Origin of the sequence: Maribacter taeanensis (assembly GCF_047345145.1) — a bacterium.
In the GTDB taxonomy this organism is placed as follows: Bacteria; Bacteroidota; Bacteroidia; order Flavobacteriales; family Flavobacteriaceae; genus Maribacter_C.
On record NZ_JBLFER010000005.1, the window covers coordinates 1 to 230,686 of the forward strand.

Annotated in this window: 188 protein-coding genes and 1 tRNA gene (1 of these 189 cut by a window edge); 91 read left to right on the forward strand and 98 right to left on the reverse strand. The window is 37.2% G+C overall.

Going from position 1 to position 230,686, the window contains the following annotated elements; all coding sequences use genetic code 11:
- Nucleotides 1-669: 669 nt before the first annotated feature.
- Both ACKWCD_RS15035 and ACKWCD_RS15040 read left to right on the forward strand, forming a co-directional pair.
- On the forward strand, nucleotides 670-972 hold the full coding sequence (locus tag ACKWCD_RS15035; protein ID WP_413984778.1) for a hypothetical protein: 303 nt from the start codon (nucleotides 670-672) through the stop codon (nucleotides 970-972).
- A 399-nt stretch (nucleotides 973-1,371) separates the two neighbouring features.
- Entirely contained in the window at nucleotides 1,372-2,739 is a 1,368-nt protein-coding gene (locus ACKWCD_RS15040; protein WP_413984779.1) for a sigma-54-dependent transcriptional regulator, read from the forward strand.
- Here ACKWCD_RS15040 and ACKWCD_RS15045 read toward each other — a convergent pair.
- A complete protein-coding gene (locus tag ACKWCD_RS15045; RefSeq protein WP_413984780.1) occupies nucleotides 2,714-5,197 on the reverse strand; it encodes a hybrid sensor histidine kinase/response regulator in 2,484 nt (827 codons plus the stop codon). The two genes, ACKWCD_RS15040 and ACKWCD_RS15045, sit on opposite strands and share 26 nt — an antisense overlap.
- A gap of 452 nt (nucleotides 5,198-5,649) precedes the next feature.
- Between ACKWCD_RS15045 and ACKWCD_RS15050 the strand changes: the two genes are divergently transcribed.
- On the forward strand, nucleotides 5,650-7,890 hold the full coding sequence (locus ACKWCD_RS15050) for a TonB-dependent receptor (RefSeq protein ID WP_413984781.1): 2,241 nt from the start codon (nucleotides 5,650-5,652) through the stop codon (nucleotides 7,888-7,890).
- Here the strand turns inward: ACKWCD_RS15050 and ACKWCD_RS15055 are convergent.
- The gene (locus tag ACKWCD_RS15055) at nucleotides 7,887-8,327 is read right to left on the reverse strand and encodes a Rieske (2Fe-2S) protein (RefSeq protein ID WP_413984782.1); all 441 of its coding nucleotides are present in this window, start codon (nucleotides 8,325-8,327) and stop codon (nucleotides 7,887-7,889) included. The genes ACKWCD_RS15050 and ACKWCD_RS15055 overlap by 4 nt on opposite strands.
- Before the next feature lie 174 nt (nucleotides 8,328-8,501).
- On the opposite strand from ACKWCD_RS15055, the gene greA reads away from it, so the two are divergent.
- Nucleotides 8,502-8,978 carry a transcription elongation factor GreA gene (gene greA, locus ACKWCD_RS15060; RefSeq protein ID WP_413984783.1) on the forward strand — a complete coding sequence of 159 codons (477 nt, stop codon included), beginning with the start codon at nucleotides 8,502-8,504 and terminating at the stop codon, nucleotides 8,976-8,978.
- 74 nt (nucleotides 8,979-9,052) lie between these two features.
- Entirely contained in the window at nucleotides 9,053-9,442 is a 390-nt protein-coding gene (locus ACKWCD_RS15065) for an HIT family protein (RefSeq protein WP_413984784.1), read from the forward strand.
- Here ACKWCD_RS15065 and ACKWCD_RS15070 read toward each other — a convergent pair.
- Both ACKWCD_RS15070 and ACKWCD_RS15075 read right to left on the reverse strand, forming a co-directional pair.
- Complete coding sequence (locus ACKWCD_RS15070; RefSeq protein ID WP_413984785.1) at nucleotides 9,432-9,788, reverse strand: hypothetical protein; 357 nt, start codon at nucleotides 9,786-9,788, stop codon at nucleotides 9,432-9,434. The genes ACKWCD_RS15065 and ACKWCD_RS15070 overlap by 11 nt on opposite strands.
- Nucleotides 9,789-9,791: 3 nt before the next feature.
- Nucleotides 9,792-10,940 (reverse strand): sensor histidine kinase, encoded by a 1,149-nt coding sequence (locus ACKWCD_RS15075; RefSeq protein WP_413984786.1) that lies wholly within the window; start codon nucleotides 10,938-10,940, stop codon nucleotides 9,792-9,794.
- A gap of 116 nt (nucleotides 10,941-11,056) precedes the next feature.
- Between ACKWCD_RS15075 and ACKWCD_RS15080 the strand changes: the two genes are divergently transcribed.
- The 5 genes from ACKWCD_RS15080 to aat all read left to right on the forward strand — a co-directional run bounded on the left by ACKWCD_RS15080 (nucleotide 11,057) and on the right by aat (nucleotide 14,855).
- Nucleotides 11,057-11,929: a flavin reductase family protein gene (locus ACKWCD_RS15080; RefSeq protein ID WP_413984787.1), complete on the forward strand. Its 873-nt coding sequence runs from the start codon at nucleotides 11,057-11,059 to the stop codon at nucleotides 11,927-11,929.
- Nucleotides 11,930-12,005: 76 nt separating this feature from the next.
- Entirely contained in the window at nucleotides 12,006-12,812 is an 807-nt protein-coding gene (locus tag ACKWCD_RS15085) for a hypothetical protein (RefSeq protein ID WP_413984788.1), read from the forward strand.
- A 65-nt stretch (nucleotides 12,813-12,877) separates the two neighbouring features.
- Entirely contained in the window at nucleotides 12,878-13,498 is a 621-nt protein-coding gene (locus ACKWCD_RS15090) for a hypothetical protein (protein WP_413984789.1), read from the forward strand.
- A 200-nt stretch (nucleotides 13,499-13,698) separates the two neighbouring features.
- Nucleotides 13,699-14,076, forward strand: coding sequence for a DUF3127 domain-containing protein (locus tag ACKWCD_RS15095; protein WP_413984790.1), 378 nt, complete (start codon nucleotides 13,699-13,701; stop codon nucleotides 14,074-14,076).
- A 146-nt stretch (nucleotides 14,077-14,222) separates the two neighbouring features.
- Entirely contained in the window at nucleotides 14,223-14,855 is a 633-nt protein-coding gene (gene aat, locus ACKWCD_RS15100) for a leucyl/phenylalanyl-tRNA--protein transferase (RefSeq protein WP_413985051.1), read from the forward strand.
- 24 nt (nucleotides 14,856-14,879) lie between these two features.
- Here aat and ACKWCD_RS15105 read toward each other — a convergent pair whose 3' ends face one another.
- Nucleotides 14,880-15,470, reverse strand: coding sequence for a hypothetical protein (locus tag ACKWCD_RS15105; RefSeq protein WP_413984791.1), 591 nt, complete (start codon nucleotides 15,468-15,470; stop codon nucleotides 14,880-14,882).
- Between the two features lie 33 nt (nucleotides 15,471-15,503).
- A complete protein-coding gene (locus tag ACKWCD_RS15110) occupies nucleotides 15,504-16,067 on the reverse strand; it encodes a DNA-3-methyladenine glycosylase I (RefSeq protein WP_413984792.1) in 564 nt (187 codons plus the stop codon).
- Nucleotides 16,068-16,383: 316 nt separating this feature from the next.
- Between ACKWCD_RS15110 and ACKWCD_RS15115 the strand changes: the two genes are divergently transcribed.
- From ACKWCD_RS15115 to ACKWCD_RS15135, 5 genes are all read left to right on the forward strand, one after another.
- Entirely contained in the window at nucleotides 16,384-17,055 is a 672-nt protein-coding gene (locus ACKWCD_RS15115) for a TetR/AcrR family transcriptional regulator (RefSeq protein ID WP_413984793.1), read from the forward strand.
- A gap of 9 nt (nucleotides 17,056-17,064) precedes the next feature.
- Nucleotides 17,065-18,729 (forward strand): peptidase domain-containing ABC transporter, encoded by a 1,665-nt coding sequence (locus ACKWCD_RS15120; protein ID WP_413984794.1) that lies wholly within the window; start codon nucleotides 17,065-17,067, stop codon nucleotides 18,727-18,729.
- 7 nt (nucleotides 18,730-18,736) lie between these two features.
- On the forward strand, nucleotides 18,737-20,089 hold the full coding sequence (locus tag ACKWCD_RS15125) for an HlyD family secretion protein (RefSeq protein ID WP_413984795.1): 1,353 nt from the start codon (nucleotides 18,737-18,739) through the stop codon (nucleotides 20,087-20,089).
- A gap of 1 nt (nucleotide 20,090) precedes the next feature.
- A complete protein-coding gene (locus tag ACKWCD_RS15130) occupies nucleotides 20,091-21,494 on the forward strand; it encodes a TolC family protein (protein WP_413984796.1) in 1,404 nt (467 codons plus the stop codon).
- Nucleotides 21,495-21,588: 94 nt separating this feature from the next.
- Nucleotides 21,589-22,209 carry a thioredoxin family protein gene (locus tag ACKWCD_RS15135; protein WP_413984797.1) on the forward strand — a complete coding sequence of 207 codons (621 nt, stop codon included), beginning with the start codon at nucleotides 21,589-21,591 and terminating at the stop codon, nucleotides 22,207-22,209.
- Between the two features lie 89 nt (nucleotides 22,210-22,298).
- Here ACKWCD_RS15135 and ACKWCD_RS15140 read toward each other — a convergent pair whose 3' ends face one another.
- The 5 genes from ACKWCD_RS15140 to ACKWCD_RS15160 form a co-directional block, all read right to left on the reverse strand.
- Nucleotides 22,299-23,033, reverse strand: a complete 735-nt coding sequence (locus ACKWCD_RS15140) for an energy transducer TonB family protein (protein ID WP_413984798.1) — start codon at nucleotides 23,031-23,033, stop codon at nucleotides 22,299-22,301.
- 62 nt (nucleotides 23,034-23,095) lie between these two features.
- The gene (gene truB, locus ACKWCD_RS15145) at nucleotides 23,096-23,818 is read right to left on the reverse strand and encodes a tRNA pseudouridine(55) synthase TruB (RefSeq protein ID WP_413984799.1); all 723 of its coding nucleotides are present in this window, start codon (nucleotides 23,816-23,818) and stop codon (nucleotides 23,096-23,098) included.
- 28 nt (nucleotides 23,819-23,846) lie between these two features.
- Nucleotides 23,847-24,641: an undecaprenyl-diphosphate phosphatase gene (locus tag ACKWCD_RS15150; protein WP_413984800.1), complete on the reverse strand. Its 795-nt coding sequence runs from the start codon at nucleotides 24,639-24,641 to the stop codon at nucleotides 23,847-23,849.
- Nucleotides 24,642-24,908 carry a DUF3098 domain-containing protein gene (locus ACKWCD_RS15155; protein WP_413984801.1) on the reverse strand — a complete coding sequence of 89 codons (267 nt, stop codon included), beginning with the start codon at nucleotides 24,906-24,908 and terminating at the stop codon, nucleotides 24,642-24,644.
- A 107-nt stretch (nucleotides 24,909-25,015) separates the two neighbouring features.
- A complete protein-coding gene (locus ACKWCD_RS15160) occupies nucleotides 25,016-25,894 on the reverse strand; it encodes a cell division protein FtsX (RefSeq protein WP_413984802.1) in 879 nt (292 codons plus the stop codon).
- A 113-nt stretch (nucleotides 25,895-26,007) separates the two neighbouring features.
- Here ACKWCD_RS15160 and ACKWCD_RS15165 point away from each other — a divergent pair, with 113 nt between their 5' ends.
- From ACKWCD_RS15165 to ACKWCD_RS15185, 5 genes are all read left to right on the forward strand, one after another.
- Nucleotides 26,008-26,865, forward strand: coding sequence for a UbiA family prenyltransferase (locus tag ACKWCD_RS15165; RefSeq protein WP_413984803.1), 858 nt, complete (start codon nucleotides 26,008-26,010; stop codon nucleotides 26,863-26,865).
- Between the two features lie 80 nt (nucleotides 26,866-26,945).
- Nucleotides 26,946-30,350, forward strand: a complete 3,405-nt coding sequence (locus ACKWCD_RS15170) for a leucine--tRNA ligase (RefSeq protein WP_413984804.1) — start codon at nucleotides 26,946-26,948, stop codon at nucleotides 30,348-30,350.
- 1 nt (nucleotide 30,351) lies between these two features.
- Nucleotides 30,352-30,606, forward strand: a complete 255-nt coding sequence (locus ACKWCD_RS15175) for a SemiSWEET transporter (RefSeq protein ID WP_413984805.1) — start codon at nucleotides 30,352-30,354, stop codon at nucleotides 30,604-30,606.
- Between the two features lie 273 nt (nucleotides 30,607-30,879).
- The gene (ald, locus tag ACKWCD_RS15180) at nucleotides 30,880-31,980 is read left to right on the forward strand and encodes an alanine dehydrogenase (RefSeq protein WP_413984806.1); all 1,101 of its coding nucleotides are present in this window, start codon (nucleotides 30,880-30,882) and stop codon (nucleotides 31,978-31,980) included.
- Between the two features lie 151 nt (nucleotides 31,981-32,131).
- Nucleotides 32,132-32,830: a zinc metallopeptidase gene (locus tag ACKWCD_RS15185; protein ID WP_413984807.1), complete on the forward strand. Its 699-nt coding sequence runs from the start codon at nucleotides 32,132-32,134 to the stop codon at nucleotides 32,828-32,830.
- Between the two features lie 54 nt (nucleotides 32,831-32,884).
- Here the strand turns inward: ACKWCD_RS15185 and ACKWCD_RS15190 are convergent, their stop codons facing one another.
- Nucleotides 32,885-33,355, reverse strand: coding sequence for an Lrp/AsnC ligand binding domain-containing protein (locus tag ACKWCD_RS15190; protein ID WP_413984808.1), 471 nt, complete (start codon nucleotides 33,353-33,355; stop codon nucleotides 32,885-32,887).
- Between the two features lie 247 nt (nucleotides 33,356-33,602).
- Nucleotides 33,603-34,976, reverse strand: a complete 1,374-nt coding sequence (locus tag ACKWCD_RS15195) for a saccharopine dehydrogenase family protein (protein ID WP_413984809.1) — start codon at nucleotides 34,974-34,976, stop codon at nucleotides 33,603-33,605.
- An 83-nt stretch (nucleotides 34,977-35,059) separates the two neighbouring features.
- Here ACKWCD_RS15195 and ACKWCD_RS15200 point away from each other — a divergent pair, with 83 nt between their 5' ends.
- Together ACKWCD_RS15200 and pckA are read left to right on the forward strand one after the other, a co-directional pair.
- Nucleotides 35,060-35,446 (forward strand): DUF423 domain-containing protein, encoded by a 387-nt coding sequence (locus ACKWCD_RS15200; RefSeq protein WP_413984810.1) that lies wholly within the window; start codon nucleotides 35,060-35,062, stop codon nucleotides 35,444-35,446.
- A gap of 68 nt (nucleotides 35,447-35,514) precedes the next feature.
- Nucleotides 35,515-37,131 (forward strand): phosphoenolpyruvate carboxykinase (ATP), encoded by a 1,617-nt coding sequence (gene pckA, locus ACKWCD_RS15205; RefSeq protein WP_413984811.1) that lies wholly within the window; start codon nucleotides 35,515-35,517, stop codon nucleotides 37,129-37,131.
- 112 nt (nucleotides 37,132-37,243) lie between these two features.
- On the opposite strand, the gene ACKWCD_RS15210 is transcribed toward pckA, so the two are convergent.
- The 3 genes from ACKWCD_RS15210 to ACKWCD_RS15220 form a co-directional block, all read right to left on the reverse strand.
- Nucleotides 37,244-37,990, reverse strand: a complete 747-nt coding sequence (locus ACKWCD_RS15210; protein WP_413984812.1) for a uroporphyrinogen-III synthase — start codon at nucleotides 37,988-37,990, stop codon at nucleotides 37,244-37,246.
- A 111-nt stretch (nucleotides 37,991-38,101) separates the two neighbouring features.
- Nucleotides 38,102-38,764, reverse strand: coding sequence for a DUF4271 domain-containing protein (locus ACKWCD_RS15215; protein ID WP_413984813.1), 663 nt, complete (start codon nucleotides 38,762-38,764; stop codon nucleotides 38,102-38,104).
- Nucleotides 38,764-40,431 (reverse strand): ArnT family glycosyltransferase, encoded by a 1,668-nt coding sequence (locus ACKWCD_RS15220; protein WP_413984814.1) that lies wholly within the window; start codon nucleotides 40,429-40,431, stop codon nucleotides 38,764-38,766. Before ACKWCD_RS15220 ends, ACKWCD_RS15215 begins: the two co-directional genes overlap by 1 nt.
- 131 nt (nucleotides 40,432-40,562) lie before the next feature.
- Between ACKWCD_RS15220 and ACKWCD_RS15225 the strand changes: the two genes are divergently transcribed.
- The 3 genes from ACKWCD_RS15225 to ACKWCD_RS15235 are packed head-to-tail and all read left to right on the forward strand — an operon-like array spanning nucleotide 40,563 to nucleotide 43,059.
- Nucleotides 40,563-41,291: a polyprenol monophosphomannose synthase gene (locus tag ACKWCD_RS15225; RefSeq protein WP_413984815.1), complete on the forward strand. Its 729-nt coding sequence runs from the start codon at nucleotides 40,563-40,565 to the stop codon at nucleotides 41,289-41,291.
- A gap of 2 nt (nucleotides 41,292-41,293) precedes the next feature.
- Nucleotides 41,294-42,628, forward strand: a complete 1,335-nt coding sequence (locus ACKWCD_RS15230; protein ID WP_413984816.1) for a dihydroorotase — start codon at nucleotides 41,294-41,296, stop codon at nucleotides 42,626-42,628.
- A 2-nt stretch (nucleotides 42,629-42,630) separates the two neighbouring features.
- Nucleotides 42,631-43,059 carry a DUF4296 domain-containing protein gene (locus ACKWCD_RS15235; protein ID WP_413984817.1) on the forward strand — a complete coding sequence of 143 codons (429 nt, stop codon included), beginning with the start codon at nucleotides 42,631-42,633 and terminating at the stop codon, nucleotides 43,057-43,059.
- On the opposite strand, the gene ACKWCD_RS15240 is transcribed toward ACKWCD_RS15235, so the two are convergent.
- Nucleotides 43,025-44,032 carry an NAD-dependent epimerase/dehydratase family protein gene (locus ACKWCD_RS15240; protein ID WP_413984818.1) on the reverse strand — a complete coding sequence of 336 codons (1,008 nt, stop codon included), beginning with the start codon at nucleotides 44,030-44,032 and terminating at the stop codon, nucleotides 43,025-43,027. The two genes, ACKWCD_RS15235 and ACKWCD_RS15240, sit on opposite strands and share 35 nt — an antisense overlap.
- Before the next feature lie 104 nt (nucleotides 44,033-44,136).
- Here ACKWCD_RS15240 and tyrS point away from each other — a divergent pair, with 104 nt between their 5' ends.
- Both tyrS and ACKWCD_RS15250 read left to right on the forward strand, forming a co-directional pair.
- Entirely contained in the window at nucleotides 44,137-45,435 is a 1,299-nt protein-coding gene (gene tyrS / locus ACKWCD_RS15245) for a tyrosine--tRNA ligase (protein ID WP_413984819.1), read from the forward strand.
- A 6-nt stretch (nucleotides 45,436-45,441) separates the two neighbouring features.
- Nucleotides 45,442-45,783 (forward strand): hypothetical protein, encoded by a 342-nt coding sequence (locus ACKWCD_RS15250; protein ID WP_413984820.1) that lies wholly within the window; start codon nucleotides 45,442-45,444, stop codon nucleotides 45,781-45,783.
- A gap of 18 nt (nucleotides 45,784-45,801) precedes the next feature.
- Here the strand turns inward: ACKWCD_RS15250 and ACKWCD_RS15255 are convergent, their stop codons facing one another.
- From ACKWCD_RS15255 to ACKWCD_RS15265, 3 genes are all read right to left on the reverse strand, one after another.
- Entirely contained in the window at nucleotides 45,802-46,779 is a 978-nt protein-coding gene (locus tag ACKWCD_RS15255; protein WP_413985052.1) for an acyl transferase, read from the reverse strand.
- A gap of 100 nt (nucleotides 46,780-46,879) precedes the next feature.
- Complete coding sequence (locus ACKWCD_RS15260) at nucleotides 46,880-47,206, reverse strand: T9SS type A sorting domain-containing protein (RefSeq protein ID WP_413984821.1); 327 nt, start codon at nucleotides 47,204-47,206, stop codon at nucleotides 46,880-46,882.
- Nucleotides 47,207-47,377: 171 nt separating this feature from the next.
- Nucleotides 47,378-47,686 carry a T9SS type A sorting domain-containing protein gene (locus tag ACKWCD_RS15265; RefSeq protein ID WP_413984822.1) on the reverse strand — a complete coding sequence of 103 codons (309 nt, stop codon included), beginning with the start codon at nucleotides 47,684-47,686 and terminating at the stop codon, nucleotides 47,378-47,380.
- A gap of 238 nt (nucleotides 47,687-47,924) precedes the next feature.
- On the opposite strand from ACKWCD_RS15265, the gene ACKWCD_RS15270 reads away from it, so the two are divergent.
- The 5 genes from ACKWCD_RS15270 to ACKWCD_RS15290 all read left to right on the forward strand — a co-directional run bounded on the left by ACKWCD_RS15270 (nucleotide 47,925) and on the right by ACKWCD_RS15290 (nucleotide 51,520).
- On the forward strand, nucleotides 47,925-48,611 hold the full coding sequence (locus tag ACKWCD_RS15270; RefSeq protein WP_413984823.1) for a response regulator transcription factor: 687 nt from the start codon (nucleotides 47,925-47,927) through the stop codon (nucleotides 48,609-48,611).
- A gap of 119 nt (nucleotides 48,612-48,730) precedes the next feature.
- Nucleotides 48,731-49,795, forward strand: coding sequence for a sensor histidine kinase (locus ACKWCD_RS15275; protein WP_413984824.1), 1,065 nt, complete (start codon nucleotides 48,731-48,733; stop codon nucleotides 49,793-49,795).
- 58 nt (nucleotides 49,796-49,853) lie between these two features.
- Nucleotides 49,854-50,525 (forward strand): tRNA (guanosine(46)-N7)-methyltransferase TrmB, encoded by a 672-nt coding sequence (gene trmB, locus ACKWCD_RS15280; RefSeq protein ID WP_413984825.1) that lies wholly within the window; start codon nucleotides 49,854-49,856, stop codon nucleotides 50,523-50,525.
- A gap of 17 nt (nucleotides 50,526-50,542) precedes the next feature.
- A complete protein-coding gene (locus ACKWCD_RS15285) occupies nucleotides 50,543-51,172 on the forward strand; it encodes a LysE family transporter (RefSeq protein WP_413984826.1) in 630 nt (209 codons plus the stop codon).
- A 3-nt stretch (nucleotides 51,173-51,175) separates the two neighbouring features.
- A complete protein-coding gene (locus ACKWCD_RS15290; RefSeq protein ID WP_413984827.1) occupies nucleotides 51,176-51,520 on the forward strand; it encodes an MGMT family protein in 345 nt (114 codons plus the stop codon).
- A gap of 7 nt (nucleotides 51,521-51,527) precedes the next feature.
- Here the strand turns inward: ACKWCD_RS15290 and ACKWCD_RS15295 are convergent, their stop codons facing one another.
- A complete protein-coding gene (locus ACKWCD_RS15295) occupies nucleotides 51,528-52,874 on the reverse strand; it encodes a sensor histidine kinase (RefSeq protein WP_413984828.1) in 1,347 nt (448 codons plus the stop codon).
- Nucleotides 52,875-54,239 (reverse strand): sigma-54-dependent transcriptional regulator, encoded by a 1,365-nt coding sequence (locus ACKWCD_RS15300; RefSeq protein WP_413984829.1) that lies wholly within the window; start codon nucleotides 54,237-54,239, stop codon nucleotides 52,875-52,877.
- 364 nt (nucleotides 54,240-54,603) lie between these two features.
- Between ACKWCD_RS15300 and ACKWCD_RS15305 the strand changes: the two genes are divergently transcribed.
- The 14 genes from ACKWCD_RS15305 to ACKWCD_RS15370 all read left to right on the forward strand — a co-directional run bounded on the left by ACKWCD_RS15305 (nucleotide 54,604) and on the right by ACKWCD_RS15370 (nucleotide 76,499).
- Nucleotides 54,604-55,872 carry a TolC family protein gene (locus ACKWCD_RS15305; protein WP_413984830.1) on the forward strand — a complete coding sequence of 423 codons (1,269 nt, stop codon included), beginning with the start codon at nucleotides 54,604-54,606 and terminating at the stop codon, nucleotides 55,870-55,872.
- Between the two features lie 53 nt (nucleotides 55,873-55,925).
- Nucleotides 55,926-57,176, forward strand: coding sequence for an efflux RND transporter periplasmic adaptor subunit (locus tag ACKWCD_RS15310; RefSeq protein WP_413984831.1), 1,251 nt, complete (start codon nucleotides 55,926-55,928; stop codon nucleotides 57,174-57,176).
- A gap of 73 nt (nucleotides 57,177-57,249) precedes the next feature.
- Complete coding sequence (locus ACKWCD_RS15315) at nucleotides 57,250-57,945, forward strand: ABC transporter ATP-binding protein (protein ID WP_413984832.1); 696 nt, start codon at nucleotides 57,250-57,252, stop codon at nucleotides 57,943-57,945.
- A gap of 65 nt (nucleotides 57,946-58,010) precedes the next feature.
- Entirely contained in the window at nucleotides 58,011-60,392 is a 2,382-nt protein-coding gene (locus tag ACKWCD_RS15320) for an ABC transporter permease (protein WP_413984833.1), read from the forward strand.
- 22 nt (nucleotides 60,393-60,414) lie between these two features.
- Nucleotides 60,415-62,814, forward strand: coding sequence for an ABC transporter permease (locus tag ACKWCD_RS15325; protein ID WP_413984834.1), 2,400 nt, complete (start codon nucleotides 60,415-60,417; stop codon nucleotides 62,812-62,814).
- 67 nt (nucleotides 62,815-62,881) lie between these two features.
- Complete coding sequence (locus tag ACKWCD_RS15330; protein WP_413984835.1) at nucleotides 62,882-65,314, forward strand: ABC transporter permease; 2,433 nt, start codon at nucleotides 62,882-62,884, stop codon at nucleotides 65,312-65,314.
- A 204-nt stretch (nucleotides 65,315-65,518) separates the two neighbouring features.
- On the forward strand, nucleotides 65,519-67,906 hold the full coding sequence (locus ACKWCD_RS15335) for an ABC transporter permease (RefSeq protein ID WP_413984836.1): 2,388 nt from the start codon (nucleotides 65,519-65,521) through the stop codon (nucleotides 67,904-67,906).
- A 24-nt stretch (nucleotides 67,907-67,930) separates the two neighbouring features.
- Complete coding sequence (locus tag ACKWCD_RS15340) at nucleotides 67,931-70,345, forward strand: ABC transporter permease (RefSeq protein ID WP_413984837.1); 2,415 nt, start codon at nucleotides 67,931-67,933, stop codon at nucleotides 70,343-70,345.
- 28 nt (nucleotides 70,346-70,373) lie between these two features.
- A complete protein-coding gene (locus tag ACKWCD_RS15345) occupies nucleotides 70,374-72,734 on the forward strand; it encodes an ABC transporter permease (protein WP_413984838.1) in 2,361 nt (786 codons plus the stop codon).
- A 10-nt stretch (nucleotides 72,735-72,744) separates the two neighbouring features.
- Nucleotides 72,745-73,407: an ABC transporter ATP-binding protein gene (locus ACKWCD_RS15350; protein ID WP_413984839.1), complete on the forward strand. Its 663-nt coding sequence runs from the start codon at nucleotides 72,745-72,747 to the stop codon at nucleotides 73,405-73,407.
- Nucleotides 73,408-73,640: 233 nt separating this feature from the next.
- A complete protein-coding gene (locus ACKWCD_RS15355) occupies nucleotides 73,641-74,780 on the forward strand; it encodes an Mrp/NBP35 family ATP-binding protein (protein ID WP_413984840.1) in 1,140 nt (379 codons plus the stop codon).
- 14 nt (nucleotides 74,781-74,794) lie between these two features.
- Nucleotides 74,795-75,034: a NifU family protein gene (locus ACKWCD_RS15360; protein ID WP_413985053.1), complete on the forward strand. Its 240-nt coding sequence runs from the start codon at nucleotides 74,795-74,797 to the stop codon at nucleotides 75,032-75,034.
- 74 nt (nucleotides 75,035-75,108) lie between these two features.
- The gene (locus tag ACKWCD_RS15365) at nucleotides 75,109-76,167 is read left to right on the forward strand and encodes an NAD(P)/FAD-dependent oxidoreductase (RefSeq protein WP_413984841.1); all 1,059 of its coding nucleotides are present in this window, start codon (nucleotides 75,109-75,111) and stop codon (nucleotides 76,165-76,167) included.
- Nucleotides 76,167-76,499 carry a 2Fe-2S iron-sulfur cluster-binding protein gene (locus tag ACKWCD_RS15370; RefSeq protein ID WP_413984842.1) on the forward strand — a complete coding sequence of 111 codons (333 nt, stop codon included), beginning with the start codon at nucleotides 76,167-76,169 and terminating at the stop codon, nucleotides 76,497-76,499. Before ACKWCD_RS15365 ends, ACKWCD_RS15370 begins: the two co-directional genes overlap by 1 nt.
- A gap of 160 nt (nucleotides 76,500-76,659) precedes the next feature.
- Here the strand turns inward: ACKWCD_RS15370 and ACKWCD_RS15375 are convergent, their stop codons facing one another.
- On the reverse strand, nucleotides 76,660-78,396 hold the full coding sequence (locus ACKWCD_RS15375) for an ABC transporter ATP-binding protein (protein WP_413984843.1): 1,737 nt from the start codon (nucleotides 78,394-78,396) through the stop codon (nucleotides 76,660-76,662).
- Between the two features lie 145 nt (nucleotides 78,397-78,541).
- Here ACKWCD_RS15375 and ACKWCD_RS15380 point away from each other — a divergent pair, with 145 nt between their 5' ends.
- The 3 genes from ACKWCD_RS15380 (at nucleotide 78,542) to ACKWCD_RS15390 (ending at nucleotide 85,364) form a co-directional block, all read left to right on the forward strand.
- Nucleotides 78,542-80,731: an acylase gene (locus ACKWCD_RS15380; protein ID WP_413984844.1), complete on the forward strand. Its 2,190-nt coding sequence runs from the start codon at nucleotides 78,542-78,544 to the stop codon at nucleotides 80,729-80,731.
- A 71-nt stretch (nucleotides 80,732-80,802) separates the two neighbouring features.
- Nucleotides 80,803-81,690, forward strand: a complete 888-nt coding sequence (locus ACKWCD_RS15385) for an ABC transporter ATP-binding protein (protein WP_413984845.1) — start codon at nucleotides 80,803-80,805, stop codon at nucleotides 81,688-81,690.
- A gap of 35 nt (nucleotides 81,691-81,725) precedes the next feature.
- Complete coding sequence (locus ACKWCD_RS15390; RefSeq protein ID WP_413984846.1) at nucleotides 81,726-85,364, forward strand: ABC transporter permease/M1 family aminopeptidase; 3,639 nt, start codon at nucleotides 81,726-81,728, stop codon at nucleotides 85,362-85,364.
- Between the two features lie 91 nt (nucleotides 85,365-85,455).
- Here ACKWCD_RS15390 and ACKWCD_RS15395 read toward each other — a convergent pair whose 3' ends face one another.
- The 6 genes from ACKWCD_RS15395 to aqpZ form a co-directional block, all read right to left on the reverse strand.
- Nucleotides 85,456-86,106: a hypothetical protein gene (locus ACKWCD_RS15395; protein ID WP_413984847.1), complete on the reverse strand. Its 651-nt coding sequence runs from the start codon at nucleotides 86,104-86,106 to the stop codon at nucleotides 85,456-85,458.
- An 88-nt stretch (nucleotides 86,107-86,194) separates the two neighbouring features.
- Nucleotides 86,195-87,259 carry a dipeptidase gene (locus ACKWCD_RS15400; RefSeq protein WP_413984848.1) on the reverse strand — a complete coding sequence of 355 codons (1,065 nt, stop codon included), beginning with the start codon at nucleotides 87,257-87,259 and terminating at the stop codon, nucleotides 86,195-86,197.
- Nucleotides 87,260-87,261: 2 nt separating this feature from the next.
- Nucleotides 87,262-88,374 (reverse strand): D-TA family PLP-dependent enzyme, encoded by a 1,113-nt coding sequence (locus ACKWCD_RS15405; protein WP_413984849.1) that lies wholly within the window; start codon nucleotides 88,372-88,374, stop codon nucleotides 87,262-87,264.
- Nucleotides 88,375-88,380: 6 nt separating this feature from the next.
- Nucleotides 88,381-88,845 (reverse strand): RidA family protein, encoded by a 465-nt coding sequence (locus ACKWCD_RS15410; RefSeq protein WP_413984850.1) that lies wholly within the window; start codon nucleotides 88,843-88,845, stop codon nucleotides 88,381-88,383.
- Between the two features lie 10 nt (nucleotides 88,846-88,855).
- Entirely contained in the window at nucleotides 88,856-90,172 is a 1,317-nt protein-coding gene (locus tag ACKWCD_RS15415; RefSeq protein WP_413984851.1) for a gluconate:H+ symporter, read from the reverse strand.
- 96 nt (nucleotides 90,173-90,268) lie between these two features.
- Nucleotides 90,269-90,964, reverse strand: a complete 696-nt coding sequence (gene aqpZ, locus ACKWCD_RS15420; protein ID WP_413984852.1) for an aquaporin Z — start codon at nucleotides 90,962-90,964, stop codon at nucleotides 90,269-90,271.
- 154 nt (nucleotides 90,965-91,118) lie between these two features.
- On the opposite strand from aqpZ, the gene ACKWCD_RS15425 reads away from it, so the two are divergent.
- Nucleotides 91,119-92,381, forward strand: a complete 1,263-nt coding sequence (locus tag ACKWCD_RS15425) for an aminotransferase class V-fold PLP-dependent enzyme (RefSeq protein ID WP_413984853.1) — start codon at nucleotides 91,119-91,121, stop codon at nucleotides 92,379-92,381.
- Between the two features lie 210 nt (nucleotides 92,382-92,591).
- Here the strand turns inward: ACKWCD_RS15425 and ACKWCD_RS15430 are convergent, their stop codons facing one another.
- From ACKWCD_RS15430 to ACKWCD_RS15440, 3 genes are all read right to left on the reverse strand, one after another.
- On the reverse strand, nucleotides 92,592-93,065 hold the full coding sequence (locus ACKWCD_RS15430) for an SRPBCC family protein (RefSeq protein ID WP_413984854.1): 474 nt from the start codon (nucleotides 93,063-93,065) through the stop codon (nucleotides 92,592-92,594).
- A gap of 113 nt (nucleotides 93,066-93,178) precedes the next feature.
- A complete protein-coding gene (locus ACKWCD_RS15435) occupies nucleotides 93,179-93,826 on the reverse strand; it encodes a hypothetical protein (protein WP_413984855.1) in 648 nt (215 codons plus the stop codon).
- 38 nt (nucleotides 93,827-93,864) lie between these two features.
- Nucleotides 93,865-94,767, reverse strand: a complete 903-nt coding sequence (locus ACKWCD_RS15440; protein WP_413984856.1) for a metallophosphoesterase family protein — start codon at nucleotides 94,765-94,767, stop codon at nucleotides 93,865-93,867.
- A gap of 123 nt (nucleotides 94,768-94,890) precedes the next feature.
- On the opposite strand from ACKWCD_RS15440, the gene ACKWCD_RS15445 reads away from it, so the two are divergent.
- Nucleotides 94,891-97,266, forward strand: coding sequence for a GAF domain-containing protein (locus ACKWCD_RS15445; RefSeq protein ID WP_413985054.1), 2,376 nt, complete (start codon nucleotides 94,891-94,893; stop codon nucleotides 97,264-97,266).
- Between the two features lie 18 nt (nucleotides 97,267-97,284).
- Here the strand turns inward: ACKWCD_RS15445 and ACKWCD_RS15450 are convergent, their stop codons facing one another.
- Nucleotides 97,285-98,472, reverse strand: coding sequence for a Pycsar system effector family protein (locus tag ACKWCD_RS15450; RefSeq protein WP_413984857.1), 1,188 nt, complete (start codon nucleotides 98,470-98,472; stop codon nucleotides 97,285-97,287).
- 60 nt (nucleotides 98,473-98,532) lie between these two features.
- Between ACKWCD_RS15450 and ACKWCD_RS15455 the strand changes: the two genes are divergently transcribed.
- Nucleotides 98,533-102,246, forward strand: coding sequence for a metallophosphoesterase (locus ACKWCD_RS15455; RefSeq protein ID WP_413984858.1), 3,714 nt, complete (start codon nucleotides 98,533-98,535; stop codon nucleotides 102,244-102,246).
- A 46-nt stretch (nucleotides 102,247-102,292) separates the two neighbouring features.
- Here ACKWCD_RS15455 and ACKWCD_RS15460 read toward each other — a convergent pair whose 3' ends face one another.
- Genes ACKWCD_RS15460 through ACKWCD_RS15485 form a run of 6 tightly spaced genes read right to left on the reverse strand, consistent with a single transcriptional unit; the run spans nucleotide 102,293 to nucleotide 115,319 of the window.
- On the reverse strand, nucleotides 102,293-103,147 hold the full coding sequence (locus ACKWCD_RS15460) for a hypothetical protein (RefSeq protein WP_413984859.1): 855 nt from the start codon (nucleotides 103,145-103,147) through the stop codon (nucleotides 102,293-102,295).
- Between the two features lies 1 nt (nucleotide 103,148).
- Nucleotides 103,149-104,042 carry a GyrI-like domain-containing protein gene (locus tag ACKWCD_RS15465; RefSeq protein ID WP_413984860.1) on the reverse strand — a complete coding sequence of 298 codons (894 nt, stop codon included), beginning with the start codon at nucleotides 104,040-104,042 and terminating at the stop codon, nucleotides 103,149-103,151.
- Between the two features lie 2 nt (nucleotides 104,043-104,044).
- The gene (locus ACKWCD_RS15470) at nucleotides 104,045-105,403 is read right to left on the reverse strand and encodes a vanadium-dependent haloperoxidase (protein WP_413984861.1); all 1,359 of its coding nucleotides are present in this window, start codon (nucleotides 105,401-105,403) and stop codon (nucleotides 104,045-104,047) included.
- A 10-nt stretch (nucleotides 105,404-105,413) separates the two neighbouring features.
- Nucleotides 105,414-108,662, reverse strand: coding sequence for a VCBS repeat-containing protein (locus ACKWCD_RS15475; protein ID WP_413984862.1), 3,249 nt, complete (start codon nucleotides 108,660-108,662; stop codon nucleotides 105,414-105,416).
- Entirely contained in the window at nucleotides 108,655-112,008 is a 3,354-nt protein-coding gene (locus tag ACKWCD_RS15480; protein WP_413985055.1) for a VCBS repeat-containing protein, read from the reverse strand. Before ACKWCD_RS15480 ends, ACKWCD_RS15475 begins: the two co-directional genes overlap by 8 nt.
- A gap of 5 nt (nucleotides 112,009-112,013) precedes the next feature.
- Nucleotides 112,014-115,319, reverse strand: a complete 3,306-nt coding sequence (locus ACKWCD_RS15485) for a VCBS repeat-containing protein (RefSeq protein WP_413984863.1) — start codon at nucleotides 115,317-115,319, stop codon at nucleotides 112,014-112,016.
- Between the two features lie 203 nt (nucleotides 115,320-115,522).
- Here ACKWCD_RS15485 and ACKWCD_RS15490 point away from each other — a divergent pair, with 203 nt between their 5' ends.
- Complete coding sequence (locus ACKWCD_RS15490; RefSeq protein ID WP_413984864.1) at nucleotides 115,523-117,109, forward strand: solute:sodium symporter family transporter; 1,587 nt, start codon at nucleotides 115,523-115,525, stop codon at nucleotides 117,107-117,109.
- Nucleotides 117,110-117,203: 94 nt separating this feature from the next.
- Here the strand turns inward: ACKWCD_RS15490 and xylA are convergent, their stop codons facing one another.
- The 4 genes from xylA to ACKWCD_RS15510 all read right to left on the reverse strand — a co-directional run bounded on the left by xylA (nucleotide 117,204) and on the right by ACKWCD_RS15510 (nucleotide 124,874).
- The gene (gene xylA / locus ACKWCD_RS15495; RefSeq protein ID WP_413984865.1) at nucleotides 117,204-118,529 is read right to left on the reverse strand and encodes a xylose isomerase; all 1,326 of its coding nucleotides are present in this window, start codon (nucleotides 118,527-118,529) and stop codon (nucleotides 117,204-117,206) included.
- Between the two features lies 1 nt (nucleotide 118,530).
- The gene (locus tag ACKWCD_RS15500; RefSeq protein ID WP_413984866.1) at nucleotides 118,531-120,015 is read right to left on the reverse strand and encodes a xylulokinase; all 1,485 of its coding nucleotides are present in this window, start codon (nucleotides 120,013-120,015) and stop codon (nucleotides 118,531-118,533) included.
- 125 nt (nucleotides 120,016-120,140) lie between these two features.
- Nucleotides 120,141-121,769, reverse strand: coding sequence for a RagB/SusD family nutrient uptake outer membrane protein (locus ACKWCD_RS15505; RefSeq protein ID WP_413984867.1), 1,629 nt, complete (start codon nucleotides 121,767-121,769; stop codon nucleotides 120,141-120,143).
- A gap of 15 nt (nucleotides 121,770-121,784) precedes the next feature.
- Complete coding sequence (locus ACKWCD_RS15510) at nucleotides 121,785-124,874, reverse strand: SusC/RagA family TonB-linked outer membrane protein (protein WP_413984868.1); 3,090 nt, start codon at nucleotides 124,872-124,874, stop codon at nucleotides 121,785-121,787.
- Between the two features lie 364 nt (nucleotides 124,875-125,238).
- Between ACKWCD_RS15510 and ACKWCD_RS15515 the strand changes: the two genes are divergently transcribed.
- The 4 genes from ACKWCD_RS15515 to ACKWCD_RS15530 are packed head-to-tail and all read left to right on the forward strand — an operon-like array spanning nucleotide 125,239 to nucleotide 131,199.
- Nucleotides 125,239-126,264, forward strand: coding sequence for a LacI family DNA-binding transcriptional regulator (locus ACKWCD_RS15515; RefSeq protein WP_413985056.1), 1,026 nt, complete (start codon nucleotides 125,239-125,241; stop codon nucleotides 126,262-126,264).
- Between the two features lie 23 nt (nucleotides 126,265-126,287).
- Complete coding sequence (pgmB, locus tag ACKWCD_RS15520; protein WP_413984869.1) at nucleotides 126,288-126,944, forward strand: beta-phosphoglucomutase; 657 nt, start codon at nucleotides 126,288-126,290, stop codon at nucleotides 126,942-126,944.
- A gap of 57 nt (nucleotides 126,945-127,001) precedes the next feature.
- The gene (locus ACKWCD_RS15525; protein ID WP_413984870.1) at nucleotides 127,002-129,311 is read left to right on the forward strand and encodes a glycoside hydrolase family 65 protein; all 2,310 of its coding nucleotides are present in this window, start codon (nucleotides 127,002-127,004) and stop codon (nucleotides 129,309-129,311) included.
- 13 nt (nucleotides 129,312-129,324) lie between these two features.
- The gene (locus ACKWCD_RS15530) at nucleotides 129,325-131,199 is read left to right on the forward strand and encodes an alpha-amylase family glycosyl hydrolase (RefSeq protein WP_413984871.1); all 1,875 of its coding nucleotides are present in this window, start codon (nucleotides 129,325-129,327) and stop codon (nucleotides 131,197-131,199) included.
- Nucleotides 131,200-131,261: 62 nt separating this feature from the next.
- Here the strand turns inward: ACKWCD_RS15530 and ACKWCD_RS15535 are convergent, their stop codons facing one another.
- Entirely contained in the window at nucleotides 131,262-131,678 is a 417-nt protein-coding gene (locus ACKWCD_RS15535) for a hypothetical protein (protein ID WP_413984872.1), read from the reverse strand.
- Between the two features lie 249 nt (nucleotides 131,679-131,927).
- Here ACKWCD_RS15535 and ACKWCD_RS15540 point away from each other — a divergent pair, with 249 nt between their 5' ends.
- Genes ACKWCD_RS15540 through ACKWCD_RS15550 form a run of 3 tightly spaced genes read left to right on the forward strand, consistent with a single transcriptional unit; the run spans nucleotide 131,928 to nucleotide 134,443 of the window.
- Nucleotides 131,928-132,617, forward strand: coding sequence for a glycerophosphodiester phosphodiesterase (locus ACKWCD_RS15540; RefSeq protein ID WP_413984873.1), 690 nt, complete (start codon nucleotides 131,928-131,930; stop codon nucleotides 132,615-132,617).
- Entirely contained in the window at nucleotides 132,617-133,894 is a 1,278-nt protein-coding gene (locus tag ACKWCD_RS15545; protein ID WP_413984874.1) for a BaiN/RdsA family NAD(P)/FAD-dependent oxidoreductase, read from the forward strand. The genes ACKWCD_RS15540 and ACKWCD_RS15545 overlap by 1 nt, the downstream gene beginning before the upstream one ends.
- A 3-nt stretch (nucleotides 133,895-133,897) precedes the next feature.
- Entirely contained in the window at nucleotides 133,898-134,443 is a 546-nt protein-coding gene (locus ACKWCD_RS15550; RefSeq protein WP_413984875.1) for a DUF1697 domain-containing protein, read from the forward strand.
- A gap of 13 nt (nucleotides 134,444-134,456) precedes the next feature.
- On the opposite strand, the gene ACKWCD_RS15555 is transcribed toward ACKWCD_RS15550, so the two are convergent.
- Complete coding sequence (locus ACKWCD_RS15555; RefSeq protein ID WP_413984876.1) at nucleotides 134,457-134,930, reverse strand: TspO/MBR family protein; 474 nt, start codon at nucleotides 134,928-134,930, stop codon at nucleotides 134,457-134,459.
- A gap of 71 nt (nucleotides 134,931-135,001) precedes the next feature.
- Between ACKWCD_RS15555 and ACKWCD_RS15560 the strand changes: the two genes are divergently transcribed.
- From ACKWCD_RS15560 to ACKWCD_RS15575, 4 genes are read left to right on the forward strand one after another with little or no spacing between them, the layout of a single operon-like run.
- Nucleotides 135,002-136,084, forward strand: a complete 1,083-nt coding sequence (locus tag ACKWCD_RS15560) for a diphosphomevalonate decarboxylase (RefSeq protein WP_413984877.1) — start codon at nucleotides 135,002-135,004, stop codon at nucleotides 136,082-136,084.
- 59 nt (nucleotides 136,085-136,143) lie between these two features.
- Nucleotides 136,144-137,082 carry a mevalonate kinase family protein gene (locus ACKWCD_RS15565; protein ID WP_413984878.1) on the forward strand — a complete coding sequence of 313 codons (939 nt, stop codon included), beginning with the start codon at nucleotides 136,144-136,146 and terminating at the stop codon, nucleotides 137,080-137,082.
- Between the two features lie 10 nt (nucleotides 137,083-137,092).
- Nucleotides 137,093-137,998 carry a geranylgeranylglycerol-phosphate geranylgeranyltransferase gene (locus ACKWCD_RS15570; protein ID WP_413984879.1) on the forward strand — a complete coding sequence of 302 codons (906 nt, stop codon included), beginning with the start codon at nucleotides 137,093-137,095 and terminating at the stop codon, nucleotides 137,996-137,998.
- Nucleotides 137,999-138,949, forward strand: a complete 951-nt coding sequence (locus ACKWCD_RS15575; protein WP_413984880.1) for a carbon-nitrogen hydrolase family protein — start codon at nucleotides 137,999-138,001, stop codon at nucleotides 138,947-138,949.
- 95 nt (nucleotides 138,950-139,044) lie between these two features.
- Here the strand turns inward: ACKWCD_RS15575 and ACKWCD_RS15580 are convergent, their stop codons facing one another.
- The 5 genes from ACKWCD_RS15580 to ACKWCD_RS15600 form a co-directional block, all read right to left on the reverse strand.
- Nucleotides 139,045-139,479, reverse strand: coding sequence for a cupin domain-containing protein (locus ACKWCD_RS15580; RefSeq protein WP_413984881.1), 435 nt, complete (start codon nucleotides 139,477-139,479; stop codon nucleotides 139,045-139,047).
- A 9-nt stretch (nucleotides 139,480-139,488) separates the two neighbouring features.
- Nucleotides 139,489-140,034 (reverse strand): nuclear transport factor 2 family protein, encoded by a 546-nt coding sequence (locus ACKWCD_RS15585; RefSeq protein WP_413984882.1) that lies wholly within the window; start codon nucleotides 140,032-140,034, stop codon nucleotides 139,489-139,491.
- A 21-nt stretch (nucleotides 140,035-140,055) separates the two neighbouring features.
- Nucleotides 140,056-140,463, reverse strand: a complete 408-nt coding sequence (locus ACKWCD_RS15590) for an ester cyclase (RefSeq protein WP_413984883.1) — start codon at nucleotides 140,461-140,463, stop codon at nucleotides 140,056-140,058.
- Between the two features lie 97 nt (nucleotides 140,464-140,560).
- Entirely contained in the window at nucleotides 140,561-141,118 is a 558-nt protein-coding gene (locus ACKWCD_RS15595) for an O-methyltransferase (RefSeq protein WP_413984884.1), read from the reverse strand.
- A gap of 170 nt (nucleotides 141,119-141,288) precedes the next feature.
- Entirely contained in the window at nucleotides 141,289-142,170 is an 882-nt protein-coding gene (locus ACKWCD_RS15600) for an AraC family transcriptional regulator (RefSeq protein WP_413984885.1), read from the reverse strand.
- A 255-nt stretch (nucleotides 142,171-142,425) separates the two neighbouring features.
- Here ACKWCD_RS15600 and ACKWCD_RS15605 point away from each other — a divergent pair, with 255 nt between their 5' ends.
- The gene (locus tag ACKWCD_RS15605; protein WP_413984886.1) at nucleotides 142,426-143,268 is read left to right on the forward strand and encodes a pseudouridine synthase; all 843 of its coding nucleotides are present in this window, start codon (nucleotides 142,426-142,428) and stop codon (nucleotides 143,266-143,268) included.
- Between the two features lie 8 nt (nucleotides 143,269-143,276).
- Here the strand turns inward: ACKWCD_RS15605 and ACKWCD_RS15610 are convergent, their stop codons facing one another.
- The 14 genes from ACKWCD_RS15610 to ACKWCD_RS15675 all read right to left on the reverse strand — a co-directional run bounded on the left by ACKWCD_RS15610 (nucleotide 143,277) and on the right by ACKWCD_RS15675 (nucleotide 166,109).
- A complete protein-coding gene (locus ACKWCD_RS15610) occupies nucleotides 143,277-143,960 on the reverse strand; it encodes a hypothetical protein (protein WP_413984887.1) in 684 nt (227 codons plus the stop codon).
- Nucleotides 143,961-143,963: 3 nt separating this feature from the next.
- The gene (locus tag ACKWCD_RS15615; RefSeq protein ID WP_413984888.1) at nucleotides 143,964-145,778 is read right to left on the reverse strand and encodes a WG repeat-containing protein; all 1,815 of its coding nucleotides are present in this window, start codon (nucleotides 145,776-145,778) and stop codon (nucleotides 143,964-143,966) included.
- A gap of 124 nt (nucleotides 145,779-145,902) precedes the next feature.
- Nucleotides 145,903-146,835, reverse strand: a complete 933-nt coding sequence (locus tag ACKWCD_RS15620; protein ID WP_413984889.1) for a PorP/SprF family type IX secretion system membrane protein — start codon at nucleotides 146,833-146,835, stop codon at nucleotides 145,903-145,905.
- A 4-nt stretch (nucleotides 146,836-146,839) separates the two neighbouring features.
- Nucleotides 146,840-154,774: a BspA family leucine-rich repeat surface protein gene (locus ACKWCD_RS15625; RefSeq protein ID WP_413984890.1), complete on the reverse strand. Its 7,935-nt coding sequence runs from the start codon at nucleotides 154,772-154,774 to the stop codon at nucleotides 146,840-146,842.
- A 204-nt stretch (nucleotides 154,775-154,978) separates the two neighbouring features.
- Complete coding sequence (argH, locus tag ACKWCD_RS15630) at nucleotides 154,979-156,259, reverse strand: argininosuccinate lyase (protein WP_413984891.1); 1,281 nt, start codon at nucleotides 156,257-156,259, stop codon at nucleotides 154,979-154,981.
- 75 nt (nucleotides 156,260-156,334) lie between these two features.
- Complete coding sequence (locus ACKWCD_RS15635) at nucleotides 156,335-157,402, reverse strand: M20 family metallo-hydrolase (RefSeq protein ID WP_413984892.1); 1,068 nt, start codon at nucleotides 157,400-157,402, stop codon at nucleotides 156,335-156,337.
- 56 nt (nucleotides 157,403-157,458) lie between these two features.
- The gene (gene argB / locus ACKWCD_RS15640; protein ID WP_413984893.1) at nucleotides 157,459-158,232 is read right to left on the reverse strand and encodes an acetylglutamate kinase; all 774 of its coding nucleotides are present in this window, start codon (nucleotides 158,230-158,232) and stop codon (nucleotides 157,459-157,461) included.
- 159 nt (nucleotides 158,233-158,391) lie between these two features.
- Nucleotides 158,392-159,333: a Rossmann-fold NAD(P)-binding domain-containing protein gene (locus tag ACKWCD_RS15645; RefSeq protein ID WP_413984894.1), complete on the reverse strand. Its 942-nt coding sequence runs from the start codon at nucleotides 159,331-159,333 to the stop codon at nucleotides 158,392-158,394.
- 71 nt (nucleotides 159,334-159,404) lie between these two features.
- Nucleotides 159,405-160,541 carry an aspartate aminotransferase family protein gene (locus ACKWCD_RS15650; RefSeq protein WP_413984895.1) on the reverse strand — a complete coding sequence of 379 codons (1,137 nt, stop codon included), beginning with the start codon at nucleotides 160,539-160,541 and terminating at the stop codon, nucleotides 159,405-159,407.
- Between the two features lie 94 nt (nucleotides 160,542-160,635).
- Nucleotides 160,636-161,430, reverse strand: coding sequence for a pyrroline-5-carboxylate reductase (proC, locus tag ACKWCD_RS15655; protein WP_413984896.1), 795 nt, complete (start codon nucleotides 161,428-161,430; stop codon nucleotides 160,636-160,638).
- Between the two features lie 52 nt (nucleotides 161,431-161,482).
- Nucleotides 161,483-162,457, reverse strand: coding sequence for an N-acetyl-gamma-glutamyl-phosphate reductase (gene argC / locus ACKWCD_RS15660; protein WP_413985057.1), 975 nt, complete (start codon nucleotides 162,455-162,457; stop codon nucleotides 161,483-161,485).
- A gap of 127 nt (nucleotides 162,458-162,584) precedes the next feature.
- Nucleotides 162,585-163,769 (reverse strand): argininosuccinate synthase, encoded by a 1,185-nt coding sequence (gene argG, locus ACKWCD_RS15665; protein WP_413984897.1) that lies wholly within the window; start codon nucleotides 163,767-163,769, stop codon nucleotides 162,585-162,587.
- 151 nt (nucleotides 163,770-163,920) lie between these two features.
- The gene (locus ACKWCD_RS15670; protein ID WP_413984898.1) at nucleotides 163,921-164,529 is read right to left on the reverse strand and encodes a GNAT family N-acetyltransferase; all 609 of its coding nucleotides are present in this window, start codon (nucleotides 164,527-164,529) and stop codon (nucleotides 163,921-163,923) included.
- Nucleotides 164,530-164,765: 236 nt separating this feature from the next.
- Nucleotides 164,766-166,109 (reverse strand): mannosyltransferase, encoded by a 1,344-nt coding sequence (locus ACKWCD_RS15675; protein ID WP_413984899.1) that lies wholly within the window; start codon nucleotides 166,107-166,109, stop codon nucleotides 164,766-164,768.
- Nucleotides 166,110-166,240: 131 nt separating this feature from the next.
- Between ACKWCD_RS15675 and ACKWCD_RS15680 the strand changes: the two genes are divergently transcribed.
- Nucleotides 166,241-167,287, forward strand: a complete 1,047-nt coding sequence (locus tag ACKWCD_RS15680) for an SMP-30/gluconolactonase/LRE family protein (RefSeq protein WP_413984900.1) — start codon at nucleotides 166,241-166,243, stop codon at nucleotides 167,285-167,287.
- Nucleotides 167,288-167,293: 6 nt separating this feature from the next.
- Here the strand turns inward: ACKWCD_RS15680 and ACKWCD_RS15685 are convergent, their stop codons facing one another.
- From ACKWCD_RS15685 to ACKWCD_RS15705, 5 genes are all read right to left on the reverse strand, one after another.
- A complete protein-coding gene (locus ACKWCD_RS15685) occupies nucleotides 167,294-168,778 on the reverse strand; it encodes a cellulose synthase family protein (protein ID WP_413984901.1) in 1,485 nt (494 codons plus the stop codon).
- Between the two features lies 1 nt (nucleotide 168,779).
- On the reverse strand, nucleotides 168,780-169,469 hold the full coding sequence (locus ACKWCD_RS15690; protein WP_413984902.1) for a glycosyltransferase family 2 protein: 690 nt from the start codon (nucleotides 169,467-169,469) through the stop codon (nucleotides 168,780-168,782).
- Nucleotides 169,469-169,954, reverse strand: a complete 486-nt coding sequence (locus ACKWCD_RS15695; RefSeq protein WP_413984903.1) for a toxin-antitoxin system YwqK family antitoxin — start codon at nucleotides 169,952-169,954, stop codon at nucleotides 169,469-169,471. The genes ACKWCD_RS15690 and ACKWCD_RS15695 overlap by 1 nt, the downstream gene beginning before the upstream one ends.
- A 221-nt stretch (nucleotides 169,955-170,175) precedes the next feature.
- On the reverse strand, nucleotides 170,176-171,756 hold the full coding sequence (locus ACKWCD_RS15700) for a 4Fe-4S binding protein (RefSeq protein ID WP_413984904.1): 1,581 nt from the start codon (nucleotides 171,754-171,756) through the stop codon (nucleotides 170,176-170,178).
- Between the two features lie 94 nt (nucleotides 171,757-171,850).
- A complete protein-coding gene (locus ACKWCD_RS15705) occupies nucleotides 171,851-173,197 on the reverse strand; it encodes an NAD(P)/FAD-dependent oxidoreductase (RefSeq protein ID WP_413984905.1) in 1,347 nt (448 codons plus the stop codon).
- 237 nt (nucleotides 173,198-173,434) lie between these two features.
- On the opposite strand from ACKWCD_RS15705, the gene ACKWCD_RS15710 reads away from it, so the two are divergent.
- From ACKWCD_RS15710 to ACKWCD_RS15735, 6 genes are all read left to right on the forward strand, one after another.
- Complete coding sequence (locus tag ACKWCD_RS15710; protein WP_413984906.1) at nucleotides 173,435-174,154, forward strand: DUF547 domain-containing protein; 720 nt, start codon at nucleotides 173,435-173,437, stop codon at nucleotides 174,152-174,154.
- Nucleotides 174,155-174,287: 133 nt separating this feature from the next.
- On the forward strand, nucleotides 174,288-175,304 hold the full coding sequence (locus tag ACKWCD_RS15715) for a hypothetical protein (protein WP_413984907.1): 1,017 nt from the start codon (nucleotides 174,288-174,290) through the stop codon (nucleotides 175,302-175,304).
- A 174-nt stretch (nucleotides 175,305-175,478) separates the two neighbouring features.
- Nucleotides 175,479-176,480 carry a glycoside hydrolase family 113 gene (locus ACKWCD_RS15720; protein WP_413984908.1) on the forward strand — a complete coding sequence of 334 codons (1,002 nt, stop codon included), beginning with the start codon at nucleotides 175,479-175,481 and terminating at the stop codon, nucleotides 176,478-176,480.
- Nucleotide 176,481: 1 nt separating this feature from the next.
- Nucleotides 176,482-177,210 (forward strand): hypothetical protein, encoded by a 729-nt coding sequence (locus ACKWCD_RS15725; protein ID WP_413984909.1) that lies wholly within the window; start codon nucleotides 176,482-176,484, stop codon nucleotides 177,208-177,210.
- A gap of 95 nt (nucleotides 177,211-177,305) precedes the next feature.
- Nucleotides 177,306-178,565, forward strand: coding sequence for a POTRA domain-containing protein (locus ACKWCD_RS15730; RefSeq protein WP_413984910.1), 1,260 nt, complete (start codon nucleotides 177,306-177,308; stop codon nucleotides 178,563-178,565).
- Between the two features lie 135 nt (nucleotides 178,566-178,700).
- Nucleotides 178,701-179,765 carry an N-acetylmuramoyl-L-alanine amidase family protein gene (locus ACKWCD_RS15735; protein WP_413984911.1) on the forward strand — a complete coding sequence of 355 codons (1,065 nt, stop codon included), beginning with the start codon at nucleotides 178,701-178,703 and terminating at the stop codon, nucleotides 179,763-179,765.
- Here the strand turns inward: ACKWCD_RS15735 and ACKWCD_RS15740 are convergent, their stop codons facing one another.
- From ACKWCD_RS15740 to ACKWCD_RS15770, 7 genes are read right to left on the reverse strand one after another with little or no spacing between them, the layout of a single operon-like run.
- Nucleotides 179,766-180,116, reverse strand: coding sequence for a hypothetical protein (locus ACKWCD_RS15740; protein ID WP_413984912.1), 351 nt, complete (start codon nucleotides 180,114-180,116; stop codon nucleotides 179,766-179,768).
- Complete coding sequence (locus ACKWCD_RS15745; RefSeq protein ID WP_413984913.1) at nucleotides 180,116-180,820, reverse strand: TIGR04283 family arsenosugar biosynthesis glycosyltransferase; 705 nt, start codon at nucleotides 180,818-180,820, stop codon at nucleotides 180,116-180,118. The genes ACKWCD_RS15740 and ACKWCD_RS15745 overlap by 1 nt, the downstream gene beginning before the upstream one ends.
- Entirely contained in the window at nucleotides 180,807-181,733 is a 927-nt protein-coding gene (locus tag ACKWCD_RS15750) for a DUF547 domain-containing protein (protein WP_413984914.1), read from the reverse strand. The genes ACKWCD_RS15745 and ACKWCD_RS15750 overlap by 14 nt, the downstream gene beginning before the upstream one ends.
- A gap of 19 nt (nucleotides 181,734-181,752) precedes the next feature.
- Nucleotides 181,753-182,718, reverse strand: a complete 966-nt coding sequence (gene arsM, locus ACKWCD_RS15755) for an arsenosugar biosynthesis arsenite methyltransferase ArsM (protein WP_413984915.1) — start codon at nucleotides 182,716-182,718, stop codon at nucleotides 181,753-181,755.
- A 7-nt stretch (nucleotides 182,719-182,725) separates the two neighbouring features.
- On the reverse strand, nucleotides 182,726-183,547 hold the full coding sequence (locus ACKWCD_RS15760) for a purine-nucleoside phosphorylase (RefSeq protein WP_413984916.1): 822 nt from the start codon (nucleotides 183,545-183,547) through the stop codon (nucleotides 182,726-182,728).
- Nucleotides 183,544-184,215, reverse strand: coding sequence for a TIGR04282 family arsenosugar biosynthesis glycosyltransferase (locus tag ACKWCD_RS15765; protein WP_413984917.1), 672 nt, complete (start codon nucleotides 184,213-184,215; stop codon nucleotides 183,544-183,546). Before ACKWCD_RS15765 ends, ACKWCD_RS15760 begins: the two co-directional genes overlap by 4 nt.
- Nucleotides 184,216-184,258: 43 nt before the next feature.
- Nucleotides 184,259-184,759: a rhodanese-like domain-containing protein gene (locus ACKWCD_RS15770; RefSeq protein ID WP_413984918.1), complete on the reverse strand. Its 501-nt coding sequence runs from the start codon at nucleotides 184,757-184,759 to the stop codon at nucleotides 184,259-184,261.
- An 80-nt stretch (nucleotides 184,760-184,839) separates the two neighbouring features.
- Here ACKWCD_RS15770 and ACKWCD_RS15775 point away from each other — a divergent pair, with 80 nt between their 5' ends.
- Both ACKWCD_RS15775 and ACKWCD_RS15780 read left to right on the forward strand, forming a co-directional pair.
- Entirely contained in the window at nucleotides 184,840-186,399 is a 1,560-nt protein-coding gene (locus tag ACKWCD_RS15775; RefSeq protein WP_413984919.1) for a glycoside hydrolase family 32 protein, read from the forward strand.
- Between the two features lie 82 nt (nucleotides 186,400-186,481).
- Nucleotides 186,482-186,667, forward strand: a complete 186-nt coding sequence (locus ACKWCD_RS15780) for a hypothetical protein (RefSeq protein WP_413984920.1) — start codon at nucleotides 186,482-186,484, stop codon at nucleotides 186,665-186,667.
- Between the two features lie 80 nt (nucleotides 186,668-186,747).
- Here the strand turns inward: ACKWCD_RS15780 and ACKWCD_RS15785 are convergent.
- Nucleotides 186,748-186,820, reverse strand: a tRNA-Phe gene (locus tag ACKWCD_RS15785).
- A gap of 102 nt (nucleotides 186,821-186,922) precedes the next feature.
- On the opposite strand from ACKWCD_RS15785, the gene ACKWCD_RS15790 reads away from it, so the two are divergent.
- The 6 genes from ACKWCD_RS15790 to ACKWCD_RS15815 all read left to right on the forward strand — a co-directional run bounded on the left by ACKWCD_RS15790 (nucleotide 186,923) and on the right by ACKWCD_RS15815 (nucleotide 194,764).
- Nucleotides 186,923-187,651: a type III pantothenate kinase gene (locus tag ACKWCD_RS15790; RefSeq protein WP_413984921.1), complete on the forward strand. Its 729-nt coding sequence runs from the start codon at nucleotides 186,923-186,925 to the stop codon at nucleotides 187,649-187,651.
- Nucleotides 187,652-188,926, forward strand: a complete 1,275-nt coding sequence (locus tag ACKWCD_RS15795) for a hypothetical protein (RefSeq protein ID WP_413984922.1) — start codon at nucleotides 187,652-187,654, stop codon at nucleotides 188,924-188,926.
- 41 nt (nucleotides 188,927-188,967) lie between these two features.
- The gene (locus ACKWCD_RS15800) at nucleotides 188,968-190,338 is read left to right on the forward strand and encodes a tetratricopeptide repeat protein (protein WP_413984923.1); all 1,371 of its coding nucleotides are present in this window, start codon (nucleotides 188,968-188,970) and stop codon (nucleotides 190,336-190,338) included.
- A 1-nt stretch (nucleotide 190,339) separates the two neighbouring features.
- Nucleotides 190,340-190,975, forward strand: a complete 636-nt coding sequence (gene lptC / locus ACKWCD_RS15805) for an LPS export ABC transporter periplasmic protein LptC (RefSeq protein WP_413984924.1) — start codon at nucleotides 190,340-190,342, stop codon at nucleotides 190,973-190,975.
- A gap of 258 nt (nucleotides 190,976-191,233) precedes the next feature.
- Nucleotides 191,234-192,463, forward strand: coding sequence for a hemolysin family protein (locus ACKWCD_RS15810; protein ID WP_462037683.1), 1,230 nt, complete (start codon nucleotides 191,234-191,236; stop codon nucleotides 192,461-192,463).
- A 177-nt stretch (nucleotides 192,464-192,640) separates the two neighbouring features.
- The gene (locus ACKWCD_RS15815; RefSeq protein ID WP_413984926.1) at nucleotides 192,641-194,764 is read left to right on the forward strand and encodes a peptidylprolyl isomerase; all 2,124 of its coding nucleotides are present in this window, start codon (nucleotides 192,641-192,643) and stop codon (nucleotides 194,762-194,764) included.
- A gap of 49 nt (nucleotides 194,765-194,813) precedes the next feature.
- On the opposite strand, the gene ACKWCD_RS15820 is transcribed toward ACKWCD_RS15815, so the two are convergent.
- Nucleotides 194,814-195,722: a GYDIA family GHMP kinase gene (locus tag ACKWCD_RS15820; RefSeq protein WP_413984927.1), complete on the reverse strand. Its 909-nt coding sequence runs from the start codon at nucleotides 195,720-195,722 to the stop codon at nucleotides 194,814-194,816.
- The gene (locus ACKWCD_RS15825) at nucleotides 195,715-197,037 is read right to left on the reverse strand and encodes a hydroxymethylglutaryl-CoA reductase, degradative (protein ID WP_413984928.1); all 1,323 of its coding nucleotides are present in this window, start codon (nucleotides 197,035-197,037) and stop codon (nucleotides 195,715-195,717) included. The genes ACKWCD_RS15820 and ACKWCD_RS15825 overlap by 8 nt, the downstream gene beginning before the upstream one ends.
- Before the next feature lie 163 nt (nucleotides 197,038-197,200).
- Between ACKWCD_RS15825 and ACKWCD_RS15830 the strand changes: the two genes are divergently transcribed.
- Both ACKWCD_RS15830 and ACKWCD_RS15835 read left to right on the forward strand, forming a co-directional pair.
- Nucleotides 197,201-199,366 (forward strand): S9 family peptidase, encoded by a 2,166-nt coding sequence (locus tag ACKWCD_RS15830; RefSeq protein ID WP_413984929.1) that lies wholly within the window; start codon nucleotides 197,201-197,203, stop codon nucleotides 199,364-199,366.
- Nucleotides 199,367-199,380: 14 nt separating this feature from the next.
- A complete protein-coding gene (locus ACKWCD_RS15835; protein WP_413984930.1) occupies nucleotides 199,381-200,916 on the forward strand; it encodes a peptide MFS transporter in 1,536 nt (511 codons plus the stop codon).
- A gap of 7 nt (nucleotides 200,917-200,923) precedes the next feature.
- Here ACKWCD_RS15835 and ACKWCD_RS15840 read toward each other — a convergent pair whose 3' ends face one another.
- The 5 genes from ACKWCD_RS15840 to surE form a co-directional block, all read right to left on the reverse strand.
- Complete coding sequence (locus ACKWCD_RS15840; RefSeq protein WP_413984931.1) at nucleotides 200,924-202,936, reverse strand: ComEC/Rec2 family competence protein; 2,013 nt, start codon at nucleotides 202,934-202,936, stop codon at nucleotides 200,924-200,926.
- A gap of 40 nt (nucleotides 202,937-202,976) precedes the next feature.
- On the reverse strand, nucleotides 202,977-203,558 hold the full coding sequence (locus tag ACKWCD_RS15845) for a C40 family peptidase (protein ID WP_413984932.1): 582 nt from the start codon (nucleotides 203,556-203,558) through the stop codon (nucleotides 202,977-202,979).
- Nucleotides 203,559-203,677: 119 nt separating this feature from the next.
- Nucleotides 203,678-204,790 (reverse strand): lipid-A-disaccharide synthase, encoded by a 1,113-nt coding sequence (gene lpxB / locus ACKWCD_RS15850; protein ID WP_413984933.1) that lies wholly within the window; start codon nucleotides 204,788-204,790, stop codon nucleotides 203,678-203,680.
- A gap of 91 nt (nucleotides 204,791-204,881) precedes the next feature.
- Nucleotides 204,882-205,163, reverse strand: coding sequence for a hypothetical protein (locus ACKWCD_RS15855; protein WP_413984934.1), 282 nt, complete (start codon nucleotides 205,161-205,163; stop codon nucleotides 204,882-204,884).
- Complete coding sequence (surE, locus tag ACKWCD_RS15860; RefSeq protein ID WP_413984935.1) at nucleotides 205,156-205,935, reverse strand: 5'/3'-nucleotidase SurE; 780 nt, start codon at nucleotides 205,933-205,935, stop codon at nucleotides 205,156-205,158. Before surE ends, ACKWCD_RS15855 begins: the two co-directional genes overlap by 8 nt.
- 201 nt (nucleotides 205,936-206,136) lie before the next feature.
- Between surE and ACKWCD_RS15865 the strand changes: the two genes are divergently transcribed.
- Nucleotides 206,137-208,284, forward strand: a complete 2,148-nt coding sequence (locus ACKWCD_RS15865) for a carboxy terminal-processing peptidase (protein ID WP_413984936.1) — start codon at nucleotides 206,137-206,139, stop codon at nucleotides 208,282-208,284.
- A gap of 114 nt (nucleotides 208,285-208,398) precedes the next feature.
- On the forward strand, nucleotides 208,399-209,211 hold the full coding sequence (locus ACKWCD_RS15870; protein WP_413984937.1) for a DNA/RNA non-specific endonuclease: 813 nt from the start codon (nucleotides 208,399-208,401) through the stop codon (nucleotides 209,209-209,211).
- 25 nt (nucleotides 209,212-209,236) lie between these two features.
- On the opposite strand, the gene rodA is transcribed toward ACKWCD_RS15870, so the two are convergent.
- The 7 genes from rodA to ACKWCD_RS15905 form a co-directional block, all read right to left on the reverse strand.
- Nucleotides 209,237-210,520 (reverse strand): rod shape-determining protein RodA, encoded by a 1,284-nt coding sequence (gene rodA, locus ACKWCD_RS15875; RefSeq protein ID WP_413984938.1) that lies wholly within the window; start codon nucleotides 210,518-210,520, stop codon nucleotides 209,237-209,239.
- 6 nt (nucleotides 210,521-210,526) lie between these two features.
- Nucleotides 210,527-212,443, reverse strand: a complete 1,917-nt coding sequence (gene mrdA / locus ACKWCD_RS15880; RefSeq protein WP_413984939.1) for a penicillin-binding protein 2 — start codon at nucleotides 212,441-212,443, stop codon at nucleotides 210,527-210,529.
- 96 nt (nucleotides 212,444-212,539) lie between these two features.
- The gene (locus tag ACKWCD_RS15885; protein ID WP_138657480.1) at nucleotides 212,540-213,049 is read right to left on the reverse strand and encodes a rod shape-determining protein MreD; all 510 of its coding nucleotides are present in this window, start codon (nucleotides 213,047-213,049) and stop codon (nucleotides 212,540-212,542) included.
- Nucleotides 213,042-213,860 carry a rod shape-determining protein MreC gene (gene mreC / locus ACKWCD_RS15890; protein ID WP_413984940.1) on the reverse strand — a complete coding sequence of 273 codons (819 nt, stop codon included), beginning with the start codon at nucleotides 213,858-213,860 and terminating at the stop codon, nucleotides 213,042-213,044. The genes ACKWCD_RS15885 and mreC overlap by 8 nt, the downstream gene beginning before the upstream one ends.
- Before the next feature lie 87 nt (nucleotides 213,861-213,947).
- On the reverse strand, nucleotides 213,948-214,976 hold the full coding sequence (locus ACKWCD_RS15895) for a rod shape-determining protein (RefSeq protein ID WP_138657482.1): 1,029 nt from the start codon (nucleotides 214,974-214,976) through the stop codon (nucleotides 213,948-213,950).
- Nucleotides 214,977-215,041: 65 nt separating this feature from the next.
- Nucleotides 215,042-216,571: a bifunctional phosphoribosylaminoimidazolecarboxamide formyltransferase/IMP cyclohydrolase gene (gene purH, locus ACKWCD_RS15900; RefSeq protein WP_413984941.1), complete on the reverse strand. Its 1,530-nt coding sequence runs from the start codon at nucleotides 216,569-216,571 to the stop codon at nucleotides 215,042-215,044.
- A 103-nt stretch (nucleotides 216,572-216,674) separates the two neighbouring features.
- Nucleotides 216,675-217,130, reverse strand: a complete 456-nt coding sequence (locus ACKWCD_RS15905) for a GAF domain-containing protein (RefSeq protein WP_413984942.1) — start codon at nucleotides 217,128-217,130, stop codon at nucleotides 216,675-216,677.
- 127 nt (nucleotides 217,131-217,257) lie between these two features.
- Here ACKWCD_RS15905 and ACKWCD_RS15910 point away from each other — a divergent pair, with 127 nt between their 5' ends.
- The 6 genes from ACKWCD_RS15910 to ACKWCD_RS15935 all read left to right on the forward strand — a co-directional run bounded on the left by ACKWCD_RS15910 (nucleotide 217,258) and on the right by ACKWCD_RS15935 (nucleotide 223,336).
- Nucleotides 217,258-217,674: an HYC_CC_PP family protein gene (locus tag ACKWCD_RS15910; RefSeq protein WP_413984943.1), complete on the forward strand. Its 417-nt coding sequence runs from the start codon at nucleotides 217,258-217,260 to the stop codon at nucleotides 217,672-217,674.
- A 131-nt stretch (nucleotides 217,675-217,805) separates the two neighbouring features.
- Complete coding sequence (locus tag ACKWCD_RS15915; protein ID WP_413984944.1) at nucleotides 217,806-218,531, forward strand: heavy metal translocating P-type ATPase; 726 nt, start codon at nucleotides 217,806-217,808, stop codon at nucleotides 218,529-218,531.
- 7 nt (nucleotides 218,532-218,538) lie between these two features.
- Complete coding sequence (locus ACKWCD_RS15920) at nucleotides 218,539-220,809, forward strand: TonB-dependent receptor plug domain-containing protein (protein WP_413984945.1); 2,271 nt, start codon at nucleotides 218,539-218,541, stop codon at nucleotides 220,807-220,809.
- Nucleotides 220,810-220,859: 50 nt separating this feature from the next.
- The gene (locus ACKWCD_RS15925; RefSeq protein ID WP_413984946.1) at nucleotides 220,860-221,216 is read left to right on the forward strand and encodes a heavy-metal-associated domain-containing protein; all 357 of its coding nucleotides are present in this window, start codon (nucleotides 220,860-220,862) and stop codon (nucleotides 221,214-221,216) included.
- 66 nt (nucleotides 221,217-221,282) lie between these two features.
- Nucleotides 221,283-222,254, forward strand: a complete 972-nt coding sequence (locus tag ACKWCD_RS15930) for a hypothetical protein (protein ID WP_413984947.1) — start codon at nucleotides 221,283-221,285, stop codon at nucleotides 222,252-222,254.
- Between the two features lie 5 nt (nucleotides 222,255-222,259).
- Nucleotides 222,260-223,336, forward strand: coding sequence for a DUF3179 domain-containing protein (locus ACKWCD_RS15935; RefSeq protein WP_413984948.1), 1,077 nt, complete (start codon nucleotides 222,260-222,262; stop codon nucleotides 223,334-223,336).
- A gap of 112 nt (nucleotides 223,337-223,448) precedes the next feature.
- Here the strand turns inward: ACKWCD_RS15935 and groL are convergent, their stop codons facing one another.
- From groL to miaB, 7 genes are all read right to left on the reverse strand, one after another.
- Nucleotides 223,449-225,083, reverse strand: coding sequence for a chaperonin GroEL (groL, locus tag ACKWCD_RS15940; RefSeq protein ID WP_413984949.1), 1,635 nt, complete (start codon nucleotides 225,081-225,083; stop codon nucleotides 223,449-223,451).
- A 96-nt stretch (nucleotides 225,084-225,179) separates the two neighbouring features.
- Nucleotides 225,180-225,458 carry a co-chaperone GroES gene (locus ACKWCD_RS15945; protein WP_138657491.1) on the reverse strand — a complete coding sequence of 93 codons (279 nt, stop codon included), beginning with the start codon at nucleotides 225,456-225,458 and terminating at the stop codon, nucleotides 225,180-225,182.
- A 136-nt stretch (nucleotides 225,459-225,594) separates the two neighbouring features.
- On the reverse strand, nucleotides 225,595-225,963 hold the full coding sequence (secG, locus tag ACKWCD_RS15950) for a preprotein translocase subunit SecG (protein WP_413984950.1): 369 nt from the start codon (nucleotides 225,961-225,963) through the stop codon (nucleotides 225,595-225,597).
- Nucleotides 225,964-225,965: 2 nt separating this feature from the next.
- The gene (locus ACKWCD_RS15955; protein ID WP_413984951.1) at nucleotides 225,966-226,880 is read right to left on the reverse strand and encodes a hypothetical protein; all 915 of its coding nucleotides are present in this window, start codon (nucleotides 226,878-226,880) and stop codon (nucleotides 225,966-225,968) included.
- Between the two features lie 6 nt (nucleotides 226,881-226,886).
- On the reverse strand, nucleotides 226,887-227,408 hold the full coding sequence (locus ACKWCD_RS15960; protein ID WP_413984952.1) for an LptE family protein: 522 nt from the start codon (nucleotides 227,406-227,408) through the stop codon (nucleotides 226,887-226,889).
- Between the two features lie 121 nt (nucleotides 227,409-227,529).
- Entirely contained in the window at nucleotides 227,530-228,801 is a 1,272-nt protein-coding gene (locus ACKWCD_RS15965; protein ID WP_413984953.1) for a sigma 54-interacting transcriptional regulator, read from the reverse strand.
- Between the two features lie 35 nt (nucleotides 228,802-228,836).
- Complete coding sequence (gene miaB / locus ACKWCD_RS15970; RefSeq protein WP_413984954.1) at nucleotides 228,837-230,279, reverse strand: tRNA (N6-isopentenyl adenosine(37)-C2)-methylthiotransferase MiaB; 1,443 nt, start codon at nucleotides 230,277-230,279, stop codon at nucleotides 228,837-228,839.
- Between the two features lie 231 nt (nucleotides 230,280-230,510).
- Between miaB and ACKWCD_RS15975 the strand changes: the two genes are divergently transcribed.
- Nucleotides 230,511-230,686: the start of an LVIVD repeat-containing protein gene (locus tag ACKWCD_RS15975; RefSeq protein ID WP_413984955.1), read on the forward strand. The gene runs 1,126 nt beyond the window's last position; 176 of the gene's 1,302 nt are visible here — the first part of the coding sequence; its start codon is at nucleotides 230,511-230,513; its stop codon lies beyond the right edge, outside the window.

The following is a 230,686-nucleotide window of genomic DNA, read 5'->3' on the forward strand; positions in this document are numbered from 1 at the left end:
TTCCTGCGCACTAATTGAAGCCGTAAATACAAGTAAAGTGAGTAGTAAAAACGTTCTCATAAATTAGGAGGTTCGATTATCTATATAACTTAATCAAAAATCTTGCCTAAAATTACTTACAACTAGTGTATATCAGCAATTTAGCAAATTCCTACACATATACACCCAATATTAGGTGTATATACGTGTTAAATTGTCGACTTGCGCTTATTCACTCACCAAGTTGTATATGAACACTTATTATAAGAAAAAATCTACTTTGATTTCAGGCATAAAGTTTTCTTCAAATCGAAAGTTAAAACTAAAAAATACTTTCTTAGGCCAATGATATCAGTTCGTTCATACAAAATCAACACACTATTCTTGAAAAATTTTAGGCATATATAACTTGAATTCAAGTTAGATCGCTATTACGCATATGCGCCAAAAACCTATTCTAATAAAATACGCTTTTATAGGCTGAAGAATTTTTAGTTTGTTCGGTCTAAGAGATCTAGAAGTGCCTACTTTTTACACATTTCCATTTCTAAATACCCACTATTATACACTTCAACAGATAGGTGTATTTTTTACATAATTGATAATCAACTAGTTGTAGTTTGTCGAAAAACTGGTATCATATTTTCAATACACTCTTCGAATTTAATTACGAACATAAAATTGAAAATCATGAAAAAATTAATGTTAGTAGCGGTAATGGCTTTAGGAACAATGACAGCATTCGCTCAAGAAGAAGCGGCAGTAGAAGCTGTTGCAACTGAAGCAGCGGTTGCACAAGACGATTTTGCTGAAGTTCAGGTAGCTGAATTACCAGAAGCAGTAACTGCAGCGGTAGCTAAAAACTATCCTACAGCTACAATTAATAAAGCATATGTTAACGAAGCAGCGCAGTACAAGTTAGAGGTGTCTTTAGAAGATGGTACTTCTGGAACTTTGTATGCTGATTCAGAAGGTAACTGGATCGAACTATAAGATCTTTAAAAGTAAACTTGAGTTATTTGTTTTGTATCAAGTTGGTTTGGTCAGAAAGGGGTTGTACATGTACAACCCCTTTCTTTTTTTTGCGAGTTTAAAAAGACAACACTAAACTTCTTTATTGAACAAAGTCTACCGAAACGCTAAGTCTGACTAAACCCTGTTTTTGTTGATTTAAATAGCTCCCTACGGCTGCTAAGAAGCATAGGCCAGAAAGATGACATGCCCTTCAATCTTTAAGGCCAAAAAGGTCTCGCCATGTGGTGAGGCCTTTTTATTTTTAGCACCTATCTACCTTAAAAAGAGCTGTTTTCGTTAGCTTTTCAAGTTAAAATTGAACTTCAAACAGCTTTAGAGTACGATTTTTACGTACATATCTAAAACGAGAAAGTTTTTATGCCAAACATCTTGATAATTGAGGACGATGCTGCATTTGGCCAGATGCTTCAAAAGTTCTTGACAAAACATAACTATACGGTAACGGTAAGTTTTACTGCGCCAGATGCAAAATCAAAGCTGAAGGAAAATACATTTGATTTGGTGCTAACGGATTTGCGTCTTCCTGATTACGACGGAATACAATTGCTTACCGATATTAAACAAAAGAACCAAAACATGCCTGTTATTGTGATGACGGGTTATGCAGAGGTTGGTAGTGCCGTTACTGCAATGAAAAAAGGCGCTTTTGATTATATAGCAAAACCATTTACACCTGATGAGATTGTCAAATTAATTGCAAAGGCTCTTGAGAGCAAATCAGAAGATAAAGAAACGCTTGAACCTACAAAAAGCGTTGACGTTGAAGAATTTATGGCGGTAAAGCCAAAAATTCATAAAGCTCAAATTGTGCACGGTGTTAGTGAAGCTTCGAAAAAACTAGAGGAGCACATTAGGCTAGTGGCCCCTACAGATATGTCTGTTTTAGTTACCGGAGAAAGTGGCACGGGTAAAGAAGTAACCGCAAAAGCAATTCACGACAATAGTTCTCGAAAGCAATTCAATTTTGTGGCTGTTGACTGTGGGGCGATTCCTAAAGAATTGGCAACGAGTGAGTTTTTCGGACATGTCAAAGGAAGTTTTACCGGAGCTATTGAAGATAAAATAGGGAATTTTGAAGCCGCAAATGGCGGAACACTTTTTCTTGATGAAGTGGGAAATTTGTCCTATGAAAATCAAATACAATTGCTACGAGCCTTACAAGAAAGAAAAATTAAGCGCGTTGGAAGCACCAAAGAAATAGAAGTAGATTTACGCATAATTACAGCGACTAATGAAGATTTAAATGAAGCTGTAGAGAAAGGAACTTTTCGCGAAGACTTGTACCATAGGCTGAACGAATTCTCAATACATATTCCCTCTCTAGAAGATCGCTTTGAGGACTTAATCTTGTTTGCAGAACATTTCTTGGAGAAGGCGAATATAAATTTGAATAAAAACATTCACGGATTTTCTGATTCCGTTTGGGATGTATTTCGAGAATACCATTGGCCAGGTAATCTAAGAGAACTTCAGAACGTTATCAAGAGGGCCGTTTTACTAACAACTGGTAATGAGGTGGAGTTGCATGTGCTTCCGAAGGAGCTCATTGAATTCGAAGGAAAACCTCTAAAAGTCGCGGATTTTTCAAAATCTGAATTTGAGAAAGATCGCATTATCAAAGCGTTGAAAAAGACAAATTTCAATAAATCAAAAGCTGCAAAACTACTACAAGTGACTCGTAAAACGCTTTACAATAAAATCAATCACTATAATTTGGACTTGTAGACCATTTGCCTTCAATTTCTGCTGTAAGTGCTGAAGTCTTCTCTTTTATCAGATGCAAAGCATCTGCCAATTGCCCTTTATTCATGGTACTTGTTTTGGCCAATTCTAAGCGTTCTAGGGTAGGTACAATAGCCACTTTCAATTGTCGAAACATGGGCAACATGCGATGCGCGATTTGATTGACTTGGGTGTAGTCTATTTTAGAAATGCCATCTTCGAGAAGCTTTATATTTGTTTGAGTGTCCCGTAAAAAGGTTTGCATTACCTCATGAATCGCATCTTCATTTGTACCCAAAAAGGAATGAATAATACCCAAATCATAATGTTCGTAAACGATTTCTTTTGAAGTATCTGTAGCTAGGGGAGTTGTCGGTACAACCTCTTCCATTTCCTCGGCCTTAAAGCCAAGCATTTTTAGCATTCCGATAAGTTCTCGTTTTGAAAAAGGCTTTTGAAGTACTTGATTAAAACCGATAGAGGTATAGGCTTCTGATTCTAAATCTCTTCTCCCGGTCATGGCGATAATAGGCTGCTTTTTGTAGTGTTTGAATTCTCCAGACCGCAGTCTTTCCAAGACCTCAAATCCGGTTATCTGTGGCATTTGAATGTCGGTCAATACCAAATCATAACCGAGATGGGAATCCTTTTCAATTTGTAAAAAATTGGTGAAGGTATGGGCGGTCATACCCATGCTCTCCGTTAATTCTTGTAACATTCCCAACAGGGCCGTATCGTCATCAATAATCAGCAAACGTAATTTTGGAACCAGATAGGAAACTTCTGAATTCTCCTCTGCAGATTTGCTCGTAATTTGCAAGGGTAATTGAAGAGTAAAAGTGCTTCCTTGATTTAGCTTACTGTCTAAAGTCAAAGTGCCTTTTAGTAGTTCCGTTAGTTTTTTTGAAATGGTAAGACCTAGTCCGTAGCCTCCAAATTTCTTCTCTGTTGCGGAATCTGCCTGCGTGAATTCGTTAAAAATAAGATGTTGCTTTTCTTTTGCAATTCCAATGCCGGTATCAGTGACCTCTATTTTGGCAAGCAATGATTTTCCTCTTGAAGAAGTAGCTTTGGCTTTTATGGTTATCTGTCCATCTTCTGTAAATTTAAAGGCGTTTCCAATCAAATTAGTGAGAATTTGACGTATTCGAAACGGGTCACCTAAAACTGTTTTTTGAAGTTTCGGATCTATCTCTAAGAACAATTTTATTTTCTTGCTGTTGTAGGTTGCTTGTAGTGATTCTGCAGTTTCTTGAATGAGATTTGCTGCGATAAAAGGAACGTTCTCAATATTCAGTTTACCGCCTTCGAGCTTAGAAAAATCTAATAAATCATTCACCAGATTACCTACATAGTCTGATGCTGATTTTACGTTGCCCAAATAACGTTCTTGCTTGTGCGTGAGTTCTGTGCCTTCCATCAGTTCAGTATAGCCTGAAATGGTGCTCAAAGGAGAACGAAGGTCATGACTAACGGTTGAGATAAGCTGTTCTCTACTTTTTAATAAGGATTCGGAATACCTTTTTTCTTTCTCCAGCTTTTGTCGGTAGGTTTGAATACGCCAGAAATCTCGATTAATTAAAAAGGCAAATAGGCCTACTACTATTAGCCCTAATAAGGCTGCAAATCCCGCTAGGCGGATACTTCTTTTTAAGGCGGATTTCTTTTTAAGATTATCATTGAAAGAACTCACCAAGACTTCCTGCTCAAAGGCAGAGATTATAGTCCGCAATTGTTGCGAAAGTTCCAGGTCATTCTGGTTGATTTGCATTTCTTTCTGTGCAAGGAAACGCTGTGTCTTCGAATCTGTTTGTTTTGCCCTGGCCAATAGAAGTTTAGAAGCAGTTATGATAGAATCGACTTGTTTTGAATTGGTAATCTTATCATTATTAGCAGGCACATTAGCATTCAGATACGCTGCAACATCACGGATTACCTTTTGTGCTTTTGGCGATAATTCATTGATGTTTGGTGCAAGGCCCTCTGCAGTAATTTTTCCAAGAGAAGCCTCCATTTTAGAAAACTCCTTTAGCGCCTTGTCGATAGAACTATTGGCATCGTTCTTTACTTTGAGGTTTAGTAGCTCACTGCTGTTGGCAACTTTTTGCTCAAGCAGGGTATGAACACTGTCTAACAAGCCCTTTTGATTCGCGCTATTGGTGAGTTGTTTTAGGCTTTCAATTTCCATAAAAATGGAATCGATTTTTAGCGAATAGGCATTGAAATTCTCTTTTGTTTTGGACTGTAAAGCCAGTTTCGAAAGACTTTCTGCTTCATAGAGTTGGGTGAGAAAAGACCCTGTTTTTAGTAGCTTTGCGTCGTTTTCTTCAGCGGTTTCAGAAGATAAATACGTGTTTATTTCCGTATAAATAAAGTAACCAGAGGCCAAGGCAAGAATGGCCAATACCAGATAGCTAAATATAATCTTAAAAGTGAATTTGTTCTTTGACTTGTCGTTCATACGGTGCGTCTCAATACCTATCCTTAAAATAGATACGTATGTAACAGTGATTTTGTTTTTTGTGAAAAGTTAATTATTTGTTGTTTTTAGATGGATAATTTGAATTTCGGAACTACCTTTGTCCCATCTCAAAGGGGTGCGAACTTCTGAAAAAATCGTGTATGGATGTAAAGGTCCTGAAACGAGTTCAGGACAAGCTGAGATTATACCCAATGAACCTGGGCGGGTAATGCCGCTAAGGGACCGAGCGTTAATAAAATGTCTAGTAGACATTTTTAGCGAGGGGCCAGCCGGCACGATGGCTAGCCTAATTTGGAATCAAAAGTCCTTAACTGGACAAAATCAATTTTTAACTTAGAATAATAGCCCCTTTTATTCGTAAAACATTTTTACGAATGAAACCGCTCTATTCAATTTTTTCTTTAAAATCCGCTCAACAAAAGAGCGGTTCAATGCGAACATTAAAAAACAATAAAAAGCATCGCATTAAAACTATTGTCACAATTTTAGCTCTAATTGGGCTAACAATGGCCTCACAGGCCCAAGAGCAACAAACCGATACCTTAGAAGGTAAAAAAGTCGTTTTAGACGAAGTATTTGTATCGGCGATTCGAGTAACCAATCAAACTCCGGTTACCTTTTCCAACTTAACAAAAGAACAGATCAAACCTCGAAATTTGGGGCAAGATATTCCTATTCTGATGAACTTCTTGCCCTCAGTTGTTACTACATCTGATGCAGGAGCGGGAGTTGGCTATACAGGAATTCGAGTGCGTGGTAGTGACGCGACGCGAGTGAATGTAACGATTAACGGAATTCCCTATAATGATGCCGAATCGCAAGGTACCTTTTGGGTGAATATGCCTGATTTTGCTTCCTCTACGGAAAGTTTGCAATTGCAGCGCGGTGTAGGTACTTCAACAAATGGTGCGGGTGCTTTTGGTGCCAGTTTGAATTTGTTGACCGACGGCGTTTCAGAAGAAGCATACGGACAAATTTCTTCTTCTATTGGGAGTTTTAATACACTTCGTAATAACCTTAAATTCAGTACCGGACTTTTAGGAGACCATGTTGAAATCGCAGGTCGCTTATCAAGAATTACTTCGGATGGGTATGTCGATAGAGCATCCTCAGCACTAGATTCGTATTTTCTTCAAGGAAGTTATAAGGATGATAACACCTTGATAAAAGCACTGCTTTTTGGAGGACACGAAATTACATACCAATCTTGGTTTGGTATTGATGCAGCTACTTTAGAAGCAGATAGAACTTTTAATCCGGCAGGGAATAAATTTGACGAGAATGGAAATCCAGAAGGCTTCTATGAAAACCAAGTAGACAATTACAAGCAAGATCATGCACAATTGCTTTGGAACGAAACCCTAAATAGCAATTGGAGTGCCAACATTGCCTTTCACTATACAAGAGGCAGAGGCTTCTTTGAGGAATACGTTGATGATTGGTTTACGACCGCAGTTTTATTCGAAGAAGATTCACAGTTAAGTTTTATAGGCCGTGAAAGCTTTATGTTAAATGGTCAAGAAGTAACATCTACCGATTATACCCGTAGGCGTTGGCTAGATAATGATTTTTATGGAACCGTCTTTTCGGCAAATTATGTGAATGAAAAATTAGATTTCATCATAGGCGGGGGATGGAACAAATACGAGGGAGATCATTTTGGAGAGGTAATTTGGGCACGAATTACGAATGGAAACAGTAATAACGAACGTTACTACGATGATAATTCTGTAAAGACAGATTTTAATATCTACTCTAAAGCGAATTATCGTTTAGATGACAAATGGAGTCTGTTTGGTGATTTGCAATATCGAACTGTGGGTTATGAGGCAAATGGTGAGGAAACCGGATTAGTAAACGAGACATTCAATTTCTTCAACCCGAAGGCTGGTGTAACTTTTGACATGAATAAAAATAACAACTTCTATTTTTCTTTTGCTGTAGCGAATCGAGAACCCAACCGAAACGATTATGAGAATGGAAGCCCTGAACCAGAGCGGTTAAATGATTTTGAATTGGGTTGGCGTTATGTTTCACCTACTGTTCAAGTTAGTACAAATGCGTACTTCATGAATTATGAGAATCAATTGGTACTTACAGGAGAGTTAAATGATGTGGGTGCTCCACTTCGTGAAAATGTAGGCGATAGTTATAGACTAGGGTTGGAAATTGATGCAAATGTGAATTTAGGAGATAAGTTTCAATGGAGTCCGAATATGGCACTAAGCACCAACAAGAATAAAGATTTTGTTTTTGAACGTGACGGTGTGGTTCAGAATTTGGGAGATACCAATATTGCATTTTCCCCCAATATGGTTATCGGAAATCGCTTGGCATACGTACCTTCTGAAAATTTTCAAATTTCAGCACTTACCAAATTCGTCAGTAAGCAATATATGGGAAATATCGATTCTGAAGTATCAATCCTTGACGCCTATTCACAGACTGATTTGAATATACAGTACATCATCGAATGCAATTCAATTGTAAAAAGTATCACCCTTTCGGGATTGGTAAACAATGTTTTTAATCAGTTGAATGTGACCAATGGGTATTTCTTTACGTTTGATGATGATTTTTCGAATCCTGGAACGATTACTACGGTTGAAGGAGCAGGCTATTATCCGCAAGCGGGGACAAACTTTTTACTGGGAGTCACGGTGCGATTTTAATTAGAAATAACCACAACATTACCGCCACTAAACGAAGCACGGTACTCTAACATATTGTAATAGCGTGTGCCATCTTCCGGTGGCGAGAACTGTTGTCCGGTGTAGACACTGTATTCAAAATCCTCACAAGCACAGGTTACTACTTGGTTATTTAGGGTCATTGTAGAGCATTCGTTCGGTGCATGATTGGGGCAACTCGCCTCAAAAGCGCGAAACGTATTAAAACCGGTATTAACCACAAAAACGCCACGGGTTCCAGCCTGGCTATTGCCTACGTAAATAGAATTTCCATCGTTCGTTAATGGGCTGTATAAGGGTAAGTTAAGATTGAGTTCAAACTGGAAACTAATTTCTTGCAAAAATGGATTTCGATTGGTTCTTTCTTTGTCGCAAGAAAGCAAGCAAACAATTAGTATAAGGCCCCAAATTCGTTTCATATAGTAGTGTTATTTCGTAGGATGTCTGCTACAAAATTGAGTAAAAAAAATGTATATTTGCCCTAAATCCTCTCTAATAATCGTGCAGGCACGGTTCAATTTAGAGGATTTTCTTATTGAGCTCAGTCCCGAATCGAAAAACGGTAATGAGTTCACCTATTAAACGCAAAAGTTATGAGTAACGTATCTTATTATACAGCAGAAGGTTTAAAAAAGTTGAAAGACGAATTGAACCATCTTCGAGACGTTGAACGACCAAAGGCATCTCAAGCGATTGCTGAAGCAAGAGATAAAGGTGATTTATCTGAAAATGCCGAGTATGACGCTGCAAAAGAAGCTCAGGGTTTGTTAGAAATGCGTATCTCTAAAATGGAAGATACTTTAGCGAACGCAAGATTGATTGATGAATCTCAGTTAGACACTTCAAAAGTTTTGGTTTTGTCAACAGTAAAGTTGAAGAATCAGAACAATGGCATGGAAATGAAGTACACCTTGGTTGCTGAAAGTGAAGCAGATTTAAAATCAGGGAAGATTTCGGTAAATTCTCCTATTGGAAAAGGTTTATTGGGTAAAGAAGTCGGTGATGTGGCAGAAATCACAGTGCCTAATGGAACTATTAAGTTTGATATTTTAGAGATTACAAGGGAGTAAAAGTTTTAAAGCTTTATATTTAATCCTGTCATTATCATGATAGGATTTTTTGTTTTAACTATTAAAAAATAGCAATGCCAAGCATTTTTACGAAAATCATCAACGGGGAGATTCCCTGCTATAAGATTGCCGAAGACGAGAACTTCTTTGCTTTTCTAGATATCAATCCGAATGCGAAAGGGCACACACTTTGTATCCCAAAGAAAGAAGTGGATAAAATAACTGATTTAGATGAGGAGACCTATTTAGGTTTAATGCTATTTTCAAGAAAAGTGGCTAAAGCCATTGAAGCCGCCATCGATTGCGAACGCGTTGGAATCACTGTAATAGGTTTAGAAGTACCTCATGCACATGTTCATCTGATACCCTTGAGCCAAATGAAAGATGCTACTTTTCAAAGCAAAGTTAGTCTTGAAAAGAATGAATTTGAAGCGATAGCAGAACAGATTCGATTTAAATTGTAAGTATTCCCTCAGAGAATAGGTACGTCGCTGCACCCCCTAGGGCAATCAATACAAATAATAAAACATAGAAAAGTGTAGTGAACTTCAAAGAAGACTTTTCAGGCACAGCCATTTTTTGATAATAGTTGAAGATACGCTCAATATCATCTGTCCATTTTGCAGGATAAATATCTGAACCACATGTATTGCAGACAATCTGATTCGTAACTTGATTGGTAGTGCGGTGAAAAAGCTTTCCGTAGATATGTTTTTGATAAAAGGTAAGCTTTAGATTTTGATTAAAACATTCTGGGCAGTTATTACTCAGATCAAATTCTTTTATAACTACCAATTTTTTGGTTGCCATTACTTAGGTATTTACTTTTAAGGAAATCTGCATTATGGTACCTTCTTTGCTCGATGAGAGTACCTTTATTTTTCCTTGATGATATTCTTCTATTATTCTTTTAACGAGCGATAGTCCGAGACCCCAACCTCTTTTCTTTGAGGTTACTCCGGGGTTAAAGATAGCTTTATAATCGCTTTTGGCAATGCCATGACCTGTGTCTGAGACTAAAATAGTTACATAGCTACCATCTGGAACAATCTGAATTCCAATACTTCCCCGACCTTTCATGGCATCAATTCCGTTCTTTACTAAATTTTCAATAGTCCAATTATATAGTGATTGATTGAGCATGACCATTTGAGACTCCACTTTCGAATCAAAAGAAAAATGAATGAGTTTTGAACTCCTTAATTTAAGATAATCGTAAGCTTCTCTAGTTTCTTTTACAATATCATATGCATCAAGTTTTGGCAACGAACCAATTTTTGAAAACCGATCAGTAATTGTCTCTAATCGAGAAATATCTTTTTCAATCTCCCTAGTTATTTCAGGGTTGATATTTTCTGCTTTTAGAAGTTCATTCCAACCTAAAAGAGAGGAGAGGGGCGTACCGATCTGATGTGCAGTTTCTTTTGCCATACCCGCCCAAAGTTTGTTCTGTTCTGACGCCTTATTCGTTTTAAAGAAAAAGAAAATAACAGCTCCGAAGAGCAAAATAATAAGTAATAAGGCGATGGGATAGTACTTCAATTTATTTAGAACTTCCGAGTTTCCATAATAAAGTGTTGCTAAATGTTCCCCCTGCTGGTCAATATTTATTGCGGAATTTTCACCACTAAATTTTAAAATTTTCTCTTTGATATAGTTAGTATCAGAGGCCATCTCTGCTGGAATATTATTTGTTTTTATAGACCCGTCTTTATTGACCAAAATCATAGGAGTAGACCTATTGTTTTGTAAAACTTTAATGGTGAGATTCCCCGGGTCGTCATCAATAGACGCTTGTAGAAGTTCTGATTGAGCAGTTGCCCATATTTCCATTTTAAAACGCTCTTCCTCTTTGAATTTTTTGAAAAAGCTGTTCGTATTCCATAAAATAAGACTCACAATAGCAAATGCAGCTACGAGTAAAATACGGTTGGAAGTTTTGTTTTTAGGATTAAATTTCATCCACAGGGCGTTCTAGTTCAAAGATAGTGGAAAAAGGAGATAAATATTTGTTAGGTTGATTTTAGACCGTTTTCTATCCCTTCAATTTATGTACCTTTATACTACGTATGGTAGACATGATTTCTATATTTCCTGAAGAGTTGGCGACCCCCAAATTGCACGGTTATCTATTGGGCGCGATTGGGCCAAGACCTATAGCTTTTGCAAGTACAATTGATGCAGATGGAAATCCCAATTTATCGCCTTTCAGTTTCTTTAATGTATTTAGCGCAAATCCGCCGATTCTTATTTTTTCGCCTGCGCGAAGAGTTAGAAATAATACGACAAAGCATACATTAGAAAATGCTCTAGCCACAAAAGAAGTGGTTATCAATATTGTAAATTATGACATCGTGCAGCAAATGTCATTGTCGAGCACAGAATACGGAGAAGGTGTCAATGAGTTTAAAAAAGCGGGATTGACCATGTTGAAATCGGATAGCGTAAAACCGTTTCGGGTTGCGGAGTCACCGGTTCAATTTGAGTGTAAGGTTACAAAAGTCGAGGCACTCGGAGAAGATGGTGGAGCAGGGAACTTAATTTTTTCGGAGGTCGTAAAAATACACATACATAAAGCTGTTTTGGATGAAAATGGAAGTATTGATCAGCATAAAATTGACCAAGTTGCTCGCATGGGAGGAAATTGGTACAGCCGCGCCAATTTAGGTATGTTTGAGGTACCCAAACCCCTTTCTTCATTAGGAATTGGAATTGATCAAATACCTGAAAGGATTCGTTTGAGCAATATTTTAACCGGAAATGATTTGGGTATGTTGGGTAACGTAGATGAAATTCCTTCAAAAGAAGAGGTAGCTGATTTTGTTGCATCTCAAATTGAAATTCGAACTATTTTAAGTGGAGGAGAACGCGAACAGATTGAATTGAAAGCGCAAGAATACTTAGAAAATAATGATGTGCTTTCCGCTTGGAAAGTATTGTTGGCCCATTAGGTCAATTATAAAGTAGTAACATCCCCCGTATGGGCAAACATATTTGCTCACAAAGTAATTTTATAAAAAAGGACGGATGAAGCGTATACAGTTATTTGAGTTCGAAGATTATCCCTGGTTTCCTATATGGCTAAGAACATGTATGACCAATTTGATTATGGTACTGCATAGAATGATGGGCGTAAGTGAAGTATTGGCCTATTTGATGTATCGCGTTATTAAAGAAAAAAACATTTCTAAAATTGTTGATTTAGGCTCCGGCTCAAGTGGTGCAATGCCTGATACGATGGAGGCCCTACGAGAATTAGATAGTCTGAGACATCTCGAACTTTTGATGACTGACCTTTATCCAAACAAAGAAGTTGCAAGACGTTTTAATGAGAATACTGCTGATAACATCAATTATCTAGAAACTCCAGTAGATGCAACAGAGATGGGTACTGTGCCTGAGGGACTCAAAACTTTCGTTAATAGTTTTCATCATATGCCGCCTGAAAAGGCTCGTAAAATTTTGAAATCTGCTGAGGAGAATCAACAGCCTATATTGATTTATGAAATGGCGGAAAATAAAATACCGCTATTAATTTGGGTTATTTTACTGCCAATTTCATTAGTGATTTTAATGATTATGACCTGGTTCATGACTCCCTTTGTAAGGCCTTTGACTTGGCGACAAATTGTGTTTACCTATTTGATACCAATCATTCCCATTTGCTATGCTTGGGATGGGCAGGCTTCACTACCTAGAATGTATTCGGCAAAAGATATTGATGAACTTTTAGAAGGCTTAGGGAAAAACAATTTTTATTGGGAGCATGGTGCAGCGAAAAGGGCAAACGGGAAAAAATTAGGAACTTACATAGTAGGGTATCCTAAAGCCTGATTGTTTTAAGAACAATGAGATTACTTATTCTTTTTATTGTTATTAATTTAAATTGCCTTTCTTATTTGAGATCTCAGGATGATAGTATCAATTCATCTGAAAACAAAAATTCCTATTTTTTATTTAATCCACCCGCTTTTTTAGATCCTTATGCGCCAAGATGGCAAGCAGGTTATATACAGCATATAAATAGTCATTTGAAGCTTGGTTCCTATTTTGGCTATGGCGGCAAGAATATAAATTTTAATTTTTCTGAGAAACAAAGAACAGCTTATCGTCTTTGGGAAATTAGGCCTGAAGTTTTTCTGATATTAAATCCAAAAGTAAGAACGGTCAAATATCTTTCTATAGAATTCTTTTATATTGATCAGTTTAACACATTTAGTGATGAGGGCTACGAGTCATCAACGGGAACCGACTATACCTATGCTCAAGCAGATTTCAACCGTCAAAAATATGGTTTGCATCTGAAATACGGTTTATTCTTAAATACAGGAAAACATTTTGGTTTGAACTTTTCAGGAGGTTTTGGTTTCAGAGTTTTAAATCAGGAGTACAACAACATAATTAACCAGGTAAGAAAGGAAAGAGCTCTTTTTGCTGGAATAGGTGACCCTTACTACAAAGAAGTTTTTGATACTCGGTTTCATCCTGCACTTTCATTTAAGCTTTATTATCGGTTATAATATTTAATAACTTCTTTTTAATTTTCTAGGTGAATTATGTGAATAAAAGTACATTTAGCGCATATTAATCTGAGATTGTTTTAAAGTGTGTGATTAGAATTTTTATTGGCTGTTTTTGCCCCGTATGGCGCAAAAAAAGACGTAAAATAATGATTGACTTACTTCAAAATAACCTCTTAGTTCACATATAATTCATAATCATGGAAATTCAAGGAAAAGTAAAAATGGTCGGAGAGACCCAAACATTTGGAAACAACGGATTCAGAAAACGCGAAATTGTAGTAACTACAGAAGAGCAATATCCACAACATATTATGGTTGAGTTTGTACAAGACAAAACCGATCTTTTAAATAATTATGGTGTTGGGCAATCGGTTAAAATCAGCATCAACCTAAGAGGTCGTGAATGGACGAACCCTCAAGGAGAAGTAAAATATTTCAACTCTATTCAAGGTTGGCGTATTGAAAGCTTACAAGCGGAGCAACCAACAGAAGGAATGCCGCCAGTACCTCCAGCTGAGGCTTTTGCCCCTGCTGACAATTTAAACGAGGAAGAGCACGACGACCTTCCATTTTAAGAAAAAATTTATTTTCGTTTCAACACAGACGAAAATCGAATTAAAGACCTATTTAGATTTATCTGGATAGGTCTTTCTTATTCATAACACTTTAGATATCTTTAAGTAAATTCGTTCGCTTGAAAAAAGACAGTAATCATAATCCGATGTTTTTCCTTTCTGAACGCTTGGAATTCCCTTCTGTGGAGAAAGCCAATGCCGAAGGATTATTGGCTGTTGGAGGTGATTTGTCTCCAGAACGATTGGTATTGGCGTATCAATCTGGAATCTTTCCCTGGTTCAATGAAGATTCGTTGATTCTTTGGTGGAGTCCTGACCCGAGAATGATTCTATTTCCAGATAGAATCAAAATTTCAAAGAGTATGCGGCAGGTAATCAAGAGCAATAGATTTCGCCTGACCAAAAACACTTGTTTTGAAAGAGTTTTGGAGGAATGTTCAACTATAAAACGATTCGGCCAAGAAGGCACATGGATTACTTACGATATGAAAAAGGCCTATCTAAAATTACATGAAAGTGGCTATGCAAAATCATACGAAGTTTGGGAAGATGATTCTCTTGTTGGAGGTTTGTACGGTGTTGATATGGGTCATGTGTTTTGTGGTGAAAGTATGTTCAGTAAAACGAGTAATGCTTCAAAATTTGCTTTTATAAAATTAGCTCAAGAGTTTCAGGAAAAAGGTGGATTTATTGATTGTCAGCTCTATACGAAACATTTAGAAAGTTTAGGGGCAAGAGAGATTCCCCGGGCTGATTTTATGAAAATTCTACAAGGCTAAAATGAAAAGATTTATAATAGAAATCTAATACCGCACGTGATCATAGTTGGGAGGTAATGATTTTCTGATGGATATAAAATCACCATCTGCATCAAAGAGAACCTCATATTGGTCTGTACCCTTTTCTTGTTTTCCGGAAACAATCAATTCATAATTATTTGAGGGAATCATGAGATTTTGAAAAGCATTTTTAACAGAAGTTTCGACTTCTGATTGATCCATTGGAGGATATTGTTGATGTATTCTCCGGATTCTGTATCTCTTAAAATGGGTTTTTAGATAGGAGTCCATTTTCTCGAAAGCTTCATCAGGAATGTCTATTGATTTAATCAGTATTTCAATATTTTCGAATAGTCCTTTTTTGTCAAACTCAATACCATACCAAAGTCGCTCCTTTTTAAATTTGACTTTGTAGTTTACTTCAGAACTATCTATTTCTTTATAGTAGCGAATGTGTTTGGCGTCCATTAATTTTTCCTGAATGTACGCTACCGCATTTTCCGGAAATTGAACTTTTCGAATACGATGTTCACGTTCGTATGTAATCTGGGCAGAAGCAAAAAATCCGAAGAATAGAAAACACAGAATTAAAATCGCAGGGCACTCTCTTTTCATGGTTGTAGATTGTAATCTATTCAACGTAGAATGTCAAACTTCATTATATCGAAAGCAACTCACTTCATGATCATTTACCATTCCAGTGGCTTGCATATGAGCGTAGACTACCGTACTTCCTACGAATTTGAATCCTCTTTTCTTTAAGTCTTTGCTCAGCGCATCAGAAAGCTCTGTATTTGCTGGTGCGTCCTTGTAATTCTTGAATTTGTTCTTAATGGGTTTTCCGTCTACAAAACCCCAAATGTATTTACTAAAACTTCCAAATTCTTTTTGAACCTCCATAAAGGCTTGAGCATTTGTCACAGTAGCATTTACTTTGAGCTTATTACGTATGATACCTGCATCTTGTAAGAGGGCATCTTTTTTCTTCTGCTCGTATTTGGCGATTTTTTTATAGTCAAAATGATCAAAGGCCTTTCGGAAATTTTCTCGCTTTTTGAGAATGGTAATCCAACTTAGACCTGCTTGAAAGGTTTCTAAAATTAGAAACTCGAAAAGGGTATCATCATCTTTTACGGGTACGCCCCATTCTAGGTCATGATAGGCTTCGTAGAGTTCATCGCCTGCGCACCATCCGCATCTGTGTTTTTCCATAAATAAGTTTGTTGAAATAAAGATAGGAGAAAAATAGGAAGATGGGTAAAACTTTCTGAAGGCTCTAAAATTTGGGTGTTCAACCTGCAAAGCCAATTTTGTTCTTCGAACACCGGTCATGTCTCCCTTCAATTAGCTAGCGAAGAATAATCGAAGCATGACCGGTGTAGCAAAGAACAGTAACTAAACTAACACAAGTCAAATATAAAGGTCATTTCATATTTTAAAGGCATTACTTTCGTTAATTAGTTGTTAAACTATTATATTATGATAGTAATACTATTATATTTGCGTTATTATATTTCAAATCAAACAAATGGAACGTCTTTTACAATCTGTTAAAATCGGAATCAACGAAAAGATTTATGTTAAAGATCCGGAATCCTCCGACCTCGGAAAACGGATTATAGAACAGAGTATTCTCATGATTAATGACATGGGTTTTGAGCGGTTTACATTTAAGAAATTAGGTGGTCAAATCGGATCCAATGAGAGTTCAATTTATCGCTATTTCGAAAACAAACACAAACTTTTACTCTATTTGACCTCTTGGTATTGGGGTTGGTTGGAGTATCAATTGGTGTTTTCAACCAATAGTATTGCTGACCCTTCAGAGAAGTTGGAAAAAGCTATTTCAGTAGTTACTAGGACAACGGTTGAGGATTCCTCTTTTTCTCATATTAACGAGGTGCTATTGAACAAGATTGTTATCAATGAATATTCCAAATCGTATTTGACCAAAGAAGTAGACGCCGAAAATAAAGAGGGCTATTTTGTGATTTACAAAAGATTGGTTACTCGTATTAGTGAAATGATTAGTGCAGTAAATAATGAGTATAGTTACCCAAGTAGTCTAGCGAGTACTATTTTAGAAGGCTCACTACACCAACATTTTTTGAAGGATCATTTTAGTTCATTGACCGATTGTCATAACAATAGCGATCCCACGAAATATTTTCTCCACCTGGTTTTCACCTCACTAAAATAATTACAAGGCATGGCTAAAAATGTTTTAACCTCTTGGCAGAGGCTCATAGGTATGTTGAGACTAGACAAAAGAGATGTTTTACAGACCTTTTATTATGCTATTTTCGCAGGCTTTGTTAATCTCTCGTTGCCTTTGGGCATACAAGCAATCATCAATCTTATACAAGGAGCCCAAATAAGTACTTCTTGGGTAATCTTGGTTATTCTTGTTACAGGTGGTGTAGCATTTGCAGGCATTTTGCAGTTGATGCAAATACGAATTATTGAAAACATACAGCAAAAGATTTTCACTCGAGCCTCTTTCGAATTTACCTATCGCTTTCCGAAAATAAGGATGAGTGAATTACGTGATTATTATCCGCCAGAGTTAGCAAATCGGTTTTTTGATACCCTTAATGTGCAAAAGGGATTATCGAAAATCTTGTTGGATGTTCCAGCGTCGATACTCCAGATAATTTTTGGACTGTTACTGTTATCTTTCTATCATCCCTTTTTTATTATCTACGGAATACTATTACTACTTCTTATATATGTTGTTTTCAAGTTTACAGTACAAAAAGGTATGGATACTAGCCTAAACGAATCACAGCAAAAATATAAGGTTGCCCACTGGATCCAGGAAGTTGCTAGGTCTCTAGTTAGTTTTAAACTCTCCGGAAAGACCAGTTTAGCAGTTGACAAGAATGATTTGTTGGTGACCGATTATCTAGAGGCTCGTGAGAGTCATTTCCGTATTCTGGTGATCCAATTTGTTCAAATGATTGGGTTCAAAGTTCTGGTGACTGGTGGGTTGTTATTGATTGGTGGACTATTGGTTCTTAACCAAGAAATGAATATTGGTCAGTTTGTGGCGGCTGAAATCATTATTCTTTTGGTAATAAGTTCGGTTGAGAAACTAATTCGAGGCCTAGAAACTTTTTATGACCTCTTAACTTCCTTAGAAAAATTGGGACAGGTTGTGGATAAAGATTTGGAATATCAACAGGGAGAATTTCCCTTATCGGAAACTGAAGACTTTAATGTAGAGTTAGAAAGTGTTTCGTTTGGTGTCAATGAAAAAGAGAACATTTTGACCGATATTTCACTAAAAATCGAGCCTAGAAGCTCACAATTAATCGTTGGCTCAAATGGTTCAGGAAAATCTACACTTCTTCGATTGATTGCTGGTATTCTAGAACCTACAGATGGTGATGTTTACATAAATAACATCTCATTAAGAGGTATTCACCCCAATCATTACCGTTCATTTATCGGGCAATCATTGTTAGAGGAAAGTCCATTTGAAGGTACCATTCTTGAGAACATCACTTTTGGCGATACGTCTATCCCGCAAAAGGATTTACAATGGGCAATTGAATCAGTTGGTTTACAAGAATTTGTAAAAAAACAACCTAAGGGAATGAACACCATAATTTATCCAGAAGGAAAACAAATCCCCAATACCGTGGCTAAGAAAATAGTTTTGGCCAGAAGTGTCGTGCATAGACCAAAACTGCTGTTACTCAAAGACCCATTGAATCAGTTCGATGAAATTGATGCATTGCGCATTATGAATTTCTTGACTGATAAAAGCAATCCATGGTCATTGGTAGTAGTTAGTCAAGATCAAAAATGGATTGGTCGCTGCGAGAAAATAATTACTATGGATCATGGAAAAATCGTTTCCGTAAACTAAGAAGGTTATGCTGAATATCTCTAATAATCCATTAAATAAAACGGTGCACCTTACGGGTTTCAAATCCACCGATAAGGTGTTTCATCAAAGGCATTACAAGCACTTTAATCGTTTCTTGCTAGGGTCTGCGATCTTCGGATTTATCGTGCTCTTTTTACCATGGACACAGAATATTCGTGGCAATGGCTATTTGACCACCTTGAAGCCTGATCAAAGGCCACAAACAATACAATCGCCAATTCCTGGCCGAATTGAAAATTGGTATGTGCAGGAAGGTGATTACGTCAAGAAGGGCGATACCATTTTATTTATCTCCGAAGTTAAAAACGAATATTTTGATCCAGATTTAGTAGAACGTACTGGCGACCAGATTCGAGCAAAAAGTGCATCAGTTACTTCGTATGAAGGTAAAGTAAAAGCATTGCGAAGTCAGATGTCATCGTTATCGAATGAGCGCGGCATGAAATTGGAACAGGCCAAAAACAAATTAATGCAGTCAAAACTTAAGGTGCAAAGTGATAGTATTGATTTGGAAGCTGCGAAGACGAATATCAGTATTGCAGAAAGACAATATGATCGTATAGCTCAATTACAGGCAGAGGGTTTGAAAGCGGTGACTGATGTTGAAGAAAAGCGTTTGAAACTGCAAGAGACTCAGGCGAAATTAATATCTCAAGAGAATAAGCTCCTTGCTGCAAGAAATGAAGTTATTAACGCTCAAGTCGAAATCGGCCGTGTGCAAAATGAGTATAACAACAAAATCTCAAAAGCGGAGAGTGATATGTTCACCGCACAATCGAGTCAGTTTGATTCTGAAGCACAGGTGACCAAGCTCGAAAATGAGTTTACCAACTATGAGATGCGAAATGATATGTATTACATTCGCGCCCCTCAAAATGGCTTTATCAACAAGGCAATACAAGGTGGAATTGGCCAAACCTTTAAAGAAGGAGAAGCCCTCGTGGGCATTATGCCTTCGGATATTGATATGGCAGTAGAGACTTTTGTAGAGCCTCTAGATTTACCATTGATTCATTTAGGTGAAAAAGTGCGAATTCAGTTTGATGGATGGCCTGCAATTGTTTTTAGTGGATGGCCCAACGTTTCTTATGGTACCTATGGTGGAGAAGTTGTAGCCGTTGAAAGATTTATTAGCGAGAATGGTAAATATCGGGTGTTACTCGCTCCTGACCCCGATGATCATGAGTGGCCTGAAGCCATACGCGCCGGTTCAGGAGCATATACTATTGCCCTGCTAGATGATGTGCCAATTTGGTATGAACTATGGCGTCAATTGAATGGCTTCCCACCAAATTATTACCAGCCGGAAGATGCAACGATGAAAACTGCAAAAAAGTAAGATGCGAAACTGTTTCACAATCATATTGCTTTTGGTTACCCTTTCAATTCAAGGTCAGGTTCAAGATTCTGTGGTGCTCAGATTTAACGAGTACTTAGGTTATGTTAAGAAGTACCATCCCATTGCAAAACAGGCTGAATTGACTTTGGGCATAGGCCAGGCGAATTTGATGAAAGCCCGAGGTGGTTTTGATCCTAAGATTGAAGTCGATTACGATAGAAAGGAATTTAAGGGGACTGAGTACTATGACCGACTCAATGCAACTTTCAAAATCCCCACTTGGTATGGAATAGAACTTAAGGGGAATTTTGAGCAGAATGATGGTGACTTTTTGAACCCAGCAGAATCTGTTCCTACAGATGGTTTGCACAGTGCTGGAGTTTCGATGTCCGTAGGTCAAGGTTTATGGATTAACGAGCGAATGGCAACCTTGAAACAAGCTAAATATTTTAGAGAGCAGTCTAAAGCAGATCATGATTTGTTGGTGAACCAGATTCTTTATGAAGCGTCGTTAGCTTATTTTGATTGGCTACAAGCCTTTAATGAAGCGTCGATTTATCAAAATTTTTTGGAGAATGCGAAGATTCGATTTGAAGGAACAAAAAGTCGTGCCGCTGCCGGTGATATTGCTGCAATCGATACAGTAGAAGCAAAAATAGCATTTCAGAACCGAGCGCTAAGTTTGGAACAGGCGAAGGTAAAATTGATGAAGCGTTCTTTGGAGTTATCGAACTTTCTTTGGATGAGTGATGAAATTCCTGTAGAGGTAAAACCTAACGTAATTCCCGATACGAATATTGATGGGGATATCGATATTACCTTAGAAATTCTCGGGAAGCCTTTAGACAGTTTTACACTTGAGAACCATCCGAAGTTAAAATCCTTAGGCTATAAAATAGACGGACTCCGCGTTGAGAAGAATCTAAAAGCGAATAAACTTTTGCCTAAAATCGATTTAGAATATAATTTTTTGACAGAAACTCCAGAGCTTGTTAATTCCTTCGAAACACAAGAATACAAAGGGGGAATCAGTTTTCGGTTGCCTTTGTTCTTGCGAAAGGAGCGAGGTGATCTTAAATTGGCGAAGTATAAATTGCAAGATGCTAAATTCGATTTTGATAATGCTCAAGTAGCTTTGCAAAATAAAATTGTTGCGATTTATCGCGAACTAGAATCCTTCGAAAGACAAAACATTCTGATCGATGAAATCGTATTGAATTACAATACCCTGTTAGCAGCAGAAGAACGAAAATTCAGTTTTGGAGAAAGTTCTTTGTTCTTAATTAATGCCCGCGAGAGTAAATTAATTGATGCTGAATTAAAACAAATAGGGGTTCAAAACAAGTTTTATTACTCGAAGGCGAAATTATTCAACAGTTTGGCGGTGAATCCTGAAAACTTGTAAGGTTGCAGATTGGAATTCTACTAATATGACTTATCTCATGAATTGCATTGGCGAGGACATTTAATTTTGCAACTCACGAATAGAGGAAAAAAATATGCAAAACAAAACAGTAGAGAAAAGTACGCAGTTACTTATAGAACAAAGTATTCCTAAGGCAATGTCTTATAATGAATATATCGCCTTGGTTAAAAATTTGGCTGAAGAAGGAAAGTCAACAGGCCCTGAACAAACGGAGGCCCTGACGAACTACACCCAATTGAATGATAGACGTATGAAACGTTGGGATAAAACCTTGAAATTTAGCGATGAGGCAGTAGAGAAGATTTCAAAAGTAGATACTAAAATTACCTGGTTAGTACTGACGGAAAGCTGGTGTGGTGATGCTTCACCTGCCCTTCCTGTTATGCATAAAATAACAGAATTGAATCCGAATATCTCTTTGAAGATTATTTTGCGTGATGAGAACGTCGATTTGATGAATCGTTTTTTAACTAATGGCGGAATGTCAATTCCGAAGTTAATTGCCGTTGATGATGCTTCTGGAGAAGTTATTGGTGATTGGGGTCCACGTTCAGAAGCTGCCACAAAACTTGTCGAAGATTACAAAGCAGAACACGGAACACTTACAGCGGAGTTCAAACAAGACCTTCAAGTTTGGTATAATAAAGATAAAGGGCAAAATGTTTTAGCGGACCTTTTGGACCAGCTTGATTAACAAAGGGGTTTTTAAAATATAAATTCCAAATTCCAATAGATTTAGATTCTATTGGAATTTGGAATTTTTTTTTGGAATTTGCACCGCTCCTAGCGGGCCTTCCCTTGAAATAAATAGGTAATTGTACCTTTTTGAGTAGGTTTACCTGAATCGCCACTAAACTTTGCTTTCAAAGCGTAGGCAATAGCATTGTCAACAAGACAGCCATTTGAAGTGCCTGAACTTTTTTCATTGAAATCAGCTTCGGTTACATTGCCCAAGGCATCTACTTTGATATTAATAACTACTTTGCCGCCGTCAATGCAAGTGTAGATTGGGGGTGGAAGTTTATAGTTGTTTCGGTCTACAAGAGAATAGGAAACTGAAGTTTTACGTGCTGCCAAATTATTCGTGAACTCTTTTTTCTGCGCCTCTTTTTCCCCTAATTTTTTCTTTGCTTCCTCGCGTTTTTTCTTCAATTCCTTTACACGCTCTGCGTATTCGCCATCATCCATCAAATCATTTGGTTCACCATCTTCCAAAGCTGCCTGTTCGGCCATTAACTCTTCAAGCGTCTGTAAGGGTTCTGGTTCTCCGTAGCTAGGCTTTGCGGTTTCGTTATACGCCATATGACTTTTGACCGGGTCTGCTTCTGCCATTTTTTCAAGCATCTCCTTTTCCTTCAAAAGCTCTTCAATATCCTCCTCAGCTAACATCATTTCTACGATGTACTCATCGTCTTGACTACCTACTTCGCCTAAGGTTATGTTGAATAAAATCAACACCACAATCCCCATGGAGAAAAAGGTAATTAGAAATGATAATTGTTTGCGATTCAGATGCATAGTGCTAGAACTCTAATATCTAAAAAATATTTAAATTTTTCGTTGAACGGAAACATTGAAACTTACTTTTGTTGTGAATCTTCTTGTTTTCCGAGTAAATCGTCCGCATAAATGGCGGGATCAACGGCTTTATTTACGTTGAAATCCCCTATTTTGGTTCTTCTCAATTCAGATAAATGTCCACCTGAATTCAGCATTTTTCCAAAGTCATGAGCTAAAGACCGTATATAGGTTCCTTTACTGCATACCACACGAAATTCAACTTTAGGCATGTTAATAGCCGTAATTTCAAATTCTGAAATGGTGATTTTTCTTTTTTTAATTTCTACCTCTTTTCCTTCGCGGGCATATTCATACAGACGTTTCCCATCTTTTTTTAGGGCGGAAAAAATGGGAGGAATTTGTTCAATATCACCTATGAATTTGGCAGTGACCTTATTAATTTTTTCTTCTGATATGTGTTGCGTCGGATAATTTTGATCTATTTCTGTTTCCAAATCATAAGAAGGGGTGGTTGCACCCAAGGTAATTGTTCCCGTATACTCTTTGATTTGACCCTGAAGATCATTGATGGTTTTTGTAAATTTTCCGGTGCAAATTAATAGCAACCCTGTTGCTAATGGGTCGAGTGTGCCCGCATGACCAATTTTGATTTTCTTCAGTTCAAACCTCTTCCGAATGGCCCATTTGAGTTTGTTTACCGCTTGAAATGATGACCAACCTAAAGGCTTATCAATAAGCAGTAACTGTCCGTTTAGGAAATCTTCTTTGGTTCTAGTATCCATTTTGAAGAACTATTATGAGGTCTGTTAACTATCCCCAAAAACCGTACCCAATTGCAATCAAGCCTACAACCAAGCAGTAAATAGCAAAGTAAGAAAGTTTACTCTTTTTTACCAATTGAATCATCCATGTACAGGCAACTAATCCTGCAACGAAGGCAGCAATAAATCCTGCACCCATGGCAACATTGTTTTCTCCGGTAAAAGTGAGGTCACCACTCAAAAGATCTTTCCCTATTTTTCCAAAGATTAAGGGAACAACCATTAAGAAAGAAAAACGAGCGGCTTTTGTTTTATCTACACCTAAAAGCACTGAAGTTGATATGGTAGCACCACTTCTTGAAATACCTGGTAGCATGGCAATGGCTTGAGATATTCCGACTATAAAAGCATTTTTAAAACTTACTTTCTTATCGGTATCTTTTGCCTTATCTGCAAAGTATAGCAATACGGCTGTGATTAATAACATAAACCCTACGAAGCGAATGTTTCCTCCAAAAAAAGCTTCCAATTGTTCTTCAAAGAACAAGCCTACGAAAACTGCAGGTAACATAGAAACTATAATTTTCAATGAAAACTGCGTTTCCTCATTCCATTTGAAACTAAAGAGTCCACGGAGAATTTCCCAAACATCCTTTCGGAAAACTACAATGGTACTTAGTGCTGTTGCAAAATGCAGCACAACAGTAAACAAAAGACTTTCTTCAGGAACAGAATTATCTCCTAAAATCGCTTTGCCCAATTCTAAGTGTCCACTAGAAGATACAGGTAAAAATTCGGTTAGGCCTTGAATGATGCCAAGGATGATTGCGTCAAGAGTGTCCAATTACTTTTTCTTCTTATGAGGATTCAACAAAATAGCATAAACTTCGATACCAAGACCTATAAGTACTAAAGTTGGGGCCAAACGAATGCGTTGAAAGTTGTAGATATCTTCACTAAATACATTCGGGTCATCGCTGCCACCACCACTCATTAAAATAAAACCCAATGCGATAAAAGCAATACCGATGAACATGAACATGTAGTTCTTTTTTTGGAATATAAATTCCTGCTTTGGCTGTTCAGTGCTATTTTTTTGATTTTTACCCATAGCGCAAATTTAAGTAAAAGTTATTCGTTTTTGAGGATTAGTCGACGTCGGCACTTATTTATTAGTCTTTTGTTTCACATCTTGTATTGAAGTGGTTTAGTGTTTATTTAATAATACAATTCGTCGGTACGAAGATTCAAGAAACGTTGTGTGGCGAGATAAGTGCTTATGAGCGAAATTAATATTCCTAAAATAAAGACGCCTACGAAAAGTAGGACTAAAATAGTTGGATCATCGAATAAGCCCAATTCGGGAAAATTCTGATTGAAATAATACAAGAATCCACCTAAGGTTAGTAGAGCAAGTAATGAACCTAACATACCCAATTTTACATTTGTCCAAATAAAAGGTCTTCTGATAAAGGTTTTGGTAGCGCCAACCATTTGCATGGTTTTAATAATAAATCGTTTTGAATAAATAGATAATCGAATTGAACTGTTGATAAGCAAAACAGCGATGAAAGTAAAAATACCGCTAGCAACCAGAATCCATAAACTGATTCTTTTTACATTATCATTTAACAGACCAACTAGCGGTTGGTCATAGCTAACCTCATCTACGTATCCTTTCGCTGAAATCTCTTCAGCAATTTCTCCAATTTTTTCTGGGGATACAAAGTCCGCATTTAAATTCACGTCGATGGAATTCTTTAGTGGATTGTACCCTAAAAATTCAATGAAATTTTCACCAATTTCTTCGGTGTGTTTTTCTGCGGCTTCCTCTTTAGAGACATAGATAGCTGTTTTGGTATATTCAGCCATAGAAAGGCTTTTTTGTAATTGGTCGATTTCTACCTCCTTTGCATTCTCTTTTAAAAAGACAGATATGGTGATCTGTTCTTTAAAATGATCGGCCATTTTTTGAGTGTTCAAAACGAGTAACCCGAGAATTCCCAATAAAAAAAGAACAAGCGCTATACTCAAGACTACTGAAAAGTAGGATGATATCAGTTTACGTTTTTGATATTGCTCGAAAGATTTGCCCATAGTAGGTATTGATAGGTAAAGTTAGGAAAGTAAATTGAATCAAACCGGTATCTGGTTTCGCTTTCTAATATTTGAAAGATATCTTCGTTAGAATTACGACAAATCAAAATTAAATGAACCTCCTAGACCTCAAAATCTCAAGACCCGGATTATGGTTTCCAACCCTGTGGATTTATTTGGTTCCTTTCGGAAATCAAGAAAATTTCTGGCAATCTTGGCTCTTTTGGCTAGGGCTTTTTTTTGTCACCTTCCCTCTAAATTATCTGGTTTACGGATTGAATGATTACAACGACGAAAAAGCTGATGCGGTAAACGAACGAAAGGGAAATTTCTTATTTGGTGCCAAAGCCCCAAGGAGTCATTTAGATGGTTTACTGAAGAAAATCACTTGGGTTATACTTCCGTTTGTTGCACTCTTTACTTATCTCTCCGGATTTAAAATGTTTCTACTTCTGGTGTTTATGGTGCTTGTAAATATTATATATAATTTCAAGCCCTTCCGTATCAAAGAAAGACCACCATTCGAAATACTAATTCAAATTGGCTATGTGACCACTGCTTTTTTTGCAACAGAACTGAACAATTTAGAAATATTGCCATGGCAAACACTGACCTATCTTTCGCTCTTTGCTTTTCAGGCACATATTGCCGGTGAAATCATGGATATAGAACCTGATTTGAAATCTGGAAAACGAACTACAGCGAGCCTTCTTGGTCGAAAAAAATCTAAGCTATTGATGCTAACTCTTTTGCTGGTAGAATCCTTTTTAGTTTGGTTCTGGTTCAAAGATCTTGTTTTGGCTCTTTTCTTATTGGTGTTTTCGATTTGGTTGGTGCTAGACGTATTTATTTTTTTCAAAGACAAGCCTTATACACTACCACAAATGAAATTGTTTGGGTATGCGATTAATCTATCTGCAATGCTATCTATGGCATGGGTCCTGTATAGCGGGAAGCTGCTTTTGGGGTAGGCTAGCCATCGACTCTGTTATACTTTCGCCTTTCCTAGAATAAACCTATTTTTGCCCTTTACTTTTAAGAAGCAAGCATCATGCAATACAATTTCAACGAAATTGAAGCCAAATGGCAAAAATATTGGGCCAAAAATCAAACTTTCAAAGCAGAAAACAACTCCGAAATGGATAAGTTTTATGTGTTAGATATGTTCCCATATCCCTCAGGAGCCGGTTTACATGTTGGCCACCCATTAGGCTATATTGCTAGTGATATTTATGCCCGTTACAAAAGGCATAAAGGTTTTAATGTGATGCATCCGCAAGGTTATGATTCCTTCGGATTGCCTGCAGAACAATATGCCATCCAAACTGGACAACATCCCGCTATTACTACGGCAGAAAATATAAAAACCTATAGAAGACAATTAGATCAAATCGGATTTTCATTCGACTGGAGTCGTGAAGTTAGAACCTCAGACCCTAAATATTACAAATGGACACAGTGGATTTTCATTCAACTCTTCAATTCTTGGTACAATAAAGATTCCGATAAAGCAGAAGATATTGAGACACTAATTGCGGCTTTTTCTACGGATGGAAATGCTAATGTAGATGCCGTTTGCGATGAAGATATCAGCGAATTTTCAGCTACGGATTGGAATAGCTTTTCCAGCAAAGAACAACAGGAAATCCTTTTAAAATATAGATTGACCTATTTGGCCGATACAGAGGTAAATTGGTGTCCGGCATTAGGAACTGTTTTGGCTAATGACGAAATCGTAAACGGTGTTTCCGAACGCGGTGGTCACCCGGTAATTCGTAAAAAGATGACCCAATGGAGCATGCGCATCAGTGCCTATGCGCAGCGCTTATTGGATGGATTAAATACGATTGACTGGCCACAACCTTTGAAAGATTCTCAAACCAATTGGATTGGGAGGTCGCAAGGGGCTTCTGTAACCTTTAACATCCTCCCCCTAGCCCCCTCCGAGGGAGGGGGAACAGATTCTCGATTGACCGGGGATTCTTCGATAATTGGTACTCTTTTGGAGAGAGCAAAAGAGATGCGTCAAAACCCCACTGAAGCAGAGACTAAACTATGGGAAGTACTTCGGAAAAAGGATTTTATTTATAAATTCAGAAGACAGCATCCTATTTATAAATACATTGTCGATTTTGTTTGTTTAGAGAAGAATCTGATTATTGAAGTAGATGGAAAAATACATGAACATCAACTTAATGAAGATGCAGAAAGGCAACTAATTTTGGAGCAGAAAAAAGGCTTTAAAGTTATTCGATTTACTAATGAAGAAGTACTTAATAATATTCAAGCCGTAAAAGAAAAAATAAGAGAAGAACTGAACTCCCTCCCCTCAGGGGAGGGTTGGGGAGGGGACCTCTCAATCGAAGTCTTTACAACCCGCCCCGATACCATCTTCGGGGCAAGCTTCATGACCCTTGCCCCCGAGCATGAATTGGTTGAAAAAATTACAACTCCAGAACAAAAAGCTGAAGTTGACGCTTATATCGAAGCAACAGCAAAACGTTCCGAACGCGACCGTATGGCTGATGTAAAAACGATATCAGGTGCTTTTACAGGAGCCTACGCCGAACACCCATTTTCTAAAAAGCCGATTCCGATTTGGATTGGCGATTATGTTTTGGCTGGCTATGGTACCGGAGCGGTAATGTCAGTTCCTTGTGGGGACCAAAGGGATTATGATTTTGCGAAGCATTTTGATATTCCGATTCCGAATATTTTTGAGGGCGTTGATATTTCTGAAGAAGCATTTGCTGATAAAGAAAAAACCGTCATTGCTAATTCTGATTTCCTAAATGGATTACCGTATAAAAAAGCAGTAAAAACTGCTATTTATGAATTGGAAAAATTGGGACAAGGCAAAGGTAAAATCAACTACCGTTTGCGCGATGCCGTTTTTAGCAGACAGCGGTATTGGGGTGAACCTTTTCCAGTATATTACATAGATGGAATGCCGCAAATGATTGACCCGGAACATTTGCCAATAGTGCTGCCTGAAGTTGAAAAATATTTACCTACGGAAACAGGAGAGCCACCTTTGGGCAATGCAACTGTTTGGGCCTGGGATACAAATAAGAACGAAGTAGTAAGTAACGATAACATCTCCCCCTCATGGGGAGACCGAGAGGGGGACAACGGTGTCTACCCACTAGAACTAAACACCATGCCAGGTTGGGCAGGAAGCTCGCAATACTTCAACCGTTATATGGACCCGCATAATGATGATGAAATCTTCTCAAAAGAAGCGATTGACTATTGGCAAGATGTGGACTTGTACATCGGCGGTAGCGAACACGCCACAGGGCATTTGTTATATGCCCGTTTTTGGCAGAAGTTCATGTTTGATAGAGGTTATGTGCCTAAAGATGAGTTTGCGAAAAAGCTCATTAATCAAGGCATGATTACTGGTACTAGTGCTTTTGTTTATAGGGCTGGATATCAGGAAGTCTCAAAGGAGGAAGATTATTCAGTAACCGTTGAAAGTGAAATTAATCACGCAAAGAAAACTTTCCCAGTTCTTATATTTTCAAAGGGCTTGTTAAATGACAAAATAGAACTTCTGAAAACGTACCAAAAGGAATTTGATAAAATCAATACCAATTTGAATTTAACGACAAAAATTTCTTCCATTTATCCTAGTCCAATTCATGCTGATGTCTCTTTGGTCGATTCTTCAAATGAGTTGGATATAGAAGGATTTAAAAATTGGCAGCCAGACTATAAGGACGCCAAGTTTGTTTTGGAAGATGGCAAATATATAGTCGGTCGCGAAGTTGAAAAAATGTCCAAATCCAAATATAATGTCGTCAACCCTGATGATATTGTAAAAGAATATGGCGCAGATAGCCTTCGTTTGTATGAAATGTTCTTAGGTCCCTTAGAGCAATCCAAACCTTGGAATACGGCTGGCATTACCGGAGTCCATTCCTTTTTAAAGAAGCTTTGGAAACTATATTTCAACGAAAACGGTTCTAAGATAACAGATGCAGAAGCATCCGCAGAAAACCTAAAGACTTTACATAAAACCATCAAAAAAGTAGAAGAAGATATTGAAAACTTTAGCTTCAATACTTCGGTGTCTACCTTTATGATTTGTGTGAATGAATTGACTGCTCAAAAATGCACAAGCAAGGCCATACTTGAACCCTTGGCGATTTTGGTATCACCTTATGCTCCTCATATTGCTGAAGAGCTTTGGGAGAAATTAGGGCATGCTGAATCGATTTCTTCAGCAGCTTTCCCAACTTTTGAACCCAAGTATTTGGTGGAGAGCAGCAAGGAGTATCCGATATCCTTTAACGGGAAAATGAAGTTCACGATGGAGCTTTCCTTAGACTTATCTGAAGAAGACATCGAAACGGCAGTTATGGCGCACGAAAAAACACAGCAGCAATTAGCTGGGCGAACTCCTAAAAAAGTGATCGTAGTGCCTGGTAAGATTGTAAATATTGTAGGGTAATATGCCAAATATCGAAATCATAGGATTGATTGCAGCGACGCTGACCACGGCTTGTTTCATTCCTCAAGTCTACAAGGTTTGGAAAGAGAAGTCTACCAAAGATATTTCACTTGTAATGTATATTGTATTTATGATAGGCCTAGCACTTTGGTTATGGTACGGCATTGAAAAGGAAAGTATCAGCATGGTTTTAGCCAACTCAGGTACTTTGCTACTGGCCTTTGCTATTTTTATTGCAAAACTTAAGTACAAGTAAGTTTTTAGACCTGTGGTAAGAACATAAAAAAACCCTAACCGAAAGGTTAGGGTTTTTTTTCGCCAAACATTTTATTAATTACATCCTTTCCCCCCTGAAAAGGGAATTAATATGTGTTAAATATAATATTTTTAAATCAATACCCCTAAAATACAGGGGGTATTTTAAAATATTATAACTATTTTGTAGACACACCCCCTATTTTCATCGAATTTATTTTTATTAGAATTAGTTTTGTCACATTTTTGTAACGAATTCAAAAATCACATAACAATGAAAATAGGTGTCCCAAAGGAAATTAAGAATAACGAGAGTCGAGTAGGAATGACTCCTGCAGGTGTTTTCGAATTGGTAAAAAATAATCATACCGTATTTGTGCAAACTGGCGCTGGCGAAGGAAGTGGATTTCTAGACGGTGACTACAAAAGTGCGGGAGCCATAATTTTAGATACCATCGGTCTTGTTTATGCAATGAGTGAGATGATAGTAAAGGTTAAAGAACCTATTGCTGAAGAGTATGAACTGGTGCAAAAAGATCAGATTGTTTTCACCTACTTTCATTTTGCTTCTAGTGAACCTTTGACTAAAGCCATGATAAAGAGCGAATCGGTTTGCATTGCTTATGAAACGGTAGAAGATGAAGAAGGTGCTCTTCCCTTATTAACTCCAATGTCTGAAGTCGCTGGTAGAATGTCGATTCAGCAGGGCGCTCGATATTTAGAGAAACCAGTAAAGGGTCGTGGTGTCTTATTGGGGGGTGTTCCCGGGGTACAACCGGGGAAGGTTTTAGTTCTCGGGGCAGGAGTCGTTGGTATTCAGGCGGCAAAAATGGCCGCAGGACTAGGAGCTCATGTTACGATTATGGATGTCAACATGAAAAGACTTCGCTATGTCAATGATGTTATGCCATCACATGTGGTAACTGAATTTTCAAATGAATTCAATATTCGGAAACATATCAAAACTCATGATTTGATTATTGGGGGCGTTCTACTCAAAGGAGCCAAAGCACCTAATCTCATCACAAGAGATATGCTAAAAGATATGCGTCCGGGTACTGTGATTGTAGATGTTGCCGTGGATCAAGGTGGATGTGTCGAAACAACTAGGCCAACAACGCATGAAGATCCGGTTTATATCATAGATGATGTAGTGCATTACTCTGTAGCTAATATGCCGGGGGCTGTTCCGTATACATCAACGGTAGCTTTAACGAATGTAACCTTACCCTACGTCCTCAAACTAGCAAATTTAGGATGGGAAAAGGCAACGATTCAGGATGAATCTCTTCGAAAAGGATTGAATATCATAAGAGGTGAAGTTGTTTATAAAGAAATTATAGAAGCTTTTGGCTGGGAAGCTGAAGTAGTATAATAGACAATTTGTCAGATATAAGACCTCGTCAGACCCTGAAACTAGTTCAGGGAGTTTTGGCGGGGTTTTTGCGTTTCAATAGTTATGTCATTCCCGTGAAGACGGGAATCTTTTTCATATATTTAAAAAAGTAAAATTAAAAAAAGAAAAAATGTTAGGATTTGATATGGGTTACATCATAATCGCTGGGGCTTTTGGTCTTTTCAGCATGTTGGTAAGTAACCGATTAAAAAGTAAGTTTAAAAAGTACTCTAAAGTGCAATTACGGAATGGATTGAGCGGTGCTGAGATTGCTGAGAAAATGTTGGCTGATCATGGTATTCGCGATGTGAAAGTCATTTCTACGCCAGGTATGTTGACAGATCACTATAATCCCGCAAATAAAACGGTTAACCTAAGTGAAGGGGTTTATGCGCAAAGAAATGCTTCGGCGGCGGCTGTTGCAGCCCATGAGGTGGGACATGCCGTTCAACATGCTACCGCTTATGAATGGTTAGGCATGCGATCCAAATTAGTCCCAATATTGAATATTACTTCAAAATTCTCAATGTGGGTAATTTTCGGTGGATTAGCTCTTATGCAAACAACCGCCATTGGTGGAACCGTGGCTTGGGTGGGTGTTGGTTTATATGGTATCGGAACCTTATTCAGCTTTGTAACCCTTCCTGTGGAATATGACGCTAGTAATCGAGCCTTAGCTTGGTTGAAGAATAAGAACATGGTAAGCCAAGAAGAATATGCCGGTGCAGAAGATGCTTTGAAATGGGCAGCTAGAACGTATTTGGTTGCTGCAATTGGAGCACTTGCTACCTTGCTTTATTTTGCAATGCGAGTGGCGAGTAGAGATTAAGTAACTATAAAATGTATTAAACCTCGTAATCTTCTTTAGTTTTACGAGGTTTTTTTATATCGTAATTTGTCGATCAATTTGTTGTGCTAAAGAAATAAAAGTTTCCGTTCGCGATACACCTTCAATCTGCTGAATTTCCTTATTTAAAACATGCATCAAATGCTCATTATCTTTACAAAGCACTTTGATTAAGATAGACCAGTTGCCTGTTGTGTAATGACATTCTAAAACTTCAGGAATTTCTTCCAATAATTTTACTGCCTTTGGGTTACTCATAGCTTTATCTAGATATATTCCGATATAGGCCATTGTTGTATAACCCATAACTTTTGGATTGATGACAAACTTCGAGCCTGCTAGAAGTCCAGATGCTTCCAATTTTCGTAAACGTTGATGAATGGCGGCTCCAGAGATCCCTATATTTCTTGCAATTTCAAGTACGGGTTTCCGAGCATCGGCCATTAAAAATCTTAGGATCTTTTTGTCGATTCCGTCAATTTTTACACTTTTGGAATTAGATTTCATCTATACAGTTTCAGATTTATAGTAAAAGTAGCTTTTTTGTTTGGAACTAGATACTTGTTCCTTCCCTAGAAAGGGGAAGGTGGATTGTATGCGCCGAGTGACGGATAACAAGACGGAAGGGGTCAAAACGCAAATATCTTTATTTTCCCTTAAAATTTGAGTCATGAGACTAAAGTTTGGGTTCTACCCCTTCCGTCCGCTGACTAGCGGACACCTTCCTCTATATGGGTAAGGAGTTTCGACCAACTTACTTATCATAAACCGACTCAGGATTGTATCCAAGATAAGGAACATCATATTCCTTAAAGACAACTCCATAATTCTTCAACTCTTCGAGAATAGGCTCGTAAACTTCTTTTTTGATTGGGATTTGAACTCCTGGTGTGGTAATCTTTTTATTCAAAATAGCTAGTGTTGCTATTGCCACAGGAAGGCCAACAGTTTTGGCCATCGCAGTATGTGTTCTGCTTTCTCCTTTAACCACAGTATTGGCATCAATTTGGAATTGTTTACCACCTTGTTCATAGCCGAATTTATGATACATGACGATCATATCCTTATCGTCTTTGTTGAGCGACCAACTATCTTCAAGAATGAACTGAAGAATTTTAGCGGGAGTTCCATTTTTAAGCGGAATGATTTTGGAACCATCAAATAAGTTCAATTCCAAGAGCTTTTCCCACATAATATCGTCTTGCTCGATCTTGAGATAATGTCGAAGTTTTAATTCCACGGAATCAGTTGGAGAATAGGGTAAAAACGAATTTATAAATTCCCGATAGGTCATTCCTTCTGAATTTTCTATCGTATAGCTATCATCTGTTGCACCTAGTTGTACAAACATATTCCATGCCTTTGAAAAACCTACCCGTCGCATTGTTCCACGATATAAAGTGAGCACGTCATCGAGTCCGTAAGCTTCTTTATAATTTAATGAATCGCGATTGGCGTAACCCTCAAACCTTCCGTAACCTTCAATTTCAAAAAACTCGGTACGACGAAACAATTTGTGATAGGGAATGTATTTATAAGTACCTTCTTGAAGAAACTTGGCTGCGCCACCTTGTCCGGCTACAACGACGTTTCTGGGGTTCCAGGTAAACTTGTAATTCCATAGGTTGTTATCACTTTCGGGTGCTACCAATCCACCGGTAAATGATTCAAAAAGAATCATTTTACCACCTTTATCACGAATGCGGTCAATGACTTGCATTGCACTCATATGATCGATGCCAGGGTCAAGTCCGATCTCATTCATAAAGACTAAACCTTTACTTTTAGCCTGCTCATCTAAAGTCTTAATCGCTTCACTGACATAAGAAGCTGTTACCAAATGTTTTTCGAAAGCAATACAGTCTTCAGCAACTTTCATATGCATTCGGGCTGGAAGCATTGAGACTACAATATCACATACTTTAATTGCTTTCTGACGTTCATCATCTTGAAAAACATCGAGATGTAGAACCGTGCAGGCTTCATGGTCTTTGATTTCAGAAGGAATCGCATCAGGATTAATATCACCAATAGTTAAGTGCAGGTTTTCGGGCACCGCCTTCTCTAAGAAATAATCTATCAGATATGAAGTAGATTTTCCGGCTCCAACCACTAGTATTTTACGCATTCGCTTTCTGTTTGGTTACTTTTGTAAACGGAATACTAAGGTATCAAATTGTTACATTTATAAGAAAAATTGCATTTCAAGTTATGAACAAAACAATATTTTTAACAGGAGTGGTATTTGGAGTCTTAGCAGTTATGCTTGGAGCCTTTGGTGCCCATGGATTAGGGAAGTTGGTCGACATTGATGCTATACAAACATTTGAAACCGGAGTGAAATATCAAATGTATCATGCTCTTTTTCTTTTGGTTCTTGGAAGTACCACAAGAATGCCCGAGAAAAGTAAAAAATTGATCTACTATTTTGTTGCGATCGGAGTTCTGTTATTTTCCTTTTCAATTTACCTTCTGGCAACAAATAGTCTTACTTCCTTCGATTTTAAAACGATAGGATTCATTACTCCAATAGGAGGATTGCTACTAATCTTGGGATGGCTACTTCTTGGTTATCGAGCACACAGGCATTTTGGCTAATATATTCTCATTTTGCGCCTGTAAAATATATATTTTCAATAATTTTACCGCATAAAAACAAACATTGAATGAATAATTCGAAAAAAGTCCCAAGTTCCGTTTCACTTGAAGATTATGGAATCAAGCACAATAATGTACATTACCAGCTCTCTCCATCAAGGCTTCAGGAAATCACTTTAGAGAAAAATATGGGTAAAGAAGCTTCTTCTGGAGCTCTTGCCGTGAATACAGGAGAATTCACAGGAAGATCGCCCATGGATAGATTTATCGTAAAGGATAAAATCACCGAAAATCAGGTTTGGTGGGGTGACATCAATATTCCTTTTGAACCTTCAAAGTTTGATGCCTTATATGATAAGGTAATTGAATACATCAATGATAAAGAGCTTTTTGTGCGCGACTGCTACGCCTGTGCAGATGTGAATTATAGGATGAATATTCGTGTGATAAACGAATACCCTTGGTCGAATATGTTCGCTTATAACATGTTCATTCGTCCAACAAATGAAGAGTTGAAGAATTTCGATCCTGAGTGGACAGTTATCAATGCTCCAGGTTTTATGGCGGAGGCCGAAATTGATGGTACACGCCAACACAATTTCGCGATACTCAATTTTACCAGAAAGATAGCCTTAATAGGAGGGACGGGATATACAGGAGAAATAAAGAAAGGAATTTTTTCGGCCTTGAACTTTATTCTTCCAGTTCAGAAAAATACCTTGCCTATGCATTGCTCTGCTAATGTCGGTAAAAAAGGAGACACGGCTATCTTTTTTGGTCTATCAGGCACAGGAAAAACTACCTTATCGACTGATGCGAAAAGAAAATTAATTGGAGATGATGAACACGGTTGGAATAATGAAAATGCGGTGTTCAATTTCGAAGGAGGTTGTTATGCCAAAGTAATTAACCTTTCTGCCGAACAAGAGCCTGAAATTTATGGTGCGATTAAAAAAGGAGCAATCCTTGAAAATGTGATCATGAATGATGCTGGGGAGGTCGATTTTGAAAACACTTCGATAACTCAAAATACAAGGGTAAGTTATCCTATCTATCATATCGAAAATATCAAACAGCCATCGCTGGGTGAAAATCCTAAAAACATCTTTTTTCTCACTGCTGATGCATTTGGCGTCTTACCACCAATATCAAAATTGACTCCAAGTCAAGCAGCATATCATTTCATCTCAGGCTATACAGCAAAAGTAGCAGGAACTGAAGCAGGTGTAAAAGAACCTATTCCCTCATTTTCTGCCTGTTTTGGAGCCCCCTTTATGCCCTTGCATCCTACAAAATATGCTGAGATGTTAAGTAAAAAAATGCAGGAAGCTGGGGTGAATGTTTGGTTGGTAAATACAGGTTGGACTGGTGGACCTTATGGAGTTGGAACACGTATGAAGTTAAAATATACGCGAGCGATGATTAATGCAGTGCTTAATGGAGACTTAGGGTTGTATAATTATAAAGAGTATCATATTCATTCGGTATTCGGGGTAGCCCAACCAAGAAAATGCCCTGGGGTGCCTACTGAAGTATTATCACCGCGTGCTACATGGAATGATGATGATGCGTATTACAAAACCGCATTTAAATTATCGAATGCATTTCGCGAGAATTTTGAGCAGTTTGAAGAACATGCAAGTGAGGAAATACGACGTGGAGGTCCGCAGCGATATGCTTTTTAGTAAAAAAATCTAAGTTTCCTAAGACAAAAAAATCCCCGAAATATCTATTTCGGGGATTTTTTATTTATCATCTTGGCTCTTATGTCCAAAAAAAACGCTGCGGTCTTGAATCTTATTTCTTGTTCGCCGCGTTAATATATTTCTGTAATGCCATGGTCATTGAGGGCGTTTCAGGCGTTGGTGCTTTGATATCACATCTTAGTCCAGCGTTGGTGGCAGCTTTTACGGTAGAATTACCAAATACAGCTATTCTTGTATCGTTCTGTTCGAAATCAGGAAAGTTCTTTAATAGCGATTCAATTCCTGACGGACTAAAGAAAACTAAAACATCATAGTAAACCTCTTTTAAATCTGATAAATCACTGATTACTGTCTTGTAGAAAATGCCTCTTGTCCAATTAATTCCAAGTTTGTTTAGTGTCTCAGGAACGATAACTTTCAAAGAATCAGAAGAAGGTAAAAGGAATTTCTCATCTTTATATTTCTTGAACAATACTACTAAATCAGGAAAGTTCATTTTTCCAACATATATCTTACGCTTGCGGTATACCACATATTTTTGAAGATAGTATGCCACAGCCTCAGATTGGCAGAAGTACTTCATACTATCGGGTACTTTAAATCGCATTTCTTCAGCAATTCTGAAAAAGTGATCTACAGCATTACGACTTGTGAGAATAATGGCAGTGAAATTATTAAGGTCAATTTTTTGTTGACGTACATCTTTTGCATCAACCCCTTCAACGTGAATGAAAGGTCTGAAATCAACTTTAACTTTTTCCTTATCGATTAATTTCGAATAAGGAGAGTTTTCCATCTTCGGTTCTGGTTGAGATACCAAAATCGTCTTTACTTTCATCTACAACTATTTTTTTGGTTCCTTTGGTCAGACAAGGAAGTCTGCGAACGATTTTATAAACTTTTCGAATACGACTTGCGGAGAAATTGATTTAGGCTTATTTCCTCTGTATCAATATTTTAAATAACTACCGATAATAACCCAAGGCGCAATTTCGAGTGCGCAAAGGTACAAAATAAAATAGAAAAAATTACTAACGATAAACTTTTGATGATTCCTTAGTAAGACCACCCATCCTATTCCATTAATTAAAAGAATGAGGAAGAATGTTAAATAAACCACAGCTTTTGAGTCTTTGAAGATATAGCTCAAAACGATATTGGCTAAAAACATGACTAACCCGCTGTGATTTAAATAGGAAACCTTCTTAAAAACAAGTTCGCTTATTATTTTGTTAGAATTAAAAATAAAGCCGTTTCCAAGTTGTAGTAATACTTTTAAAATTAAAAAGAGGAGCAAAGAACCCAATAATATGGGGTACATATACTGATTTAATTCTGGATCTTCTAAAGTTCCGAAGAAGGCTCTCCATGATAGGTATAGAAATAATGAAAAGTTTACTACCTGAAATATGGTGAAGAAAATATGAAACCAGTTCATCAACTTCTCCTTTTTATTATACATAAAAATGTACTTATTGTTAAAAGGTAGAATGATAAAATTTAAAAATCGGTTATAGAATGTGTTTTTGGCAATGACGATTAACAAAAGGCTGCCAAAAATAAGAACAGTAATCCAATCGATATTTTCTATGTTTCGTAGAATTGGTTCCACTAGTTGAGTTTGATATTATCTCCGTTAAGACCATAGGGAAGATTTTTTTTAGAAACACCTATTCTAAAATACCCCGGATCCTCCATTTCGGTTTTAGGTAGTTTAAACGTAAAATTTACGGTATCATTTGATTTTAACATTAAAATATTTGAATCAGTAGGTACGGCATTAATTTTTTGAATATCACGCATCTCTTTATAATCATTCAAATAGGCTACTCCGAATTTGAGTTTGTTCAGAGGAATGTTTATATCGTATGGATTATATAGTTTCATTTCTATGGTTCGATCCAAATTATAGGGTAATTCATCTTCTTCTAAAATAACCCTAAGTCTGCGAAAAGATTCGAAATTCACAATGTATTCTCCATAAAAAAGTTTGCCGTTTAGACGGGGATATGCGAAACCTTCTTTTGGCGTATATGGGGTTACATAAAAAACCCTGCTATTTTGCATACTAGCTTCGGAGTTATCGATTGAATATTGATTTTTTCGATAGCTTATATTGTTCAAAGAAATCGCTTTTCTACCAGAATAAAATTCATACATGGGTGCATTACGATAAGAGTTTTCAAAGACAACTGGTATATCCCAGACATCGTACTCCAAACGACTAACCCATTCTTTGTTGCCATGTGTTTCAAAAACTATTGGAAAAAGAGGTTGGTAAATAAGTCCAACTCTTAGGTATAGGAGTATTACAATATTTGTAATACCCAAACCGTAAAACCATTTTCTTATTTTCATATTATCGACGAGATAATTGAAAATGATAATTACCATAGGAATTGAAATCACAATAATCCATTGGGTTTGCACTCGTTTCGAAAAGCTAGAAACAAAAAAGAAAAGAAGAACCCCGTAGGTGAGAAATTTCAAAGCTCTTTCAAATAGACCTTTTGACTTAGATTTATAAAGTATATAATATGCCAAAGGAAAGGTGAGTCCGAATATGGCCATTAAATTTAGGAAATAACCAAGGGTAAACTTATTAAAACTATAGGCTTGGTTTGGTCGTTCAAACAGATGATATTTTATAGAAACAAAATCATTTTCGTATAACCACAAAAAGTGGGGAGTATAGCAGGCGAATGAAACAATCACTGCTAGAATAGCATATTTGTTTTTGATCAATTTTAAATTTGAAAACACAACAAAAACTATTACCAGAACAGCATGGTATTTACTGTACATTAAAGCAGCCATAACAACACCTAATATTGTTGCAAGAATGGTTGATGGAGCGACTAAAAAGCGTTTATATATGAGTAAGAAAAGAGCAGTAAAAAATAGAAGGGGGGTATCAGGTAATATGAAAAATCCATATGCATTTAAGAGTGTCATAGAAAAAGCGACCACGAAAAAGTGTATTACATAATCCCTCTTTTTCGGGTGATCTATAATCGCCCATAAAATGATTAAAGTTGCTATCGAAAGTAAGCAGCTCATGAAACGAACACCCAATTCTCCACTAAAAAAAAGACTGCTTAGTGAAATTAGCCAAGCTACCATTGGCGGGTGATCGAAGTAGCCCCAGTCTAGGTTCTTTGCATAATACCAATAGTACGCTTCGTCAAAAATAAGTTCTGTAAAATGGGCCTGGAGTAAATTTATTATCAAAATTGCTCCTAAAAGAAAGAAAAAAAGCCTGGGCAGTTTTTTAAGCATACATTACAGTTGTTCAATTCAAAATTACAAATTCTTGAGATTAAACTTCGATTTAAAAAAATCATAAAACCACTGAAGTGACTTTTCAACACCTATGAAAACACTATTTTTGTCGAAATCAAACCATTTCAATGTCTGATAGCTTAGTTATTATTCCTACCTACAATGAAATTGAGAACATTGAGGCAATTATTAGGGCTGTCTTTGAACTAAAGACCAATTTTCATGTACTTATTGTTGATGACAATTCTCCTGATGGTACTTCATCAGCAGTGCATCAATTGCAAAAAGAATTTGGTGACAAGTTGCATTTGGAAGTACGTGAGGAAAAATCAGGATTAGGTACAGCCTATATTCATGGTTTCAAATGGGCAATTGAAAGAAAATACGATTACATTTTTGAGATGGATGCCGACTTTTCACATAATCCATCCGATTTATTGCGTTTGCATACGGCTTGTAAAAACAATGCGGATGTAGCTGTAGGTTCGCGATACAAAAAAGGGGTAAATGTCGTTGATTGGCCTTTATATAGGGTGCTATTATCATATGGAGCTTCATTCTATGTAAAAATAATTACAGGAATGAGGGTGCATGACCCTACCGCCGGATTCGTATGTTATAGAAGAGAAGTTCTTGAGAATATCGATCTTGATTCGATTCGTTTCGTAGGTTATGCTTTTCAAATTGAAATGAAGTTTAGAGCTTACGTGAAGGATTATAACATCGAGGAAATTTCTATTATTTTCAGAGATCGTGTTAAGGGAAAATCTAAAATGAGCTCTTCTATTGTAAGCGAAGCAATTTTCGGAGTTTTAAAAATGAAATGGAATAGTTTATTTCAAAAAAATAGATATTAGAAATGGCGAAGCAACTTATAAAAAATGCGACTATTGTAAACGAGAATTCAATCTTTGAAGCTGATGTGTTACTTCAAGGTGATCGCATTCAAAAAATAGGAAAAGACATTTCTGAAGGCGAAGCTAAAATTATTGATGCTTCTGGTAAGTATTTGCTGCCTGGAATAATTGATGATCAGGTACATTTTAGAGAACCTGGCCTTACTCATAAAGGAAATATAGCTTCGGAAAGTAGGGCTGCCATTGCTGGTGGAATTACCACTTTTATGGAGCAACCAAATACGAATCCGCAGACTACTACAATTGAAAAGCTTGAGGAAAAATTCGCTATGGCAAACGCTTCGTCTTATGCTAATTATTCCTTTTTATTTGGTGGAACTAACGACAATCTAGAGGAGTTAAAACGTTTGGATAAGATGGCCTGTTCGGGAGTAAAGCTCTTTTTAGGTTCTTCTACGGGAAATATGCTGGTTGATGATGAGGAAGTATTAGAAAAAATTTTCCGAAGTACCGAAATGGTTATTTCTGCACATTGTGAAGACGAAGGAACTATTCGACGCAACTTGGCGGAGTACAAAGAAAAATATGGAGATGATATTCCAGTAAAATACCATCCATTAATCCGAAGTGAAGAAGCTTGCTATCTCTCTTCTTCTAAAGCCATTAATTTAGCAAAAACAACGGGCGCGAGATTACATGTTTTTCATCTTTCTACAGGTAAGGAAATGGAATTGTTCCGAAATGATATTCCGTTAGAGCAAAAGAAAATAACTGCTGAAGTATGTATTCATCACCTATGGTTCTCTGAAGAAGATTATGATACTAAAGGCACCTTAATAAAGTGGAACCCAGCTGTTAAAACTGCCACCGACCGTAAAAAACTTTGGGAAGCTTTATTAGATGATCGTCTTGATGTAATAGCTACCGATCACGCTCCACATCTTTGGGAGGAAAAAGATGAGGTGTATACTAAAGCTCCTTCAGGAGGACCTTTAGTTCAACATGCATTGCCAGCTATGTTACAAAAGCATAAAGAAGGAATGATTTCTTTGGAAAAAATGGTAGAGAAAATGTGCCATAATCCTGCGAAACTATTTGATATAGAAAAACGAGGTTTCGTCAAAGAAGGGTATTTTGCAGATTTGGTTTTGGTAGATTTGAATAGTTCTTGGCAAGCAAATAGAGGAAATGATTTATACAAATGTGGATGGTCTCCATTTGATGGCTTTACCTTCACATCTAAAGTAACACATACTTTTGTGAACGGGCATTTGGCATATGAAAACGGAAACTTTTCCGCAGAACGAAATGCTAGGAGATTGACATTTGATCGATAGTTATGAAAAAAATAATTCTCTTTCTTTTAATAACGTGTTTTTTCTCCTGTGCTGAAAAGTTAATGGAGAAACCAGATAACTTGATTTCGAAAGAAAGAATGGTGGAAATTTTAAACGATTTGGCCATCATAAATGCTGCTAAATCTACCAATGCTAAACTACTTCAAGATTATGACCTTGAGCCTACGAAATATATTTTTGAGAAGTACGATATCGATAGTTTACAGTTTGTGGAAAGTGATCGATACTATGCCTCTATTCCAGAAGAGCATGAAGAAATATATATTGCGGTTGAAGCGAAATTAGAAGTAGAAAAAGAACGTCTTCAGACTGCCAAAAAGATAAAAGATAGTCTAACTGCAGCCAGGAAAAAAGAATTTCGAAGAAAAAAGAAGCTTAAAGATTCTCTTTTAAAAAACAACGACAAGTAAAATCAATCGTTGGGTTAATAGACTCAAATTGAAAGTCTAAGAATTGCTGTATTTTTTTGTTTTCGTAAAGATCTCTGTTTTTCATAGAGTGAATAGCGTTTTTGGTGATTTTTCTAGATTTTCCAGATAAAGTACTCCAAATCAAATCAACTATTCGCCCTATTTCCAGCTGCCAATATTTTAATTTTTGCTTCGGAGCAGGCTTATCCAGTTTTTTTGTTAATCGAATTAAAATTTCTTGAAAAGACAAGTTTTTAGCTACAGCAATGAATCTTTCATTTTCGATTTTCGAAGCCATCAACGACACCATCATTTTAATAACATCATGAACGGTTACAAAACCAGTTCCTCCGGGGGGATAAAACCGGTATCCTTTATTTGCGGTAGTAAAAAGAGCTCCGCTGCCTGAATTCCAAAACCCAGGTCCGATTATAACTCCAGGGTTCACCATAACAACAGGTAGGCCTTCTTGCGAGCCTCTCCATACTTCCATTTCTGCCTCGTACTTGCTTAAGGCATAAACATTTACATTTTGATCATTCCATTCATTTTCTTCTGTTGCAAGAGCGTTATTCAAGCTTTTTCCTATGGTGCCGATTGTACTTGCGTAACACAATTTTTTTACCTGGTTTTTAATGCATAAATTAACAATGTTAGCTGTGCCTTCAGCATTGACTTTCAGTAGTTTTTGATAATCCCGAGGGTCAAACGAAATAAGTGCAGCTGCATGATATACATACTCCACATTTTTAAAAGCAGATTCCAAAGCAGGCACATCATTGATATCTGCTTCGACCCATTCAATTTTATTAAATAATGAAGTAGCGTTTTCAGAATAATAGCCGAATACCTTTTCAACGCGACTTAGATCACTTTCTTTTCTATGTATGGCCCGAACAGGAAAACCTTTCTGCACCAAATCAAAAAGTAGATGTGCCCCCACTAAACCAGTTCCCCCAGTGACTAAAACCATAACTCAAAGTTAGCGAATACCCAGAGATAATTTCCTTTTGTAAGTTCGGTAAAAGCGGATTTTTTCCTTTTATATTTGCATCAGAATTATAAACTCAAACTGAAATGGCTTCCAACTTTGTTGAAGAATTGAAATGGCGAGGAATGTTGCATGATGCAATGCCTGGAACCGAAGAACACCTTTTAAGCAGCATGCAATCTGCGTATGTTGGAATTGATCCAACCGCTGATTCGCTTCATATTGGTCATTTGGTAGGAGTGATGATGCTTCGTCATTTTCAGTTAGCTGGTCATAAACCTTATGCTTTAATTGGGGGTGCAACAGGAATGATTGGTGATCCGTCAGGGAAATCCGCCGAGCGAAATCTTTTAGATGAGCCTACTTTACGTCACAATCAAGAAGCATTAAAAGAACAACTCTCTCGCTTTTTAGACTTTAGCGGTAAAACAGAAAACGCAGCTGTTTTAGTCAATAATTACGATTGGATGAAGGATTTCTCATTCTTGGATTTTATTCGAGATGTGGGAAAACATATAACCGTCAACTATATGATGGCTAAGGATTCTGTAAAAAAACGTTTGTCTGCGGAGGCAAAAGAAGGGATGTCTTTTACTGAATTCACCTATCAATTGGTACAAGGCTATGATTTCTTGCATCTTTATAAAGAACACAATTGCACCTTGCAAATGGGTGGTAGTGATCAATGGGGAAATATTACTACCGGTACCGAATTGATTCGCAGAATTGGTGGTGGAAAGGGCTATGCACTCACTTGTCCTTTGATTACAAAGGCAGATGGCACCAAATTCGGTAAAACAGAAAGTGGAAACATTTGGTTAGATGCTGAAAGAACATCTCCTTATAAGTTCTACCAATATTGGCTTAATACTTCGGATGTAGATGCGGAGAAGTACATCAAGATATTCACTTTTCTTAAGAAAGCGGAAATAGAAAATTTAGTTGCCGAACATGTTGAAACTCCTCATCAAAGAGCTTTGCAGAAAAGATTGGCTGAAGAAATTACCTTAGCAGTACATTCACAAGAAGATTTAGATAATGCTATTGCAGCAAGTGCTATTCTCTTTGGAAAATCTACATCTGACGATTTAAAAAAGTTGAATGAAAATACCTTTTTAGATGTTTTTGATGGTGTTCCGCAAGCAGAAATTTCAAAAGTTCAATTAGAAGGTGATGGATTAGACATGATTGGCGCCTTAGCTGCCCAAACAGGGTTTTTGGCATCTAATGGGGAGGCAAGAAGAGAGCTCAAACAAAACGCTATTTCTGTTAATAAGGAGAAGGTAAAGGGGGACTATAAGATCACTACTTCCGATTTAATCAATGACAGGTTTATACTCTTGCAAAAAGGTAAAAGAAATTATTATGTTCTGGTTGTGAACTAATGAGATATGCATTCGAAAAGCACTTCCAAGATTAAAATCCGAGCTTATGTTTTATCAGTGATAGCTTTGTTGTCAGCTATTTTGAGTTATATGAGTACGGTTTCAATGGGCTTTCCTGATGGACATTTAACGGAATTTGAAATTGCCGCAAAGCCATTGCTTATTGGGTACAGTATAATTGCTTTGCTTTTTGGAATTTTATTCATTGGATTCGCACGTTTCCCCAATCAAAAATTAAGTGCCTTATTTTTTTACTTTGGTTTAGGCCTTTTTGTATTAATTGTAATCGGAGCTGTGATTCTTTACTTTCATTTCAACTCGACTTTGAATCATGGTGGAGGTGGTTGATTTAAGAAAAACTCTTTCCTAAAGTGCCATCAAATTACAGCCTCGAATATCAGAATGATCAAAGCGACCTAAAATTTCAAAGCTATGGTCTCGGTAAAGCTTTCCTAAATCTTGAGTTGCTATAAATGAACAAGAGTTAACATTAGCGAGATCTATAACATTAATCCCCCCAGTTTTTTCATCTTTTTGAAAAGTAAGTGGGTCTTCTGTATCACGAATTAAAACCTTCATCCAAGGAGGAGTATTAAATATGCCATCTCCGACGGAGTAAGCCTGAGAGAGTAGCTCTGTCATTCCGTATTCAGAATGAATCTTTTCTACTCCGAATCCCTGCTTTAAGATATGATGCAACTCGTCGCGAATCATTTCTTTTTTTCTTCCTTTCATGCCTCCGGTCTCCATTACGATGGTGTTACTTAATCGCAAAGGATGTTTTTCAACAAAGTCTAATAAAGCAAATGAAACTCCGATCAACAAAACTTTGGTTCCGGAAGCGTCTAATTGCGTTAGTTTGTTTTTAAGGGAATCGAATTCATCTAAATAAAAACCGCTTGAAGGATGTTCGCTTTTTTTTATAAGATCATCCACCATATAAATTAAAGAAGATCCTTCACGTTCTAAATACGATGGTAGCAAGGCTAGAACACAATAGTCTTGAATATCTCCGTAGAAATGATAAAAAGCTTTCAAATAGCTTACTTCATAAATATTTAAATCAACAACATGATGTTGACTTGTTTTGCTTCCAGTAGTGCCACTGCTTGAGAAAGAAATTTGCGGGCTACTATCTCCAGAAATTATGGTTTTAGATTTGAAGAACTCTATCGGCAAGAAAGGGATATCTAATAGATTATTTACACTTTTTGTGTCCCTACCTAAATAAGAGCAGAACTGTTTATAGACCAAATTATTATGGTGTTGAAACCTAAACACTTCTAAAGCTTTTGCTTCAAAATCGTTTTCATTTTTTATGTCAAATAGTGCTGAGGTATTCATGTTATGTCCGACTGTAAAAGTAAACATACCTTAGCTCTAATAAAATAAAAAAAGCCCGTGCATAAATGCAAAGGCCTTTTATAGTTTGAGTTGAGAATATTTATTTAACGACCAATTTACGCGTCATAGTCTTATTATTTTCTACTACTTGCAATACATATACTCCTGCTACTAGCCTAGAAATGTTAAGTGATTTTGATGAAATTCTATCAGTGAGTACCATCTCGCCGAAAACGTCATACACTACAATATCTTTTACGCTATTGGTTGCTGTGGTAATATAAACTACATCATTCGTAGCTGGATTTGGATAAAGTCGGAAAGATGTATCTTCTTTTGGAGAAAAGGACTTATTTATGTCTGCTGAATCTTGCCCATAAGCAGAAAGGGCAAATAGCAGCAACAAACCAAAGTAGCATTTTTTCATAGGTTAATCATTTGGGACTCTAAAGATATGGAAAGCCTCCATTTGGTCGCAAAGAATGTTGTGAAACTCGTCAAATTGTAGGTAAATGAAATTGAAGAAACCGTTCGTCGATTTTTTGAACGAATCAACGAGCATTATTAAATTGAAAAGGAGTTGAAATATTCGGTTGTTCTACTTGATAATCAGCTTTCTTGTAGCTACTTTATCTTTTTCATAAACGCGAAGTACATATACACCCGCATCTAAAACAGAGAGGTTTAATTCAGAACCCAAAATAGTGGTTTCTAAAACTTGAGTGCCCAATACATCAAAAATCAATATTTTTTTTGCCTCTTTTTTTGTAGTACTGATATATACTTTACCATTTGTTACCGGGTTTGGGTAGAGTTTGAACCCGTCAATAGAACCATTAGCTTTGGCATTTTGGCCATAGCTAAAAGAAACAAATAGAAAAAAAACGATTAAGTAAAGGTGCTTCATACAGTATTGTCAACAAAATGTATACCACAAATATAATAATAATACGTTCTAAACGTCGATATGGGTTTCTTTAAAGTCAGAATTTTTCGACGAAACGTAATCTCAAGGTGTTATTTAAGAATTTTTGGGATTCATCTAAGCCTTATGTTACCAAATTGTTACCACATTAAATCAACGTTAAGAGCAAATATGGTAAAGGTTTTATATTTACATTTGAGGGTAATAATTTTAACATCCTATGAAAAAAAAGGACATTAGAATACTATTAGTCGACGACGAACCTGATATTTTAGAGATTTTAAACTATAATTTGTCTTCTGAGGGATATAGTGTTTATACGGCTAACAATGGCGTAGAAGGTGTGGCAAAAGCAAAGAAAAAACAACCGCATTTAATCATTTTGGATGTAATGATGCCAGAAATGGATGGTATCGAAGCATGCGAAATCATTAGAAACACAAAAGGCTTAGAAAATACGATTATTACATTTTTGACCGCGCGAGGAGAAGATTATTCTCAAGTTGCTGGGTTTGATGCTGGAGCTGACGACTATATCACAAAACCAATAAAACCTAAAGTGTTAGTAAGCAAAATAAAAGGTTTACTTAGAAGGTTGAAAGATGATGAATCAGGTGCAGAGGATATTGTAAAAGTGGGCAATATTGTCATAAATAGAGAAGAGTATAAAATTATTAATAATGGAGTAGAATTGGTACTCCCAAGAAAAGAGTTTGAACTCTTATCATTACTTACTTCTAAACCAAGTAAAGTGTTTAAAAGAGAGGTAATCTTAGATCGTGTATGGGGTAATGAAGTGGTTGTTGGGGGTCGTACAATAGATGTTCACATCAGAAAACTCCGTGAAAAAATTGGCGAAGAACACTTCAAAACCATTAAAGGAGTAGGATACAAATTTGTTCTATAGTATGAATCGGTTTTACTCTCCAATTTTTTAAGCAAGCCTATTGTAGCTTGACTAAAAATTAGATATTTGTAAATGCCCCTCAAATCGACGAGTGGTCAATTTCGTTCAAATGCTTTCACATGGCCATTCGGTTAAAAAGATCATATAAATTTGCCTTTCGTACGGCCATCTTTATAGTAATAATTCTTACGCTACTACTTGGGTTTTTCATGTGGTATAAAGAGGTAAGCGATTGGTTGTTTCTTGCCGTATTTGCTATAATCTCATTCGGAATATCTTTTTTTATCGTTCAATTTAGAATTGAAAACTTCATTTACCGTCGTATTAAAAGAATTTATGATGATGTTTCTTTGTTAGAATCAAGTTCTTTGACTTCTAGAACGATCACCACTGACATGGCAACTTTAACACAAGAAATTGAAAAATTCGCGCAAGATAAAAAGGTAGAAATTGACACCTTAAAAATTAGAGAGGAGTATAGAAAAGACTTTTTAGGTAATGTTTCACATGAATTAAAAACTCCATTATTTACAGTTCAAGGTTATATTGAAACTTTGCTGGATGGTGCTCTTGAAGATAAAAACGTAAGAAAAAAATATTTGGGAAGAGCAAATAAAGCTGTTGAAAGGCTTCTCTATATAGTGAAAGATCTTGACCTTATTACGAAACTTGAGGCAGGAGAATTGAACGTTGAATGGGAGGTGTTTGATATTATCGAACTGATCAAAACAACCTTTGAGCTATTAGAAATGAAAGCGGCAAAGAAAAAAATCACACTGATGTTTGATATGGAGTATGAAACTCCTATTTATGTCAATGCCGATTTAGAAAAAATACGTCAAGTAATTACAAATCTATTGGTTAATTCTATAAAATACGGTCATGAAAATGGCACTACTGAAGTAAGCGTCGAAAACCTTATTCAGAATAAAGTTATCATAAGAGTTACTGATAATGGAGAGGGAATTCCCGAACAACATATTCCTAGACTTTTTGAACGTTTTTACCGTGTAGACCAAAGTAGAAATCGAAAAGAGGGAGGCTCAGGATTAGGGCTTGCTATTGTTAAGCATATTATTGAAGCGCATGAGGAGCGAATTTATGTCGAAAGTGTTGAAGGTGTTGGTTCGGAATTCTCATTTACCCTTGAAAAAAAGAAGGAAGAAAAAGAAGAGATCAATTGATCTGATCTTCCTGAACAAAGATTTCCTTAGCTTTGCAAATCATTAAATTTTGGTTGCGGTGGGGAGTAAAAATAAGCTCAAACGATTTAAGGAGAACGAAACGTTCAAAAATGTTATTCAACCTAAAAGAAAGGCGATTGAAGATGGTTCTTTGGTGCTGAAAGGAAAATGGGCAGAGCACTTCAAAAATGACAATCCGATTGTCTTAGAGTTAGGCTGCGGAAAAGGGGAGTATACTGTCGGACTTGCAAAACGAAATCCGGATAAAAATTTTATTGGAATCGATATTAAAGGTGCCCGTTTTTGGCGAGGTGCTAAAACCGCGATAGAAGAAAACCTAGATAATGTGGCTTTTCTTCGTACTCAAATAGAGTTGGTGGATTGGATGTTCGCCGAAAATGAGGTTTCTGAAATATGGATAACTTTTCCTGATCCTCAAATCAAATACAAAAGAACCAAGCACCGTATGACCAATCAAGATTTTCTTGAGAAATATAAAAAAGTCTTAAAACCAAATGGTTTAATGCATCTTAAAACAGATAGTGAATTCATGCATGGGTATACCTTAGGCTTACTGCACGGATTAGGTTTAGAGGTCATCTATGCTAATCATGATGTCTATAAAAATGAAGGTAGCCCAGAAGAAGTGTTAAAAATTCAAACTTTCTACGAAAATCAGTACCTTCAAAAAGGGAAAGCAATTACCTATATTCAGTTTAGAATTCATTAGTCGAAAATCAACCAGAAATGCAACAACTACTGCTCTTATTTGCGGCAACATTTAGTGCTGCTTTTGTTGCCTCTTTACCACCTGGCTTGTTGAATATGAATGCCGCTAAAACAAGCGTTGAGAAAGGAAAAAAGAACGGTGTTACTTTTGGTCTTGGAGTTGGTTTTACCGTTATGATACAGGCTTATTTAGCCGTCCGAATTTCAAAATTACTTTCTCAAAATCCAGAAATCATAGCAATACTAATGCAAATAGCTTTGGTGATTTTTGGCGTACTGGCCATTTTCTTTTTTGTAAAAGGAAAAAAGCAGACGGCTACTGATGCTATTGAATTTACTGAGGGAAAAAAAAGAGGTAGTTTTTCTAAAGGAGCTTTTTTGGCAGCTCTTAATTTACTGACGATACCTTATTATGCAGGTATAAATACTTTTTTTCACGGTCAAGGCTTCATGAACTATACAGTAATTGATGAGGTTATTTTTATAATTTCCGCTGGTTTAGGAACCTTTTTGGGCATGTATGTTTATGTATTTTATTTTGATAAGATGGAACAAAGAACAAATCGATTTTCGAAAAATGCCAATTACATTCTAAGCGGATTGATGGTTTTGCTCTTTGTCATTACCTTGTTTCGCTTGTATTTTTAAATCATGAAACCAGAAAACAAAAATTTCTTTCAGAAAGTCTACGAAGTAGCTGAGCAAATTCCCTATGGAAGGGTGACTTCCTATGGCGCAATCGCTAAATACTTAGGAGCTGCAAGAAGTGCCCGAATGGTAGGCTGGGCAATGAACGGAGCTGGAAGTATGGAAAATGTTCCAGCACACCGTGTTGTAAATAAAGCAGGGCTCCTCACTGGAAAGCATCATTTTGATGGCACAAACCTCATGCAGCAGTTATTAGAAAGTGAGGGTATTGAAGTCATTGACAATCAAATTCAAAACTTAGAAGAGATATTTTGGGACCCTTTTAAAGAACTTAAACCCGATTTATAAATTTCAATCAGTTAAAAGTCAAGGTAAACTGGGTCGTCTTCGCTGAAGACACGCTTATACTTCCACCATGTAAGCGCATGATTTGTTTGGTTAGACTAAGTCCAATACCTGTTCCCGTGTTTTTTGTAGTGAAGAAGGGGACAAAAATTTCATCTAGTAGTTCAGGTGATATTCCAGGGCCATTATCTTGAACTTGAATGTATTTTTTATTCATTTTATTGATGCCCGCGATAATCCGAATGTTCCCTTTATCATGATGTTCAAGGGATTGCTGTGCATTTTTTCCCAAATTTAAAAGTACTTGAGTTATTAGTTTTTCGTCTAGATAAAGTTCCAGTTCTTTGGGTTCCACCAGGATTTCGATTTCAACTTTTTTTAGATCTTTTTGCTCATCTAGTAAAAGTTTTATTTTTTCCAAAAGTGCTAAAGCAGGTACCAATTCTTTGTCCGGTTCAGGTACGCTTAAAAAGGTTCGGTAAGACTGTACGAAACTCATAAGATCGGTCCCTTGATTTTTAATTACTTCCAGTCCTTTTGCTGTGTTCCTAATTTGGTCTTCAGAAAAATTACCTGACTCAGTTAATTTATTTCCGGACTTGAAATAGTTAAGTATGGAATCAGAGATAGAGGTAATAGGTGTAATAGTGTTCATGATTTCATGAGTAAGTACGCGAATCAGTTTTACCCAAGAATCAGTTTCCTTATCATCAAGTTCTTTGTGAATATCATGAACCACTACCAATAACAGCTTTTGTTCTTCTATCATGATAGGGGTACATTTTAAGCTTAATTCTCGTTTTCCTCTTTCATTTCCTAATTTGAAAATGGTATTTTCAAAGGGGTTTAAATCTTTAAAAAGATTATAAAGACTATGGTCAATCAGGTTGAGTTGTTTCACATGATTTAAAGGGCGATAGTTCAGAAGATCTTGAACCGTTGGGTTGGCATATAAAATATGTCCTTTCTCATTAATTGTAAAAATACCGATGTCCGCTTGCCTTAAAATTTCCTGATAGTACTGCTCTTGGGCTTGTTTCTTCACATAAATATCCTGAATCATGGCATTGAGCATGTTCAAACTATGATTCAGTTCTTCCAATGATTTGACACTTAATTTTTCAGGGAAACGAAGCGTGAAATCCTCATTTTTTATGGCATCAAAGAAATAGGCAATCTTTCGATTGGTCTGATTTACAAAGTATATCAAGGAGGAGGTTTGAGCAATTAGTACTATTGTGACGACACCCGTCGCAATATATTGTTTTTCAAAAAAGAAATAGGCCGCCGCAATCGCAGATAAGGTTATGAATATGATACGTAGTACCACCTGTAAATAAATGTTTCTACTTACCATCTACTTCCCTATTTTCTTAAGTTTATTATAAAGTGTTTGTCTTGATATTCCCAATTGTTCTGCCGCTGCACTGTAGTTTCCGTTATTTTTATTGAGCGCATTGGTTATCATTAAAAGTTCCATTTCCTCCAAAGTGCTTGGTCCGTTTTCGGTTGGCATAGCACTCTTCGCTTCCAAAAGAAAATCCTCTGGTCTCAGCACATTTCCTTCCGAAAGAATTACAGCACGTTCCATGGTATGAAGAAGCTCCCGCACGTTCCCTGGCCATTTGTAACCCATGAGTTTTTCTTGAGCAGCTTGATTCATCCGAAGCCCTTGTTTACCATATTTGCTAATGAACTTATTTAAGTAAAAATCAGCTAAAACAAGAACATCACTTTCACGATCCCGCAATGGAGGCACTTGTACCTGAATAGTATTTATTCGGTAGAGTAAATCTTCGCGAAAAAGTCCGTCAGCAACCATTTTATCTAAGTTCTCATTGGTAGCACAAATAAGTCGAATATCTACAGAGATGGGTTTGTTTGAGCCTACACGTACAATGGTTTTATTTTGAATTGCTGATAGTAATTTGGCCTGGGTCTGTAGTGATAAATTTCCAATTTCGTCGAGGAACAAGGTACCTCCATTTGCGGCTTCAAATTTTCCGGCACGGTCTTCCTTAGCATCTGTAAATGACCCTCTCATATGTCCGAAAAGTTCACTCTCAAATAATGATTCGGAAATTGAACCCATATCAACAGAAATAAAAACCTCATTACTCAAATTAGAGAGTTTATGCAATTCTCGTGCGATTAATTCCTTGCCCGTTCCGTTTTCCCCCGTTACCAAAACATTTACATCGGTTTTAGCAACCTTGCCTACTAAATTTAGAACTGAAGTTAGGGCTCTTGAGTTACCAATTATATAGTTCTTATTCTGATTGATAACTTGTTTTAGTTGCCCTTCTTTTTGTTTGAGTTTGTTAATTTCCTTTCGGGATTTACGCAACTCATAAGCGGATTTGACAGTAGCCAATAGCTTGTCATTGTTCCAAGGTTTCAAAACAAAATCAGTAGCTCCCTCTTTCAAAGCCTTTACAGCTAGGTCTACCGCTCCATAAGCAGTCATCATAATTACAGAGGTTTGGGGAGCTTTTTTTCTAATTTCTCGAAGCCAAAAAAGGCCTTCATTTCCTGTGTTAACCCCAGCGGAAAAATTCATGTCTAAAAGAACAATGTCGAAATCCTTCAAATTCGGGAAGGAAGATATCTGATTAGGGTTGGAGATTGTCTCAACCGTTTTATATTCGAATTGCAGTAGAATTTCAAGCGCACTGAGTACACTTTTGTTATCATCGATGACGAGAATTTTTGAGTCTAACATAATACATTGTTGTCGTTAGCTGTCGGTAACAAAAAATATTCCATTAATAAACACACAAAACCGTTTGTAGCCTTAACTACTGAATATAGAGGTCTTGAATGAATTTTTTAAAGCTACAATATGAAAGGGAGTAATTTTAACAAGTGTCCATTTTTTTGACAACATCTGTATAACTATTTTACACTCCGAATTTATTTGTTGAGATGATTTGTTTTTAAATAATTGAAAATCAAAGATTTAACTTCTTGGCATATAAATAGTAAAGACTTTGGCATACTTATATAGAATGAACCGAAAAATTAAAATAATATTTATTTTTTTAGCACTTGTTTGTTTTTCAGCAAAAGCTCAAGAGACTTGGACGTTGGATCAATGTATAAGTTATGCCTTGGAAAATAATCTTCAGCTAAAAGATTTCAATTACACTGAGCAGGCGGGTAGAGAAAATTACAGACAATCCATACGGAATCTGCTACCGAATGTAAATGGTGAATCATCATATACAGTTAACTTCGGAAGAAGTACAGATCCATTTACAAACGATGTTGTTACCACCGATTTTTTTCAAAATCCTTTTTCCCTACAATCTTCGATTGATTTATTCCAAGGTTTTCAAAAGATGAATTCCATAAAGGCATCTAAATTTTTGTACAAGGCAACACAACAAGAGACCCTGCAACAAAAATACTTGCTTGCCTTCCGTGTGATGCAGGCCTTTAATAACATTCAATTTTTCGAAGGTTTGGTTGCCATATCAAAAGAACAATTGGGCGTATCACAATCAAACTATGATTTGGTTGCAAAGCAAATTGAACTAGGACTTATGGCAGGCGCCGATTTGTATGAGGCCGAATCTTTGTTGTTGGCAGATAAGTTAAATGTTACTCAAAGCGAAAATCAGCTGGCAGGTGCCAAGCTACTGCTAATTCAAGAAATGAACCTTGAGGAGACTTCAGATATTGAAATTTTCTCTAGCATTACTGAGAAGTCCGAATCGGAAAATGAGCTTAATCTTAGTTCTGATTCGGTATATTCCAAAGCAAGGGAGTTTTTGCCTGTACTAAAGGCGCAAGAATTTCGAGCTAAAGCTGCAAAGAAACAAGTGGCCGTTGCTCGGGGTAGACTATATCCCTCTTTATTGGCATTTGCTGGTATAGGGACAGGTTATTTTGAGACGACTAGAGACACACTTGGTAATACATTGCCTTTTCGTGAACAGTTCAGAGATAATACCTCGCAGTTTATTGGCGTGCGGCTTAATGTTCCTATTAGCAACGGTTGGTCAGCAAGATCTAGAGTAAAGCAAGCAAAAATAGACCGGTTAAGAGCTGAGAACAATCTAGAGATACAAGAACAAGTCGTTTTTCAAGAGATACAACAATTGGTACAGGACCATAATTCCCTTTTGGTTGAGCTCGAACAAAGTGCTCAGAATGTAAAAGCGCAGAGCCTTGCCTTTACCATTGCACAAAAACGCTATGAAAAGGGACTTATTAACGCAATCGAGCTTTTTACTGCAAAAAACCTTTTCGCAAACGCACAAAATACAGACCTACAGGTTAGACTGCGATCAGAGGTAAATAAAAGCACCTTGGATTTTTATAAGGGCTTACCAATTTTTAACATTAACTAGAAAGAATAGATTTCCTCCTACAAGGAAATGAACATAAAACGAAACAGAATAAGATGGATATACAACTCGAAAAGAAAAAAGGTTTACGGCCCAAGCATTATGGATACATCGCATTGGGTGTATTGGTCCTTTTTGTGGGTTACAAGCTGCTTTTCTCAACTTCGGTCTCCACCTTCCGAACGGAAAAGGACAAGCTTTCTATAGCTGAGGTAACAGCGGGGAAGTTTGACGACTACATAACTATCAATGGGAATGTAGCTCCCATTACCACTATTTATATGGATGCTTATGAAGGAGGCCGAGTAACCGAAAAACTCATAGAAGAAGGTACTATGGTCAAGAAGGGAGATATTATTCTCAAGTTAGAGAATATCAATCTTTACGAGCAGATTTTAAATAGCGAAAGTAATTTGGCACTAAAGCAAAATGATCTTAGATCTACGAGACTAAACTTTGATTCGCGCCAAGTGGAAGGACGTAGATCTTTAGCTACCGCCAGTACAGACTTACAGCGTTTGAAACGGAATTTTGAACAAAATCAGGCGCTGTTTGATGAGGAACTCATTTCAAAGGAAGTATATCAGTTGTCAAAAGAAAACTATGAGCTATCGCAACAACAATATGATATTGTAAAAACACAAACAGAAACCGATGACGAACTCCGAAAGACTTCTTTAACCGGACTGGATGCCGATTTGGCAAGAATGCAAAAGACACTTGGCATGGTATATCAACGCTTAGATCATTTAAATGTTCGCGCGCCTGCTGATGGTCAGTTAGGGTTTCTAGATGCCGAAATCGGTCAGAATATAACGCAAGGGCAACGAATTGGTCAGTTGAATGTATTAACGGATTATAAGATTGAGGCCGATATAGATGAGCACTATATTGATCGGGTCAAGAGGGATTTAGTCGCAGTTTTAGAACGGAATGGGAATGAATTTCCTTTGAGAGTAAGAAAAGTATATCCAGAAGTACGAAACGGAAGGTTTCGAGTAGACCTTGTTTTTACAGAAGAAAAACCAGAAACGATACGCACAGGACAAAGCTATAATATAAAGTTACAGCTTGGGGAGTCTAGTGATGCACTCCTTTTACCCAAAGGAAGTTTCTTTCAAAGTACGGGTGGCCAATGGATTTTTGTCGTAGTACCCGGAAGTGATGAGGCATTGAAAAGACCCATTAGAATCGGAAAACAAAACTCAAAATATTACGAAGTTCTTGAAGGCTTGGATGCCGGGGAGCAGGTAATCACAAGTAACTATGATTCTTTTGGTGAAGCGGAACGAATTGTTCTAAAATAAAAAAGCAAAAACTGTCACATCGAGCGGAGTCGAGATGTCATTACATATATAAACACGTAAAATCGATCAAAAAATGATAACAATCCAAAATTTGAAAAAGAGCTTTAGAACTGAGGAAGTTGAAACCTTAGCCCTAAACAATGTAAATCTAAAAGTTGAGGAAGGGGAATTTACCGCAATCATGGGGCCTTCTGGTTGTGGTAAATCTACCCTTTTGAATATTATTGGAATGCTAGACAACCCAACGGAAGGAAGCTATAATTTTGCCGGTCATGAAGTAGGCGGACTCAAAGAAAGTCAACGTACCCAACTGCGAAAAGGGAATCTAGGTTTTGTGTTTCAGAGCTTTAATCTTATCGATGAACTAACCGTTTATGAAAATGTCGAACTGCCCCTTATTTATTTGAAAATGGGTAAGACAGAACGAAGAGAAAAGGTAATGGCAGTATTGGAGCGTATGAAAATTGCGCATCGCGAAAAACACTTTCCGCAACAATTATCAGGAGGTCAGCAGCAACGTGTTGCTATTTCAAGAGCAGTTGTGACCAATCCGAAATTGATATTGGCCGATGAGCCAACAGGTAATTTGGATTCTAAAAACGGAATCGAAGTAATGAATTTGTTGACCGAGCTTAATCAAGAAGGAACTACTATCGTAATGGTAACGCACTCCGATCGCGATTCACATTATGCCCATCGCGTAGTGAATCTATTTGATGGTCAAATTGTTACAGAGAGTCAGAATAGAGAAATCGGGGCCATGATGTAATAGGAGTTTATTCATCAATTTATACTGAACGGGCTTCAGTAGCATCAATCAAAAAACGAACAATCATGTTTAAGAACTATCTAAAAATTGCCTGGCGGAACCTTCTAAAAAGAAAGGTCTTCACTGCTATAAATATACTTGGCTTAGCTATAGGATTCGGTAGCAGCATATTGATTTACCTTTTCTTAAGTTTTCATCTTTCCTTCGATACTTTTCATGAAAATAAGGATAGAATCTTTCGCTTGAATACTGAAATTCATAGAGATGATATTGCTTACAGGTCAAGTGTGCCTCCGGGTTTTGCTAAGGTTTTTCGCGAAGAATATGATTATGCGGATAAGGTAGCGAAAATCGTTTGGAGAGATGGTTTGGTACTCGATTTAAAGGAGAATGGAACGGACAAGAAGTTTAAAAGAGATGTTGCTTTTGTAGAGCAAGATTTCTTTCATATTTTCAATTTTCCATTGGTGAATGGCGCTAAAGTTACTTCCCTTTCGGCCCCAAATACGGCTATTATTACTAAAAATGTGGCTTTAACCCTTTTTGGACAGACAAATGTGGTGGGGCAAAGCTTTGTTTTAGAGAATGATAAAACCATTGAAGTCACAGGGGTTCTAAAAAATCTTCCGAAAGCTACTTTTTTAGACACCGAGATTTTTATCTCCTTCCAGAATTTAGCAGATAATTTTGGATTTGCAGCAGGTGAGACTTGGGGAGGTGTGACAAGCAATCTCCAATGTTATGCCCTGCTGAAACCTAATCAGAATATAGCTACTATTGAAACCGCTCTTGAGCAACTTCCCAAAATACACAGGCCCAATAGCAAGAGCCCACATGTTTACAAATTACAACCCCTTGCTGACATCCATTTCAATCCTGATTTTACAGGTCTTGATCCAACATTTTTAGTCGTATTCGGTATAATTGGTCTTTTTTTGATAGTTATCGCGTGTATCAATTTTATCAATATCTCAACGGCCCAAACCTTTTATCGTTCCAAAGAAATTGGTATTCGGAAGGTTTTGGGTAGTTTTAAGAAGCATTTGTTTTGGCAGTTCTTGATCGAGACCTTTCTTATTAGCCTGTTCGCTTTGGGGTTAGGCGCATTGTTCGCAATATTATTTCTTCCTTCATTTAATGCTCTTTTTGAACTACAACTTTCAGCCGAAAGCCTTATCAATGTGAAGTTCTTTGGTTTTGTAGCACTGCTTTTGGGGGTGGTCGCTTTCCTATCAGGAAGCTATCCAGGGATATTAATGTCTCGTATCGTTCCTGTTTTGGCGATAAAGGGAAAACTTAGTCATAATAGTACAGGAGGAACAACAACACGAAAAGTACTCGTAATAACACAGTTCGTAATATCCATTGCGCTCATTGTGGCAACGATTGTGATATCAAGGCAAATAAATTATGCGCTTAACAGCGATTTAGGTTTTGATAAAGAGTCTATCGTAATGCTTGAAATTCCCGCTGATATAGAAACTACTCAATTTTATAGCCTGAAAGAACGCTTAAGTAAAATTTCAGGTGTAAAAAGCGTTTCGGGTTGCTTGAGTAGTCCTGGAGGAGAATCAAATGACTGGGGAACAAGTGTGCGATACCACAATAATCCCGAAGATGAAGAATTTGTTATTCAGGCCAAAATTGCCGATGAAGACTATCTTAAAACTTTTAGTATTCCACTTGTAACGGGAAGAAATTTTTTTAAAAGTGATTCAATTAGCGAAATGCTTGTAAATGAAAAGTTTGCCGAAAAATTAGGGCTTTCCTCTACTGAGGAACTATTAGGTAAAAAGATCGCGGTTAATGGTGATACGAGAGCCACAATAGTAGGTGTAATCAAGAATTTTCATGACAACAGTTTTACGGATGAAATAAGTCCCGTTTTTATAGCTGCAAATATCAATTGGTATGGAGAAATAGCAGTGAAAATAAATCACTTAAACACAAAAACCACTTTAGAACAGCTTGATAAAGAATGGTCACAAACGTTTTCGAAATATATTTTTGATTATCGATTTTTAGACGAAAGGGTTGCAGAAATGTATGAGACCGAGCAACGCTATTTATCACTTGCCAAGGCATTTTCTGGATTGGCAATTTTGATAGGCTGTTTAGGGCTTTATGGACTCATTCTTTTCTTCGTTGGACAACGAACCAAAGAAATTGGTATTCGAAAAGTATTGGGAAGTAACGTAGGTAATATTTTAACTCTCTTTTCCATTGATTTTCTAAAACTGATTTTGGTGGCTGGTTTGGTGGCGACCCCAATTACGTGGTTTGCGATGAATCGATGGTTACAAGGCTATACCTATCGTACGGAAATACACTGGTGGTACTTTATAATTGCTATTATAGCGGTTATGGCAATCACGCTTATAACCATTAGCTATCAAACTTTAAAAGTCGCTTTTACAAGTCCCGTAAAAAGTTTGCGAACGGAATAAATCAATCAAAAAATCATCAATCATGTTTAAAAACTATTTAAAAATCGCTTGGAGGAACCTAGTCAAAAACAAGGGTTATACCCTTATTAACGTTGGCGGACTAGCCCTAGGAATGGCGGTAACCTTAATCATTGGTCTTTGGATTCAAGATGAGCTTACGTATAACAGCTATTTCCAAAACAAAACCAAAATTGCACAGGTATTTCAATCGCAAACCTTCAATAATGACACCGGAACAGGACCTGCTATTCCAAGACCTTTGGAAAAAGCATTACGAGAAGGTTATGGGGATAATTTCAAGCACTTAGTCATGGTTACTTGGACGAGCGATCGCTACCTAAAATATAAAGAAACCAATCTTTCAAGAACAGGTAATTGTGCTCAAAGAGAAACACCTGAGCTATTAGATCTGCAGATTATCAAGGGTGAAAAAGATGGACTTCGTGAAATCAATTCAATTATGCTATCCGAATCCACAGCCAAAGCCCTATTTGGTGACGAAGAGCCGATTGGAAAGACAGTTCAGGTAAGTAACCAATATGATTTGATGGTCACTAGCGTATACAAAGATATTCCGGTAAACAATTCGTTTAATGATACCGATTACCTAATCCCTTGGGAACAATATTTGGCCACCACAGAATGGGTAAGAAATGCTGAGGATAGTTGGGGTAACAATTCTTTTCAAATGTTCGTTCAAATGGCGGATAATACGAATATGGAGAGAACAAGCGAGTCTATTCGTAATGTAAAGAAAGACTTGAACGAGGATACGGCGGAATTTAATCCGCAGATTTTCCTTTTCCCTATGGAAGAGTGGTATCTCCGCGGGAATTTTGAAAATGGGAAACAGACGGGTGGTCGCATCAAATACGTTTGGTTATTTGGGTTTATAGGTGCTTTCGTGCTTTTGTTGGCATGTATCAACTTTATGAACCTGAGCACCGCACGATCCGAAAAAAGGAGTAAAGAAGTTGGAATTCGTAAATCAATCGGTTCTCAAAGAGGTCAATTGATTTATCAATTTTTAAGTGAATCGTTCTTGGTTGTCCTATTTGCTTTCTTCATTGCCTTAGTGATTGTATTGCTATCCCTAAACGGGTTTAACGAGTTAGCCCGAAAAGAGATTGCCTTTCCATGGTCAAACCCAATTTTTTGGGGTATTTCTTTACTGTTTGTTCTTTTTACAGCTTTGTTAGCAGGCAGTTATCCAGCATTATACTTGTCCTCGTTCAAACCCGTAGATGTACTCAAAGGAACTTTTAAAGCAGGCCGATATGCTGGTCTGCCAAGAAAAATACTGGTAGTAGTCCAATTTACCGTATCAGTGGCGTTCATAATTGGTACGGTCATCGTAATGCAGCAAATTAATTATGCTAAGAATAGACCTGTAGGCTATGATAAGGAGGGGTTAATACAGATTCCTACATTTAGCCAAGATTTTAATGGAAAGTACGATTTGATGCGCACGGAGTTTTTAAGTTCCAATGCCGTTGTTGAGATGTCATCTTCCAGTAGTCCGACCACAAGAATTTGGTCTAACAGAGGAGGTTTTACATGGGAAGGAAAACCTGAAGGTTTTCAGGAAGATTTAGCTTGGACCGAAGTTTCTCCAGAATATGCAAAATCATTGAATTTAAAGATTGTTGAAGGAAGGGATTTTTCTAGAGAATTCGCTACGGATTCTTTGGGAGTGCTTATCAATGAGACCGCCAAGAAATATTTGGGAATGCCCAACCCCGTTGGTAAATTTTTGAAAGATGATGACGAGGAAGACCCGAATCCACCACTAAAAATTATCGGTGTGGTGCAAGACATGATTACACAATCTCCCTATGAACCTGTAAAACAAGGGGTTTATGTATATGACCGATTTAATAATTCCAGCTATTATAACCTCAGATTGAATCCGGAGAAAAGCTCCAGCGAGAATATAGCAGTTGTCGAACGGGTATTCAAAGAGCATTTTCCAGATATACCCTTTGAGTATGATTTTATAGATGACGAATATGGGGAAAAGTTCGCGTCAGAAGAGCGTATTGGCAGCTTATCAGGAATTTTCACAGCTTTAGCTATCTTAATCAGTTGCTTAGGATTGTTTGGTCTGACTTCTTTCGTAGCAGAACAGCGCACTAAGGAAATTGGAGTGCGCAAAGTATTGGGTGCCACCGTATTTAATGTTTGGAATATGCTCTCCAAAGACTTTTTGAAACTGGTAACGATATCATGTTTTATCGCAATACCCATATCCTATTACATCATGAACGGTTGGTTGCAAGACTATCCGTATCGTGTAATTCTCGAATGGTGGATTTTCGTCCTTGCAGTTGTTGGCGCAATGGGAGTTACGGTTTTGACGGTGAGTTTTCAAGCTATTAAAGCGGCGAAGGCGAATCCTGTGAAAAGTTTGAGAACGGAATAAGAAATAACTCCGAACAAGTTCCCTCCCCTTGGGGGAGGGCTAGGGAGGGGTTCAAAAATCATCAATCATGTTTAAAAATCACATAAAAATCGCTTGGAGAAGTCTTAAAAGACAACCCTTTTTTACGTTCTTAAATATTTTTGGGCTTGCCATCGGCATGGCCGGTGGGTTAATCATAGCACTCTATATTCATAGTGAATTGAGCTATGATAAGATGTTCGCCGATGCGGAGCGCATTCATAGAGTAAATGCGGACATAAAGTTTGGGGGAGACGAAAGTAAATCTGCGGAAACGGCCGCTCCAATGGCTGCGGTTTTAGAAAATGACTTTTCTCAGGTGGAGATGGCTACTAGAATTAGAAACCTAGGAAGTGTTCTCATTCGAAGAAGTAGTACTAATAACAACACCAAAGAGTTAAATTCAGCCTTTGCTGATGCCAACTTCTTTGAAATGTTCGGTTTAGACTTATTGGTGGGCGATACTGAAACAGCTTTAAAAGAACCAAACACCTTAATACTCACTAAAACTGCTGCTGAAAAGCATTTTGGGGTGAACAATGCGGTTGGGCAAGAAGTATTGCTTGATAATACAGATACATACACGGTTACGGGTGTTATAAATGATTTGCCTAAAAACTCCCTATTAAGAGACCATAGTGTTCTTATGGCCATGTCTGGTTATGAAGATGCCCAGCAAAGTGAATGGGGCAGTCATAATTACTTTACTTTTATCAAACTCATTCCAAGTGCCCGAATTGAAGATTTTCAGGCCCCACTTCAAGGAATTGTTGGAGATTATTTAATTCCATGGGTACAGAAGATATATCCCGGTATTACGGAAGAAAACTTTAGAGCTACAGGTAACTATGTGAATTATTACTCAATACCGCTTACGGATATTCACTTGTATTCAGAAGCACGTTTTGAGTTAAGCGCGAACGGATCAATACAAAACATTTATATTCTTTCTTTTATCGGGCTATTCTTAATACTCTTGGCCAGTGTCAATTTCATGAACTTGTCTACCGCCTATTCCTTGAAAAGGGCAAAAGAAGTAGGTATTCGAAAAACGCTTGGGTCTAACAAATCTGGATTGATAAGACAATTTCTTACTGAATCTGGGCTAATATCCTTTATTTCACTTATGGTTGCCGTTACAATAGCAATTGTAGCCATACCTTTCTTTAATGAACTAGCAGGAACAGAAATTAGCATGCCTTTTGCGAACCCGATTTTTTGGTTGGTTCTTCTCGCTTCCGCATTGATGTTAAGTCTATTTTCAGGGTGGTATCCAGCATTTTTCATGTCTCGGTTCATTCCAGTAAAGGTTCTTAAAGGTTTAGGAAAAGGAAGTGTGGGAGGTGGTAATATTCGCAATTCCCTAGTCATTTTTCAGTTCGCCATCTCGGTCTTTCTAATCGTAAGTACACTAGTTGTTTTTAAGCAACTTGATTTTATACAGAGTAAAGATTTAGGATTCTCCAAAGACCAGGTTTTGGTGGTCCAAGATTTTTATGGAGCTGGGGAAAAAGGTCAGACCCTTCAGCAAGAAGTGCAAAAATTGGCACAAGTTGAAAGCGCCACTATAAGTAGTTTTCTGCCTACCCCTTCTTCTAGGTCGGATTATACGTTTTTCAAAGAAGGCTTTACTGACCAAGAAGATGCCGTGAATATGCAGCGATGGCTTGTAGATTATAATTACTTGAAAACGTTGGACATAAAGCTGAAAGCAGGGCGTGAATTTAACGAGCAACGGATGACCGATTCTACAGCTATAATTATAAATGAAACAGCTGCTTTTCTTTTAGGAGTGAGTCCCATAGATGCATTGGGATTAAGACTCTCAAGTGAACTTGGGGATGAGAATGGAGAATTTTCAACGGTAATAGGTGTTATTGAAAATTTTCATTTCGAAACACTACGAAATGATATAGGTGCCTTAAGCCTAAAACTAGGGAGTTCGACTGGCAACATGGCCATACGCATAAATGCAGGGGGTTTCTCTGCCGCTGTAGCGGGAATTGAGGGAGTATGGAAAAAGAACATTCCAGAACAGCCCTTTGCCTATAGTTTTATGGAAGATTCTTTTAACAATACCTACCAAGCTGAACAAAGGCTTGGACATATTTTCATAGTATTTACAGTACTGTCGATATTCATTGCATGCCTCGGATTATTCGGATTAGCCGCTTTTAACGCAGAAAAGAGAACCAAGGAAATCGGTGTAAGAAAGGTGCTTGGTGCAAGTGTGGGTCAAATATCCTATCGTCTCACCATGGACTTTCTAAAGCTCGTTGGCATAGCAATACTTATTTCGTTACCTGTTGGGTGGTATGCCATGAATAAATGGCTGGAAGATTTTTCGTATCGAATAGAAATTAGTTGGTGGGTTCTGGCCTTGGCGGGTTTCTTGGCGATTGCAATTGCCATTATTACGGTAAGTTATCAAAGTATCAAAGCGGCTATTGTCAACCCGGTAAAAAGTTTAAGAACCGAATAAAACACTTGGGAGAAATCTGTACAAATAATGGACACTTTTTGTAAAAATATTTTACAGTTGCGATGCCTCTATTTTGATAAAAACCACATAAACAACTGATTTTTAGTAAATTAATTATATGGCATGGAATTAGACACTTCTCTAAGTGTCTTTTTAAGGTAATCTCTTAGATATGCAAAGACGTCAATCAAAAAACGATCAGTCATGCTAAAAAACCACCTAAAACTATCCTTTAGAAATCTTTGGAAAAACAGATTGCTTTCTTCACTCAATCTTATTGGGCTAAGTATAGGGGTAGCCAGCGTGCTAACGTTACTTTTTTCGGTTTACGCTTATTATACGGCAGATGCGAATATAGCTGATCAAGAGAATATCTACTATTTAAAAACGATAACAACTGGTGGAGACACGTATAGGTCTACCCCGTATCCCTTAATGGATAAAATAGTGGAGACTTCACCGCAGGTCATCGCTGGTACCCATTTGCATGGTTGGGGTAATACGATGTGGTTGGAGCGCGGAGAAAAGGAATTACAAGAGCGCACCGATTATGTAGATCCCGAATTTTTTGAAGTTTTTTCCTTGCCTTTGAAGTATGGAGATATGAATACTGCTTTAGAAAAGAAGTATTCCATTATTTTGACCGATAGGGTCAGCCAAAAAATCTTTGGGGAAAAGAATCCGGTTGGTGAAAAGCTAATCGGAGCCGACTCTTTAAATCTCACGGTTACTGGTGTTTTCGCTCCTATTAGTCCGTATTCTTCGTTTCGATTAGGGGTAGTTTTGCCCAATGAAATTTTGAAAGACAATCCGAATTTTTTATCACAAACAAATTGGTCCAATAGTTTTTCACCCAACTACCTAAGGGTACGGTCAGATACCGATATAGCACAATTGGAAGCTCAAGTCAATCAATTGATGAAGAATAACTATTCGGACCCAACAATTATTTCCGAGTTAAAGGCAATGCCTTTTACCGAATTTCGAACTGATATGATTCCAGTGGCTAAAATTATCATTAACGGTAATATCGCCGCATCGTTTTTCGTACTGCTTATTGTGCTTGTAAACTTGATTAATCTGAATACCTCCACAATGTTTCGTCGTACAAAAGACATTGCAGTACGCAAAATTTTAGGGGGTAGTAAAAAAGGTGTAATTACACAGTTTTGTTTAGAGAATGGCATTTTAGTATTAATATCTATCCTTATATCTGGAGTCCTATTTCTTGGTTTTTTATTACCTAAGGTGAACGATATTTTTGGGGCAGAATTTGGAGCGATTTCCTTTAGTTTTGAAAATGATTATCCGGTTGTTCTATCTGCTATTGGCTTAGGCATACTAGTCACTTTAGTCGTTGGAATATTTCCCACGCTAAGATTTGTTTCTCTTCCTATTTCTACAGGAATCAAAGGAAAAATACAGAGTATTAAAAGTAATTTCTTCCTACGGAATTCATTTATTATCGCGCAATTCGCTCTAGCGATTCTCTTTATTTGTATAGCGATCATCTTGAATAGCCAGGTCGGTTTTATGAAAAGTGCGGATGTAGGTTTTGAGCGAGAGAATGTCATCGTCGGAAGCATAGATTTAGATTATAAGAATCTTGAAACGGCGAGCTCCAATTTTGAAGCTTTGATAGATAAACTAGGCGCTAACCCCTATGTTAATAACATTTCGACTAGTGAGTCAATTCCGTCAGATTATTATTTTAACTACACTACATATCATGATACAGATAGTGGCAGAGATGTGCGAATCCGTCGGTCTCATACTGATGAAGGTTATTTGAAAACCCTTCAAATTCCGATTGTTTCAGGAAGGGATTTTGATAAAAACATAGATAGTTCAGAGGATAACTCTGTCATTATCAATAGAAGTGCTATGGAGGCCTTCGGGTGGACTTCTATTGAAGGAAAGCGCTTGAAGTGGAAAAATGATGATACAGAAGGTTATTCGATAGTTGGGGTTATGGAAGATTTTCACTATCAAGATTTGCAAAATGCTGTGGAACCTTTGGCACATTTTTACCGAGAAAAGGAAAACTTGGGTGCCCATCGGTATCTTTCGGTACGAGTTACAGAAGGCCAAGAAAAGACCATACAGAATTTGATTTCATCCGCTTTCAGCGAAATAGATTCTCGTAGAAATTATGAACAAGCGTATTTAAATGAAAAAGTAAATGGACAATATCGCCTAATAGAAGGTATGTTGAAAGTTATAAATGTAGTTGCGCTGCTCACCATCTTTATTTCTTGCTTAGGCATGTTCGGTCTTATTTCCTTTATGGCCAAAAGAAGAATAAAGGAGATTGGAATCCGTAAAGTTCTAGGGGCAGGAGTACTCAAAATAGTTGTCTTGTTATCGAAAGACTATATCATTTTAGTAGGTATAGGCGCGCTCATTGCATTCCCTATAGCATGGTTTGTTATGAATGCTTGGCTTGGAAGCTTTGCATATAGTATAACCATACAATGGTGGATGTTTGCTCTTGGGGGATTAATCGCCTTGCTAATCACCTCACTTACCTTGGGAATTCAAGCTGTGAAATCAGCTTCGGCGAACCCGGTGAAAAGTTTAAGAACCGAATAAATCATCAATTAAGATTCGAAAATCATGTTTAAAAACTATCTAAAAATTACTTGGCGCAGCCTTCTTAAGAACAAAACCTTTACCACTTTGAACCTTGTTGGGTTGTCTGTTGCTTTTGCTGTCGCCATTCTTTTATCAATGGCAGGATTTTTTGACCTTTCGTACGACAAGTTCCATACCAATGCCAAAGACATTTACAAGGTGTATTCCGCATGGCAAAATCCGAAAGGTCCTCAAGTAAGTGTAAGCCATTCTGCTCCTTTATTGCCCACCATCATGGACGAAGTGCCAGGTATAGAAAAGGCTACCCGTCATTTGCAGCAAGAGGCAGTACTCACTTATAAGGAGAAAGAAATTAACATGGACGCTATTTGGGTTGATGCGGATTTCTTCAACATATTCACCTTTCCAGCTATTAAAGGAAAAATAGATAATCCACTTGAAAAACAATCGGATATTGTCATTACAGAAGAAACTGCAAAATTGCTGTTTGGAGATGAGGAAGCCATTGGTAAAACAGTAGAAATTCTGATCGATGGAAAAGACCAACCTTTTACCATTGGAACTGTTGTGGAGGATAACCCGGCTCAGAGCACCTTAGAGTTTGAAATTGCCATCCGGTTTGAAAAAGAAGCAGATTATCTGGAAAATAAGGATGAATGGGGCGCAAGGTATCATGATATCTATTTGCAATTGGATGAAAATGTTGCTCCTAGTCAGTTTGATATGGCAACACGCTCATTAGTAAGCACCAATTTTAGACAACGAATAGATAATGCCAAACGTGACGGTGCCCAACCTGATGCAGATGGCCTTTTTTATAAGCTTGAACTTTTACCGTTATTGGATGAAAATTTTGCAACGTTACGAAATGGATATATTGAAGTCACCCGAAATAAAGTTTACATGGTACTCGGCGTTGCCTTTTTGATTCTTTTTATTGCCTGTGTGAACTTTATTAATATGAGTATTGCCAGAAGCGGACAACGCTTAAAGGAAATTGGCATGCGAAAGACATTGGGGGCAAGAAGAAAGCAGCTCTTTTTTCAGTTCTGGACGGAGAGCTTGCTTGTTTTTCTATTTTCCGTAGGCATTGGTTTGATAATCAGTATTTTACTTATTGATGAATTTAAAACCATTTTTAGAACAGACGTATCTTTTGAATTGATTTTATCTCCAGTTACTATCCTAATTTTTTTACTTACCATACTGATTATTACGTTAATAGTCGGGGGGTATCCTGCTTTGCTTTTGAGCAAGTTGGGGACTATTCAGTCTTTGAAGGGAAAATCAGATGTCTCTGGAAAGCATCGGGTTAGGGATGCTTTAATGATTTTGCAGTTTGGGATTGCTATTTTAATGATAACAGGAACACTAGTATTGCGAAGTCAATTGGATTTTATGCGTAACAAAGACCTTGGTTTTAATAAAGAGCAAGTACTCTCTTTTCCATTGGATGGTAAAAAGAACAGCTATGATGCCTTGGATTTATTGCGAAACGAATTAGCCGGCAACTCGGATATTTTAGAAATATCGGGGGCTGACAACAATTTAGGATACGGAAAAGATGGCAGTGTCTCGAGTAGTATGTTCGGTTTTGAGTATAAGAACAGAGTAATTAACACGAATTACCTAACGGTTGATTATGACTATGTTGAGACATTGGATTTGGAGCTAGTAGCGGGCCGTAACTTTGATAGAGCTTTTGCTAATGACAGGTCAGGAGCTGTTATCAACGAAGCCATGGCCAAAGAGTTTGGGGAAGAAGACCCTCTGACCGCATATATTAGCTTTAGTGATTCATTGCGCTTTCCTGTAATAGGTGTGGTAAAAGATTATCACTTTGAAAAATTGGACAAAACTATTGCTCCCATTACCATGATGATGAGCCGTGATTATGATTTGTATTATGGTTATGTAAAGGTAGCTCCGAAGAACTTATCAAAATCCTATGAAGCTATTGAAAAAGCTTGGGCTAAAATCTCACCAAATTCTGAATTCTTAGGTTCATTTTTAGACGAAAATATAGATCGTACTTTTAGAAAAGAGGAAAAAATGACCACAATGATTACAGTGGGGTCAATTATCGCAATTACCCTAAGTTGTATTGGTTTATTTGCGATATCCTTACTGATTGTGACCCAACGTACAAAGGAGATAGGAGTTCGAAAAGTTATCGGCGCTAGCGTCACCAATATCACATTTTTACTCACCAAAGACTTTCTAAAACTCGTGGGAATAGCATTTTTGATTGCTACGCCGATTGCTTGGTGGTTCATAAAAGAGTGGTTGCAGAATTACCCTTTTAAAATAGATTTGAGTATTTGGTTTTTTCTTGCCGCAGGTTTGTTGGCCACTTTTATAGCATTGGTAACGGTTGGAAGCAGGACAATTAAAGCTGCTACTCGAAATCCCGTAGAAAGCTTACGAACAGAATAAAGAATTCATCAATCAAAAAAAGAGAAGCATGTTTAAAAACTATCTAAAAATAGCTTGGAGAAATTTACTCAGGAACAAGAGTTTTTCTTTGTTGAATATTGTGGGCCTTTCAATTGGTCTGGCGGTAACAGCTCTGATATTAATATGGATTAATTTCGAAATGGGAGTTGATCAATTCCATGAAAAAAAAGATCGAATTTATGAAGTCTATAATCAAGCTCCGGTAGATGGTGAAATATGGACTTGGAATTCCACTCCAAAAATCATGGCACCTACAATAATAAACGACTATCCAGACGTGGAAAGTGTTTCTAGATACTTCTATGATACAGAATTCTTGTTTTCAAAAGATGATAAAAGAATAAAATCTATAGGTACTGTTGTTGATCCTGATTTCTTGAACATATTTAGTTTCCCTCTATTGGAAGGAAATATCGAAACAGTTTTAGAAGATGTCAATTCCGTCGTTATTACCGAATCATTCGCAAAAAAATTGTTTGGAAGCGAACCGGCGGTGGGTAAAATAGTAAAAGTAGATAATGTCGATAGTTTCAAGGTAACTGGGATATTGAAAGACCATCCTGATAATACGGGTTTCAATTTTGAATTTTTAATGCCTTGGGCCTATATTCATCAAAAAGGTTGGACTGATGAACATTGGGGAAATAATTCGATTGCCACATATGTATTATTAAAGGAGGGGGTCAACTATGATGCCTTTTCGGAAAAAATTAAAACACTACGCAAAAGGCATGACAAAGAATCTCCTGATATGGTAACCTTTTTATATCCTTGGTCAAGGTATTGGTTGTATTCAGAGTTTGAAAATGGTAAGGAAATCGGTGGTAGAATTGATATCATTCGAATGTTCGGTATTATTGCTGCCATTATTTTAATTATTGCCTGTATCAATTTCATGAATTTAAGTACTGCCCGTAGCGAAAAACGTGCGAAAGAGGTGGGAATTCGAAAAGTCGTAGGAGCGAGAAAAGGGGCGCTTATTGGTCAGTTTTTAGGAGAGTCTATATTAATTTCAATACTAGCAGCAGTGCTTGCGTTAGTAATTGTGCTAATTACTTTGCCGTCTTTCGGTGAATTGGTAGAGAGGCCATTGTCATTAGATATGACGAATTTATGGTTTTGGTTATCTGCATGTGGTGTCATACTTTTTACGGGAATATTGGCAGGAAGTTATCCAGCCTTATACCTTTCTGGGTTCAAACCTTCTGCAGTTTTAAAAGGGACCTTTAAAAAAATGAGTTCTCCAATTACACCGAGAAAAGTCTTGGTGGTACTTCAATTTTCTGCTGCGATTATTCTTATTACTGCTAGTATAATTGTAACACAGCAATTGAAAAAGGTTCAAGATAGACAATCGGGTTACGCCAAGAACAATTTAGTCTATTCTACGATAGAAGGAGATATTGAAAAGAACTACACCTTGATTAAAACCGAACTTTTATCTGATGGAATAGCTGAATCGGTCACTAAAACTAATTCTCCAATAACAGAAACTCAGAGTAATACTTGGGGATTTGAATGGAAAGGCAAAAGTGAAGATAATAAGACATTAGTTCATCGATTTATCGCGGATGACGCTGTTGTAAAAACTATGGGTATTGAACTTATTGAAGGGCGCGATTTTGACTTAACTAAATATCCAACAGATTCAACTGCTGCCATTATCAACGAATCATCAGTAAAGCTCATGAATTTTGATGAGCCTATTGGGCAAATCATAAAAGACAATGGAATAGAATGGCATATTGTAGGCGTAGTAAAAGATTTTGTTATGAATTCTCCTTTTCAGAAAGTAGAACCCATGGTAATAGAAGGGGCAAAAGCTTGGTTTAGCGTAGTTCATATTAAGTTTAATCAAGATGTCAGCACTACAGAAAGCTTGGCTAAAACCGAAGCTGTTTTTCGAAAATATAATCCTGAGTATCCTTTCAATTATCAGTTTGTAGATCAAGAATATGCCAAAAAATTTGATAGTGAAAAGCAAACAGGACAATTGGTAAGCCTCTTTACACTGCTCGCAATTTTCATTTCTTGCCTAGGCTTATTCGGTCTGGCAAGCTACATGGCAGAAAATCGAATCAAAGAAATCGGAATAAGAAAAGTATTGGGGGCTTCAGTGCAAAGCATAACAACTTTATTATCGAAAGATTTTCTAAAGTTGGTTTTGATATCTATAATTTTGGCGGTGCCCGTTTCATGGTATTTTATGAGCAAATGGTTAGAAGATTTTGCATACCGAATTACCATTTCTTGGTGGACTTTCGCCCTAGCGGGAATTTTGGCTTTGGTCATTGCACTTTTAACTGTAAGTTATCAAGCGATTAAAGCGGCTATTGTAAACCCAGTTAAAAGTTTACGAACAGAATAAATAAAAAACGATGCTACTACAACTAAACAATATTTTCAAATGGGTCAATTCTGGCGGCCAACGAATCTTTCTATTAAAAGACATCAATCTTGAGGTCGAAGAGGGTGAGTTTATCTCGGTTATGGGACCCTCAGGTTCCGGAAAATCTACCTTGTTAAATGTCATTGGTATGCTCGATAATTTTGACGAAGGGGAATACAACTTTTTGCATGAGTCCGTGCATACCTTAAAAGAAAAACATCGAGCGAATTTGTATAAAGAGTATATCGGATTTGTTTTTCAATCCTATCATTTATTGGATGATTTGACTGTGAAGGAGAATTTGGAAATGCCGTTACTGTACAAAAAGTTCAAAGGCTCAGAACGAAAAGCCATGGTAGCCGATATGTTAGACCGATTTAATATTGTGGGCAAGAAAGATCTTTTCCCTTCGCAGCTAAGTGGTGGTCAACAGCAATTGGTGGGTGTAGCTCGTGCCTTAATTGCTAACCCTAAACTTATACTGGCGGATGAACCAACGGGTAACCTGAATTCACAGCAAAGCGAAGAAATTATGGGACTTTTCAAAACCCTGAATGAAGAAGGTGTAACTATCATTCAAGTTACCCATTCTGAACAAAACGCAGCATATGGCTCTCGTATTATTAATCTGCTCGATGGAAGACAAATATAGTTTGTAAAATATTCATTTGGTTATTTGGGGATTTGTTAAAATTCTTATTATTTCCAATAATCCAATAATCCAATAATCCAATAATCCAATAATCCAATAATCCAATAATCCAATAATCCAATAATCCAATAATCCAATAATCTATCCCTATCGCATCATTCCACATTTCAATCCAAACCCTTTAGCCTTTCAGGGCTATACTGTATCTTTGTTGTTTAGAATGAATATACATAATGAAGATTGATAAAAAAGATGTCTTAAAGGCGTTAGAACACATTACAGTTCCTGGTGAAGGCCAAAATATGGTCGAGAGCGGAGCGGTAAAAAACATACAGATTTTTGGTGATGAGGTTGAGGTTGATATTACCATAAGCAATCCTAGTTTACAAGCTCGTAAAAAAACAGAGGTAGAAATCCTGAAAATTATTCACAAGGAGGTTTACGAAAAAGCAAAAATCAAAGTGAATATAAAGGTTGAAGCTGCCGCAGCAAAACCAAAAACCAATGAAATCAAGGGGAAACCCATTCCCGGAATTCAAAACATCATAGCCGTTGCTTCCGGAAAAGGGGGCGTTGGAAAATCTACCGTTACGGCAAATTTAGCAGTGACTTTAGCTAAAATGGGCTTTAAAGTTGGTTTGTTAGATGCAGATATTTATGGGCCATCTATGCCTATTATGTTTGATGTCGCTCAAGAAAAACCTTTGGCAGTAAACGTCAATGGGAAATCGAAAATGAAACCTGTCGAGAGTTATGGTGTAAAAATGCTTTCTATCGGATTCTTTACACAACCAAGTCAGGCAGTAATCTGGAGAGGTCCTATGGCCTCCAAAGCACTGAATCAAATGATTTTTGATGCCCATTGGGGAGAATTAGATTTCATGTTGCTAGACTTACCTCCAGGTACTGGAGATATTCATTTGAGTATTATGCAAGCGATGCCAGTTACGGGCGCGGTAATTGTTAGCACACCTCAAGAAGTGGCTTTGGCAGATGCCAAAAAAGGAGTGGCAATGTTTCAACAAGATTCCATCAATGTGCCTGTTTTGGGTATTGTTGAGAATATGGCGTATTTTACACCAGAGGAACTTCCTGAAAACAAGTATTTTATCTTTGGAAAAGAAGGCGCTAAGCATCTTGCTGAAGATTTAAAAGTTCCCTTTTTAGGAGAGATTCCGTTGGTGCAAAGCATTCGAGAAGCGGGTGATGTAGGTAGACCTGCAGCATTACAAACAGCAACTCCGATTGAAGCGGCTTTTGAAGAGTTAACCAAAAATGTGGTACAAGAAGTCGTTTCAAGAAATAAAAATATACCACCTACGGAGGCAATTAAAATAACAACAATGGCTGGTTGCTCCGCTGTTAAAAAATAGGAATTATGATGACAATGACATCCGAAGAACTTAAAATGAATGTAGAAAAGGCCTTAGAGGAAATTCGACCTTTTTTACAAAGTGATGGTGGTGATATCACATTGGTATCAATTGACAATGAAAATTCGGTAAAAGTCCGTTTAGAAGGTGCCTGTGTGGGTTGTTCTGTCAATCAAATGACCTTGAAAAGCGGCGTTGAAATGACCATTAAGAAATACGCTCCTCAAATTGAAGAAGTCATCAATCTCTCATAATTTTCCTGATAAATCTCATCTTTTTTTATGCTACAGGAAAGTAGTTTTGTAGCTATTACCAATTTGATTTTTAAATGATAAAAACAGATATATTGATTATTGGTGCAGGGCCCACGGGTCTTTTTGCTGTTTTTGAGGCAGGCTTACTCAAGTTGAAGTGTCATTTGATTGATGCCTTACCACAAGCAGGCGGACAATGTTCTGAAATTTATCCAAAGAAACCCATTTATGATATTCCAGGCTTCCCGGAAGTTCTGGCGGGAGAATTGGTTGATAATTTAATGGATCAGATAAAACCCTTTCAACCAGGCTTTACTTTGGGCGAACGGGCCGAAACTATTAAAAAATTAGAAGATGATTCTTTTGTGGTGACTACAAATAAAGGAACAAAACATAATGCGCCGATAGTAGCCATCGCAGGTGGATTGGGAAGCTTTGAACCTCGAAAGCCCTTGCTTGAAAACTTGTCTAAGTTTGAAGACAAAGGTATTGCTTACATCATTAAGGATCCTGAAGTTTACAGAAATAAGAAAGTTGTAATTGCCGGAGGAGGCGATTCTGCTTTAGACTGGAGCATTTTTCTAGCAGATGTTGCATCCGAGGTGACTTTGGTGCATAGAAGAAATGAATTTCGAGGCGCTTTAGATTCCGTAGAAAAAGTTCAGCATTTAAAGGATGCCGGAAAAATCAAACTAATTACTCCGGCTGAGATAGTTGGTTTAAATGGAGAAGACGAACTAGAATCTGTAGTGATTCGAAAAACAGGCGATGATAGTGATATTATTCTAGAGGTAGATAATTTCATTCCTCTCTTTGGTTTATCACCCAAGTTGGGACCCATTGGAGATTGGGGACTTGAAATCGAAAAGAATGCCATAAAAGTTGATAATACTTTAGATTATCAAACCAACATTCCTGGTATTTATGCTATAGGAGATGTAAATACTTATCCAGGGAAATTAAAATTGATTCTTTGTGGATTTCATGAAGCAACATTAATGTGTCAAAGCGCTTATCAAAGAATTTTTCCCGATAAGAAATATGTAATGAAGTATACGACCGTAGGAGGAGTTACAGGTTTCGACGGAAGTAAAAAAGAAGCGCCGAAGGCAGTCGTTAAAGCAATTGAATAGTGACAGATATTAGGATTAAAATCACTGACAGAGAAGGTGTTACCCACGAAGTAGACGCCCCCACTGATATGAATATGAATCTTATGGAAGTGGTTCGTTCTTACGAACTTGCTCCCGAGGGAACAATCGGAATTTGTGGTGGAATGGCTATGTGCGCTTCTTGTCAATGCTACGTGAAATCAGGGCATGAACTTCCTGAAAAATCAGATGATGAAGATGCGATGTTAGCTGAAGCTTTTAACGTAGAAGACAATTCTCGTTTGGGTTGTCAACTCCATATTACCGAAGACATGGATGGCTTAGAGGTTGAATTAGCACCAGAGGAGGTTTAATTATACCGTCTTTGCGAGGAATCGAGATGAAATCGAGATTGACGAAGCAATCTGTTTATTTCGTGTTCCAAAAGTTTAGATTACTTCGTCGCGAAAAAGCTCCTAGCAATGACAACCAACTTTTTTATTTCGTACTTCGTATTTCAAACCTCGCACTTTACTAAATCCGGGCCTGATACGTAAACAGATTATAGTACCTACCTTCTTTTGCAATCAGTTCATCATGAGTCCCTTGCTCCGCAATTCTTCCATTTTCAATGACCAAAATCTGATTGGCCTTACGAATCGTACTTAATCGGTGAGCTATCACAAATGTCGTTCTACCTTCAGTTAGTGTCGCTAAACTCTTTTGAATCAAAGCTTCACTCTCGGTATCTAAATTTGATGTAGCTTCATCTAAAATCAAAATTTTTGGATTTGCTAAAACAGCTCTAGCAATCGCAATCCGTTGTCGTTGTCCGCCTGATAATTTTACACCGCGTTCTCCTATCAATGTTTCTAGTCCATCTTCGAAACGGTCCGTGAACTCATTTACATAGGCTGCTTTTACTGCAGCGTCTAATTCTTCTTCAGTGGCATCAGGTCTAGGGAAAAGTATATTTTGGCGAATGGTTCCTTCAAACAAAAATTCATCTTGTAAAACCACTCCCAGGTTTTTTCTAAAGCTATTCAGGTTTACTTTGGAGACATCGTTTCCGTCAATAGAAATCATACCCGATTGGGGATTCAAAAAAGTAGCTGCTAATCCAGCAATGGTAGATTTTCCTGAACCTGAACTTCCCACTAAAGCAATAACATCTCCAGATTTGGCTTCAAAACTGATATGGTGCAATACCTCTTTATCCTCTTCATAGGCGAAGGAAACATCGTCAAAAACGATATCTCCTTTGATATTTTCTAAAACGATAGTTCGATTTTCTTCATCTGATTCGGGAGTCATATTCATGAGTTCTTCGGTACGGTCTAAACCAGCCAAGGCTTCGGTCAACTGACTTCCAATATTGCTCATTTGTACAATGGGTGCTATCATCAATCCCAGTAAAAAAGTAAAGGTTAAAAACTCTCCAATGGTCAAACTACCATTCATTATTTCATAGCCACCAAGGCCCATAACTCCCGTTGTTGCCACTCCTAATAAAAACGTTGAAGAGCTGGTCATAAAAGCTGTTGCAGTCAAACTCTTTTTTACATTTTCAAACAGCTTAGCAACTCCTATTTCAAAGACCTTATTTTCTTGAGCTTCGGCATTAAATCCTTTGATGACGCGAACACCACCCAATGTTTCCGTAAGTCTACCTGTGACCTCTGCGTTAATCTTACCTCTATTTCTGAAAATGGGGCGTATGAATTTGAAGGCTTTTAAAGCAACTACAGCAAAAATAGCTAGTGGGATCAGAGTAAAAAGGGTCATCTGCCAACTAATCTGTAGCAGTAGAATGAGAGAGACAATCGCTGTAATTGAACCTCCTACTAATTGTACGAGTCCAGTACCGATAAGATTTCTTACGCCTTCTACGTCACTCATGATGCGTGAAACCAAGGCTCCTGATTTGGCGTTATCAAAAAAACTAATGGGTAGAGAAAGCACTTTTTTCTGCACTTGTGCTCGCAATTCAGAAATTAAAAACTGTGCTTGAACACTTAATATTTTGGTAAGCAAAAAAGAAGTGATCGCTTGAACCGTAATAGCAAAAATAACAGCACCAACCAATAGCTTTAAAAAATCAACGTCTTTGTTTGGTATGATATCATCCATCAAATACTTGAGAGATAGTGGTGCTACAAAACTTGCTGCTTTACTAATCACTATTAAGAGCAACCCAATAAAAACCAGATTTCGTCTTGGCCAGATAATGGTTTTAAATGCGGTAAGGATACTGACTTTTTTTTCAGCCATTGAGGGTAAAAATTTAGTTGAAGATGCAAGTTAGTTCAAAAAAGTATTTAATCTAACATTGGTTTTAGAGGTATAGGTTTTTTAAGTAAAAAATTAGTATTTCAATATCAAGTCCACTAATTTAACGGGCACTAATTACATTCTTATGAGAAAGTTACTATTTGTTTTATTCCTAATATTATTTTCTTGCAAAACCGATTCAGAATCAACTAAGACACAAAGCGGACCTACTTTGGCAGAGAAGGCTGAGAATGTCACAATTATTCGGGATGATTTTGGAGTGCCCCATATCTACGGTAAAACAGATGCCGATGCTGTCTTTGGATTACTATACGCCCAATGCGAGGATGATTTTAATCGTGTAGAACGAAATTATATATGGGCTACAGGAAGGTTGGCTGAGGTTGATGGTGAAGATGCCATATACAGTGATTTAAGGGCTAAACTTTTCATGACCGAAGAGGAAGCGAAAACGAATTATGAGAAGAGTCCCGAATGGTTGAAAGAACTTTGTGACGCGTTTGCTGATGGAATTAATTACTATTTAGAAACGCATCCAGAAGTGACACCAAAACTACTGTATCATTTTGAACCTTGGATGCCCATGTATTTTAGTGAGGGTTCAATAGGAGGTGATATCGAACGGATTAGAACAAATAAAATCAAGGCTTTTTATGAAAGTGGAATGGAAATCCCAGAAATGGAATTTGAAGAAATTGAAAAAAAAGAATTGGAAGCTGAACCTCAAGGCTCAAACGGAATCGCTATTTCAGGAGAATTAACCGAATCAGGTAATGCAATGCTTTTAATCAATCCGCATACTTCGTTTTATTTTAGAGGGGAAGTCCACATGGTAAGTGAAGAAGGGTTAAATGCCTATGGTGCTGTTACTTGGGGGCAGTTTTTTGTTTATCAAGGATTCAATGAAAAAACGGGCTGGATGCATACTTCAGGCGATACAGATGTCATTGATGAATTTAAAGAAAAGATCGTCAATATTAATGGAAAACTGTTTTATGAATATGGTGAGGAGTTGAGACCAGTAACCACTTCAGAAATTACTTTGGCCTATAAAGATGGAAAGCAATTTAAGGAGAAGAAGTTCCCTATGTACCGAACGCATCATGGCCCGATTACGCATATGGTAGAGGACAGTTGGACTGCATCAGCGATGATGTGGGAACCCATAAAGGCGCTAGAACAATCATTTACAAGAACAAAAAAAGAAGGTTACAAGGGATTTAGAGAAATGATGGATATTCGAGCCAATTCATCCAATAATACGGTATATGCTGATGCAGAAGGAAATATCGCCTATTTCCACGGCAACTTTGTTCCCAAACGCGATGTGTCATATGATTATACGAAACCAGTGGATGGCAGTAGTCCAAAAACTGATTGGCAGGGACTTCACCCTCAAGAAGAAAATATTCAATTGTTAAACCCTAAAAATGGCTGGTTGCAGAATTGCAATTCAACGCCTTATACTGCTGCGTTGCAATTCAGTCCGAAGAAGAAGGACTATCCTAACTATATGTCTATCGATCGAGAGAATTTTAGAGGTGTGCATGCCATTGGTTTGTTAAGGGATAGGAAGGATTATACTTTAGACGGATTAATTGAATTAGCTCATGATCCTTATTTACCTGCTTTTGAAGCTCTAATACCTGGACTGATAAAGGCTTATTATCGTTACGATGATCGAGATCCAAAATTGCAGGAAGCTATGGAAATTATAGCTGCCTGGGATTTCCAAACTTCAAAAGAATCTGTAGCGATGACACTCGCGCATTTTTATGGTACACTATATTATAAAGAAGGGGAATATCCTGAAGGAATGACCCCTATGCAACGCGTAACCTATTGGGGAAGTAAATCTCCTATGGGTGAGCGTATCCAAATTTTTGAATCTGTATTGGACCAACTTACCGCAGATTTTGGCACATGGGAAATCCCTTGGGGAGAAGTAAATCGATACCAACGTTTGAATGGTGATATTCGTCAAGATTTTGATGATAGTAAACCAAGCATTCCTATTGGTTTCGCCTCTGGTAGATGGGGAGCCTTAGCGGCCTATGGAGCGAGATATACGTCTGAAGGCGCTAAGAAATTATATGGTACTCGAGGAAATAGTTTTGTTGCTGCAGTCGAGTTTGGTGAAAAAGTAAAGGCAAAATCGATTCTAGCTGGCGGTCAAAGTGGTGATTCAAACTCACCGCATTTTGATGATCAAATTCAAATGTATGCAGATGTAAAATGGAAAGATGTACCGTACTACAAAGAAGATGTTTTAAAGAGAGCTAAAGAAACCTATATACCTGGGCAGCGGAAATAAAAAATAGTACGTCTTGTTTGTAACAAGTCAAGATTTGCTCATACCAATAATCCAAACTAAACTGGCAAAGAATGGAACTAAAAATCGAGAACCTTAACAAAACCTATTCAAATGGCGTTCAAGCGCTCAAAAATATTAGTCTTACCATACCCCAAGGTATGTTCGGTCTTTTAGGGCCAAACGGTGCAGGAAAATCTTCTTTAATGCGAACCATGGCGACACTACAAAAGGCGGATAGTGGTTCAATTCAAATGGGTGATGTTGATATTCTTAAAGACACGGAGCAAGTGCGAGAAATGTTAGGGTATTTGCCGCAAGAATTCGGAGTATATCCAAAGGTAACATCATATAAAATGCTAGATCATATAGCTTCATTAAAGGGGGTATCTAGTAAGGGTGAACGTAAAGATTTGGTAGAAGCATTATTGAACAAGACCAACCTCTGGCATGTAAGAAACAAAAATTTAGGGACTTACTCTGGGGGAATGAAACAGCGTTTTGGAATCGCTCAGGCTTTGATAGGTTCTCCTAAATTGATCATTGTAGATGAGCCTACCGCAGGTTTAGACCCAGCCGAACGCGTTCGTTTTCATAACTTATTGAGTGAAATAGGAGAGAACACCATTATTATTCTTTCTACTCATATTGTAGACGATGTAGCCAACCTTTGTAAAAACATGGCCATTATTTGTTTAGGTGAGGTAGTGGCTCAGGGTAACCCAACAGAATTGACCCAAAGAGTTCAAGGCAAGATTTGGAAAAAAATGATTGATAAAAAAGACTTAGATGCCCACAGGGCTGAACATCAAGTAATATCCACTCACTTAAAGGCTGGTAGAACACTAATTCATGTGCATAGTGACGGTCAGCCAGATAGTAGTTTTGAAAGTAGTCCTGCTAATTTGGAGGACGTTTATTTTACTGAAATTTCATCACGTCTTGAAGGCGTAACAGTTTAAAAATTCATCAATCATAACTACTAAAATCAACCAACATGTTTAGCGAAATATTTTCCTTTGAATTAAAGTATAGAATCAAACGACCCGCAACCTGGGCTTACTTTGGAATTTTATTTGTTTTAGGTCTTTTTCTTTCCATCGGTGGCTTTATGGGTGTATCAGAAAAAGTATTTCAAAATTCACCTTATGCGCTAGCAGTTAATTTAAATGCGGTAAGTATTTTCGGAATTATGCTAGCCAGTGCCATTATGGGTGTACCTGTTTACAGAGACCTTGAACATGGCACGCAGAACTACTTTTTTAGCTACCCAATAAGTGAAAAAGGATATATTTTAGGAAGGTTCTTTGGTTCAATGGCTACTTTGTTTTTGGTAAGTCTAGGGTTTATTTTCGGATTGATTATTGGGTTTGCTATCGGTCCTTATGCTGGTTTTGAACCAGCGGAACGTTATACAAGTTTTGATTTTTGGCACTACCTACAGCCGGCCCTGTTTTATTATTGGTCAAATCTTTTTTTTACAGGTTGTATTTTCTTTGCCTTAGTGGCGCTAACCAAAAGAATTATGCTGGCTTATGCTGGAGGAGCTATTTTATTTATTGTCTATTTAGTGACACTTACCTTAACTCAAGACATTGATAATAAAGACCTAGTAAGTTTGATGGATCCTTTTGGCCTTGGAGGAATAAGTAATTTAACGGAATACTGGACACCTGAAGAACAAAATACTTTGACCGTGCCGCTAGCGGGTATGATTCTTTGGAATCGTTTACTCTGGGTAGGTGTAGGTATTTTAATTTTCTTACTAACACTTTTTCGATTTGATTTTCAACGCTTTTTGGATAAAAAGCTTGGCAAAAAAAAGAAAGCCCTAACGGATACGGACGAGTCGTCACAGTCTGTTTTGACTAAAATTCCTAAAGTATCTCAAGTATTTAGCGGTGCAAGTAACTTTAAATTGCTGGTCCGATTGGCTTGGATGGAGTTTAGAAATATTAGCAAAGACTTATTTTTCAAAGCCATACTGATTGCTGCAGTGTTATTCTTGTTTTTTGATGGTTGGTTTGGTGATCCAACATATGGCACACCAATGCTTCCAATGACTTACTATATGTTAGAGGTAAAGTCTTTTAATTATGTGGTTTTAATTTTCATTCTTATTGTATTCATGACAGGAGAAGTCTTGCATAGAGAACGAGGTGTTAAATACGATCAAATATATGGTGCGTTACCGTTACCAAATTGGGTGATTTATGGCTCAAAGTTTTTAGCTCTTGTTTTTGTATGCTTCGTATTGGTAAATATGATTATGGTAAGTGGCGTTCTAAATCAAATATTAAAAGGCTATTTTAATTTTGAATTTGATAAGTATTTCCTTGATCTATATATTATTGAATTTCCAAAGTATATCTCCTATGTAATGCTGGCTTTTTTCGTGCATTCGCTGGTGAGTAAAAAATTCCTAGGTCATGTTATAACGATAGCTATTTGGGCCGGACTTTTTCTTATAAATAGTTTGGCAGACGTCAACTTTAATATGTTTTTATATAGTTATTCTCCTGGATATACTATTTCTGATATGAATGGCTTCGGACATTTTCTAAAAGGACAAAATTGGTTCAGATTATATTGGTTAGGTTTTGGTTTGATTTTGACGGTAATCGGACTTTTATTTTGGAAGCGAGGAACAGATTCTGGATTAAAGTCACGTTTTCAAGAAGCTAAGGAGCGTTTTGGTGGTAAGGCTAAGCTGACCATGTTTCTGGGTTTAGCTGTTTGGATTGGTACAGGAGCATTTGTATACTATAATACAAATGTTTTAAATACCTATATAGAATCGGATGATAGAAGAGAACAATCCGCCAACTATGAAAAAACATTGAGTAAGTATAACTTTATAAATCAACCAAAATTTACCGATGTGAAAGTGAATGTTGATTTGGTACCTGAGGAGCGATATGCGAGTATGGCTGGAATGTTTACGATGGTAAACAAAGGTAAAACGAAAATTGACTCTTTGCATATCAATTGGGGAATAGAAGGTTTACTGAAGAGAGAACTTCTTAAATTTGAAGTAGATGGCATAGCGTTAGAGGAAGGAAAGGTTTACGATGATTTTGGATATAAACTCTACGCATTGCCAAAGCCTATGATGCCTGGCGATACTACCTTAATGGAGCTTTCAATAAAGAAAGGTTACAAAGGTTTTCCAAATGAAGGAAGCGGTTCAGATATCGTTTATAACGGAACTTTTTTAAATCAAGACTTTTTTCCATCTTTTGGATACAATCCGCAAGTTGAATTGACTAGCGATAAGTATAGAAAGGAATATGAATTGCCTGAAAAAGAGTATCAGGCTCCAGCTCAAGATGATGAATGGGGTTTAAGTAATCTGCTATTTAATGATGATGCGGACTATATAACTTTTGAGGGAACCGTAAGTACAGCACCAGATCAAATAGCTATAATGCCAGGCTATCTTCAAAAAGAATGGGAAGAGAATGGTAGAAAATATTACCACTACAAAATGGAAGGTGAAATGGACTATTTCTTCAATGTTTCTTCTGCCAAGTATGATATACATAAAGAAAATTGGAAGGGTAAGGATGGTGCCGAGGTAGCGATTGAAATTTTTCATCACCCAGCACATGACTACAATGTAGAACGTTTTGCTAAAGCGGTAAGGCATTCGTTGGATTACTTTTCAGAAAACTATAGTCCATACCAGTATAGACAAATGCGTATTATTGAATTCCCACGTTACCAATCATTTGCACAATCTTTTCCAAATACGGTACCCTATGCAGAGAGTTTTGGTTGGGTTGGAGATTTTAGTGACCCGTCTGATACCGATTATGCCTATATGGTTACTTCACACGAAGTGGCGCATCAATGGTGGGGACATCAAATCACGCCATCTGCTACCCGAGGCGCAAATCAAATTTCTGAATCTATGGCTGAGTATTCTTCTTTAATGGTTATGAAAAAGGAGTATGGCGTTGATGCAATGCAAGAATTTCTAAAACGAGAATTGGATAGTTACCTAAGAGGTAGGGCAAGTGAAAATAAGTTTGAAAAGACTTTGTTAGATAATGATACGCAAAGCTATGTTTGGTACAGAAAAGGGGGGCTTATTTTGTATGCTCTTCAAGATTATGTTGGGGAAAAGGAACTTAATAAAGGGTTTAAGACATTTATTGATAGCGCAGCTTTTAGACCCAAAGCACCCTTTGCAACTTCAAATGAATGGTATTCTCATATAAAATCTGTTACCCCAGATTCCTTAAAATATTATCTTGAAGATAGCTTCGAGAAAATCACACTGTATACTAATAAAGTTAACGAGGCGACGTATACAGCTTTGGATAATGGTAAATACAAGGTAAATATCGAAGTACAAAGTGCTAAAAATTACTATGATGGTAATGGCAAAGATATTGGAGCTCCAGAAAAATCGAACTTACTAGAAATTGCCATATTTCAAAATGATACGGTGGTCAATGGAATGACTAAAAAAGTACCGCTAGTACTAGAAAAAAAGTGGGTGAAGCCAGGCAAGACTACATTTTCATATACCATTGATAAAGAACCGGTTAAGGCTGGAATAGACCCTTACAACAAAATGATTGACCGTATACCAGATGACAATGTAATAGCTGTTGAGAAGGCAGAATAATCCTGAATTTAGGAATGTCGACGTGCCTTGTGAAAACTAGGTCTGCTAGTCTTCGACAAGTATTTTAGGGAATATAAGATTTGAAGAATTATTAGTCCTTTGTAATTACTAAGGATGCTTTAGAACCTCCTGATAACAACCACTTATTGGAGTAAATCAACTGCCCTTGGTCATCATAGACATCTACTTGGGCTGTGTTCGGAGATGAAGAACCTTCATTAAGGGCTTCAAATGTAATTCGATTAAAACCTTTATTTAAGTCAATGTTTACCCCCTTGAAAACTCCCGTTAGTAGCATATTAGCATCTACCACTGTTTCATTTAAATAAATTTTTACTCGATCACCATCTACAAACTCATGGTCTCTGGCTACGACCCCCACAAATTTCCCATTACTTTTAATTTCACCTAAATTTTGATCCGGAAAGTGATCTTTAGAACCTTCTTTCGCTGTCCGCGGTCCAACTTTTGGATCTATTTTTAAGCCGGCACCTGCTTGCACCAAATTGCGATCATCAAGCATTTTCACTGGCTTACGGCCAAGAGAATCTTTAAAGTTGATTTTGGGTTGTTCCTTAATAATATCAGGAATGCGAAGTGCCGTACCCTTATCAGTTTTCCCGTCCTTATCGAGCTTATTTGCTGCCTCTATTTTCAGAGGTTTCGCATCAGGGAGATCTCCAACCTGTGACCATCCCAGTAAGGGTATAAGAAAAAGTAAAAATGTAAGCAACGATTTCATAACAAAGTAAAGGTCGTTTAATACTTCCAAAAATAACAAATACCTTGCCAGAGGGGCTTAATTTGCTGTTAAATTCGATGTTTTGCTCTTAACTCCATGTGTTTTGCAAAAAACGAAGAAAATTTGCAGACATTATGTTTTCAATATCTGATGTAGAATACCCCCGTGCTGATAGTAGCTGAGGTATTTTTTGAAGATCTGCAATGGTATCAATATCCGATGGGCATTGTTCTTTTCCAAAACCTCCATCTAAATCGGTTCCAATACCAACGTGTAATGTGTTACCGGCTAGTTGGCAAATATGATCAATATTGTTGATCATCTGTTGAAGCGTCACGTTCATACCTTTTGGAGTTGATTCACCCCGAACCCAATTTGGTACCATCATCCAGGCATCTAGGGCTATCCCGATAACAGCATTTCGAAAAATAAGTTCTATAATTTGCTCATCTGAGAACTGGCGATTGTGATTTACCAGGGCTCTGCAGTTGTTGTGACTTGCCCAAACGGGACCGTTATAATTATCCATGGTCTCCCAGAAACTTTGGTCGCATAAATGTGTGGCATCTAAAATAATATTTAGACGTTCAATTTCTTTGAGGAGCGCCTTTCCTTTCGTGCCGATTCCACCAACGGAATTGGTGCCATGCGCATAGGTGCCAGGACCATAATGAGCTGGACCAATAGCCCGCAATCCTTGCTCATAACTTCTTTCCAAATAGTCAATGGATACTATTGAATCTGCTCCTTCCAAACTCAAAATATAGCCAATGGGTTTTTTTCCTTCGGATGTTTTCCAGTTTTCTAAATGAGCCTTCAGCTGTTTGCCATTTCTGATTTGTACCAATTCACCAGCCTCTTCCATCGTTCTGTACCATGCCAGCTGCGCTTGTGTATGTGCCCAAGCTTGTTGGGGTGAATTCCAACCGGGTAGCGAGTTATCCTTATGCACATAGCGTGCAATTTGAGTCGCCATACAAAGTCCGATATTCCCTTTTCGCATTGCCTCAAACGAAACTGTATTATTACCTCGATCAGGTTTGTCAGTCATTCCGATTTCACTTTCGCGGATTTCTTCTACCGACCAGGTAAGATCACGATTCCATTCCATGGCGTTCATAGAAAGGTCGAGATGGGCGTCGAATATGAACATAATTAAATCGTAATTTTTTGGTTTCTGGCGGCAACTTTCCAAGCTCCTGTAACGACCCCATCGGAAATAGTTAGTACTTCCTCATATTTGGCAACTGTCGGACAAATATGAACTGGAATGGCATAAAACCCATCTCCCACTTCAAATTCATCAGCGCGTTGAGTTCGTACTACTAAATGCTCTTCACTTTGACCAATCTGCTCGCTATCTTCCAAGCCTAAAATTTGAACTCTTGGGAAACCCATTTCTGGAGCAACGGATTTATGACCTAAATCAAAACAAATAATATTCTCCTCAGGTTTGCTAATGATGCGGATAAACAAAACAGCCGCGTGTAAAAAAGGCATATCGGGAAATAGTTCCGCGTAACGGGCATCCCAAAGTAACGTAGTTCCTGGACTAGCATCAACTCCTGTTCGTTTTCCATGTATAGGAAAAGATGGCGAACCACCAGCAATAATATCTGGAACGATAATACCTTCTTTTTTTATAGCATCCTTTAAATCCAAAACTTTTTGAAATGCGGTATTACATACCTCGGTTCGTTCTTCAAGATTGGAATTCCGAATATGACCGTCATATACATGAAGTCCACAAGCCGCAATATTCGGATTGTTTTCCATCGAACTATATAATGAAACAGCCTGCGCATCAGGAATACATCCTGTTCGATTCATCCCTGAGTTAATATCCAAATATAGCGGAGCAATTGTATTCTTCTTGGATGCTTTTTGGGCGATTTGATTAAGAATAGTTTCATTATCCACTAAAGTCGAAAAACTAGATTTCGGAAAGGCATCCATCAGGCTAAAAAAGCGACTGATGTTCGCTCCAACTGGCTGCATGGCTAATAGAATATCATGAGCTCCACATTGGCCTAACAATTCCGCTTCTGCGATAGTAGCACATTTGAATTTTTGAATACCATGGCGTTGTTGCATTTGCACAATCTCAGCCATTTTATGCGTCTTGATATGAGGTCGCAAGTTCGAAACGCTACCAGAAATGGAAACCATCGTACGAATGTTTTCCTCAATACGTTCAGGATAAACAAGTAAGGAAGGAGAATTTATCTCACTTGTATCTTTCAAGGTATACCAGGTATTTTCAGACATGGTTTCTTATTTATGAAGTTCAAACATGGCTTCAATCTCAACAGCTATCCCACCGGGAAGCATCATACCTACAGCACTGCGGACACCAACACCGTTATCGGCACCAAACACATCTGCCATCAATTCACTAAAGCCATTAATGACCAAAGGCTGATCACCAAAATCTGGATGACAATTTACCATACCCAAAGTTTTTACCAAACGTTTGATACGGTCTACATCTCCAAAATGAGTAGTAATAGTAGATAACATGGTCAAGGCAACATGACGTGCACCTATCTTACCTTCTTCCAAGCTTAAACTGTCCCCAACTCGTCCTTTATAAAGTGAGCCGTCAGGTAACATTGGTCCCTGACCTGAGACGTATAAGAAGTTGTCGACAACCAAAATGGGTTTATATAAACCGGCCGGTGGAGGAGCGGGTGGTAAAACCAATCCTAATTCCTTGATTCGTGCTGAAGGTGAGCTCATAATTATTTATTTAAATGAATATATCAAGTGCCAAAACCCCAAGTAATCCCATAACTCCCACTGTGGTTTCCATTACAGTCCATGACTTTAGGGTGTCTTTTATAGAAAGGTTGAAATACTCTTTATATAGCCAGAAACCGCTATCATTAACATGAGATAACATTAAACTACCCGACCCAATGGCTAATACCATTAATTCTGGACTTACATCTGAACCAGATACCAAAGGGAGCACTATACCTGCAGCTGTTAAGCCGGCAACTGTTGCTGAACCAACGCAAACTCTAATGATGGTTGCAATTAACCATGCTAGTATTAAAGGCGAAATTGAGGAACCTTGAAGTATATCGCCTATAAATTCACTTACCCCGCTATCTATCAATACTTGTTTTAAAGCACCAGCCCCCGCAATTATTAAAAGAACAATGGTAATTCCTGATACGGCACTCTTGATTGTTTCTGAGATTTCGATCATTTTTTTACCTCTAGCTAGCCCTAAAGTATAGATGGCTACAAGTACTGATATAAGCATTGCCATTACGGGGTTGCCCATGAACACTAGTATCTTTTTTAGCATCGAATCACCAGAAATTAAAAGCTCAGCTAAAGCAGCTACAGCCATTAAAATTACTGGAAACAAAGCAGTTAAAATACTTATCGCCGTACCTGGCATTTCCTCATCACTCAAAACCTTAGTATTTACAAAGCCTTCAATAGGGGTAGCTTTTATGCCTTTCATTGCTCTAGACAATAGTGGGCCAGCGACGATAATTGCAGGTATAGCTACTATGATTCCATAAAATAGTGTTTTACCAATATCAGCATTAAATGTAGCTGCAATAGCCGTTGGTGCTGGGTGCGGTGGTAAATATCCATGTGTAACAGATAATGATGCTAGCATAGGGAGCCCAATATAGATAAGCGGTAACCCTGTGGCGGCACCAATAGTAAAAACCAAAGGAATTAGAATTACAAAACCGACAGAATAGAACATTGGAATACCTACAATAAAACCTGTCAGTACTACCGCCCATTGAATGTTCTTTTTGCCAAATTTTTCAACGAGCTTGGTTGTAATTCGCTGTGCTGCACCACTATCAGCAACTAATTTACCTAACATGGCGCCTAAACCCAATATGAGTACTAGAAAACCTAGAATATTTCCTATTCCTAGCTGTATTGATTTTACAACCGCAACGGGATCCATACCTTCAGCGATACCCACAAAAAGTGAAACTAAAATAAAGGCAATAAAGGCGTTGAGTCTAAAACGTGCAATAAGAAGGAATAAAATGAGTATTCCTGTGATAACAATAACAATTGGCATTCGCTAGGTTTTTTGAAAAGTAAGGTCTAAATATACCAAATAAAAAATGCACTCCAACCGCGGGTTAGAATGCATTTTTTAAAACTCTAAATATGATTAATTGTTTGTTTCTGGTGATAGGTATTTGTAAGCTAAACCAGCCAAAATAGCACCTACAATTGGAGCCACCCAGAATAGCCATAGTTGACCCATAGCCCATCCACCTTCAGCAAAAAGTGCTTGACTTGTACTTCTAGCTGGATTCACCGAAGTATTTGTAACAGGAATACTAATCAGGTGAATTAGCGTTAAACAAAGTCCAATAGCTAAACCAGCTAAATATTTTGGAGCTTTTGAATGCGTGCTGCCCAGAATTACAAAAAGGAAAATAAAAGTCATAACTATTTCTGTGATAAGAGCCGCGGTCATGTTAAATCCGCCAGGTGAATGTTCTCCGAAACCATTGGCGGCGAAACCACCTACACCTTCAAAACCAGCTTGATTTGTAATGATTAAATATAAAATTCCTGCACCTGCAATTCCACCCATAACTTGAGCAATGATATATGGAATCAAGTCTTTGGCATCGAAACGACCGCCCATCCATAATCCAATGGAAACTGCGGGGTTCAGATGACAACCTGAAATGTGACCAATGGCATAAGCCATCGTAACAACGGTAAGACCAAAGGCTAGGGAAACACCAACAAAGCCTATTCCTAATTCGGGAAATCCTGCTGCGAGCACGGCACTTCCACACCCACCAAGCACGAGCCATAGGGTTCCGATAAATTCTGCGATTAGTTTTTTCATTTTTTCGAGGGTTTAGTTATTGATTAAAAAATTAGTGAGCTTTAAATTAGTTAAAATTAAGCTAACAGACGATTATAAATATCAGATTTTGAGGATGTTAGTTTTATGAATCTGTTTGAAATATGTTATCTTGTTTGTACTAAATTATCAAGATATGCAAAAAAGAGACTTTTTGAAACGAGTGGGGCAGGCTGCAATGGTGACTCCGTTTTTACCGATTACAGCTAACGCTCAAATCAAATCTGAACCAAAGCCATATCCAATTAATTACGACGATGAATTTTGGAAACGTATTCGGGAAGATTATGCCTTAAAACCGGACTATATCAACCTCGAAAATGGCTACTATAATTTTGCGCCCAAACCTACCTTGGACAAATTTATTGAGCATGTGAAAATGGTGAATTACGAAGCTTCACATTATATGCGGACCGTGCAATGGGATAATAAGAAAGGTGTTGCCGACCGCTTGGCAAAGTTGGTAAACTGCGATGCAGATGAAGTGATAATTACTCGTAATACGACAGAATCCCTTGATTTGATAACAGGTGGTTTCCCATGGAAGGAAGGTGATGAGGCTATTTTTGCCGAACAAGATTACGGAGCCATGCAAGAACATTTTAAATTGATGGCGAAACGCTACGGAATCGTAAATAAGAGAATCTCCGTGCCCAACCACCCGGAATCTGATGAAGAGATTGTTGCAGTGTATGAAAGTAAAATAACGTCCAAAACAAGATTGATAATGGTTTGCCATATGGTCAATATCACAGGCCATATTCTACCCATACGAAAGATATGCGATATGGCCCATAGCCATGGTGTTGAGGTGATGGTTGACGGTGCACATTGTGTGGGTCACATTAATGTAAACATCAAAGAACTAGATTGCGATTACTACGGAAGCAGTCTTCACAAATGGTTGAGCACACCTTTGGGAGCTGGACTTCTATTTGTAAAAAAGGATAAAATTTCGAAAATATGGCCTTTGTTGGCAGAACATGACCGCGAACCTGATGATATCGGCCGATTGAACCATACGGGAACCCACCCTGTCCACACTGATTTGGCTATCAATGATGCTATCGATTACCTTGAAATGATTGGTCTCGATAGAAAGGAAAAACGCATGCGCTACTTACAACGGTATTGGAGCGACCAATTACGCAATGTGGAAAATGTGGTCATCAATACACCTATCGAAGAACATCGCAGTTGTGGAATAGCCAATGTGGGGATTACGCATATGAAGCCCAATGATTTGGCTAAGAATTTGCTAGAAGAGTTTAAGATATTCACTGTAGGGATTAATCGAGAAAATGTGCTAGGATGCCGAATTACGCCCAATGTGTATACTACCACAGAAGAGCTTGATGCTTTTGTAAGTGCAATAAAGACTTTGGCGGGTAGGGGGTGATTTTTTAACGGCTGAGCTATGATTAATGCGGCGCAGAAATCCGACGGATTTCCAGCTACGCGCTAAGCAAAAGCTTTTGGTTTTGTTTTTTCTTTTTTTGTTCGAAAGCAAAATCCCAAAGATTTTGCGACCTCATAAATATACACAGACCTTAGCGTAAAACCCGAAGTCCGTATTAATTATAGGTTTTGTTAGCATATGTACTTTTTTCTACGCAACTATTTTTTTCCATTTGTCCGTTTCCGCAAAGTCCTTCACGATTCTATTACGTTCTGCTAATAAGTCCGTCATATATTTTAGCAAGAATAGCTTGTCAGCCAACTTACCTAAGATTCCAAATGGAGATTCATATTCAAAATAGTCCGTCATCAAAGTCCCGCCATTTAAGTCCTCAAAATGATGTTCGTGTCTGAAACCTTTGAAAGCTCCTTTTACCATTTCATCTACAAAAAGATTTGGGCGTTCAAATTTCGTAATCTTTGAAGTTAATTTTTGATAAATTCCGAAGTGTTTTGCTCTCCACGTAACCGATTCATCCATTCCAATTAGTCCGCTAGTTTTTCCAGCGATTGCAGTTTCGTTTGTATGTTCAGTAGAGATTTTATGTAAGTCAATACTCCGTGATAAGTCGAATACGATTTCCTTACTTGCTTTGATTTCTGTTCGTAATTCGATTCTTGGCATTTTGCTTTTTCAGTATGTATGCTAACTTGTTATATGACAACTAATTCAGCTGTTTATCGGTCAAAAAACCCTGCTAAAGAAACTTTTGGGGTTGCTTTAGCAGAATAACTCCACTAATCCAACTCCGTAATCTTCTTCTCATACAACTTTTTACTCTCTACGACAGCAACATTTAACTCTGACATAATACCATCAACACGCTCTTCAATGCTTTTCATTTGGTCATTGATATTGTCAAAGGAGTTTAAAGCTGCAGCAACTTCAAGGGCTTTTACTACCTCCACGGCATCTCCATGTAGTAGACGAAGTTTGTCTATGGCTTTTGAAGTATTAGCCAAAGTGCCATTGTATTTAGTTCGCGCTTTTTCGATAGCACCTAAAAGTGTTTTTTTGCTCTTCTCATCACTTAAGCTATTGGTTTGGGTTTCCATAGCCGTAAACAAATTAGAAGCATGTTTTTTTAAGTCCTCATATTCTTTGTTGAGGTTTTCAACGCGCTTGTTTACCTTCTCCCAATCACCGTACACCTTTGCGAATTCTTTGTCTTCATTCTTGGTGTCTTCTAAGGCGGTCTTCAAAGCATTTAGGGTTTCGAGCCCCTTGTTTACATTTTTGTTAGCGTTTTCTTTCTTTTTCTCGAACGAGGAAACCGTTGATTTGAACTTTCCTTTCAAACGAATTAAATCTTCGGGACTTTTATCTTTCCAACAAGAAACAAATAGAAGAGAAACTAGGGCAATGAGGGTTACTTTTTTTAGCATGGTTTTGTATTTAAGAATTGTATAAAAATAGGAATTATTTAGTCTTGCGCTTGTTGATAGTCCGCCAAACTCTGAGGTCCTTCGAGTACTACACGAACTATTTGTAAGGTTCCATCGTCTTTGGTAGCAATTTGCCATTTGATCAAAGCAATAGTGCCTTTTACGATTTCGATACCTGTAATACTTCTCGGGTGTACGCAACTACCATCATTGAACAAAGGAATCTCCCCCGGCTCAGGAAAACGAGGCCGATGTGTGTGACCCACAATAGTTATTAAAAGATTCTTTTCGAGAATCCATTTTTTGATGCGCCGCTCTACCTTTTTAAGTTCTATATAGTTTTTTGCTGGACTGGTTGGGTCAGCAATTCCCCATACTTGAAGGGGTTTCCATAGTACTCTAACTAAAAAGCGCCCCCAGCGCCAGAAAGTGTAATTCCACCAATCGGCTTGGTGTCCATGGGCAAGAAAAAGTTCTTGTTCGGTTTCCTTATGTTTTAAAACAATAGCTTCATGGTATTGGATACCTTCAAAAAGGTCTTTTTCACAGTCTTCTACAGGTTCAAAATATTGGAATAAATGTTTTTCCACATATTTTGGGTCCTTATAAACCATGTCATGATTGCCCCAAATCATGTGTAAGCGTTTTTCTAAATGGAATTGTTTGAGAAGTTTAAAGACATTTTTATGGGCTTGAAAAATAGATTCAAATCGAATGTTTTCCCAAAGTTCATCGCCATCACCCAATTCACAATATTCGAAACCATTTCTGAAATAATGGGTCAATGCATGAAAATAGATATTTCGATTGTTCGCAAAATCATCAGCAAAACTGTTGTCACCTCGATGACAATCACTAAATAGAATGAATTTAGAATTGTTGTCAAAAGGAATAACTTTTGCCTGATCATATGCTCTTGATAACCGAAACCTTGATGACATTGACGATTTTTTATAAATATCCGAAAAACACAGCATACCTTAACACTTTTGATAAGGTTTCCTTAACAAAATTTTACGGGTCGTTTTGTAATTTTATACTAGAAAAGTAGACCAATGGATACTATGTCTTTAAACAACTACGAAAACATGCCTATTCAGCGTGTCATAAGTTTCAATAAATTATTGGAATATTATGACGAGCTGTCCAAAAGTAAAGACCCATTTTTGGCCGCCAAAGCAAAGCGTGTGCTTGATGCCCAAGCTCCATATCCTGAACTTCGAGAAGGTTTTGAAGATGTCTCTTTGTTAAAAAAACACGAGGACGTTATCAAAATAATTTTTGAGGATACGTTTTCCGAAATTTTGGGGGACAATGAAATAAAGGCGGCTGCGCTACCTTACGACAATTTCATTTTTAATTCTTCAAAAAGATTTCAGAAAATATTAGCGGAGGCTGGACCTAATTTTGAGCCTAAAATACGAAATCAAGAAGACGAATTTAATTATATCATGGCGGCCGTAGTAGTGCTGAATTTTTACTATGGTTTCAAACTCGACTTTTCAAGACCCTATTTTTATGATATTCCTGATGCTGCTGGCGTTATGCATCATTATCGTATTTTGTATAATGCGGATTTCTTGGAATTGCATGCTACAGAGAAAGCAAAGGATTTAACTCAAGAAGATATTGATGAGCTCTTAGAGAATTATGACAATATTGAACTGTGGAAAGAGAAAATTCCTCCTGGTAGTTTTATAGCAAAAGGTTTTGTGATTTCTAATATGTTTGATGTAACTGCAGAACATTCTATCTCGGAAATTAAATCGGGGTTGATATCCAATGAAAAGGAGAATGGCGATGAGTCATTTATGGAGTTTATGCAAGAAACTTTCCGGTCGTTCTTTAGATTGAAAGATGTGAAGGTCGGTTTTGTGGCATATGATACGAAGCAAGACCAATTTCAGTGCGTTCATGGTGCAGGCATGGAAAGTGTTATTCTAGGTAATGATGAATATGTTTCATGTGAAGAGGCCCTATGTCCGGGGTCATATAAAGCTCTCATGCAGGATAGTGATTTCTTTGCGGTCACTGATGTAAATAAGTATTATGAGCTTTCTGGTGGTATTTCCCCCTATAAAAATTTAAAAGAAGCGGGCTACCAAAGCGCCATTTTTGCTCCGATAGCTGATAATGGAAATTTACTTGGGGTTCTCGAAATAAGCTCACCAAATAAAAATGAACTGAATAGTGTGGTTGCTACCAAGCTTGAGGATATTATGCCATTTATTGTCACGGCGGTACTCAGGTCAAAAACGGAAGAGGAAAATTTGATAGATGCTATTATTCAACACGAGTGTACTTCAGTTCATGATTCTGTTTATTGGAGGTTTCAAGAGGAGGCGAAGAACTTTATCAAAGATGGTTTACAAGGAGAGCAACCTTCCTTTAAGGAGATAGTGTTTGAGAAAGTAAATCCACTGTACGGACAGATTGATATCAAGGACTCGTCTATGGCAAGAAATAAGGCTATTCAGCGAGATTTAATGATTCAATTGTCTGATGTAAATCGAGTTTTGACAGAGGCTTGGCAAAAAACAAAATTGCCCATTTATGAAGAACTTATTTTTCGGGTAAATAATCATATTGAAGATGTAAAAGAAGTATTGCATACCAACAGCGAGCAGGCGATTTTCAACTTTATTATGGACGAGGTAAATCCTGTTTTTGAGCATTTGAAGAAAAATGATACGGAGCTTGAAAAATCGATTCTTAGCTATGAAGCTCAGATAGATGAACACACGCATTCTTATTATGACCATCGTAAAAATTACGATACTAGCGTAATGACCATAAATAAGAAACTAGCTTCTTTAATAGATAAAAAGCAAGACGAGGCTCAGCTTATGTTTCCACATTATTTTGAGCGTTACAAAACTGATGGTATAGAGCACAACATGTATATCGGAGATTCGATTGCAGGCAATCGCAGCTTTGACCCCTTGTATTTGAATAATCTTCGTTTGTGGCAACTGCAGGTAATGTGCGAAATGGAAAACAAACATTATAGCTTGAAACCTGAACTTCCAGTACCTTTGGATGTTGCATCTTTGATTTTGGTTTACAATACCTCTTTATCTATCCGCTTCAGGATGGATGAAAAGCGATTCGATGTAGACGGAACCTATAATGCCCGCTACGAGATTATCAAAAAACGTATCGATAAATCTTTTGTAAAAGGTACCGACGAACGTCTTACCCAAACCGGGAAGATGGTCATCGTGTATTCCCAAAAAAGTGATGAAATAGAATATCTCCGTTATATCAAATTCTTAAAATCAAAAGGATATTTCACAGGTAAGGTAGAAATTGTAGAATTAGAGGGACTACAAGGCGTGGCAGGACTGAAAGCAATCAGAGCTGATGTTTTGTATAGAAAAGACCAAGAACCTGAAAAGACGTATACCTACGATGACCTTATGGAAGAATTGAAAGCTTAATACGGCTATCTTTTGCCATCATCGTACCATGGCTTCATTAAAATGAAAAGCAAGTCCAAAAGCCAATACTGACACTATGATACCTATCATAAAGATGGTATAGGTCCATCTTAGTATATTATATTTTCTGTTCAGGACCAGTCCTAGAAAATAGAGATCTTTCGTCAGCGAACCGTAGATATATTCTTTATCCTTAACTAGTTCTTGAATTGCCCATTCGTATTCTGCAAGGCTCATTTTGTGAAAATTGCCAAAAAACAAAAGATTTACCTTTTTGTTTTCTACATCCTGTTTTGAGAATTTGCCACTAGTAATATTTGGTCTCGTGGCTATGACCGCCATAATCATTGATACCACACTAAAAATGATAAAAATTACGGTCGGATAAATAAGATATGCATTCGAAGGATTGTCTAATTTCGGTATCAAACTTGATAAGGCAACCGAGATGATAATTGCATTTACTGATAGTAATATATTAGCCTTGGTATCTGCAATATCACTTAAAGTAAGATGATTTTTTAGGGTAACTCTAAACAGAGTTTGTATGCCTCTATCTGGACTTTCACTTTTATATTTTGCTTTAAGGGCCTCTTTTTTAGCGATTTCCTTTTCAGCTTTCTTTTCTTTAATTAATTTTTTGAGGTTTTTATCTTTTCCTGCCTGCCAATTTTCTTTGGCATAGTCGGTGTAGAATTGATGTTCTTTTTTGAACATTTCCAAATTTGCATTACACCATTCTTTTGAACTATAATCAGCAATACCTAGTAAGGAGAGTTCTTCACGTAAATAATCAGAAGTTTCCCAATAACTTTTTTGTCCAAAATGCGACGAATCGGCATCTCGAATAATCTTTTCTTGAATGTTTTGTGGTTCGTGAAATCGTTTTGTAGCTCGAATGCAGGCAATTACTTTTTGAATTTTTTGAGTGTCATAAGTTTCTTTCTTCAAAAACTCTGTAGCTATACTGCAACTAGTTTCTTCATGATCTTGAGTTCCTTTGGTATAGCCAGTATCGTGCAGCCAAGCAGTAAGTAAAAGAATCTCATTTTCTTCTTCGGAAAGATTATGTGCTTCCAACAATTCTTTAGTACTTTTAACAACACGCTCTGTATGTTTGAGATTATGATATAAATGTTTCGGGTCTAGGTGGTTCGTTAATAAACCTGTTGCAAAAATTTTAGTTTTTTCAATTATACCCGACATATAGTGTGTGTTATAAACTCCCCCACCAAAATACAAAATTCTAGACTTTAGAACCGTTATATGAAGAAGTATTCGTTTGTCGTATTATGTTGTCTTTTACTTACGAGTTGTGCTACGCAGAAGACAAAGTATGCCCAAGAGTTTTCAAATAAAGAAATATCTGGTACAAAAGAGATTTCACATACGGTATATCTAATTGGTGACGCTGGATTATCCAAAGAAAACAAACCAAACAAAGCGTTAAAATTATTCAAAGGTAAATTGAATAAGGCTAAGGAGAATAGTACGGCCATTTTTCTAGGAGATAATATCTACCCTGCCGGATTACCAAACAAAAAGGACCACCCCGCAGAACACGATCAAGCGAAAAATCATTTGGATGCTCAATTGGAGACCCTTGAAAATTTTGATGGAAGACCACTCTTCATTCCTGGAAATCACGATTGGTATAGTGATGGCCTCAAAGGTCTAGATCGTCAAGAAAAGTACATTAAGAAAAAGTTGAAACAAAAGAATCCGTTTTTGCCTGAAAATGGTTGTCCGATTACCCAACTTAAAGTAAATGATAAGCTTACCGTAATTGTTATTGACACAGAATGGTATTTGGCGAATTGGGACAAGCACCCCACTATGAATGATAATTGTGAGATTAAAAGTCGGGCTAAGTTTTGGGAAGAAGTAGAGGGGCTCATTAAGAAGAATCGCGACAAGACGACCTTAATTGCAATGCATCATCCCATGTTCTCTTACGGTCCTCATGGAGGGCAATTTTCTATGAAACAACAATTGTTTCAGGGGAGTAGTAGATTCCCGTTACCAATTATTGGATCGTTTATTAATATTCTTCGAAAGACTTCTGGAGCTTCCCCAGAAGATATTCAGAATAAACGCTATACAGAATTCAAAAACCGAATGGTGACTTTGGCTCAGTATTCTGAAAAGGTAATTTTTGCTTCAGGTCATGAACATACATTACAATACATAAAAGAAAATAATACGCCACAGATCGTAAGTGGGGCGGGGGCGAAAAATGGAGTAACTCGGTTGATGAATGGAAGCCAATTTTCTACGGGAAAAATGGGCTATGCAGCATTGGAGGTTTATACAGATGGTTCTTCTGAAGTTCGTTATTTTGGAGTTGATGAATCTGATAAAGAAGAGTTTTTATTTGCTGCACAGGTGTTACAACCTGATCGAAAAGGGTATTCGGGTAACTATGCAGAATCATTTTCGAGTGAAGCCTCGGCCTCAATTTATACAAAGGAAGAAATTGACAAGACGGGATTTTTCAAAACTATTTGGGGTGATCGATATCGTAAATATTACGGGACTGAAGTAACTGCTCCAACTGTAAATCTAGATACTTTATTTGGGGGACTAAAACCAGTTCGAAAGGGTGGGGGACATCAATCGAAATCACTTCGATTACGTCATGAAAATGGTAAGGAATATGTAATGCGCGCGTTACGAAAGGTTTCGGAGTTGTACTTGCAGTCGATGGTTTTTCAGCAGCAGTACGTGATGGACGATTTGCAGGATACATTTTTGCAAGAGTTTCTTCAAGATTTTTATACAGGTTCACATCCCTATGCTCCATTTACAATAGGTGGACTATCAGATGCGATTGGAATTTATCATACCAATCCCGTATTATATTATGTGCCTAAACAAGCTGCCCTTGAGGATTTTAATGAAAATTTTGGAGATGAATTGTATATGATCGAAGAGCATGCTGGAGATGGTCATGGAGATTTAGCGAGCTATGGTTTTTCAGATAAACTCATCAGTACCGATGAGATGCTTGAAAACCTTAGAGATGATGAGAAGTACGAAGTTGATGATAAAATGTATGTGAGAGCAAGACTTTTCGATATGGTGCTTGGGGACTGGGACCGTCATGTAGACCAATGGCGATGGGCCGAATTCAAGGAAAAAGGATCGAAGAAAAAAACATATAGACCTGTACCTCGTGATCGAGATCAGGCTTATTCTATAATGGGTGATGGTTTGTTTATGGGGTTGGCGACAAGATTGATTCCATCTCTCCGCCTGATGGAGGGCTTTAAAGAGGAAATTAGAAGTGTGAAAGGTTTTAATGCCTCACCGAAAACTTACGTTCTTGATTTGGCTTTACTTAATGAAACTAATAGAGAGGCTTGGCTGGCTGAAGCAAGATATATAAAAGAGAATCTTACGGCTAAAATTATAGATAATGCGTTTTTATCCTTTCCTAAAGAAGTTCGTGATGAAACCGTGACCGAAATTAAAAGAATATTGTTGTCACGTATCGCTGATATTGAAAAAACCGCTGATGCCTATTTTCGTATACTTAATAAGTATGCAGTGGTTACGGGGACCGATAAAGATGATTGGTTTGAAATTGAATATTTGAATACCAACGAAGTCGAGGTAAGTGCCTATCGTATTATCAATGGAGAAAAAAAGAAGCAGTTTTTTAATAGAAAATTTTCCAAAGACTTCACTAAAGAAGTTTGGATTTATGGTCTTGACGATGAAGATAAGTTTGTTGTTAAGGGAAAAAATAGAAGTAAGATTAAGATACGTTTGATTGGTGGTCAAAACAATGACACATATGATGTGGGTGAAGGTGGAAACACTTTCGTCTATGACTATAAGTCGAAGAAAAATAAGCTAAAAGATCTATCAAAGGCTAAACTAAGACTGACTGATAACTATTCCGTAAATACCTACCAACCTTTAAAAATGAGAGCTTCTGCCAATCAGCTTTTGCCTGTTATTGGTTTTAATCCTGATGGGGGCTTAAAATTAGGAATCACCGAAACCTACACCTATAATGGTTTTCGACAGAATCCGTTTACACAGCAGCACCATATCAATGCCGCTTTTTACTTTGCCACAAATGGTTTTGAATTGGGGTATAGAGGAGAGTTTGCCAATGCATTTGGAAAGGCTAATTTTGAATTAGACACACATTTTACAAGTCCTAATTTTGCTATTAATTTCTTCGGATTTGGAAATGAAACCGAAAACTTAGATGATGAATTAGAGCTAGATTACAACAGAGTTAGATATAGTACTATTAAAGTTGCCCCGTCTCTAGTATGGCGAGGACAATTAGGAAGCAAAATACGAACGGGTATATCATATGAATCAATTGAAGTTGAAGAAACAGAGGATAGATTTATTAATACGTTTTACCAAGCGAATAATGAAGAAACCCAGAAGAGTTTTGTTGGGCTTGACGGAATGTATACGTATGAAAATGCAGATAATGCTGCTTTTCCGACTTTAGGTATGGCTACTTCGTTGCATATTGGATATAAAACGGAAGTCTCAGATGGAGATGGAAGTTTTGGCTATATCATTCCAAGTCTTTCCTTCGATTATAAACTGGTGCCAAGTGGAAACTTGGTACTGGCTACCAAATGGAAGGCGCATTTTACTTTGGGCGATGGTTATGAGTTCTATCAAGCGGCAAGTATTGGTGGCATTGATGGACTAAGAGGCTTCAGAAATCAGCGTTTTACTGGAAAGAAATCCTATTATCAAAATACTGATCTGCGATTAAGTTTGGGTGAGCGAAGAACTGGAATCTTACCCACAACAGTAGGCCTCTATGGAGGCTTTGACTATGGTAGAGTTTGGCAACCTAATGACAGTTCTGATCGTTGGCACACTTCTTATGGGGGAGGATTCTTCCTAAATGCTGCTGATATTATGTCCTTACGGGCAGCCCTTTTTAATAGCGCCGACGGCCTTCGTTTTTCTTTTGGTTTGGGGTTTGGGTTTTAAAAAGGATTTTATTGTCATTCCCGCGAAGGCGGTAATCTGTTCAATGTTATTTCAAGGTATACGAATACAAATTCCCACCAGTATCGTCTCTCTCTTCATCTGAAAGTAGAAGTGTCTTATCATTTATAAAACAAACAGATTCTAGCTGAGTTCTAATTCTAAGATCAATTTCGTCAATAATAATTTTGGAAGTGTCGCTGCCATTGAAATTTGATAATACCCAAAGTTTACCATATCCTAATAGAACAATTTTTTTTCCATTAGGTGAGATATCTGCTGAAGTAACTTTACAGGTATTCCAGTCTGTACATAATTTAATTTTCCCAAGAAACTCTGCAGCATACGCCCCCTTTTTATCTTGTATTTTATAAATAGAAGTTTCTCCTGTAAATGGATTAGCCCGATTTTTTGTAAAAATGTAAAGATGTTCATCGAAATGAAAGAAAGCTTCAGCGTCAAAAAATAGTCCTTCTCTTCGAGGCGGAAAATCTTTTTGCTCAGGATAACTAAAAGTAATTTTCTCTGCGCTAATTTTATCACCCTTTTCTAACTCTGGGTTTGGTAGCTTGTAGATGACAAGATCCTTACGATCGTTAGCATTGTTGCCAAAATCACCAATATATAGGTTTCCTTTTTTGTCTTTGGTTAAATCTTCCCAATCACCGTTTTTCCCATTTTTGAGATCGAATTGTTGGATGATATTTCCCTTGAAATCAGTTTTATAAATATTGTCGCTATTTCCGTTGTCTTCAATGAACCAAGCTGTTCCCTCAGTATAAGAGACGATTCCAGAATTTTCTTTTAGTTTCTTTGGAAGCTTTTCTATAAAAGTAAGTTGCCCATGATTTGTGCAGCTTTGTAACAAGAAAAGCAATAATAAAAAGAAGTGTAGTGGTTTCATATCATTCTTTCAGTGGCATAAAAACTTCAGCTTTCCATTTTAGTTCGTCACCACCCATATTAGGATTATTATAAAATATCTCTATGGGAGTTTCTTCGATGGCAAGATTGTTTTTGCTGGCATACTCTAACATTGTGTACCAAGCTCTGTCAGAAGTAATGTAATTTCCATTATAAATAGATTTGATTGCTTTTCGACCTTGAATTTTTTTAAAAAAGATGCCTTCTATTTTTGGAAGACTGTCGGGTTTGAGAATAGGGTAACAAAAGTTGAAGGTAATACTGTCTTGTTGTTTGTTCCAATTTACAATTTCTATAAATGGTGGTCCATCAAGTTGAAAACTGTTCTCGGTCATAGTACTATTTAAATAAGAGTAGGTTTTCATCATTTGCAACGCTTTCTCAGTTTGTTTGCTTTTGAAAGATACATAAGCGCAATACTTAGGTTGTATTTCTTCTAAACCTACTATGGTTACCTTAAAACGTTCGATATGTTCTTTTAGAACCGACCGGAGGTCTTTTACAGTTTCTTTGGTGCGTTTCTCAAAATTGGTCTCTGAAAAAGGTATAGCGAGCTTATTAGAAAAACTATTAGCGGTATCTGTAACAAATACTTTTACCTGTGAGATAGAATCGTTTAAAGTTTTTACATACCATTCATAAGTGTGTGTAGAGTCGTTGAATTTCAATTGGTGGGTAAAGTGTTGCCAATCTTTTTGTGTTATAAATTTTGAACTTTCAAAGCCATCTGCCCAAAGTTTAATGCTTTGGTTTATAATGCCAGGTGAGGCTTTTACTTTAAAGTTAACTTGATAGTCGTGTGGTTTTAAAAAGAGATACCAAAGAAGTGTTCCAAAAAGAAGTACTAGAATGCCTCCTATTAATTTCTTTCTCATACTTATTCGTTTACTACTACTTTTTTATCTGGGTTATTTTGTATCATTTTTAGGTTGTCTAAAACGAATTCACCAAGATTTCGGCCTTGTTCTACACCCACCTCAACTGCAGACCTATAATGAATACCACCATACATTCTACTAATTGCAGCTTCGTCGGCAGCTGTTTTGAAAGATGTAAAGCTTCTAACGGGAAGTCCATACGCTACTTCAGTATCATCATCAAAACTAAAATCTTCACCAAAAATCTCCGTAAGTACTGTAGAAGCAGCACCAGAAACTACGCTATGACCACTTGAATATTCTGGAAAAGGGGGTGTCTGTAAAACAGGCTTCCAGTTCTCATCAATATGTTCGTTAATTAAGGTTTCAGGGCGAATAAGATTACTTCTGTATTTTTCATCCCAACAGCTAATGAAAGCATCAGCCATGGCTATAGAGGCTTTGGTATAGGCATAAAGTGTTTTGTCAAAATCACTATTTGTTTTTCTACTTGCAATTTTAGTAATACCAATCCAATGCGCACCAGGACTAATCTTCTTAGTGGCGAACATCAAGTGTCCACGAGTTACAGATACGTAAGGATTACAGTCCCAAAATTGCGCAATCTTGATCTCTTCTGATGTATCACCTTTGGCAGTGATTTGATTACTTATGTTATAAACTTCTTCTAGTTCATTAAAAAAAGCAGAACCTTTTTCAAGGGAAAACGGAGGAGGAGGAACTGGCTTGAACTGTGAGGCAGAATCAATCACAAAAGGACGTATTTTATTCCAATGGGGTTCAATGCCAGCCATATAAGCCGGTGGTGTTGGTTGCCATCTTTCAGGATTATCTATATCTACGGTGAACTTTGGCATGGTTCGCGTTTGATTGTAATTATCGGCATTCATCCATTGCGCTACATGCTCTGCTACTTCAATGCCGTAGACTTTAGAGTTGTCATAGAGAAGTGGATCTTTCTCCTCCCAGACTTTATAAAGACTATCTTGAAGAATTTGGATTTTATCCTCAGAAAAAATTAATTTTTTGCTAAGTTCCAAGTGAGCTACCATAGCGGAAACCTTATAGTTGATAGTGACAGACTTTTTGGGTTTTGGGATAGCTTTTAAATCTGTTAATTGATCAGCTAATGAAAGATATTCTGGATTTTCTAGTGCGATGATTTCGTAGGCGGCAATATTGGGGTATGCGAAAATTCGACTTGCTACCGGTGGTGAAAAAATATCGTGAATCATGATTTCGGTAACTTTATCTACGGAGGCATGCAAATCTTCCGCAGTAACCAGAATAGGTTCTGCTTTTTTTGCACAACACACACACAATGCTAGAGTAAAAAGTAGTATGTTGATCTTCTTCATCGTTCTTCTTTTACTTTGTTAGTTTGTAAACTTCTGCATCTTTATTGTGTACAGTCACAAGAAGGTAGGCTTGCTTATTTAGTGTAACTATATTCAAATGTCTTACTGATTTCTGAGCAAGATTTAGTCCAATAGTATGCGTCAAAATTACATTATTTTCGCTTTTTATTAATGCTCCAGGGAAAGAATCAAATCTCCCATGAAAAGGCTTTACGCCAAAATAATTACCAGCGGTAAGCACTTCCTCTTTTCCATCTTGGTCAAAATCATAAGATAGTAATGCCATAATAGGAGACACTTGCAATTGGTTTTCAAAAGGCACAAAAGTGTACTTTCCATTTTCATTACGTAAGAAACCTGATCTCAATTCAGATACTTCTAAAACCTTGGCCTTGCGCAATGCTTCTTTTCCAAAAATTTCATTGACCGTTTTTCCGGCGAAATCACTGTATTTAGTGAATTTCTTTTTGAGATACACCAATTGTTCTGCAAGTTGATCAAGATTCTCTAAGGTATAGTAATTTCCATTTTTCTCAATGGTCGTAATGGTTTCGGTTTGTCCGTTGTCGTCAAAATCTCCGTAATACATTTTCATTGGAGAACTCTCAGTAGCAATAAATTTGCTATTGGTACCCCAATTACCCAATACGTAATCAGTATCTCCGTCACCGTCTATATCAAAAGGCAATATGCTTTGCCATAATCCATTTAAGGTCTTATTAGTAATTTCTTTTTTGACTAATTCTCCATCTTTGTTTTTGAAGAAAGTAGGCGTCATCCATTCACCGATTACAATTAGGTCTTTAATTCCGTCTTCGTCAAAGTCATGCCAAATGGCATCGGTAACCATGCCCATATTTTGAAGATCTTTATTTTCTTTGATGGAAAAATTACCTTTTTTATTTTCTAATAAATAGGAATTTGGAAGTTTTCCGAAATCGTTCGATATCGATTGATTGCCTACGAATAGATCAAGATCGCCATCACCATCATAATCGTTAGCACTTAAAACGGATGCATTTTCGAAACTTTCGGGCAAAGCTTTGGTTTCAAAAACAGAATCTTTCTGCACATGATAGTTATTTAACAAAGGCTTCATCGTGTTAAAAAAATCTGCTCCTCCAGATCCCATTATTAAATCATTCTTGCCATCGCTGTTAAAGTCTGAGATTACCCCGACAACATCTTCTTTGATTGAATCTTTCGAAATAGCAGGCCTTTTTGTTGCTATGAACGTGGTGTCTTTTTGAACATAAATTTGTGGGGCAACTGACCTTGAACCTCCGAAGAAAATATCTTGTTCACCATCATTATCTAAATCTCCAACGGCCGTTGCAGGTCCTCGATCTCCTAGTTGATAAGGAATTAGCTTTTGGCGATTAAAATCTACGTAGTTATCTTCTTTGTGTGTAAAATTGATGCCTAAATTATTTTCAACATGTTCAAAAATGGCAGCCGATTTTAATCGGAGTGATTCATAATTAAAAGGCTTAGCATTGTTTTTGGTAATCGTAAGTGTTTGGTTAACTGTAATGTCTTTTAGAACTTGAAAAGTATTATCAGGCCAAACGATTTTGAGAGAATCAATCTTTTCAGATACAGCGTAACCAAAATGAATTATTGGTTCCGAAGAGGCTTGAAAACCACGTACGGTATACAGTTCTTTAAACTGCAAATTGCCGTTATGATAAGAGAATACCTTCGTGCCAATGCCTAGTTGATTTCCCTCTTTGAAATTGAACTTCAATTTCAGATAACCCGCTTTTGAGTTGGTTTTGTTTATGTATAAAGACGCTGTTTGATTGCTGTTATTGACTACCAAATCAAGATCACCATCTAGATCTAGATCAGCCAAGGCGGTGGCTCCTGATTTTAGAGTGTCTTTCGCAATCCAACTAGAAGATTTATCCTCAAATTTCAAATCATTACCTCCTTTAAAAATGAAATTGTGAATAGCGCCAGAAGGCATTAAATCCAATGCTTTTTGATCAACAAGCTTGGTGTTATTAATCTTAGTTTGGATTTGCTCATTGCTCAAAAAATTGATAAAATCAAGATCGTTGGGCCGCTTTTCAATTCCGTTTGAGATAAAAATATCTTGCTTACCATCTTGGTCGTAGTCTGCGAAAAGTGTGCTCCAACTCCAATCTGTGGCCGCTACTCCACTCAATAGTGCAGTCTCTAAAAAGGTGCCATTTTGTTGATTAATGTTGAGCGTGTTGCGTGTAAATTGATAATGATACCCAAATCGATTTATGCGCATTTTTTGGGTTTGGATATTATCATCTCCCTCTGAGGCCATTAATATTTTTTGGTCTTGAGGAAGCATATCGAGCGACATTAAATCGGGCCAACCGTCTCGATTGATATCGGCTACGTCATTACCCATAGAAAATCGGGTAGTATGACCAAAATACTGTCGAAGGCTTTCGGTGAAGGAACCATTACCGTTATTTAAATAGTAGTAATCATCCTCGTGAAAATCATTACCTACATAAATATCGGGATAACCATCTTGATTGAAATCTGAAACAGCAACACCTAATCCATAGCCATTAACCCCGCCATAAATGCCGGCATCTTCACTTACATCTACAAATTTTCCTCCATCGTTTCGAAGTAGTTTATCACCGGTTTGGTAATTTCTATTTTTTCGGGTTTTTGCATTTCCGTATGATTCTTGAGTATGTACTGCATGGTTCAAAAGATATATATCTAAATCGCCATCTAAATCATAATCCAAAAAAGCAGCAGAAGAACTGAAAGAGTCAAAATCGAGTCCGTACTCAGCTGCTCTTTCCGTAAAAGAACTATCTCCGTTGTTGATGTAAAGCTCATTAAAGCCGTTAAAGCCATTTATGCCCACAACTGCACATACATAAATATCAAGTAATCCATCTCCGTTTACGTCGCCCATTACCGCTCCTGTATTCCAAGTGCTGTTTCCAGAAATTCCTGCTTTATCTGAAATATCTTCAAATTTCAAATTGCCTTTATTTAGATAGAGTTTGTTTTTTACTTGATTCCCTGAAAAGAAAATATCAGGAAGCTCATCCCCATTAATATCACCCACAGCTACTCCACCGCCATTATAAAAATATAAGTAATCAAGAATGTTGGAATCTTCTGTCGATTTTAACGTATTCGCAAAGGTGATTCCTGTTTCCTCAGCAGATGGATTGGAAAACAAAGTGCCTTCTTTGTCATTGCAGCCAACAAGTAGAACAAACGCAAAAAAATAAATAACTCTTTTAGTCATCGAATGCGAATACTTTAGGTTTATTATTGTTTATTGCAGTGATCAGAAATGATTTTCCTTTTGAATCTTTAAATTGTGCAATATGCTTTACTTCGTCGCGAATATAAAATCCGCTTCTGTTGTAATCTTGCCATTCAAAGCCCATTTTACCATCACCAAGTAGTACATTGCCAAAGTTGGCATCTAGGCGAGAGTATTGTGGTTTAAACTCGAAATTATTTCCAGCCATTACCAAATCTAGATTGCCGTCATTATTCACATCGGTACATGTGATTCCGCAAATGCATGAAAGTTGAACACGATTTGGTAATTTCTTAATGGTGAATTTTCCGCCGCCTTCATTTATCGCAATTAGAGTCTCTGAAGTACCAGATTCTCTAACAATAGATTTTTCAAAAATTTCCTGAGGAAACAATTCACTAACAGTCTTTTTAGCATAAACCGATGCCTTTATATTTTGTTTTTTTAAGGCTGTAATTTGCTGAGTCATTTCTTGTTTTTGATGCAAAGGATAATCTTTTCCCTCTTGCCTTTGGGTAACGATCTGTTCAAGAGTTCCGTTGTTATCGTAATCGTTGATCCATATTTTCATTGGATTTTCCGCGGTTGGTTTGTAATGCAGATTGCTTCCTTGATTACCGAGAACAAGATCATTATCTCCGTCATTATCTAAATCTGCTGCCGCAATTGCATTCCACCAACCTGATAAACTATCCAATGTGGTTGGTGTTTTGACAAGTCGACGTCCAGAATTTTTATAGATGTTGGTGGTGCCCCATTCTGAAACCGTAACCAAATCCTTTTTACTATCTCCATCCATATCTTTCCAGATAGAACTTGTAATCATTCCAGCATTTTTTAAATCGTACGCAAAACGCTCTGTAACATCTTCAAAAGTTCCATCACCATTGTTGGTTAAAAAAAGATGGTTTGGATCGAGACCGTAAGTGCCTACAATACTTCTAGAACCAATGAATACATCAACATCGCCATCATTATCAAAATCATGAGGTGCTATGGTCGAAATATTCTTGTAGGTTGATGGCAATTGTTCACTTGATTTTGTAAATCTACCTTTACCATTGTTCAAGTAGAGTCGGCTTTTATAATTCTTCTCTTCGCCTACTTGATTTCCACCAGAGCCTACAATAAGATCTAAATCGGAATCGCCGTCAGCATCGAAAAAAGCGGCTGCTGTATCTTCGTAGTCGGCATCTTCGTCAAATATATTTTGAGGAATTAATGTCAATTTGCCATTGCCTACATGTTTATAAATGTTTCCGGAAAGTCCTTTGGCGCCTCCTATAAATATATCTTCATTGCCATCCGCATCAATATCACCAACAGCCAACGAAGGTCCTTCTTGCGAAAGTGTTTTGTAGATGAGGCCCTCATAGTCGAAATCATTATAGTTGTTTTCTTTGTGGGCTACAAGGCTATTATTTTCAATTTCTTGCAGCAAGGTTTTTTTGTTCTCAACTTTCCAAGGATTATGAGTTTTATCTGAAACCTCATGCTTAAAACTCAAGGTCTGGTTTGCTTTTACAGCTACCAACTTCTGTGATCGGTTATCGGGCCAAATCACTCTAAGAGAGTCTATTGTTGTTTTGTCTCCTAAACCAATAGTCATGGTATAATCCATGGAAGATTGAAATCCTCTTGATGGAATTTGCTCTTGCATTACAGTTTCATCATCGTAGTACAACAAAACTGTAGAACCAACTGCAAATTTGTTTTTCTCGGCTCCTTCTAATTTGATCTTAAGATAGTTGTTGTCAGTCATTTCATTAGTTCGATTTTCGTAAATGAACGCCTGCATGTTGACATTGTTTACAACAAGTTCTAAGTCACCATCATTATCAAGATCTCCGTAAGCAGCTCCGTTGGACATGCTTGGTAGTTCAAACCCCCATTCTTTGTTTGCATTTGAAAAGGTGATATCACCATTATTTCGATACGCGTAGTTAGGCTGAGGGCGAACAGGCATTTTTGCGATGATAGAATCGATAGATTCTTTTCTTCCAGTAAGTGCCATCTTTTGAATAATTTCATTAGCAAAAAAATCAACAAAATCTAAATCGGTAAGATCATGATTAATGCCATTTGTGATATAAATATCGCGTAAACCATCATTATCCATATCAACCAATAGACCGGCCCAACTCCAATCTGTTGCATCAACACCACTGAAATATGCTATTTCGGAAAATGACCCGTTTCCATTGTTGAGTTGTAATGTATTTTGAATGTATTGCTGGTAGAAATCTTTACTTTGTTTCAGCTTAAAGACATTGTAACCTTCAAATTCCATTACGGCCTTCACACGTTCGTCGGCTTCAGGAAGCATATCGGTGATAAATATCTCTGAATTTCCATCATTGTTGATATCGGCAATATCAATTCCCATAGCGGAAAGCGAGAGATGTTGCGTATAGTTTTTAATTTCTTCTTTAAAGGTTCCGTCTTGGTTGTTGATGTATAGATAATCTCGTTCATAAAAATCATTGGAAACATAAAGATCAGGATATTGATCTTTATTGATATCAGTCACCATAACACCTAGACCGAAGCCGATAAGGCTTCCGTAAATTCCTGCATCTTCGCTGACGTCAACGAATTTACCATCATCATTGCGGAGTAGCATATCACCAACACCTTTGAAAATATCAGGAACTCCCTCCCAATCTTGAGCGCGAACATGACGTTGTTCTGCATAACCCAAACTACTGACAGGAATATTACTGTTGTTCAAAATATAGGCATCTAAATCACCATCTTTATCATAATCAAAAAATGTAGCGTGTGTCGAAAACCCTGTTTTCGCAAGGTTGTATTCATGCGCTTTCTCTGTAAAAGTCAGGTCACCGTTGTTGATATACAAATCATTATCATGATTGTTACCTTTTAAATTGCCTGCATTACTGACATAGATATCTAAAAGGCCATCGGCATTTATATCTACCATATTGACTCCTGTGGACCATGGTTTACTACCTTCAATACCTGCACTTGCTGAAATATCTTCGAATTTGAGGTTGCCCTTATTTAGGTAAAGTTTATTTGGCACCATATTACCCGTCATATAGATATCCGCTAAGCCATCATTATTAATGTCTCCAATGGCTACACCGCCACCATTATAGAAGTTGCGGTATTTGAAGATGTTGAAGTTTTTTTGATTTTCAATCTTGTTGATAAAATCAATACCAGTAGCTTCGGGAGGGAGCAGTTTAAACAATGTTACAGTTTCTTCGGAAATTTCTTGGTTTTCATTTTGAGTACAAGAATTGAAAAGAATAGCAGAGAAGAAAAGGAAACATATTTTTTTAAAAAAAGTACATATCATAGGTCTCATTCATCATTTTTTAAAAGAAAAATAGGTGTGTCGTTGTTAATAGTGACTATATAGTGTTTCTTGTTTTTTATAATTATTGATTTGATTCTTCTAGCGGGTCCTGACACGCCAATTTCTACTTCCGAATCCCATATAAAATCTCCGCTTTTAGCGTATTTCAAAAGTACACCGTGTGAGGCGTCCATCCTACCTAATTGAGTGCTAATTTCATAGTTATTGCCTACTAAAAGTATATCGCTAAAACCATCATTATCAAAGTCTTCCGATGCAATATCATGAACATTTGAATTTTGAGCAATAAGAGGGAGTTTTTTACCTAAAAATTCACCTTGCCCATTATTTTCAAAATACATACTTGCCAGCTCAAAGACTTGTTTTTTATTTGCTGCATCGATCTTTTCTTTGGAGAATAGATCTTCAAGAGTTGCGTTTGCGAAACTTTTATAAGACAGGAATTTCTTATTTAAACTAGGCAATTGCTTCACCAATGCTTCTTTGGATGCAAATGGAATTTCCCTGTCTTCTTTGAAGTAAGTCACTACTGGGTCGTTGGTGCCATTCATATCATAATCATAGTTGTAAATCGTTATTGGTTCGGTTAAGGAAGCCTGAAATTTGCTGTTGAGCCCCCAATTACCTGCAATAAAATCGATATCACCATCTTTATCAAAATCAGTTGTCAAGATGCAGTTCCACAAACCATGAGTGTTCTGCAAATTGTTGTTTTTTTGAAGTTTAAAGGAGCTACCATCGTTATAAAAAATAGATATCGGCATCCAATGTCCGACGAGTATTAAATCTTTGAACCCATTATTGTCTAAATCGATCCATGCTGCATCTTTCACGTTTCCAATTAATTGAAAATCTTTAGAAATGACTTTGGAGATGTCCTTAAAATTTCCTTTTCCATCGTTTTGAAAAAGATACTGTTTTGGACTTTCGCTAAATTGCCAAGGTACGTGATCCGATGTTATTAAAACATCGATATGCCCATCATTATTAAAATCTTCAGCTAACACCTTTGAGGCGTTGACCTCCAGATTATTAAATTGTAAGGTGTCTTTCGTGAAACTTCCATTGGCATTAATATAGAGCTTTGGGTGTAATGGTTTACCTGATTTAAATTCATTTCCTCCACTTACCACCAGTAAGTCTTTATCGTCGTCATTATCCATATCAAAAAAAACATGAGCGGTATCCTCACTTTTAGCGTCCTCTAGAAAAAGATCATTTTGGGCCTCTCCAAATTCGCCGAAATCTTTTTGTAAATAAAGTCGTGAAGCTTGACCTTTTGCACCGCCAATAAAAAAATCATCAAGGCCATCATTGTTTAAGTCGGATACTGAAATATCTGGCCCTTCATTAGTATTTGCCCATGGCACCAGAGGGTCTCTTAAAAACTCTATTGAAGTTCGATCATTGTGTTCAAATGAAATTACAGAATCAATTTTAGTAAAACTGTTCTTTTTCTTTGCCTTACTATCGTAAGTGTGCAAATTTGTAGCCTCGGCGACCTTCATAGTAAGTGTTTGGTCAACTGAAACCTGTGATAAAGTTTGGCAGAAGCCATTTGGCCAGATTACTTTTAAAGAATCTAAAGAACTCATTTCGCCCAGGCCCAAATGCACTATAGGAGGAGTGGCCGAGAGATATCCTCTGGTTGTAAAATTTTCTTGATATATTTTTTTATTAGAAGTATAGCCTATAATTTTTGCGCCATAACCAAAAGGATTCTGTTTGGTGCCTTCAAAATTGATATCTAAATAATGCTGTTTTGTAGCTGAGACATCTTGATTTTCTAATATAAACGCCTTCTCGTTTACGTTATTTATGACAAGATCAAGGTCGCCGTCATTATCTAAATCGGCATAGGCGCAGCCGTTGCTAAATGTAGGTTCTTCACTAAACCATTGTTTTGTAGTATCCTCGAATTGTAAGTTTCTAAGATTTTTGAAAAAATAATTAGGGACTTTCGTTTCAGGGATTTTTTTGATCAATTCCAAATCTTGTTCAGACATTCCCTTATCTATCTTTTTTTGAATGAGATCGTTCGAAATGAATTGAATAAAATCCATATTGTTGGTGGCGCCCTTAATTCCGTTGGAGACAAAAATATCTTTGTAACCATCATTATCGAAATCAGCAAGTAATCCGCCCCAAGACCATTCTGTAGCAGATATTCCAGACAAATGAGCTATCTCGCTAAATGAAGTATTCCCTAAATTCAGGTGAAGCGTATTTTGCATGTATTGAGGCGCATACCCGTTCTTCAAATAATTCTCATAAGTAGAGTAGGGAAACTCCAATCCTGAAGTTTTATAAGTTTCAGGGTTTCTTGGCAGCATATCCATTGACAGAATATCAGTAAGGCCATCATTATTAATATCGGCAATATCATTGCCCATGGAATAATGTGAAGTATGTCCTAGTTTTTTTGAATCGGAGGAAATAATCTCCTTAAAAGTTCCATTTTTTTGATTGATGTACAGATAATCATTTTCATAAAAATCATTCCCAACATAAATATCTGGATATCCGTCGGTATTGACATCACTGATGCCGAGACCCAGACCATAGCCTATTTTTCCTTGAAAAATGTTCGCCTCATACGAAACATCGACAAACATCTTATCATCATTCCTAAAAAGGATATCGCCCGATTTTGGGTCGTATCCATTTCGTAGTGAACCACTTCCATAGGAGTTATTGGGATGCACAGAGTGGTTCAATAAATACATATCTAAATCGCCGTCTAAGTCATAATCAAAAAATGCTGCTTGCGTTGAAAGTCCTGCAAAATCCAAACCATAACTGGCTGCATCTTCCTTAAAGGTTGGTACACCATCGCTATTTGAACCTTGATTGATGTAAAGTAGATTTTTCCCTTTTAATGCCCTATAGCCAGAGGCCTTACATACATAAATATCTAATAATCCATCTGAATTTATGTCGACATGTGTAACCCCAGTAGACCAAGTGTTGAGGTCTTGAATATTAGCTTCAGTAGTAACATCCTTGAATTTGAGTTTACCTTGGTTTAAATAAAGTTTATCAAAACCTTGATTGGAAGTGAAATATAGATCTGCTAAGCCATCATTGTTGAAATCTGCTATTGCGACTCCAGCGCCATTGTAATAGTACAAATAGGTCAGAATGTTTAGTTCTGTACTGGGAATAAGCTCGTTTTTGAATTCAACGCCAGTTACAGAAGAATCTAGCTTTCGAAATCGTTTTAGTTCGCTTTTGGTGCAGGAAAGAAAGAGAAAAAACACAGCTATAAAAATACCAAAACCGCTTTTCATAATTCACCGAAGAATAACACGCAATATACGTAATCTTTGATGAAGCGAGAAGTTGCGAAAGTTAATCTTTATAGACTAAATGCTACAATTTTCTAACTAGAATACATTTTTAGCATATGTAGTGTTAGTATATAGTTTTAGATGTGCTTTCTCTAAAGAAAATCCAATATATTTAGAGAAATAATCAAACCAAGTTTATTCTAATGTTAGGAATCATTTCGTTTTTAGGATTTACCATTTTAGTAGCGGTAATTGCATATCTATCAACAAGGAAAACCAATGAAAAATCCTCCGATGGATATTTCTTGGGAGGACGAAGCCTAACGGCAGGTGTTATTGCAGGTTCATTGTTGTTGACAAACCTTTCTACCGAGCAAATCGTGGGGCTAAATGGTGATGCCTATCGAGATGGTATTTTGGTAATGGCTTGGGAAACTTTGGCAGCCATTGCCATGGTAATTTGTGCAATTTATCTCTTGCCGAGATATTTAAAAGGTGGTATTAGTACAATTCCGACATATTTGGAAAGAAGGTTTGATACAACTACTAAGGCCTTGACCTCTGGTTTGTTTTTGAGTGGTTATGCTATCGTTCTTCTGCCTATTGTTTTGTATTCGGGTTCTTTAGCGATCAGTGGAATGTTTAATTTGCCAGGTAAATTGGGGATTTCTGAATGGGCTTCTATTTGGGTTTGTGTTTGGAGTATTGGAGTCATTGGTAGTATTTATGCCATTTTCGGAGGACTTAAAGCAGTTGCAGTATCGGATAGTATAAATGCTATTGGACTACTAATAGGAGGTCTTTTAATTCCTGTTTTTGGACTGTTGGCGATTAGTGATGACAATAGTATTCTAGGGGGAATCACAAAATTGACTACAGAGCATCCAGAAAAATTCAATGCTATTGGTTCTGATACTTCAAGTATCCCTTTTCATACCATTTTTACGGGAATGGTCTTGGTGCAGTTGTTTTATTGGGGAAGCAATCAACAGATAATTCAACGCGCTCTTGGCGCAAAGAATTTAGCTGAAGGCCAAAAGGGATTGATGCTAGCAGCTTTTTTTAAAATATTAGGTCCGATAATTGTGGTTTTGCCCGGTATCATTGCATTTCACATGTTTGACGGTCAATTGGAACGGCCAGATCAAGCCTACCCGAAATTGGTAGCTCAAGTATTGCCGGCAGGTTTTGTTGGCTTCTTTGCAGCGGTACTTTTTGGAGCTATTTTGAGTTCTTTTAATAGTGCTCTAAATAGCTGTGTTACGCTTTTTGGAATAGACATTTATAAAGAATACATTGACAAAGAGGCACCGGAAGAAAAGGTAGTTGCATATGGCAAACGATTTGGAATCGGATTGGCTCTTTTCGCAATGGTTTTGGCGCCATTTCTGTACTACGCTTCGGATGGTCTTTTTGGATATTTACAGCAAGTAAACGGAGCATATAGTGTTCCTATTTTGACGGCAATTGTTGTTGGCTTCTTGTCAAAGCGTGTTCCAGCTATTGCCGCAAAAGCAGGGATTATTTTTGCTTTCGTTCTATATGTAGCCTATATTATTTTATCAAGAGGATTTGGGATAGAATGGTTACCCCACATGCTGGATATGCAGGCGATTACTTGCGTGGGGACTGTTGTTTTAATGCTTGTTATTGGAATGATTAAGCCAAGGGAAACTGATTACATACAGCAGTATACAAATGACGTGGATATTACGAATTGGAAGTATGTAAAACCTGTTGGTGTTATAATTACTTTAGTGGTAGTAAGCACTTACATAATTTTTAGATAAGCGCTAATCTAAAGTATTAGAATTAAAAAAAACGACCCTCAAAAGGGCCGGTTTTTTTAAATGTTGCTTGAGCAAAGTAATCAATTACTCTTCTCTAAATATATTGATTCACAATATTTTCAAACAATTCTTGCTTTCCACTTTGTAGTTCAAGTTCACCGTTCTCTTTGGCAATTTCATATAAAGCTTTAAAGTCCAATTTTCCATCTTCGAAATCTTTTCCTTTTCCTGAATCAAACGAGCTGTATCTTTTTTCGCGAAGAGAATCATATGGAGAAGCAGAAATGATTTTGTCCGCAACCAATAAGGCTCTGGCAAAAGTATCTGCACCTCCAATATGTGCGTGGAAAACATCATCCATATCTGTGGAATTCCTTCTAATTTTGGCATCAAAGTTAATACCACCTCCTTGCAATCCTCCGGCTTTAAGGAATACCAGCATTGCCTCAGTAACTTCTGTAATATTATTTGGAAATTGATCGGTATCCCAACCATTCTGATAATCACCCCGGTTGGCATCTATACTTCCTAACATTCCGTGTGCAGCAGCTATTTCTAATTCGTGCTGCATAGTATGACTTGCCAAGGTAGCATGGTTAACTTCGATATTGAGCTTAAAATCATCTTGTAATCCATATTGATGTAAAAAACCAACGACGGTTGCACAATCGAAATCATATTGGTGCTTCATCGGCTCCATAGGTTTTGGTTCAATAAAGAAATTTCCCTTAAAACCATGGGCTCTTGCGTAGTCTCTTGCCATTCCTAAGAACCTTCCCATATGGTCTAGTTCTCGTTTCATATCAGTATTCAAAAGTGACATATAACCTTCACGACCTCCCCAGAAAACATAATTTTCACCACCCATTTCTATGGTAGCATCTAGAGCTAATTTTATTTGTCCGCCTGCTCGAGCAAGAACATTAAAATCAGGGTTTGTTGAAGCTCCGTTCATATAACGTGGATTGGAAAAGCAGTTTGCTGTACCCCATAATAATTTAACGCCTGATTCTGCTTTCTTTTCTTTGATGTAGTCGACAATAGTAGCTAGTCTTTTTTCTGATTCCGCGAAGGTTGGGGCTTCATGTATTAAATCAAAATCATGAAAACAGAAATAATCAAAACCCATTTTGGTAATGAATTCAAAAGCAGCATCAGCCTTTTCTTTGGCTGCTTCAACAGCATCAGTAGGTTTATCCCAAGGAAAGTTTTGTGTGCCAGGTCCGAATGGATCTGCTCCTTGTCCGCAGAATGTATGCCAGTAAGCAATAGCAAATTTAAAATGCTCACGCATGGTTTTGCCTGCTACAATTTGATCAGCATTATAATATTTAAAGGCTAAAGGATTATCTGAATCTTTGCCTTCGAATTTAATTTCACCGATTCCTTTAAAATATTCCTTATCTCCTATGATCGCCATATTAGTTGTTTTTTAAAAATTGTTTTAATTTATTTTTCCAATTTTGATACGCCTTATGGTAAGCTTCTTTTTTATCAGAAGGTTTAAAACCCATAACATGGTCATTATCCATCATTTGTTTGCCGAAAGTGTCGAAATCACCTTTATGTAATTGACAAGCCCGGGCAGCACCTATTGCTCCTGTTGTATTGTAAATTTCTATCTCTTGTCCGATTAGGGTTGCTATTGTATTTGAGAAAATATCAGAACGAAAAAGGTTGTCATTTCCTACTCGAATTACTTTTGGTGTAATTCCATCTGAGGTCATGATTTCCATTCCATATACAAAAGAAAACGCGATGCCTTCTAGTGCAGCCCTGCAAAGATGTGCTTTGGTATGGTTGTTTAAGTTAACATCTGATAGTTGAGTGCCTATTATTTTGTTGTCTAACATACGCTCAGAGCCATTGCCGAAAGGATGAATCATAACTCCATCGCAACCAATAGGTATTGAGACGGCCAGTTCATTCATTTCATCATAAGACGACACTTTTAAATTGTTTAATAGCCATCGGTATTGAATGCCAGCTCCATTAATACATAAAAGTTTGCCAATTCGAGGTTTTGCTTTGTTGTAATTGACATGTGCAAAATTATTAACACGTGAACTTTCCTTAACGGAAAGGTTATCCGTTATAGCGTATACAACACCAGAGGTCCCTCCAGTCGCGGCAACTTCACCAGGATTGAATACACTTAAAGACAAGGCATTGTTTGGTTGATCACCTGCACGATATAAAATAGGTGTGTTAATTGCCAAACCTGATTCTGAAGCTCCTTTTTGCGAAACTTTCCCTTGTATTGAAAAAGTATTCTTTATTTCAGGGACAAATTCTTTGTTGATTCCATAATGTTCTAGTAGCCAATCAGCGATTGAATTTTGTTTGAAATCCCAAAAAATCCCTTCTGATAAACCTGAAATTGTAGAACAGATTTCACCTCCTAATTTATAAGCGATATAATCACCAGGCAGCATGAATTTATAAATCTTATTATATACTTCAGGTTCATTTTCTTTTACCCATTTTAGTTTCGAAGCTGTGAAATTTCCCGGGGAGTTTAGTAGTTGCTCAGCACACTTCTCTTGACCTAAATCATTAAAGGCTTTTTGGCCAATCTCAACGGCACGACTATCACACCAGATGATAGAATCTCGTAAAGGGTTTCCGCGTTTATCTACCACCACTAAACCATGCATTTGATATGAAATTCCAATTCCCGTTATACTCTCCGCTTTGATGTTATTCTCCTTTAATAGTCTTTTCGTCGCATTACAAATATAAAGCCACCAGGTATCAGGGTCTTGTTCTGCCCAGCCATTTTGAACGGCTTTCATTTCCATTTCTATTTTAGGCTCACTAGTTAAAGCAACGGTTTTTCCACTTGAAATAGTGACAAGTGCCGCTTTAATTGAAGAACTTCCGATATCATATCCGATCGAATACATTTATTCCTTTTGAGATAGGTTGAAAAGACAAGTTATTGTTTTTGTTTTGATTGACAAATAGCCCAACAAAAAAAGCCCCGATGAAATTTCATCAGGGCTTTTTAGACACTTAAAAATGTATATCCTTAGTATCCTGGGTTTTGAACTAAGTTAGGATTAAGAATGATCTGCGTTGCTGGAATTGGAAACAAGTTACGATCTGTATTACCTACAGCGGCAGGGTCTTTAAATTCCCAATCACGTGTATATTGACCAAAACGAATTAAATCATTACGTCTCCAGAACTCACAATAAAGCTCTCTTCCTCTTTCAGCAAGTATATCGCTTTCTGTAACTGAACCTAATGGCGAAGCTTTGCGAATTACTCGTAATGCATTAACCATTGCCGTAGCATCTCCTCCACTTCGCAACATCGCCTCAGCTCTCATCAAATAGGCATCAGAATATCTGAAGAAAATTTCATGCTCCGTAAAACCGCCATAACGGGGGTTATATTTCATAACACGAATACCTCTGACTTCATTGTTATCTATTAAACTACTAGAACCTGTAACGGTGCTGGTAAATTCACGAGTGAAATCCAATGGAGCTCCACCTCTTTCTTGTAAAGCCGAACCGTCTAAACCATATTGTTGACCAATTAAAAATCCATTTCCAACATTTGAACCATCTTCAAAACCGCCATTATCAGTAGTGCCATCAACTCCTGAGAAAGGAACTCCATTAAGAGGAACTCCACCGCGACGTTCTTCCTGACCGTCTAAAAGAGCACCATCAAGAGTTTCTGATCTATTACTGTTAGGGTCACCTTCAAATAAATCGTAATACTCGGCTAGTGTACTAAAGCCGTTCCAGCCACCTCCACCAATACCGGTAGAGTTATAGTGTAAGCCGTTGAAAATTCTATTTCCAACACCTGTATTCACATACCAAATAGTTTCAGTATCACTGGTATTTCTGAAAATGTCAAAATATCCATCTTGCAGGGCGTAATTATCCGCATCGATTTCATCAACTAAAGAAATAACTCTGTTCATATCCGAAGCATCTGTAGCTCCTGAACCATTATATATATGTTTGTTTAAAAGAACTTTAGCAAGTAAATATCTGCCAGCGGCTTTCGTTGCTCTAATGTTATCATCTCCCGCAGAAGAAGTTGGTAAACCGGAGATAGCTGCTTCTAAATCAGCTACTATAAAGTCTACGGCAGCAGAACCAGAAAGCACTTCAGGGTCAGCTTGAGATGAAGCCTGTGTGTCTCTGTAAGGAATTTGACCAAAATTGTCTAATATCACAAACATCGAAAGCGCTCTTAAGAAATTGGCTTGTGCTTTTGCTTCAGCTGAGGAACTTGAACGATCATCAAGAACTTCACTGGCGGTTAACTGCAATTCATTCCATTGGTTCCATACGTTTGTGATAAACGAATGATCAGGTGTCCAAGAGTGCTGATGCAATTGTCTCCAAATGCCATTATCACCCCAGTCAGAACCTCTGGTTGGAATAAGTTGGGCATCGGTAGTAACTTCACTCAATGCGTACAAATTGGCTTGATCTCCTATATAACCTCTGAGAGAGTTGTACATAGAATTTACTTGATCATCAGCAAGCGTGGCATCAGTAATTCCTTCAAACCCAGTTGCCAGTATTGAATCTGTTTCTTCAATCTCCAAATCTGTACAGGAGAATACAAGCGTTGCTGCTGCTATGGAAAGCATCAGCACGTTTCTTTTTGTTTTTAAATAATTCATCATTGCAGTTTTTTTTAGTTAAAATTTCGCATTCAAGCCCAAAGTAAAGGTTCTAGGTCTTGGAAAAGAGGTATAATCTATACCTGCACTCGGAATACCAGTTCCTAAATCTCCTGTGCTGGAAGATACTTCTGGATCTAAACCACTATAGCCGGTAAGAACAAATAAATTTTGTCCATTAAGTGATAAGCGCATCGATTTGAATAAGCCTTCACCACTAACAGGTAGATTATATCCGACGGATAAATTTTGTAACCTTACAAAATCTCCTTTTTCTAAGTACAAAGTGGAAACTTCTTGCGAAGTAAGTTCAAGCGCATCAGGGGTAGCGTTTCTTGAAGTTTCAAATGTAGGTCTGTTCAAGAAGGCATTCGCTGTGTTGTTATAAATATAAAAACCGAATTGACCTGCAAAGAAAGCAGATGCATCGAAACGACCAGCGTTGAAATTTAAAGAAAGACCTGTAGTAATATCTGGTAGTGCATCTTTATCTACGAAACCTTTGTCATCAGCTGAAAAATTTGGAACTCCGCTGGCATCTTCAGAATACTCTGCCATATAGAAAGAAAATAAAGATCTACCTTCTCCTAAACGTTGAGCAAACGCTCCTGTAAGGCCAGGACCGTTGATAGCTCCAAAGTCGGCTGTAGTTCCATTAAGACCTTCAACAACGTTGTTGTTGTATGCAATATTGAAATCTACAGAGAAACCCACTTTATCAGTTTGAACTAAATCATATCCTAGAGCCAATTCGACACCTTGGTTTATGATAGTTCCGTTTTCTAAGTTGCTAAATTTAAAAGGGTCAAATGCCGGTGCAGCAGCGGCTTGACGAAATAAAAGATCATTTGTTTCTTTGCGATATACATCCACAGAACCTCTAAAACGGTCCGCGTTAAATCCAAAGTCAATACCTAAGTTATAATCTGTTGTCGACTCCCATTTTAAATCAGGGTTTTGAACCGCAACAGTTTCAATACCTGGTCGAACAACAATTCCATCATTCGAAATGCCCGCACCACCAAAACGTTGTCTTTTCAAATAGTTGGCATAACCCAAACCACCTTGGTTACCGGTTACACCTGCACTTAATCTTAATTTAAGGGTTGAAACATTATCTCCAACAAAATCTTCTTCACTTAGCTTCCAGGCAAATGCACCAGAAGGGAAAATACCATATTTATTATTTGTACCAAAACGTGAAGAACCATCAGCTCTTACCGTTGCTGTAAAAAGAAATTTATTATTTAGAGAATAATTAACACGACCAAAGAATGATTGAAGTTCGTCTGTGTTATTAAAGGTATCTAACCAAAATGAACGGAAATTACTGACCCCCCCGTTAGGTATAGTTCCAGTGTTATCAAAAGGTAAAAGTACATTGACAAAATTATTGCCACTACCATTTTCATCATACCCCAATTGTTGAAAATTTGTAAGTAAGTTTGAAAAACTTTCTGCATTTTCTTCAATAAGTTGGAACATTTGATTCAAATCGGTTCCTCCGCCTCCCCATCCTTGGGAGTTGTATCCTTGTCTTTGGAAATCTTGAAAAGAATAACCTACAAGAGCTTTTAAGTTTGAGTCCCCAAAATCTTTGTCGTAAGTTAAGGTTACATCTAATAATTTACTGGTAGCTTCTAGGGTGTTATATGAGGCCTGACCATTCCCCGTAATTCTACCATTATTTAAATAACCGCCTGATGCAACAGAACTTGCAAAAGCATCAGAATTATCATAACCCACACTTACTCGGGCCATAAGCGATTCTACGATGTCATATTCAGCAGCAGCATTTACTAACAGACGATCGGTAATAGTTTGAGCTTCAAAACTTGCTAAGATATTGGCAGGGTTTAAGCGGTTACCATCAATGGAGAACCCTGGTTCATTCGGCCATGTTGGAGGCGCTGAGTATGCAGCACCTATGAGGTTACCGCTGGCACCAGCACCGCCACTAATGGCAGGAGCTTGATCTTCAACACGTGAAATAGAAGCTTGAACGCTTAAGCGTAATTTGTCATTAAGAAAACGATGGGCGGCATTAATTCTACCAGTAACTCTTTCTTGACCAGATTTTTCTATAATACCAAGTTGTCGTCCGTAAGAAAAGGTAGCACGTACGTTACCTTTTCCGTAATTATTTGAATATGATAAGTTATTGTTAGTAGAGGCAGCAGTTCGTGTAATCACATCTTGCCAGTCAGTATCAGAACCAGTATTGTCGTCAAAAGTAGGAACGGGTTCGTTTCTTAAAGCTAAATTTTGAGCTCTATATTCCGCGGCGTTGAATAAATCGTACTCATTTGCGGGAGAAGAGATGCTTAAATCACTACTCCATTCAAATGTACCACCTTGGCTACCTTTACCACTTTTTGTAGTAATAATAACAACACCATTTGCACCTCTAGAACCATAAATAGCGGTAGCAGAACCATCTTTTAAGATAGACATGCTCTCAATATCATTCGGGTTGATAAAGTTTAATGGGTTTCTGGCAGAATCTCCACCATCAACAATACCACCAGCATTGGGCGTAGTGCCTTCATCAGATAGTGGAACACCATCAACAACAAATAATGGATTGTTATTAGAACGAATTGAGTTAGAACCACGAATTCTAATAGCAATACCAGCTCCTGGCTCACCACTTGATTGTGAAATCTGAACCCCAGCTGTTTTACCCTGAATCAACTGTTCTGGTGAGGAAATGATACCTCCGTTGAAATCTTCAGAAGTAACAGCCGTAACTGAGCCTGTAGCATCTTTTACGGTTGTCGTACCGTATCCAATAACTACCACTTCTTCTAATGCTTCTGCATCTTCTTGCATGGTTACATTAATGGATGATTGCCCATTGACAGCAATTTCTTGTGTTTTGAAGCCCACATAGCTGTATACTAAGGTGGCATCACTTTCTGCGTTAATGGTGTAGTTACCATCAAAGTCAGTTTGGGTTCCGGTAGTGGTTCCTTTAACTACGACACTTGCTCCAGGCAAGGGGCCGTTAGCATCGGAAACTGTTCCGGTTACTTCTTGCGCTTGTGTTAGTCCGAAGCATAAAAATGCTCCAACTACTAACAAGCTTCTGAGTAGCGTAATCTTCATAGATGTTAATTTAAGTTGAGTTAATTTAATTTAAACTGAAATTCAAGAGTTAAAAATATGTAAAAAAAGTGTTAAACTGAGTTTAAGTGTAAATCTACAAACTACGAAAACGGTTTCGTGTTGATAACTTTTCCAAAATAAGATAATATTGATTTAAGATGCGTAAAATTAGGCATTTCGCATTTTTTTTAATGCAAAAAAGCAAAATTTGTACAATTCAACAAATATAAACCTTTTTATTTTTGTTGATTTCAAATTGAAATTGACTCGTTTCTGACTGGAAAATGTTAAAAAACAACATTTTATTAATATAAGTTGCTTTAAACAATTACTTTGGATTTGTTAAACCTTTAAAATGATACCATTGCGCAGAAAAATAACATTAAAAGATATTGCAAGAGAACTGGAGGTGTCAATTTCTACGGTATCGAAAGCTTTAAAAAATAGCGAAGAAATTGGCAGAGATACCAAAGAAAAAGTTCAAGCATTTGCAAAACTTTATAACTATAAGCCTAACAACATAGCAGTAAGTCTTAAAAATAAGCATACTAAGAATATTGGGGTTATTATACCTGATATTGTGCATTATTTTTTTACTACGGTATTTCGCGGCATTGAGAAGTATGCGAATAGCAGAGGTTATAATGTAATCGCCTGCGTTTCCTATGGTTCTTTTGATAAGGAGGTTATAAACATGGAGATGTTGGCAAATGGCAGTATCGATGGCTTTATCATGGCCCTTTCAAGCGAGACGCAGCAGAAAAATGATTATAACCATTTAAGAGAGGTTACACAACAGGGCATTCCTTTAGTATTGTTTGATAGCACGACGGATGAAATAGATTGTGATAAAGTGGTCATCAATGATGAAGCAGCTGCCTATGAAGCGGTAAAAAAAATGTTGTCATCAGGAAAGAAACGAATCGCCCTTTTTTCCACTGGTGATTTTTACACGGTTAACAAGAAAAGGGAAAAGGGATATCGACGGGCTCTTGCTGAATATAATATTGAAGTAGATGAAGATTTAATTTTGAAAATGCCACCTGATGAAAATATCGATATTATTGACCCTTTCTTGGAAAGGAATAAGATAGATGCAGTATTGGCCGTAAATGAGATAACAGCAATTCATGCAATGGGAATTGCTAGAAAAAAGGGCTATAGAATACCTGAAGATATTGCTTTCATTGGTTTTACAGATGGATTACTGTCGAAATACTCTCAGCCTAGCTTGACGGCTATTGCCCAGCATGGTGACCAAATGGGTGAAATTGCTGCGCAAATGCTTATAGAAAAGGTAGAAAGTGAATATGTAGAAGAAGAGGAAGAAGTTTTTAGAACGGAAATTATTGAGGCTACTTTAATTGAAAGAGAATCTACCATCAATTAATCAAATCAAACCATTTTTACGAAATGACGAAAACCGGATTTATATTCGACCTAGACGGTGTTATTGTTGACACCGCCAAATACCATTACCTAGCCTGGCGAAATTTAGCAGAAGAATTAGGTTTTGAATTTACCGAAGAACAAAATGAACTTTTTAAGGGAGTCAGCAGAAAACGTTGTCTGGAAATTTTGTTAGAAATTGGAAATGTTAAAGCCACTCAAGAGCAATTTGATCTTTGGATGATAGAGAAGAATGAGGATTATTTAAAATATATCGAAAAAATGGATGCTTCTGAAATTCTTCCAGACGTCGCAAAAGTGCTCGACTATTTGAAGGAAAGAAATATTCCAATAGCATTAGGTTCTGCAAGTAAAAATGCGAAACCCATACTTGAAAAGGTAAAACTGTTGTCCTACTTCGATTGTATAGTAGATGGTAATAATGTTACCAAGGCTAAACCCGATCCTGAAGTTTTTCTTATTGCAGCTGAAAAGTTGGGTGTTGACCCAAACAATTGTGTGGTGTTTGAAGATGCTGTCGCTGGAGTGGAGGCCGCCAATGCCGCCAATATGGTTAGTATCGGAATTGGAGATAGTGCAATACTGTCAGAAGCGAAACACAATTTTATAGACTTCACAGAAATGAGTTTAGAATTTCTAAGCGGTTTGATAAAAAACTAAGATTTATAAGGAATAGATTTTCCTCTAGAGGAAAATGAACAAAAGAGATGATATTTAATGAATCAAGATTACATAAAAGCAGATAATTGGTCAATTATAGAAGAGGGCTTTGATGCGGAAAGAGTAAAATCTTCCGAAAGTTTATTTAGTATTGGTAACGGAGCCATGGGGCAACGCGCCAATTTTGAGGAGCACTACTCAGGTGAGACTTTTCAAGGAAGTTATATTGGTGGAGTTTACTATCCGGATAAAACAAGAGTGGGTTGGTGGAAAAATGGCTATCCCGAATATTTTGCTAAAGTTTTGAACGCTCCAAATTGGATTGGAATCAAAGTCAGCGTAAACGGAGAGTCCTTAGATTTAAACACTTGCAAGTCAGTTTCTGGCTTTAAGCGAGAACTGAATATGAAAGAGGGTTGGTACCAACGTTCTTTTAAGGCCGAAACTTACAATAATATTCAGTTAGCGGTCAAGGTCACCCGTTTTTTGAGTTTGAATTTGGATGAAGTTGGGGCCATAAAATATGAAATTACGCCGCTTGAGGATGCTGTTGAAATTCTCTTTGAACCGTATTTAGATTCCGGAATTACAAACGAAGACAGCAATTGGGATGATAAATTTTGGAATACTACGGATGTTGTATCTGAGGGAAATCAAGCGTTTATTCAAGCGCACACCATGAAGACGAATTTTGCGACTTGTACTTTTATGTTAGCACAACTCCACCTTAACAGGAAGCAAATTGAGCAAAAGCCCACTGAAACGAAAAAGGAACTTTTCGTTTCTCATGGGTATACTCAAAAGGTAAAAAAAGGCGAAACCGTCGCGCTTCATAAGTTTGGCGGTTATGTTGTTGATACCAATCATAAGAAAGAAGATTTAGCGGCCGCCGCAAAGAACGTTTTGCAAAAAGCAACTGATTTAGGTTTTGAAGCTTTATTAGAAAAGCAAAAAGAGGCATGGAGCGATATCTGGAAAATGAGCGACATTACAATTGAAGGTGATGTAAAAGCACAACAGGCTATCCGATTTAATATTTTTCAGCTTAACCAAACCTATTCAGGCAAGGATTCCAGACTAAATATCGGCCCAAAAGGCTTTACTGGTGAAAAATATGGGGGAAGCACTTATTGGGATACCGAAGCTTATTGTATTCCATTTTATATGGCGACAAAAGACCAAATCGTAGCTAGAAATTTATTAGAATATCGTTATAATCATTTAGAAAAAGCCATTGAAAACGCCGAGAAATTAGGGTTTTCAAACGGAGCAGCTTTGTATCCGATGGTGACCATGAATGGCGAAGAATGTCATAATGAATGGGAAATTACCTTTGAGGAAATCCATAGAAACGGGGCCATTGCTTTTGCGATTTATAACTACTACCGTTTTACGGGGGATTATTCATATATCCCAGAAATGGGATTAGAAGTACTTATCGGAATTGCTCGTTTTTGGCAGCAAAGAGCTACATTCTCAAAGCAAAAAGATAAGTACGTAATTCTTGGGGTTACAGGACCCAACGAGTATGAGAATAACGTAAATAACAATTGGTACACAAACTACTTGGCAAAATGGTGTATTAATTATGCCGTTGAGCAGTTGCAGAAAGTAAAAGATGGTTATCCTGAAGATTACAACCGAATCATTGGCGTTTCAAAGCTTACGGATTCGGAAAAATCAAAATGGAAAAAAGTAGCGGAAAATATGTACTTCCCATTTTCTGAGGAGGAGGATGTTTTTCTGCAACAAGATGGCTTTTTGGATAAAGAATTGATTACAGTTGAGGATTTACCAAAATCGCACCGCCCTATCAATCAAAAATGGAGTTGGGATAGAATTTTACGTTCTCCCTACATCAAACAAGCTGATGTTTTACAGGGGTTTTACCTGTTTGAAGATCATTTTACTACCGAAAAATTAGAAAAACATTTTGATTTCTACGAGCCTTTTACTGTTCACGAATCTTCGTTGTCCCCTTGCGTCCATAGCATTCAAGCAGCAAAGTTAAACCGCATGCAACAGGCCTATACTTTCTATCTGCGTACTTCGCGCTTAGATTTGGATGATTACAACAAAGAAGTAGAAGAAGGTCTTCATATTACTTCAATGGCCGGCACATGGATGAGTATCGTTGAAGGTTTTGGAGGAATGCGTGTGATTGATGATAAATTGTCGTTCACACCACGAATTCCGAAACAATGGAAAGCATATTCTTTCAAAATCAATTTTAGAAAACGTGTTTTAAAAGTAACGGTGTCTAACGAAGGGTCAAAATTTGAGTTAGAAGGGGGCAAAGAAGATATGTCGATTCGTGTAAACGGAGAGCGAGTAGTTTTGGAACCTGCCAAGTTGATATCCATTTAAATTTATTTTATCAATGAAAGGGGTCTGGAAACTAACATTTGTATGTATTTCAATTGTATTTTTGGGCTGCAAAACAGATAAAAACGCTACTGAGAAAATGACGCAAAGTCAAGCTGCTAAAAAGAAACAAGTCGTTTATCAAGTGTTTCCCAGACTTTTCGGAAATACAAATACCAACAAGAAACCTTGGGGCACCCTTGAGGAAAATGGAGTTGGAAAATTTTCCGATTTCTCAAAGGAAGCTTTGAAAGAAATCAAAGATTTGGGAGTTACCTATATCTGGTATACCGGAGTTCCGCATCACGGAGTGATTACCGATTACTCAGAATTCGGAATTTCAAACGATGACCCTGATATTTTCAAGGGTCGCGCTGGTTCACCTTACGCCGTTAAGGATTATTACAATGTGAATCCTGATTTGGCGGAAAACCCGGAGAAGCGACTAGAGGAATTTCAAAATTTGATTCAACGAACACATGCTGCCGGATTGAAATTGCTTATTGATATCGTACCGAATCATGTTGCCAGAAATTACGAAGGGAAGTCAACACCGAAGGGTTCTGAACCTTTTGGTGCTACCGATAATACTTTAGTGGAATACGAGCGCAATAATAATTTTTATTACGTACCTGATGCGGAATTCAAAGTCCCGAATTGGGAAAACGGATACCTTCCTTTAGGAGGAGATGCAAATGTTTTATCCGATGGAAAATACGAGGAAATTCCTGCGAAATGGACAGGAAATGGTTCTCGGTCACCGCAACCCAATATGAATGATTGGTATGAAACGGTGAAAATAAATTACGGTGTTCGACCAGATGGTTCATATGATTTCGATAGGCTTCCCGATGGATATGATTCAAAAAGTTACAATGAACACTATCAATTTTGGTCAGATAAAGATGTTCCAAGTTCTTGGAAAAAGTTCAAAAATATTGCCTTGTATTGGCTGGAAATGGGAGTTGACGGATTCCGTTATGATATGGCGGAAATGGTTCCTGTAGAATTCTGGAGTTATATGAATTCTCATATAAAAATGAAAAATGCCGATGCTTTTCTATTGGCTGAGGTATATCAGCCAGGTTTATATCGAGAATATCTCCACAAAGGAAAAATGGATTACCTCTATGACAAAGTAGAACTTTATGATAGCTTGAAGCATATTATGCAGGGGCATGGTTGGACGGACCATATTCCGAAAGTACAAGAAGGGTTGCAAGATATCGAACACAATATGTTGCACTTTTTAGAGAATCATGACGAGCAGCGAATTGCTAGTCCTGATTTCGCCGGTAGTGCTGAAAAAGGTAAACCCGCAATGGTAGTTTCAGCAACAATAAGTACATCACCAACGATGCTATATTTCGGACAAGAAGTTGGAGAAGCCGGTAAAGAGGACGCAGGATTTGGAAAACCAACCCGAACATCTATTTTTGACTACATCGGAGTACCAGCACATCAAAGATGGCTTAATGACCGAAAATTTGATGGAGGCCAGCTATTTGAGGAAGAAAAGAATCTGCGTGATTATTATAAGCGACTTTTGAACTTTACTGTGAATAGTGATGCCCTTATGGGCGAGTATGCAGATATTCATTATTACAATCGAGAGCATACTGATAACTACAACCATCGGGTACTTTCATTTGTTCGTTGGTCAGCTGACGAAAGACTAATTGTAGTTTCCAATTTTGATGCTGATAAGGAGTATTCTTTCGAATTAAAAATACCTAATGAGCTAATTCAAAAATGGAATCTTAAAGATGGAGAGTATTCTTTAGAAGATGTTTTATATGGAAATGAAAACCTTCTAAAAGTGAATGAAGGCATAGGTAAGATTCAAATTGAATTGAAAGGTTTGGAATCTTTCATTTTTCAACTGAACTAACTCTTATTTTGTAAAAAAAGGCTTCCAAACGGAAGCCTTTTTTAATGTTAGTATTCAATGTTTTATTTGATTTTATTGTAAATAAGTCCGGCCAAAAAGCCCATTACTGCATAAAATAAGATGTAAATCAATCCATTAACAAGAGCTCCTGTTAAGTCAAGAACATTTGTTGTAGCATGGTTGATGAGTTCATTTCCTAATCCTACTAAAACACCGATAAGAATGCCGTATTTTATACCATCTGAGGTTGTATAACGGCTCTCACCCCATTGTCTAAAAATACTTGAAAACGCAAAGGCTTGAATTAAACATCCTAGTGCTAAAATACCCCATTCTGGAACTTCTTTCGGCACTCCTGCTGCTGTTCCCATATGACTATTTAGAAAACTGTCGGCCAAAACACCCCATAAAAGATAGCCGCCCATAAAGCCCCAAATAGTGGTAGCAATTGTTGAAATTAAATTTGTTTTTGTAAACATAATATTGGTTTTAATTGGTTGTTTTCAAATAAATGTAAATAAAAATCAATACTCTTTTAAAATTTTAACAATTGTTATCTATCTGATTAGGTGTAATTTATATATGAATTAAAGCTATTTTTCGATTCCGAAGATATGCTCTTCTAAATTGTAGAACCAATCGTATATTTGAAGCTTATCTAAAAGAATACTGAAATGAAGTTGGCTACCGTAGTACTTTCAATTTTTTTATTTTTAAGCTGTGATGATATGAACAAACCATTAGTAATAGGCCATAGAGGTGCTATGGGTCACGAAACAGAAAATACCATAGCTTCAATTGAAAAAGCAATAGAGTTATCTGTAGACATGATTGAAATAGATGTTTTTCAAATTAAAAGTGGCGAAACAGTTGTTTTTCATGATGATGAGCTAGACCGTTTGACAGATACTGAAGGAAGTGTAGAAGACCAAAGCTATTCAGATTTACAGAAAGTCATCGTAAAAGGGGGGCATAAAATACCTACTCTACAAGATGTTCTTAATAGTATTGGGCACAAGGTTAAAATCAACATTGAGTTAAAAGGTGCTGGTACTGCTGAACATGTTAATCTTATTATTAGGCAGTATATTGAAGAAAAAGGGTGGAAGTTAGACGATTTTTTAATTTCTAGTTTTAGGTGGGATGAACTAAAAAAAATGCGCGCACTTGACCCTGATATTCCTATTGCTGTGTTGACCGAAAAAGACCCGATAGATGCAATTTCGATAGCAAGTGAGTTGAAAGCCGAAGCCATTAACCCTAATTTCAAAATGTTGAATGCTGAAAACAATCTGAAAATTCAAGAAGCAGGGTTTAAAATATATGTTTGGACGGTGAACGAACCTAACGATATTCTACAAATGAAGCGTTTTGGAGTTGAAGGTATTATCACTAATTATCCCGAACGTGTTCAGTAATGTTTGACGTACTAATTGTTGGTGGAGGTGCGGCTGGCTTTTACGCCGCAATTCATATTGCAGAGGCAAATCCAAATCTCAAAATTGCTATCCTCGAACGTGGCAAAGAGGTCCTTTCAAAAGTGAAAGTTTCTGGTGGTGGTAGATGCAATGTTACACATGCAGAGTTTGATCCCAACGAACTTGTTAAAAACTATCCTAGAGGAGAGAAAGAACTTTTAGGGCCGTTTCATACCTACTGCAGTGGTGATACAGTTTCTTTTTTTGAAGAGCGCGGTATTGATTTGAAGATAGAGGATGATGGTCGCATGTTTCCTTTTTCAAACTCCTCTCAGACCATTATTGATTGCTTTTTAAATGAAGTCGAACGTTTAGGAATTCAGGTTTTAAAACATAGCAGTGTTGTTGGTATTACCTCTATTCAAAATGAAGATGAAAGTTCATGGAAAGTTACTTCGATAAAGAAAACCTATCAATGTAGAAAGCTGTTGATTGCAACAGGAAGCAATCCAAAAATTTGGAAAATGCTTGAGAATTTAGGACATTCCATAGAAACTCCTGTTCCATCACTCTTTACTTTTAATATCAAAGATGATCGCATAAAAGGAATTCCTGGTTTGAGCACCTACGCTAGTGTAGAAGTTTTAGCAAAAAAGATGTACCAACCTAAAATTACTATACAGTTGAAAACCAAAGTGTCCGATAAGGTTTTGTTGCTTTCTGAGGGACCAGTTTTGATTACGCATTGGGGATTAAGCGGTCCGGCTATTTTAAAGCTATCTGCTTGGGGCGCCAGGATTTTGAACGAAATGAACTATAAATTTCAGTTGAGAATTAATTGGCTTCCTGATTATCATCCATATGCGGTCATTAGTCTGTTACAGGAAATCAAGGAAGTAGAGGGAAAGAAAACAGTACTACGTACGAAAGCTGTGGACATTCCAAGACGTTTGTGGACTAATCTGGTTCGTGCAACAGGCATCTCCGAGGATACAAAATGGGCAGATACGAATAAAGAACAATTACAATCATTAGCCAATCAATTGACGAAATGCGAATTTTCAGTTGACGGGAAAAGTACATTTAAAGAAGAATTCGTAACAGCAGGGGGAGTAAACCTCAAAGAAATTAATTTTAAAACTTTTGAAAGCAAATTGCAACCCAATTTGTTTTTTGCAGGTGAAGTAATCAACGTGGATGCCATAACTGGGGGATTCAATTTTCAAAATGCTTGGACAGGAGCTTTTATAGCTGCCAAAGGAATAACGAAATTATAAGTTATGAAAACCTATATAGCCTTATTGCGCGGGATTAACGTTAGTGGTCAAAAGAAAATAAAAATGGCCAATTTAAAGTTAATGCTCATGAAAATAGGTCTTACAGATGTTGTTACTTATATCCAAAGTGGAAATATGGTTTTTAAATCAGCTGGAAAAAAGTCACATATTTTAGAAGAAAAAATCAAAAAAGGTGTCGCAGATTCATTCGGTTTTGATGTTACGGTCGTGGTGAAAACGAAAATGGGACTAGAGGAGATTCTTCAAAAGAATCCTTTTACTAAACAAGAGGATTTAGAGGCAAAAAGAGTCTATTATGCCCTGTTAAAAGAGGTCCCAGAAAAGGATGCTATTGGTAATTTGAAACCAGAAGATTACCCTAGTGAATTGTTTCTAATAACAAAAGAATGTGTGTATTTGAATTGCTTAAATGGAGCTGGTAAAGCAAAGTTGACTAACAATGTTCTTGAAAGGAAACTGGGAGTTTCGGCAACAACCAGAAATCATAGAACGATGGCGAAGTTGTTGGAACTAGCAGAAGAAAACTAGTTTTAATTAGATGCTAATTTAATTCCCAGATTTTATAGTTTAAAGCTGTCGCGAAACAAACCCATAGGAAATAAGGTACTAAGAGATAAGCTGCCGTTTTACTGACTACATTGAACCAGCGAATGGTCAAGCCTAATAAAACAATGAGCATTATAATTACCATTAAGGCCCATATCGGTTGCCGTAGTCCGAAAAAGACAATACTCCATGCGGCATTTAAAAGTAGCTGAAACCCGAAATGATATAGTGCGGTTTTTACCCAAACATGATGCGTGCCTTTTGCCCAAACAATTCCAGCAGCGATACCCATCATAGCATAAAGAATAGTCCAAACAGGTGCAAAAAGCCAATTAGGGGGGTTAAAACTTGGTTTGTTCAAGGTTACAAACCATGTATTTACTGAACTTTGAGTGGCAAAACTTGAGAGAAAGCCCACGAGCAGGCATATCAATACTGAAATAGTAATATAGGTCAGTTTTCTTTTCAAAGGGGTCGGTTTTCCCTCGAAAATAGTGAATTTATAGGTGAACCGCTATCTTTGCATAAATTCCGTTTTCAATGACTGAAACAAACTTTATTCCTTCTGAATATTCCAATGAAATTTCTGATGGGAAAGTGACTTACAAATCACCAAGTAACATTGCATTGGTAAAGTATTGGGGAAAGAAAGAAAATCAGATTCCGGCGAACCCGTCCATAAGTTTTACTTTGAATGCTTGCGCTACAACAACATCAATTTCCTATAAAAAATTAGCTTCAAAGGCTTCTGATTACTCATTCGATTTATTGTTCGAAGGAAAACCCAAAGAAGATTTCAAACCAAAAATCGAAATCTTTTTGAATCGTATTGAAATGTACCTTCCATTTTTGAAGGATTTTCATTTTACCATTGAAACATCAAACTCCTTTCCGCATAGCAGTGGTATCGCTTCTTCCGCCAGTGGTATGTCTGCCTTAGCACTTTGCTTGATGGCTGTTGAAAAGGAACTGAATCCTGAAATGAGTCGAGATTTTTTCAATAAGAAAGCATCCTTTTTAGCTCGCTTGGGTTCGGGAAGTGCTTGTAGAAGTATCGAAGGTGATTTGATACAATGGGGAAATCACGCGGACACCGATGGAAGTTCAGATTTATACGGAATCAAATATCCGTATGAACTACATCCCATATTTAAAAATTACCACGATACTATTTTGTTAGTTGACAAAGGACAAAAGCAGGTCAGTAGTACCATTGGTCATGATTTAATGCACAATCATCCTTTTGCCAAAAACCGGTTCGACCAAGCGCATGAAAATCTGACGAAATTGAAGCGTGTTTTTTCAGAGGGAAATTTAAAATCCTTTATTGATATTGTTGAAAGTGAGGCACTAACACTTCATGCGATGATGATGACCAGTTTGCCTTATTTTGTTTTGATGAAACCGAATACCCTTGAAATTATCAATAAAATATGGGTGTTTCGCGAGTCTTCAAAAACAAATGTTTGTTTTACTTTAGATGCTGGAGCCAATGTACATGTATTATATCCTGAGAATGAGAAGGAAGAAGTATTTCAATTTATTAAGAATGAGTTGGTTGTATATTGCGAAAATGGACAGTACATTTGTGATCGAATTGGTTTTGGTGCCAAAAAGATGTAACTTTTAATCAGTAAAGCGTCTTATTAGCGTTACATAGTTATACCATATTGAAGAAGTCTATGAAAGGTCCCTTATTTTATTCCAAAATATTACTCTTCGGAGAGTACGGAATTATCAAAGATTCGAAAGGATTATCTATACCTTATAATTTTTTTAAAGGTGCTTTGAAGACCGATGAAAATCCATCGAAAGAAGCCTTAGAATCCAATGGTCACCTTAAGAATTTTGTGACTTACTTAGAAGAGGTTTCCAATGAAGAACCAGAATTGGTTGCGTTCAATTTTGAAGCTTTGAAAAAGGATGTTGAATCAGGAATGTATTTCGATAGCTCTATCCCACAAGGATATGGCGTTGGAAGTAGTGGTGCTCTTGTTGCAGCAGTTTACGACCAATATGCAAGTGATAAGATTACAGTTCTTGAAAATCTTACCCGTGAAAAACTTCTAAAGCTAAAACAGATTTTTGGTAAGATGGAATCTTTCTTCCACGGGAAGTCTTCTGGACTAGACCCATTGAATAGCTATTTAAGCTTACCGATTCTTATTAATTCACAAGACAATATTGAATCCACTAGCATACCTAGCCAAAATACTGAAGGTAAAGGTGCTGTATTTTTGCTAGACAGTGGTTCTACAGGGGAAACTGCTCCGATGGTGCAATTGTTTATGGAAAAGATGAAGCAAGAAGGTTTTCGAACAATGTTGAAGAATCAATTCATCAAACATACTGATGCTTGCGTTGAAGATTTTGTAAACGGAAATGTAAAGTCCCTTTTCGGAAACCTAAAGCAACTTTCACACGTGGTTTTGGATAACTTTAAACCAATGATTCCTGTTAAATTCCACGACTTATGGAAACAAGGTATTGACACCAATGACTATTACCTCAAACTTTGTGGTTCAGGCGGCGGTGGTTATATTTTGGGTTTTACCGAAGATATCGATAAAGCGCAATCGGCGCTCAAGGATTATAAATTAGAAGTGGTTTATAACTTCTAAAACTTTCGAAATGCTTACTAGAAAGAACAAGCTCTTACTGCTGAAGTTATTGAGCCTGTTTTCCGTTGTTAGGGGTTATAATATTTTGATGATTGCCTTAGCGCAATACTTAGCTTCAATTTATATTCTTTCTCCAGACTTACCACTTCGTAAAGTTGTTTTTGATGTCAATCTGTTTTTTATCGTAATTGCTTCGGCTCTGGTAATTGCTAGCGGATATATCATCAACAATTTTTATGATGCGGAGAAAGACCTTATCAATAAGCCCAAGAAAAGTATGTTGGATAGGTTAGTAAGCCAACGTTTTAAGCTGACAACCTATTTCATACTAAACTTTCTAGCCGTTTTTGCAGCGAGTTATGTCTCTTTTAGAGCCGTTCTCTTTTTCTCGGCCTATATCTTTGGAATTTGGTTCTATTCGCATAAACTTAAAAAAGTCCCCTTTATTGGAAACTTTGTTTCCGCCACACTTGCGATAGCCCCATTTTTTGCGGTTTTCGTTTATTACAAGAACTTTGAGACGGTAATTTTTGTGCATGCCATCTTTTTATTCCTTTTAATTTTAGTTCGGGAAATGATAAAAGATTTAGAGAATATGAAGGGTGATTTGGCGCAAAACTATAGAACTATTCCCATCCTATATGGCCCAAAGGTTTCGAAGTTTATGATTGCGGGTTTGATTCTACTGACCCTTATCCCTTCACTTTTATTGATTACAAAGTTTGATGTCGGCTTAATGAACTACTATTTCATGGCATGCATCGCACTCTTGATTTTGTTTCTTGTTTTGCTTTTACAGTCCAAGACCAAGAAGCATTACGTTTGGTTGCATAATATTTTAAAATTTATCATCATTGCTGGTGTCTTTAGTATTTTGTTGATTGATATTGACTTAGTTCTTAATCGAATTTTATAGATGGAAAATATATTAAAAGTAGCTCTTGCACAGATAGCTCCAGTTTGGCTCAACAAAGAAGAGACTCTTAAAAAAATTGAGGCAACCATCCATGAAGCTGTAAAAGAGAAAGCAGAGCTTGTAGTTTTCGGGGAAGCATTATTACCAGGATATCCTTTCTGGCTAGCATTAACTAATGGCGCTGAGTGGGATAAAAAAGTCAACAAAGAATTGCATGCCCATTATGTCCGAAATTCAATTCAAATTGAGACTGGAGAATTAGATTCTGTTTGCAAATTGGCAAAAGAGAATAGTATGGCTATTTATTTGGGAATAATGGAACGTGCTAAAAACAGAGGTGGCCATAGCATTTATGCCTCTTTAGTTTACATAAATCAAGAGGGAGAAATAAAGTCTGTTCACAGAAAATTACAACCGACTTATGATGAACGTTTGACTTGGGCACCAGGTGATGGTAACGGATTGCAAGTGCACTCGCTAAAGCAATTTACTGTTGGCGGACTCAACTGCTGGGAAAATTGGATGCCTTTACCGCGAACAGCACTTTATGGGCAGGGGGAAAACCTACACATTGCCGTTTGGCCAGGAAGTGAACATAACACGAAAGACATTACAAGATTCATAGCACGAGAATCACGTAGCTATGTAATTTCTGTTTCTTCCTTAATGCAGAAATCTGACTTCCCAAAAGATACACCTCACTTGGATGCCATTTTAGCAAAAGCACCCAAAACTTTAGCGGATGGTGGTTCATGCATCGCTGGTCCCGATGGCGAATGGATTATTGAGCCAGTACTTCATAAAGAAGGTTTAATATATCAAAACTTAGACTTTAATCGCGTGTACGAAGAACGTCAAAATTTTGACTCGGTAGGGCATTATTCAAGACCCGACGTTACTAAATTGACCGTAAATAGAGAGCGGCAATCTACGGTGGAGTTTGAGGATTGAACTTAAAACCGTGTTTTGGACTTCTGTTTATTAAAATGTTCGTTTAACAGAACGTAAATGTGGTGTATTAAAAGATTTTGCGCTTTTAGATGTTATTATTCTTCGTAAATATCAAATTCAGCGGAAACAGATTTCATTAATTCCGCATCTTCGAAGTCGCTTTCCGACATTTTTGATAGATGCTCTAAGTATAAGTCAAATTGCCCTTTTAGGAAAATGGAAAGCATTTTACCACCATCTTTGCAACTTGCAGCATGCCATACGTTTGGAGGTACGGTTACTGTGTCTCCGGGTTTCGCAATAACAGTTTGGTCATCAAAAATCAACTCCACTTCACCTTTCAGTATATAGAAGATTTCAGTCATTATTTTATGATGATGTCTTGCTAGGTAAAAACCTGGTTTTAAGGTATCCTCAACAAAACTTAATTCTCCATTCGTGTGTCGCGAAGAAAGCTTAATAAAGCAGTGATCTTGGGAGTAATTGTAATTTTCCCCTTCTCCATTTTTGATTACTTCAAATGTTTTCATGTCTATCAATTATTTTGCGTGATAGGTTTTAGAGACTTCAAGACTGTCCTCAAACCAGTTCCATAGTATGATCTTCCCATCTTTTACTTTAACTCTTAAAGCGTATGTAAATTCTTTGGTTTCTTTGTTTGAATGACTTAGCACACCAATCATTTGTCCGAAGTATGCTGCAGTGTCACCACTTGCAAAACCATCTGTTGGCACCCATTTTTTGGTAACAAAACCCGCTCCAAAGGCTGGAAAAAATTCTTCTAATATCGCTTTTTTACCTTTCCAAGGTCCCATCCACGGTAAGTTCTCATCTCCGGCATTTTGCCACACCATATCTTCGTGCATAAGGGTATTCATGGTTTCCATATCTCCTTTGCCCATGGCGGCCATATAGGCATTGGCAATAGCTAAGGTTTCTTGTGATTGTTGCGCCAATGTATCACTGGCACTCATTTCATTTACCTCGGTCGTTTCTTCATGTGCTGCTTGCGTATTGCTTTTTTTTGCCATATCGCAACCTACAAGTAGTGAGGCTATGGCAAAACATAATATAATTTTTTTCATTTTTCTTGTGATTAATAACTGTTATTGTTGTAATTGTTTCATTGCTGTTCCCCAGTCTTCAAGATGATAAACTTCTATGACTTTTCCATCAACTATGGTATGAACATCGATGGTCATGATGCTGAAAGATTTTGTGCCATCAGTTGGTAAGCCCATAAAGTCTCCATTCGGAGTTCCCGTTGCCAAACTTCTTGCAACATATTTGTTCCCTTCATTGATAACTTCCTGAGGTGTCCATTTCAAATCTGGAATCAATTTCCAAAAGAATCCTAACTGCCCTATTAATTGTGCTTTTGATTTGTTTTCAATTGAACCTTTAGAAACGAAATCATCTGCCAAAATGTTATTTAAAACAACCTCTGGTGATGTTTCGGTATTTACGGTTAACGCTTTTTCATAAAATGCGTTGAATGCTTCTCTATTTGTCATGTTTTATTCTTTAAAAGTTACTACTGCAAATTTAATTTGGTGCTTTGGTAAGCAAATGGTAAGAAAGATTCTAAACACTGTAAAAAAAGGAAAATATCTAAATCATATATTCTGTTAGCTCAACACCCCCTTTAGACTCGGTCAAGCGCTTGGTCTTAAATTTTTCAGGATGCGATTCAATATATTCTATGAATGGTCTTGAACCCGAAAAATTGATGTTGTCCGTATAAATAAGTGCTCCCTTTTTTAATTTAGGTTCCAGCATTTTTATAAGCGGACGGTATAAATCGTTCCAGCCGTCTAACAATATAAAATCTATATCGTCTGGGGCGTCTTGCAATGTTTCTATGGCATTGCCAATTCTTAAATCTATGTAGTCCTCAACATCAGCATCCTTGAAATTCTGAAGTGCTATTCTCGATTTCGAATCCAATAACTCTGTACTGATTACATGTCCACCGGTTTCTTTTGCGGCAGCACCTAAGTATATCGTCGAAATACCAAATGAAGCTCCAAATTCTATGATATTTCTCGCTTTCTCTCTAATCAACAGGTCATAGATATACTCACCCTGTTCTCGTGTGATGGCGATGTAAGCCTCCTTCATATCGTTTGGTCTCAATTCTCTAAAGATTCCTTTTAAGGCACCTTTCATAATTGTTAGCTTTTCTGAGGAGGATTCCTTGTGAAGCTTATGTAGGGTCTTTTTAGTTTTCGTATTGCTAATTGTATGCATTTTCCGCCTTTATTATTTCAAGCGAAATTAGGACAAAACCATACTATTGTTATGATAATAAAATGCAATAAAACTGTAAAAAAGGGAAATCACTTATGGGTTTCTCTAAACTGGTTTGGAGATAACTTTGTATTTTTTTTGAAGTACTTAAAAAAATTAGTTGGATCATCAAACCCTGAGTCATAGGCGATTTCTGTAACAGAAAGTTCGGTATTTACTAATAGATGTTTTATTTGGGTGGTAACAATATTATCAATTAAGGATTTCGCAGATTTTTTAATTGTGCTTTTTACAATATTGTTCAATGTTTTTGGAGTAATGGACATTTGCTCTGCATAGTGCAGTGCGGTTCTGCTTTCAGACCATTGTGCTTCGACTAAATTTTGAAATTTCAGAAACTGATTTAAGTATTTAGTGTTCGAGAAGACGTTTTTATCTTTTGTTTTTTCACGATATAATTTAGAGACTAAGACGTGTAACAAACTTCTTTTAATACTTGAGGTATAGGCATCCTTTTCTAGCCCTGTCTCTAAGTACAATTGACTTAGTATGATTTCTACTTCCGAAAAGAGCGATGCGTTCAATTCGATTTTTGGTGATTCCAATAGTTCGTTAAATAGCTGAAGTGATTTTAGCCCCTCTTTTCTTCCAAGATGTTTGAATATAAAATCTTCAGTAAAAATCAATAACGTTCCTTCAGCTTCATATTTGGTGAATTTATGAGTTACCCCTTTTCTTAAAGAAAACACCGTCCCTTTTCGATATGAATAACTTTTATAATCTATGGTATGCCTTCCTTGTCCTTTGGTAATTATGAATAGAACATAAAAAGAGAGTTTATGATTCTCAGTTTGTTTGTGGTCACTTGGAGTTTTTTTCAAAACATTTTCAAGCGTTACTATATCAAAAAAGGATTTCGAATTAGAGGAGCTTCGGAACGCTACTGTGGGTGTTTCTTCAATAGACTTCAATTTTTATAGCTTTGGTTCAAGTTAGGAATATATTGACATTAATCATATCTAACTTATGTGAATAATCACTTGGCATCTTGTAGGTCCCCAAAAACGTCCATTTTGAGGCACGATTGGAATTCATATGAAAGATATGGTCATCCAGTTCTATTTATAGTTTTTTTTGTGGTTTCTAAAATTCACCTTTTAGGGAACTAATCAACCATCTGACTCCGAACCGTATTGAATATTCATACCTTTGCAAAAAATAATAAAATGGGTAGGTCAGATTCCAATAAAGGAGATAAAAAGAAACCTGAAAAAAAAGCGGGTGCTTTCCGAAATAGAAAAATTGGGAAAGGAAAACCTTCATTCAAAAAAACGGAAAAGAAGCAAGCTTCAAACCCGAATGAGATTCGATTGAATCGGTATTTGGCAAACTCTGGAGTATGTTCTCGCCGTGAAGCTGATATTTATATCGCTGCAGGTAATGTGACCGTGAATGGAAAACCCATTTCTGAAATGGGTTATAAGGTAAAATTGACCGATGACGTTCGATTCGATGGACGTAGACTGAACCCCATAAAAAAAGAGTACGTTCTCTTGAACAAGCCTAAAGACTTTGTAACTAAAGGAAGAGACGAGAGAGGAAGACGCACAGCGGCTAGTCTGGTTGCCGGAGCTTCTAAATCTGAATTAACTGCGGTTGACAAGTTAGATAAAAGCACCACTGGCCTCATACTATTTACAAACGACGGAGAACTCTCTAAAAGATTAGCACGACCAAAAAACGGACTTCGGAAAATCTATCATGTTACCTTGACAAAGGAATTGCGCAGTGCGGATTTAAAACGTATCAAAGAAGGTTTGTCCGTTGAAGACCATATAGTTCGAGTTCAAGATATTAGCTTTATTGATAATACTCCTAAGAATCAAGTGGGTATTGAGATTTATAGCTCAAGAAACAACATCGTAAAACGTTTGTTCGAAGAACTTGATTACGAGGTAACAAAACTAGATAGAGTGGTTTACAGTGCACTTACCAAAAAAGACCTTCCCAGAGGTCACTGGCGCTATTTGACAGAGCAAGAGGTGATTAATTTGGGAATGGTTCAGTAGTCTTTCTGCTATACCAGTCCTGTTATTGCCGCAATAAAACCAATAACAAGAATTAGGAAAAACAAGCCTAAACTGATGGCATAAATGATTAGGACCTCGGATTTGGTTGAGGTTTTACTACTAAAATAATTATGCACAAAGGGAATTCCTAAAACAGTCCCGAACAGCAACAATAGGGTAAAAGGGATAGCTCCAATAAGGCTAGCGGGCTTATTCGTTCGCTTGACCATGGTTGCCCTTGCCGCATAGTGGCAAACTATTGGATAGGCAATTAGTATACCTCCAAAATTTATGAATTCGCGAGAGGCATAAATTAGATATACATATTCGCTCCAAGTACTATTTTTCAAAGGACTTTCAATAATTGAGGCTACTAGATTGAAAAGAATGAAAATCCATAGAAAAGCATAAGCAATATCAAACCATTTTCGAGCTAGACCAATTTCTGTTTCTTGAACTGAATATACTGCACTCCGTAACCAGACCAACCATAGAAGGATAAATACACTCAAAACAAGCGATAGAATACCTAAAAGAATATTTGCGAATTGACTTGTTTCGGGGTTGGAAATTGTGCGAAAAGCAATAGTGATAACGGTATGAGCCAAAAACAAAACCAAAGGTCCGAGCACCAAATAAATGGCCAGCTTTTTTGGAGAAAGATTGAAAATGTAATCCGTTAGTTTTTGCATTGCTTATTCTTGTGAAATCAACTTCCCAAAAGCATCATATTTTTTATCACCCAATTGATAGGTTTTTTGAACTCCTGTGCCATTAATGAAATATCCGTTGCTATCAGTTTTTACGATGACTTTTCCGGTTTTATCAATGAGTAAATAGCCATCGCCTTTGGAAACTAAGGCAATTCCATTTTCAAAAGAATTTGCCCTGTTATAGACTAGAGGTAATATAATTTCTCCCGTTTTGTCAACAAACCCATACTGACCTTCGTCATTCTTTATAATGGCTAGACCTTCTGAAAATGCCTCTGCATCAGCATATGTACAGGGCACAATTACTTTCCCAGAAACATCCATAAAACCATACTTTTCATTTGACCTAACCATTGTTAGACCTTCTGATTGTGTGACTATTTCATCAACACCGTCAACTTTTTTAATATTGCCTTCGGAGTCTAAGGTATACACTTCTTTGTCGTTACTGAGTGCGTGAGCATATTCATTATTTACATACCATACGTTTGAGAATTCAAGGTCAGAAAGTTTTTTGAGGTTGATATCATGGGCAATAAAGCCATGTTCTAAATTTTGCTGTATAAATACATGTCCGTTGCTAGTCTCATATACATTTACCGCTGCCATCTTGTCAAGACTTTTATTTGTGATATTCAAATAGTAATAGGTTTCATCTTCCATAAAAAAGCGGTTGCCAATACGTTCTAAGGGCTTTTCATCAATTCTAAAAATTTCTTTTGCATCTTCATCCATGAAGATGAGCTGCTCTTTGGTTTGGTTGAGCAGAATATTTTTGAAACTACCACTATTTATAGCTTTGAAAGGAACAGTTTGAAACCCCTCTTCAGTTTGAAAATAGAGCACAACGGTATCAATGTTTCCATTGAAATAGAACTTTCGGTGACTAACTCCGTCAGTATCTTTGGTTTTATCAATTTTTGAAGCCTTCTTAATTAAGTACTTTTTTAGTTGTTCAACATCCGCAAATTTGTCTTGCTTTAACCTGCTTTGAACTTCCTCTAAAACGGAAAGCATTTCTTTCATGACATCACTAGAAGAATCATCAGATGTAGGTGAGAAGGAACTGCTATTTTGACTCAAGGGTTTGCCGTCTTTGTTTAAGGCTCTAAGGTAAACTCCGTCTGCATACGCATCGCTAATAGTAATATACAGGTGGTTTTTTTCAATCTTTTTGACTTTTACAACACCTTGCTTGTAATTTAGTTTTTTGGTTTTCTTCGTTAATTGTAAGGAGTCATATGCCTTGGTATAGCGAATATTGTAATCAATTTCAACAGAATCAATGACCTTGATGTCGGCCCATTCTTCATCCCAAAAAAAACTGATTTTGTTATTTTTAATTCCTTTTATAGCAGAAGTACCATCTTTAAAGTGGATTTTCTTCGGAGTAAACCATTCTTCAATTCCTTCCGTAAGAAAGACTTTACTCCAGTAATCATCACCGATTTTCTGAAATTTTAGAAATGATTTATTTTCTTTAAAAGTTTGTGTAAAACCGATATCTTCAAATTGTTGGGTAGCTGATTTTACAATTGAAGTATCAATACGGAAAGGTTCTGTAAGGCGTTCTTCTTCTTTGGTTATTGTTTTTGGTTCCTCAGCTGGAGCTTCAAAAAAGCCCATAAATGTTTTTAACCCTTCAATACCTTCGTCGAGTTCTTTTTCAAGTTCATCTAAGCTTGAGTCTTCTATTCTTTCTAGAAAAGCTTGCATTTCAGGGTTTACTTCTTGAGCAGATATGGTACTTATTGCAGCTAGCGAAATTACAATAAGAGATAGAATACGTTTCTTCATTTTTTGGTTGGTTTATAAAAACTTTACAAAGGTATCTTTACTACAAACGCAGCTACCTACATATTATTTCTGTAAAATTAGGCCGATAGTTTCTAGTGTTTCTCACGGAATACCGTGAAATAGATTAATTGTTGGAATACCCTTTTCCAAAGCGATAGCTCAAAATAAAGCCTGGTGTATTCCCAATAGGAGAATCTTTTAACGCTAAGTTATAGTAGAATATAAATCGAAAGTTGTCAATTAGATATAATCCTGCAGTTAGATTTACGGAAGAACTGGTACGATATCCCGCTCCCAGCTCGAATTTGTTTCTATAACTTACGGAAACATTAGCATCAACTTGAAGCGGAGCGCCTTTTTCACTTTTGATAAGCACACTAGGTTTTAACATGAAATCTTCAAAACGGTTGTTGAAAAAACGATAACCAAAGTACCCATAAATCGGACTATTCAATTCCAAATTATCATCGTTTGCCAATCGGTCGCCTAAGACATTTGGCATGGAAACACCAGCATAAAAACGCGCATGATTGAACAAAAATCCGACGCCAACGGTGGGTATGGTTGCATTGATATTTTGTGCAAATCTGGGGTCATCGGTGATGCCTAGATCTAATAAATTGTCTTGGTACTGCTGCAGTCCGGCGGTTATTCCGAAAGACAATGTTCCGGGTTGATAGATTTGCCAATAGGGTCTGTTGTCTTTAAAATCGAAGAAGATTTTATAGGAATAGGCAGCGAAGGCACTTGTTGAAGTTGTAACACCGATTTCATCGCGAATGAATCCTGCACCGAGTCCGACTTTACCATCGTTAAGCGGCGTATGAAAACTCATGCTGAAGTTTTTCGGACTACCCTCGAACTCCTTAAGGATTCCGGTATAACTTATGGTAGCCTCTGTATCAGGCAATAATCCGGCATAAGCGGAATTAATAATAAACGGATTAAAATTATACTCCGGAAAAGCAGCGGTTTGCTGGCCAAAAATTGAATTGAATGATAAGAACGACAGCAAAACACCTAGTGCAAGCGTGCCAATTTTTTGGTTTGGTTTCATTGGTTTATCGCTTTATTACTACGTATCCTTTTGTTTTTTGGAGAATGGTCTCACCTTCAATTTGAATATCGAAGAAATAGGTTCCAGAAGGAAGTGTTCCTGCGCCCATTTTGGTCTTCATATTTGCTTCACCACGGAATACTTCCGAGCCATTGTCATAATTTTCGATTCTAAATACAGTATCTCCCCATCGATTATATATGGTTACAACATTTGCAGGGTAATACTCAATATTTTCTATATGCCAGTATTCATTGATTCCATCACCGTCAGGAGAGAAACCATATTTGGTATTATCCTCCGGAATCAATGTCGTAAAGGATTGCTCCTCACATTGAACTGCATCACCAGCAGTATTGTATGCTATTACAGTTACAAATATTTCGCGACCAAATGGATACTCTTCGTTATGGTTGTAGCTAGTTGAAGTGCCTAGTTCTAAATCGTTTACAATATCAGTACCTCCTGAAGTTGTACCAATAGATATGCGATAGCCGTCGGTTTTTTCGATTTCATCCCAGATAATGGTGCTTTCCAAATCCACTTCAGTTTCTCCGTTAAATGGACTCGAAATAGTACTACACTCAGGAATAACAACTTCAGTTTCAAAGCTTCCAGAAGTACATCCCGCAGCATCACCTGAGCTGTTATATGGCGTAATGGTTACGTAGATTAGAGTTTCGGAAGGTAGATCATCGGATAAAGTATAGCTGGTCAAAGAGGCTACATCTTCGTCGTTTACAATGTCAGTTCCATTCGGAGAAGTTCCAACGGAAATGCGATACCCATCCGCATCAAAGCTCGGGTTCCATGAAATATCTGTTGCTATAGGAATATCGTTTCGACTATTTAGTAAGTCAACAAGATTGGTACAAGGTGGAATAGGTCTGATAGTGAAACTTTCAGTCACGCATGGCCCTATAGCATCACCAACTTCATTAAAAGGGATAATCGTAACAGTAACAATTTCGCCTTGATCAAAGTCATTTTGAAATATATGACTGGTTCCAGTAACAATTAAATCGGTCTCGTCATTAGAGGTGGTGATTTCTGCTCTGATGGTTAACTTATACCCGTCTGCATCCACAATTTCATTCCATGTTAGCTCATTAACATCAGCAACAATATCTTCGTCTCTTGGTGACAAAAGATTTGTACATACTGGGACTGATTTGATGGTGAAACTTTCGGAAGTACAGTTCATTGCTTCTCCAACTTCATTGTAAGGGGTAATTGTAACTGTTACGGTTTCACCTTGTTCAAAATTGAAATCAGGATTATGGCTTGTACCTGAGGTAATATCAAAAGTCCCATTATTACCCGTGCTATTGCTCGCATCAACAGTTACTAGATAACCATTAGCATCAGCTATTGCCCTCCACTCTAAATTAGTATCGACTGCGACATCGACTTCTTGGTTTTCTGGATCTGTCAAATCAGTACATAAAGGAATTGGCTTAATAGTAAAACTTTCTGACATACAATTTGTATTCTGGCCAACTTCGTTATAAGTTATAATGGTAACATCAACTGTTTCACCTTGTTCAAAATTGAAATCAGGATTATGTGTTGTTCCTGAAGTGATATCAAAAGTTCCATTGTTGGCGGTACTGTTACTTGCATTAATAGTGACTAGATATCCATCGGCTTCGGCTATCGCTCTCCATTCGATATTGGTGTCTACGGCAATATCAATATCGTCGTTTTCTGGAGCTGTTAAATTAGTACAAGCAGGAAGTGGTTTTATAGTAAAGCTTTTAGTTTCGCAGTCTATCGCATCACCACTTTCGTTCAATGGAATTATAGTCACCGTAACAAGTTCGCCTGGCGTAAAATCATTTTGAAAATCATAAGTTTCACCTGTAACCAAAGTATTTGAAATATTATTTGCAGTACTGTTTTCAGCAGAGACACTTACTCTGTATTGCGAAGCATCGCTTACGGCGTTCCATGAAATTCTAGAAATATCTTTGGCGACATTAACTTCTTTGTCTTCAGGTGAAAACAGGTCAGTACAAGAAGGAACTGGTTTAATACTAATGGTTTCTGCAGTACATCCAATTGGAGCACCTTGATCATTGTATGGTACGATGGTAACATCAACCGTTTCACCTTGTTCGAAATCATTGGTAAAAGTGTATGTTGTGCCCGTTGGAATGTCACGATCAATTACATTGTTTATGGTACTATTACTTGCTGTAACGGTAAGCTCATATCTGTTCGCACCTGTACTAGCATTCCACTCAATGGTAGGTCTCAGTGCTACATCGGTTAGGGGACTAGACAAAGTTGTGCATGCTGGTACTGGTGGAGGAATAATCGTAAAGCTCTCAGAAACGCATGGTCCTGTTGCGGCACCAACGGTGTTATAAGGTATAATAGACACCGTAACTGTTTCCCCGCGCTCAAAATCATTGGCGAACGGGTGTGTAGTGCCTGAAGTAATATCAAAAGTTCCATTGTTGGCGGTGCTACTATTTGCGGTTATTGTCAATGTATAACCAGTTGCATTTGTGCTAGCATTCCATGTAATACTGCCGAGGTCGAAAGGTACGTCCGGATCATTGTTGCTTGGACTATTTAAGGTCGTACATAATGGTGGGCCATCGGTCGTGAAACGAACTTCGCTACATGGTCCTATGGCAATTCCGTTATCATTATAAGGTGTAACAGTAACGTAAATAGGTGTGCTTTGAGGTAAGTCAGTAGTTAAATCGTAGGTAGTTACATTATTCACATCGCTATTGAAAATATCTGTACCGCCACTAGTTGTTCCTACAGTTAAATTATAGCCCGTGGCCGACGTTATTGCGTTCCATGATAAATCGATTCCTGGTGATATACCCGTAGCCAAATTTGCCGGATTGGTAAGTTCTGTGCATGAAGGTGGACTTGTAGAATCTCCAGTTCGGAAGGTCTCCTCGATACAACCCGTTGCATCACCCACATCATTATAAGGTATGATAGTAACATAGTACAATCTATTTTCCTCTAAATCATCAAGAAAATCATAGGTAGTTGCTGAGCCAACATCAATGTTATTTGCAACTTCTATTCCGTCTGACGTAGTACCAACAACGACTAGATAACCTGTGGCGTTTGCAATTGCATTCCAACTTAAGTTAGTATCAATAGGTACGTCGGTCGGTGTACTTGGATTGGTTAAAGTTGTACAAACTGGAGGGACTGGAATTACTTCGGTGTGGAAACTTTCTGAAGTACAAGTGGCATCACCTTGATCATTATATGGCGTTATGGTGACAAAAATATCACTATCCTCAGGTAAATCTGTTGGTAAATCGTAAGTAACGACATTGCCAATATCTCCGGCATCAAGAATATCATTAGCCCCTGTTGAACTACCTAAAATTAATTTATAACCATCTGCATTCGAGATAGGGTCCCAACTTAAATCAGTTGTAACTGAAACATTTGGGGCATTATTTAAAGGTTCAGTAAGATTTGTACAAAATGGTATTGTAGCTGGGTCATTTGAAATAGTAAACCTTTCTTCTATACAAACTCCTGAATCTCCTTCATCATTAAATGGAGTAATAGTTACGTAGACCTCATCACCTGTATTAAAATCAGCTGCGAATTCATATGAAGTTTCATCGTTGATGGTTATGTTGTCTTCGATATCATTTCCACCTGGGGAAGTTCCAACGGTCAGATAGTAACCTCTTGCATATTGGGCATGCTCCCAAGTAATATTAGTATTTACCGGAACATCAGTATCATCATGACGTGGCGAGGTAAGTTGGGTGCATTCAGGAATAGGACAATCACGTACATCTAGACTAAAAGTCCATCCAAAATTGTCTATCATAGATTGCCTTTCCTCTAAAGCATCACAATAAGGAAGTCCTTCAGCACCAAGAGTAATTCCACTTGTCAAAGTTTGTTCTGACCATGCAATTAAGGTGTTGTCATAGTTTTCTCTAATCAATGCGGTGTTGTCAAGCATGTCTCGCATATCGGTAACACCACTTACATCCCAAGCTCCTAAATCTTGATTTAGGGCAGTGGCATTATAAAAAGCAGAACGCATACTAACATTTCCTAAGTTCCATAAATCCATAGTTTGATTGTAGGCAGAGGCGCCATAAAACATGTTGTTCATGTTACTTACACCTGAAACTCTCCAATTATTGACACTCTGATTGAATGCCGTGGCTCCACTGAACATTTCGAACATGGTATCTACTCCTCTTACGTTCCATGCATCAATATCGCTATTAAACGCAGTTGCACCTTTGAACATTTTCTCCATTGTAATTACCGAGGCCACATTCCATGAATTCATAGTTTGGTCATAGGCTACAGCATTTTCAAACATCGATTTCATTGTGGTCACGAAAGAAACATCCCAAGAGTCGATAGTTCTATTAAATGCAGAAGCACCCTTGAACATTTCTTCCATGTTCAGTACTTCTCCGGTATCCCAATTTTGAATAGGTTGATTAAAGACCGTTGCATCCTCGAACATGGAGTTCATATTCGTCACGGAGCCTACATCCCAATTTCCAATAGCATTATTGAATATGGCTGCACCTTCGAACATTGAACGCATTAGAGTCACCGATGAAACATCCCAAGAATTGAGGGGTTGGTCAAATATTAGGGCTTGCTTGAACATGGATGACATATTGGCGACGGCGCTAACGTTCCATGCATTCAAGGGTTGATTGAAAGCTTCGGCTGACTCGAACATCGATTGCATATTTACGACCGAATTGACGTTCCAATTCTCTAAAGGTTGATTAAATGCTTTGGCGCCATTGAACATCGATTGCATTGTAGTTACACGAGAAACATCCCAATTGGCTAAGGGCTGGTTGAACAAAAAAGAATTCTTGAACATGGCCGCCATATTGGTTACGTTGTCTACATCCCAACTATTGAGTGGGCGGTTAAAATTTTCAGCGCTTTCGAACATCGATTCCATGTTGGTGACCGAAGAAACATCCCAAACATTTATTGGCTGGTTAAAGGAGGTCGAACGGGAAAACATGGAACTCATATTGGTAACCTTGTTCACATCCCAGCTATCAAGTGGACTATTAAATGCGGCTGCCTGACTGAACATAAAACTCATATTTTCTACGCTGCTGACATCCCAAACATTGATATCCTGATTGAATGCAGTGGTGCCGCTGAACATGTACCACATATTTGTTACGTTACCTACATTCCAGTTATCTAGCGGTTGGTTAAAAAATTCTGTTCTTCTGAACATCAGTCCCATGTTGGTAACATTACTTACGTCCCAATTATTCAATGGTTGATTGAAGTCCATAAACCTTACGAACCCGTCGAACATTCTATACATGTTGGTCACATTGCTGACATCCCAACTGTTTAACGGCTGATTGAAAAGTTCGGCTCTTTCGAACATTTCAGACATATTGGTTACGTTACTTACATCCCAATTATCGATATTACCATTAAACAAGGAGGCTTCCGCAAAGGCTTGTGACATATCAGTTACCTGTGAAAGATTCGGAATATCGGTTGCGTTGTACACCATGTTTTCACATTCATAACAAGCCCTTCTCATTGACTGGTATTCGTGGGTACCCCATTGCTCAATGGAGAGTACTTTTTCGCCATCTCCGAATGTTCCGAAATAGGGCGCGGGAAAATCCCCGATTATGGCAATGGTATATTCACCCGGAATGTTGTAGGTGTGCGTAATATCGTTCGAAACATTGTTGTTGTATTCATTGTCGCCCCAGTCAATTGCATAGTTATAGGTGTAACTGGTATTTCTTTCCATTTCGAACTGACGGGCCCTAATATTACCAACAGGTTCACCTAGCCTCGTGTCGATTTTTATTTTATACGCCGCTGGGCTATTTACCCAAGAGGCTACAGTTGTAAAACTGAATTCCTCACAATCAACTGCCGGACCCTCATCGTTATAGGGTGTTACGGTAATATACACAGTATCACCAGGGTCGAATTCATTTGTAAATTGTAGAATTTGGACGTTACCAACATCGTAATTGTTCGCAGGATTACCATTGATGTTGACATAGTTTCTTACCCCACCCCTCTCTAATTCCAAGGTTACGTAGTATCCGTTAGCATTTGGGGCCGCAGCCCATCGAATGTTCGAATTAGCTGGCACATTCGTATCACTTGCCACTGGGTTCACCATTGTAGTACAAAATACATTGGAACAGTTTACGGCATCGCCAGTAATATTCCAACCGTGATTGTCAATAAGGTCTTGTCTAGCGGAAAGACCATCACAATATTGAAGTGTATTTGCACCTAAACTGATTCCTGCGGTTACCGTTTGTGCAGCCCAGCCAATCAGGGTATCGTCATAATTCTCTTGCGATAGTCCTGAGTTCGATAACATTGTACTCATATTGGTAACATTTGCTATGTTCCACGATGCTAAATTTTGGTCAAAAGCCAGTGCGTTCGAAAATGCTTGAGACATGTTTATAATGGCAGCGGTATTCCAATTATTCAAGGGTTGGTTGAACGCTGGCGTGGATGCAAACATTCTAGAAATACTGGTAACTCCGCCAAAAGTCCAATTGTTAAGCGGTTGATTGAAACGTTGAGCACTATTGAACATTTCTTGGATAGTGGTAACACTAGAAACATCCCAAGCACTGATATCCTGATTAAAATTCGATTCTTCGAACATTTCACTCATATCGGTAACCTTGCTAACATCCCAGTTGTTCAATGGTTGGTCAAACACCGTATAACTAGTAGCCCACCCAGAAAACATTTCACTCATGTCGGTAACATTGCTCACATCCCAATTGTTGATCGGTTGATTGAACATAGAGCTTGCGAACATTCCTTGCATATCCGTAACACTACTAACATCCCATTGATCAAGCGGTTGGTTGAATGGTTGTAAGGATCCCGAACCACCAAACATTTCACTCATATCGGTAACACTACTAACATCCCAATTGTTCAAAGGTTGATTAAAGCGATAGCTGTTACCGAACATGCTAGCCATATTCGTTACATTACTGACATTCCAACCATCTAATGGCTGGTTAAAACCACCACTGCTAAACATTTGTGACATATCGGTAACGTTGTCAACTACCCAATTATTGATAGGTTGGTTAAAGGTAGAACTTGCAAACATTCTTGACATGTTAGTTACATTGTTAACGGACCAGTTATTTAGGGGCTGATTAAATGCACCTGCGCTGTAGAACAGGCCTACCATATTGGTTACATTGGCTACGTTCCAATTATTGATATTTTGATTGAAGTTGTCTGCATTGTAGAACATGTTTTCCATTGTGGTTACAGCAGCCGTGTTCCAACTATCTAAAGGTTCATTGAAAAGTTGAGCATCGTGAAAGGCGAATGACATATCAGTCACAGCTGCGGTATTCCAATTATCAAGGGGTCTATTGAAGATTCTTGCTGTGTGAAATATTCCAGAGATATCAGTGACGGTGCTTACATCCCAATTATTAACTATTCCGTTGAACAAAACCCCTCCTTTGAACATATTTTTTAGACTGGTCACTTGTGAGAGATCCGGCGAATTTATGGCGTCGAAATTTAGATTTTCACAACCGTAGAAAGCATTTTCCATGCTTTGCCATTGTATGGTGCCCCAATCAAGTATTTCTATGATTTTGAGTTTATCACCTACATTGTTGAAATAGATAGCAGGAAAATCACCACTAATCATAAGCGTATAAGTGCCTTGTGTAGCGTAGGTGTGCGTAATGTCTCCGGTTACTCCAGTATCGGTTTGGCCATCGCCCCAGTTGACAGAATAGTTGTAATTGGTATAAGCGGGGTTGGTGGGTATTGTAATTTCATTATCCGCAGAGGATCCACTGCTGGTGTTTGTGGTATTCCATATGGAATTAAAGGACTGAGAAAAGATGCTCGTGCTGACTAATATCAGCAGTAGGGAGAATAGGTTTTTGGTCATGGCAATTTGGGTCTGTTTTGCAAACGATGACTGACAACTAATATTTTACGAGGATAAACGCAAATCATAAATATGTTGTCAAAGCACAAATTTCAGTGGAAATCGCCACGAAAAACTACCCCAAAGCAGTGAAAAGCATTCACTGGAAACCGCTATAAACCGTTAGAATGAGGTGCCAAAAAACCAAGATAAACTAGAAAAGCACTAGAAAATTAGATTTATTTTTTTGCGAATCTCATCCAAACATAAATTACCTAAACTTCCATTATGCGAATGTGAAATATCTCTTTTTGGAGTAAAAGTGCCGTCTTGAATTTCTTGCCCCATTTTTTTATAGGCATCACGGAAAGGTATTCCATTTTGAACGAGTTCATTCAAAGTATCTACACTGAAGAGATAATCGTATTTAGGGTCTTTTAAAATAGTTTCGTTAACACGGATTTCCTTCAAACTAAAGGTGAGAATCTCCAAACAAGCCCTCATATCTTGAATCGCCGGGACAATGATTTCCTTTACCAATTGCAAATCTCGATGGTAACCACTAGGAAGATTATTAATCATTAAAGTCAACTGATTAGGAACGGCTTGTAGCTTGTTGCATTTTCCCCGAACCAATTCAAAAACATCAGGATTCTTTTTATGCGGCATAATACTAGAACCTGTAGTCAATTCATCAGGGAAGGAAATAAAATCGAAATTCTGACTCATGTACAAGCAGATATCCATAGCCATTTTTGATAGCGTAGCGGCAATGTTTGCCATTCCGAAAGCTGTTACTTTTTCTACTTTTCCACGTCCCATTTGCGCTGCTACAACATTAAATTTCATCGTTTCAAAACCCATTTCTTTGGTCGTAAAACTCCTGTCTATGGGAAAAGAACTTCCATAACCTGCAGCACTTCCTAACGGATTTTGGTCCGCCACTTTGTAAGCGGCATCAATAAAATACAAATCATCAATTAAGCTTTCGGCATATGCCGAAAACCATAAACCGAAAGAGGAAGGCATAGCAACTTGCAAATGCGTATATCCCGGAAGTAGAACTTCTTTATGCTGTTCGGCCAAATCGATAAGCAAATCAAAAAGAGCTTTTGTTCGTGATTTGATTTCTGAAAGCTCATCCTTCAGGTACAAATGCATCGCTACCAAAACTTGGTCGTTTCGAGAACGCGCCGTGTGGATTTTCTTTCCAGTATCACCCAACTTCTCAGTCAATAGAAATTCGATTTTGGAATGCATATCTTCAAAAGAATCTTCAATTATAAACTCTCCTTTTTCAATAGATTCTCCGATTTTATCAAGTTCATTGACTAAATCTGTGGTTTCCGCTTCTGTCAACAAATCAATTTTGCCTAACATTTTGGCATGTGCTTTTGAAGCAATCACGTCATATTTTGCAAGGTGCAAATCCAATTCACGGTCATTGCCTACAGTGAAATGGTCTATTTTTTTATCGGTACTGAAGCCTTTATCCCAGAGTCTCATATTGTCAAATTAAAATTCAAAAATCAAGTTCAAATACAAAAGTTTTGAGTTTGTATTTGATACTTGTGTTTGTGTTTATTTTTTAAGAAATCCTTCTAATATTTTAATATACAAATCAATTCCTTCCTCAATTTCATGCACATAAATATATTCATCTGCGGAGTGAGAACGCGTACTATCTCCCGGACCTAATTTTAGCGATTGACAGGTCAATGCTGCTTGGTCAGAGAGGGTAGGCGAGCCGTAGGTTTGTCGCCCTAAAGCAATTCCGGATTGCACTAAAGCGTGATTTTTATCTATTTTGGAGGAATTCAATTTCAATCCGCGTTCCTTTAATTCACAAGGTGCTTCTGACTTCAATAAATCTGCAATTTCTTTATTTGAGTATGCGTCATTGACCCGAACATCAACAACCAATTCTACTTGCGCGGGAACCACATTGTGTTGGCTACCTGCATTGATTTGAGTAACGGTCATTTTGACATCACCTAACGCTTCGGATGTCTTTTTAAATTTGTAATTCTTGAACCATTTCAATACCTCAATAGTGTTATAAATGGAATTATTATCGTTCGGATGTGCTGCATGAGAAGGAGTTCCTTTAACTACAGCATCGAATACAATCAATCCTTTTTCGGCAATTGCTAAATCCATCAAAGTGGGTTCGCCAACTATCGCCACATCAATTTCGGGAAGCTGTGGAAGTAAACCGCGTAAACTATTCTCACCAGCACTTTCTTCCTCCATAGAAGCAACCATCAAAACATTGTGGTTGAGGTTTTCCTGCTCGTAAAAATGGGAGAATGTGGCTAGTAGGGAAACCAAACATCCACCAGCGTCATTACTGCCTAATCCGTATAACTTTCCATCTTCAACATGTGGATGAAAAGGGTCTTTTGTGTAGGCTTTATTTGGTTTTACAGTATCATGGTGGGAGTTTAATAGTAAAGTTGGTTTGCTATCATCCCAGAATTTGTTCTTTGCAAAAACGTTGTTATGAATCCGTTCAAAAGGAATATCAAATTCCTTGAACCAATTTTGAATAGCATCTGCGGTTTTGTCTTCTTCGGATGAAAAAGATTGTATTGAAATCAGTTGTTTCAATAAATCTAAGGCTTTTTCTGTCAATACTTCTTGTGTCATGTTCTGAATTGTATTCTTTTATGTCATCCTGAGCGCAGTCGAAGGGCTGCGTCATTTTATAAGGTAATAGTTGTAAAAAGTTCATTTTCTGAGTGCAGCATGGAAGGATGTCCGATACATACTTTACTCACGTTTTGGTTTAAGGCGTGGAAGCAATTTTCCAATTTGGGAAGCATGCCATCTGCGATAATTCCGTTATTTAGGAGCTGTTGATATTTTGATACGTCGATATGTTTTACAACGGAATCGTCATCTACTACATCCATCAAAACACCCTTTTTTTCAAAACAATAGTAGAGCGTAGTTTCGTAAATATCACTTAGTCCGATAGCCAGCTCGGAGGCAATGGTGTCAGCATTCGTATTTAATAGTTGTCCGTTACCATCGTGTGTCATCGCGCAAAAAACGGGAATTAAATCAGCATCCAATAGTTTCGAAATCATTAGACTGTTCACACCATCTACATCGCCCGCAAAACCATAATCGATTTCTTTTATAGGTCGTTTATGCGCCTGAATGGCATCACCGTCTGCTCCGCTTAATCCAATAGCATTGCAATTGTTGGCTTGTAATTGGGCTACAATATTTTTGCTGGTTAATCCGGCATACACCATGGTAATAACTTCAAGGGTTTCGGCATCTGTTATTCGTCGACCACCTACCATTTTGGATTCGATGCCGAGTTTGGTGGCGAGTTGTGTTGCTAATTTTCCGCCTCCATGGACTAATATTTTGTACCCGTCAAGGTTGGCGAAAAGTTTTAGAAACTTTGCCAGCTCATTGCTGTTTTCGATGACGTTTCCGCCAATTTTTATTATTGATAGTTTCATTTTTTAATTTCATTCCTGCGAAGGCAGGAATCTGTTTACTGTTTTTTGATTTTTTGCTTGTGGTATTTTGATTAAGGCTTGCGTTTTCAGACCCCTCCGCTTTTCCATAGTAAAGCGGAAAACCACCTCCCTTTTTCTAAAGGGAGGAGTCTTTACATTTTAGTTTATTTCATCTAATATCTTTTTAAGCACTACCTGCGCCGCAAATGTTCGATTATTGGCCTGTTCAATTACCAGTGATTGCTCTCCATCTAAAACGGCATCTTCAACTACGACGTTTCTTCGGACAGGAAGACAGTGCATAAACTTTGCATTTCCTAATTTTTTAGAGGTCATCATCCAATTGGAATCTTGATGTAAAACTTTTCCATAGTCCGAATAGCTACTCCAATTTTTAACATAAACAAAGTCCGCATTTTCCATTGCCTTTTCTTGGTCATATTCAATAGCAGCATCCTTGGTAATTTCATGATTTAATTCATAGCCTTCGGGATGCGTTATAACAAAATCCGCATCTTGCAACTGCATCATTTCCACAAAAGAATTGGCAACGGCGTGCGGTAAAGCTTTGGGATGTGGTGCCCAAGAAAGCACAACTTTTGGCGTTGCCTTGGTACTTCGTTCATCTAAGGTAATGGCATCTGCTAGTGCCTGCAGCGGATGCGCAATAGAACTTTCCATATTTACTACTGGAATAGATGCATATTTTTTGAATCCATTTAAAACAACTTCGGCTTCGTCTTTTTCTTTGTCTGTTAGCGAAGCAAAAGCACGAATAGCAACAATATCGCAGAATTGCGAAACCACTTTTGCGGCTTCTTTGATGTGTTCTGATTTACCTTGGTTCATCACCGCGCCATCTTCAAATTCAAGTTGCCAACCTTCACTGCCAAAATTCATTACCATAACATCCATACCCAAATTTATGGCTGCTTTTTGGGTGCTCAAACGTGTTCGTAAGCTATTATTGAAAAACAATAAACAAATCGTTTTTCCTTCTCCCAAAGATTTATGAGCTGTGGGATTCTCCTTTAGTTTTCTTGCTTCCGATACCCAATCTGGAAGGGAGTCAATGTCTTTTATGGATAAATAGTGTTTCATAATTTTCGCTATTCGCTATTCGCTATTCGCTATTCGCTATTCGCTATTCGCTATTCGCTATTCGCTATTCGCTATTCGCTAAGTGCTAATTCTAATTCTAATTTTTCAAAGAATATATCTAAATCTTCTTTTGTAATATTTAAGGCTGGTAAAATCCTTAGTACATATTTATCTTTTGCACCACCCGTAAATAAATGTTGGTCGTAAATCAGTTTTTTGCGGAGTTCTGCTACTTCGAAATCGAATTCAAGCCCCAACATTAATCCGCGTCCTTTGGTTCGTTTTACCTGGGGAATTGCCGCTGCTTTTTGATTAAAATATTCCCCTAGTTTTTTTGCGTTTTTAATAAGGTTTTCTTTTTCCAAGATTTCTAGAACAGCTATCGTCGCGACACAGGCAAGATGGTTTCCGCCAAAAGTGGTTCCTAGTAATCCGTAGGAAGCTTTGATGTCTTCATGAATCAATATGCCGCCTACAGGAAAGCCATTGCCCATACCTTTTGCTATGGAAATGATATCGGGTTGTATTCCATGATGTTGAAATCCGAAGAACTTACCACTTCTCCCAAATCCGGATTGTACTTCGTCGGCTATCAAGACTACCTTGTTTTCTTTACAGCGTTGGGCGATTTCTTGATAAAATGCTGTGGAGGGTTGATCCAATCCACCAACGCCTTGAATCGCTTCAATGATGACTCCACAAACATCTCCTTTTTCGATTTCTGTTTTGAAGACAGAAATATCATTTAAGGGAAGAATAGTAACCTTTTGCTGCTTGTTCAACGGAGCATTTATTTTCTCATTATCTGTTGCAGCAACCGCAGCGGAAGTCCTTCCATGAAAACCATTTTTAAAGGCAATAACTCTGGTTTTTCCAGTTTGGAAAGATGCCATTTTTAAAGCATTTTCGTTGGCTTCTGCTCCTGAATTACATAAGAACAGATTGTAATCTTCACAATCAGAAAGTTTACCCAGTTTAGTGGCCAGTTCACCTTGTAACGGATTCTGAACCGCGTTGCTATAGAAGCCAATTTTATCCAACTGGTCTTTCAATCGTTTCACGTAATGCGGGTGCGAATGTCCAACGGAAATCACCGCATGACCTCCATAAAAATCTAGATAATCTTGTCCCTTATCATCCGTGACTACAATTCCTTTGGCCGAAACTGGAGTTACATTGTAAAGTGGATATACATCGAATAGGTTCATATTTCAAAATTCAAATTCAAACACAAATTTCAAATTCAATACTTTTCTATGAGAAAACTCTTTTGTATTTGATTTTGACATTTGTATTTATGTTTTACTTCGTTTTAAACTCCGTTATCTTATCAAAAGAGGCCACAATTCCTCGAATCAATGACGAACTTAGTCCTTGATGCTCCATTTCGTTCAGGCCTTTAATTGTGCAGCCCATAGGAGTTGTAACTCTATCAATTTCTTCCTCAGGATGATTGCCTGATTCAATCAACAAACTTGCCGCTCCATTGCAGGTGTGCATGGCCAATTCTTGAGCCTCTTTGGCGTCGAAGCCTAATTGAATTGCTCCTTGTGTTGTGGCGCGGATTAAACGCATCCAAAAGGCAATGCCACTGGCGCATATGACTGTAGCTGCTTGCATCTGTTCTTCGGGAATTTCTAAGGAATGCCCCATTCTATTAAAAATAGCTTTAGCCAAATCAATTCGTTTCTTGCCCATTTCGTTGGCACAAACACAGGTCATAGATTTTCCAACGGAAATAGCGGTATTAGGCATACTCCGAACAATATAATTGTTAGAGCCGATAATGCTTTCCATCTTCGCAATACTAAAACCAGTTATAGTCGAAATCACAACATGTTTCTCGGTCAACAAATCTTTAATGTCTTCTAAGATTTGACCGAAATGTGCAGGTTGTACAGCAAAAATCAAGATGTCAGAGTTTTGAACCGCTTCCCGGTTATCAGAAGTGACCTTCACGTTTCCATAGCTTTCAAAGTCTTTGATGCTTTCTACATTCCTTTTGGTCATGTACATGCTTGTTGCACCGTTGCTATGCAATACACCTTTTGCGATGGACAATCCTAAGTTTCCTGTTCCTATGATGGCTATTTTCATTTTCTTTGGCTTTTCGCAAAACGCTATTCGCTTTACGCTTTTCTAAATTGATTTAATAAACTCCCGCTTTCAATTGCAATCCTTCGCTTTCTTCGAAACCAAACATTAAGTTCATGTTTTGGACTGCTTGGCCCGATGCTCCTTTTAAAAGGTTATCGATGGCTGAAGTGACTAGCAAAGCGTCCTCATGTTTATGCAAATGAATATGACATTGATTTGTATTGACTACTTGTTTTAAGTGGATGGGCTCTGATGCAATTTGAGTGAATTCAGCGTCGGCATAAAAACCCTTAAAAAGCTTGATAGCTTCTTCCGAATCTCCTTTGAATTTGGTGTAGGCCGTTGCCAGAATACCTCTGGTAAAATTCCCTCTGTTGGGAAGGAAGAACAACTCACCAACATCAGTTTGTAATGCATTCAAACTTTCATTGATTTCTCCTAAATGCTGATGTGTAAAAGGTTTGTACCAACTTACATTGTTGTTTCTCCAACTAAAATGAGTTGTCCCAGACGGACTCACACCCGCCCCTGTACTTCCAGTAACAGCATTTACATGCACATCTTTGCTAAGTAATCCCGCTTTGGCTAATGGGAGTAAACCTAACTGAATGGCAGTCGCAAAACAGCCTGGGTTGGCAATGTATTTTGCTTCCCTGATTTTTGATTTATTGAGTTCTGGCAATCCGTAGACAAAGTTTTTCCCATTTAAAGTAGCATCTTTTTGCAACCTGAAATCATTACTCAAATCAATAATTTTAGTTGTTTCCGAAAATTGATGTTCTCCTAAAAACTTAGTGGAATTCCCATGTCCCAAACAGAGAAAAACAACATCTACATCAGAGTTTACATCTCCTGAGAAGTGCAATTCTGTTGTGCCCAACAAATCCGCATGGGCTGAAGAAACTGCTTTTCCTGCTCTGGTTGTGCTGAATACAAAATCAATTTCTACTTGTGAATGATTCAAGAGAATTCGAATTAATTCGCCTCCTGTGTATCCTGAACCTCCTATTATTCCTGCTCGTATCATTGTCTTTTGTTTCATTCCGACGTAGGTCGGAATCTATTTAATTCTATCTTATATTTTCAATTAGGCATTCTGCAAAAACACCTCCCTCAATCCCTCCTTGTTAGGAGGGAAACTGTTGCTAATTCATTTATAAATTATCATTCACATGATTATATATCTTCCCTGGATTCGAAAGTATTTTAATGAAGCCTTTCGCGTCATCTGCTGTCCATCCTTTGTTCATTTCACCATAGCTTCCGAATGATGCGTTCATCAAATCGTGCTTTGAGGAGATTCCGTTTAATCGGAATTGGAAAGGATATAATCCCACGAAAACATCACCTGAAACGGTTTTTTGCGAATCGGTTAAAAATGCCTCTATGTTTCGCATTACGGGGTCTAAATAGTTGCCTTCGTGTAACAACATTCCGTAGAAATTACCTTGTTGCTCTTTCTGAAATTGTTGCCATTTTGACAGCGTATGTTTTTCTAACAAATGGTGTGCTTTGATAATGATGAGTGCAGCCGCAGCCTCAAAACCGACCCTGCCTTTGATGCCGATTATCGTATCGCCGACGTGAATATCTCTTCCGATGGCATATTTGGATGCCATGGTTTCAAGCTTTTCAATATTCGCAACCGGATTGTCTTTTTGACCATCAATGGCAACCAATTCCCCTTGCTCAAAAGTGAGTTTTACCTCTGATGGTTCTTTTTCTTGTAATTGGCTTGGATAAGCAGAATCAGGTAGTGATTTTTCAGAAGTCAATGTTTCATCACCGCCAACAGATGTTCCCCAAAGGCCTTTGTTGATGGAGTATTTTGCTTTTTCCCAAGGGTAATTGACTCCGTTTTCTTTGAGATAGGAAATCTCTTCTTCCCGCGCCAATTTGTTATCTCGAATCGGCGTTATGATTTCAATTTCAGGAGCGATGATTTGAAAAATCATATCAAATCGCACTTGGTCATTACCTGCACCTGTGCTTCCGTGGGCGATATATTTGGCGCCTACTTTCTTGGCATAGTTCACGATTTCAATCGCTTGCACAATTCGTTCTGCGCTGACGGAAAGCGGATACGTATTGTTCTTCAGAACATTTCCGAAGATGAGATATTTCACTACTTTTTCGTAGAAGGTCTGAACCGCGTCGATTGAAGTATAGGAAGTTGCTCCCAGTTGGAGCGCTTTTCCTTCAATGGACTTAATTTCTTCGGATGAAAATCCACCGGTATTTACACTTACGGCATGTACTTCATATCCTTTTTCTTTACTTAGGTATTTGGCGCAGTAACTGGTGTCTAATCCTCCGCTATATGCTAAAACTAACTTCATACTCTTTTATTTTCGTTCCCGCCCTTCGTCTTCGCTCAGGATAAACTCTGGTGGGAATCTTTTACTTTAATTCTACTTTTTCTAAGAACATAGAGAAGAGAGAATAGAAAAGAGAGTCTATATTCTCTTCTCTTTTTTCTCTATTCTATTCCTATTTTCTTTTTTTAAGGAACAAACTCTCCTTAATACTTTTCAATCTTTTAAATGCTTTACCATTCACTGTCTTTTTCTTTGATTTGGTAGCTGGGTCAAACAACATTCCTGTACAAAGGCACATTTTTTGGTCTGTTCTAGTGAGTACGTCAAAGTTTTTGCAAGTCTGACAGCCTTTCCAAAATTCTGGATCGTCTGTAAGTTCAGAGAAAGTCACAGGTTTGTAGCCTAACTCATAATTGATTTTCATTACGGGAAGTCCTGTGGTAATTCCAAATATCTTAGCCTCTGGAAATTTCTCCTGTGACAGTTTGAAAATGCTTGCTTTAATTTTTTTTGCGAGTCCCTGAGACCTGTAATCTGGGTGTACAATTAATCCTGAATTGGCGACGTACTTTTCATGCCCCCATACTTCGATATAACAGAAGCCTGAGAAGGTATCTCCATCTAAAGCAATAACAGCATTGCCATTCTCTAGCTTTTTTCGAATGTATTCAGGCGTACGCTTGGCAATACCGGTGCCTCGAACTTTTGCCGAGTCGGCTATGGTGTCGCAAATGATTTGCGCGTACTTAAAATGTGATGTGGTAGCAACAACAATGTTCATTGCTATGATGTTTTAAAGGATAAAAAAGAAAATGTGATTTGTTTGTGCGGAACTGGACTCACCTAGTTCCATGAAATGTGTAGTACCCTTACGGGCGACGACGACGGGGAGCGAACGGACGTACGGGAGCAGTGATGCTCGTAGAAGTTAATATGTTGTTTTGTGCGTTCATTACAGGATAAATGTACAAAAACTCTTGAACTGACCTAACTCATGTGTAATTTTTTACAAAAAATTCAAGTTTTGTTACGATATGCAACCAATTCATAAATTAAGAAGGTCAAAACTGCCAGATATTCAATGGCCAATAACCATAAGTTCTCTTTAAAGTCAGTTAGGGAATAGGCGAAATAGCTCAAAACAATGGCTGCGGACCAGATGATGGCAAAGCGATATTTTGAGAAGCCTGTTAAAACCAAAAGGAAAATAACATACCACGGATGTACTGTTGCCGACATGAAATAATAGAGTGTCAAGACCCAAAGCATGGAAGTTAGCAGAACAGATAATTTCTGATTTTTTCTCAGGAATGTAAAAAGTAGAACGATAACAATGGTTAGTATCGGAGTTATTTTTCCATACGTTTTAATCAACTCCCATGGTTTGGCATCGAACTGAATCCCGATTTTTTTGACCACATTCCATAGGCTAGCATTGAATTCGAAGTTCGAAAACCAGAGCCCGATAGTCTGCGAATAGTTATTGATAAATTCCGAAGAATAAAAAGGTGCAAAGAGCAGGAGGGAAGTCGCTCCAATAATCGTGTAAAATCCAATTGCTTTTTTGAATTTGAAATGTTTTAAGAATAGGGGAAGAAATAATAGCGGCACCAATTTTACCGAAATGGAACATGCATAAACCACTGCCGCCCATTGCCATTTACGAACCGAAAGTAAATAAAGTGCCCAAACAAAAAAGAAAAGCATGATGCCTTCAAAATGAAGGTTTCCTGTTAATTCAATGATGACCAAAGGGTTTAGGAAATACCATAAAATGAGATGAGGCGATTGGTTGATGTTCTTTAGGAGTTTTCGCCCAAAATATAAAACTCCGATATCTGCTAGAATAATAGCAATGCGCATGACTATGGTTGAACCTAGAATGGTTTTTCCGCCGAGTAAAGCGGCCAAAGCGAATAGCAATTGGTTTAAGGGGGGATAATTACTAAAATGCCTCGCACTTAAACTTCCCATGCCATTATGGAGTTCTTGGGCATTGGCAATAACCAAATCAGATTGTTCAATCAAGGTGTTTGGAACATGCAAATACGGATTTATAAAATGACGGACCAATTCCCCATCCCAAATAAAGCGATAGAAATCTTGTGATAGGTTGGGTTCGGCAATTATGAAGACTAGTCGAAATAGAATTCCTATGACAAGTAGAAATTTAAAATTCCATTTTTCAAATTGAACAAGTTTGAAACACAAAAAGAAAAGCGCCGCAAAAAGACCAAGTAGTTTTATAAAATCTGTTCGCTCTAAATGGTAGGCAAACGTGTAATAGAATCCCAAACTTAAAATTGCCAAAAGGATGGATACCCTATGGAGATTCCAATATTTAAGTATTTGGTTGGGCATTATTACTTGGCTGTTTCGGTGGAACTAAAATAGGTTTTTTAGTGGATATAAGCAGTAAGGTCATTTAATGGTCAATTCGTTGCAATAAAGTAGTGAAAAAGCTAAATTCAAAGCTACTTATTCAAACTTCTATGAAACGTTTAAAGAAAATAATCGGCTACAGCTTGCTTCTCATTCTTGTATATGTGGGATATGTTATGGTTTCAACAGGATATTTTAGAGCCATAGAAAACACCTTTGATGGAGAAGTTATAAAAGAAATACCTGTTGAAGGTGCTGAAGATATTATAGTGATTCCTGAATGGGGTTATGCATTAGTTTCAGCTTCCCCTCGAAAAAAAGATTTGGAAGTACAGCAAAAGACTGGCGGGCTGTACTTGGTGGATTTAAATTCCAAAGAGTATAAACTCAAAATGTTGACTACGGATTTAAACACGCCTTTTGCACCACATGGAATTTCAATCTACAAGACAGATAGCACATATAAGGTAATGACTATAAATCACACTTTAGAAGGGCATTCATTTGAAGTGTTCAAATTACGTGATAGTGTTTTGACCTTTGAAAGAACGATAACGAATCCTGCTTTGGTGAGTCCGAATGATGTGGTTATGTTGGATGAGAATCGCTTTTACTTTACAAACGACCATAAATATGAGGACGGAGTAGGAATGTTATTAGAGGATTACGGCGGTTTGGGCTTATCTAATGTGATGTATTTTGATGGTGAAACCTATACTGAAGTAGCCAAGGGAATCGGCTATGCCAATGGAATAAACTATGATGCTAAACGAAAATTACTCTTTGTTGCCGAGCCAAGAAATTTTAAAGTGAAGGTGTATGCCACCAATGAAGATGGCTCACTGAATTTTATTGAAGATATTGATTGTGGAACGGGAGTTGACAATATTGAATTTGATTCCTACGGAAATTTATGGATAGGTGCGCATCCAAATTTACTAGCCTTTTCATCTTATGCCGGCGGAGGGAACGAAATCGCACCTTCCGAAATCATCAAAATTGCATATCGTGGTAAAGGTGATTATACTATTGAAATGGTGTATTTGAATGATGGTACTGAAATGTCGGCATCTACTGTTGCTGCTCCTTATAAAGATATCATCCTAACGGGAAATGTTATGGATGACCATTTTTTGATTTTGAAGCCGAATGAGTAATTTGAATTAGGCCCTTGCGGTAAGCGACTTCGTAAACACATACCCAAAGCCAATAAAAAGCATAAAGTGAAACGGAAAGAGTCCGAAATCATTTAGGGGTATTGCGCTGTACATTCCGAAGAGAAAATAGCCCATTAAGGCAAATTCTAGAATCATATTTGGTGAAAGTTTCTTAGCCAAATATTTGTTGCCTTTCCATGTTTCCTTAAGGCTATTGATGTTGAATTTCGGAGTACGTACAAACTCACTGCGTTTTCCCATATGGCCTTCTAGAACGGCAATGGAGTTATGCAAAGAGAATCCGAGGGCAACCGAGAAAAAAGTAAAGAAAATTTTGATGTAATCCACAAAATTGTCAAAGCTGCTACCTTGAATACTTTTATAGGTAAACCAATAACAAACAAACAGTATAATAGTACTCAAGACAAAGAAACTAAGTGTTGTAAACACCCAATCCAAATGCGGATAAATGGCCTTGATATACATGGCAGGGATGCTTAATAAGGCTACCATAAATACACATAAGAACATTGAACTGTTCAACAGGTGCATTACGCCATGAAACTTTGTTTTGAAGTTGATGTTTTTAGCTGTGACAACACTCCAAACGGTTTTTCTAAAGTTTTCTGCACCACCTTTATTCCAACGAAATTGCTGTGAGCGCGCAGCACTAATGACAACAGGAAGCTCTGCAGGAGTTTCCACATCTTCCAAATACTTAAATTTCCAATCTTTCAATTGTGCGCGGTAGCTTAAATCAAGGTCTTCCGTAAGGGTATCACCTTCCCAGTTTCCAGCATCTAGAATACATTGTTTACGCCATATTCCAGCAGTACCATTAAAATTGATGAAATGTCCTTTTGAGTTTCTACCAACTTGCTCTAGCGTAAAATGCGCATCCAAGGCAAAAGCTTGAATTTTGGTAAGTGTGGAATAATCTCTATTGATATGTCCCCAACGTGTCTGTACAACTCCGATTTCAGGGTCTTTGAAGTAAATAACGGTCTTTTTCAACCAATCACTATCCGGAAGAAAATCTGCATCAAAAATCGCTACAAATTCTCCTTTTGCAATTTCTAAACCTTCTTTCAATGCACCAGCCTTGAAACCTTGACGATTTGTACGGCGTATGTGGGTAATATCAAGTCCGGTTGCTTTAAGAGCTTCTACATGTTTAGCAGTATCAATAACCGTATCATCGGTTGAATCATCTAAAACCTGAATCTCTAACTTGCTCGTTGGATATTCTATTTTGGCGATGTTTTCCAACAAACGGTCCATCACATACTCCTCATTATATACGGGAAGTTGAATGGTCACATACGGAATCTCTTTTGGGTCTAATAGATTAAATTTTGGAGCAATTTTATTTTGGCGTTTATTACTTAGGTAATTGACCAAAAGGTTCAACTGCGCAAGGCTATAGAAGAAAATCAACAACAGTGCAATACTGTAGATTGCTAAGATGATGTAAGCGATTATTAAGCCCATATTATTTTAAACTATATTTAAAAATCCAACCAAGGATTTTTATGCCTGCAAATATACTACCTTTTACGGTACCTGACACTTTTGAAATGCCAATTCTCTTTTTGTAACGCACTGGTACTTCGGTATATGCCAGTTTCTTTTTAAGCGCCTTTAGCTGCATTTCAACTGTCCAGCCATAGGTCTTGTCTTCCATCTCAAGTGTTAACAACTTGTCATATTTTATGGCTCTAAACGGCCCCAAGTCAGTAAATGTTGCCCGAAAAAACAGTTTCATTAAAAAGGTAGCGAGCCAATTTCCAAATATTTGTTGTGGGGTCATGCTACCTTCTTCTCTTAGTCTCTTCACTCTAGAACCTATTACAAAATCATAACCATCATTTAAAATGGGACTTACGATTTTGGTGAGTTCTTCTGGGTAATCAGAATAGTCTCCGTCGATAAATACGATGATATCAGGTGGATTGGATTGTTCGGCGATATAATCCATACCCTTTAAACAGGCATATCCATATCCTTTTCGATTTTCGGTTAGTACAGTAGCCCCTACCGCCTCAGCATTTTGTACCGTTTCATCGGTGGAGTTGTTATTGACAACAATAATCTCATCAACCGAGTCAGGAATTTCTTTTATCACTTCTGCAATGGAATCCGCCTCGTTGAAAGCAGGAATGATAACTTTAATTTTTGTCATTACTTTAAATCGGAAAGCTTGTTTTCGCGCCTAAAACTACTGAAACTGAACCATTCTTTAATTTTCTTCCCATTTTTATATTTTTCCGCTGAGGTCAATTTGGTATTGTTATACATCAGGCAATAGCCGTTTTTAATGCCGTTGCTCAGCTGGCATTTGTGATTAATTTTTTCGTTTTCGTCATAAAAAAGCCACCAATTTGCCCTTTTCCCATTAATATAATGTCCTTCCGATTGCTTCTTTCCTTTCGGACTGTAAAAGTACCAATATTTAATACGTTGATTGTTTTGGTAGTAGCCTTGTTCTGAAATTTTCCCATTGGGATGATAGAATCGCCAGTATCCTGTTTTGATTCCATTATAAATCCAACCCTCAGCCTTTGTTTTGCCTGTTTCATAGTATTCTTTGTGATACATGCTGTTTTCCTCGGATGGATTTCCGAAGGATAAAAAGAATGTCAGAAGTATGAATACCTTGGCAAACACGGGATTATTTTTTAGAATATGTCGGAAGTTTGTATTTAAACTAACACCTTATTAAGGGGTTCCATATTTTGTTCTGAGTTTAACGCAGTGACTTGGGCTTTCAAACCCTCCGTCTTCGCCACTGGTGAATCCACCTCCCCTCATCTGAGGGGAGGTGCTTTTTTGTTCCATCAAAATTTTAGTCTTTCGTCTTTTTTCTAAAAGCGCAGCGGTCTAATTTCTTATTTTTTATTCACCAACTCCATCAAATCAACATCATTCCCTAACAATACTTCTGTCGGATTGATGCGCCCTTCCTCTGGTCCGTTTTCTAATTTTAGAACACCGCGTGGGCAAACAGCAGAACAAACACCACAGCCTACACAACTTGAGCGGACAATATTTTCACCTTTTTGAGCATATGCGCGAACGTCGATACCTTGTTCACAATAGGTAGAGCAATTTCCACAAGAAATACATTGACCACCATTTGTTGTAATTCTAAAGCGAGATTTAAAGCGCTGAACGAATCCTAAATAAGCGGCTAACGGACAACCAAAACGGCACCACATTCGATTACCGAAAATAGGGTAGAAGCCAGTTCCGATGACACCTGCAAAGATTGAACCTATGTACACGCTGTATGTATTTTGAATACTGGAAGTTTTGATTCCGAGTACCGTACTTGTCTCTGCAAAGAAACTATAAAGTGTCATTCCTGTCATCACAATTGCGAAGACCAAAACACCATGAATCAACCATCTTTCGACTTTCCAAGAAAATAAAGATTTGCTAGAATGTTGTCTATAAGGGTCTCCTAACGTTTCCGCCAACCCACCACATCCACAAACCCAGGAACAGTACCATCTTTTTCCAAAGAAGTATACCATTATAGGAACGATGACCACGGTTAAAACAACTCCCCATACCAAAATGAAGAGTCCGATACCTCCACTATCTAGAAGAGACTTCAAATTCCATTGAAAAAAGAAATCATAATCTAGCGGGAAAGCATTTTTGAAATCATAATATGGCATTTGTAAGCGCACCATGATTTCCGGAATCAGAAATGCAAAGACGATTTGAAAGAACAACACCGACGTGGTTCGCACCATTTGATACATGTTATGGCGGTATTTAATGTACATACGAACCGCCATTACGACCATAATCACACAGTACATAAAACCATATACAAACCAATGCCCGGCAGGATTACCACTTAAACTCTCACTAATTGGGTCGACGAGATATGTCCAGTTTACTGCATATTCAGAACCGAAGTACAATACCATATAAAAAGAAATCAGGAAGAAGAACACTAGCCATGCAATCCAGCCTTGACCGGTAGAACTTTGATGGTAAACTCCATCATTTTTAATTCCTTTTTTACCCAAAGTAACTACTTGAGGTACGATGAACATGAGCGCTCCAATGATTCCTAAACCGAAGGTTAAAAACCACATGATCCCTTTGTTATTGGCGATATATCCTGTTCCAGACCTCTTGCCAATTATGGAAGCCATCTCACTAGACTTTGTATATATTTTCTTCTTGTATTCTTTATTCTTTACATGGGTTGCATTTGCATCGTCAAGCGCTTTGGAGATATTGGAGGATAAATCAATCATCCCTGAAAACTCTTTTCCAACAACATTTTGCTGTATGTCTTCTATAAAGAGTTCACTCTTTATTCGCTTCTCAGTCGCAATCTCATCAAAAGTACTCTGGTCTAATTGGAAGGACCCTATAAAGGGTAAGGCGGCGAAAATACCTAGCCCGACTAAAAAAATGGCGATGCCTATGTTTTGTATTGCTTTCATTAAAAATGTTTTATTGTCATTCCGGCTAAGGCCGGAATCTTTTTATCTGTATTTCATGAGTTGATTTCGACTGCTCTCGACTGGAAATCCTATTTTAAGCGTTGCTAAATATTCGTTTCCAACTTTTTTTCTTGGGGGAAATACTTGTTCCAAATTCTGAATTGAATTTTGAAACAATTTTGCCTTCGTATTGTGCATAGAATTCAGGGTCGAAATTGGCATCTTTTAAATATTCCATCACATGATTGACATCGCGTTTCTCGGTAAGCCAGCGGTCGAAAATTTCGTGTCTCATGCGAATACCAAAAGTATTGACGCCTAAAAATTGTTTTGTTTCTTTATCGAAAGCTACCGTAACACAAATTTTCTCTTTGTCGTCGCGCCAGTGAAAATGTTGCTCGTTTTCTTTCCTATTACGTTCACTAAAAACCCATCCGTAGGTCTGATATTCAAGGTCTAGGAATTTGGCTGAATTGAACCAATGTCCGGGTTTGTATTCAATCTTATTTCCGCAAATGGTTTGTGCAACAGTTTCACCCATCATTCTGCCAGTATACCAAACGGCTTCAATTGGCCTTCTTTGACCAATGCCTTCATGTTGCTCGGCGCAATCACCAATGGCATAAATATCTTTGATATTGGTTTCTAAATGACGGTTGACTTTAATGCCGCGACCTAATTCAATACCCGAATCTTTTAGAAAATTGATATTAGGCGAGACGCCTGCTGTAAGTCCGACTACAGAACATTCAATAGTTTCGCCTTTGTCCGTTGTGACGGCTTTTGCTCTTCCGTTTTCATCTGCCAGTATCTCAACAAGGTTGGTAGCTAACTTCAAATCAATATGATGCTCAAGAATATGTTCGTTAATCATTGCAGATTCACCCGCGGGTAAAACCCCGTTCCAAAAACTGGTCTCACGAACCAAAAATGTAACCGGAATTTTTCTACTACGGAGCATTTCGGCCATTTCAATTCCTATTAACCCTCCACCGACAATAACAGCGCGTTTACACGTTTTGTTGTCGGGTGTATTTGCTTCCAGCTGGTCTAAATCTTGTTTAGAATACAAGCCTTGCACTCCAGGTAAATCTTGACCTGGCCATCCAAATTTGTTAGGTTTTGATCCTGTGGCGAGAATTAGTTTATCATAAGCAAGAGAATCTCCATCGGCCAAAACCAACTTCTTGTTCTGGTGGTCTACGGTATTGACATATCCTTTAACTAGTTCAATTCTATTCTTTTTCCAGAACCAATTTTCATAGGGTTGCGTATGTTTGAATTTCATGTGCCCCATATACACATACATGAGTGCGGTGCGCGAAAAGAAATAATCGGTTTCAGCGGAAACTACGGTAATTCTTTTATCAGAGAGTTTTCTAATATGTCGGGCGGCTGTTACTCCAGCAATTCCGTTACCTATTATAACAATATGTTCCATATGTATATTTTGGGAATGAAAATTAGGTCGCTGTAAAATCTAAGAACTTAATCACATTGCTTAATTTAGAAAGAATTTAAATATTAACCTATTATGTAAGGTTTGTATGTGGTTCTCGAACTTGTAAGCCTCTGATTTTGAAAATCTTAAAAAAAACATAAAAGTAGATTATTTTTGTAGGGATGTTAAAATGCTTTCGACAGAGGTTTCAGTTTTGAATGACAATATCAATTTATTATGAAGAAAAATATAAGTTTAGTAATCGTTTTATTTCTTACAATTTCTTTTGCGTTCTCACAGAACACTTCAGAATTCTTTTCAAAGTCTGATGCCTTTTTTAAAGCAAATGTCAAAAATGGAAAAGTTGCGTACAAGGCAATCAAGGATAATCCCGCAGCTTTGAATGAGCTATTAGAAATGGCAAAAGTGATTTCAGTTTCGAAAGACAATGCAGCCGAGTACCAATCTTTTTGGATCAATGGCTACAATCTTTTAGTAATTGACGAAATTGTAAAGAACTACCCGATAAAATCACCTATAGATAAGCCCGGATTTTTCGATGGGAACAAAAACGAAATCGGTGGCACAAAAATCACCCTTAATGATATCGAGAATAAATTGCTTCGAAAAGTTTTCCCGAAAGAACCACGCTTTCATTTTGTGTTGGTATGCGGCGGACTAGGCTGTCCACCTATTATCGGTGAGGCATACACACCTTCAAAACTTGAGACACAGTTAGAAACTCAGACAAAGTTGGCGATTAATGACTCGAATTTCATCCGTGTTAAAAAGAATAAAGTACAGGTGTCTCAAATTTTTGAATGGTACCCTGGTGATTTCAAACAAGACGGAATGAAGCTTGTCGATTTTATCAATAAATACAAATCTGAAAAGCTTCCAGAGAAAGCAAAAGTATCCTACTACCTATATGACTGGACGTTGAACGAGGCGCAGTAATCACAAATACATTTTGAATGTTTCATCGTATCTCATGCTAATTAAAGAGGTAGGGGTGAAGATTCTATTTAAAAATAACAACAATAATTAAGATATTTCCGCAGAGGTGGAAGTTAAAATAAACAGCTTACCTATGAAAACAATAAAAAATTATATCGCAATAGCAGGAATTATTTTTGCATCATCTGTTGGTTTTGCACAAGATGAAATGAAAGACAAAGAAATGGATGAGCCGGCGCAAGAGCAAAGTAACATTCAACAATACACTCCGTCAAAGCTTATTGGAAAAGGCCAAGTAGATTTAAAATGGTTTAATAATTTATATACTCAAAACGAAAGTACTTTTTCGGAGGGCAAGGAACCAAGAGAATCTTTCTTTACCTCTACTTTAGAATTTTATACTGGCGTTGGTCAGAATAAAAGATGGAATATTGGGGGGATCTTAGAATTCAGATCAAACGTTATTGGAGGAAGAGATGCTTTAGATGTTTTTAAGTTTGATGGAGAAACAGGTAGCGCAAGATCTGGTTTAACTTCAATTGCTCCATCTGTCAAATTCGTACCATTTGCATCTTTAAGTAATTTTAGTATTCAAAGCTCATTTTTTATTCCGCTTGTAGATAATGAAACCGAGGACGGTGTTCGTGGCCCTAGATTAGATGGTAATGGCAATGTTATTACAGATGCAAATGGTAATCCGATAATTGAGCAACTGGTAAGACCTGTTTTTCTTGACCAAAACGGATTTATATGGCAAAACCGTTTCTTCTATGATTATACTTTTCCTGGGAATAAATGGCAGTTGTTTACAGAGTTAAATGCAGAATTTAGTTTTGGTGCTGCCTCTGAGGGAGATGACAATGGAAATACGGTGGAAGGAAGTTTTGCAAATAATAGTTTGAATTTAACGCCTGGATTGTTCTTGAGTTATTTCCCAAGTTCTAAGTTTACTGTACTAGCATTGGCACAACATTCTTCTAGAGTAGATTTAGGAAACAATTTTGGACAGAACTTTACTGCTGTTGGCGGGGGAGCGAAATATCAACTGACAAAAGCCTTAAATCTTGAATTGTTATACACCAATTTTGTTAGGGGCAATAATACAGGCTTAGGTCAAACCTTTAATCTTGGGCTAAGAGGTATATTCTAAGTCCCCTCTCTAACCCTCCCCAGAGGGAAGGGAACTGATTTTTATGCATGAAGGAATTCTTAGATTAGTAATAGTTCAACCTCCATTCGGAGGGGGCTAGGGGGAGGACTTTTATTCCTAGTTTTAAAAAAAATCCCCCGAAAACCCTTATTTTTGCAGGCTAAGTGCAAATAAATGAGGGTTTTAGGTTTTTTATTGCTTTCCTTGCTGCAGTTTTCATGTGCTAGTCAGGTCGTTCCAAAAATAAATGGAGTGAGTTTTGTTGCTTCCCGAGAAGAGGCAAAGCAAGAACATGTTGATGAGGTACTATCGATAAATGCAAATCATGCGGCGGTAATGCCCTTCGGATTTATTCGAGATATCAATTCCCCTGAAATCATTCATAATACCGACCGACAATGGTTTGGAGAAACTAAAATTGGGGCTAAACAATATATCGAACTCCTACAGAAAAACGGAGTCCAAGTAATGGTCAAACCCCAAATTTGGATTTGGCGTGGAGAGTTCACAGGAACACTTCAAATGAAATCTGAAGAAGAATGGAAAACTTTGGAAAAATCATACGATAATTTCATTTTAACCTACGCAGAACTAGCCGAAGAAACTAAAGCAGATATTTTATGTATTGGCACAGAATTGGAGCAATTCGTGAAAAATAGACCAACGTATTGGAAGAACCTGGTTCGAAAAATCAGGAAGGTGTACAGAGGAAAATTGACCTATGCCGCTAACTGGGACGAGTACACAAGAACAACCTTTTGGGAAGATCTTGATTATATAGGTATAGACGCATACTTTCCATTGTCAGAGGAAAAAACACCATCTATAGAACAGTTAAAAAAAGGGTGGAAGCCTTGGAAGACAAAGATTGCGAATCTTTCAAAAACTAAAAACAAGCCTGTTCTTTTTACCGAATTTGGGTACCGAAGTATGGACTATACAGCCAAAAAACCATGGGAAGTAGAGCGTCATGAAGAAGGTGTTAATTTGGAAGGTCAGGTCAACGCTAAAAAAGCCCTATTTGAAGAGTTCTGGAAGGAAGATTGGTTTGCTGGTGGATATGTTTGGAAGTGGTTTATCAATCACAAAGAATCTGGCGGTACTGAAAATAATCGCTTTACTCCTCAAAATAAACCCGCTCAAAAAGTTATTACTGAATATTATAAAACCAATTGATATGTTTCGATTTTGTCCCCCCATTATCGCACTTTTAATTCTGAGTTGTTCTACAGATGCCGAAAATATTTTAGCACCTACCTTAGATTCAACTCTGTCAAGTAAACAGATAATTTTAGATAATGTTATCGCCTGCGCTGCTAGTAATGCAGATGATGATTTGATAAGTGTATTTTTTTATCCAAGGCCGAATACTACTAATTTTAGATATTTCGAGACCCAAGATGAGAATGTTGATAAGAATGATTTTGAAAATTATGTTCCTGTAGAGTTTCCGATTCGAGATGTTTTTAATGGGTTTTTGAAGAAATTCGAAGTGTCTTCAACCAATGAAAAATGGGTTATTGTTGCTTTTGATGAAGATGGCAAAACCAATCTATCAAATCCAATACGATTAAAACAAAATAAGAGGCCTACCCAATATATTTCACAAAATGTCTCCATTGACGCCTCTACGAATATGCCGAATTTTATATGGGAAGACGGCAGGTATACTGATACCAAAATTTATTTTCACGTAGTGTCCGATATTACCAATAAGTTATTGTCAGGCACCTATACTTTTGAAAAAAACTTTCAGTACTACAATCTTGATAATGTGGTTTTGAATGTAACGCAAGGTATACCCCCAACCTTAATGTCGGGTGCTTCTTACAATTTTACTTTATTGGGTGTTAGTGAAGACAATTGGGTGAATCTATTTTCTGAAAAAACTTTCGCAGTTCAATAGGGTAAAAACCTCTAGCCTTGTTGTGTATGAAAAGCTGTGATTTTTTTGTTACGGCTATACTGTATCTTTGACTTCGCTAACATAAAATTTTCAAATTGAGGTTGTTTCTTTCCATTCTGGTCTTTTTGGCAATGACCCTTGGCTATGCTCAGGATGGTAAAGTCGCGGATGTAAAAATTCAAGGCGCAAAAAGAACAAAGACTTCCTTCATAAAGAAGATTATCAAGCTGCAATCAGGAATGGCATTAGATTCGACGATTATCCTTGAAGATATGGAACGCTTGAAACGATTGCCTGCTATTTCACATGCTTATTTTCAAGTTTTTTCTGCGGATGATGGGCGTCACAATGTGTTTTATAATATTGAGGAGAATTTTACTTTGATACCTTTTGCAAACTTATTTACTTCATCAAATGATGATTTTGCCTTCCGAATTGGACTACAAGAATTCAATCTTTTAGGAAGGAATATTACTGTTGGAGGATTTTACCAATATGATAATTTTAATTCCTACGGATTAAGCGTAAAAGCGCCCAATCTCTTTAGTAAAAACCTAGGCTTGGCTATAAATTATCATGATTTTACCACCCGAGAACCTGTATTCTTTGATAATACGACAGCCGATTATCGCTACAATAACAGAGGTTTTGAGGTTTTAGGGTTGTACGAATTAAATTTTAAAAATAGGTTTGAACTTGGGTTTAGTTTGTTCACAGAAGATTATTCGTATCTATCAGGCGCTACTAATGACCAAGTACCTCAAGCATTAAATGTTGATAAACACTTATTCAAACTCATTTACGAGTTTAATGATTTGAAATACTTTTATCAATACCTAGAAGGATTTCGAAGTCAATTAAATTTTCAATATGTTGGAAGTTCAGATACTAGCTTACCGGAGTTTTTAATAGGGTTTAATGACTTTGCTTATTTTCATCGAATAGGTCAAAAGGGTAATTGGGCGAGTCGTTTGCGACTAGGTTTGGCTAGCAATGTTGATACCCCATTTGCACCTTTTACTGTAGATAATAATCTGAATATTCGTGGTGTTGGTAATACTATTGATAGAGGTACTGGAGCCATCGTTTTCAATACGGAATATCGACACACTTTGGTTGATAAAAATTGGTTTGTTCTACAAGGCAATGTTTTTTTAGATGGAGGTTCTTGGCGTAACCCTGGCGGCGGTTTTGGTGATTTTGCTGAGAGTCAAAATATAAGAGTGTATCCCGGGGTGGGAGTGCGATTTATTCACAAAAAGATTTTTAATGCCATCTTTCGTATTGATTACGGATATGGTATTACTGAGGATGCTTCACGAGGGGTTGTGTTTGGTATTGGGCAGTATTTTTAGGTTATAAGATTGTTAAGTAAATCGTTAACTATTTTTCTAGAGCAGCTTCTCCATTTCAAAAAACGTATCTAATTTTACAGCGGTGTACATTTCTAGGCATCATTTTTGAATTACAATTAAAGATTAATGGTTTATATGGTTTTTCGATTTTTTAAAAATATCGTTTTCTTATCGCTTTTTATGCTAGTTGGTTTTACTGGAAACTCTCAAGATTCCCTAGTTACAGCCACTGCTGAAAAAGGAGATGGTATTCTTTCCTTATTGAGAAAACAAGGAATGAATCCGTATGAGGTGTATGACGATTTTATTGCCATGAATTTAGACAACCTTAGAGATAGTGTTCATTTATACGCTGGTCGTGATTATTTAATTCCTGCTATTAAGGTGAGTCCTGTTGCTGTTGTAGATTCTATTGAGAAGAAATCCAAAGAAATTAAGAAAATAGAAAGCACAGAGTTTTCGATTTTTGGAGAGAAACATTCAACTGTACTTTCGAAAAGTGAACGGTTAAAGGGAGCCGTTTATTATTTGGTTTCAGGTCATGGAGGTCCAGATCCTGGTGCAATGGCTAATTATGCTGGCAAGTCGCTCGCAGAAGATGAGTATGCGTATGATATTACCTTGAGATTGGCTAAGGAGTTATTGTCACATGGCGCTGAAGTGTATGTTATTATTCGTGATCCCAACGATGGTATTCGTGAAGAGCGTATTTTAGAAATTGATCATGATGAAGTCGCATATGGAGATAAAGTAATTCCTCTAAATCAGGTTGCAAGACTGCGTCAAAGAGTTGAAATTGTAAACAAACTTCATAGCAAGAATAAGGGAAAATTTCAGCGTTTAATCGTAACACATGTTGATAGTCGAAGTAAAGGTCAGAACATTGATGTGTTTTTTTATCACCATGAGAAGAGTAAAAATGGTAAAAAGTTGGCGGAGAGTATTCACAAAACTTTTGAAAAAAAATATAAAAAATACCAGCCCAACCGCACCTATACAGGAACTTTTCAAGATCGTACCTCATTATATTTAGTAAAGAAAACGCATCCTGCAATGACATTTATAGAAATCGGAAATATTCGCAACAAGAAAGATCAGAAACGAATTCTTGTTCCTGATAATCGTCAAGCTTTGGCGAAATGGATTTCTGAAGGAGTTATTCTAGATTTTGAAGGCGGAGAGATTGGGCGTATTCGATAGTCAACGCTTGTTTTTGGTCTTCGGAATATTGCCTACTAATACACTATTCTTCTTTATCAGTTCCGATAGCTTGTCAGCCTCTTCTTCGAAATACTCGAATTCTTCAGGAAGTACTAACCAACTTTTGATGCCATAACTTTTGATTGCATTCAACCCGCGAATTTTATGTTTTAATTTTTGATGATGTTCTATTTTTGATGCAATCCAAATTCCATTGTCTTCCAACAGCTTATCTTTTTTGCGAAGGGCAAAAATGATTTTTTCACCAATATAATAGGAGTCTACCCCGAACATTTTTTTATGCCTTAAGGGCAAAGGAAATAATAGTTCCAGAAAGAATTCATAGGGCATTATGAGACAATTTTTCGTTTATAATAGTCGTACAATTGTTCTGGCCCCGCACCTAGATAGTTTTTCAAATGAATCATTCCAAAGTGGTATTGTAAAGCAACTTCACCCCGTTCCTCATACCTTCTTGCAGATGTTTTTACATGACGCGGCAAGACGGTAAAATTTGTCATGGTATAAATTCTATTGATGAATTCGTTGTCTTCAAAAACAATATAGTCTTCATTGAAACCTTTGGCCTCGGAAAATAGCTTTTTAGTAATAAAAAGTGATTGGTCGCCTCCACGGCAAAGTTTGATGTTGATTCGGGTAAACCAAGCAAAAAAAGCAAGGAATCTACTTTTACTGTCAAACTTCATTTGAAAACAACCCACGTCGTTTTGCAACAAAACGGCATCGATTATACTCTGGTCAAAATTCTTTGGAGGAAGTGTGTCTACGTGTAAGAAGTAAAGTATTTCTCCCGTGGCGTTTTGAGCACCAAAATTCATTTGTTTTGCCCGTCCTTTCTTGGAATGGAGAACACTTACCTGCTCATTGAAGGCAATATTCGCCGTATTGTCCGAACTGCCCCCGTCGACCACAATAATTTCCTTAATATTCTCAGAAGAACTATTCGACTTCAGATACCTCAATATCTTGGCAATAGAAGTCGCTTCGTTTAATACGGGAATTATTATACTTATTCGGGGATTATTGGGCTTCATTCAAGTTCCAGTCGTATTTAAGATAGTCGATATCTGTATCTACATCGATATTAACTTCTGTATATGGTTTTATATAGTCTGTTAACGAACCATTTTCTGTAAAGTCCTTTTTGTACCACTTAAAAATATTTGACAGTAGCATTTTCTCTGTAGAAATGATATTTCTACTGCTGTCATTGACAAAGTCGACAGTTGCTTTTTGCAATTGGGCTTCCATTTGAGTAGCGGTAAAGGCTTTATTCAATAATTTCGGACATGAAAAGGAAGCACAGTTAATGGCAAAATGAATACGAGGTTCGTTCATTTTGCGAAGAATCTTATGTTCAATATCTCCCAAGGATAATACACCTTCTCCAGTTTTAACCCAATCTTTTCCCCAGGGGTTTTTAATGTCTTTGATGCTTTTAGTGGGATAATTATCTAAAATCAATTTCACCGTTGCCGCATTATAAAGATTGATATAATACGCTAATTTTTCATTTTTCGACCAGTCCTTTTTAGGGCTGTTTTTTGCTAAATGGTCAAGGTATTCTTCTAAAGCGGAAATGTCGTTTAAGAAGCTCTTGTAATCAACATCACCTTTGTCATTTACGTAAGTTGTAAGAAGCTTGTTCCATTGTTCATGATTTGGTAATGAAATCATGTTTTCTATTACTTTCGTCTTTTCTTTGAGGAGCTCATTTGATTCTATAGGTTCTTCTTTTTCAATTACAACCTCTTCTGTAGGTTGTTCTCTTTGAATTATTTCTTCTGAAGATATAACACTAGCCTCCTCCGTAATTGTATCCGAAGTCATGGCTTGAATAGTTTCGGTTTTCTCTTCGGACGAAGCTGTTTCGTTTTGAACGGCTTCGGCAGTGTTTCCACAAGACAACCAAAATGAACCTAAAAGAACAAATAGTAATTTAACCATTGTGTGTTTTGTCAGAATATTAGCAGCATCCACCACCATTATAGTGCCATGTGCTTTCGCTTATATGAATTTGATCATTTGCTTTTGCCAAGGCCGCGGCTGTTTTATCACAAACTGCCAAAGGTTGATTTTGCATCAAAACATGACCGGCTTTATCATCAAAGTATTCTTCATCACCATAATATATTGCCGTTTTTCCTGTGAACATACAAGGTCCATCTTCTGGCATCGGGTCTTTAATAGCTGCAATTTCTATGGATTCTATAAAAATCAATTCGTCCGTAGGGTAATGGTTTGGAGATAAAACGCGATACGATTTTCTAGCGCGAATTTCTATAGTTCCAAAGCCGGCATCCGTCAATACTTTCACATAATCTTTGATAGGAATGCTTCCACTCAAGCACAATGCTCTTAAACGATCATCATTTCGCAATTCATCATTCATAGGTTGTTCGCAAGTAGGGTCGCTCATAACCAATCTTCCGTGAGGTTTCAAAACGCGATACATTTCAGCAACGGCTTTTTTTAAATCGTCTATTTTGAAAATATTGAACAGACAATTTTGTGCGGCTACATCAATACTCTCATCTTCCACAGGAAGATTCAAGGCATCACCTTTAACCAGGTTTACATATTCACTTTTGAACCAGTCATTTTCTTCCTCAGCGATTTTGAAATTCTTTGCTGAAGCTTCCAACATTTCATCAACAACGTCAACACCGGTAACTCCACCTTTTTGTCTTGAAAAATATGAGAATTGTAATAATTCCATTCCTCCACCAACACCAACATATAGGACTTTCGGGTTATTGATTAAATCTTGAGCAGAAACCGTACTTCCACAGCCATAATTCATTTCTTGCATTATCGTCGGAATCGAAAGTCCGGGGAACTGCCAAATCGGATTCGTTGTACAGCAAAGACCAACATCGGGGGTTAAAGCTGCCTCTTTATATAAATCGTTCGTTGCTTCTAAATAACTCATATATTTTCTAAATTTCTTTAATTAACTCTCTAAATAACTTCACCATTTTCGGTTCCGTTTTTTCTGCTATTTCTATAATCTCCTGAATATTAACGGCTTGTAAATTATCAGGGTCACATTCATCCGTTAAAACAGACACTGCTATAATGGGTAGTCGTAAATGATTGGCAACAATTACTTCTGGTACAGTACTCATTCCAACCGCATCTGCTCCGATAGTTTTTATCATGCGATATTCAGCCCTAGTTTCTAGCTGCGGACCAACCACTGATGCATAAACTCCTTCTCTAAGTGAGATACCTTCTTTCTCAGCAATGTTCATTAGTTTTTTTCGCATTTCGAGATCATAAGGAGCTGCCATGTCCACGAAACGATCACCAAATTCGGCAACGTTTTTAAATGCAAGGGGAGAGCCCCCTTGTAAATTGATATGATCTTCGATTAACATCATATCTCCTTTTTTGAAATCGAGATTAATAGCGCCGGCTGCATTCGAGATAAAGAGTTTTTGAATACCCAACTCGTGCATTACCCGTATTGGATAGGTAACATCCATGAGATCATACCCTTCATAGAGATGAAAGCGACCTTGCATTACGACTACTTTTTTACCTTCAAAGGTTCCATATATGAGCTTTCCCGTATGAAACTCAACTGTTGCCAAAGGAAAAAACGGAATATGGTTATAATGCGCCACTAACGGGTTTTCTATTTCGTCAGCTAGTTTGCCTAAACCAGTACCCAGAACAATACCAATTTCAGGAGCTTCAAAACCTTTGCCTTTTAAGTATTCGGTAGATTCTTGTAGTTGTTTTTTCGTAAGTATCATATGTCTTTTAAATAAGTTTGAAATACCTCAATATCTTTTATATCCTCATAAAGGTCGATATCATTTTTGGGTGCTAATAGTTTTAAATTTTCTTTTTTTAAGTCATTCAAAGTGTCTTGCAAAACAGTTTCTGTTCCCCAAGTTTTGTTTTGAAAGACTTCTGGCTTGAAAGTGTTCATTCCTAACAAAAAATAACCTCCATCTTCTGCCGGTCCAAGAACAAAATCTTTTGTTTTTAACATACTAAATGCATTCTCTAGATCGGACTTACTTAAGTCATACATATCACTTCCGATAACAATAATACGTTCAAAACCGGAAGCAAATCCTTCTTGAAAAGCATTGGCCATTCGAACACCCAAATCATTGCCATTTTGAAGCCTTTTATCGAAAAGAGAATTATCCCAAATGTCATTATCCCAAATTTCTTCAGAATACCAAACTTGTTTAGCGGCGTTTACATCTTGCGTTAATTTTGCAGTATGATTCAATAAAAATTTATAAATCTCCAAAGCACTTTCATTTCCCACTGTCGCTGCCAAGCGTGTTTTACATTTTCCAAGCTCGGGGTTTCTTGTAAAGATCAATAATAGGTTCTTTGATGCCACATTGTTATAGTTAACCGTAGCGATTTCTTTCTTTTTTTCTTGGGGAAGGATAATACTCATTGTGAATTTTGAAAATTGTGGGGAATACGAATTTTAAGCAAGCTCAGTCAAGCTTATACACTTTAATCCCTTTTTTGAGGAGCTTGCCCCATTGTTTATCAAAAGCATGAACACTATCTGTTTCAATAGAGTCATTATTATAGACTGTTTTTCCTTTGTTCTTCCATTCGAAAATACCTCCATAAAGATTTTTTACATTGGTATACCCTGCTTTCTGAAGCTTTTCACCAATGTCTTCAGAGCGAACTCCTATGGAGCAGTATACAATTATCGGAGTGTTTTTGTCGCTAATTTGCGAGGTCACTATTTCTTCCTTGTAATTTTCATAGCCCACCCAAACAGCATTTTTTAGATGGCTAACTTCAAATTCCTCTTTTTTACGTGTATCTAAAAGAACTGTGTTCTCTAAAGAGTTCAGCTCCTCTACCTGCACATAAGGAACAGTTTCAGAATTGAGTTGCCTTAAAGTGCGGTCCAAATTCTTTTGGGCGAAAATCGAAGTGGCTAAGACCAGAAATAGAACAAATGAAAAAAGAAATCGCATACTATTTTTAATAATTAGACAAAGATACTATTTTAGGAAAGGCTTTAAAATGAGCCTCACATCATTTAAATATTCAAAAAATGAATTTACCAACCAGATTACTCGTTTTCATTCTTTGTTTTACGACATTGATTTCTTGTAAAAACAAAGATCAAAAACCCGAAGTAGCAGCAACCGTTAAGACGGATTATTATACCGAACCTTACCGACCACAGTTTCATTTTACTCCGGAAGAAAAATGGATGAATGACCCGAATGGTATGGTCTATCACCAAGGTATTTATCATTTGTTCTATCAATATTATCCTGAGGACATTGTCTGGGGACCCATGCATTGGGGTCATGCAACCAGTAAAGATTTAGTGCATTGGGAGCATAAGCCCATTGCCCTGTTTCCTGATAGACATGGGCTGATTTTTTCTGGAAGTGCAGTAGTAGATTTTGCAAATACTTCGGGTTTTGGTACAGAAGATAACCCTCCTCTCGTTGCGATTTTTACCTATCACCTTATGGAAGGTGAAAAGGCAGGTAGAAAAGATTTTCAAACACAAGGAATTGCCTATAGCCTAGATAATGGCGATACTTGGACGAAATATGAAGGAAACCCAGTCATAGGAAATGATGGAATTAAAGATTTTCGTGACCCAAAAGTTTTTTGGGATGAAGTAAACCATACTTGGATAATGAGTTTGGTTGCGGGAGACCATCTACAACTTTGGAATTCTGACAATTTGAAAGAATGGACGAAACTGAGCGAATTCGGCAAGGACCAGGGCGCTCACGGAGGTGTTTGGGAATGTCCAGATCTTTTCCCTTTAAAAGTTGAAGGCAGCGAAGAAGAAAAATGGGTTTTGTTAATTAGTATGAATCCCGGGGCGCCAAATGGAGGTAGTGGCACCCAATATTTTGTGGGTGAGTTTGATGGCGAAAAATTTACTACCGACCAAACCGAAGTCAAATGGATAGATTGGGGAACTGACAATTATGCTGGGGTGACCTATGATAATGCACCAAAAAAGGAACGAATTTTCATAGGATGGATGAGTAATTGGAGCTACGCAAGAGATACACCAACCGAAAAATGGAGAAGCGCAATGACAGTACCCAGAACTTTATCATTACGCAAAATTAATGGAGATTATAGTCTGTTTAATTACCCAATTAAAAATCTTGAATTGATAATCGATGAGACAGATAAAAAGGAAATAACTGTTGCTGGAGATTCGAAAGAAATCCTACCCTCTGAGAATTTGAATCAATCTGAAATGAAATTTCAAACGACTACAAAAGACTTTCAATTGAAATTGAGCAATAGTTTAGGTGAAGAAGTGCTTTTAACCATGTTTGGTGAAGAGAAACAATTTTTTCTTGATCGAACAAATTCTGGAAAAGTTGATTTTCAAGATGATTTTGCTAGTGTTCAAATCATGCCTGTGTCTGATTTACCTGAAGGAGAATACGAGGTTCGGGTGTTAATAGACCATTCTTCAATTGAAGTCTTTATCAATAAGGGGCAATATGTAATGACCGCACAATTATTTCCCAGTGAGAATTATTCAGATTTAACTATTGAGAATTTAGGAGATGCTGCTTTTGCTTTAGAGGGTTTTCAGGTGAATGCTGTGAAGAGAATTTGGTAGCCCCTTAATGGACGAGACTCTTGAGGTGAAAGAAATTTTACTTCTTTAATGCTTTTTTTCTTAAATCAAGTAGCAGAACATTATGAAATTAAAAACTTTAGTCATCTTATTTGGTGCTTTATTATTTGCCAACTTTTTAGGAGATAAAACCTTTGCTATTAATCTCTATGAGAATTATTACGTAATAAATTGGATGCAATTAATATTGGCTATTGTTACCTTTAGTAATGGCGGTACTTATTTTGATGAGATTAAAAAATGGAGTTAAAAAAGTATAGCTAGACTTTGCAAATCGAGTAGAAAGTAAAAGGAGTAAACAAAAAACCCTGCAAATGCAGGGTTTTATTGTGGTGCCTCCAGGAATCGAACCAGGGACACATGGATTTTCAGTCCATTGCTCTACCAACTGAGCTAAGGCACCATACCCCAAAAGGGGCTGCAAATATAATTTCAAATTTAGGATATACAAACAAAAAGATGAAAAAAGGTTTAGGTTTCTTGAACTATTTGCAATCTTTGCGGTATGAACCTAATTATAGATGCAGGTAACACCTCAGTGAAGCTCGCTGTATTTGATAAAATGAACTTGCTTTTTGATGATAGTATAGAAAGCGAAAAGTTTATCGGAAAGGTAAAAGAGATATTCAATTCTTACCCCAATATTAGTTGGGCAATTGTTTCTGCCGTTAGTAATTTGAATCAAAAAGCTATCGCAGCGCTTTCTGTCTTTTGCCAAGTCCATGTATTAGATCATAGCTCTAAAGTTCCTTTTAAGAATTCATATGCCACTCCCAATACTTTAGGTGTTGATCGCATTGCTTTGGCCACAGCAGCATTTTATTTTAATCCGAAAGGAAACACCCTTGTAATTGATGCAGGAACATGTGTTACCTATGATATGATAAATGACTACGGAGAGTATTTAGGAGGGAGTATTTCACCCGGAATGCATATGCGGTATGAGGCCCTTCATAATCAAACGGCCAAGCTTCCACTTCTCGAATTAGATGACCCTTTGGACTTGATTGGAAATTCCACGAATTCTAGCATTCATAGTGGAGTCGTAAATGGAATTCTAGAAGAAATTGATGGTGTTATTGATAGGTATCAATCTCGTTTTGAAGATTTAACAGTTATTTTAACAGGCGGTGACGCCCAATTTTTGTCAAAACGATTAAAAAATACCATATTTGCGGATTCCAAATTTCTCCTCAAGGGATTAAACAATTTGTTGGAATACAACAAGCGATAAATGATCAAAAAAATTGGATTTGCAATAGTGTGCTTCGCCGCTATAGGATTAAATGCTCAAGACGGTTCTGTTTCCCCATATTCCTTTTTTGGTATCGGTGATTTTAGAACAACTGCAACAGTTGAAAATCAAATGATGGGCGGTATTGGTATGTATGCAGATAGCATTCATGTTAATCTACAAAACCCCGCTGCTTATGGAAAACTTCGTCTTACCGTTTATTCAGGTGGACTTTCTCATCAAAGATTGACACTTAATAGCACTTCTGCGGAAGAGCAGAATCAGGTTACAAATCTTGATTATTTGGCACTCGGTTTTAATGTAGGGAAAGGCTTCGGATTAGGTTTTGGTATTAAACCCTTCACCTCTGTAGGCTATAATATTGTTTCAGAATCTGTTAACGTAAATCAAGCTGCTGTTACGAATCAATATACTGGTTTTGGCGGCTTAAATAAGGTGTATTTATCCTTAGGTTATGAGTTTACTAAAGCTTTAAGCATCGGGGTTACTGCTAATTTTAATTTTGGTACGCTTGAAAACGGAAGAACGCAAACCGTTGAAAATGTGCAATTCGGGGCATTTGATAATCGAACATCTCGTATCAACGGATTAGATTTCAATTATGCCGTGAATTATACTCCCAAAATAAAGGATAAATATACTTTGTATACTTCAGTTCGTGTGAATACCCAGGCGAATCTTACGTCTCGGAATACAAAAGAAATAGGATCATTTTCTACATCTAGTAATCAGGCTATTGAACAGGTTGATGTAAATCTACAGGCTCAGGGACTAAAAGATACCGAGTTAAAGATACCTACAAGAACTACTTTGGGTTTAGGCTTTGGAGAAAGTAAAAAATGGTTTTTAGGTGCGGAATATAGTTTTCAAGGTCTGAGTTCATTTACCAATGATTTTGTGGAAGTGGATAATTTGAGATATCAAGATGCCAGCACAATTGCCCTTGGCGGCTATTTTATTCCAAATTACACCTCATTTAATAACTATTTCAAAAGAGTTACTTATCGTGCAGGAGTGCGCATGAACAATACGGGTATGGTGATTAACAATACAGAGATTCAAAACTTTGGCATAACTTTTGGAGTTGGTCTACCACTATCCACAGCAGCAGGTGGTTTTTCAAATGTTAACCTCGGTTTTGAGTTTGGAAAAAGAGGAACTACTGAAATGATGTTGATAGAAGAAAATTATTTCAAAATAAATATAGGACTCTCATTAAACGATAGATGGTTCCAGAAAAGAAAGATTAACTAACTAAAATTTAGTACATTAACCACTTCAAAAACAGAAAGATTATGAAAACGAAACTCTACTTTACAGCAATTATGCTTCTAGGGTCAATGGCGATTAGCAATGCCCAAGCTCAAAATACAGAGTGTATGACCAACCTCTCTATTTATGTTGAGCACGCAAAAGTTAAAAACTATGACGCGGCTTATACACCATGGAAAATGGTTTATGAAACGTGTCCTGGAGTAAATCTTGCAAATTTTACAGTTGGTGAAAGAATTTTGAAAGATAAAATCAAAAAGGCCTCAGGAGCTGACAAAGATGGTTTTATTGCTGACCTAGAGCAGCTATACAAAAATAGAATGGTTCATTTTCCAAAGAAAACGAAAATGGCTGACATGATGATTAAAGAAGTATTGTTAAAGTATGATAACAAAATGCTGTCTGACGATCAGATTTACACTATGCTCGGGAAAGCTTACACGGAAGATAGATCTAATTTCAAAAACCCTAAAGCGTTGTACCTGTACTTTTCTAGTTTGGTAGACTTACACAAAGCTGGTAGTAAAGATTTACAGGAAGTTTTTGACGTGTATGATGATGTTACCGTGAAAATAGAAGAGGAAAACGGCAAACTTACAGATCGTATTAGCAAATTACTTCCAAAGGAGGAAGCAGGTACTTTGACTGCTAAAGAGAAAAAGAGACTGAGTGCTGATACGAAGAACTCGAAGTCTTTTGGGCAAATTGCAGGTAGCATTGATGCGAAGTTAGGTCCGTTAGCAGATTGTACCAATTTGATTCCGTTGTATCAAAAAACTTTTGATGCAAATAAGGATAATGTAGTTTGGGTAAAAAGAGCTGTTGGTCTAATGTTCAACAAAGAGTGTACTGATGACCCAATGTTTAAAAAGCTATTTGAAGCGCAGTTGGCTTTAGATCCTTCTGCTGATGCTTATGTATATGGTGGTACTTTAAAAAGTAAGGCTGGTGATAAAAAAGGCGCTGTCGCAGATTTTGATAAAGCATTAGGTTTAGAGACAGACGCTAAGAAAAGATCTAAAATAGCCTATAAGGTGGCAACAATTTACAGAAGAGGAAGCAAAGGTACTGCTAGAAAGTATGCTCAGAAGGCTATTGATGCAGATCCTTCAAATGGTAAAGCATATTTGTTAATTGCTAATTTGTACGCAACTAGTGCTAACCAATGTGGTACAACTACATTTGAAAAACGTGCCATTTACTGGAAGGCAGCTGATATGGCTCGTAAAGCTGGTAGAGTTGATCCTTCTTTAAGTTCTAGAGCGAATAAATCAGCAGCTAGCTATTCTGCTAAAGCTCCTACCAAAGAAATGATCTTTACTGAAGGTATGGCTGGTAAAACAGTAAGCTTCAGTTGTTGGGTGGGTGGTAGCGTAAAGGTACCTAGTCTATAAAATGATTAAACCCATATTTGATACTATTAAAAGCATTGCCGTGATTTTCATGGCAATGCTTTTTTTTGGCTCATGTTCTGATAATTATAAGAGGGTAGGAGATGAAGCTAAGAAAAATGTTTTTCCTGTGGGTATTGCTGAGAACTTTGTACTTACCTATACTGAGACGAAAGATATTATAGTGGGTGATACTACAGAATCTTCAAGAGTGATTACCGTTTTGACCAGTCCCAAACAAGAAGATTTTACAAATTTAGAATTTCCGTATCGTACTTTTCCTGACGGATTGTTATTGGATTTTTTTGACGATGAAGATCAAAAGAGTATCGTTAAAGCTGATTACGGAATTATTTATTCTGCCACGAATTTGATAGATTTACGTGGTAATGTAGTTTTAGAAAGTCACGATGGGAAAAAATTGGAAACTCCCCAGCTTTATCTAGATCAAGATAATGAATGGATTTTTACACATGAGAAATTTACGTATACCAATCCTGAAGATGGAACCATAATGGACGGCGAAGGTATGGATTTTAGCAAAGACCGTAATTTTCTTTATGCACATAAAACCAACGGTTTGATGTTGATTCCTGAAGAAAAAGAACAACCACTAGAAAAAGAAACACTAGATGATTAAGATTTTAAGGTATACTGAATATTTGTACTTATTTGTAGCTATTTTTTCGGTCTATAAGATTACACAAGTTTGGAATGTTGATCGTAACTATGCTTATTTGTTCATTTTCTTTGCAGTAGCTTCCATAGGAATGTTTTTATTTCGTAGGAAATATCGAAAAAGATTCGAGCAAAGAAATCGTGAAAACCAAGAGTAATTTTGGACACCTCTATTGTTGTAATAATCCTATCCCTATTATTTTCTGCCTTCTTTTCTGGAATGGAGATTGCCTTCATTTCTGCCAATAAAATCCACATTGAAATAGAAAAGAAGCAAGAAGGTTTTTTGGCAAAAGTACTTACCTTAATTACTGAAAAACCTTCAAAGTTCATCGCTACCATGCTCATTGGCAATAATATAGCACTAGTAGTGTATGGCCTTTTTATGGGAGAGCTTTTGATGCAGTGGTTTCTTAGCATATCTCCCGCATCGTCTAGCTTTATTAAACTATTGTTGACGGATTTTAGCTTGCTGACGCAAACCATCATATCTACTTTAATTATTTTAATTACTGCTGAATTCCTACCTAAAGTGCTGTTTCAAATTTATTCAAACACCTTGTTGAAAGTATTGGCACTACCTGCCTATTTCTTTTATATTATATTCGGATTCTTATCCTGGTTTGTAATCAAGATATCCGATTTTATTTTGAAAGTCTTCTTCAAAACAGATGGAGATGATGTGCAGTTAGCATTCAGTAAAATAGAGCTAGGTGATTATATTACTGAACAGATGGAAACTGTTGAAGAAGAAGATGATGTAGATTCAGAGATTCAGATATTTCAAAATGCACTTGAATTTTCTGCTGTGAAAGCTCGGGAAGTTATGGTGCCTCGAACTGAAATAGCGGCTGTAGAATTGCATGAAACACCTAAAAATCTAACTAAATTATTCACCGAAACGGGGTATTCTAAAATACTAATCTTTAAAGATACTGTAGATAATATCATTGGGTACGTGCACTCTTTTGAGCTTTTTAAAAAGCCAAAGACTATAAAAAGTATTTTAAGACCCGTTGAGCTAGTGCCTGAAACGATGCTTATTCATGATATTCTGAATGTGCTAACTAAAAAGCACAAGAGTATTGCCGTTGTACTTGACGAATATGGAGGTACTTCTGGTATCATGACGGTTGAAGATATTGTCGAAGAGCTCTTTGGTGAAATTGAAGATGAGCATGATTCAACTGACCTTATTGAAGAAGTTATTTCAGAAACAACATTTAAACTCTCGGCTCGGCTTGATGTAGATTATTTAAATGAAAATTACAAACTAGAACTGCCTGAAGGTGATGAATATGAAACACTCGGTGGTTTGATTGTAAATGAAACAGGTGAAATTCCTGAACAAGATGTAGAGATTGATATTGAAAACTTCCGTTTTACCATTCTAGAAGTTTCTAATACTAAAATAGATTTGGTGAGACTTGAAGTTCTAGAAAAGGAATAATTTCAATTGCTTTTACCTTCTATTTATAAGCTTCTCCGCCTTAATAAGTATTTTTCTATATTTTCCTTCAGATAAATAGCAATATCAGTGGATTACCTCATATAGATAGCTGCAATAAATTTGAACAGATGAAAAGAAAATGGTAATTTCGCAAACTGATTTTAAATACTCCATATAATGGCAATTTTAGAGAATATAAGAAAGAGAACGACCATTTTGATATTGATCATTGGTTTGGCCTTATTCGCATTTGTAGTATCAGGTATTTTTGTAAACGGTGATATCGGCAGCGGTACGAGCAAAGTTGGTTCTGCTGTTGCAGAAATCAATGGTGATGAAATTTCTGTTGATGCGTTTAGACAAAAAATTGAAGCTGCTTCAAGAAGATCTTCAAATAGCTCTTCAATGCAATTGGTGAATCAAGTATATGATCAAGAAGTTCGTAATTCAATCTTAGGGCAACAGTTTGAAGATTTAGGTATTGATATTGAACAAGATCAAATCATGAACTATATCAAAACAATTCCTGGCTATGCTCAGAGCCCTCAGTTTCAAGATGAAAGCGGCATATTCGATGAAAATAAATTTCGTGATTTTATTGCCGATATGAAGGTGAATAACCCAGCGCAGTATGATCTATGGTTGCAAGATGAAAAGAATATTATTCAAAGTGCGAAAGAGCAGGCCTATTTCAATTTGATAAAAGCGGGTGTAGGAGCTACTTTAAAAGAAGGAGAACTAGATTATAAACTGGCGAATAACAAGGTTGATTTGAATTATGTAAGAGTACCATACTCTTCTATTCCAGATAGTACGATCGCAGTAACCAAAAGTGAAATAGCCGCCTATATCAATGCTCATAAGGAAGATTACAAACAAGAAGAATCGAGAGACCTTCAGTTTGTATACTTTGAAGAAACTCCATCTGAAGCGGACGAGACAGGAGTAAAAGATGGACTAGCTAAATTAATGGGCAATACTATTGAGTTTAATGAAACTACCAAGCAGAATGACACCATATTAGGTTTTAGTAGCACTACGGATGTTAACGCCTTTTTAGATCGTAACTCTGATATTAAATTTGATACTATTTTTAAAGCGAAAAAAGCTTTGCCTGGTTTGTATGCAGATACTTTGATGACTTTGAAAGTTGGAGAAACTTATGGGCCTTATCGTGATGGGGGTTTTTTCAAAATTTCCAAGATGATGGCGCGAAAAGCAAATGGTTCAGTAAAAGCGAGTCATATTTTAGTGACTTATGAAGGTGCAGAGAGAGCTAATCCTGAGATAAAGAGAACTAAAGAAGAAGCTGAAGAGAAAGCAAAACGATTATTGAGAGATGCTAGAAAACCTGGTGCTGCTTTTGTTGAATTAGCACGTGATAATTCAGATGGTCCTTCTGCTCCCAATGGAGGTGACTTAGGGTATTTTCAAGAAGGTACTATGGTGCCTAAATTCAATGACTTTGCATTTGGGAATAGAGTTGGGTCTATTGGTTTGGTAGAAACTGATTTTGGTTTTCATGTAATACGAGTTGATGATAAAGAAGATCTTGTTCAAATAGCCACTCTAGGGCGAGAAATTGTAGCATCAGAAGAGACTATCAATAACTTATTTACCAATGCTACTAAATTTGAAATGGCCACAACTTCAGGAGATAAAGTTTTCACTGATTTGGCGAAAGAAAGCGAATATTTGGTAAGACCTGTCAATAAAATTAAAGCTTTAGACGAAAATCTACCAGGACTTACAAACCAACGTAATATCGTACAATGGGCCTTTAATGAAGATACTGAAATTGGCGATATCAAACGTTTCAATATAAACAATGGCTATGCAGTTGTGCAATTGACAGCATCTTACAAAGAGGGTGTAATGTCAGTAGAAGATGCTTCTGCTAGTATTCTTCCGAAAATAAGAAAAGAACGAAAAGCGGCACAAATCATTGGTCAACACCAAGGAAAATCTATTGCTGACTTGGCAAAAGATGCAGGTGTTGCTACTTCAAATGCAAGTGCGTTAACAGTAAAGTCTCCAACTATTCCTGGTGCAGGAAGAGAAGCCGCTGTTGTGGGTGCTGCCTTTGCTATGAATGAAGGTGATACTTCAGGATTGATTGAAGGAGAAACAGGTGTATTTATGTTTACAGTAACTAAGAAAGAGGAGGCAGCAGCACTAGATAATTATAGTACATATGCTAATACCTTAAAATCTTCAAGTGCAGGAAAAGTGAATACTGCAGTTTTTAATGCTTTGAAAGAGGCTGCTGAAATTGAAGATAATAGATCTGCTTTTTACTAGTAGTACTTCTAAATAAAAATATCAAAGCCTTCCATTTGGAAGGCTTTTTTTATAAGATCATATCTTTAAAAGGAATTACAGTATGATATCCTTTGCCCTGAAAGTACTCAGGAGTTTTTTCTTCGCCTGAGGCTAATATAAAATCACCACCCCATGCTCCGAGACTTTTTATACTCCCTGAATAATCAGCGAACCTTTCAGACTTTACTGTTGGAAGTTTGAGGCTTTTAGCAATTAGGTTTTCGTGTTTGGAAAGTAAATTCTCAAATTCTGATAGACTAGAGGTCATTAATAATTGCCTACTTATTTCGGAAATTTCTTGTATTAAATGAGGCTTATCAAAACTTTGATTTCGATATTGGGCTATACCTTCACGACTATTTTGTTTTTTATTCAGATGAATAAAGTATAAACGGTCTTTAAAAGTTGGATTAAAAACTACTTCTTCAACTAATGGTTTTGAATTAACTAATTGGTACAAAATGGGTGAATTATGTTGAGCGCAAGCAATGTCATAACCACTTCCCGAAAATGCATTCCATAAGAGTTGATACGCATCGACGTTGGCCCATTGGGCAATATTATTTATTAAGGTAGAGGAAGAGCCTAAGCCCCAACTGCGTTCAAAATCTAAAAAAGATTCAATAGAATACCCTTGAGAACCATACAAAAATTCATGATTTAGTTTTGTTGCTTGTCTGAGTATTTTTTGAAGTGTTCTTGCAGTATCTAAGTCAGATGATGATCTAATTTCAAGACTGTAAGCATCTAGTTCGGTTTCAAACCAAATTGAACCGTCAACTGCTATGCTTTTCCAAATGATATATGAACTTTCGTATTCGCTTACTCGTAATGATTGCCCATAAGTTGTAGGTAATGCAAGACCGATAGCTCCATCTAGAATAACATATTCTCCAGATATTAGAAGTTTTCCGTTGCTGTAGAACTCCTTAATCATTCTCTTTTCTAAGATTTTCGAATGCCTCTACCACCGAACTATGCGTAGCTGTGTTTTTTTTAAAATATTTGGTCAACGTACTTTTCTCTTGATCGGTTGCTCCTAACTGATTTAAGATATTTAATAAGTGCATTTTCATATGCCCTTCTTGAATTCCTGTAGTTACCAGAGAACGTACAGCTGCAAAATTTTGTGCCAATCCGGCCACGGCGACAATTTGCATCAATTCTTTGGCAGAAGGCTTTTGTAGAATTTCTAAGGCCAGTTTTACTAACGGATGTAGACTTGTTAATCCACCAACCGTTCCTAGGGCCAATGGTATTTCTATCCAAAACTTAAAAACTCCATCTTCCATACTGGCATCCGTTAGGCTAGTGTATTTTCCATCTTTGGAGGCATAAGCATGAACTCCAGCTTCAACAGCTCTAAAGTCATTCCCAGTAGCCAAAATAACAGCATCAATACCATTCATAATACCTTTGTTATGGGTAACAGCTCGGTGTGGTTCTGCTTTGGCAATAGCAATGGCCTGTATCATCTTCTTTGCAAATTCTGTGGCATTGTTTTCATCGTCTGTCAATTCATCAACAGGGCAACTTACTTCTGCTCGAACCAAGCAATTAGGAACATAATTGCTGAGAATGCTCATTACCACTTCAATGTTCTTTTCTGTTTCATTAAAGTCAGAAAACGATTGGGCTTCCTGCTCCAAAGTTTTTGCAAATTGTTCTAAACATGAATTGATGAAGTTGGCACCCATTGCATCCAAAGTCTCGAATGTACAATGCAATTGGTAATAGTTGGCGAGTTCTGAGGTTTTGTCGCGGAGTTCAATTTTTGAAATACCACCGCCTCGTTTTTCCATGTTCTTGGTTATATCCGAAGACTCAGAACGCAGTTTGGGTTCTATATAATTAAAGAAGGTTTTTAATTTAGTCGTATCCCCTAAAAACATAAAATGGACTTGCCCAATCTTTTCTGTTCCTAGAATTGTAGTCTTGAATCCGCCACGATCAAGCCAAAATTTGGCAGCTTTGCTTGCAGCGGCAACCACAGAGCTTTCTTCAATTGCCATTGGTATCGCATATAGCTTATTATTGATCAGAAAGTTTGGGGCTATTCCTAAAGGAAGGTAATAGTTGGTAATTGTATTTTCTATGAATTCGTCGTGCAATTTTTGCAAATCACTGTCCGAATTCCAGTATCGTTTTAAAAGGTATTTAGCTGATTCAGAATCATGGGTGTAATTAGATACAATCCATTCGATTTTTTCTTCTTTAGTGAGTTTTGAAAACCCTTGAACAGGTTTCGTCATACAATTGGTTATTTGTTAGGTAAAGATACATATAAACAGGGGGGAGTTCAAAAACAAGTAGTACACCCATACGATCTAAAACTTGCTGATTTTTTCAATGAAATAACTGATTTTAGTATAATTATTAGTAAACTTGACAGATTTAACGCATTCTTATCTATTTATGAGAAAATATAACATTTTGGTCTTTCTTTTGGTGGGATTTCTAACCATTACCAACGCCCAAACAAAAAAAATTACCGTTGAAGAAATTTATCAAGGCGCATTCGTTGTTGAAAGAATGCAGGCCCTTCGTTCTTTGAATAATGGAAGACAGTATACGATATTAAATAAGGATAGAACTGATGGGAGTACGCGCATTGATAAATACGACTACAAGACTTTAGAAAGAGTACAAACCATTGTTTCTTCTTCAGATTTGATGGGTGTTGAGAACTTTTCGGCTTACGAGTTTACCAAAGATGAATCTAAATTACTTTTGGCAACTGAGGTAGAATCTATTTTTAGAAGATCTACACTAGGTGTTTTTTATGTCTATGATTTAGCTTCTAAAAGTTTGACCAAAATTTCAGATACAAAAATTCAAGAACCATCCATTTCTCCAGATGGAAAGCAAGTAGCTTATGTAGCTGAAAACAATATTTTTCTTTTCGATATTGCGACCAAAACTACCAAACAGATTACTTCTGACGGCAAAAAGAATAGTATTATAAATGGAGTTACAGACTGGGTTTATGAAGAGGAATTTGCTTTTGTAAAAGCTTATGAATGGAATGCTGATGGAAGTAAAATTGCATTCCTTCGTTTTGATGAATCAAATGTTCCCGAGTTTTCTATGGATGTATACGGTAGCGAACTATATCAGAAGCCTTACGTTTTTAAATATCCTAAGGCTGGGGAAGAAAATGCAAAAGTTTCTTTACATATGTTAGATGTGAAGTCTGGTGATATTTCAAAAGTAGAACTAGGGGAGGCTTATTACATACCGAGAATCAAGTGGATGAACAATCCAAATAAACTAAGCGTACAAACTATAAATCGACATCAAAATCATTTAAAATTACACGCGGTCAATGCCACTAATAATTCTGTAGATGTTTTACTAGAAGAAACCGATAAGGCATATGTCGATGTTACCGATGACCTTACCTTTCTAGCCGACGATAGTTTTATTTGGACTAGTGAGGAAGATGGATGGAATCATATCTATTTATACAGTGAGGAAGGCCCGTTAATGAATCAAATCACAAAAGGTGATTGGGAAGTCACGAGTTACTATGGTTACGATCAGAATGAAGATCGTATTTATTATCAATCTACAGAGAATGGATCTATCAACCGAGGAATTTATAGTATTTCAAGTTCTGGGAAAGATAAAAAAGAACTTGCTATAGAAGCTGGAACCAATTCCGCGGATTTCAGTTCAGATTTCACCTATTTTATAAATACATATTCTAATACTAGTACTCCCAATAGGTATACCTTGCACAAGTCACTAAGTGGAAAAAAAGTAAAAGATATTCTTAATAATAATGGTCTAACTTCAAAGCTGCAGGAGTATGAAATGAGTACAAAGGAGTTTTCAACCATTGCTATTAATGGAAACGACTTGAATATGTACATGATCAAACCTAAGAATTTTGATTCATCAAAAAAGTATCCATTATTTATGTATCAATATAGTGGCCCAGGGTCTCAAAACGTATCGAATAGGTGGAACGGAGCCAATGACTATTGGCATCAAATGTTAGTATCAGAAGGTTACATTATAGCCTGTGTAGATGGAAGAGGTACAGGTTTAAAAGGGCGAGATTTCAAAAAAGTCACTCAAAAAGAATTGGGGAAATTTGAAGTTGAAGACCAAATTGCTGCGGCTAAAAAATTAAGTGAACTGCCCTATATTGATGAAGAAAGAACAGGTATTTGGGGTTGGAGCTATGGCGGCTTTATGTCTACCAATTGTTTACTAAAAGGTAATGACGTTTTTGAAACTGCTATCGCTGTTGCACCAGTTACTTCATGGCGTTTTTATGATACTATTTATACGGAACGTTATATGCAGACACCGCAGGAGAATGCCAGTGGATACGATGAAAATTCACCTTTTAACTACCCTGAACTTTTAAAAGGTAAGTATTTATTGATTCATGGTTCGGGTGATGATAACGTACATGTGCAAAATAGTATGCGCATGATTGAGGCTTTAATTCAAGCGAACAAGCAATTTGATTGGGCTATCTACCCCGATAGAAACCATGGTATTTATGGCGGAAATACCCGAATACAATTGTACAATAAAATGACCAACTTTATAAAATCAAATTTATAATATAACTCACCAACATGACAGCAGATAATTCAGATTTCAATGACCAAAAGCAGATCTTAGGACATCCTCAAGGTTTGTTTTATTTATTCTTTGCAGAGTTATGGGAACGGTTTAGTTTCTATGGTATGCGAGCCTTGTTGACCCTTTACATGGTTAACGTAATTTTTGAAAAATTAGCGGAAAGGGATTATGCAACTGCGGCCGTATACGCTTCTTATGGTTCTCTTGTTTATGCATCAACAGTTATTGGGGGGAAGATTTCCGATCAAATTTTGGGAATGCGAAATTCCATTTTCCTCGGGGGTATACTTATGGCAATAGGGCATTTTGTTTTAGCGATTGAAAATGATATGGCATTTTTTCTTGCACTTTCCTTAATTATTGTTGGAAACGGATTCTTCAAACCTAACATTTCGACTTTTGTGGGAACTTTATATGAAAAAGGGGACCCAAAGAAAGATTCAGGATTTACAATTTTCTATATGGGAATTAATATTGGTGGCTGGGTTGCTCCACTTCTGTGCGGATGGTTAGCAGCAAAATATGGTTGGCACTATGGATTTGGATTAGCCGGAATAGGAATGTTAACGGGCCTAATTGTTTTCTGGAGAGGAATTCAAAAGAATGTTTTTGGAAATAGAGGACTTCCTCCAACGGATGAAGTTATGGATAAAAAAATTCTGGGAATCAAACAGGGCATTCTTGTTCCGGTCTTAGCTGTTTTGGCTGCACCTTTAATTGCTTTTTTACTGTCATCATATAAATCGATTGCCACAGATGGTTTTTTTGCAGACCAAAATATTGTAAATATAATTTTCAAAGGAATCGGTATTGCAGTGCTTGCTTATTTGGCCTATGAGATGTTCAAGGCAACTCTAGATGAACGTAAAAAACTATTTGTTGCGGTTTTAATTACTTTTTTCATGACAATATTTTGGGGCTTTCATGAGCTTTCCGGGAGTGTAATTACCTTGTTTGCTGCAAGAAATGTTGATTTAGATGGTATTATGAGTGCTGCTCAGACCAATTCTTTAAATTCAATGTGGATAATTATTTTAGCCATACCTATTTCAATGATGTGGACTTGGTTAAGCAAGAAAAAGTCAAATCCACGTACGCCTTATAAATTTGGTTTAGGTTTACTATTTGCAGGTATTAGTTTTTATGTTCTAGCAATCAGTGGAGCAAGTGCCAGCGAAAATGGTTTAGTTCCTTTTGCTTATCTATTACTTATGTATTTCTTACTTTCTGTTGGAGAACTTTTTATGTCACCAGTTGGCTTATCAAAAATAACCGATCTTTCACCAAAACGCATAGTTGCTTTTATGATGGGGGTTTGGTTTTTGTCATCCGCTTTTGCATTTCAAATAGTAGGTTTTATTGGAAAGCAATTGGCTATTGAAAGCACAGACAAAAATGTGGGTGGTTTAGAAACCTTAACTGTCTATACAGATGGCTTTATGTTAATTGCCAAATATTCTTTGGTGGCCGGTCTTGTAGTGCTTGTGGCATCGCCCTTAATTAAAAGACTTATGGGTAACGTACATTAATTAAAATTCACTCAAAATAATATGCTCCTTTTTCACCCGTATAGTGAAAAGGGAGTTTTTTTTTGGCACAAGTTTTTTCCCAATGTTCTATATAGCTTTTATAATTGCTGCCATCAGCAATAATTTGTTTCGGTTGTACAGAATCGATTAATCGTTCTAAGTTGATTTTTGGAGATTGTGTAAGCAGAATATAATCTTGATTTCCTGAAGGATAAATCCCCAAACTATCAATTATAAGAATTTTATTATGCTTCCACATATAACTATTTTGAATACTTGAGAAATGAATATAACGTATGCGCTTCGCAACCCTGTAATTTTTGACTATACCTGAGGCACTGGTGCTATCTGAAGTGTTAATGTGAAGTTGATACCCCAATTGATGTAATAAAATAGAACTCTTGGTGCGATGGGCTAGAAGCAAGGCTTGAGTACTTTTGGTTTGATACGACTTATAAAATGTCCAAAGTTGAAAACTCATGATACATCCTAGAAATAGGGCTGCACGTTTAAAATTTATCCGTGAAGATAATATCAGTATACCGATAATAATTCCATAAGAAAGTAGTAATTGAATAGCATCAAATGAGATGTTTTTGAAAATGAACGCTTCTTGTTGTGCTACCCATTCTATCACTGAATTCATTATCCCAATAAGACGATTATAGAGTTCCACAAATTCACTAGGTAGCCAATCAAAAAGGCCTAGAATTATAGTTAAAATTCCAAGACCTAAAATTAATCCGAGAGCTGGGACGATTAGCAGATTTGATACAAAGAATAACCCTGGAAATTGATGAAAGTAAAATAGACTGATAGGTAAAACTCCCAATTGAGCGGCAACACTGACTGAAAGTAATTGCCATATTTTACGAATGATTTTGTTCTTAGGAAACCAGAGGCGTTGTAGCATGGGGTATATCCAAGCAATTGCAATAACTGCTGCGTAGCTCATTTGAAATCCAACTTGAAAAAGCAACATTGGATTTATGATCAATAAAATAGTAAACATCGAAAGTGCAAGAATATTAAACGTATTGCTAGGACGATTTAAATAGAGAGCGTAAGCAACAAAGGAGAACATCGTTACGGCGCGGACAATTGAAGCTGAGAAACCTGCCAATAAGGCAAAGACCCATAGTAATAGAACACTAATAAGAAGTTTGATTGTTTTTCCTTTAGGAAGAAGCTCTAAAGGTTTCAATAAAAATTGCAAAAGCAACAACAGAATGCCAACATGCAAACCTGAAACCGCAAGAATATGAACGGCCCCAGCGTTTTTATAATTGTTATAGGTTTCTTCTGATATATCATTCCGCTGCCCTAATAAAAGTGCTTGGATAATACTTAATTCTTCTTCTTCGAAATCGGCTTCACGTAGTTTCGAAATAATTGTACTGCGTGCTGAAGCTGCTAGACCGTATTTTGTTTTAGAAGAATTTTCAAAGACCAAATGATTTGTTGTGTTCGACTGTAGTTGATGGTAAATACCTAAATCTTTCAGATATGATTTATAATTAAACTGATATTGATTCAGAGGGGGTTTTATTTCGTTGGGCTTCCCAAAGACTAAAAGTGCATCGTCGACTTCAAGTTTTCGTGTGCTAGAATCACGATATTGATTTAGAATGAGTTTTCCAGAAACAATTTGATCATCCTTAGAAATAATAGTTGCGATATAGCGATCAGAAAAGGAATTTGCTTTTAAAACCTCGCGAATTTTCAATTTCCAGAGGCTTTCGCTATCAATGTGCTGATGAGCATAATGGTTTTTTTGATTTTTCGGATTCCATAAGGAAACAGATAAAGTACCAACACACAAAGTGGTTAAAAGTGCAGTAACACCAAAGGAAATGGAGTTTCTATGGGTTCCCTTAAATAGAAGAGACCCTAAAATAGTTATGAAGCCGATACTTATATAAAGTGGTAAAGGAACGTTTAATTCAAAATAGTGCCCAATTAAAATACCCGCTACAAGACATAGGGTCAGTTTGATAGGAACAAATTTCAAAAGAGACATTTAATGTAATTTCTTACATTAAATGTAATCAAAAATAAAATTATAATACTCGAGTTGCTTTAACGAAGGCATTGTTCCAAAAACCTTCTCTAAGGGAAGATACTATTACTCCTCTTGAAGAAGAAGCATGAATGAATTTGATTTCGTCACCTTCAACAGCAACTACCATTCCTACATGATTTATTCTTCGCGCTCGCTTTTTCGTCTTGAAGAACAGCAAATCACCTTTTTCTACTTTTCCGATGCGAACGCGTTTACCTTTCTCAGCCATATGATAAGAAACTCTAGGCAGTTGCACATCGTGTTCTCCAAAAGAAACATAGAGCAGACCCGAGCAGTCCATTCCTTTTTTGGTGGTGCCGCCATATTTATAGCGTGTCCCTGAAAAGGTTAGTGCTGTATTTATGATGTGATCTGCAGGGGATAAAGATGTAGCCTTTTCTTTAGACTTTCTAGGCTCTCGAGTACGAGAATCTTCTTTTGAAGGTGCAACACTCACCGTTCGTTCTCTGGGAGTTTTACTGTATGTAGTTTTCTTTTTAAAAGCACCACAACTTGATATGACTAGTATCAAAAAAAGACATCCAAATTTGTGTAGTCGCAACGCATTCCTATTGCTCATGCCTTCAAAATTAAATAAATATTTTAGAAATGTGTGTTCTTGTATCGCTTTAAAAAAGCTTTGCTTCTAAATAGGTGAACGAGGCTTTAAGGAATTCTATTGCTCTAAATAGATTTTTCTTATGGGGTATTCTTAGTTATCAATTCAGCAACTCTATCACTTGCACCTTGACCTCCAAGAATTTGCTCCAATTCTTGATACGATGAAAGCTGTTGGTCACGGAAGTCACCATCTAATATTTTATGTAATTCAAATTTCAAATTTTCAGTAGTCAGATCGTTCTGAATTAGCTCCTTTACAACCTCTTTTTTCATAATCAGATTGACTAAAGAAATATAATCGAGCGTGACGATGCGTTTTGCAATTTGATAAGAGATCCAATTTGCTTTGTAGCAAACAACTTGCGGGACTTTAAAAATTGCAGCTTCCAAGGTAGCTGTGCCACTAGTTACCAATGCTGCCTGGGCGATACTTAATATATCATAGGTTTTGTTCGCCACAAAACTAACATTTGGAATCTTTAAAAATGGGTTATAAAAGTCGTTCTCTAAACTAGGTGCGCCAGCAATTACAAATTCATAATCGGAGAAATCTTTGATTACTGATAACATTAAGGAAAGCATTTTTTGTACCTCTTGTTTTCGACTCCCAGGAAGCAATGCGATTATTGGTTTTTCAGGATTCAAATCGTTTGCTATACGAAAATCTTGTTCATTGATTTCAGGTCTGTTAGCAATAGCATCTAGCAAGGGATGACCGACGAAATGAACAGGAAATTTATGTTTCGCATAAAACTCCTTTTCAAAAGGAAGAATTACGTGCATAGCGTCTACATCACGTTTTATTTTTTCAACACGACTTTCACGAGAAGCCCATATTTGCGGAGAAATATAATAGTTAGTTCTAAAATTATGCGCTTTGGCCCATTTAGCGATACGGAGATTAAATCCCGAATAATCAATAAAAATTATCGCATGAGGACTGAAATTATAAATATCCTTTTTACAAAACCTAATATTCTTAGAAATAGTAAAAATATTTAGAAGTACCTCAAGAAATCCCATGAAGGCCATCTCTCGGTAGTGCTTGACCAAAGTACCGCCAGCTGCCTGCATTAAATCACCACCCCAACAGCGAATCTCTGCTTTTGGGTCTTTGGCTTTCAGTGCTTTTATGAGATTTGAACCGTGTAAATCTCCAGAAGCTTCTCCTGCTATGATATAGTACTTCATTATTAAGTCCGTATTCAAGTGTCAGTCTAAGCACAGTCGAAAACCTCCGCAGTTATTAGCCCTTCGACTGCCCTCAGGGCGACATCTAGATTTAAAATATTTTATAGTATAGAATTACTAAGGCTGTCAAAATAGTTGCAATCAGAACACCTTTGGCCCTATTGTCTCTTCGAATTCGAAGAAATAAGAAAAAGGCAACAAGATTTAAAATAGCCCCAAGCGCCAATAGGCTTCCGATGTGGCCTTGCTGTATGGCTGCTTGAAAAGTTTCCGTAATACTTAAATCTGAAAATAAGAGAATGTATAAAAGTGTACCGATGGTGTTCGCAATAATACCCACCACGAATCCGATTAATAGTTCTTTTTTATGCATTTAAATTCCAATTATTTATGTTCTGAATAGCGTGATGTGCAGTTAAGTCGAATTGTGTAGGTACTACCGAAATATAACCATTTGCCAAAGCCCATTCGTCAGTATCTTCACCCTTGTCTAAAAGTTCAAACTCTCCTGTTAACCAATAGTAATCCTTTCCCATTGGATTGGTTCGTTTGTCGAATTTCTCTTTCCAGTTGGCTCTAGCTTGTCGGCAAATTTTGATTCCCTTAAAATCTTTTGCTTCTAATTTAGGAATGTTGACGTTTAGAACTACGCCTGGAGGAATTCCATTCGCAAGCGCTTCTCGAACAAGTTTTTTAATCGATTCACCAGCCGGTTCAAAATCGGCATTCCAAGAATAGTCACATAAAGAGAAACCTATAGCAGGTACACCCTCAATACCAGCTTCAATGGCTGCACTCATAGTGCCCGAATAGATTACATTGATTGAAGAATTTGAACCATGATTGATCCCGCTTACACAGATATCAGGCTTTCTTTCAAGCAGCTCCTGAAGTGCCATTTTTACACAATCTGCGGGAGTCCCACTGCAGCTATATTCTTCATTTGCTCCATTTTCCAGATCAATTTTCATTTTTTTGGAGTACAAGGCTATGTCTAAAGTAATAGCATGCCCTTTGCCTGATTGCGGACTATCTGGCGCAACGACAACTACATCGCCTATTTCTTTCATATAACGGACTAGGGCTCTTAAACCCGGAGCAGTAATTCCGTCATCATTGGTTACAAGAATTAAAGGTTTCGACAAAACGTATAATTTAAGTTGTAAAAGTACGTTTAAAAATAGATATGTTTTATGCTGTTGAAAACAAAAAATACAGCTTAACTCCATACTGGCACGGTTTTTTCAGTATCTTAGAGATTCGAATGAGGTTTGCAATAAATGCAGGTTTCCTACTTTGAGGAATTACATTTCACATCGATTAAATTATACGATAAATAATATTTTATGAAGAAGAATTTCGCTTATGGCTTATTTGCATTGCTAATCGCGGTTGCTTCGTGCAGCTTTACAAATAAGACTTTTGAAAATGATGACAAAGACAAGTTGTTAATTGATTTGATTACTTACGTTCTTTCAAAAGGGCATTACGAACCTAAAGATATCAATGATGATTTTTCGGTAAACGTCTTTGAGGATTTTATTGACGTTATTGATCCTACCAAACGTTATTTTTTAGACTCTGATATTAGAGAATTTGAACAACAAAAGTTTCAAATTGATGATCAGATAAAAAATACAGACATTACATTCTTCAATGCTGTTCATGATCGTTTGGTGCAGCGTATGTCTGAAGCCGAAGAGATTTATAAAGAAGTTTTATCGGAACCCTTTGATTATTCTAAAGATGAAACTATAGATATATCTTACGATGAAATGGCTTTTGCAACTTCAAGAGATGAATTAAAAGAGCGATGGAGAAAGCAATTGAAGTACGCAACTTTGAATACATATGATTCTAAAATTTCTCATACTCATGAGGATGCGGAAACAGCAAAAGAGCATGGTCATGCTGAAAATGAGAAACCAATGACGGCAGAAGAAGCTGAAATATCTTCACGAGAATCTACTAGAAAGACCTTAGCAGAGTTTTTTGATTTTGTAGATGACCTTCAACGAAAAGATTGGTTTATTCAGTATATCAATACAATTGTTGATGAGTTTGATCCTCATACCTATTATTTTGCTCCAGACGACAAAGACAAGTTTGATGCAAATATGTCGGGTAAGTTTGAAGGTATTGGAGCACGTTTGCAAAAAAAACCTGAAGGCGCGAAAATTACTGATATCATATCTGGTGGACCAGTATGGAGAGACTCGCGCTTAGAGGTGGGAGACTTAATTCTTAAAGTAGGTCAAGATGGTGAAGAGCCAGTAGATATTGTTGGAATGCGCTTAGACGATGCCATTAAAATGATTAAAGGACCTGAAGGAACGGTAGTTGATTTAACAGTTCGAAGAATTGATGGTTCGCAAGAGGTAATTTCTTTGACTAGAGATGTTGTTGAATTGGAAGAGTCCTTTGCAAAATCAGCAAACATTAAAAAAGAAAATCAAAAATTCGGGCTGATACATTTACCGAAGTTTTATGTTGATTTTGACGACTACAGCGAACGTAATGCAGCTACTGATGTTGCCAAGGAGGTAGAACGTTTAAAACAAGAAGGTATGGAAGGCCTTATTTTAGACCTTCGTGATAATGGTGGAGGTTCTTTGAAGACCGTAGTAGAAATGGGTGGATTGTTCATTAAAGACGGGCCTATTGTTCAGGTGCAGTCATCAGGAAAAGAAAAAGATGTTTATGATGATAAAGATGAACGCGTGCAATGGGATGGGCCTTTAGTAATATTGGTAAATGAATTGTCAGCCTCTGCTTCTGAGATTTTGGCAGCAGCTATGCAAGACTACAAAAGAGCAGTTGTTATTGGAAGTAAACAAACATTCGGTAAAGGAACTGTTCAAAATGTTTTTGATTTAAACAATATTGTTAGAAGTAGTGAAAATGGAGATCTAGGTGCTTTGAAATTAACGACTCAAAAATTCTATAGAATTAATGGTGGCTCTACGCAATTAGAAGGAGTAAAGAGTGATGTAGTTGTTCCAGACAAGTACAGCTATATTGATATTGGGGAGAGAGATCAATCCAATCCATTGAAATGGGATAAAATTACTCCTGCAGAATACGAGCCATGGAGTGGTTATATTGATTACGAGGAAACTATTGCAAATAGTACAAAGAGAATGGCTGCAAATCCCCAGATAGCATTGATTGATGAAAATGCGAAATGGATCAAGTCTCAACAGGATGAAAGGGTGATATCGTTGAACTATACTACCTATAAATCTGAAAGCGAAAAAGACAAAGAGAAGGCTGATTACTTCAAAAAAATGAATGATTATGATTCTAAACTTACTTTTGAATCTCTAAAGTATGAGCAAGAGTTGTTTACTAAAGATTCTGTTCTGCGTGAAAAGAGAAATCGTTGGCATAAGAATTTAGCAAAAGATGTTTATGTTGAGGAAGCGGTAAACGTATTGCAAGATCTTAAAATTAATAACATTAAAAATACGAAACTGGCTAGCGTAAAAGGATAGTTGATTTTGGAACTAATAATATGAAACCCGCCTCGAGCGGGTTTTTTTAGTTATTATTATGATTTCAGTTTTCAACCTGAACCTTTTCATTAGAATTTCAAGTAAATTTAAGCCATGATAAAAAGTGTAAAAAACAGAACAATATATACGGTTCTTCTACTGCTATGTGTGGTAGGGTTTTGGTTTTTTGAGAACTTCTATACTCCAGATACCTATTCCTCACCTGAAGGTCAAAAAGGTTTAATTGAAATGCCGATTCATGTGATGCCAAGTTCCACTACTGGGGCTATAGTACAACATGATTATTTTATGTTGTCCTATAACGAACCTTATGAACAGGCAGAATGGATCGGGTATGTTTTGGAAAAGAAACACTTAACAAATGATGATCGCAAAAGGCCTTATTTTATTGAAGACCCAAAGGTGAAAACTAAATCGGCAGATTGGCGAAATTACAAAAGATCGGGTTATGATAGAGGTCATCTTTGCCCAGCAGGAGATAGACGTTTTTCTGAATATGCTTACAACGAAACCTTCTATACAAGTAATATTAGTCCACAAGATCGAGATTTTAATGCTGGCGTCTGGAATCGACTAGAAATGAAAATAAGACAGTGGGTTAAAAAGGACGGAACACATTTCGTTTTTACTGGCGGAATTTTAGAACAAGATTTGGAAGAAATAGGAGAAGAAGACGTAGATGTTCCACGTTATTTTTATAAAATAGTTGCTAAAGGAAACCCGAAAAGTATGAAAGCAATTGCCTTTTTAATGGCAAACAAACCCAGCTCAAAACCAATTGAGCAATTTACGGTTACGATCGACGAAATAGAGAAACGGACGGGGATAGATTTTTTCAAGGAGCTACCAGAAGAAGCAGAACTTAGATTAGAGAGTACAGTTGTTACCAAAGATTGGAAATTTTGATAAAACTCGAAACACTAACCTCTCCTTAAATTCCTTCCTTAAGACGGTTAGAATCTAACTTCAAGAATATAAATAACAGGATGGTAAAAAATAGGAGTCCTGAACCGCCATAACTAAAGAAGGGTAGAGGAATACCGATGGTGGGAAGTATTCCGATTACCATACCAATATTTATAAAATAGTGTATAAAAAGGATTGAGATCACCCCATAACCGTACATGCGACTAAACGGATTCTTTTGTCGTTCAGCTAGATAAACAAGTCGTAAAAGCATTAAAGTGAATAATAGAACTACTGTGGTGGTGCCTACAAACCCCCATTCTTCGCCCACGGTACTAAAAATGTAATCGGTTTCCTGTTCGGGTACAAAATCCCCTTTGGTTCGGGTGCCTTCCAAAAAACCCTTTCCAAAGAAACCTCCTGACTCAATAGCTTTTTCAGATTGGTAGGTATTGTACCCAATAGTTTTTCTAATTTTTTCCAACTTTACGGGATCTTTTTCTAATCGAAGCCACAAACTGAACCGGTCTCGGTGGCGTTGCTCAAATACATTATTGAAAACAAAATTTACAGAAAGAGAAAACAATACTGCAATTACAGCAATGGAAACCATTGGAAAAATGGGTACTTTAAATGTTTTCCTTTTTAGTAATAAAAAGAGAATGACAAATAAGGCTAGAAAGATAGTAACCCAGATAGTGCCAAACATTAGCGTGGTTATAAAAACCAAAACAGCTAGGACAGCGAAGCCCATATAGTAAAGCGGTAAACCCTCTCTGAAGATAACGAATACCATTGCAAAAAATACCAAGGCACTACCAGGATCTGGCTGCGGAACAATCAATATTACAGGAATCAATAGCACTAAAAACGAATACAATTGGTCTTTTCGCCGTCTGATGTCGGTTTGTATATCACTAAGGTATTTGGCTAGAGCTAGTGCTGTCGCAACTTTTGCCAACTCCGAAGGCTGTAAGTTGAAAAAACCGAGATCGTACCATGAGGTAGCGCCGGCAATGGTCTTTCCGAAAGGATAAAGACCTAGAAGCAAAACCATTGCTATTATGTATAGAACGCTTGAAAACCGTTCATAGAAACTAGCCTCAAGAGCCAGAACCAGAATAATTGTACCAAAGGTTACTCCAATAAAAAAAAGCTGTTTCCCGTGGAGAGTGCTAAAGTCAAAAATCGAAAGATTGTCATCGGTAAATGTACTGGAATAGATATTTACCCACCCTATCGTTAGAAGTGCTAGATAGATAAAAACGGTAAGCCAATCAATACGCTTAAGGACACTTTTGCCAGCCATGCGAGTTTATTTAGAAGGGGTTTCTTCCGTTTTTGGTTTTATGGCATGTAAACTTCTCCAATTATATTCATTGATTTTGAAAGGTTCACCACTATAAGGCTTAGCATATTCAGATTCTAAGGTTGTTGATAACATCACCCTTTCAAGATCTTTTCGGGTGATTTCTCTTTTGATATATTTTTCAATTAACAAGGATGCGATATGGCCGGCATATCGACCTCCGTAATATCCATTTTCAATGAATACTGCAATAGCAATCTTTGGATTATCGACCGGAGCAAATGCGACAAAAACAGAATGGTCTGTTAGTTGCGTCTTCACACTGTCGATAATGGTGAAATTTTCAACAGTTCCCGTTTTTCCGGCAATTTCGATATCAGGTATTTGTACGTATTCTGCGGTACCTTTTTTGTAGACATCCGCCATTCCTCTTATAACAGGGTCAAAGTGTTTTTTGTCAATAGTAGTATACTTTGGTTTGGTAAAGTCGGGAATACTAATATCTTTTCTGGCAACTTTTTTAATTACATGAGGTGTAAAGTAGTGACCGCGATTAGCTATAGCCGCAGTCATGTTGGCCAATTGAATTGGCGTCACGGAAACTTCACCCTGACCAATAGAGTTTGAAATAATATAAGATGATGACCAACGATTATCTCCGTACCATTTGTCATAATACTCTTTGGTAGGAATTCTACCTTTTCTACCAGTATGAAGGTCTGAACCTAAGTAATCCCCTAGACCAAAACTTTTGATATGTTTAGACCATACATCTTGGGCCTCATCGGTAGTGGTATATTTTTCATATATTTTTCGAAAGGTATTTGCAAAATATGCGTTGCAGGATTTATAAATGCCCACATTCATATTTCGCGTGCCACCACCGCAATGACAACCTCGAAGTGTTCTTCCTACATAGAAACCATTATAGCATTTGAAACTTGTACTCGGCACGATTACCCCTTCCTGTAATGCAACTAAAGCATTAAGAGTCTTGAATGGAGATCCTGGAGAAGCCTCAGCCAAAATCGATCGATCGAAAGTTGGCTTGGAAATAGTATCATAGTGAAGTTTGCTGTAGTTTTTAGAACGTTTTCTTCCTACTAGTAATGAGGGGTTATAGGTTGGGCCTGAAATCATGGTTAAGATCTCACCCGAACTAGGCTCTATTGCTACTATTCCTCCGCGTTTTCCATGCATCAAAAGTTCTCCATATTCTTGGAGTTCTTTGTCTATAGTAATATGAATTTCTTTTCCTTGAACAGGTTGTACGTCCAAAGCACCATCTTTGTATTTGCCAATATCCCTATTAAACCTATCTTTTTGAATATATTGTACCCCTTTACTACCTCTTAGCGTATCTTCATATACTTTTTCTATTCCAGTTCTACCTGTTAATTCTCCTTGGACATAGTTCGGGTCTTTAGCTAAATCACGTTCATTCACTTCACTGATATACCCTAGAACATTTGCCGCGGCGTTTGTATCGTAATAGCGTAAAGATCGTTTCTGGATATAAAAACCAGGATATCTGCGCATTTTTTCCTGTAATCTTGCGTAATCTTGTTTTGAAAGTTGGGGCACTAAAACCGAAGGAAGTCTTGGGGAATATATTCGTGCTCTTCTTAGTTCCTTTTTGAATTTTTCTTTTTCAATATCCAGCAATTGACAGAATTCAAGTGTATCAAGTGCTTTTACCTCTCTGGGTATAACCATGACATCATAAGCGGGGTCGTTTCCTACTAATAGCTTACCATACCGATCATAAATATAACCTCGCTCAGGATAATCATAAATCGCCTTAATAGCTGGGTCTTCCATTAATTGATCCGCAGAAAAACTAAATATCTGCAAATAGGAAAGTCTCCCTATAAAAGTGAGTCCTATGATGACAATAATCGATGAAAGTAGAAGTTTTTTCATCTGTTCGTTTTAGTCTTTTTTTTAAAGGTCAGATGTAATCCTAGATGATCAAAAACATCATTTCCACTTATGTTAATTTTTTTAATCATGTCGATTTCATTCTTTTCTTACGCTAAAAAGAGAACCAAATAATAAACAGAGTACTAAGGTTGCTGCACTAATTGAGACAACTTTTTTCAAAATTAACAGCAAATTAGAAAAACTGAAAATCTCTAGAGTAAAGAAAACCAAGTGGTGTACTACTATTAATAACGCTAAAAATGTGAATTGTTGTACCCTGGTTGCATTACCCAATTTGAAACTTTGAAACTCATAGTTCACACCAAAAACAAAACGCATAATTGCAGGTCTCAGATAAGCTATTGTTATAGTTGATGCAGCATTAATTGCCATGGTATCTGAAAAGAAATCAATGGAAAGACCTAACAAAAAACTAAGCCCTATAAAGGCAGCTCTATTTTGTTTTATCGGATACCAGTACAAGAATAAAATGTATACCATCGGATTGATAAACCCAAAAAAATTCAGCCTATTGAATACAAGAACCTGCACTAAAACAAGCAGTGCAAACCGAATAACATTTATGAAATAAGAATTGCTAATCATTACTTTCAGTTTCTTCTTGTAATTCTATAATTTCTGCTCTATCCGCATTACTTATGATATAGACATTCTTGATATTTGTCATATCATTGAAAAGTGAAACTTCAACGTTCCAAAAACTTTTTGATTCGTTTAAATCAAATTTTTTAATAGTGCCAATTGGAACATTTTCAGGAAAAATGCTACTCATACCACCAGTTACAATTGTATCGCCAATTACCAAGGGTACCAGACGTGGAATATCTACTAATTGTACTGTATTGTAGGTTCTAGCATCCCAAGTTAAGGAGCCGAAATTGTCAGTGTTTTTTAGTTTTGCATTGATATTCGAATTTTCGTTTAGAATGCTTTGTACAGTAGCATGTTTATTTGATACGTTTTCTATTATTCCTAGAATACCTTCCGTGGTAATAACGCCCATATCAGGTTTAACGCTATCCTTTCTTCCTTTGTTGATGGTTATATAATTACGTTGATTGGCGTAGCTGTTTTTTATGACTTGGCCTGAGGTAACGGCATAGGTCATTAGAACAGAATCCAACTTAACTGAAATAGAATCTTTTCTATTAAATAGTTGATGGCGAAGCCACTTATTTTCTTCAACTAACTTTTTGTTTTCCTTTTCTAAATCAAAATAGGATGTAACGCCATAGGAGGTTTCATAAATATTTCCTGCGACCCAGCTTGAAGAATTAAAAAAACTTGATTGATGATACGAGTGTGATTGAATCGTAAAACCCAAGGAGACGATCATCAAAAAGATATAAAGAATGAAATTCTTATATCGTAAGATAAAGTTGATAATCTGCTGCATGCATTTTTAATTTTATGCGATGTTATCTAAAAGATAAAATCTATAAAAACGTAGGTGATAGTCAATCAGGGTTTTGGTTTGAAACTCCTATTTGATTAAAATACTCTTGTAGCGTTCTAAGTTTTTAAGGGCGATACCGGTACCTCTAACTACCGCTCTTAAGGGATCCTCAGCGATATACACAGGTAAATCAGTTTTTTGCGACAATCTTCTGTCCAAGCCCCGCAACATTGAGCCTCCACCGGCTAAATAAATTCCGGTATTATAAATGTCAGCCGCTAATTCCGGTGGTGTTTGTGATAAAGTTTCCATAACTGCATCCTCTACACGTAAGATGGACTTATCCAATGCTTTGGCTATTTCACGATATGAAATCTGTACTTGCTTTGGTTTTCCTGTTAACAAATCACGCCCTTGTACTGATTTCTCATCTGGGGGTGTTTGTAAATCTTCAGTAGCTGAACCAATTTCGATTTTGATATTCTCAGCTGTACTTTCCCCAACATATAAATTATGTTGCGTACGCATGTAGTAAATGATATCATTGGTGAAAACATCACCCGCAATCTTAACAGATTTGTCGCAAACAATTCCTCCTAAAGCAATAACAGCGATTTCCGTGGTACCACCACCGATATCTACAATCATGTTTCCTTTTGGTTGCATGATATCCAATCCGATACCAATTGCCGCTGCCATTGGTTCATGAATCAAGTAAACTTCTTTACCGTTTACACGTTCAGCGGATTCCTTTACCGCTCGCATTTCTACTTCGGTGATTCCCGAAGGGATACAAATTACCATTCGTAAAGCTGGCGGGAACCATTTTTTCTTTAAAGCGGGAATATTCTTGATAAACATATTGATCATCTTTTCAGATGCATCAAAATCTGCGATTACACCATCTTTGAGAGGTCGAATCGTTTTTATGTTTTCATGAGTTTTACCTTGCATCATGTTGGCCTCTTTGCCAACTGCAATTATTTTACCAGAAATGCGGTCTCTGGCAACAATCGACGGACTGTCGACAACGACTTTGTCCATATGGATGATAAGGGTGTTCGCCGTTCCTAAATCGATGGCGATTTCCTCGGTCAAGAAATCAAAAAATCCCATTATTAATTCGTTTGGTTATGTTACATGTATGCGTGGGGTGCATTTCATCGACAAAAGTAGTAAAATTAATGCTTGAAATGACGTGTGCCTGTCATTACCATGGCAATACCATTTTCATTACAATAATCAATACTTAATTGGTCTTTTATCGATCCGCCCGGTTGTATAACGCATGAAATACCACTTTTATGCGCAATTTCTACACAATCTGGAAAAGGGAAGAAAGCATCACTTGCCATAACCGCTCCTTCGAGGTCGAAATTAAAAGACTTTGCCTTGTGAATCGCTTGATTTAAGGCATCTACACGAGATGTTTGTCCTGTGCCACTAGCACATAATTGCTTGTTTTTTGCCAGAACAATGGTGTTAGATTTGGTGTGCTTACATAGTTTGGAAGCAAAAATAAGATCTTCAATTTCTTCGGCAGAAGGTTCTTTGGCAGTTGCCTTATTTAGGTCCGCTACAGTATCGGTTTTATGATCTTTTTCTTGAAGTAGCATACCATTCAAACAAGTTCGAACAATCATTTCTGGCATTTCAACATCATTTTGTATCAAAATGATGCGATTTTTTTTGCCTTTCAGAATTTCTAAAGCGTCATCTGCATAGCTTGGTGCGATTACCACTTCGCAGAATAACTTGTGGATTTCTTCTGCAGTGGCTTTATCAATTTCTTTGTTGCTAATTAGTACTCCGCCAAAAGCTGAAACAGGGTCTCCGGCAAGTGCATCTAAATAGGCTTGGTGTAAGTTGTCTCTTTGCGCTAAGCCACATGCATTGTTGTGTTTTAAAATGGCGAAGGTGGGCGCATCATTCTTAAATTCTAGCATCAGATTTACAGCTGCGTCAACATCAAGGAGGTTATTGTAAGAAAGCTCTTTTCCATGGAGTTTTGAGAACATCGCATCGAAGTCGCCGAAGAAGAATCCTTTTTGATGAGGGTTTTCTCCGTAACGTAAAACCTTCCCATTTGTTTCGCTCACTTTTAAAGCAGCTAAATCATGGTTCTTGTTGAAATAGTTAAAAATCGCTGTATCATAATGTGAGGAAACATTGAACGATTTTGCAGCAAAACGTTTGCGGTCCTCAAGAGTCGTACTTCCATTTCCTTCGGAAATTAATTCTAAAACCTCACCATAATCCTCCATGGAAGAAACACAAAGTACATCCTTATAATTTTTTGCCGCTGCACGGATTAATGAAATTCCACCGATATCAATCTTTTCTATGATATCTTGCTCGGAGGCTCCACTAGCAACCGTTTTCTCAAAGGGATATAAGTCCACAATCACAATGTCCAATTGGGGAATTTCAAACTCCTCAAGCTGCGCGACATCACCTTCGTGATCTTGACGGTTCAAAATACCTCCAAAAACCTTTGGGTGCAACGTCTTTACGCGCCCACCTAAAATGGAAGGATAGCTTGTTACGTCTTCCACTGGTACCACACCTATACCTAAATCTTTTATAAATTTTTCGGTTCCACCTGTAGAGTAAATGGTGATTCCGAGATCGTCAAACTTTCGAACTATAGGTTCTAATCCGTCTTTGTGAAATACCGAAATTAAGGCTGAAGTGGCTTTTTTGCTGCTCATTTTTTACGTGCTAGTGGTTACGTTAATAAGCAAGCAAAAATAACTTTTTTGGAAGAAAAAAATCCGTCAGGTTATCAACAAAAAGACTAAAGTTTTGAACCGTTTAGGCTATAATTTCTGCTACTTTTCCATTTACGAATTCCAAAAACCGTTCATCGGCTTCTGTAAAGGGGTCAGGTGTATTAGAATCAATATCAATTTGGCCCACATTTTCACCATTCACAAATAGGGGAATTACAATTTCAGACTTAACCGTTAGACTGCATGCAATGTAATTGTCTTGAGCTTGAACATCGGGTACGACGAAGTTTTCATTAGAGACGGCAACCTGACCGCAAATGCCTTTTCCAAAGGGAATTATCGTATGGTCTGTAGGTTCTCCAACATAAGGTCCTAATTTTAGTTCTGGTTTATCTCCATTCTTAAAATAAAAACCTACCCAATCGTAATAGTCAATAGTTGCATTTAGAAGTTGACATACTTTTAGTAAACGTTCTTCAACGCTGTCTTCCTTTTGAGCTATAATTTTGCTTACTTCCGGTTTTAACTTTTCAAACATAAGTGCAATTAATTCACTTCAAAAGTCGAATTTTTTATAAAAAATTACAATACGATTCTACTTAAAAATTCGTTAAGATAGAAACGGTTTTTAAAAAGCCAAGTAACTATTTCGTAATTTTGCACTAATGCAGGAAGTATTACATAAAATAACGTCGATTACCATGGCACTTTTGCTTTTGCTTTCAACAGTTTCGTGGAAGGTTGAAAAGCACTATTGCATGGGGCGTTTGATGGATGTTGCCTTGTTCACAGATGTCGACACTTGTGGAATGGATATGTCTATGTCAGAGACTGAGGAGAATCTGGCTGAAACTGAAAATTCTTGCTGTGATGATGAGGTGGTCTTTGTGGAAGGTCAAGATGATTTGAAAATTTCTTTTAATGATTTAGATATTAAGCAACAATCTTTTCTGGTTGCTTTTACCATTACGTATTTACTTTCTTTACAAGATGTAAAGGAGCAACCCGTTCCACACGAACAATATCCTCCACCCATTCTCGTCAAGGACATTCAGTTGCTTGACGAAGTATTCTTAATTTGATTTATTGTCATTCCCGTGAAGTCGGGAATCTATGCGGTTTAAACCCCAAAAGATGCTATAAACATTGGTATTGAAGGAGTTAATCGAACAATTTCCCCCTAGAGGAAATGACAATAAATCAAATACAATTCATGAAACATACATATAAAATCACAGGAATGACTTGCAACGGTTGCGCGGCTTCAGTTGCAGATGAGCTTTCAAAAATTGACGGGGTACAAAAAATCGAAGTTAGTTTAGAAAGAGCGGAGGCTGAAATCACTATGTCTTCACATATTCCCTTGAATATGTTCCAATCTGCCTTACCAAAGAAGTATACTATTACTGAAGAAGGAAATTTTAGTCCGGAAATGACAATGAATTCATCAGAAGAGAAGACAAAGTTTCAACAATTGAAACCCTTGTTTTTAATTTTTCTTTATCTCTTTGGCGCGGGCTTTTTGTTAAACTATCAAGATTGGAATCTAGGTGAGTTTATGCTCGACTTTATGGGACTTTTCTATATCGTTTTTAGCTTTTTCAAGCTTCTCGATTTAAAAGGATTTCCTGAAAGTTTTCGCATGTACGACCCCTTGGCAAAAGTGTTTCTGGCCTACGGTTGGGCATATCCATTTATTGAATTGGCCTTAGGACTTCTTTTCTTAATGCGATTTCAAATTACTGCTGCCCTTATCATTACAATTGTGATTTTAGGAATAACAACCATTGGGGTTACGAGAACACTGCTCGATAAAAAGAGCATTCGTTGTGCTTGTTTAGGCACTGCCTTACAACTACCCATGACAGAAGCGACTTTTATAGAAAACTTCATCATGTTGGTGATGGCAATCTCCATGTTGGTTATTCAGTTTATATAGACAAAAAATGAAACTATACATATATATATTAATAGGCTTGTTGCCCATATTTTCGCTGTCGCAAGACAAGGTCGAAGGTATGGTTATGGAAGGCAATGCCGAGAATAAACACATCGGACTCCCCGGAGCTAATGTGTATTGGATGGACTCCCAAATCGGGACAATTACCAATGACGAGGGATTATTCAGTATTCCTTTTTCAAAGGAATATAATAAGTTGATAATTAGTTACGTCGGATTTCAATCGGACACTTTAACTATCAATGAACCAAAAATGGTACATCACACCTTAAAACCCTCAAACGAATTAGATGAGGTTGTGGTGGAAAAAAAGCGGGACCCTGTTCAAAAAGCATATTTCAGTGCGCAGAATGTGATTACCGTAAATAGTGCAGAACTCCTGAAGGCTGCTTGTTGTAATTTATCAGAGAGTTTTGAAACGAATCCTGCGATTGACGTCAATTTTTCTGATGCCCTTACGGGAACAAAGCAAATTCAAATGTTGGGACTTACGAGTCCGTATTTACTGATTACTCAGGAGAACATTCCCATGGTGCGAGGAGCGTCGCAGGCATTTGGATTGACATTTACCCCGGGTACTTGGGTGGAAAGTATTCAAATTACCAAAGGGGCGGGAAGCGTTGTGAATGGTTATGAGAGTATTTCTGGTCAAATCAATGCTGAATTGGTCAAACCTTTAACGGATAAAGCGCTGTTTGTGAATGGCTATTTCAATCGGAATGGGCGCATGGAATTAAATACCCATGTCAATCATAAACTTAACGATAAATGGAGCACAGGTATTTATATTCACGGAAATGCCAGAACCCAAGAAGTAGATAATAATGATGATGGGTTTCTAGACGTACCACTGGCTAATCAAATTAATGTCATGAATCGATGGCAATATCAAAATCCGGAAACGGGTTGGGTTAGTTTTTTAAATTTTAGGTTCTTAAATGATGAGAAACAAGTGGGGCAGGTTGATTTTAATCCCGAAGCGTCAGATGCTATAAGAGGCTTTGGTAACTCGAGTATGTTGAGTGGAGATGAAGCCTGGGGAAGTGAGATTGCGACACGCCGTTTTGATACTTCTTTGAAGTTGGGCTATGTTTTTCCTGAACTGCCTTTTCAGAGCTTTGGTTTTCAGGCATCCTATAGCAATCATGACCAAGAATCGTATTTCGGTTTGAATCGCTATGATATCAATCATGAGAGTGTGTATTCGAATTTGATTTTTAATTCCATCCTTGGAAATACACAAAGCAAATTCAAAACAGGAATCACATTTGCCCATGATGGTTATGAAGAATTGGTTAACACTACCGATTTTTCTAGGGATGACACTTCGATTGGAGCTTTTTTCGAGTACAGTTATGACAATCTAGAAAAGCTAAGTCTCACCGCTGGACTGCGCGTTGATAGCCATAATCGTTTAGGAAATTTTATCACTCCTCGTTTGCATGTGCGATATACTCCTTGGGAAAAGGGAAGTCTTAGAGGTTCCTTCGGAAGGGGTAGGAGAGCGGCTAATATTTTTGCTGAAAATCAACAATTGTTTGGTTCTGCAAGACAGATTCAAATTCTTGACTCAGAAGGAAGCATTTATGGTTTAGATGCTGAAGATGCTTGGAATTATGGTGTGAGTTTTCTACAAGGTTTTACCTTTCTAAATAGGCCTGGAAATGTAACCATCGACTTTTACAAAACGGATTTTAAGAATCAAGTAGTCGTAGATTGGGAAAATCCGAGAGCCATATCTTTTTATAATTTAGACGGGAAGAGTTCTGCAAGTAGTTTCCAATTAGAGGTCAATCATGAGATTTTACCGAAGCTTGAACTACGAACTGCATATAAGTTCTATGATGTAAATACGGATTACCGTTCTGGTAATTTACAGAAGCCTTTATTAGCTCAACATCGTTTCTTTGTCAATATCGGCTATGAAACGACGCTTACTGAGAAAGGTGGCCAATGGAAATTCGACTATACTTTACATACCTTGGGAAAACAGCGTTTGCCAAATACTGATGTTAACCCCGTTGAGTTTCGCTTAGGGGAATTTGCAGATGGTTATACTTTGATGAATGCACAGGTTACAAAGGTGTTTTCAGAGCATTTTGAAATTTATGTTGGTGGCGAAAATTTGACTAATTTTAGACAAGATAATCCAGTATTAAGTGCTGAAAACCCGTTTGGCGCAAATTTTGATACTAGTATTGTGTATGCGCCAATTATGGGACGAATGGTCTATGGCGGGTTTCGATATAAACTATAAACTATTGTCTGGTCGAGCGCAGTCGAGACCTAAAACTAAAACTAATTAAGATGAAAAATGTACTATTAATAATAGCAATGACTTTCTTGTCTGCAACCACATTTGCTCAAGAGAAAAACAAGAAAATGACCATGGAGGTTGATGGTGTATGCGGAATGTGTAAAGTCCGTATTGAGAAGGCAGCTTTAGGTGTTAAAGGTGTTAAATATGCCTTATGGGATATTCCTTCTCATCAATTGTCATTAATAATTGATGAGCGCAAGACTGACCCCATGAAAATAAAGACCGCCTTGGTTGCAGTAGGTCATGATACAAAGGAGTTAAAAGCAACTGAGGAAGCTTACAACAAGGTGATGCCTTGTTGTAAGTATCGCGATGATGAGGTGGTAAAAAGTCATGAGAACTAATTTAAATCCTCTTTTTGTAAGGAAAACCTAATTTACTTTACTAAATCCGTATCCTTTGAAAAAGAAATGATACGGATTTTTTTTATCTGTTTTTTACTGCTTAGCTGTCAGCAACTGTTCGCACAAACCTGCTGTTCGGGAGGTGTGCCTTTATCGAATAATTTAGGATTACCCAATGAAGGTAAGGGGGCTTTTACACTTGGCTTGAACTACGACTATAACAACCTGAATACTCTAAATGCAGGTTCTGATAAATTGGATGATGACTCCAGACTGCGTATCACCAATTCAATTTTACTCAACGCAGGTTATGCTTTTTCGGATAGGTTTTCTTTAGAAGCTCTTTTTACCTGGGTCAATCAAACCCGAACCATTTCACAATTCGGAAATGAAAATTTATCTGAGACCCAAGGAATAGGGGATGCTGTTTTTTTGGTAAAATATGCGATTCCAGATGTGTTGGGTGCACAGTCAGTTTTGAATTTAGGAATCGGAACAAAGGCACCTTTGGGAAAATCAGATTTAACAACAGATGAAGGGTTTCAATTAACTTCTGATTTACAACCAGGAAGCGGTGCTTGGGATATTTTAGGTTGGCTATCCTACTCCAGGAGATTGAATTTTAGACCATCGGCTACTCTTTCAGGAAGTCTTACCTATAGGGCTACTGGAGAGAATACATCGTATTTAAATAATACTTCAGTTTATGAATTTGGGAATGTTGTGCAAACCAATATTGGTTATACAGATCAGTTTTTGTTGTTTAACACCATATTTAATCCCGCATTGATTCTAAAGTATCGCAAGGCCACTTCAGATAAAGTAGAGCGATCTAATTTGCCCAATACCGGTGGTGAATGGGTTTTCTTGCGTCCCGAGCTGGCAGTGAAAATCACACCTAGTATATCTTTTAGCTCAAGATTAGAAATTCCTATCTACAGTTATGTTGACGGTACGCAATTGACACCGACGCTTCGGTTTACATCTGGAATTGTCGTAATCCTGAAAAAAAGTAAAGTATTGAACACCATAAATTAAATGCTATGAAAAAGAAATTATTTTTATTCGCCCTTACAACGGTATTGTTTTCATGCAGTAAATCAAGTACCAATAGTATAATCACTAACCCTGATATTAGTCAGCCTGGTAATGTTTCTGCTCAATGGAGCATCCCGGTTGCCGAAGTTTTAGATGGAGGGCCTGGTAAGGATGGAATTCCAGCACTAGTAAACCCAACTTTTGTTTCCGCTTCGGAAGTGACTTTTTTGAATGATCAAGATTTGGTGCTCTTGTTCAAAAACGGCAATATGGTAAGAGCGTATCCACATGATATTCTTGATTGGCATGAAATTATTAACGACAATATTGGCGATGTTTCTATGGCTGTTACTTTTTGCCCACTTACGGGTACTGGTATTGGCTGGGGAAGAATAATTAACAATGTGGAGACAACATTTGGTGTATCAGGATTGCTTTATAATACCAATCTAATTCCTTATGATAGACTTACGGATAGCAATTGGTCGCAAATATTGAATGAGTCTGTAAATGGAGAACTTAACGGGCAAAAAGCAGAATTGTATCAATTGTTGGAAACCAATTGGGCCACTGTTAAACAAATGTATCCTGATATTGGAGTAGTAAGTACATCCACAGGTTTTTCAAGAACATATGGTACCTCGCCTTATGGAGATTACAATACAAATAATGAACGTTTCTTTTTTCCGGTAGACAAAGATTCTAGATTACCTTTAAAGGAAAAAGTATTGGCAATATTAGATGAGGGTGATGCCAAAGTATATCAATTTTCTGATTTTCTAAATGAAAATATTATTCAAGATTCCTTTAAGGGAAAAGACTACATGATGGTTGGAAATACAAATTTCATGTTTGCCTATGAACTTACTGCTGATTTGAAAAATCTTGATTTTACTTATGTTTTTGGGCGGAATGGTGATGACATAGTTTTGGAAGATAATGAAGGCAATAGTTGGAATGTATTTGGAGAAGCTGTTTCAGGACCGAGACAAGGAGAAAAAATGGCAGTCTCTAATGCTATGATGGGGCAGTGGTTTTCAATTCCAGCTTTTTACAATACTGAAATTTATAGTGGCAGTTAATTTTCCATTGAAGTACCTAAAACAAAATACCTCGATTGAATTTTCAATCGAGGTATTTTAGTTATGAGCATATCCACAAACAAACTAATACTTTGCCTGTGGCGACTCGCCACTACATCATGCCTGGCATTCCGCCACCTCCGCCCATTGGCGGCATTGCAGGAGCATCTTCTTTAATGTCCGTTAAAGCACATTCAGTAGTTAAAATCATTCCTGCAACTGAAGCAGCGTTCTCTAAAGCTACGCGCGTTACTTTTTTAGGATCGATAATTCCTGCTTTCATCATCTCAACATACTTCTCAGATTTTGCATCGTAACCATAGTCTCCTTTACCTTCCATGATTTTTGCAACTACAACAGATCCTTCACCGCCAGCATTTGAAACAATAGTTCTCAAAGGAGATTCAATTGCTCTAGCTACAATTTGTAATCCTGTTTCTTCATCCGCATTTTCAACTGATACTTTAGAAAGAACAGATTTGGCTCTTACCAAAGCAACACCACCACCAGCAACAATACCTTCTTCAACTGCAGCTCTTGTAGCGTGAAGCGCATCATCAACACGGTCTTTTTTCTCTTTCATTTCAACCTCAGAGGCAGCACCCACGTAAAGTACAGCAACACCGCCAGCTAATTTTGCTAGTCTTTCTTGAAGTTTTTCACGATCATAATCAGAAGTAGTAGTTTCTATTTGAGATTTGATTTGATTAACTCTAGCTTTAATATGTTTTTGAACACCACCACCATTTACAATAGTCGTATTGTCTTTATCAATTGTAATCTTCTCACAAGTACCCAACATATCTAAAGATGCATTGTCTAAAGAAAATCCTCTTTCTTCAGAAATAACAGTACCTCCAGTCAAGATGGCAATATCTTCTAACATTGCTTTTCTTCTGTCTCCAAAACCAGGTGCTTTTACTGCAGCGATTTTTAAAGAACCTCTCAACTTGTTCACAACTAAAGTTGCCAAAGCTTCTCCATCAACATCTTCAGCGATAATCAATAATGGTTTGCCGGATTGAGCAACAGGCTCTAATACAGGAAGCAAGTCTTTCATTGCAGAAATCTTCTTGTCAAACAACAAGATGTATGGGGCTTCTAAATCTGCAGTCATCTTTTCAGAATCAGTTACGAAATACGGAGAAAGATAACCTCTGTCAAATTGCATTCCTTCAACAACGTCAACGTACGTATCAGTTCCTTTTGCTTCTTCTACGGTGATGACACCTTCTTTACCAACTTTTCCGAAAGCCTTAGCGATTAAATCACCAATAGTTTCATCATTGTTGGCAGAAATGGAAGCGACTTGTTTGATTTTATCAGATGAGTCACCTACTTTTTTGGATTGCTTGGCAAGATTTTCAACGATAGCTTCCACAGCTTTGTCGATTCCTCTTTTTAAGTCCATAGGGTTTGCCCCAGCAGCGACGTTTTTTAATCCTTCTTTTACGATTGATTGCGCTAAAACAGTTGCTGTAGTTGTACCGTCACCCGCAAGGTCATTGGTTTTAGAAGCAACTTCTTTTACCATTTGCGCGCCCATGTTTTCTAATGGATCCGCCAACTCGATTTCTTTTGCCACTGTAACCCCATCTTTGGTTACTTGTGGTGCTCCAAAAGATTTGCTAATAATTACGTTTCTTCCTTTTGGTCCTAAGGTTACTTTTACTGCATTGGCCAAGGCATCAACTCCTCTTCTTAGGCCATCGCGCGCATCAATGTCAAATTTTATATCTTTTGCCATAATGAATTATAATTTTATTTTTCATTCTCACGAAGGTGAGAATCCTTTTGATTAGACTAAATAGTTGTTTTGTAGAGATTCCTGACTACAAGGAAATTAAATGATAGCAAGTATATCGCTTTCACGCATCATCAAATAATCTGTACCTTCTAATTTCAATTCAGTACCAGCATATTTTCCGTAAAGAACAGTATTACCAACTTTAACGGTAACAGCCTCATCTTTGGTGCCAGGACCAACAGCTACTACTTTTCCTTTTTGTGGTTTTTCTTTTGCAGTATCTGGAATGTATATACCAGATGCAGTTTTGGTCTCAGCGGCCATAGGCTCAATAAGAACTCTATCTGCCAATGGTTTAATGCTAACTTTAGCCATAGTCTTTAGTTTTAAAATTGATTTAATAGTTCGTTTCTACAAGTCAGAAATTATGCCATTCGATAGAAACTGACATTTTGTAAAACAAAAATGCCAGCTTGTCATAAAAGCTGGCATTTAATTATTTCTTTGCAACCTATAGCGTATCAACGGGTGTTGCGCCTTCTGTTGAAGGTGTAATTTCTTCAGGTAAACCTTCTGGAATTTCATCTGGTAAAGTTTCTTCTATACCATCTCCATTTAGTAATTTGGATTCTACTTGTCCAAAACTTCCTTTGAGGGCAACGTTAGATGCTAAGATTAACACAACCAGTGTGATTGCCAATGTCCAAGTACTTTTATCTAAAAAGTCTCCAGTTTTTTTAACCCCTCCAACTACTTGACTTCCGCCACCGCCAAAAGAAGAGGATAATCCGCCACCTTTTGGATTCTGTACCATTACTACTAGCATTAATAGCAAACAAACAATAATGATAAGAATTAAGAATATTGTAAACGTATTCATTTTTAGATATTTTCCTTTTGTATTTTTTCTACCGCTTTAATTCGGTCTGCAAAGAAACCACTTTTTTCTGGATATTTCAAACTTAAAATACGGTAGGCTTGTATGGCTTTTTTGTACTTTTTTTGCTCCAAATATACCTTCGCTAAAGTCTCTGTCATAAGCTCGTTAGCATCAAATTTGGAACCTTTTTTAAGGTCTATTTTTGGGGAATTATTTTCGTTTGGAACTATCTTAGGACTCTCAGCGATGAACTTATCAATTAGATCGAATTTTTTTTCCTTTAAAACATTACGCTCAAGCTCAAAATTTTTACTTTCAATTTCTTCGGATGTGTTTTCTCTTTGAATGGTTTTCTTAGAAGTGAGCTGTAACCACTCACCGAAGGAATATTTTTCTTTTTGAGTAAAGGAAAGAGGTTTTCCTATTTCTAATTCTTTTGCTGCTTCTCGTTTGGCTTTCTTTATTTCAGCATCAACTTTGGGATCTTTAGACCTAAACAATTCAGGGTCTAAAATATGCTCTGCATCTTCAGTAGTTTGTGGCAAAGGCTTATCAACAGTTTTTTCAATAATAGAATTATTCTGAGGAGTTTCAGATAAGACTTCTTCTGACACTATTTCTGTGTCAATAAGCGCTGTGCTTTTACCCGAAATAGAATCAGCAATAGAATTTTGTAAGAACTCTTTAGATGTAATAAAATCGAAAAGAATATCTCTATCTGTTGTATAAGCAGCAGTGGTTTTAAGAGCATTGTTGTATTTAAAACTATTCAAGTTTTTCAGACCCTTTAAATGAACAGCTCTTGCCGCTTGAAAATAGGGAAACTCAGCAAGAACATCCTCTAAGTGCTTTGTTTGCTCTGGAGAGATATCCTTATTTGGGTTTTGCAATAGATATGTAAAGTCTTTTACATTCATGTTAATCTACCAGTCTGCAAGTGAAGCATTAAAAATATCTTGTGTAATTCTCTCAAAAATAACCTCATGTGCTTCTGTTTTTACCGAAGATAATTGTGCGCTCGCATCATAATCATAAAAAAATGAGAAACGCTGTTCAAAATCTGAATCTTCCTTGGTATTGTTTGTAAAGCGGACATTAATGGCAATGGATAGTCTATTTTGAGCAGCGGTTTGCTGTGCCGTTGCGCTCATTGGAGATATACGATATTCTACAATTTCGCCCTCATATAGTAAGTCGCCACTTCCGTTGTTGACTAAATCTAAGCTGGTTTGATTTTGTATTCGGTCTTGAAGCTCCAGTGTGAAATCTCTGTCCATTCCAGGTTCGAAAATAGATCCGGGACTTTGAGAGGCATAATTTTGAAAGTAGTTTACTTGAAATGTTTTTGCTGTGCCAACATCTCCTCCAGTAAAATTATAAACACCACATGAGTTAAGACCTGTAGTTGCAAGTAAGACAAGTAGTAATTTTTTAAATCCGAGCACTTAATAATAGGTTTAGGGTTTAAAGAAAATGGAAGATAGAAAAAAGAACAAAGACTTTTATTTAAGCTTAACAATAGTTTAGTAAAATAGACTTTTCAATGAGATCTAGTTGAGATTCTTTTTATAAATCGTACTGCTTTATTTTTCGGTACAATGTTCGTTCTGATATACCCAATTCTGCCGCTGCGGCTTTTCGTTTTCCACGGTTTCTTTCCAAAGATTTTTTGATCAACTCAATCTCCTTCTCCTGTAAAGATAGCGTTTCTTCTTCCTGTATTTCTTCAGCAAAATGATACTTATCTTCTTGAATAGGCTGATGGGCAATAGGTTCCTCATGTATTTCTGGAAGTTGTAATACTTCTAAGGGCTTACTCTCTTGTTGTGGAATTTCCTCTTCCTCACTTCTATAAATCTTACGAATTAAGCTTTCATTTTCTTCCTGAACTTTTTCAGAATCATTATTCTTTAAAAGTTCAAGAGTTAATTTTTTTAGATCATTCAGATCTCCTTTCATATCAAAAAGAACCTTGTAAAGAATTTCACGTTCATTGCTGAAATCACCTTCCTTTTTTTCATTTCCTCCAATTACAGCAGGCAAGTTTGAGCTGCTGGCACTTGGTAAATATCCATTTAAGGTGAAAGCTGAAATACTTCGTTTTTCTTCTAGAACAGATACTTGTTCTGCAATATTTCTTAGTTGCCTGATATTTCCTGGCCAACGATATTTCAGGAGTAGTTCTCGAGCATCATCCTCTAAACGAATGGTGGGCATTTTGTATTTCGTTCCAAAATCGGAAGCAAATTTTCGGAATAATAAATGAATATCATCTTGGCGTTCACGAAGTGGTGGTATATTAATTTCAACCGTACTCAATCTATAATAAAGGTCTTCACGAAACTTCTCTTTTTTAATCGCCTCGAACATTTTAATATTTGTGGCAGCAACAATACGTACATCTGTTTTTTGCACTTGCGAAGAACCTACTTTTAAAAATTCTCCATTTTCTAAAACACGCAAAAGACGTACTTGTGTTGTTAATGGAAGTTCACCAACTTCATCTAAGAAAATTGTACCTCCATCTGCTACTTCGAAGTAACCACTTCTGGTCGAAGTTGCTCCTGTAAAAGCACCTTTTTCATGTCCAAAAAGCTCACTGTCGATAGTGCCTTCGGGAATAGCGCCACAGTTAACCGCGATATATTTTGCATGTTTTCTATGGGATAAAGAGTGTATGATTTTAGGAAGAGATTCCTTACCCACACCACTTTCACCTGTCACCAAAACTGAAATATCTGTTGGAGCCACTTGAATCGCTTTTTCAATAGCGCGATTCAGTTTAGGATCATTGCCAATGATTTCGAAACGTTGTTTTATTGATTGAATACCTTCCATATATGGTTATTCCCTCCTATGAGGAAATCTATATTTTAGTTCTTACTATATCCTAAAGGCTCTCCTATTAATGTGGCCGATGTACAATCTTCAATTTTTACATCTACAAAATCTCCAACCTTGTATGTCCCTTTAGGGAAAACCACAACCGTATTTTGAGAATTTCTCCCCATCCAATGGGCATCTGATTTTTTTGAAGTTCCTTCAATGAGAACATTTTCAATGTTTCCTAAATGTTCTTCTGTTCTGTATTTACAATGTTCTCTTTGTAAAGCAATAATTTCTGCAAGTCTTCTTTGTTTGACTTCCATTGGAACATCATCTTCCAGTTTTCTAGCGGCCATTGTTCCTGGTCTTTCGGAATAGAGATACATATATCCGAAATCATATTTTACATATTCCAAAGCCGCCAAGGTGGCTTGATGGTCTTCTTCAGTTTCCGTTGGGAATCCTGAAATCATATCTTGCGAAATGGCGCAATCAGGAAGTATCTCACGAATATTATCGATTAATTCAAAATATTCCTCAATCGTATGTAAACGATTCATTTCTTTAAGAATACGATTGCTGCCACTTTGAACGGGCAAATGAATGTGATTACAAATGTTATCATATTTAGCCATGGTACGAATGACATCTAGAGTCATGTCTTGCGGATTCGAAGTTGAAAATCGAATGCGCATTTTAGGTTGAGCTTCTGCAACCATAGCTAAAAGAGTTGAAAAATCAACCGCTGTTGCTTTTTGCATTTCAGAAGCTTTGCCAAAATCTTTTTTCAATCCGCCACCATACCATAGATAGCTATCTACATTTTGACCGAGAAGGGTGATTTCCTTATATCCTTTTTTAAATAAATCATTCACTTCTTCTAGAATCGATTGTGGATCTCGACTACGCTCACGACCTCTTGTAAATGGCACAACACAAAAGGTGCACATGTTATCGCAACCTCTAGTAATCGAAACCAAAGCACTTACACCATTGGTTTGCAAACGAACGGGAGCAATATCTCCATAAGTTTCTTCCTTTGATAAAATGACATTTACAGCGTCTCTGCCAGCATCAACTTCCTTAATAAGGTTGGGCAGATCTTTATAGGCATCTGGCCCAACAACCATGTCAACTATTTTCTCCTCTTCAAGTAATTGACTTTTCAAGCGTTCAGCCATACATCCTAAAACACCTACTTTTAGATGTGGTCGGTGTTTTTTGATGGCGTTGAATTTTTCTAAACGTTTTCGCACCGTCAATTCTGCTTTTTCTCTAATAGAACAGGTATTTACCAAAACCAGATCAGCATCCTCTAAGTTCTTGGTGGTATTAAATCCCTCATTGGCCAAAATGGAAGCAACAATTTCACTATCAGAAAAATTCATAGCGCAGCCATAGCTTTCTATGTAAAGCTTCCGTTTGTTGTCGGAGTTTTGTTCTATGGATAAAGAAGTACCCTGAATCGTTTCGTCAATTGTTTTTTCCATCTAAAAAGAAGTCCTTGTGAATAAGTGGATGGCAAAGATAGGGCTAAATACGAATTTATGACAAATTGGCAGTGTGAAAAAGGTGAGTTTTTTACGCAACTTTGTTTAACCTATTGCATCTCTTGTTTGAAAACATGAAATTAACAAATAGGTGTTTGAGCTAATAAAATAGGGTTTTTAGAGTATTTTGAAAAAAGATGTGGAAAAGTATAATTTAAACAAAAAACAAAGATGAAAAGAATTTTAGCCTTAATTATCTTGACAATAGCTTGTCAATCGTGTGATTTCGATAATCAAGTATCCTCTCTTGATATGACGCAAACCTATCTGATAGCGACTCCCTTAAAGAGCGACATTGTTACTTTCAAGGAAGAAGCAGTTGCAATTTCTGAACCCGTTCCGATTAT

Excerpts from the sequence above, each read along its gene's own strand:
- ACKWCD_RS15035 (WP_413984778.1), top strand. The coding sequence starts at position 670 with ATGAAAAAATTAATGTTAGTAGCGGTAATGGCTTTAGGAACAATGACA.
- ACKWCD_RS15040 (WP_413984779.1), top strand. The coding sequence starts at position 1,372 with ATGCCAAACATCTTGATAATTGAGGACGATGCTGCATTTGGCCAGATG.
- ACKWCD_RS15045 (WP_413984780.1), bottom strand. The coding sequence starts at position 5,197 with ATGAACGACAAGTCAAAGAACAAATTCACTTTTAAGATTATATTTAGC.
- ACKWCD_RS15050 (WP_413984781.1), top strand. The coding sequence starts at position 5,650 with ATGCGAACATTAAAAAACAATAAAAAGCATCGCATTAAAACTATTGTC.
- ACKWCD_RS15055 (WP_413984782.1), bottom strand. The coding sequence starts at position 8,327 with ATGAAACGAATTTGGGGCCTTATACTAATTGTTTGCTTGCTTTCTTGC.
- greA (WP_413984783.1), top strand. The coding sequence starts at position 8,502 with ATGAGTAACGTATCTTATTATACAGCAGAAGGTTTAAAAAAGTTGAAA.
- ACKWCD_RS15065 (WP_413984784.1), top strand. The coding sequence starts at position 9,053 with ATGCCAAGCATTTTTACGAAAATCATCAACGGGGAGATTCCCTGCTAT.
- ACKWCD_RS15070 (WP_413984785.1), bottom strand. The coding sequence starts at position 9,788 with ATGGCAACCAAAAAATTGGTAGTTATAAAAGAATTTGATCTGAGTAAT.
- ACKWCD_RS15075 (WP_413984786.1), bottom strand. The coding sequence starts at position 10,940 with ATGAAATTTAATCCTAAAAACAAAACTTCCAACCGTATTTTACTCGTA.
- ACKWCD_RS15080 (WP_413984787.1), top strand. The coding sequence starts at position 11,057 with ATGATTTCTATATTTCCTGAAGAGTTGGCGACCCCCAAATTGCACGGT.
- ACKWCD_RS15085 (WP_413984788.1), top strand. The coding sequence starts at position 12,006 with ATGAAGCGTATACAGTTATTTGAGTTCGAAGATTATCCCTGGTTTCCT.
- ACKWCD_RS15095 (WP_413984790.1), top strand. The coding sequence starts at position 13,699 with ATGGAAATTCAAGGAAAAGTAAAAATGGTCGGAGAGACCCAAACATTT.
- aat (WP_413985051.1), top strand. The coding sequence starts at position 14,223 with ATGTTTTTCCTTTCTGAACGCTTGGAATTCCCTTCTGTGGAGAAAGCC.
- ACKWCD_RS15105 (WP_413984791.1), bottom strand. The coding sequence starts at position 15,470 with ATGAAAAGAGAGTGCCCTGCGATTTTAATTCTGTGTTTTCTATTCTTC.
- ACKWCD_RS15110 (WP_413984792.1), bottom strand. The coding sequence starts at position 16,067 with ATGGAAAAACACAGATGCGGATGGTGCGCAGGCGATGAACTCTACGAA.
- ACKWCD_RS15115 (WP_413984793.1), top strand. The coding sequence starts at position 16,384 with ATGGAACGTCTTTTACAATCTGTTAAAATCGGAATCAACGAAAAGATT.
- ACKWCD_RS15120 (WP_413984794.1), top strand. The coding sequence starts at position 17,065 with ATGGCTAAAAATGTTTTAACCTCTTGGCAGAGGCTCATAGGTATGTTG.
- ACKWCD_RS15125 (WP_413984795.1), top strand. The coding sequence starts at position 18,737 with ATGCTGAATATCTCTAATAATCCATTAAATAAAACGGTGCACCTTACG.
- ACKWCD_RS15130 (WP_413984796.1), top strand. The coding sequence starts at position 20,091 with ATGCGAAACTGTTTCACAATCATATTGCTTTTGGTTACCCTTTCAATT.
- ACKWCD_RS15135 (WP_413984797.1), top strand. The coding sequence starts at position 21,589 with ATGCAAAACAAAACAGTAGAGAAAAGTACGCAGTTACTTATAGAACAA.
- ACKWCD_RS15140 (WP_413984798.1), bottom strand. The coding sequence starts at position 23,033 with ATGCATCTGAATCGCAAACAATTATCATTTCTAATTACCTTTTTCTCC.
- truB (WP_413984799.1), bottom strand. The coding sequence starts at position 23,818 with ATGGATACTAGAACCAAAGAAGATTTCCTAAACGGACAGTTACTGCTT.
- ACKWCD_RS15155 (WP_413984801.1), bottom strand. The coding sequence starts at position 24,908 with ATGGGTAAAAATCAAAAAAATAGCACTGAACAGCCAAAGCAGGAATTT.
- ACKWCD_RS15160 (WP_413984802.1), bottom strand. The coding sequence starts at position 25,894 with ATGGGCAAATCTTTCGAGCAATATCAAAAACGTAAACTGATATCATCC.
- ACKWCD_RS15165 (WP_413984803.1), top strand. The coding sequence starts at position 26,008 with ATGAACCTCCTAGACCTCAAAATCTCAAGACCCGGATTATGGTTTCCA.
- ACKWCD_RS15170 (WP_413984804.1), top strand. The coding sequence starts at position 26,946 with ATGCAATACAATTTCAACGAAATTGAAGCCAAATGGCAAAAATATTGG.
- ACKWCD_RS15175 (WP_413984805.1), top strand. The coding sequence starts at position 30,352 with ATGCCAAATATCGAAATCATAGGATTGATTGCAGCGACGCTGACCACG.
- ald (WP_413984806.1), top strand. The coding sequence starts at position 30,880 with ATGAAAATAGGTGTCCCAAAGGAAATTAAGAATAACGAGAGTCGAGTA.
- ACKWCD_RS15185 (WP_413984807.1), top strand. The coding sequence starts at position 32,132 with ATGTTAGGATTTGATATGGGTTACATCATAATCGCTGGGGCTTTTGGT.
- ACKWCD_RS15190 (WP_413984808.1), bottom strand. The coding sequence starts at position 33,355 with ATGAAATCTAATTCCAAAAGTGTAAAAATTGACGGAATCGACAAAAAG.
- ACKWCD_RS15195 (WP_413984809.1), bottom strand. The coding sequence starts at position 34,976 with ATGCGTAAAATACTAGTGGTTGGAGCCGGAAAATCTACTTCATATCTG.
- ACKWCD_RS15200 (WP_413984810.1), top strand. The coding sequence starts at position 35,060 with ATGAACAAAACAATATTTTTAACAGGAGTGGTATTTGGAGTCTTAGCA.
- pckA (WP_413984811.1), top strand. The coding sequence starts at position 35,515 with ATGAATAATTCGAAAAAAGTCCCAAGTTCCGTTTCACTTGAAGATTAT.
- ACKWCD_RS15210 (WP_413984812.1), bottom strand. The coding sequence starts at position 37,990 with ATGAAAGTAAAGACGATTTTGGTATCTCAACCAGAACCGAAGATGGAA.
- ACKWCD_RS15220 (WP_413984814.1), bottom strand. The coding sequence starts at position 40,431 with ATGCTTAAAAAACTGCCCAGGCTTTTTTTCTTTCTTTTAGGAGCAATT.
- ACKWCD_RS15225 (WP_413984815.1), top strand. The coding sequence starts at position 40,563 with ATGTCTGATAGCTTAGTTATTATTCCTACCTACAATGAAATTGAGAAC.
- ACKWCD_RS15230 (WP_413984816.1), top strand. The coding sequence starts at position 41,294 with ATGGCGAAGCAACTTATAAAAAATGCGACTATTGTAAACGAGAATTCA.
- ACKWCD_RS15235 (WP_413984817.1), top strand. The coding sequence starts at position 42,631 with ATGAAAAAAATAATTCTCTTTCTTTTAATAACGTGTTTTTTCTCCTGT.
- ACKWCD_RS15240 (WP_413984818.1), bottom strand. The coding sequence starts at position 44,032 with ATGGTTTTAGTCACTGGGGGAACTGGTTTAGTGGGGGCACATCTACTT.
- tyrS (WP_413984819.1), top strand. The coding sequence starts at position 44,137 with ATGGCTTCCAACTTTGTTGAAGAATTGAAATGGCGAGGAATGTTGCAT.
- ACKWCD_RS15250 (WP_413984820.1), top strand. The coding sequence starts at position 45,442 with ATGCATTCGAAAAGCACTTCCAAGATTAAAATCCGAGCTTATGTTTTA.
- ACKWCD_RS15255 (WP_413985052.1), bottom strand. The coding sequence starts at position 46,779 with ATGAATACCTCAGCACTATTTGACATAAAAAATGAAAACGATTTTGAA.
- ACKWCD_RS15260 (WP_413984821.1), bottom strand. The coding sequence starts at position 47,206 with ATGAAAAAATGCTACTTTGGTTTGTTGCTGCTATTTGCCCTTTCTGCT.
- ACKWCD_RS15265 (WP_413984822.1), bottom strand. The coding sequence starts at position 47,686 with ATGAAGCACCTTTACTTAATCGTTTTTTTTCTATTTGTTTCTTTTAGC.
- ACKWCD_RS15270 (WP_413984823.1), top strand. The coding sequence starts at position 47,925 with ATGAAAAAAAAGGACATTAGAATACTATTAGTCGACGACGAACCTGAT.
- ACKWCD_RS15275 (WP_413984824.1), top strand. The coding sequence starts at position 48,731 with ATGGCCATTCGGTTAAAAAGATCATATAAATTTGCCTTTCGTACGGCC.
- ACKWCD_RS15285 (WP_413984826.1), top strand. The coding sequence starts at position 50,543 with ATGCAACAACTACTGCTCTTATTTGCGGCAACATTTAGTGCTGCTTTT.
- ACKWCD_RS15290 (WP_413984827.1), top strand. The coding sequence starts at position 51,176 with ATGAAACCAGAAAACAAAAATTTCTTTCAGAAAGTCTACGAAGTAGCT.
- ACKWCD_RS15295 (WP_413984828.1), bottom strand. The coding sequence starts at position 52,874 with ATGGTAAGTAGAAACATTTATTTACAGGTGGTACTACGTATCATATTC.
- ACKWCD_RS15300 (WP_413984829.1), bottom strand. The coding sequence starts at position 54,239 with ATGTTAGACTCAAAAATTCTCGTCATCGATGATAACAAAAGTGTACTC.
- ACKWCD_RS15310 (WP_413984831.1), top strand. The coding sequence starts at position 55,926 with ATGGATATACAACTCGAAAAGAAAAAAGGTTTACGGCCCAAGCATTAT.
- ACKWCD_RS15315 (WP_413984832.1), top strand. The coding sequence starts at position 57,250 with ATGATAACAATCCAAAATTTGAAAAAGAGCTTTAGAACTGAGGAAGTT.
- ACKWCD_RS15320 (WP_413984833.1), top strand. The coding sequence starts at position 58,011 with ATGTTTAAGAACTATCTAAAAATTGCCTGGCGGAACCTTCTAAAAAGA.
- ACKWCD_RS15325 (WP_413984834.1), top strand. The coding sequence starts at position 60,415 with ATGTTTAAAAACTATTTAAAAATCGCTTGGAGGAACCTAGTCAAAAAC.
- ACKWCD_RS15330 (WP_413984835.1), top strand. The coding sequence starts at position 62,882 with ATGTTTAAAAATCACATAAAAATCGCTTGGAGAAGTCTTAAAAGACAA.
- ACKWCD_RS15335 (WP_413984836.1), top strand. The coding sequence starts at position 65,519 with ATGCTAAAAAACCACCTAAAACTATCCTTTAGAAATCTTTGGAAAAAC.
- ACKWCD_RS15340 (WP_413984837.1), top strand. The coding sequence starts at position 67,931 with ATGTTTAAAAACTATCTAAAAATTACTTGGCGCAGCCTTCTTAAGAAC.
- ACKWCD_RS15345 (WP_413984838.1), top strand. The coding sequence starts at position 70,374 with ATGTTTAAAAACTATCTAAAAATAGCTTGGAGAAATTTACTCAGGAAC.
- ACKWCD_RS15350 (WP_413984839.1), top strand. The coding sequence starts at position 72,745 with ATGCTACTACAACTAAACAATATTTTCAAATGGGTCAATTCTGGCGGC.
- ACKWCD_RS15355 (WP_413984840.1), top strand. The coding sequence starts at position 73,641 with ATGAAGATTGATAAAAAAGATGTCTTAAAGGCGTTAGAACACATTACA.
- ACKWCD_RS15360 (WP_413985053.1), top strand. The coding sequence starts at position 74,795 with ATGACATCCGAAGAACTTAAAATGAATGTAGAAAAGGCCTTAGAGGAA.
- ACKWCD_RS15365 (WP_413984841.1), top strand. The coding sequence starts at position 75,109 with ATGATAAAAACAGATATATTGATTATTGGTGCAGGGCCCACGGGTCTT.
- ACKWCD_RS15375 (WP_413984843.1), bottom strand. The coding sequence starts at position 78,396 with ATGGCTGAAAAAAAAGTCAGTATCCTTACCGCATTTAAAACCATTATC.
- ACKWCD_RS15380 (WP_413984844.1), top strand. The coding sequence starts at position 78,542 with ATGAGAAAGTTACTATTTGTTTTATTCCTAATATTATTTTCTTGCAAA.
- ACKWCD_RS15385 (WP_413984845.1), top strand. The coding sequence starts at position 80,803 with ATGGAACTAAAAATCGAGAACCTTAACAAAACCTATTCAAATGGCGTT.
- ACKWCD_RS15390 (WP_413984846.1), top strand. The coding sequence starts at position 81,726 with ATGTTTAGCGAAATATTTTCCTTTGAATTAAAGTATAGAATCAAACGA.
- ACKWCD_RS15395 (WP_413984847.1), bottom strand. The coding sequence starts at position 86,106 with ATGAAATCGTTGCTTACATTTTTACTTTTTCTTATACCCTTACTGGGA.
- ACKWCD_RS15400 (WP_413984848.1), bottom strand. The coding sequence starts at position 87,259 with ATGTTCATATTCGACGCCCATCTCGACCTTTCTATGAACGCCATGGAA.
- ACKWCD_RS15405 (WP_413984849.1), bottom strand. The coding sequence starts at position 88,374 with ATGTCTGAAAATACCTGGTATACCTTGAAAGATACAAGTGAGATAAAT.
- ACKWCD_RS15410 (WP_413984850.1), bottom strand. The coding sequence starts at position 88,845 with ATGAGCTCACCTTCAGCACGAATCAAGGAATTAGGATTGGTTTTACCA.
- ACKWCD_RS15415 (WP_413984851.1), bottom strand. The coding sequence starts at position 90,172 with ATGCCAATTGTTATTGTTATCACAGGAATACTCATTTTATTCCTTCTT.
- aqpZ (WP_413984852.1), bottom strand. The coding sequence starts at position 90,964 with ATGAAAAAACTAATCGCAGAATTTATCGGAACCCTATGGCTCGTGCTT.
- ACKWCD_RS15425 (WP_413984853.1), top strand. The coding sequence starts at position 91,119 with ATGCAAAAAAGAGACTTTTTGAAACGAGTGGGGCAGGCTGCAATGGTG.
- ACKWCD_RS15430 (WP_413984854.1), bottom strand. The coding sequence starts at position 93,065 with ATGCCAAGAATCGAATTACGAACAGAAATCAAAGCAAGTAAGGAAATC.
- ACKWCD_RS15435 (WP_413984855.1), bottom strand. The coding sequence starts at position 93,826 with ATGCTAAAAAAAGTAACCCTCATTGCCCTAGTTTCTCTTCTATTTGTT.
- ACKWCD_RS15440 (WP_413984856.1), bottom strand. The coding sequence starts at position 94,767 with ATGTCATCAAGGTTTCGGTTATCAAGAGCATATGATCAGGCAAAAGTT.
- ACKWCD_RS15445 (WP_413985054.1), top strand. The coding sequence starts at position 94,891 with ATGTCTTTAAACAACTACGAAAACATGCCTATTCAGCGTGTCATAAGT.
- ACKWCD_RS15450 (WP_413984857.1), bottom strand. The coding sequence starts at position 98,472 with ATGTCGGGTATAATTGAAAAAACTAAAATTTTTGCAACAGGTTTATTA.
- ACKWCD_RS15455 (WP_413984858.1), top strand. The coding sequence starts at position 98,533 with ATGAAGAAGTATTCGTTTGTCGTATTATGTTGTCTTTTACTTACGAGT.
- ACKWCD_RS15460 (WP_413984859.1), bottom strand. The coding sequence starts at position 103,147 with ATGAAACCACTACACTTCTTTTTATTATTGCTTTTCTTGTTACAAAGC.
- ACKWCD_RS15465 (WP_413984860.1), bottom strand. The coding sequence starts at position 104,042 with ATGAGAAAGAAATTAATAGGAGGCATTCTAGTACTTCTTTTTGGAACA.
- ACKWCD_RS15470 (WP_413984861.1), bottom strand. The coding sequence starts at position 105,403 with ATGAAGAAGATCAACATACTACTTTTTACTCTAGCATTGTGTGTGTGT.
- ACKWCD_RS15475 (WP_413984862.1), bottom strand. The coding sequence starts at position 108,662 with ATGACTAAAAGAGTTATTTATTTTTTTGCGTTTGTTCTACTTGTTGGC.
- ACKWCD_RS15480 (WP_413985055.1), bottom strand. The coding sequence starts at position 112,008 with ATGATATGTACTTTTTTTAAAAAAATATGTTTCCTTTTCTTCTCTGCT.
- ACKWCD_RS15485 (WP_413984863.1), bottom strand. The coding sequence starts at position 115,319 with ATGAAAAGCGGTTTTGGTATTTTTATAGCTGTGTTTTTTCTCTTTCTT.
- ACKWCD_RS15490 (WP_413984864.1), top strand. The coding sequence starts at position 115,523 with ATGTTAGGAATCATTTCGTTTTTAGGATTTACCATTTTAGTAGCGGTA.
- xylA (WP_413984865.1), bottom strand. The coding sequence starts at position 118,529 with ATGGCGATCATAGGAGATAAGGAATATTTTAAAGGAATCGGTGAAATT.
- ACKWCD_RS15500 (WP_413984866.1), bottom strand. The coding sequence starts at position 120,015 with ATGTATTCGATCGGATATGATATCGGAAGTTCTTCAATTAAAGCGGCA.
- ACKWCD_RS15505 (WP_413984867.1), bottom strand. The coding sequence starts at position 121,769 with ATGATGAATTATTTAAAAACAAAAAGAAACGTGCTGATGCTTTCCATA.
- ACKWCD_RS15510 (WP_413984868.1), bottom strand. The coding sequence starts at position 124,874 with ATGAAGATTACGCTACTCAGAAGCTTGTTAGTAGTTGGAGCATTTTTA.
- pgmB (WP_413984869.1), top strand. The coding sequence starts at position 126,288 with ATGACGAAAACCGGATTTATATTCGACCTAGACGGTGTTATTGTTGAC.
- ACKWCD_RS15525 (WP_413984870.1), top strand. The coding sequence starts at position 127,002 with ATGAATCAAGATTACATAAAAGCAGATAATTGGTCAATTATAGAAGAG.
- ACKWCD_RS15530 (WP_413984871.1), top strand. The coding sequence starts at position 129,325 with ATGAAAGGGGTCTGGAAACTAACATTTGTATGTATTTCAATTGTATTT.
- ACKWCD_RS15535 (WP_413984872.1), bottom strand. The coding sequence starts at position 131,678 with ATGTTTACAAAAACAAATTTAATTTCAACAATTGCTACCACTATTTGG.
- ACKWCD_RS15540 (WP_413984873.1), top strand. The coding sequence starts at position 131,928 with ATGAACAAACCATTAGTAATAGGCCATAGAGGTGCTATGGGTCACGAA.
- ACKWCD_RS15545 (WP_413984874.1), top strand. The coding sequence starts at position 132,617 with ATGTTTGACGTACTAATTGTTGGTGGAGGTGCGGCTGGCTTTTACGCC.
- ACKWCD_RS15550 (WP_413984875.1), top strand. The coding sequence starts at position 133,898 with ATGAAAACCTATATAGCCTTATTGCGCGGGATTAACGTTAGTGGTCAA.
- ACKWCD_RS15560 (WP_413984877.1), top strand. The coding sequence starts at position 135,002 with ATGACTGAAACAAACTTTATTCCTTCTGAATATTCCAATGAAATTTCT.
- ACKWCD_RS15565 (WP_413984878.1), top strand. The coding sequence starts at position 136,144 with ATGAAAGGTCCCTTATTTTATTCCAAAATATTACTCTTCGGAGAGTAC.
- ACKWCD_RS15570 (WP_413984879.1), top strand. The coding sequence starts at position 137,093 with ATGCTTACTAGAAAGAACAAGCTCTTACTGCTGAAGTTATTGAGCCTG.
- ACKWCD_RS15575 (WP_413984880.1), top strand. The coding sequence starts at position 137,999 with ATGGAAAATATATTAAAAGTAGCTCTTGCACAGATAGCTCCAGTTTGG.
- ACKWCD_RS15580 (WP_413984881.1), bottom strand. The coding sequence starts at position 139,479 with ATGAAAACATTTGAAGTAATCAAAAATGGAGAAGGGGAAAATTACAAT.
- ACKWCD_RS15585 (WP_413984882.1), bottom strand. The coding sequence starts at position 140,034 with ATGAAAAAAATTATATTATGTTTTGCCATAGCCTCACTACTTGTAGGT.
- ACKWCD_RS15590 (WP_413984883.1), bottom strand. The coding sequence starts at position 140,463 with ATGACAAATAGAGAAGCATTCAACGCATTTTATGAAAAAGCGTTAACC.
- ACKWCD_RS15595 (WP_413984884.1), bottom strand. The coding sequence starts at position 141,118 with ATGAAAGGTGCCTTAAAAGGAATCTTTAGAGAATTGAGACCAAACGAT.
- ACKWCD_RS15605 (WP_413984886.1), top strand. The coding sequence starts at position 142,426 with ATGGGTAGGTCAGATTCCAATAAAGGAGATAAAAAGAAACCTGAAAAA.
- ACKWCD_RS15610 (WP_413984887.1), bottom strand. The coding sequence starts at position 143,960 with ATGCAAAAACTAACGGATTACATTTTCAATCTTTCTCCAAAAAAGCTG.
- ACKWCD_RS15615 (WP_413984888.1), bottom strand. The coding sequence starts at position 145,778 with ATGAAGAAACGTATTCTATCTCTTATTGTAATTTCGCTAGCTGCAATA.
- ACKWCD_RS15620 (WP_413984889.1), bottom strand. The coding sequence starts at position 146,835 with ATGAAACCAAACCAAAAAATTGGCACGCTTGCACTAGGTGTTTTGCTG.
- ACKWCD_RS15625 (WP_413984890.1), bottom strand. The coding sequence starts at position 154,774 with ATGACCAAAAACCTATTCTCCCTACTGCTGATATTAGTCAGCACGAGC.
- argH (WP_413984891.1), bottom strand. The coding sequence starts at position 156,259 with ATGAGACTCTGGGATAAAGGCTTCAGTACCGATAAAAAAATAGACCAT.
- ACKWCD_RS15635 (WP_413984892.1), bottom strand. The coding sequence starts at position 157,402 with ATGACACAAGAAGTATTGACAGAAAAAGCCTTAGATTTATTGAAACAA.
- argB (WP_413984893.1), bottom strand. The coding sequence starts at position 158,232 with ATGAAACTATCAATAATAAAAATTGGCGGAAACGTCATCGAAAACAGC.
- ACKWCD_RS15645 (WP_413984894.1), bottom strand. The coding sequence starts at position 159,333 with ATGAAACACTATTTATCCATAAAAGACATTGACTCCCTTCCAGATTGG.
- ACKWCD_RS15650 (WP_413984895.1), bottom strand. The coding sequence starts at position 160,541 with ATGAACCTATTCGATGTATATCCACTTTACAATGTAACTCCAGTTTCG.
- proC (WP_413984896.1), bottom strand. The coding sequence starts at position 161,430 with ATGAAAATAGCCATCATAGGAACAGGAAACTTAGGATTGTCCATCGCA.
- argC (WP_413985057.1), bottom strand. The coding sequence starts at position 162,457 with ATGATACGAGCAGGAATAATAGGAGGTTCAGGATACACAGGAGGCGAA.
- argG (WP_413984897.1), bottom strand. The coding sequence starts at position 163,769 with ATGAAGTTAGTTTTAGCATATAGCGGAGGATTAGACACCAGTTACTGC.
- ACKWCD_RS15670 (WP_413984898.1), bottom strand. The coding sequence starts at position 164,529 with ATGAACATTGTTGTTGCTACCACATCACATTTTAAGTACGCGCAAATC.
- ACKWCD_RS15675 (WP_413984899.1), bottom strand. The coding sequence starts at position 166,109 with ATGCCCAACCAAATACTTAAATATTGGAATCTCCATAGGGTATCCATC.
- ACKWCD_RS15680 (WP_413984900.1), top strand. The coding sequence starts at position 166,241 with ATGAAACGTTTAAAGAAAATAATCGGCTACAGCTTGCTTCTCATTCTT.
- ACKWCD_RS15685 (WP_413984901.1), bottom strand. The coding sequence starts at position 168,778 with ATGGGCTTAATAATCGCTTACATCATCTTAGCAATCTACAGTATTGCA.
- ACKWCD_RS15690 (WP_413984902.1), bottom strand. The coding sequence starts at position 169,469 with ATGACAAAAATTAAAGTTATCATTCCTGCTTTCAACGAGGCGGATTCC.
- ACKWCD_RS15700 (WP_413984904.1), bottom strand. The coding sequence starts at position 171,756 with ATGAAAGCAATACAAAACATAGGCATCGCCATTTTTTTAGTCGGGCTA.
- ACKWCD_RS15705 (WP_413984905.1), bottom strand. The coding sequence starts at position 173,197 with ATGGAACATATTGTTATAATAGGTAACGGAATTGCTGGAGTAACAGCC.
- ACKWCD_RS15710 (WP_413984906.1), top strand. The coding sequence starts at position 173,435 with ATGAAGAAAAATATAAGTTTAGTAATCGTTTTATTTCTTACAATTTCT.
- ACKWCD_RS15715 (WP_413984907.1), top strand. The coding sequence starts at position 174,288 with ATGAAAACAATAAAAAATTATATCGCAATAGCAGGAATTATTTTTGCA.
- ACKWCD_RS15720 (WP_413984908.1), top strand. The coding sequence starts at position 175,479 with ATGAGGGTTTTAGGTTTTTTATTGCTTTCCTTGCTGCAGTTTTCATGT.
- ACKWCD_RS15725 (WP_413984909.1), top strand. The coding sequence starts at position 176,482 with ATGTTTCGATTTTGTCCCCCCATTATCGCACTTTTAATTCTGAGTTGT.
- ACKWCD_RS15735 (WP_413984911.1), top strand. The coding sequence starts at position 178,701 with ATGGTTTTTCGATTTTTTAAAAATATCGTTTTCTTATCGCTTTTTATG.
- ACKWCD_RS15740 (WP_413984912.1), bottom strand. The coding sequence starts at position 180,116 with ATGCCCTATGAATTCTTTCTGGAACTATTATTTCCTTTGCCCTTAAGG.
- ACKWCD_RS15745 (WP_413984913.1), bottom strand. The coding sequence starts at position 180,820 with ATGAAGCCCAATAATCCCCGAATAAGTATAATAATTCCCGTATTAAAC.
- ACKWCD_RS15750 (WP_413984914.1), bottom strand. The coding sequence starts at position 181,733 with ATGGTTAAATTACTATTTGTTCTTTTAGGTTCATTTTGGTTGTCTTGT.
- arsM (WP_413984915.1), bottom strand. The coding sequence starts at position 182,718 with ATGAGTTATTTAGAAGCAACGAACGATTTATATAAAGAGGCAGCTTTA.
- ACKWCD_RS15760 (WP_413984916.1), bottom strand. The coding sequence starts at position 183,547 with ATGATACTTACGAAAAAACAACTACAAGAATCTACCGAATACTTAAAA.
- ACKWCD_RS15765 (WP_413984917.1), bottom strand. The coding sequence starts at position 184,215 with ATGAGTATTATCCTTCCCCAAGAAAAAAAGAAAGAAATCGCTACGGTT.
- ACKWCD_RS15770 (WP_413984918.1), bottom strand. The coding sequence starts at position 184,759 with ATGCGATTTCTTTTTTCATTTGTTCTATTTCTGGTCTTAGCCACTTCG.
- ACKWCD_RS15775 (WP_413984919.1), top strand. The coding sequence starts at position 184,840 with ATGAATTTACCAACCAGATTACTCGTTTTCATTCTTTGTTTTACGACA.
- ACKWCD_RS15780 (WP_413984920.1), top strand. The coding sequence starts at position 186,482 with ATGAAATTAAAAACTTTAGTCATCTTATTTGGTGCTTTATTATTTGCC.
- ACKWCD_RS15790 (WP_413984921.1), top strand. The coding sequence starts at position 186,923 with ATGAACCTAATTATAGATGCAGGTAACACCTCAGTGAAGCTCGCTGTA.
- ACKWCD_RS15795 (WP_413984922.1), top strand. The coding sequence starts at position 187,652 with ATGATCAAAAAAATTGGATTTGCAATAGTGTGCTTCGCCGCTATAGGA.
- ACKWCD_RS15800 (WP_413984923.1), top strand. The coding sequence starts at position 188,968 with ATGAAAACGAAACTCTACTTTACAGCAATTATGCTTCTAGGGTCAATG.
- lptC (WP_413984924.1), top strand. The coding sequence starts at position 190,340 with ATGATTAAACCCATATTTGATACTATTAAAAGCATTGCCGTGATTTTC.
- ACKWCD_RS15810 (WP_462037683.1), top strand. The coding sequence starts at position 191,234 with ATGGAGATTGCCTTCATTTCTGCCAATAAAATCCACATTGAAATAGAA.
- ACKWCD_RS15815 (WP_413984926.1), top strand. The coding sequence starts at position 192,641 with ATGGCAATTTTAGAGAATATAAGAAAGAGAACGACCATTTTGATATTG.
- ACKWCD_RS15820 (WP_413984927.1), bottom strand. The coding sequence starts at position 195,722 with ATGATTAAGGAGTTCTACAGCAACGGAAAACTTCTAATATCTGGAGAA.
- ACKWCD_RS15825 (WP_413984928.1), bottom strand. The coding sequence starts at position 197,037 with ATGACGAAACCTGTTCAAGGGTTTTCAAAACTCACTAAAGAAGAAAAA.
- ACKWCD_RS15830 (WP_413984929.1), top strand. The coding sequence starts at position 197,201 with ATGAGAAAATATAACATTTTGGTCTTTCTTTTGGTGGGATTTCTAACC.
- ACKWCD_RS15835 (WP_413984930.1), top strand. The coding sequence starts at position 199,381 with ATGACAGCAGATAATTCAGATTTCAATGACCAAAAGCAGATCTTAGGA.
- ACKWCD_RS15840 (WP_413984931.1), bottom strand. The coding sequence starts at position 202,936 with ATGTCTCTTTTGAAATTTGTTCCTATCAAACTGACCCTATGTCTTGTA.
- ACKWCD_RS15845 (WP_413984932.1), bottom strand. The coding sequence starts at position 203,558 with ATGAGCAATAGGAATGCGTTGCGACTACACAAATTTGGATGTCTTTTT.
- lpxB (WP_413984933.1), bottom strand. The coding sequence starts at position 204,790 with ATGAAGTACTATATCATAGCAGGAGAAGCTTCTGGAGATTTACACGGT.
- ACKWCD_RS15855 (WP_413984934.1), bottom strand. The coding sequence starts at position 205,163 with ATGCATAAAAAAGAACTATTAATCGGATTCGTGGTGGGTATTATTGCG.
- ACKWCD_RS15865 (WP_413984936.1), top strand. The coding sequence starts at position 206,137 with ATGAAGAAGAATTTCGCTTATGGCTTATTTGCATTGCTAATCGCGGTT.
- ACKWCD_RS15870 (WP_413984937.1), top strand. The coding sequence starts at position 208,399 with ATGATAAAAAGTGTAAAAAACAGAACAATATATACGGTTCTTCTACTG.
- rodA (WP_413984938.1), bottom strand. The coding sequence starts at position 210,520 with ATGGCTGGCAAAAGTGTCCTTAAGCGTATTGATTGGCTTACCGTTTTT.
- mrdA (WP_413984939.1), bottom strand. The coding sequence starts at position 212,443 with ATGAAAAAACTTCTACTTTCATCGATTATTGTCATCATAGGACTCACT.
- ACKWCD_RS15885 (WP_138657480.1), bottom strand. The coding sequence starts at position 213,049 with ATGATTAGCAATTCTTATTTCATAAATGTTATTCGGTTTGCACTGCTT.
- mreC (WP_413984940.1), bottom strand. The coding sequence starts at position 213,860 with ATGCAGCAGATTATCAACTTTATCTTACGATATAAGAATTTCATTCTT.
- ACKWCD_RS15895 (WP_138657482.1), bottom strand. The coding sequence starts at position 214,976 with ATGGGATTTTTTGATTTCTTGACCGAGGAAATCGCCATCGATTTAGGA.
- purH (WP_413984941.1), bottom strand. The coding sequence starts at position 216,571 with ATGAGCAGCAAAAAAGCCACTTCAGCCTTAATTTCGGTATTTCACAAA.
- ACKWCD_RS15905 (WP_413984942.1), bottom strand. The coding sequence starts at position 217,130 with ATGTTTGAAAAGTTAAAACCGGAAGTAAGCAAAATTATAGCTCAAAAG.
- ACKWCD_RS15910 (WP_413984943.1), top strand. The coding sequence starts at position 217,258 with ATGCAGGAAGTATTACATAAAATAACGTCGATTACCATGGCACTTTTG.
- ACKWCD_RS15915 (WP_413984944.1), top strand. The coding sequence starts at position 217,806 with ATGAAACATACATATAAAATCACAGGAATGACTTGCAACGGTTGCGCG.
- ACKWCD_RS15920 (WP_413984945.1), top strand. The coding sequence starts at position 218,539 with ATGAAACTATACATATATATATTAATAGGCTTGTTGCCCATATTTTCG.
- ACKWCD_RS15925 (WP_413984946.1), top strand. The coding sequence starts at position 220,860 with ATGAAAAATGTACTATTAATAATAGCAATGACTTTCTTGTCTGCAACC.
- ACKWCD_RS15930 (WP_413984947.1), top strand. The coding sequence starts at position 221,283 with ATGATACGGATTTTTTTTATCTGTTTTTTACTGCTTAGCTGTCAGCAA.
- ACKWCD_RS15935 (WP_413984948.1), top strand. The coding sequence starts at position 222,260 with ATGAAAAAGAAATTATTTTTATTCGCCCTTACAACGGTATTGTTTTCA.
- groL (WP_413984949.1), bottom strand. The coding sequence starts at position 225,083 with ATGGCAAAAGATATAAAATTTGACATTGATGCGCGCGATGGCCTAAGA.
- ACKWCD_RS15945 (WP_138657491.1), bottom strand. The coding sequence starts at position 225,458 with ATGGCTAAAGTTAGCATTAAACCATTGGCAGATAGAGTTCTTATTGAG.
- secG (WP_413984950.1), bottom strand. The coding sequence starts at position 225,963 with ATGAATACGTTTACAATATTCTTAATTCTTATCATTATTGTTTGTTTG.
- ACKWCD_RS15955 (WP_413984951.1), bottom strand. The coding sequence starts at position 226,880 with ATGAATGTAAAAGACTTTACATATCTATTGCAAAACCCAAATAAGGAT.
- ACKWCD_RS15965 (WP_413984953.1), bottom strand. The coding sequence starts at position 228,801 with ATGGAAGGTATTCAATCAATAAAACAACGTTTCGAAATCATTGGCAAT.
- miaB (WP_413984954.1), bottom strand. The coding sequence starts at position 230,279 with ATGGAAAAAACAATTGACGAAACGATTCAGGGTACTTCTTTATCCATA.